Genomic DNA, 230,686 nt, shown 5'->3' with positions numbered 1-230,686 from the left:
ACCAGCCCGACGTGATTGGGCTGCAGGAGACCAAGGTTCAGGACAGCGAGTTTCCCCGCGAGGCGGTGGAGGCCATGGGCTACCAGGTCTATTTCTTCGGTCAGAAAGGCCACTACGGTGTCGCCCTGCTGACGCGTCAGACGCCAGAGGAAGTCCGCTACGGCTTTCCCGATGACAATGAGGACGCTCAGCGGCGCATGATTGGCGCACGCCTGCCATGCGCCGACGGCGAGTCCGTCTGGGTCTACAACGGCTACTTTCCCCAGGGCGAGAGCGTCGACCATCCGACCAAGTTTCCCCACAAGCGCGCGTTCTACGCTCAGCTGCAACAGCTGCTCGACCAGCAGCATTCGCCCGACCAGCGCCTCGCGGTGATGGGAGATTTCAATATCTCGCCCGAAGACATCGATATCGGCATCGGCGAATCCAACCGCAAGCGCTGGCTGCGCGAGGGCAAGACCAGCTTCCAGCCGGTGGAGCGCGAGTGGCTGAGCGGTATCAAGGGATGGGGACTCGTCGACAGCTATCGTCACCTGTACCCCACCGTGGACGATCGCTTCAGCTGGTTCGACTATCGCTCCAAGGGTTTTGATCGTGAGCCCAAGCGCGGCCTGCGAATCGACTATATCCTGACCACCTCAAGCCTCACCGAACGCGCCACCCAGGCCGGCATCGACTATGACCTGCGCGGCATGGAAAAGCCGTCCGATCATGCGCCGGTGTGGACCGAGTTTGACCTGTAGGCAGTACCTGGCGCCGCTGGCGATATCTGTTGCATGGCAGAAAAGGGCCGCCCAACGGGCGGCCCTTTTCATGTAGCGGCGTGTATGTAGCGGCTTGCTAGCGCGGACTAGCTCTGCTGCGCCAGGCGGCGAATGTCCGCCGCGATGGCCTCTACCGAGTCGCTGTCGCGCATCAACAGCCGAGCATCACCACCGGCATCGAAGGCAAAGATGGCGCTGGAATGATCAACGTCGTAGCTGCCATCCGCCTCTGGCTCCCCCAGTCGATAGCTGACACGATAACGATTGGTGACCTCATCCAAGGCTGCCTTGTCCCCGGTGACGCCGACAAAGCGGGGGCCAAAGGCCTCAGTGTAGGCCTTTAGCACCTCAGGAGTATCGCGCTCGGGATCCACCGAGACGAACAGCACCGTGACATCCTCGCGAACCGCTTCGTCCAGTTCTCGCAGTGCGGCGGACAGGCGCGCCAAGGCGGTCGGGCAGACATCGGGACAATGGGTGAAGCCGAAATAGACGAGCACCGTGTCGCCGGCGACATCCCCTTCATTGATCCCGGCGCCACTTTCGCTGACCAGCTCGAAGTCCAACGGCGGCATGGTCTCCGAAATGTCCGTGCCACGCCAATTGGCATCTTCGCAGCCCGCGAGCGCAAGCCACCCTAGTCCAAGACACACCCCCAAGGCGCGCTTCCCAAACGACGTCATCCTACCCCCATGCCTAGCATCATTACGTCATCACCACGTCATAACTACATCATAACTACGTCATAACCCAGGCGACGGCGGGCCACCACCGCTGGAGCTTGCTTGCGTGGCAACCCAGAGCCCGTGCAATGACCCGAGATGTCAGAGCGCTGCCGGAGACACTACTTCGAAGGTGGCCGCGACCTCTCCCCCACCTTCCAGCAACAGCGTCACGTCGACATCGTCTCCGACGTTGAGGGTCGCCTGGGGCTGCATGAACATCAGGTGGTAGCCTTGCGGTGCAAACTCTCGCGTCTCGCCCGGCCCCACCTCGAAGCGCTCGACGCCGTGCATCATGGCCATGCCGTCCTGTTCCATGCTCATGTGCAGCTCCACCGATTTGTAGGCATCGGTCTCGGCGCCTACCACGGCGACAGCCGCTTCGCCCGGATTGTGCAGCTGGAAGTAGCCGGCGCCAGGCCTCTCTCCAGGCAGCACGCGAAGACGCGCGTCACTGATCTCCAGCTCAGCGGCAACGACAGGGGTAGCCAGCAACAGGCCAGCAAGACCAAGAGACAGAGCAGCAGACATGAAACGCATGGGAAAACTCCAGACGATGGGCAGAGACAGCATCAGGGCTGACACCTGGGAAGCACTGCATCGCCTGTCAGCAGAGCGCTGACAGACCACAATGCGTGTTGAAACGACGAGAATTGACGTCTAGCTCAACGTCCCCCGTCGTGGTGTCCATGTAGAAGGACGCAAACCCTTGCTCGGGTGACAGGCGATAGGAGCCGCATAGACCGTAGCCATAGCGTACTTCCTGCAACTGAGCCAGCTCGATGGAAGAGGAAGTGCCCAGCGCCGAGGCCAAGGCACGCCGGGCGTCTTCGTCGAGGCGACTGTCCGACAGCGCCTGGGAGCCAAAGATCGCCGCCGCCAGCACGATAATCGCAGCCGTTGGAACAACGACCAGTAATAAAGGGCTTCGAAGTGTTTTCATGCGCAAAGTCTACGGTTGAACGCTGATCGTCGACAACCCAATCGCGCGGCGGGCGGCGATCGCTCAGCTGTCTGTGCCGCCCATGTCAGAGCCTTCGTCCGCTGGTGGAGTCTCCTCGGAAAGTGCCGCCAACCAGGACGTTGCGTCGGTTTCTCCCTTTTCGAGCGCTCGCTTCAGCGCCCCTACCGCGACGGACTCCTGCCCCCAGGCTGCGGCAATCTGTCCCAAGCGCAGCCAGTCGCTACCCCGGTCATGGTCGCTGGCCAATGCCTGCCAGGCGGCCAGGGCACGCTGGCGATCGCGGGCACGAAACCAGGCTTCGGCCAGTTGGCGCTGACGGTTCTCGGTGGCCTCGAGGACACCCTGCTCAATGGCCATGGCCAGCAGCTCAGCCGCGCGGGCGGGCGTGCCTGCCGCCAGGTGCAATTGGATGCGCTGCTCCAGGTCATCACTTCCGGATAGCGCACCATGGCGCCAGCCAGACTCCCACAATGCAGCAGCCCGCTGCGGCTGTCCCAGACGCTGAGCCATGGCCGCCGCACGCCGCCAGCCCTCGCTATTGGCAGGGTGATCAGTCAAGGCAGCCTCCAGGTCCGCCAATGCCTGATCCAGCCGGCCGCTGCGCTGCATGACGGCGCCGGCGAACTGCCGGCGTTCAGCTGTCGGGTCGGCATCCTGCTGCCTGGCCCGCTCGACCCAGTCCGCGGCCTCGTCCCACGCCTCCTGCTCGGCGGCCAATTCAGCCATCAGCCACAGCGCATCGCCATCCTGATGGCGTTGGAGCCAGTCCTCGAGCAGCACCGCCGCGCGAGACGACTGGCCTGCCTGGATGCGCAGTTCGGCTTCCTGGCGCTGCCAGCGGTCACGCTGCTGCGCCTCTATTCCGTCGAGTTCCCGTGCTGCGGCAAGATGTTCTGCGGCCTGCTGATGCCGCCCCTGGGCGGACTCGGCCCCTGCCGCGAGCTGCAGGTACAAGGCAGCCGCCCAGCGATCCGCCGCATTGCCGGCACTGAGCCGCTGAGCCTGGCTTTCGGCCTTGTCCTCGACCGCAGATGGGTCATCTGCAAGTTGCTGCTCCAGCCCCTTGAGATCGGCAATGATGCCCCCTGACAGGGTCGGTGCGGCTAGCGCGGTCGACGCTGCAACAGGCAGCGCTGCCCCCACTGCAATAGACAGCAACCTGCGCAGGACTCGTCCCGCCAGCGGTGTTGTCGACATGGCTACCTCGCTTGCTGGTTTCATCACCGGCGTTACCTCAACTGGAACTCGAGACGCTGGCGCGCCCGGCGCAGGCCGGAGGCGGTCTCGAACTGCCAGCCTGCAATGGCTTGCCGTGCGGCGTCCTCAAACACTCTTCGCGGACTGGCATCGACCACCTGAATGCTGCCGCGATCGACGCTGCCGTCGGAACGAATAATGAACTGCATGACCACGTAACCTTCGAGTCCCCGACGCTGCGCCCGACGCGGATACTCCGGCGGCACCTTGCGCGTGGCACGGGCTGACGTCCCCACATCGACCGGCTCATTGGACGCGGGCGCTGCTGCCCCGGCCCCCGCGCTGGCGGCACTGCCGCTGCCGCTGGACGCCTGGGTGGGCGCAGGCGAAGGCGAAGGTGCCGGGGTCGCCACCGGCTGCGGTGTCGGCTCGGGGCGAGGTTGGGGCTCAGGCTGAGGCTCTGGTCGCGGCTCTGGTCGCGGCTGCGGCTTGGGCTCCGGCGGCGTTTCTGTCAGCTCCGGCAAGCGACTGTCCAGAGTCTGGACCTCCCGCTTGGGCGGCACCACTTCCGGGTCCGGCAAGCGTATTTCGCTGACTGCCGATTGCGCCGGTGCAGGGGGCGCTGGTGCGGCCTGCACCGGGGGCGGCGGCGGTGGCGCTGCCGACGATGCAGCTGATGACTCCGCCGGCGCCTCTGCCTGGGGTGCCACCGGCTCGGCCAGCGACAGCGTGATCTCTTCTCTCAGCTCAGGCTCCGACTCCGGCGGCAACACCAAGAGTGCCAGCAGCGCAAACAGTGCCAGCGTCAACAGGCCTCCCGCGATCAGGGCTCCCACTCGCCTCATGCGTCGGAGCTCCTCTCCGCCGCTACCGCGACCTTGTCCACGCCAGCATCACGCAAACGGTCCATGGTCTCGATCAGCACACCGGTCGCCGCGTTACGATCCGCCTGTATCACCACGGAACCGTCATCAGACAGCATGCCGGCCACTGTCGTGCCTACACGGTGAATGTCCACGGGCTGCCCATCGACCCAGAGGGCTCCCTCCGGAGTAATGGCCACCAGCACCTGCACGTCAGGCCTTGCCGACGCGGCCGATGACTCCGGCCTTTCGATCTCGACACCACTCTCCTTGATGAAGCTGGTGGTGACGATGAAGAAGATCAGCATGATGAAGACCACGTCCAGCATGGGGGTCAGATTGACCTCGCTGGATTCTTCGGCGCCGGCGGACAGTCGACGTCTACGCATGTGCGTCCTCCGCGGCACGGGCCAGGCGATCATGCAACCGCTGATCCTCGCGCCGGATGATATGTTCGAGTCGTGTGATAAACAGCAGGCCAACCACGGACACCGCCATGCCGGTCAACGTCGGGAGCGTCGCTCTCGCCACCCCATCCGCCATGGCTCGGGCCTGATTGCTGTCCGCCAGGGACAGGCTGTCGAACACCGTGATCATGCCGGTCACCGTGCCAAGAAGGCCCAGCAGCGGGCAGATCACCACCAGCAGCTTGAGCCAGGGCAGCGGTCCACGCAGACGCCGAATCAATTCCGTCACCCAGGTCTCACGCAGGGTGCGAGCGCTCCAGCTGACATGATCATGACGTTCTACCCAGCGCCGCATCAGCGCGGCCCGCGCGGGGCGATAGTGAAAGCGGAAAAACCACCAGCGCTCGAGCCCGACCGAAAACAGCAGCATGGCGACCACGGCGATACCCACCAGCACTGGCCCACCGGCGTCGACTAGCCAATATAGGGGCTCAAGCCAGGGGTGAGTCGGCATGCTGCCTGCTTCCTTGCTGCTGTGTGGAGGTCCCACTCACCGGCGCCGCGCGAGTTTCCAGACGGTCAGCCAACACGGCACTGGCCTTTCCTTCCATCGTGCCGATCAGCGAGCGTGAACGTGACGACAGCGCAGTGTGGGCAAACAGCAGAGGCACCGCAGTGATCAAGCCCAGCACGGTGGTCACCAGCGCCTGGCTGATACCCCCCGCCATCAGCTGGGGATCTCCAGTACCAAACACCGTGATTGACTGGAACGTCACGATCATCCCCGTCACCGTACCCAGCAGGCCGAGCAACGGGGCCACCGCCGCCAGCATCTTGACCAGCGCTTGGCCGCGCTCCAGGCGAGGTTGTTCCGCCAGCAGACACTCGTCCAGGCGCGCCTCCAGCGCCTCCGGCGCATGATCTGCACCAAAGGCGTGGAAACGGGACAGCACGCGCCCGAGCGGGTTGTCGGAGCGCAGGCTTTCCATGCTGGAGAGCTGACGTCGAGTCGTCACGCTGACCCTCAGCAGATAGAGGTACTGGCCAACCGCTACCAGCAGCCCCAGCACGCCAAGCGCCACGACCACATAGCCGACCGCTCCGCCCTGATGGAAGCGCTCAACCAGGCTGGGCTGTCGCGACAGTGCCTCGACAACGCGACCGTCAGCAGGGTCGACGGGCAGGTTGGCGGACTCCCCGGCCTGGTAGGCGGTGAGTGCTTTACGCACCGCCGTCGGCGTGTGCTCCACCGCCGCCAGGCGACCCTCTTCGCCAACCCGTTCCAGCAGCTCGCCCTGAGAAAATGCCATCAGATCACCCACCCGGGTCACCGGACGACTGGCGACCTCGCCATTGGATGCCGCCACCGGCGCTTCTATCTGACGCACCTTGGCAGTCTCTGCGGTCATGCCCATCAGGCTATCGGCAAGCGCCTCGATATGCTGGACGGTGAGAATCGCCTCATCGTCGAGACGCGGCGGCAACGCTGTCTCGGCACCTAACGTCAGCCAGCTCTGGCCCAGCTCATCTCGTAGCTCGCCAGTGGCACCTGCCACCGCAGAAAACACCGCGGTCAAGTCTCCTCCCTCGGCGTCTCGCGCGGCGGAGATCTCGTCCAACGCAGCGCGAGTCTCGGCCATGTCGGACTCCAGCCTCTCACGTTCGGCGCGGGCGGCGTCGCGGCGCTGCTGCGCGTCCGCAAGAGCGGCGGCAAGCGCTTCGCTGTCATCTACGAGCCCAGCCAGGCGCTCTCGATCACGTGCCTCTGCGGCCTCACGCTCTAGCTTGAACGTGGCGAGCGGCAGCTCGCCGACTTGCGTCTGTTCACTATCCTGCTGCGCCTGGCCATTATCCTGCTGTGCTTGCTCATTATTCTGCTGCGCTTGCTCATTGTTCTGCTGCGCAGTTGCCGCCAGCGAGACGGTCGACAACAGCGCCGCCACCAACGCTGTACGGCACCATGCCATGGACGGGCGGGACACGACTCCCCCCGCATTGCGGGTGTGGGCGTCGCCATGACGAGAGCCATTCATCGGAGAGAACATCAGTTGGACTCCTCGCCTAATTGTGACAGGGGAAGTTCGAGCAAGTCCGGGGCACGCTGATCACGAACAATCTGCATGCCCTTCTCGACCTGATCGCGCTGCGCGGCGCTCAAAGGCTGCCACTCGCCCTGCTGCCACACGCCGCCCTCATGGCCGTCAGGCGTCAGGTAGTACCAGCCGACCCGCCCCAAACGCAGATAGTCCACCTCGCGACGGCTATCTGCCTGCTCAAGGGTGCCGCGCCATGCATCCAGCTCGCGCCCATAGGCCAATTCGGCCTGCCAGGCCGCGACCACCCGCTCCAGCTTTTCAGCGCTAGACAGCTGTGGACTCGACAGACTGTTCTCGAGTGATGTCACCCGGGCGCTACGCTCGCTGTGCAGAAAGGGAATGTCTTGCTCCACCCATCGGTTCAGGCGCTCGGTCATCTCGCTGAGCACACCCGGCAAGGCTTCTCTGGTCGCCGACATGGTGTCCATGCCCGCCCGGCGCTCGTCCAGGGTAGTGGCCAACCGCTCGAGCTGGGGCGCCAGCGAATCGTTGTAAGCCGCCAGGCGCTCCGCTTCCTGTTCGGCCTGACGCAGCTCGGCGATGCGTTCGCGAACCGTTTCGTCGGCAGCGTCGATGCGCTGCTGCAGTTCGGCCTGAGTGCGCTGCGCCTCCAAGGCTTCACCATCGCCACTGGCCTGCTCTGACTGCGCCCATGCTGCCCCACTCACGCCAAGCCCCACCATCAACGCCACTGCGCTGACCGCCGCTCGCCCTGAGCTTGCCGTGCCGACATTGAGCCATGCCCGCAGATCTGTCTTCGCCATTCCTCGGCCTCCGCCATACCGTCTCGCTCGCCGCATCCCGGTCGGATCGACGTGCCGCGTCAAATGCAGAGACAGTACCCGAAACACGAATAGTTATCAATGCGAGACAAGGACATACCCCGCTTCCCCCTGTCCAGATGCCCCTCCAGCCCAGGGCCGTCGGCGCATCAATCGCCAAACGCCATCCCCTGGAGTTGCGGTGCTGCACAGCCTAGGCCGAGCCTGCAGACATCCGGCAAGCCTCCAGGAGCGCTGCCGGCTGTGCTGTCGTCCCCGCAGGAGCCTCGGATATAGCAGGCCACGCGACCTGCCCCCCTGCTGAGCCCGTCCCCTGCTGCGGCGCCAGCGCCAAAAAAAACGCCGCGGCCCAATGGCCGCGGCGTCTTACCAGGCGCACAGAAAGTGCGCTTACAGCTTGCTGTCGAGCTCCGGAATCGCTTCGAACAGATCCGCCACCAAGCCGTAGTCGGCGACCTGGAAGATGGGGGCTTCCTCATCCTTGTTGATCGCCACAATGACCTTGGAATCTTTCATCCCCGCCAGGTGCTGAATGGCGCCACTGATGCCTACGGCAATGTACAGATCCGGCGCGACAATCTTGCCGGTCTGGCCGACCTGCATGTCGTTGGGGACAAAGCCCGCATCCACGGCCGCACGCGAGGCACCGATGGCAGCACCCAGCTTGTCGGCAACGCTATCGAGAATCTTGAAGTTCTCGCCGCTTCCCATACCGCGGCCGCCGGAGACGACCACTCGTGCGGCACCCAGCTCGGGACGGTCGCTCTTGGCCAGCTCCTCGCCGACAAAGCTCGACAGTGCGTTATCGACAGCGGCGTCCACTGCTTCCACGCTGGCACTGCCTTCCTGAGCCACGGCGTCGAAGGCGGTGGAACGAACGGTAATCACCTTCAGCGCGTCGCCGCTCTGGACGGTCGCGATCGCGTTGCCTGCGTAGATCGGGCGCTTGAAGGTATCGGCGCTTTCCACCGCGATGATCTCGGAGATCTGCGCAACGTCCTTCAATGCCGCCAAGCGTGGCAGCACGTTCTTGCCGGTGGTGGAGGCCGCCGCCAGAACGTGACTGTAATCATCCGCCAGGGAGACCAACAGGTCCGCCAGAGGCTCGGCCAGCTGATGGGCAAAGACCTCGCTGTCGGCTACCCGCACCCGCGCCACGCCGTCCAGCTTGGCCGCTGCCTCGGCAATACTGCCCAGATCCTGACCCGCCACCAGCACATCGATGTCGCCACCGATGGCCTGAGCAGCAGCAACCACGTGGGCGGTGGCGTCAGCCAGCTGACCGTCATGATGTTCTGCGAGAACCAGGATGCTCATGCAATCACCTTCGCTTCGTTCTTCAGTTTGTCGACCAGCTCGTCCACGGAGCCTACCTTGACGCCGCCCTGGCGCTCGGCCGGCGGCTCGACCTTGACCAGGGTAAGCCCGCTGGCCACCTCGACTCCGAGCTCTGCCGGGGTCAGCACGTCCAGGGGCTTCTTCTTCGCCTTCATGATGTCAGGCAACTTGGCGTAGCGCGGCTCGTTCAGGCGCAGGTCGGTCGTCACGACGGCCGGCAGCTTGAGCGCAACGGTCTGCAGTCCGCCGTCAATCTCGCGCACCACCTTCAGTGTCTCGCCGTCCACTTCCACCGCGGACGCGAAGGTACCCTGAGGCATGCCCGTCAGGGCCGCCAGCATCTGGCCGGTCTGGTTGTTGTCGGAATCGATGGCCTGCTTGCCGAGAATCACCAGCTGCGGCGCCTCCTTCTCGACCACCTTGGCCAGCGCCTTGGCGGCGCCCAGGGATTCCACTCGCTCGTCGCTCTCGACGTGAATGGCACGGTCAGCTCCTAACGCCAAGGCGGTGCGAAGCTGCTCCTGGGCCGCCTTGGGACCAACGGTCACCGCCACGACTTCGGTCGCTACGCCCTGCTCCTTGAGTCGGACGGCCTCTTCCACGGCGATTTCGCAGAAAGGATTCATGGCCATCTTGACGTTGGTCAGGTCCACATCACTGCCGTCCGGCTTGACGCGAATCTTGACGTTGTAATCAATGACGCGTTTGACCGCGACGAGTACTTTCATGTCGTCCTCACTTGGTTCACTGGGGAACCCTGAATAAAAGGAAGGAATCCTCAAGAAAACGCTGGCACGGTGTGTCGCCCCCGACGGAGCCGCCACGCTCGCCGACATACAGCACGGCCGAGCACCGGGCGCTGCCCTGACCCCGACGCCGCTGGGGCACTCCCCGCTACCGACGCTTCCTCTGCACACTTGAGCGCTACACTGGCAAGCCGACTATCTATCGACTCACCCTTCGACGTCTTGCATCAAGCCGCCGATTCAAGAACATTTCGCTATGCACTCATGGAGTTAGCGCATAACGCAACACCCTGGGCAGCATCCGCTACCTGCCTGACACAGCGCTGCCAGGTCCTCTCCCACCGTCGTCGTGGCCCACCAACAACCTCGCTCCAGCGCGCCAACGCCTTTCATCCCGGCGTCTGCGTGGACTCGGCCCCGAGGTCGCGGCGCTTCACGCAAGCGTTTGATAGGGCCTGCAGCGGCTCCTTCAATGTGCCACAGCCCGGCCGTGCGCAACAATCCCCAGCAAGGCGCCCTGCGCTGTGCCAACAGTCGACCATCGTAAGGATGACCTGACGACGCTATTATGCCTATCATGAGTTATACCGTGAAGCAAACGACCGTTTAAAATCTGTAAGACGTTGGTGGCAGCCGGCGTCTTCCTGAGGAGGAAAGCACCAGATGTCAGAACAAGTAGAACGCGACACCATGGAGTTTGATGTGGTCATCGTTGGCGCCGGCCCCTCTGGCCTCGCCGCCGCATGCCGCTTGATGCAGCAAGCCAATGAGGCAGAGCAGGAACTCACGGTGTGCGTTGTCGAGAAAGGCTCAGAGGTCGGCGCTCATATTCTTTCCGGTGCAGTGCTTGAGCCCCGCGCCCTGTTTGAACTGTTCCCCGACTGGGAGGAGCGCGGCGCTCCGCTGTCCACTCCGGCCACCCGCGATGAAGTCTACTTGCTCAAGGACGCCGAGAAGGCCCAGAAACTGCCCAACGCGCTGGTGCCGAAGTCCATGCACAACACCGGTGGCGACCTGACCCGCTATGTCATCAGCGCCGGCAATCTTTGCCGCTGGCTGGCGGAGCAAGCCGAATCACTGGGCGTGGAAATTTTCCCCGGCTTCGCCGCACAGGACGCCATCGTCGAGGATGGTGTGGTCCGCGGCATTCTTATTGGCGATATGGGGGTCGCCGCAGACGGCAGCGAAAAAGGCGGCTACATGCCCGGCATGGAACTGCGGGCCAAGTACACGCTGTTTGCAGAGGGCGCACGGGGCCACATTGGTAAACGCCTGATTCGCGAGTTCCAGCTTGATGCCGGCAAGGACCCCCAGCACTACGGCATTGGCCTGAAGGAGCTGTGGGATGTGCCCGCCGAGCAGCACCAACCCGGCCTCGTCCTGCATGGCTCTGGCTGGCCTCTCGACAAGGACAGTCATGGCGGCTGGTTCCTCTACCACGCCGAGAACCAGCAGGTCGTCGTCGGCCTGATCATGGACCTGGGATACCAGAACCCGTACCTCTCGCCCTTCGACGAATTCCAGCGAATGAAGCACCATCCCGTGCTGAGCCAGCATCTGCAGGGGGGCAAGCGAGTGGCCTACGGCGCCCGCGCGATTGCCAAGGGCGGGCTCAACTGCCTGCCCAAGATGACCTTCCCGGGTGGTCTGTTGATCGGTTGCGACGCCGGCACCCTGAACTTCGCCAAGATCAAGGGCATCCATACCGCCATGAAGTCCGGCCTGGTGGCGGCCGAAAGCGTCTTTGACGCCCTGGCACAGGCCTCTGAAGGTGGCGACGAGCTGAGCACTTTCGAGCACCGCTGGCAGGACAGCTGGGCCTACAAGGAGCTCGAGCAAAGCGCCAGCTTTGGCCCCGCCATTCACAAGTATGGCACCGTCGGCGGCGGCGCCTACAACTTCGTTGATCAGCTTCTTGGCGGCAAGCTTCCACGCGTGCATGACACCACGCCGGATCACGCTGCACTCAAGCCGGCGAGTCAGTTCGAGAAGATCGACTACCCCAAGCCGGATGGCAAGCTGTCCTTCGACAAATCGTCCTCGGTGTTCCTCTCCAACACCAATCACGAGGAAGACCAGCCCTGCCACCTGCGCCTGACCGACCCGGACATTCCGATTCACAAGAATCTCCCCGAGTACGCCGAGCCCGCACAGCGCTACTGCCCGGCCGGTGTCTACGAAGTGGTCGAAGGTGAAGACGGCAGCCCACGCTTCCAGATCAACTTCCAGAACTGCGTGCACTGCAAGACCTGTGACATCAAGGATCCTGCCCAGAACATTACCTGGGTCGCCCCAGAGGGCGGCGGCGGTCCCAACTACCCGAATATGTGACGCTCGGCTTAGGCGGCACTGCAAGACATCAGCGGACGGGCAAACCCCGTCCGCTTTTTTGTTTCGTGACAATACATTAACGTCATAACAAATCGGTCTATTGGAACGCTTGCCAAGCGCTTGGCGGCACCCAATAGTGTGCCCCCGCTCATCTGGGCCAGACGCCCGCAACGCTGAGCCAGAGCCACCTCTGTAGACGACTGGCTTGCTCGCCACTCGGGGGCTGAGCCCTAACTCGAACCTCTTCACCGGGAGATAGCATGGCCCATACCCGTCAAATACTGCTGGCCCTGATCCTCGGGATCCTGGCCGGCGGTGGTATCAATCTATTCATTCCTGAGCTCGCGGCGGCGCTGGATACCCAGCTGCTGACCCCCTTGGGCCAGATCTTCCTGCGCCTGCTGCAGTTCATCGTGGTGCCTCTGGTCTTCTGCGCTCTGGTACTGAGCTTCACCCAGGTGGATCGCAGCGAGAACGTTGGCCGCTACGCCGGCAAACTGCTGCTGCTTTACGTTGTCACCAGCGCCGTCGCTCTGGCCATCGGCATGGGGGTCGCCGCCTGGCTGACACCTGGCCTCGGCGTCGACGGCGCCGGCTCTGCCAGCATCGAGGCAAGGGACCCAACGCCCCTCGCCCAATGGCTTGTGGGCCTGGTACCGAAAAATCCCTTTGAAGCTCTGGCCCAGGCCAACCTGCTGCAGATCATCCTGGCAGCGGCCATGGTTGGCATTGCTGCGCGTCAGCTACCGGAGCAGAGCCGCCCCTTGATCGACGTGCTGCAGAGCGGCTACGACATCACCCTGAAGATCCTGTCGATGGTGCTGCGCCTGGCCCCGATCGGGGTGTTTGCCTTGATCGCCTCGGTGGTGGCGACCCAAGGCTTCGACCTGCTATTGAAACTGGGGCTTTACGTCGTCGGTCTGCTTGCGGCCATTGCGGCCATGGCGGTCTTCTATCTGGCGCTGCTGGCCGTTGCCGGAGCGCGCCCCTTGGCCTACCTGCGCCACTTCGGCGAGGCGCTGAGCTTCGCCCTGGGTACGGCAAGTTCCAATGCCACCCTACCCATCGCGCTCAACAACGCCAGAGATTACGGCGCACCCAGTCAGCTGAGCGCCTTTGCCCTACCCTTCGGCACGGCACTCAAGCGTGATGGTGCTGCGGTGCTGCAAGGCTTCAACGCGCTGTTCGTTGCCCAGCTGTTCGGAGTCGACATCACGCTTACGCTGGCGGCCACCATCTTTGCGACCGGCCTGCTGGTGTCATTCTCCACCGCCGGAGTGCCCGGTGCCGGCCTGGTCGCCATGAGCACCGTGCTGTCTGCCGCAGGCTTGCCGCTGGAAGGCGTTGCGGTCGTGGCCGGCGTGGACCGCTTTACCGATGGCTTCCGCACCGCCTTGAACGTGATGGGGAACACCGCCAATGCCATGCTGCTGGCGCGACTTGAACGGCGCCCTGGCGACGAGGTACCGGCCAGTTCAGCCCCCCGGTCGCCCTCCTCCTGACACCCTCCTACTGACGCCCTGGCCTGCCCCGTCAGCGCTCACCATCCCACGTCAGTCCGGCGATGGTGATGCTGACGGGCCTACCTCGGCGGGCAGCGCCGGATCGCTGCTCCACTCGCTCCAGGAACCGACATAGAGCCGGGGCAGCGGACGTCCGGCAAGCCGATAGGCCAGCAGGTTATGACAGGCGGTCACCCCAGAACCGCAATAGGCGACGATGCTATCGGCCTGGGGCAATTCGCGGTCGAGCGCCTCGGCCGGCTTGAAGCGTCCATGTTCGTCTAGATTCAGGCTGCAGGACCGACTGACGGCGCCGGGTATGTGGCCCGCGCGGGGGTCCAGCGGCTCCACTTCACCGCGAAACCGCTCTCCTGGCCTGGCATCCACCTTCAGCACATCGCTTGCCACCAGCTCCTTCAGGGAGACGATGCCGCTGGTGTCGAACTCAGGCTGCCAGCTCGACGGCTCCCGCGGAGCGGCCTCGCCAACCTCCCAGTCCCCGGCATTCTCTTCCCAGGCGCCCAGGCCGCCATCCAGCAGCCTGACATGGGGGTGACCCGCCCATATCGACAGCATCCACCAGGCCCGTGCAGCGGCCAGCTGACCGGAGGTGTCGTCCACCACTACCAGCGGCTGCTGTGGCGAAACCCCGAGCCGCTGCAGGGAGGCGGCAAAATCGCTTTGGGTGGGCAGCGGGTGCCGCCCGCCAGGACCGTCGCTCGGACCGGATAGATCACGGTCCAGGTCGAGATGCAGGCTACCCGGCACGTGGGCCTGTCGCCACAACGCCGCGCCAGCCTGGGGATCTCCAAGCCGAACCCGACAGTCCAGCACGAGCGGCGGTGTCTCGCTTTCCAGCTCCTGGCGCAGGGTCTCGGCATCGATCAATGGATGCACCATGGCGAACTCCGTTTCGACAAAGGAACCGGCAGCATAGGCGTTGCCGTCCACAACGCCAACGTCACAGGCTAGCGTCACCCTTGGAAGACGGCGCTCAGGCGGGATGGCCCAGCCGCTCGATGGGGGCACGGCGAGCGATCAGTCGGCGCTTGCCGGCGTGGTCAAAACGCACTTCGATGACCGGATTGGCAGGATCCCCTTCGACGACGGCGACCTCACCGTCACCAAACACCCCATGGCGAACACGCTCACCGACACGATACTCGCCGTCAGCGCGGGCCCGCTCCGCCGCGGAGAGCGTCAGGCTCTGACCGATTGCCGCCAGGTAGCGCTGGATCAGAGCCGGCGCCGCCACCTTGAGAGGCTCCGACGGTGCCGGCGGCGCTTCACTGCTGCCAGCATACAGAGCCTCGGCCACCGCGCTGGCGTCCTGGCAGGCGCTTTCCTGAATGAAACGACTCGGCCGGTGGTCGCCACCGTCATGCAACACGACCAGCCGCTCGATGGCGCGGGTAATGGCGACGTAGTACAGGCGACGCTCTTCCTCGAGTCGTTGAGGCGATAGCGGGTTGTCGCGACTGTAGTGCGGGAAGTCTTCTTCATTGACGGAGCCGACGATCACCAACGGCCATTCCAGTCCCTTGGCGCCATGCACGGTATTGATCAGCACGCCCTGTTCCTGGTTTTCCACCGGTCGTCGCAACAGCTCGATGAAGGTGGCGACGTCCTTGACCTCGCGCGCCTGCTCGATCAGCACGTCGAGCAGGCGCACGTCCTCCTCGCCCTTGTCACGTCGCGATGCGGCTCGCTTGAGCACCTTTTCGGCCTCGACTTCGGCAACAACGTGCTCCAGCAGCGCATCCGCACTCAGGCGCGACAGTCGAGGCAGCTCGCACAGCAGCGCCCAGCGACGCTTCAGCGTGCGCTTCTGATGAGGTTTGAGCCGCTCAAGCAGGGCGTCACCCGGCCCCGGCCAAGCCTGAGTCTCGGCCAGGCGCTGTACCAGCGAGGACAGCACCTCCCGGGGCACAAAGCAGGTCGGCTGGGCGAACATCGGCATCAACGCGGCAGGATCGCGCAGCTGCTCCGGCCACAGGGCAAGAGATAGATAACCGGCCAGGGCCTCGACCAACGGAAGCCGAAAGACGAACCGGTCCTCGCGGGCCAGGCGAAAGGGAATGCCTTCTCGCAACAGCGCCAGCTGCAAAGGCACCGACAGGGTCCAGCTGCGCACCAGCAGGCAGGCGTCGCTGAGACAGCGGCCCTGCTGCTGCCACGCCGCCAGTGTCTCCAGAAAGGCGCTCGCGCCTCGGGCCACCGACAGGCTGGTCTGGGGCGTGCTGGGCCCGGCGATACACAGCTGGTCCGCCCCCCGGCCATTGCCGGCAATGGCATGATTGGCGGCCAGGGCCAGGGCATGACCATGACGAAAGGTGGTGGACAGGGGGTAGTCGGTCGCCGCGCCAAATACCTGGGTAAAGTTATCGAGCATGGCGTCGGGATGCGCCCCTCGCCACTCATAGATGCACTGGTTGGCATCTCCCACGGCCATGACATCTGCCCGGGCACCGGCAAGCACTGCCAGTAACCGCTGCTGGGCAGCATTGATGTCCTGGTATTCATCGATAATGACGTGGTCGAGAAACCCCTGCACGCGACGCCGCAACCCCTCGTCTCCTTCCAGTGCCAGCAAGGGACGGAACAGCAGATCCGAGTAGGTCATGACGCCATTGTCGGCCATCAGGGTTTCGAGACAGTGAAAGGCACTGACAAAATGGCGGGTTCCATCGCCAAGCTCGAGTCGCTCATACAGTAACTGGGGCTCGATGACCTCGGCCTTGGCCAGCGCGCAGAAATGCGCCAGCTCCTCGATGCGATCTGGCTCCAGCGCCGCGTCGCGGTCTTCGTCGACGTCTTCCAGGGCCTGAAGGGTCGCTTGACGTAACAGCCGCTCCTGCTGCCAGTCGGCGGTCAGCAGTTCCCGTCGAGGCAAGGCGCCCCAGCGCACCAGACTGGACGTCAGTCGATGGCCAAGGGAATGGAAGGTACGCACCTCGGGCAACTCGATACCCGCCGGCGCCATCGCGGCCAAGCGCTGCTGGAAGTCTTCCCGCGCGGCTCGGTTGAACATCAGCACCATCATGCGCCGAGCCTGGACGCCACCGGCCAGCAGGTGCAACACCCTGGCGACCAGCGTGGTGGTCTTGCCGGCACCGGCGACCGCCGCCACCCTGGCATGACCGCGCTGATGTGACACCACGGCCTGCTGCTCCGGGGTTAGCGTCGACCACAGCGTGCCCGCTTGAGCGTCCGCGGAAGAAGAGGGAAACCTATCACCAACAGCAGACATCAGCGCGACTCGCCCTCCAGCCGCCCCAACGGCTGCCAGACACCCTCACTATGGATGCCCAGATCCGCCTCCTTCACCTCAGCAAGCTCCACCAGCCGATAGAACACGTTGCGTCCGAGACGCGCACTCAGTCCGAACGGCAGTCCCACCTCTGGCACCCACTCCCCCATGGGCGTGGTGGTCAGGGTCAGCCGCGCCGCTTTCCCCAGACTCACACGCTCGCCCACATTGGTCGTCAGCCACCAGCATGGGTCGACATAGTCGGCATCCACCACGACGAACGCGGTGTCCTCCACCCGTATTCGCCACTTCTCGACCGGAGTGACCAGATAGTACTGACCGTCTGACTCACGCCGTAGGATGCGTGCAAAGAGCCTGACCAGCTCAGGACGCTCGATATCACGGCCTTCGTGCACCCAACGACCATCACGTGTGATGACCAGATCCATCTCGCCGCTGAGCGCGGGAGCCCACTCGTCCAGCGGCGGACGCTCGCCAAATTCGGCAATGCCTTGGAGGATGTGATCCAGTCGCATGAACGTGTTCTCCCTAACGCCTACTCGATAAAAACAGGCGGCTACTCAATGAAGACAGTCGCCTACTCGATAAACACAGGCGGCTACTCATTGAAGACGGCCAGCTATTCGACGAAGCCAGCATCACGTAAGGCCTGCTTGATTTCCTCCGGCGCCTCGGGGGCTGCCGCAGGAAACAGACGATAGAAGTTGGCGGTGGTCTGCATGGCCACCTCCTCGACACTGATCCCCCGCTCGTCGGCGATACACTGGGCCACTTCGACCACCCAAGCCGGTTCATTGGGCTTGCCGCGGTGTGGCACCGGAGCCAGATAAGGACTGTCGGTCTCGATCAACAGACGATCGAGGGGAACCCGGCGGGCCACCTCTTTCACCTGCTTGGCGTTGCGGAAGGTGACGATCCCTGACAGCGAGATGTAGAACCCTAGCCGCACAGCTTCCCTGGCCATATCCAGGTCTTCAGTGAAGCAGTGCAGCACCCCACCTACCGAGGGGTCGCTGTGCTCACGCATCAGGGCCAGCGTTTCCTCCCGCGCCTCACGGGTATGAATCACGATCGGCAGAGATAGCTCGGTCGCCGCCTTGAGATGACGAATAAAGCGCTCTCGCTGCACATCGACCGGTACGCTGTCGTAATGGTAGTCGAGGCCGGACTCGCCGATCGCGACCGCTTGATGCGTTTTGGCGCAGGCAACGATATCGGCAACCGTGGGCTCGTGCTCGACCGAATGCAGCGGATGCACGCCTACCGACATGACGACGTCAGCATGCCGTGCCCGAATGGCGGCAAGATTCTGCGCTCCCTCAAGGGTCACACTGATCGCCAGGAACTGCTGCACACCACGCTGACGCGCCGCCTCCAGGGCGGCGTCGAGATCTCCTCCGTGGGTATCCTCGGAAAGGCGATCGAGATGGCAATGGGAATCTATGAACATCGGAATCTCTTGTCGGACACTGACAGCAGGCAGGGATCACCCGACCAGGTGAGCGCCGCCTGCTCGGCAAAGTGATATCAACGCACGTTGACGCCGTTCAGGAGCGCAACAGGGCAGCCCAGCGCACCAGCCAGGCTTCGAGCACCAGTTGGGGATTGGGGTTGCCCCCCTCGGCCAGCAGCCGACGCTGCTCACGGGCGTAATCGAGCAGGCGAAACCAGTCCCGGACCCGGGCATTCTTGACGGCCTGCCGATACAGCGGCGCCAGATCCGGGTTGCGCAGCTCCGCGGCTTCTCCGGAAAGGCCGAGACGAATCAAGTCCTCGAGCCAGGCGATACCGTACCACAGGATGGCATCGATGGCCTGGCGGTCCAGGCGTGCCGCCTCGGCCACCGGCTCGGCGCCTCGCACCAGGGCATCAAAGGTTTCATGCAGCTGCTGGCGCAGGCTGCGTGACCCTGGCTCGGCCAGCTCACGGGCGGCCAGCGGCAAGCCTCCGGCCGCGCGAAACCAGAAACGCGCTTCCTCGTCGGAGCCAAGCTCACGGGACAACCATGGCAGGCATTCGTCCAACGCGGGGGGCTTCAAGCTCCACTGCTGGCAGCGAGAACGAATGGTCGGCAACAAATGGGACGGCATATCGGACACCAGCACGAACAGGGTGTCCTCACCCGGCTCCTCGAGGCTTTTCAGCAATGCGTTCGAGGCGGCCACGTTCATCGCCTCTGCAGGACGAATCTCGATCACCCGACGCCCGCCTTGCTGGGCCGTCTGCGAGACGAAGGCATTGACCTGACGAATCGGGTCGATGCGGATCATTCGCTTGCCCTCGTCAGGCGTCACGCGCAGCAGGTCAGGATGGTAGCCTGCCGCCAGCATATGACAGCCGTGACAGTGGCCGCAGGCCGTCTCGCCAGGTGCAGCACAAAGAGCACGGGCGATAAGCGCTTCTGCCAGGGTCTGTTTGCCAAGCCCACGAGGTCCCGACAGCAGCACGGCGTGGGGCAGCCTTGCGCTGTCCATCAGCCTCACCAACTCCTGCCAGCGCGGCATCAGCCACGGCATCGGCTCGGCCATGGCATGCCTTACGTCCATTGCTGCACTCGCTCGTCCAGCACCAGGCGGATACGCTGCTGGACCGTGTCCAGACTGCCGTCGGCGTCAATGGTCGCCACCCGCCGTGAATCCTGCTCAGCCCGCGCGAGATAGGCCAGGCGCACCCGCTCAAAAAAGTCGCGCTGCTCCTGTTCAAAGCGATCGCGCGACGTCTTGGTGCGATCCAGCCGCGCCGCAAGGCGCTGCTCGGCGACCTCTAACGGCATATCGAGCAGCAGCGTCAGGTCGGGAGTCAGCTCCGCCTGCACCAGCCGCTCAAGCAGCGCAATACGTTCAAAGGACAGCCCTCGACCTCCACCTTGATAGGCAAAGGTGGCATCGGTAAAGCGATCGCAGACCACCCAGGCACCCCGCGCCAGCGCCGGACGTATCCGCTGAGCGAGATGCTGCGCCCTGGCGGCGAATACCAGCAGCAGCTCGGCATCGCTGTCCAGGGGTTCCTCGGCGGCCGCCAGCAGCAGCTCACGTATGGCTTCGGCCCGCGGCGTGCCGCCAGGCTCTCGGGTCTGCACCACCTCGATACCGCGCGCCTCGAGCTCGGCAACCACGAAGGAGACGTTGGTGGACTTGCCGACCCCCTCTCCTCCTTCCAGGGTGATGAAACGACCGCGCGGCAACCCGGCCTTTTCTTGCTTGTCGTGAGTCATGAAGCACCGTAGTGGAAACAGGGGATCAACCCATGGCGCTATCGTCAGCGGCCACGAATGTAACGGTTGACGGCGTTGTTGTGTTCGCGAAGGGTCCGCGAGAAATGATGCGTGCCATCCCCTTTCGCCACGAAATACAGGGTCTCGCCCTCGGCCGGATGCACCGCTGCCTCAATGGCGGCACGCCCTGGAAGCGCAATGGGCGTCGGCGGCAGGCCATCGATGACATAGGTGTTGTAAGGGGTGGCTTCACGCAGATCGGCACGGGTGATGTTGCCCTCATAGCGCTCTCCCATGCCGTAGATGACCGTGGGGTCCGTCTGCAGCCGCATACCGCGCTCCATCCGTCGCTTGAACACGCCAGCGATCTCGCGACGTTCCTCGGGAGCACCGGTCTCGCGCTCGATCAACGATGCCATGATCAACGCCTCATACGGCGTCGCCAGCGGCAGGTCGTCGTCGCGCTCGGCCCAGGCGCCGGCTAGCAGGTCATCCATCTGTTTCATGGCCTGACGCAGGATTTCCAGGTCCGACACTCCCTTGTGATAGGTGTAGGTGTCTGGAAAGAAGCGCCCTTCAGGGTGATCACCCTCTCGCCCAAGCTCTGCCATGAGGTCATCGCTGGACATGTCGGTCGTCAGGTGGGCCAGCTTTTCGGCACCGTCGAGAGCGTCGCGCATCTGCTGAAAGGTCCAGCCTTCCGGAATCGTCACGCTATAGGTCACGACATCGGCACTGGCCAGTTTATCCAGCACCTGCATGCCGCTCATGCCCGGCTCCAGCAGATATTCGCCGACCTTGAGCGACGGCACGCGATCGGGCTCGATCCGAGTCAGCAACTTGAAGGCCCAGGCATCGGCCAGCACGCCCTGCTGTTCAAGCTCACTCACCACGCGGTTGAATCCGTCGCCGGGAGAGACCTCGTACAGCATGGGCTGGTCCAGCGTAATCTCGGCCCCAAGGCGCTGCTGCCAGTACTGATAACCACCAAACATCGCGGCGGCACCCAGCACCACAAGAATCAACAGAGCTTTCAGCGCTGTGCGCATGATCATTCCTTATCAGGTTGCGCCGATTCGACGCAGGTCAACATCCGTTGGCACCGCATGAGGGGGAAGCGGAGGGACAGCCAGCGGCATCTCAGTAACCCAACAGGGCGTGCGCCTGCTGCTGAAACTGGCAGCTACCGGACGGCGTGACCGTCCACCGCGATAGTTGCCGCCCTTGGCTGTCACTCAGCTGCTTGACCGGCCAGACACCCTGGACGCTGTTGCCCACCCACAGCGACGCTCCCGCCTGTAGTTGATCGACGTCCAGCGGCGCCTCGCTGACCGCTCCGGCCGCGATCAAGGCCTGGCGCAGCGTGCCCGCCACGCCGCAACGATCGAGTGGCGGCGTCACCACAGGAGCCTCTTCAGACGCTCGCGAGAACACGTTCATGGCGGTCGCTTCCACTACCGCGCCATGCTCATCCAGCATCAGACCCTCGGCGATCTCGGTGTCGTGCCATTCATTGCGTGCCAGGACATTCTCCAGACGCGCCAAGTGCTTGATGCCCGCCAGCGCCGGCTGTGCGGCCAGCCGCAGCCGGCAGAGGCGCACCTGCACGCCCTCGTGCCAACGCCGGGCGTCCGGCGTGAATGAAGACCAGGTCGACACTAGGCGCGGACTCACCGACGGGGGAGGCGCATAGCCTCGGCCACCGCTACCGCGGGTATACACCAGCTTGAGCACCCCCAACCCCGGGCCGCAACATGCCAGGCTGTCGATCAGCTCGGCCGACCGCGGAGGCGGCAGACTCAGCGCTCGACACCCTCGCAGCAACCGATCCACGTGCTCGGCCCACAGAAGCGGCCGGCCATCACGCACCAGAATCGTCTCGAACAGGCCGTCACCATAAGCAAGCCCCCGATCGCTCAGGGGCAGCACGGGCTCTTCCATTACACCTTCTTGAACACCAGGGTGCCGTTGGTGCCGCCGAACCCAAAGGAGTTGGACAGCGTGACATCTACCTTGGCATCGCGGGCGGTGTGCGGAACGTAATCCAGCACGCAGCCTTCCTGGGGGTTGTCCAGGTTGATGGTCGGCGGCAGCGCCTGATCACGGATCGCCAGGATACTGAAGACGGCCTCAACGGCACCGGCGGCCCCCAGCAGATGACCGATCATCGACTTGGTGGAACTGACGGCCACCTGATTGGCCGCCGCACCCATGACCTTCTCGACCGCGCGACTCTCGGCAAGGTCACCGGCAGGCGTCGAGGTACCGTGAGCGTTCACGTAGTTGATCTCGGAGGCATCGATACCGGCATCCTTGATGGCGTTGGCCATGGAGGCCGCTGCACCACGACCATCTTCCGGTGGCAACGTCATATGGTAGGCGTCATCACTCATGCCGAAACCGATCAGCTCCGCGTAGATGGTGGCGCCACGGGCCTTGGCATGCTCGTACTCTTCCAGGACCACCACGCCAGCGCCGTCGGAGAGCACAAAGCCATCGCGATCCTTGTCCCATGGGCGGCTAGCCGACTGGGGATCGTCGTTGCGCGTCGACAGCGCACGAGCGGCCGAGAAACCACCAAGACCCAGCGGCGTGGTCGCCATCTCGGCGCCACCACAGACCATCACATCGGCGTCGCCGTAGGCAATCGTGCGGGCACTGTAGCCGATGTTGTGAGTGCCGGTGGTGCAGGCCGTGGTGATGGCAATATTGGGACCGCGGAAGCCGTGCTGAATCGCCAGGTTGCCGGAGATCATGTTGATGATGGACCCCGGCACGAAGAACGGCGAGATACGCCGGGCGCCACTCTTGTTCAGCGCGTTGTGATTGTGCTCGATCATCGGCAAGCCGCCAATGCCCGAGCCGATGGCTACACCGATGCGGTCGGCATTTTCGTCGGTGCACTCGATGCCCGCATCCTCAATCGCCTGAGCGCCTGCCGCAATCCCGTACTGGATGAACAGGTCCATCTTCCTGGCATCCTTGGGATTGAGGTAGGGGCTGATGTCGAAGTTCTTCACCGAGCCGCCAAAGCGGGTATTGAAGCCGCTGACATCGAAGTGCTCGATGGGCGCGATACCGCTCTTGCCGGACAAAATGCTGTCCCAGCTTTCCTTGACGGTGTTGCCCACCGGCGTGACCAGACCAAGGCCGGTCACCACTACCCTTCTGCGAGCCATCAGCTTTCCTCCAGACTTCCTTGAAATTGCGGCCCTGCCCTCAGGGGACCGTCGGTTGCGCGCATTATACCCGAGACAGATGCCACTGTGCTCCCCCCGGCAACCTGGTTCGAAGCTACCTGGCCGACCACGCAAAAGCCGCCCTGGAATAACCAGAGCGGCTCATGGGGGAGTAGACTCCCCGGCCTTTCAGCAAGCGGACATGTCCGCCACCGCAAGACCGACTCGACGTATCGAGACGGGCTTACTGGTTGGCGTTGACGTAGTCGATCGCTTCCTGAACGGTGGTAATTTTCTCGGCTTCTTCGTCAGGAATTTCGGTGTCGAATTCCTCTTCCAGCGCCATCACCAGCTCAACGGTGTCCAGGGAATCAGCGCCCAGGTCCTCGGTGAAGGAAGATGAGTTCTGAATATCTTCTTCCTTGACGTTCAGGCGCTCTGCTACAACTTTCTTCACGCGCTCTTCGATGGTGCTCATTTAGACATACTCCAGTCGTTCACGTTAGCCGTTCTGATGACCAGCTGGTTAATTCCGCAACTAAACTGCGGGGTAGTTTATAGACCCCTTGGGGTCGACGCAACACACGCAGAGCGTGCATTTAACGCATGTTCATGCCGCCATTGACGTGCAGGGTTTCACCAGTGATATAGCCTGCGCCCTCACTGGTCAAGAAGCCTACCGCAGCAGCGATCTCTTCGGGTTTGCCCAGACGAGCCAATGGCACCTGCCCCTTGAGCTTGTCCTGCTGCTCGTCAGACAGTGCATCGGTCATGTCAGTGGCAATGAAGCCCGGCGCCACGGCGTTGACCGTGATATCCCGAGATGCCACCTCACGCGCCAGGGCGCGAGTAAACCCTTCCATGCCAGCCTTCGCGGCAGCATAGTTGCTTTGACCGGCGTTGCCCATGGTGGCCACCACGGAGCTGATCGACACGATACGTCCCCAGCGAGCCTTGCTCATGCCGCGCAGGCAGGCCTTGCTGAGACGATAGACGGACTTCAGGTTGGCATCCAGCACGCCATCCCACTCATCCTCTTTCATGCGCATCAGCAGGTTGTCACGGGTGATGCCAGCATTGTTGATCAGGATCGTCGGCGCACCGAATTCGTCATTGATGGACTTCATCAGAGCTTCGATGCTGGCCATGTCGGTCACGTCCAGGCGGCGACCCGCCCCCTGAATGCCCTGCTCCTTGAGGTCCGCGTCGATGCGGTCTGCACCAGCATCAGACGTGGCGGTGCCAATCACAATGCGACCCTGCCGACCCAGCTCGTGGGCAATGGCTCGGCCAATCCCGCGACTGGCTCCGGTGATCAGGGCGACTCTAGGCTCGGTTGTCATGGTCACTTCCATTGCTTGGTCATTGCTGCCCGGCTTCTTGCCGGGCCAAAAGGCGACGCGTCAGGGCGTCAGCCACCGTCAAACCGCGGGCACCTCACGCGCCAGCTCAAGCGCCGCAGCAAGGCTGTCGGGGTCATTCACCGCCAGCCCGCGCGTACCGCGAGAAATGCGTTTGTTCAGCCCTGTCAGCACCTTGCCAGGCCCGCACTCGATAAAGACGTCAGCGCCATCCGCCACCATCTTCTCGACACAGGAGACCCAGCGCACCGGCTGATACAGCTGCTCGACCAGCCGTGTGCGCAGCGTCGCCACGTCCGCGTGAGCCTGCGCGTCCACGTTCTGGATCACGGTATAGCGGGGCGCCTTCAACTCGACCTCGGCCAAGGCCTGCTCGAGCTTCTCGGCCGCAGGGCGCATCAAGGCACAGTGAGACGGCACGGATACCGGCAGCGGCATAGCGCGCTTTGCCCCAGCCTCCTGACACGCCGCAATGGCACGCTCTACGGCCGCCTTGCTGCCCGCAATCACCACCTGACCGGGTGCATTGTAGTTGACCGCCGAGACCACGTCGCCTTCAGCGGCGGACGCACAGGCCTGCTCTACCGCAGCGTCGTCCAGCCCAAGTATGGCCGCCATGGCGCCCTGCCCCGCAGGCACCGCCTGCTGCATGGCCTCGCCACGCAGACGCACGAGACGAATACCTTCTGCAAACGGCAGCGCTCCCGCGCACACCATGGCGCTGTACTCGCCGAGACTGTGGCCAGCCATGGCACCGGGGCGAGGCCCTTCAAGCTCCTGCCAGACACGCCAGATGGCCACGCTGGATGCCAGCAGCGCTGGCTGCGTGCATGCCGTTGCATTCAGCGACTCTTCCGGCCCCTCCTGGACCACCTGCCAAAGGTCATAGCCCAGTGCCTCGGAGGCTTCCTCGAAGGTGGTTCTCACCACGCTGTAGCGTTCGGCGAGATCGCGCAGCATGCCGATCTGTTGCGACCCCTGCCCAGGGAAGATGAGGGCAAGCGGTTGTGTCATCTTGATCACCTATGCTCTTGTTGGCTGCCGCCCGGCACCACGCCCACCCTCAGCGGGTGCGCGTCCGTGCCAAACGACGATGGTCGAGCTCGGCGTGCAGCCGGCTCGGCAAGTCACGGCGCACCTCCTGGGACGCGCGTCTCAGGGCGTAGTGAAAGCCCTGGGCGTCACAGCTGCCATGACTCTTGATCACGATCCCGGCCAGCCCAAGCAGACTGGCGCCATTGTAGCGAACGGGATCCAGTTCGCTCTTCAATCGTTTAAGGGCTGGGCGCGCCAGCAGTCCCACCAGGCGACTACCCCAGTGCGCCTCGAAGGTGGCTTGAACGCGCCTTACCAGCATCTTGGCCAGCCCTTCGCTGGCCTTGAGCAGCACATTGCCGACAAAGCCATCGCAGACCACGACGTCTGCCTCGCCGGCAAACACGCCATCGCCCTCGATAAACCCCAGATAGTTGAGCCCAGGCAGCTGTCGCAGCATGGCATCAGCGTCCTGGACCACGGCAGAACCCTTCGTGGATTCAACGCCGACATTCAACAGCGCGATCCTCGGGGCGACCAGGCCATCAACGTGGCGGGCCATAATATCGCCCATCAGGGCAAAGTCCACCAATCGCTCTGCCGAAACATCGACATTGGCGCCCAGGTCAAGCAAATAACAGCGCCCATCATCCCGCGTCGGGATGGCGGTGCTGATGGCAGGCCTCGGGACACCGGGCACCATTCCCAGCGCTCGGCGCGACAGCGCCATCAGAGCGCCGGTGTTGCCCGGACTCACCCCAACCGCTGCATCACCTGCAGCAACACTCTCCAGCATACGCGCCATGCTCGAACGGCCACCGCTTCGCAGCGCCTGGGAGGCGCGCATATCGGCGGCGATGACGTCTGGGGCATCACAGAGGTGCAAATGCGACGCCGCCGCGACCAGAGGCCGCGGCAGGCGTGAGATCTCATCTTCCAACAGGGCCCTGGGGCCAAACAGCTGGATATCGATCTGGGGGTCTTCGATGACAGCGCTGGCCGCGCCTGCCACGGTGGCGCGAGGACCTTTATCCCCACCCATGGCATCAACGGCGATCCGCATTACGGCGACCAGCGAGTATCAGCCGTTGTCGACTTATACGTCGACAACCTTGCGACCACGGTAGAAGCCGTCCGGAGACACGTGATGACGCAGGTGAGTAGTACCAGTTTCCTTGTCCTGGGACAGGGTCGGCGCGCTCAGGGCGTCGTGGCTACGACGCATGCCGCGCTTGGAACGAGTCTTACGGTTCTGTTGAACTGCCATGGGAAATCACTCCACAAAATATCGATCAGGTATCGGTGTTGCCCTTGAGGCGCTTGAGCACGTCAAAGGGGCTGCCAGAGGGCGCTTCCGAAACTTCGGCCTCTGCCCCGCTGCTCAGCTGGTCGCGCGAGACAGGACACTCTGACTCGTCGTGGTAGACCACCTGGGGCAGACTGAGGATCAGTTCATCCTCGATCACACCCAGGAGATCCAGCTGTTCATTTTCCACCAGCACCGGCTCATGGGTGCTAGGCAGGTCCGCGGCCAGGTCGTCACTGCTGACGAGCCCGAGCAGGAAGTCGCTTGCGACATGTTGAGCCATGGGCTCGAGGCAGCGGCGACAGGGCAGCTGCAATTCGGCCTCCAGGCGCCCCCGGATCACCCGACGCCCTTGGGCGTCGATGGCGAATTCCAGCCACGCGCTGGCATCGCCCTGCTGAGCGCCGACTTCGTCGGTCAAGCGACTCATTTCGGCCAGTGCCACCAGGCCTTCAAGGTGTTCGGCTTGGGCTGCGAGCTTATAGGGCTCGACCCGGCCGGGCAATCGTGAGGTCAACATAGGCGCGCAATGATAGGCACTCGTCTGCCCCCTGTCAAAGCCCAGTACTCAATAGGTTACCATGTTTCATCTTTCATCCGCGGCACGCCCGGCATTAACGCCGCCGCGCCTCGGCCTTACCCCACACTGTCGACAAGGAAAACGGCATGACACCTCTGGTCCTGGCTTCCAGTTCACCCTGGCGCCGCGAACTGCTCGAGCGCCTGGGCTTGCCCTTCTCCTGGGCCAGCCCCGATATTGACGAGAGCCCGCGCCCACAGGAAGCTCCCACGACCCTGGTCCAGCGACTATCCTCCGCCAAGGCCATGGCCCTGGCGGACATCTATTCGTCGCACCTGATCATCGGTTCCGACCAGGTCGCCGTGTTTGGCGACAAGATCCTGGGCAAACCCCATACGGCAGAGCGTGCGCGCGCTCAGCTGACTCAGTTCTCCGGCGAGCGCGTGCGCTTCGTCACCGGCCTCGCCCTGCTCGACACCGCCCGCCAACGACACTGGGTAGGACACCAGCACTTCGACGTTGTCTTCAGGCAGCTCAGCGCCGCCGAGATTGACGCCTACGTCGAGCGCGAGCAACCCCTGCAATGCGCCGGCAGCTTCCGCATGGAGGGCCTCGGCATCACCCTGTTCGAACGACTCGAGGGAGACGACCCCAATAGCCTGATTGGGCTACCTCTGATCCTGCTTTGCCGATGGCTGCGAGAGGCAGGCGCGGATCCGTTGCTGGCGACGCCCTGACCCGCCCCCTTAAGGCAAAGGCAGCGAATCGTGCTCTGCGGTCGGCGTTACACGCCAGGCAACGGCTCACGGCAACTCATAGCGCTCGCGGTTCAAGGCAGCTGACAGCACAGTGGCTCAAGGTAATTGATAGCGCAGCGGCGACGCTGCCTGGGGCAACCCCATCCAATGCGCCAGCGACACGCCAAAGCGGCGAGCCAGACGGTCCAGCGGGTCCTGGGAGGGGGTATAGTCCTCGATGACCGGCTCATCCAGCCAGTGACGGGCCTCATCATCGAGAGTGCCGAGGCGGTCCACCAAGCCCAGCTCCAGGGCCTGTTCCCCGGTCCAGATCAACCCGCTGAAGACCTTCGGGTCTTCGGCAAGGCGTTCGCCACGACCGGCCTTGACCGCGTCAATAAACTGCTGATGGGTCGTATCAAGCACGTTCTGCCAGAACACCTGCTGATCAGGGCGCATTTCGGAGAAGGGGTCGAGAAATGCCTTGTTATCACCCGCGGTAAACACTCTACGCTCGACACCGAGGTCGTCGATCACTTGATCAAGCCCGAAGCCGGCATAGATCACACCGATGGATCCCACCAGGCTAGACGGGGCCGCCACGATTTCATCCGCAGCCGCCGCCATATAATAGGCACCGCTTGCGCCGAGGTCCTCGATCACGGCAATGATCGGCTTGTCCCCCTGTTCGCGCAGCGCCGTAATCGCCCGGCACACCCGCTGTGACTGTACAGGACTGCCGCCCGGACTATTGATGTGAAGCACGATGGCGCGAGCATCCGGCGCCTCCCACGCGGCCTCGAGACCCTCGATCAGGCGTTCAGCGTTCGCCGGTGACTCGCTGTCGATGACGCCCTCGACACTGACCAGCGCCAGGTGCTCCCCCTGCACGGCATCCTCGTCGGGTGTCATCGTCAACGCATACCACACCGATGCAATTACGCCCGCCACCAGCAGTAGCCAGGCAAAGCGAAAGAACAGCTTCCACCGCCGCCCACGCCGCTGCTCGACCAGCACGCCCTGTATCCAGCGATCCATGCTCTCGATCTGCGCCAGCCTCTGACGCTCTCGCAGGACCTCAGCATTGTCATCCCCCCCGCGCTCTGGCGCAGCAGGCTGCACTGACGCTTCCCCCTCGGTCCAGGGATCATCCTTGGGCGTGTTTGCCATATCTCACTCCTCGACACTCTGGATAGCCAGACAGCGGCACAAGCTGTCCACTCGTCATCACCGCCACCTGGCGCTCTATTGCACCCACGACGTCAGCTAGCCGTCCGATGATCCATCCCACTATCCGCGCAAGTGCTCAAGCACCTGAGCAAAGTCATCAGCGATCAGCACCGGCTGCGTGCGCTCAAGCCTTGCCACGTCATGCACACCGTAGCTGACCGCCATACGCGGCATGCCGATGGCCCGCGCCATTTCCATGTCATATTCGGTGTCGCCGATCATGATCGCTCGCTCGGGCGGCACGCCGCACTCGGCGAGCAACTCCTCCAGCATCTGCGGATGCGGCTTCGAGCGAGTTTCATCGGCGGTCCGACTTCCCACAAAGAAACGCCCGGTGTCGCTCTGCCGGAAGATGCGATCCAACCCCTTGCGGCTCTTGCCGGTGGCCACGGCCAAGGCGCCTTGCCGAGAGAGCTCAGCAAGCCCTGCCTCTACCCCCGGATAGAAGGTGACCGGCGTCGAATCTCCCTCGACGAAGTGCCAGGAGTATCGCGCTTTCAGTCTTTCTGCGTGGTCGGGAGAGATGCCGGGGCATAGCGTCGCGATCGCCTCTGGCAGCCCCAGACCGATAATGTTGCGCACCTCGGCAGCACCCAACTCGCCCCACTCGACCTCTCGGGCCGCCACCTGCATACAGGAAACGATGCGGGCGATGGAGTCCATCAGGGTGCCATCCCAATCAAATATGGTCAGATCGTAGCGCAAGACATGGCTCCTCGGCGGGCACCGCAGGGGAGCCCTCACTGCATGGGTCGTGTCCTGCCACCGCTCAGCGGGGTTCGCCCGCCAGTCGAGTGACCACCAGGGCCTGACCTTCCAGGGTGAGATGCACAGGACAACGGTCGGCGATGGCCAGCAGCGCATCACGCTCATCCTGGGTCAAGGCACCAGCGAGGTGGAGAACACGTTCGAAGCGGTCGATTTTGCCACCCCTCGCCTCGCATTCGCTACAGTCCACGGCATGAATCTTGTCGTGACTGACATCCACCGTCACATCATCAAGGGCCAGCTTCTTGCGCCGGGCATAGCTACGCACCGTCATCGACGTGCAGGCGCCCAGGGCGGCCGCGAGCAGCTGATACGGCGTAAAGCCCAGATTGGTTCCGCCATAGGATACCGGCTCGTCCGCGAGCAGATGATGCGCCCCCGCCAGCACATCCTGGCGAAACCCGCCAGAATCCGCCTCGGACACCCGGGTCACCCCTTCGGGCACCCCCGGCAGCGGCTTTGGCGCTGCCAACCCCAGATAGCGGGACGCCCAACTGGCCACCACTTCGGCGGCGTACTCGGCGTCGGCGGCCCGGGTCAGCAGGTGGTCAGCATCATCCAGGGAAATAAAGCTGCGGGGATGGCGAGCGGCGCCGAATATCGCAGCGGCATTCTCGATCTCGACGGTCTCATCCCCCGGCGCATGCAACACCAGCAAGGGGCGCCCTAGCGCCTCGATACGCTGACGCTGGCGCTGCTCACGCAGGTCGTCGACAAAGGTCTTGCGGATGGTGAAGGGGCGACCCGCCAACTCCAGCTTGACTTCGCCTTGTCGCTCAATGAGTTCCAGACTTGCGCCAAAGTTATGCAGCACATGGGCCGGATCGAACGGAGCACCGATGGTCGCCACCGCCTTCACCACCGGCAGCTGCCCCGCCGCCGCCAGCACCGCGGCTCCGCCCAGGGAGTGCCCGACCAGCAGTCCTGGCGCCAAGCCCATTCCCTCCAGATAAGCAGCGGCCGCCAACAGGTCGTCGACATTCGATGAAAAGTGGGTGTTGGCGAATTCACCCTCGGAGTGTCCCAGGCCAGTAAAGTCAAAGCGCAGCACCGCTACGCCGCGCAATACCAGTCCGGCGGCGATACGCTTGGCGGCAAGAATATCCTTGGTGCAGGTAAAACAGTGCGCAAAGATCGCCACGGCCTGGGGCTCGCTGCCCTCGGGGCGATCCAGGCGCGCCGCCAGCTGCTGTCCATCCTGACCGGCAAAGGTCACCTTCTCGCTCAACACACGCATCACCATCTCTCCTCTGGGACTGTCCTGAGTCGTCGCCGCAAGGCGCCGACTCCTTACCCGAAGAGTTGGTCATGGCAGCAGCCACCGCCACAAAAAGGTGTGCAGGCGAGATACCCCTGAAGGACATGCCAGCAGGCCGCCTGAGACCTCCTCCAGCTGGCTTATTGACGCCTTCTCGCGCGCTCGAGCACCGCCTCGAGACCGTCATCCAGCGGCGCCCGAATCTGCACCGGCCGCTGACTGGTCGGCTCGGGGAACGTCAGGGACGCCGCGTGCAAGAACAGCCGTTCAAGACCCAGCTCGCGACTCAGGCGAGCACCCTCACGACTGCCGTACTTGTCATCACCAAGCAATGGATGGCCGCCATGGGTCGCATGCACGCGAATCTGATGGGTACGACCGGTAATCGGCTCCGCCTCGACCAGGGTGGCACCGGCAAAGGTTTCGCGCACGGCGAAACGGGTACGCGCCACCTTGCCCGCCGCATCGACTCTCACCCGTCGCTCGCCATTGCCGGCGTCGTAGCGATCCAGGCGTGCACTCACGAAGTCACGTCGGGCGGGCCAGCGCCCGGCCACCAGCGCCAGGTACTGCTTGTTCATCTTGTGTTGCTTCAAGGACTGGTTGAGTGACAGCAGCGCAGGACGCGACTTGGCCAACAGCAGGCAGCCGGAGGTGTCACGGTCCAGTCGGTGCACCAGCTCAAGAAAATCCAGATCTTCCCGCACCTGGCGGAGCGCCTCGATCAAGCCGATCTTGACGCCACTGCCTCCATGCACGGCAAGCCCTGAGGGCTTGTTCAGCACCATCCAGTCCGGCCCTTCCAACAGCACACTGCCGGCCAGCAAGTTGCGCAGGTTGTCACTGACCTCGCGCACGGCCTCCTGCGGCGCCAGCTTGAGCGGCGGGATACGCACCAGATCCCCCAGCGCCAGACGCGTGTCCGCCTTCACCCGCTTCTTGTTGACCCGCACCTCGCCCTTGCGCACGATCCGGTACACCAGCGAGCGCGGCGCGCCCTTGAGCCGACTCATCAAAAAGTTATCGACGCGCTGGCCGACCTGGCCCTCGGTCACTTCCACCCACTGTACGTCACGCCCTTCGGCCACGCTGTCACTCCACTGGAAACCCGCATTAAAACGCCATTCTAGCGCAGCTTGTCGCCAATTGCTGACCCTTGGCATTACTGTTATATTGCCCTCTCGCTCCCCGGGTCCGATTGATCCCAGCAAGCGCCTGCACGACAGACACGCAGGCCTGAGCGAAATGTGACTGACACAGCGTTTACCGCAGAGGCCGCGACGATCCCTGAGAGATCCCGCCGCCGATGTAAAGGTGACAACATCACGCCCGACGCAACGGACATGCCTCCACCCTGAGTGGTCGCCCTCCACTGTCGTCGGGAGACGTACAACACCGTGCCGGAGGCCGGCAACGGTGAATCGATTGAATGCCAGGTGTTGGCGGTGACGGCAGGACCGGATGGGCAAGGCCCCACCGAGACACGTTCTCCCTCCGCCCCGTACTCAACATGATCATGCCACGGCGATCGCAGCTGGATGTCGTGGCCGGGCGCAGCTTCCGCGACATGCGCTGAGCACAAGCACGCTGCACCAGCGGTTCACCATTGCCGTTGCCAATGGGCGCCCTCCGGCGCGCCCATTTTGCGAGACAACATGAAACGGATGCTCATCAACGCGACCCAGCCTGAAGAGCTGCGCGTCGCCCTGGTGGATGGACAACGCCTGTACGACCTGGACATCGAATCCGGTGCCCGGGAACAGAAAAAAGCCAACATCTATCGCGGCAAGATCACCCGCGTGGAACCCTCCCTCGAAGCGGCGTTCGTCGACTTTGGTGCCGAGCGACACGGCTTCCTGCCGCTCAAGGAAATCGCTCGCGAGTACTTCATCAAGGAGCCCTCAGGACGTCCCAGCATCAAGGAAGTCCTCAAGGAAGGCCAGGAAGTCATCGTTCAGGTCGACAAGGAAGAACGTGGCAACAAGGGTGCTGCACTGACCACCTTTGTCAGCCTGGCTGGCCGCTTCCTGGTGCTCATGCCCAACAATGCCCGCGCCGGCGGTATCTCGCGTCGCATCGAAGGCGAGGAACGTGCCCAGCTCAAGGAAGCCATGGGCCAGCTGACCGTGCCTGACAAGATGGGCCTGATCGTTCGTACCGCGGGTATCGGGCGCTCCCCGGAAGAACTCCAGTGGGATCTGGACTATCTGGTTCAGGTGTGGGAGTCCATCACCGAAGAGGCCGGCAAGCGTTCTGCGCCTTTCCTGATCTACCGCGAATCCAACGTCATCATTCGTGCCATGCGCGACTACCTGCGCCAGGACATCGGCGAGGTCTTGATCGACAGCCCCGAGGTTCACCAGGAAGCGCTCTCCTTCATTCGCCAGGTGATGCCCTCCTATCAGCAGAAGATCAAGCTGTACGCCGATGAGGTACCGCTGTTCTCCCGCTTCCAGATCGAGTCACAGATCGAGACGGCCTACGAGCGGGAGGTCAAGTTGCCCTCCGGTGGGTCCATCGTCATCGATCACACCGAGGCGCTGGTGTCCATCGACATCAACTCGGCGCGGGCCACCCGCGGCAGCGATATTGAAGAGACCGCACTGCAGACCAACCTCGAGGCTGCCGACGAAATCGCACGACAGCTGCGTCTGCGGGACATCGGTGGCCTGGTGGTCATCGATTTCATCGACATGGGGCCCGCACGCAATCAGCGTGAGGTCGAGAATCGCGCGCGTGATGCCCTCAAGCTTGATCGCGCCCGGGTCCAGATCGGACGCATCTCACGCTTTGGCTTGATGGAAATGTCGCGCCAGCGCCTGCGCCCTTCCCTGGGCGAGACCAGCGGCGTGGTCTGTCCCCGCTGCGATGGTCAGGGCACTATCCGCGATGTCCGCTCTCTGTCGCTGTCGGTGATGCGCCTGATCGAAGAAGAGGCAATGAAGGAGCGCAGCGCGCAGATTCGCGCCATTCTGCCGGTGCCGGTAGCCACCTACCTGCTCAACGAGAAGCGCGCCGTACTGGCCGAAATCGAGCGTCGTCAAGGCGTGCGCGTGGTCGTGCTGCCCAGCCCGGATATGGATACGCCGCACTACGACGTGCAGCGCCTGCGCGATGATCACGTCGATGAAGAAGGCACCGCCCACGCCTCCAGCTTCGAGCTGTCCACCGACACCGAGGTCGGCAAGGAACCCGACGCTGCGTTCGGCAAGCCGGTGCAGCGCGCCGAGGCAGCGGTGAAGAGCGTCGTGCATAACGCTCCCGCCCCCGCTTCTCTCAACGAGGAAGAAGTGGCCAAGGAAGCGCGCCCGGCAGCGCCTCAGCGCGCCAGCCGCCAGGCCCCTGCGCGGCAACAGCGCCAACCGGCAGCCAATACCGGTCAGGCGGGCGTGCACAATGCGGGACTGTTTGGGCGCCTGGTGAAAGGCTTCGCTCGCTTCCTCGGCGGCGAAGAAGACACCAGCGACAGCGCTCGCTCCGACGCGCGCAAGACGAACGCCAACGCCTCCGAACGGCAGCAGCGCTCTGACGGCGGCCAGCGTAGCGACAGCGGACGTCAGCGCAATCGTCGCAGCAACGGTCAGACCAACCAGCGCCAGCAGGGCAACAGCCAACGCGCCGGGCGCAGCGATAACCAGGACCGTCGCAGTGACAACAGCGGCCAGGAACGTCGAAGTGACAGCAGTGGTCAGGACCGCCGCCAGCAGGATCGTCGTCAGCCCAAGGCCGACACCCGTAACGACAAGAGCGATGGCAACGACAACCGTCAGCGCTCACGTCGCGACGACGGACGTCAGCAGGCGTCACGCCAACAAGAGCCGCGTCAGCAGGATTCTCGCAAGAGCGACGACAGCAAGGCATCCAGTGCCAAGCCCAGCACGGCCAAGAACAGCCAGAGCGCCGCTCAGGCTGACGGCCCGGCTGCCAGCGACGCACCCAAGGACACCAAGCCCAAGCGCACCCGCAACAATCCGCGCAATCGCAGCCGCAAGCAGGCGATCAATCCCGATGCCGTAAAGGAGCAACAGCGCCTTCAGGCAGAGGCTGCCGCTAGCGACGACCATGGTCAGTCAGCCGAAGCGGGCACCACTGACGCTCCCAAGGCCCCAGCCACTAAGGCCGGCCAGAACGTCAACGCCCCGGCGGAGACTGAGTCCAAGGCTGCTGAAGCCAAGACGGCAGACGCCAAGCCCACCGACGCCAAGGCAGCGGATCCCAAGCAGCAAGCTGACAGCAAGCCTGCTGAAGCCAAGCCTGCTGAAGCCAAGCCGGAAGCGGACAGTAAGGCGACTGAGACCAAAACCGCTGAAGCCAAGCCAGCTGACACCAAGGCTGCTGAGCCCAAGCCCGTTGAGTCCAAGCCCGCCGAGACCAAGTCGACTGAGTCAAAGTCTGCCGAGACCAAGTCGGCTGAGTCAAAGTCTGCCGAGACCAAGTCGGCTGAGTCAAAGTCTGCCGAGACCAAGTCGGCTGAGACCAAGCCAGCGGAAGTGAAGCCGACGGAAGCCAAGGCGGCGACTGACAGCAAGGCTGTCGAGTCCAAGCCTGTCGAGTCCAAAATGGCTGAAGCGAAGCCGACGGAAGCCAAGGCGGCGACTGACAGCAAGGCTGTTGAGACCAAGGCGGCAGAGGCCGAGACGAAAGCTGACAGCAAGCCGACTGAGGCCAAGGCGGCGACTGACAGCAAGGCTGTTGAGTCCAAGTCTGCCCAGACCAAGCCCGCTGAAGCCAAGCCCTCTGAAGCCAAGCCTGCTGAGTCCAAGACGGCTGAAGCGAAGCCGACGGAAGCCAAGGCGGCGACTGACAGCAAGGCTGTTGAGTCCAAGCCTGCCGAGTCCAAGGCTGTCGAGGCCCAGCCTGCTGAGTCCAAAGCGGCTGAAACGAAGCCGACGGAAGGCAAGCCGGAAGCTGACAGCAAGGCTGTTGCGTCAAAGCCTGCTGAGCCCAAGCCGACTGAAGCAAAGCCGAGCGAGCCCAAGCCGAGCGAGACCAAGCCGAGCGAGACCAAAACGGCTGAAGCGAAGGCGGCAGAGGCTAAGCCGGCAGAGTCGAAGGCGGAAGCTGAGAGCAAGGCTGCTGAGGCCCCGACAGCTGAAGCCAAGGCAGAAGACGATAGCGACAGCAAGAGCAGCGCGACGGACAAGCCTGCTCGTCGCCGCCGTCGCCGTGCCCACAACGACCCGCGCGAACAGCGAAAGCGTGAGTCAGGCTCGGTAGCTGCCAGCCAGGACAAGACGGGCGATAGTCACAACGTCTAGTCTCGGCCAACCAAAACGCCCGCAGCCAAGGCTGCGGGCGTTTTTTTGTGCAAACGTGATAGACACCGTGCTCAGCGACCTTGGCCCGTGGCCAGCATCGCCTAGGCCAGGCGGGGCTCCCTCTCCAGCGTAACCCCAAAGCGCTCTGCCACCCGTCCAGCCACCTTGTCGGCGAAAGTCAGCAGCTCCCTTGCATCGCCACCACCATGATGCACCAGCACCAGCGCCTGGCGGTCATGAACGCCGAAGTGACCGTCGCGCCAGCCTTTCAAACCGCACTGATCAATCAACCAGCCAGCGGCCAGCTTGACCCTGCCATCTTCCAGCAGGTAGCGGGGCATGGCGGGAAACTGTTCGGCCAATGCCTCAGCCCGATACGCATCCACCACGGGATTCTTGAAAAAACTGCCGGCGTTGCCGAGGACCTGCGGATCCGGCAACTTTTCCTGACGCACCTGACAGACGGCCTCGGCGACCTCCAGGGCCGACGCCTTGGCACTCACCCGCTGGGCCAGATCGCCATATCCGAGCCTGGGGGCCCCATGGCGAGTCACCTTGAGGGTCAGATCGGTGATGATCACTTTCCCCTGCCACTCCCCCTTGAAGCGACTCTCCCGGTAGCCGAAGCCACAGGCATCTACGTCCAGCGTCTCCGCCCTGCCGTCGGCGCGATGAAGAACGCTCACCGAGGCCAGCACGTCGGCCAGTTCGACGCCGTAGGCACCGATATTCTGTATGGGTGCCGCTCCACAATGACCGGGAATCAGGGCAAGGTTCTCAAGCCCCCACCAGCCGTCGCGAGCCAGGGCCATCACCAGCCGATGCCAGCTGACCCCCGCCCCCACGTGCACCAGGGCCTCGCTGCCGCGACGCTCGATCCACCAGTAGTCCAGCTGGGGCCGAAGCGTCAGTCCTGGAAGCACGCTGGGCAGGATCAGGTTGCTGCCCCCGGCCAACAGCGTCACCGGCTCATCGCGGCTGCTCTCCAGCAGTGCTGCCAGTTGCTGACGATCCCTGGCGACTGCCACTCGCTCCGCCCTGCAGGGCAGGCCGAGCGTGTTGGCCCCGGACAGCATCACGTCATGCTCGATGGATAGCTTCACCTCGCCGCCTCCAGGCGCTGTTCCAGCTCTGCCGCAAGCGCCTGGGAGGCCCGCTCGATCATCGCATAGACCCTATCGAAGCCACCTTCATAGTAAGGATCCGGCACGGCCGCCCCAGGCTCACCGGCCCACTCCATCAACAAGCCTATCGAAGCCTGGCTATCGGCCGGCATCCATCGCTCCAGCTCGGCGAGGTTGTCGTGGTCCATCGCCAGTACAACATCGAAACGCGTAAAATCCTCTTGGCACAGCTGCCGACCACGCAACCCGGAAATATCGATGCCCCGCTGCTTCGCCGCCTGCTGCGCCCGTGCATCGGGGGGCTCGCCGATGTGCCAGCCGCCGGTGCCACACGAGTCAATCTCGACGCGGTCATCAAGGCCTAACGCGCGCACCTGCTGACGGAACACTCCCTCTGCGGTCGGCGAGCGGCAGATATTGCCCAGGCAGACAAACAGCACACGAATCTTCGCGGGCGAGTCGTCCAGTCTCATGGCGTGGCTCCTCTCGCCCGCTGCTCGAAGTGAGCGCGCACGCGGGCGAGGTCCTCCTCTGTATCCACGCCGGCTCCTGGCGTCTGCTCTGCCAGAGCCACCTGAATAGCGTGTCCGTAGTGCAACGCGCGCAATTGCTCCAGCTGCTCCAGCTGCTCGATAGGAGCGGGCAGCCACTCGCTGTAGGCGCGCAAAAAGCCCGCGCGATACGCATACAGCCCGATATGGCGTAGCCAGGCATCGGTGGTCAATACGCTGGGGGGCTCACGGAAGCCCTCTCGGTCCCACGGCATCGGCGCCCGGGTAAAGGTCAGCGCCCGCCCCGAGACGGCACGGGTCACCTTGACCACGTTGGGATTGAACAAGGTGTCCACATCGCCAATGGATTCTGCCAGGGTCGCGACCGATGCCCCCTCGTCCCGCATCAGGCGAATCGCCACCTGATTGACAAGCTCCGGCGGCAGCAAGGGCTCATCGCCCTGAACATTGACCAGCACTGCCTCATCGTTCAGCTGCAGCAGGTCGACCACTTCCGCCAGCCGATCGGTGCCGGTCGAGTGATCCGCACGGGTCATCACCACTTCCGCACCAAGGTCAGACATTGTCTGCTCGATGCGCGGGTCGTCGGTAGCGATCACGACTCGACTTGCCAGTGAGCGCTTGGCCAGATCCCAGACCCTGGCCACCATGGGACGCCCGGCGATGTCGGCAAGAGGCTTGCCCGGCAACCGCGTCGAGGCGTAGCGTGCTGGAATCACGACAATGAAATCCTGCATCGATACTGCTCCCTACCCTTGCGGCTCGCCGCGCCCTGGATGGCTCTTCAGCGTCTCATCCACGTCCATGACCCTGGCTTCCTCTGCCAGCATCACCGGAATCCCGTCTCGTACCGGATAGGCCAGGCCGTCATACAGACAGCACAGTTCGTTGGCCTCGCGGTCATAGCGCAGCTTGCCCTGACATTGGGGGCACACCAGCATTGCCAGAAGTTCCTTGTCCATCATCGTCTCCCCACTTCAGAATCTCGTCATTGGATACCGTCAGCGCCGGAGGCGCCTGCCGCCGTATCTCGGCGCCCATCCGACCAACCAGCCGTGCGCTGATCGAACCAGCGAATAAAGTCAGGGTCTGGACGCGCCTCCACATCCAGCACCCAGCCATCAGTCGGAGCCAGGTCCCTGCATTTGACCGCATCCTTGGCGGTCATGACCATTGGCTGCCCGTTGTCCGTCGTTACATCCGCAGGGGTATAACGATGATGATCGCTGAAAGGCCGAGCCAGGTAGTCGACCCCAAGCTCATCCAGGGTGGCGAAAAATCGCTGCGGATGCCCGATGCCGGCCACGGCCACTACTGGGCCGTCGAACGGCAAGGGTGACGGCGGATAGACCCGTGAATCCCCCAACCGGCGCCAGCCTGAAGGCTCGAGCCGCATGCGGTACCCTGCGGGCAAGCTGGCAGCTCCATCGCCATTGATCAACAGGGCGTCAACACTGGAAAGTCGGGTCAAGGGCTCACGCAAGGGCCCGGCGGGCAAGCAGCGTCGATTGCCGAACCCGCGCCTGCCATCCACCACGACCAGCTCGATGTCGCGAGCCAGGGCGTGATGCTGCAGACCATCATCGGTGACAATCACGTCGCAGCCTTCATCGATGAGGCGCTGAGCGCCACGCGGGCGGTCCGGATCCACCACCACCGGCAGTCCGGTCTGATCCGCCAGCATCCGGGGCTCATCGCCGCATTCTGCTACCTCAGTGGTGGGCGTCAGCAGCAGTGGATAGGCGTCCGACTTACCGCCATAGCCGCGCGAGAGCACTCCAGGGCGGCAACCCTGCTCCTTCAGGCGCCGAGCAAGCCAGGCCACCAGCGGGGATTTGCCGGTACCGCCCAGGGTCAGATTACCCACGACGATGACCGGTACGGACGCTCGCCAGGCCTGGCGAGAACCCTGTCGGTACGCCTTGGCGCGCCGCTCGACTTCCCGCCGATACAGGAGCTCCAGCGGGCGCAGCAAGGTCAGCCACGGCGAGCCTCGGTAGGCGGCATCGAGCCAGCGTTGACCAAGCCCCATTCAGGCCTCCTGAAACTGCAGCTGGTGCAGGGCGGCGTAAGCCCCCTCACGCTCCAGCAACTCACTGTGACTGCCCTGCTCGATGATTTCCCCCTGCTCCATCACGAGAATGCGATCGGCGCGTTCAATCGTCGACAGGCGGTGAGCGATGACCAGCGTCGTGCGGCCTTTGCAGACCTCTTCCAAAGCCGCCTGGATATGGCGCTCGGATTCCGTGTCGAGCGCAGAGGTCGCTTCATCGAGCACCAGGATCGGCGCATCCTTGAATATCGCCCGGGCGATGGCCATGCGCTGACGCTGTCCGCCTGACAGCATCACGCCATTGTCTCCGACCAGCGCCTGGTAGCCGCCGGGCATGCGCTCGATGAACTCGTGGGCATGGGCCGCCTTGGCGGCAGCCTCGATCGCGGCAGGATCCGCGTCTGGGACGCCATAGGCGATGTTCTCGGCGATGGTGGCGTTGAACAGCGTGACCTGCTGACTGACCAGGGCGATCTGCTGACGCAGCGCCGTCAGCTGGTACTCCTCAATGGCGACGTCATCAATCAGAATGCGACCGCCGGTGGCTTGATAGAAGCGCGGCAACAGGCTCACCAGGGTGGACTTGCCGCTGCCCGAGCGTCCCACGATGGCGACCATTTCCCCCTGACGAACGCTAAGGTCAATGCCCTTGAGCACCTCCGGCTGGTCACTGCCATAGGCGAAACGCACCTGCTCGAGCTGAATGTCACCACGCAGACGACCCGGGACCAAGCTCCCGCTATCGACTTCCTCCGGCTCATCCAGCAGCCCGAACAGCTCACTGGAGGCGGCGATCCCCTTCTGGATGGTGCCATTGATCTCGCTCAGTGAGCGGATGGGCTTGGCCATCAGCGACGCTGCGGTGATGAAGGCCACGAACTCGCCTGGGGTCATGTTGTCCATCAGCGCAGGCGACATCGCCAGCCACACCAGCAGCGCCAGCGACAGGGCGACCAACAGCTGGATGACCGGGGTGCTGGTGGCCTTGGTCAAGGCCTCCTTGAGGCTCTGTCGACGATTGACCTCACTGGCGTCATGGAAGCGGGTCATCTCGTATTGCTCTGCCCCGTGGGTGCGCACTACGCGATAGCCGGTCAGCGCCTCGGAGGCGACATGGGTGACATCCCCCATGGAGCGCTGGATGCGCTTGGAAATCTTGCGAAATCGCTTGCTGGCATAGCTGACTACGCCACCAATCAATGGCGTCACTGCCATGAACAGCAGCGTCAGCATCCAGTTCGTCCACAGCAGATAGCCCAGCAGGCCGAGCACAAACAGGCCTTCCTGCAGCACCACCGTAATGGCCTTGGTGCCCGCACCGGTGACCTGCTCCACGTGATAGGTGACGCGGGAAATCAGATGCCCCGAGGAGTGATTGTCGAAGAATCGCCCCGGTAGTCTCAGCATGTGATTGAACACATCGCAGCGCAGCCGATGAACCATATTGCGCGCCACATTGCTCATGAAATAGGTGCCGAGGAAGGTGCCGAGACCGCGCGCGCCGAACATGCCCACCACAAACAGCGGCAAAAACAGTCGAAACGCTGCGTCGGGATTCTGAATGCCGTCGATCAGGCGCTTCATCATCTCGGCCAGCGCCGTACTGGAGGCCGCGTAGATCGCGTAACCGATCACCGCGACAAGAAAGGACTTCCAGAACGGCCTGACGTAACCAAGGAGGCGCTTGTACAGCGCCCAGCCGGAGTATTCGCTCACGTTGGCTCCAGTTGCAAGGGGAATCAGCCCTGTCGCATGACCCAGCCTGGCTGGGTTCACCTGCTGCGTTTCTGCCAGCAGGTCGACTGCCAACAGGTCAACTACCAGCACGTCGACTACCAGCACGTCGACCACCAGCACGTCGATCAGCGCAGCATTCAGCCTTTTCGGCATCAGCCGCGACCAAGCCTGGTGACGATGCCAGCTCGCTGGCACACCAGCAGGTTGCACAGGGCAGCGAGATTCAGTGGCGAGATTCTACCCCATGGCAGAGACCTTCGACACCGCCGTGCAGATGACGCCGGCGTCCACTGCTGACCAGATGCACGCCGGCCCTGTCCAGATCGATCACCAGCTGACCATCGAGCCCTGTGTCGAGGATACAGCTGCCTGCCTGCCGAAGCCGCCGAATCACATCATTATGGGGATGGCCAAACCGGTTGAAGGCGGCGCTGGAGGCTACCGCCAACTGCGGCGCCCTGGCGTCGATCAGTGCGGCGCCGGTGCTGTCGTCGCTGCCATGGTGCCCGACCACCAGCACCGTCGGCGGCGAGGGCAGCTGAGCGATCAGGTAGCGCTCGACCCGGCGACTGGCGTCGCCGGTAATCAGCACACTCCCCCCAGGGGAGCTGACCAGCAACACGCAGGACTGGTCATTGGACTCCAGTGTCGCGACAGCCTCATCCGAGCCTGGCCATAGAAAACGAAAGTCGACGCCCTCCCAGCGCCATTGCTGCCCCCAATGGCAGCCGTCGGCAGCTTGCTCAGCAGGTAAACCGGGTATCCGTCCAGCGGGATGCCACCAGTGCGCCACCTCATGCTGCTCGACCAGGCGCTCCACGCCACCCGAGTGGTCCAGGTCAGCATGGCTGATAATGACCTGGTCAAACTGCTGGGGTGACGGCCAGATACCGTCGATGGGGGCATAGCCGGAAGCATAGCGTGGGCCACTGTCATACAGCAGCCGATGGCCAGCGGTATGGACTTCGACCATCAAGCCCTGCCCCACATCCCACACCACCAGGCGAACGGTACGGGGGTCGGGCCGTGCCGGCGCCAGACTGATCAGGGCAACGCCCAGAGCGATCACTGCGCCTCCCTTGAGACCGCGCCCGATGCCGGGCAGACAGATGACGACGCCAATGCCCCACAGCAGCAACGCCAGCGAGAGCCGGATATCGACATCGAGCCACAGCATCGCGGCTGGCCAGGACAGCCCCTCAAGCAGCTCAAGCAGTGCCGCCAGCACCCAACCCCATCCCTTCCACCACCACAGTGCCAGCGGCGGGGCTACGAGCAGTACCGCCCAACCCAGCATGCCCGCCGGCACCAGTATCAGCGACACCAGCGGCACCGCCACCAGGTTCGCCAGCACCGTCACCAGCGACACTTGACCCGTAAAGGCCAGCACCAGCCCCGCCATGGGAAGCGCCAGCAGAAGCTGGGTACGCACCAGCGTGACCAACGCCGTCTGCACGCCCCGGCCCGACCGCTGGTGCGGCTTCAGACCGCGCCCTTGCCACATGATGATCAACGCGGCTACCGCCCCAAAGGACAACCATAGCCCCGGACGCCAGAGCGACAGCGGATCGATAATTACCACCAGCGTCCAGGCCACCGCCAAGCCTTGCCACGCCGACGGCGCATGACGACCGCCGGCGACCCACAGGGCGATGACAATCATCACCAGTGCCCTGAGTGCCGGAGGCTCGGCACCCACCAGCCAGACGAAGCCTGCGGTAAAGCCTCCCGCCCACCACCATGGCCAGCGCACCAGACGCCAGCGTCCAGGCTGAATCCTCCGAGACAGCCAGCGCCCACAGCCCAGTGCGAGCACCGCCACCAAGCCAACGTGCAGCCCGGACACGACCGCCAGATGAGTGGTTCCAGTGCTGTTCAGCAGCTGCCACTCCTGTGCCTCCAGGCGCTCGCCCCGACCCAGCGTCAGCGCCGCCAGCCAGCGACGAGTGCGCTCTGCCAAGGCCAGACCCTCCAGCGTGGCCAGCAGCGACTCGCGCAGATCCTCTGGTGCCAGCGCCCGGCGATACGGCGGGGGTTCCGATACCACGGCACCGATCGCCTGAATGCCCTGCTGCCACAGCCAGCGTTCATAGTCGAAGCGGCCAGGGTTGGCCAAGCCAGTTGGCGGCCGCAGACGCAGCGCCAGGCGCCAGCGCTCGCCCACCGTCATGCGTCCACTCGGCTGCGGGCTGCCGAGACCGGCTGCCTGATGTGCCGCCAGGTAATGGGTGACGCGAACCCGCTCCAGGCGATCGCAGCCAAGCCTATCAGCCAGCATCGGTTCACAGCGCTCGATCTCCAGCGTCAGGCGCTGCGCTCCGGCCAGCTCACGTGCCGCGCTGACCCGGACGTCGGCCAACAAGGTAACTCCGGCAAGGCCCGCCGGAAGACGCGCGCCTTGCTGCTGCAACAGCGACAGCAGCACCCATAGCGCCACCCATGCACCCAGCAGCAGCCGCCAGCGTCGCACGGCAAGGCTGGCCACTGCGACCGCGAACAGAAGGTACATGGCAGGCTCCGCCACGCCGATCAGCGCGCCGCCCAAGGTGGCGCCGCTGGCCAGACTGACAGCCGGTGATGGCCACGCAGGCCCACCACCGCGCCTCTGGCGCGACCGCTGTCCGGCCTTGGCAGCGCCTCGCCAATACAGTGACCGACCGCCCGTCATGTCCATGGCACTCCTGCTGGTGGACCTTCCTTGTCCCCGTCACCCGGGCTTGAGGTGCGGGTGGCCGCCCTTGTTCAGCGCCCTTTCAGCTCCCCCATCTGCACAGCGACTTGCTCCTCTCCAACAAGACCTTGCCGGCCGCCAGGTCAGGTCTTTCAGGCACAGCGTTGGCCGACGTCATGGCAAGGGCATCGGCTTGTATGGATAATAGCCACGCATCCGCAGCCTTGAGCTGATACTCCATGCCGCGTCGACTACTAAAGCGCTATCTACCCTCGCCAGACGCCCTGCGTCGGCAGCGCTCGTTGCGCTTCATGGCTCACCTGATTGCTGACCCCGCGCTGTGGGTGCTGACACGGCGTAGCGTGGCCAACGCATTCAGCGTCGGCCTGTTCAGCGCCCTGCTGCCTATTCCGTGCCAAATGGTGGTAGCGGCACTTGGCGCGCGCCTCGGCCGCTGCAATCTTCCGCTGTCGGTCGCCCTGGTATGGATCACCAATCCGCTGACCATGCCGATCATCTTCTATGGCAACTACTGCCTTGGCGCATGGCTCTTGCAGCAACCGGCACTGCATGCCCCACATCGCCTGACCACAGAGTGGCTGCAAGGACAGCTGATGGACATATTGCCGTCACTGCTGTTTGGCTCGCTCGTGGCGGCGGTCATTGTCGGCGCCCTCGCCAATGTGGTCATTCGACTGCTATGGCGCTGGCAGGTCTCGCGCAGCTGGAAGGCGCGGCGGCGCCGCCGCCGTCAGGCCCGCGCTCACTCCTGACGCAGCGCCCGCTCAGCTGCCGGCACGCTCTCCCAGCCTTGTCGAGGCCTGCGCATGACCTTGGCAAAGAAAGCCTTGGAAAAGAAAACCTTGGCAAAGACAACCTTGGCAAAGAAGACCTTGGCAAAGAAAATGGCCCCGCTGCGATGCAGCGGGGCCATTCATATGCGACCCAGGTCACTCGGCTCAGCCACTCGATTCGGCCAATCGGCTCAGCCAATCGATTCAGCCTCTCGATTCAGTCGGGCTGGAGACGGCCGTTGTCCAGGCGCAACACGCGGTCTTGGTGCGCGGCGAGCTCCGGGTCGTGGGTGACGATAACGAAAGCGCAGCGCGCGCTGGCAGCCAGCTCATCCATCAGCGCCAGAATGCTGGCCGCGGTGTGCTTGTCCAGGTTTCCGGTGGGCTCATCCATCAGCATCAAGCTGGGGTCGGTCACCAGGGCGCGGGCAATGGCCGCGCGCTGGCGCTCACCACCGGACAGCTCGCCGGGCTTGTGATCCGCACGCGGCCCCAGCCCCACCTTCTGCAACAGCGCCCGCGCCTTGTCTTCGGCATCGCGCTTGCGACTCCCGCGAATGATCAGCGGCAGCGCCACATTCTCCAGCGCGGAGAACTCGGCCAGCAAGTGATGGAACTGGTAGACGAAGCCGATGTGGCGGTTGCGAAAACGGCCGATCTCGGCGTCCCCCAACTGATGCAGCACCGTTCCATCGACACGAACCTCGCCAGCGCTGGGGCTATCCAGCCCACCCAGGAGGTTGAGCAAGGTCGTCTTGCCGGACCCGGAGCTACCGACCACGGCGACGCGCTCCCCGGCGTGAACCTTGAGCTCCAGCTGATCCAGCACGACCAGGTCGGCGGGCCCCTCGTCGTAGACGCGGGACAGCTGATGACATTCCAGCATTACCTTGCCGGGCGCCTGGGCAGTCGGCGCCTCGGTCGCTGCCGGCTGATTGACAACATCACTCATAGCGCAGCACCTCGGCAGGCTGGACCCGGGCGGCTCGCCACGCCGGATAGAGGGTGGACAGGAAGGTCAGCACAAAGGCGGCTGCAACGATCTGATACACATCACTCCAGATCAGCTCTGACGGCAGGTCGCTGATGAAGTAGACACCGGCATCGAGGAAATGGATCCCCAGAGTGGACTCCACGAAAGCGATGATGTCGGACACTGTCAGCGCCAGCAAGATGCCCAGCGCAACCCCTATCAGGATGCCGATCACGCCGATGGCAATCCCCTGAACCATGAAGATCCCCATGATCGAACGAGGCGTGGCGCCAATCGTGCGCAAAATGGCGATGTCGGCATGCTTGTCGGTCACCACCATGACCAGGGTAGAGACGATATTGAACGCGGCCACGGCAATGATCACCGTCAGCAGCAGCCCGATCATGCGCTTCTCCATCTGGATGGCCTGGAACAGGTTGCCACGGGTAAAGGTCCAGTCGTAGCCGCGATAGCCAGCGCCCAGCTCATTGACGATGGCCTGGGTTTCCTGACCGGCCAGGAACAGGTCATCCAGCTCAAGACGCAGGCCACCAACGCTATCGCCCATGCGTGCCAGGGTCTGCATGTCCTCGATATTGGCATAGGCGAGGTTGGCATCCAGGTCGGCCCCTACGCTGAAGATACCGCTGACGGTGAAGCGCTTCAGACGCGGGAATACGCCAGCCGGGGTGATCGAGGCTTCGGGTACCAGCAGGGTGACACTGTCACCGACATCGACCCTCAGATTGTTGGCAAGGATCGACCCCAGCACGATGTGCCACTCACCCGGCTGCAGATCATCGAGAGAGCCCTGGGACATGTTCTCGTCGACAATGGAAACGCGGCTTTCCCACTGCGGATCGATGCCGTTGACCATGGCGCCCTGATTACGTCCGGCCTGGGAGAACATGCCCTGTTGCTGGATATAGGGCGCGGCACCGATAACGTGCTCGCGCTGGGTCAGAAGCTCGGCCAGAGGCTGCCAATCGGTCATGCCACCGGCCTGCTCGATCTGGGTGTGGGGCACCATGCCCAGCACCCGCTGGCGTAGCTCTCGGTCAAAACCGTTCATCACTGACAGCACCAGAATCAGTACCGCCACGCCCAGGGTGAGCCCCAGCATGGACGTCAGCGAGATGAAGGAGATGAAGTGGTTGCGTCGCTTGGCTCGCACATAGCGCAAGCCGATCAGAAATGGCAATCGATCAAGCATGGACTCTTTCCTTGTCGGCAGGCCGCCATGGTACGGTTTTTTGCACGCCTCTGCATCGCCACGGCATGGGATTTGCGAGATCCTTGCATCTTCCTGCTCGCAGGCCTACATTTCGCCGTTTCGACCTCCAGGACACTGCCATGAACCGCCTGCTTCCCGAGTGGCATCCCCAGGACGCCGTCCAGCTGACCTGGCCCCGCCCTGACAGCGACTGGGCCGATACCCTGCCCGCCATCGAGGCAATGATGGAGCAGCTGGCGCTGGTCATCAGTCGCTATCAGCACGTCATCATCGGGGTACCCGACCCTGCCTGCGGCGATGGCCTGCGCCAGCGCCTGATGGCCCGAGGTGCCGCTACCGACAGAGTACATCTCGTCGTGGTCGAGGCGGACGACACCTGGGCCCGTGATCATGGCCCACTGGCCAGCCAGGATGGCGACGCTGTGCAGTTCCACGACCTCACCTTCAACGGCTGGGGCGGCAAGTTTCGCGCTGATCGCGACAATACCCTCACGCAGCAGCTGGTCACGGCGGGCTGGATACGCTGCCCCGTCACCACCAGCGATGTTGTCATGGAGGGTGGCGCTCTCGAAACCGACGGGCAAGGCACCCTGCTGACCACCGAAGCCTGCCTGCTCAACCCTAATCGCAACCCTGACCTGTCCCGACAACAGGTCGAGGACTGGCTCGCCAGCCAGCTTGGCCTTACGCGAGTATTGTGGCTTCGCCATGGACACCTGGAAGGGGATGATACCGACAGTCACGTCGACACCCTGGCCCGTTTCTGCGATGCCGAGACCATTGCCTACGTGCGCTGCGATGATCCCGCCGACTCCCACTACGCCGACCTGCACGCCATGGAGCAGGAATTGACGACGCTGCGCCAGGCCAACGGCTCGCCCTACCGTCTGATCCCCCTGCCCTGGCCAGCCGCGTGCCGGGATGGCGACGACGGACATCGGCTACCGGCTACCTATGCCAACTTTCTGATCATCAATGGTGCCGTTTTGGTGCCGGTGTACGGCGATCGACAGGATCTGGCGGCGCTCAACGCCCTGGCAGGCGCCTTCCCGGAGCGTGACATCATTCCCATCGATGCCAGCGCCGCCATCCGCCAGCATGGCAGCCTGCACTGCCTGACCATGCAGTGGCCCCGCGGCACTCTCAACCTTGAAGGAGCACACCAATGACGCGCCAATTGACCGTGGGCCTGGTGCAACAACCGGCCTGGCCCGACAAGGCACGCAGCCTGGATGCCAGCGAACAGGCCATCCGCGACCTGGCCGGCCAGGGAGCCAAGCTGGTGATGCTGCAGGAGCTGCATGCCACCCACTACTTCTGCCAGTACGAAGATCCTGACCTGTTCGATCTCGCGGAACCCTTGGACGGGCCCACCGGGACACGCCTGGCGGCACTCGCCAGCGAACTCGATATTGTGCTGATGGGCTCGCTGTTCGAACGTCGTGCGCCCGGCATCTATCACAACACGGCGGTGGTCTACGACGGCGCCAAGGGCGCTGTGGGTCACTACCGCAAGATGCACATTCCCGATGATCCCGGCTTCTACGAGAAGTTCTACTTCACCCCGGGAGATCATGACCCCGCACATCACCAGGGCTTCACCCCCATCGATACCTCGGTCGGGCGACTCGGCGTCCTGGTGTGCTGGGATCAATGGTATCCGGAAGCGGCACGCATGATGGCCCTTGCCGGCGCCGAGGTGCTGCTGTACCCCACCGCCATTGGCTGGGCACCGAATGACGATGACGCGGAAAAGACACGCCAGAAGGACGCCTGGACCATCATCCAGCGCAGCCATGCTGTGGCCAATGGCGTACCGGTTCTGGTCGCCAACCGGGTGGGCCACGAACCGGACCACTCCGGCGTCAGCCCGGGCATCGACTTCTGGGGCGGCAGCTTCGTCGCTGGCCCACAGGGCGAGCTGCTGGCGCACGCCGGCGAAGAGGCCCAGACCCTGCTGGTCACCCTGGACCTGGATCACGGCGAGCAGGTGCGACGCATCTGGCCCTACCTGCGAGATCGCCGCATCGATGCCTATGGCGAGCTGACCCGCCGCTTCCGGGACTGAGCCAGCCACCCGGCGCATCATGCAAGAGGAGCCCCCGCAGGCCAGTGACCTGCGGGGGCTCTTTGATGATAGCAACTGTCGCTATCGCTGATGCGTGCTCAACGGCCCGCTATGACTTCCAGAAATCGCGAATTGAGGCGATGCCCTGGGCGCCAACGGCACGGGCGTGATTGGCATCATGGCGAGTCATGCCGCCCAGTGCATAGACCGGCATGCCGGCACGCTCGACCAGCTGCTGGAAATCGTGCCAGCCAATGGGCGCCACTTCCGGGTGCGACGGGGTGGTGCGCAGCGGAGACAGCGTCACGAAATCGCAGCCAATCACGTGGGCCTGGTCCAGCTGTGCCTTGTCATGAGTAGACGCCGACAACCACTTGCCCTCGGCAATCGGACGTCGCTCGAGGCCCATCAAGCGCTCGCTGGTCAGGTGAATGCCGTCGGCATCAACCCGGTCGAGCAATTCGGGTTCGCCATTGAGCATGAGCCGCGCGCCATGGCGGCGACACAGTTCCAGAGCCCGCTCGGCACGCGCCACATACGCGTCGGTGTCCAGCGTCTTGGCACGCAACTGCACCAGGCGCACGGCATCTTCGACCAGCGCACGCTCCAGGCGAGCGGCAAACACCTCCTCATCGGCCTCTTCGTCACTGATGAGGTACTCGGACGGCAACATCACCGCCCGCAGGATCGGCAGATTGGCGGCCGGGAAGGGATAGCCGATCAACTCACCCATGGGCACCCAACGCACCGCTTGCCCTTCACGCCCGAACGGCTCACCAGAGAAATCCTTTACCTGCCACACATCGAGCAGGATGTGCTTGTCCGGATATTCGTGGTGGATGCGGATCAACGGCTGGGCACGACGTATCTCGATACCGAGCTCTTCATGCAGCTCACGCTTGAGCGCCTCCAGGCCGGTCTCGTAGGGCGCCAGCTTGCCGCCGGGAAACTCCCACAGGCCGCCGTGGTCGACATTGGAAGGACGCCGGGCCAGCAGCACTTCGTCACCGTCTGGGCTGATGATGGCGGCCGCCGCCACATGCACCCTTCTCTTCACCATAGTGTTCATTCAACGTTACCAGCTTGGATTCGCGGGCCATGCCCGCGCCAGTTTTCAGTCGGGTGGGCCAGGATAAAAGTCGGCATAGGATACCGATTCAGGCAGCGAGATTCATCCGCAGATCATGCCTTGCGGATGAATCAGCTACGGTAGTCGGCATTGATCGAGACATAATCGTGGGACAGATCGGATGTCCACACCGTTGCCGACGCCTCGCCGCGACCGAGATCGATGGCGATGGTGATCTCTTCTCCTGCCATCACCGCACTACCGGCCTCTTCGGTGTAGCCTGTCGCCCTGCCGCCATGCTCCACCAGGCGCACCGGCCCCAGGTCGATGGTGACCAGGTCCACGTCAAAGTCACTGACCTGGGCGCGTCCCACCGCCGCCAGGATACGCCCCCAGTTAGCATCACTTGCGTAAAGCGCGGTCTTGACCAGTGGGGAGTGGGCCACGGTAAACGCGACCTCACGCGCTTCATCGACGCTGCGCGCGCCGGACACCGCCAGCGTGACGAACTTGGTCGCGCCCTCGCCATCACGGATGATCGCCTGTGCCAGGCTCACCAGCACCTCATCCAGGGCCTGGCGAAAGCGTCGCTCATCCTCGGCGTCAGCCACGGCAGCGGCTTCCCCGGTGGCGATCAGCATGCACGCGTCGTTGGTCGAGGTATCCGAGTCGACGGTAATACTGTTGAACGACCTTTTCACCCCGTCCCGCAGCCAGGCATCCAGGGCCTCCTGCTCGATGGCCGCATCCGTGGCGACAAACCCCAGCATGGTGGCCATGTCCGGGCGAATCATGCCTGAGCCCTTGGCGATCCCATTGATGACCACCTCGCCGCCCTTGAGCATCACGCGGCGCGCGGCGCCCTTGATGCGGGTATCTGTGGTCAGAATGCCTTCGGCGGCCTGGCGCCAGGCTTCGGCACTGTCGCTCAGCTGATCCACTGCTTCAGGAAGGCCTGCAAGCAGGCGCTCCATGGGCAGAGGCTCGCCAATGACACCGGTAGAGAACGGCAGCACCTGCTCGCTGCTCACCCCGGCAATGTCGGCCACTTGCTGACAGGTGGCTTTGGCATCGCGCATGCCGATCTCACCGGTGCCCGCATTGGCGTTGCCGGTATTGATCACCAGGTAGCGAGTTGCTGGCGCGCTGGCCAGATGCGCCTTGGCCACATGCACCGGCGCAGCGCAGAAGGCGTTGCGGGTGAACGTGCCCGACACAGTGGCCCCTTCGGCCACCTCAATCAGCACCAGATCCCGCCGGCCAGGCTTCTTGATCCCGGCCATGGCGGTACCGAGACGCACGCCAGCGATCGGCGTCATTGCTGGAAAACTGCTGTCACCCACTGCCATCGTTAGTCTCCTGCTGTCGAGACGACCCCGGGACATTGCCCGGGGTCGTCGTCATCATCGGCGGTGCAGCTTGCTCAGCTGAGCTTGCCGCAGCACTGCTTGTACTTCTTGCCAGAACCGCACGGGCAAGCGTCGTTGCGACCGACCTTGGGGGCATCGCGGCGCACTGGACGCTGGTCAGCCATCTCATTCACGTGCCGCTGGCCATCGTCCTCCGCTGCCGGCGCCTCGTCATGCCGACTGGCCGCCTGGGCGCTTTCCCGAGCCAAGGCTTCGCGCCGCTGGCGCTCGAGTGCGTCGACTTCCTCTGGCGCACGCACCTGGACGTGACTGAGGATACGCGTGACGTCGGCCTTGATGTTGGTCAGCAGATTCTGGAACAGCTCGAAGGACTCGCGCTTGTACTCCTGCTTCGGATTCTTCTGCGCATAACCACGCAGGTGAATGCCGCGACGCAGGTGGTCCATCGACTGGAGGTGCTCTTTCCAGCGAGTGTCCAGCACCTGCAGCATGACCTGCTTCTCGAACCGACGCATCAGCTCTTCACCGGCGATGGCCACCTTGGCCTGATAGGTCTCGCGGTGCTGAGTCTGCAGGCGTTCGCGCAGCTGCTCCTCGTGGAACCGGTCATCCTCTTCCGCCCACTGCACCACCGGTGCCTCGAGCTGGTACTCGCTCTTGAGGTGAGCCTCAAGCCCGGCCAGGTCCCACTGCTCCGGCAGGCTCTGAGGCGGCACAAAGGCACTGATCGCCTCGTCCAGCACCTCTTCGCGAATGCCCATCACATTCTCGGACACGTCACTGGCCGCCAGAATTTCGTTGCGCTGCTCGTAGATCACACGGCGCTGGTCATTGGCCACATCATCATATTCAAGCAGCTGCTTGCGGATATCGAAGTTGCGACCCTCGACCTTCTTCTGGGCACGCTCCACCGCATTGGACACCATCTTGTGCTCGATGGCTTCGCCTCGTTCGAGTCCCAGCGCCTGCATGAGCTTCTGCACACGCTCGGAGCCGAACAGACGCATCAGATTGTCTTCGAGGGACAGGAAGAAGCGCGTGGAGCCCGGATCGCCCTGGCGACCGGAGCGGCCGCGCAACTGGTTGTCGATACGCCGCGACTCGTGGCGCTCAGAACCGATAACGTGAAGGCCACCGGCCGCCAGCACGGCCTCGTGACGCTCTTTCCAAGCCTCCTTGAGCGCTTCGACATCGGCGTCGGAGGGGTTGTCCAGGGTGGCAGCTTCCGCCTCCCAGTTGCCCCCCAGCATGATGTCGGTACCGCGACCGGCCATATTGGTGGCAATGGTGACGGCACCAGGACGACCGGCCTGGGCGATGATGTCGGCTTCGCGCTGGTGCTGCTTGGCATTAAGCACGTTGAAGTCGATGCCCGACTTGCGCATCAGCTCTGCCAGATACTCCGACGTCTCGATGGATGCGGTACCCACCAGCACCGGACGACCGGCCTCGACCTGTACCTTGACGTCCTCGATGATGGCCTCGTACTTCTCTTCAGCACTGAGGTACACCAGGTCATTCATGTCCTTTCTCGCCAGCGGGCGATTGGTCGGAATGACCACCACGTCGAGTCCATAGATCTGACGGAACTCGAAGGCCTCGGTATCCGCAGTACCGGTCATGCCGGACAGTTTTTCGTACAGGCGGAAGTAGTTCTGGAAGGTCGTCGAGGCCAACGTCTGACTTTCACGCTGAACCGTCACGCCCTCCTTGGCCTCGACAGCCTGGTGCAGGCCTTCCGACCAGCGGCGGCCGGGCATGGTACGACCGGTATGCTCATCGACGATCACGACCTGACCGTCACTGACGATATAGTCCACGTCGACGTGGTACAGGTGTCGTGCACGCAGGGCCGAGTGCATGTGCTGCAGCAGGTTGAGGTTCTGCGCGGCGTAGAGAGAGTCCTCCTCGCCCAGCAGCCCCTGGGCCCGCATTAGCTCCTCCACTCGATGGTGGCCACCCTCGGTCAACTCTACCTGCTTTTGCTTCTCGTCCAGAGTGAAGTCGCCGCTCTCGGGATCTTCCTCGTCGGTGCACGGAGCAAGCTCCTGGGCCAGGCGATCCACGACCTTGTAGAGCTCGGTGTTTTCATCCACTGCACCGGAGATGATCAGCGGTGTGCGAGCTTCATCGATCAGGATCGAGTCGACCTCATCGACAATGGCGAAGTAGAGGTCACGCTGAACCTTGTCCTCCAGCGAAAACGCCATATTGTCGCGCAGGTAGTCGAAACCAAACTCGTTGTTGGTGCCATAGGTGATGTCGCAGGCGTAGGAATCACGCTTTTCTTCAGACGTCTGGCCGGAGTAGATCACCCCCACCGACAGCCCCAGAAACTCATACAGAGGGCGCATCCAGTTGGCGTCACGCCGTGCCAGATAATCGTTGACGGTGACGACATGCACGCCCTTGCCGGGCAACGCATTCAGATACACCGCCAGCGTGGCTACCAGGGTCTTGCCCTCGCCGGTCTTCATCTCGGCGATCCGGCCGCGATTGAGGGTCATGCCACCAATGAGCTGTACATCGAAATGGCGCATGCCCATGACCCGCTTACTGGCCTCGCGCACGGTGGCAAAGGCTTCCGGCAGCAGCGCGTCCAGCGACTCGCCCCCGGCCAGACGCTCACGGAACTCCGCCGTGCGGGCACTCAGGGCAGCGTCGTCCAGGCTCTCCAGGCTCGACTCGAGCTCGTTGACGGCGCGCACCTGGCGAAACATACGTTTGACGTCACGGTCGTTCTTGGAACCGACCACTTTACGCAACAGGGAATTGATCATGACACTTCCTGACATTGACTGGCTGAAGTGAGCTCTCCGCTCATCGGAAAACTCACGCAATAACGACGTCCTTGATGTCAGCCAACGACAGGGGGAGCCCTTGGCGCGCGTACATCCAGTGCAGCGACCGCAGGCAAATAAAAGGCATCCCGGCGCAGATCAGCGCGTACCGGGTGATAGGTGAGGGAGACTCGAGGGTGAGTGGCCAGCCGATGCCGACAGGCCTTGAGCATGGTATGCGCGCGTATGACCGCCGGGGCCATGATACATATCTGCACCAGCCGCTCGGTCGCTCTGGGCGACTCGGCCGCCGCCAGGCTGGCCGGTAACAGACACCCTACCAGCAAACCGGCCAGCCACCACCGCGCTACACGCCGGGCACTCGCCTCGCGGGGGCAGCTACGATGTGATTCCAGGGCTGTCATGCTGTCGGGCAACTCCGTCGCGTGCTAGTCTCGGTGCCACCCATTGGCAACGACACACTCTCCATTGATCCTGGGAAACCCCAAGACACAAGCTCATGAGTATAAAGGTTAAGCGGTTCCGCGCCCAGTCCATGACCGGCCTTCTTGGAGGCCGCGGGGAACTGGGCGGACTGATGCGCATGGCACGACTGATCGAGCGTGCCCAGGAGCACCTGCGTAGCGAGCTGACAGCCCCCCTGGCCGACCATCTGTTTGTCGGCGGCTTTCGTGACGGACGCCTGACCCTGATCACCGATGGCGCGGCCTGGCTCACACGACTGCGCTACGAACAGCCACGACTTCTGGAAAGCCTGCACCAGCTGCCGGAGTTTCAGGCGGTCACCGGCTTTCACTTCAAGGTCCGCCCGGTACGCCCTGCCAAGGTCGCCCCCCGACAGGTCAGGCGACTGCCGGCCGAGGCCGGAGATGAGCTGTCGAGCTGTGCGGCAGACATCGAAGACCCTCGTCTGAAGCGTGCCCTCGAACGGCTGGCCGCCCATGCAGAATCCCGCTCCGACCGCTAGCAGCGCGTCGCCCACGGCCGCGCAACGAACCCATCGACCGGCCACCCCACCTACCACACTGCGCTAGCGACCAGCCGCGGCAAGCACGCTCGACGCGCACTGGCAACGTACGCTCGTGACGTCCACTCGGTTTGCGGCGTTGCTCGCCCACCCCCCTTCGCCACGGAACTCTCCCTTCGCCACGGAACTCTCAAACAGCAAAACGCCGCCCCTGGGGGCGGCGTCGATGCAGGTCACGAGTACGGGCACGGGCAACAACAGGCAATGGCAAGCGAGGTGAGACTGGCGATCTGCGGGACGCTCACATCACCCTGCCACCCGCGACATCACGCCATGGCGGGCGCTGCGTAGGAAATCGGAGCGGGCTCGGCCTCGCTCTCGAAGGTCACAATTTCCCAGGCCTCCGGCTGCTCGATCAGGGCACGGCACAGCTGATTGTTGAGCGCATGCCCGGACTTCACGCCGCGGAACTCGCCAATCAGGCTGTGTCCCAGCTGGTAAAGGTCGCCGATGGCATCCAGCACCTTGTGCTTGACGAATTCATCGTCGTAACGCAGACCACCGTCGTTCACGATGCGGTAATCATCCACCACGATGGCGTTGTCGAGGCTACCGCCAAGGGCCAGATTGTTGGATCGCAGATACTCGAGATCACGCATGAAGCCGAAGGTCCGCGCGCGGGACACTTCCTTGACGAACGAGGTGGTGGAAAAGTCCACCATGGCCGTCTGCTTCTGATCTTCGAACACAGGATGGTCGAAATCGATCGCGAAGGACACCTTGAACCCCTTGTGGGGCAGGAAGATCGCTTCCTTGTCGCCTTCGGTGACCTTGATCTCGCTCTTGATGCGGATGAACTTCTTGGCCGCATTCTGCTCCTGAATACCCGCAGACTGGATCAGGAACACGAAGGGTCCGGCGCTGCCGTCCATGATGGGCACTTCCGGCGCGCTGACATCCACGTAGGCATTGTCGATACCGAGACCCGCGAAGGCGGACATCAGGTGCTCCACCGTCGCAACTTTTTCACCATCCTGGGACAGGGCAGTACACAGGGTAGTGTCGGTGACGTTCATCGCCTGGGCCGGGATGCGAACTTCCGGCTCGAGGTCGGTGCGCACGAACACAATGCCCGTGTCCACCGGCGCAGGACGAAGGGTGAGATACACCTTCTTGCCGGAGTGCAGTCCCACGCCCGTCGCGCGGATGACGTTTTTCAGGGTGCGTTGTCTGATCATTGTGCAGTCGCCAGGCAGTCGTTGGTTATGAAACACCGTTCACTATAACACCGAACGGACGTTTCAACAAAAAAACCTTGCCTTCCGATGCCCGCACCCGGAAAACCCTACGCTCGTTTCGATCAATCCGCCTGCCGACGCAAGAACGCCGGGATATCCAGATAATCGTCGAGCTCTTGTGACTTGCGCTTCTCGGCCTGGGGTCGCGCGGACTCCTGCGGCTCAGGCTTGCTCGCTGCCGCGACGCCGGCGCCACCCTGGCTGCGATTGATCGCACCCTGCTGGGGGCGTTGACGTGCCTCAGGACGTCGAGTCTGCTGCTGGCTGGCAGGCTTCTGCTGACGCGACACCTGAGCATCCAGGCCCGCAGCCACCACGGTAACGCGCAACTCGTCGGTCATGTCCATGTCGATGGAGGTACCCACGACGATGGTGGCGTCCTGGGAAGCGAACTCCTGGACAGTGGCACCGACGTCGTTGAACTCGCCAATGGAGAGATCTGGCCCTGCCGTGATGTTGACCAGAATGCCCCGGGCGCCGTGCAGGTCGATGTCTTCCAGCAGCGGGCTGCGAATGGCCTTCTCGGCGGCTTCGCGAGCACGATTTTCACCGGTGGCTCCACCGGTTCCCATCATCGCCATGCCCATCTCTGACATCACCGTTCTGACGTCGGCAAAGTCGACGTTGATGATGCCCGGACTGGTGATCAGCTCGGCAATCCCCTGAACCGCACCCAGCAGCACATCATTCGCGGCGCTGAAGGCGGTCAGCAGAGTGGCGCTCTTGCCCAGAACGGACAGCAGCTTTTCGTTGGGGATGGTGATCAACGAGTCGACGTGCTCGGACAGCTCCTTCATTCCCTCTTCGGCTGCGCGCATGCGCTTGGGACCTTCGAAGGGGAACGGGCGCGTGACCACGGCAACGGTCAGAATGCCGAGCTCCTTGGCCACCTGGGCGACCACTGGCGCGCCACCGGTGCCGGTACCGCCACCCATGCCAGCCGTGATGAAAACCATATCGGCACCGCCAAGCAGCTCGGCGATGCGCTCACGGTCTTCCATGGCGGCCTGACGGCCGACCTCAGGGTTGGCGCCAGCGCCGAGACCCTTGGTGATCTCGCCACCAAGTTGCAGAACGGTCTTGGCTGACACCCGCTTGAGCGCCTGAGCATCAGTGTTGGCGCAGATGAACTCCACCCCTTCGATGCTGCTCTCGACCATGTGATTGACAGCATTGCCGCCGCCGCCACCGACACCGATGACTTTTATGACCGCGCTGCTTGAGGGCGCGCTATCTACGACTTCGAACATTTGCCCCGTCTCCTGAGCCGCTTGAGCGGCCCTTTCAGAAATTTCCTTTGAACCAGCCTTTTATCTTTTCCAGCGCCGGAATCCTTTCCTCTGGTCCACGCCGGGAGACGTCCTCGCGCCTCGGTTGCGCCGAGGTGGTGCCACCCTGCCCTTGGTGAGCACGACCCTGACGGGCTTCATGTAGAGCGTAATGTAACAAACCGACACCCGTCGAATAAATCGGATTTCGCACCACATCGGCGAGACCTCTCACATTCTGCGGACAGGCCACCCTGACCGGCATGTGAAATATCTCTTCGGCAAGCTCCACCACACCTTCCATGCGCGAGGTTCCGCCGGTCAACACGACGCCAGCAGCCACCAGATCCTCGAAGCCGCTGCGGCGCAGTTCGTCACGCACCAGGGTGAACAGCTCTTCGTAGCGAGGTTCTACCACCTCGGCCAGGGACTGGCGTGACAGGTCCCGTGCAGGACGGTCGCCAACGCTCGGCACTTTGATCATCTCGTCGCTGGAGGCCAGCTGAGTCAGAGCGCAGGCATACTTGACCTTGATCTCCTCGGCGTACTGCGCGGGTGTGCGCAGCGCCATGGCGATATCGTTGGTGACCTGGTCACCGGCAATCGGAATCACTGCAGTATGACGGATGGCGCCTTCGGTGAATACGGCAATATCGGTGGTACCGCCACCAATATCCACCATGCACACACCCAGCTCGCGTTCGTCTTCGGTCAGCACCGCATGACTGGACGCCAACTGCTCGAGAATAATGGCGTCCACATCCAGGCCACAGCGACGCACACACTTTTCGATATTCTGCACCGCATTGAGCGCCGCGGTGACCAGGTGAACACGGGCTTCCAGGCGCACACCGGACATGCCCAGCGGCTCGCGAATTCCGCCCTGGGTGTCGATGGCGAATTCCTGGGGCAATACATGCAGGACACGCTGCCCTTCTGAGATAGCCCTGGCCCTGGCGGAGTCGATGACGCGATCAATATCCGATGGCGCGACCTCCCGCTCCTTGATGGCCACGACCCCGTCGGAATTCATGGAACTGATATGGCTTCCTGCAATGCCGACATACACGGAATGAATGTCGCAACCTGCCATCAATTCCGCTTCTTCCACCGCCCGCTGAATAGACTGAACCGTGGACTCAATATTGATCACCACTCCCTTTTTCATACCTCGGGAAGGGTGAGAGCCGATACCGGCGATTTCGATGCCACCATCGTCGGTGGGCTGACCCACGATCGCTACGACCTTGGATGTTCCGATATCCAGCCCGACTACCATATTGGACACGTTGGATGGACCTGCCATGAGCCGGGAAATCTCCTTGAACGGATTCCGTAACCTTGGAACCTGCCGCTGTTATAAAAAAACCTGGGACGATTATAGAAACAAGTGCACTTGTTCGGCCAGCCCAGGACGTTCATTCATTCCACGATACGGGCTCATTTAAACAAAAGAAACCTCGAAAACCTGTCTTTGAACAGCAAGAGTGTCGCCACTTTTAATCGCCGTCGTTCTTTTGTCGATTAAAGGCGACGCTCAGCCATTGGACGATTCGCCCCCATCGACCGGCTCCGTCTCACCATGCCAGGCCACGGAGACCCCGTTGGGGTAACGCAGATCGATGTAGCGAATGTGCGACGCCACACTGCCCAACTCACCTCGCCAAGCGGCTTCGAGACGCCCGAGGCGTGCTTCGAGATCGCCACGCCCGAGCATGATCCAGACCCCACTGGCCAACTGGAAGCGCCATGCACCGCGTGGCTCGAGGCGCAGCTGCTGCACGTCGAGCCCCATCCGCTCCAAGCGCTGCTCCAGGGTGGCGAAGTAGGCCAGCACCTCTGCGCCCGCCCCCACCGGACCCGCCATGTCCGGCAGACCGTCAGGGGGCGCTACCGGAGCGTAGGCGAAGGGCTCGCCCTCGGCATTCAACAGCTTGTCATCGTTCCAACGGGCCACCGGGCGCTGCTCTTCCAGCTCGAAGGTGAGCGCATTCGGCCACTCGCGACGAATGCGCACTTCCTTCAACCAGCCGACCTTGAGCGCCTCTTCCCGCAGGGCCTCCAGATCCACCGACAGCCAGGTCTTGCCCTGTACCAAGGGTGCCAATTGTCGCTTGAGATAAGAGGCGTCCACATGATGCAGCTCACCTCCAATGGACACTCTTTCGATGGGACGATCAAGCCATAGCCATAACGCCTGACCGCCCGCCCCCAGCAGGACGACGAGCAGAAAGATGCCAAGCGACGAGCCGCGTCGGGTCATGTCAGCCGCGCTCCCTGGCGGTATCGATGATCCCCAGTACCAACTGGTCGAAGTTCATCCCGGCGTGGGCTGCCGCCTGAGGCACCAGACTATGATCGGTCATGCCCGGCACCGTATTGACCTCAAGCAGCCAGAAACGCCCGTCGCCGTCCCGCATCACGTCGACACGCCCCCAGCCCTGGCAACCAATGGCTTCGAAAGCGGCGACGCACAGCTCGCCCAGCGCCGTCTCTTCGGCCTCGCCCAAGCCGCACGGGAGGTGGTAGATCGTCTCGTCGGACAGGTATTTGGCCTCATAGTCATAGAAGCCGCTGGGCACCTCGACGCGAATGGCCGGAAGCGCCCTGTCGCCAAGAACCGACAAGGTAAATTCGTCTCCGCTCACAAAACGCTCGGCCATCACTCGGGCGTCGAATCTGGCGGCCTCGTGATAGGCATTTTCGAGCTCGGAACGGCTCTTGACGATGCTGATGCCGATGGTCGACCCCTCATGCACTGGCTTGACGACCAGTGGCAGCCCCAGCTTCGCAACGACCTCATCCCAGTCAGCTGAGGGTGTCAGCAGTACGCTCTCGGGGGTGGGCATCCCCAGCGCCTGCCACAGCGCCTTGGTGCGCATCTTGTCCATGCCCAGCGCCGACGCCAGCACGCCGCTACCGGTGTAGGGAATGCCTGCCAGTTCCAGCGCCCCTTGCAGACAGCCGTCCTCACCGCCCCGGCCATGCAGAGCGATGAACACCAGGTCAGGGCTCAGCGCCTCGAGCCCGGCGACGCCGCCGTCGGCGAGGTCGTAGCCGGTCACGTTCAGACCCAGGCGCTGACAAGCGGCCAGCACCGCTGCACCACTCTTCAGGGAGACCTCACGCTCGGCGCTGTGGCCGCCATAGACAACCACAACATGGCCAAGGGATTGCGCGTGTTGGTTCACAGTGTCACCTCATCAAACTGCAGCAGAGCATCGGCCAGTCGCTGGGAAATCCCCCCCACGTCGCCCGCGCCTTGAGTGATCAGAATGTCGCCAGGCTTGACCACCTTGGCCAGCAACGCCGGCAGCTCCGTCTTGTCCTGGGCAAAGATCGGGTCCACTTCTCCGCGCTGGCGGATCGATCCGGCCAGGCTGCGCCCGTCGGCACCGGGAAGCAGCGCTTCACCAGCGCTGTAGACGTCGAGCAGCACCAGGGTGTCGACGCTGGACAGCACGCGCACGAAGTCCTCGTAGAGATCCCGTGTACGGGAATAACGGTGTGGCTGGTACACCATGACCAGACGACGGCTGGGCCAGCCATCACGCACCGCCTTGATCACCATCTCCACTTCACGGGGATGATGGCCATAGTCATCGACCAGCATAACGTCAGCTTCGGCTTCGCCGTCACCCTCACGCCGGGGTGCAGGGAAGTTGCCGTGAACCTGGAACCGACGTCCGACGCCGGCAAACCCGGCCAACCCTCGGAGGATAGCGCCAGCTTCGACCCCGGCATCCGTCGCCACGGCAATCGCGGCCAGTGCATTCAGCGCGTTGTGACGGCCCGGCATGGCCAGCCTCACCTCGAGATCTTCAAGATCCCCCGGGCGCACCGCGGTAAAGCGGACTTCACCAGCACTCTGCTCGAAGTTCTCGATGCGGTAGTCAGCGTCAGCAGAGAAGCCATAGGTAACAAACTGGCGATTGATACGGTCCAGCAGGCCTCTCACGTTGTCATCATCGATGCACAATACTGCAAGGCCGTAGAACGGCAGGTTGTGCAGAAACTCGATAAAGGTGTGCTTCAGCCGCTCGAAATCTCCACCATAGGTGCTCATATGGTCGGCATCGATATTGGTCACGATGCTGACCATGGGCTGCAAGTGCAGGAAGGATGCGTCAGATTCGTCCGCCTCGGCCACCAGGTAGTCACCCTGGCCTAGCTGGGCGTTGGTGCCAGCACTGGTCAGCTTGCCGCCGATAACGAAGGTGGGATCCAGCCCGCCTTCACCCAGCAGGGTAGCCGTCAAGCTAGTCGTGGTGGTCTTGCCGTGGGTGCCGGCAACCGCGATGCCGTGCCGAAAGCGCATCAGCTCGGCCAGCATTTCCGCCCGGCGCACTACCGGAACACGATGTTCGTGGGCCCACTTGAGCTCTGGGTTGTCCTCGGCCACTGCGGTGGACACGACGACCACGTCCGCGCCATCGGCGTGCTCCGCGGCATGTCCGATGAACACCCGCGCGCCGCAGCTTTCCAGGCGAGCTACCACGGATGAGCGTCGCAGATCGCTGCCGCTGACGTGATAGCCCTGGTTAGCCAGCACCTCCGCGATACCGCACATGCCGGCGCCACCGATACCCACAAAGTGAATGCGACGAATCCGGCGCATGCCCAGGCCACGTGCGGGTGCCGGGCCTTGTCCGGCAAGAGGAGATGGGATCACTTGGCCGGGTACCGGCCCTTGGGTCTGATTACTCAAAGCCTGTCTCCATACAGCCCGCTACCAGTCGATCCACGGCGTCCAGATGGGCCTCAGCCCGTGCCTTGCTCGCCATGCTCGCCAATGTGTCGGGCTCAAGCAACGTCTCAAGGCGCTGTGCCAGAGACGTCGGGTTCATGTCTCGTTGCTGAATCAGTGCCGCCGCGCCAGCGCTGACCAATGCCTGGGCGTTGGCCGTCTGGTGATCGTCCACCGCATGGGGAAATGGCACGAACAAGGCTGGCTTTGCCGCCGCAGCCAGCTCGGCCACGGTCAGGGCACCGGAACGGCAGACCACCAGGTCGGCCCAGTCATAGGCCGCCGCCATATCCGCGATAAAGTCACTGACCTGTGCCTCGACGCCGCTGGCGGCGTAGCCCTCGCGGGTCGCCTGGTCCTTGTCGCGCCCCGCCTGATGGCGGACCTCGGGACGCATCTCTTCCGGGAGCGAGGCCAGCGCCTCGGGCATCTGTTGATTGAGCGCCAAGGCACCCAGGGATCCGCCCACCACCAACAGGCGCAGTCGCCGGCCACGCATCTCGCTGGCCTGGCGCAGGGTGTCGCCCAGCGCGGCAATATCCTCACGCACGGGATTGCCGATCACCTCTGCCCTGCCGCCAAAGGCCTGGGGAAAGGCGGCATAGACGCGCCGCGCCAAGCGCGACAGCGCGCGGTTGGTCAAGCCGGCGACCGCGTTCTGTTCATGTATCACCAGTGGCTTGCCACACCACTTCGCCGCCAGCCCACCGGGGCCGCTGGCGAAGCCGCCCAGCCCTACCACCAGCTGGGGGTCGTATTCACGAATGACCCGGCGAGCCTGACACACTGCACGGGACAGCCGCACCGGCGCCAACAACCAGCCGGCAGCGCCGTTACCGCGCAAGCCGCTGACAGCGATCTGGTGAAGCGGGATGCCCGCCTCCGGAACCAGACGATTCTCTATGCCCCTGGGGCTACCCAGCCAGGCCACCTCAACGCCCTGAGCCTGAAGGCCCCGCGCCAGCGACAGTGCGGGAATAACATGTCCCCCGGTGCCGCCGGCCATGATCAATGCTCGCCTTCCCTGTTGCTCGCTCACGGCTTCACTCCTGCAGCCTGGGTTCGTCTCGGCGCCCTGCGCCCCGACTCGCGCTTGGCTGTCGGAGACTGCCGGCGCAATCGCTCGCGGGTCTCGACATCCACCCGCAGCAGCAGTGCCACCATGACACAGCTCACCACCAGGCTGGACCCGCCGTAGGACAGTAGCGGCAGGGTCAACCCCTTGGTCGGCAGCATGCCGGTACTGACCGCAATATTGATAAATGCCTGGGCGCCAATCACCAGCGCAATGCCATAACTGAGGTACGCAGCGAAGGGCATTCTGGCAAGCTCAGCCCGGCGACCCACCGCCATTGCCCGCCATACCAGCAGGGCGAACAGGCCAACCACGGCGATGGCCCCGATCATGCCGAGCTCTTCAGCCAGCACCGCAAACACGAAATCGGTGTGTGCTTCTGGCAGGTAGAACAGCTTCTGCACGCTATTACCCAAGCCCATGCCGATCAAATGGCCGCGCCCAAAGGCGATCAACGCCTGGGTCAGCTGATAACCACTGGCGAACTGGTCCGCCCAGGGATCGATAAAACTGGTCAGGCGTGCCATCCGGTAAGGTTCGGCCACCGCCAGGATGGCGCCGAGAGACCCCACCAGGATAAACAGCAGAATGAAGCGCCCCCAGGGCGCCCCAGCCATCAACAGCATCCCCATGACACAGCTGGTCATGACCACGACACCGCCGTAATCCGGCTCGAGAATCAGCAGCACCGCGACCACGCCCACCACCACCAGAGGACGCAGGAACGCTCCCCACTGACGCCTCACCTGGGGCAAGAACCGCTCAAGATAACCGGCCATGTAGGTGATCAGGCAGAGCTTGGCTACCTCGGAAGCCTGCAAATTGAACGGCACTCCGGGAATCGACAGCCAGCGACGGCTGCCATTGACCTCACGCCCCACCAGCAGCACCAGCAGCAGAAGCACCAGCCCGACCAGCAGCAGCAGCGGGCCATTGGCCTTCCACCAGGCCAGCGGCACTCGCAGCGCCAGAGCGCCAACCGTCAGGCCACCCAGCACAAAGATGCCGTGTCGAATACTGAAGTACCAGGCATTGCCGGTCAGGCTGGTCGCTACTTCGGTAGACGCCGAGGTCACCATGATCCACCCCATCAACAGCAGCGACAGGGTGGCGACCAGCAACCAGCCATCAAAGCTGTGATCACGAGTCGACAGGTGCTCGCGCAGGACACCGAAACGATGCCGGGTTCGGGACAGGCGACTCATGTACGGCCTCCATTGGCCAGAGCGTGAACAAGCGAGCGGAAGGCCTCGCCGCGAGCCAGATAGTTGGGGAACTGGTCGAGGCTGGCGCAGGCAGGCGACAGCAACACCACGTCTCCCGGCTCGGCGATGTGCCGGGCACGCTCAACCGCAGCGCGTAGATCGTCGACCCGCGTCACCGGCACCCGCTCGGCCAACGCCTGTGCCAGCTGCGGCGCGTCTTGACCAAACAGCACGGCCTCCCGTGCGTAGTGCCCCAGCGGCTGCGCCAAGGGACTGAAGTCAGCCCCCTTGCCCACACCGCCGGCCAGCAGGATGAGCCGCCCCTTGAGGGTCGGCCCGAGTCCGGCAATGGCGGCCAGCGTGGCGCCGACGTTGGTGCCCTTGGAGTCATTGATCCAGTCGACCTCCCCTACCGTTGCCAGCCACTCACTGCGGTGCGCAAGCCCGGTAAACCTCTCCAGCACGCTGGCCATGTCCTCCAGCGGAAATCCGAGCCGATACCCCATGGCCATGGCGGCCAAGGCGTTGGCCTGATGATGGCGTCCTACCTGACGCATGCGGGAAACCGGGAACAACGGGCGCGGGCCATGCATGAACCACGGCTCGCCCTGGTGCTCTGCCACGCCCCAGTCATCATGCTCGGGCGCGGGTTCCATGACCCCAAAACGCGACACCGCAGGCAGTGACGACTCTGGCCAGGTCTCGGGGTCTTCCGCATTGATGACCGCATGGGAGGCACCGCGGAAGATCCGCTGCTTGGCTCGACGATAGCCTGCCATATCACCATGGCGATCGAGGTGGTCCTCACTCAGGTTGAGAAAGGCAGCGGACTCGGCGCCAAGCCAAGGGGTGGTCTCAAGCTGAAAGCTGGACAGCTCCAGGACGTAGAGGTCCGCCGACGGCTCCTGTATCAGCAGGTCGAGGGCCGGGGTACCGAGATTGCCTCCCACCGCGACCTTGCGACCGGCCTCACGCGCCATCTCGCCTACCAGGGTGGTCACCGTGGACTTGGCATTGGCGCCGGTGATGGCGGCGATCGGTGCCTGGCAGGCGCGGCAAAACAGTGCAATCTCGCCGATCAGCCGTGGCTCTCCCGTATCGTCCCGGCGATCCTCGGCAAGGGCTGCAAAGCAGGGCTGATGGGGGTCGACACCTGGGCTGAGCACGACTTCCCGCGCGGGATCGAGGACGAGCCCCGCTAGTGGGCCTAGGCGGTACGGCACCTCGGGAAACTCACGCAGAAACGCATCGAGTCCAGGCGGGGCGTCGCGGGTATCCACCACCATGAACTCTCGGCCAAGGCGCTCCAGATGACGACAGATAGCCATCCCCGATACCCCAAGACCCACCACCACCGTCATCGACGCCGGCACCACCAGGTGCTGCGGCAAGCGTGAGCGACTCGCGTTCATGTCAGCCTCAGCGAATCTTGAGGGTTGCAAGACCCAGCAGCACGAGCACCACGGTGATGATCCAGAACCTCACGATCACACGCGGCTCAGGCCATCCCTTCAATTCGAAGTGATGGTGCAGCGGAGCCATGCGGAAGATCCGCCGCCCGGTCAGCTTGTAGGAGCCCACCTGAAGAATGACCGACACGGTTTCCATGACGAACACGCCGCCCATGATGAACAGCACCACCTCCTGGCGCACAATCACCGCGACCACACCCAGCGCAGCCCCCAGGGCAAGTGCGCCCACGTCGCCCATGAAGACCTGGGCGGGATAGGTGTTGAACCAGAGAAAACCGAGGCCAGCGCCGGAGATGGTGGCGCAGAACACGGCAAGTTCACCGGCACCGGGAATCATCGGAATCTGCAGGTAGCTGGAAAACACCGCATTACCGCTGGCATAGGCAAACACCCCAAGCCCCATGGCCACCATGACCGTCGGCATGATCGCCAGGCCGTCCAGGCCATCGGTCAGGTTCACCGCGTTGGACGCACCGACGATCACCAGATAGGTCAACAGGATATAGAACAGGCCCAGGGGCAGGACGAAGTCCTTGAACAGGGGCAGGATCAGGCTGGTTTCCACCGGCGATGCCGCCGTCACGTACAGCACCACCGCAGCCGCCAGACCAATCACCGACTGCCAGAAGTACTTCCAGCGAGCAGGCAGGCCCCGCGGGTTTTTCTCCACGACCTTGCGATAGTCGTCGACCCAACCGATGGCACCGAAGCCGAGGGTCACCAGCAGCACCACCCACACGTAGTGGTTGGTCAGGTCCCCCCACAACAGCGTGCTCACCGCCATCGCCATCAGGATCATCGCACCGCCCATGGTCGGTGTCCCCGCCTTGGACAGATGCGACTGAGGACCGTCATCGCGAACCGCCTGCCCGATCTGACGTTCGACCAACCGGCGGATCATCAGCGGCCCGAACCACAGGCACAGCACCAGCGCAGTGATGGTCGCCAGAATCATCCGCAGAGTGAGATAACCAAAGACGTTGAAGGCGCTTTGATAGTTCGCCAACACTTCAGCCAGGAAAAGCAACATGTATCAGGTTCACCTTGAAACATCTGGGCGCAAGGCTGCCACGACAGTCTCCATCCCCGCAGAGCGGGAGCCCTTCACCAACACGCTGGCGCCTTGGGGCAAATGTTGCTGCACGTGGCGGACCATCGCCGCCTGATCAGAAAAATGGCACCCACCTTCACCGAAGGCCTGGGCGGCAGGGTTGGCCGCCTCTCCCAGGGTGCCGAGAAATGTGATACCGCGTTCCCGCGCGTAGCGCCCGATGTCCGCATGCAGCTCATCGGACGCGGCTCCCAGTTCACCCATGGCGCCGAGCAGACACCAATGCGGGCCAGGCAGACCCAACAGCGCATCGATCGCCGCCTTGACTGCCCCTGGGTTGGCATTATAGGTGTCATCCAGCAGCCGACTGTCACGCAGCCCCTGCTCGACCGTCAGTCTCCCGGCCGTCGGGGTGACCAGCGCAAGACCGGCCACCACCTCTTCCCCGGAAAGCCCCATTGCCATGGCCGCTGCGGCGGCTGCCAGAGCGTTTGACACATTGTGCAGGCCCATCAGGGGGAGCTGCACCCGCCCCAGCACACTGCCATCGAAATTCAGCGTGAAAGCATAGCGCCCGAGCTCATCACAGACCAGTTCCGAGGCATTCATGCGTGCTTCTCGGGTCAAGCCGAAACCGATGACCTCGCGTGGCGCCGCCAAGGCTGACCACATCGAGAAGTAGCGATCATCGCGATTCAGCACGGCGATCCCGGAGTCTGCCAGACCGGCCAGGATTTCCCCCTTGGCCTGAGCTATCCGCCCCATGCCACCAAACTCACCGACGTGGGCACCCGTCACATTGGTAATCACCGCCACCTGGGGCTCGGTCAGTGCCGTTGTCCAGGCAATCTCGCCGAGATGGTTGGCCCCAAGCTCCACCACCGCCTGGCGGTGCTCGGGCGCCAACCGCAGCAGCGTCAGTGGAGCGCCGATATCGTTGTTCAGATTGCCCTGGGTCGCCAGGGTCGAGCCTGCGCGGCCGAGCAGCGTCGCCAGCATCTGCTTGACGGTCGTCTTGCCACTATTACCCGTCACCGCGACGATGGGACCCTTCCAGGCCCGCCGATGGGCTCTGGCCAGCAGCCCCAGCGCCATCCGCGTATCCCCCACCACCAGCTGTGGCAGCGGATCGTCCACCGCGCGCTCGACCACCGCCGCGATCGCACCGGCCTGGCGCGCCTGGGACACAAAGTCGTGAGCGTCGAAGCGCTCCCCTCGCAACGCCACGAACAGCGAGCCGGGAACCAGCTGACGCGTGTCAGTGACGATCGAAGCCATCTCGCTGTCTTCAACATCCGCCTCGGACAGGCCTAGCGCACGACAGACGCCTGACAGCGTGGTGAGGTCATCACGACGCATGCTTAGAGCCTCCTTGGACGCTGATCGAGGGCGGCTTGCGCCTCATCCAGGTCGGAAAAGTCATGGCGGACGCCAAGCACTTCCTGGTAGGTCTCGTGCCCCTTGCCGGCCACCAGAATGACGTCATCGGGACCCGCTTCCGCCACCGTTCGGGCGATCGCAACGCCACGACCAGCAATATTCCAGGCGCTGGCGCGCTGTTCGGCGGTCAACCCCTCCAGCATGGCCTCACGGATGGCAGCAGGGTCCTCGCTGCGTGGGTTGTCATCGGTGATCACCACAGCTTGGGCGTGACGGGCAGCCACCTGTGCCATCAACGGGCGCTTACCGCTGTCGCGGTCGCCACCGCAGCCTACCAGACACCATAGCTTGCCACGCCCAGGCAGATGCGCCTTGAGCGCTGCCAGTGCGTTGTCCAGGGCATCTGGCGTATGGGCGTAGTCGATGACCACCACCGGTGCATGCTCGCGCAGGATGGCCTGCATCCGCCCGGGCACCGGGGTCAAGCGCTCGGCGGCAGCCACCAGCTCGTCGATGCCCGCGCCAAGCCCATAGAGGCTGGCCATCGCCAGCAGCACGTTGTCGAGATTGAAGCGACCCAACAATGGCAGCTGCAGCACCCGCTCTTCGTCGGGGGTCGCGATCAGCGCGCGCTGGCCGCTGGCATGCGGCTCCACGTCCAGCACTCGCAGCGACACGTCAGACGCCTCACCACAGGCCAGTACGCGGGTATCACGGGACACCCCGGCCAGCATCAATCGCGCCAGAGGATCGTCACCATTGACGACCGCCAGCCCGAGCTCAGGGCGCTTGAACAGCTTTGCCTTGGCTGCCGCATAGGCCACCATGCTGCCGTGATAGTCCAGGTGGTCGCGACTGAGATTGGTGAACACGGCGGCATGGAAGCGACATCCCGCCACGCGGTCCTGCTCGAGAGCGTGGCTGGACACTTCCATGGCCACCCGTTGCAGCCCCGAGGCCGCCAACTCACCCAGCTGGCGCTGCAGCGCCAAGGGCTGGGGGGTGGTGTGAATGCCCTGAGCAAGAGCGCCAGGGCGCCCGTGACCCAAGGTGCCGATCACCCCGCAGTCGACACCGATGGCCGCTGACAGCTCGGCAATATAATGGGTCACTGAACTCTTGCCATTGGTCCCGGTCACCCCGATCAGCTCCAGGCTGTCGGGTACCTGGTAGACGCTGCGAGCAAATTCGCCGAGCCTGTCAGCGAGCTCTGGCAGCCACAGCACTCGACCATCGATCCTGGGCTGGTCCTCCTTCGCCTCGGCGAGGACCATCAGTGCCCCCTGGGCCAGAGCCTGATCGACAAAGGCTCGACCGTCGCCCGCCACGCCAGGGATCGCGATAAAGACATCGCCTTCGGCGATCTCGCGACTGTCGGTGCTGAGCGTCACCGCCAGCGCCTCGTCCTGATCGTCCTGCGTCAGCGGAAGGTCTTGCCAACACTGCAGCAGCACGCCCTTGAGGCGTGCCAGAGAAAGGGTCATGCCAGGCTCCGTCGAGGTCTGCATCATGGGGTACCGGCCTCCTCATCGGGGCGATCTGGCGGTACGTCGAGAATTCGCAGGGCGCTGCCGGCCACCCGCGAGAATACCGGCGCGGCGATGGCACCACCGTAATAGGCGTCGCCCCGTGGGTGGTCAATCATGACCACGGTGATGATCCGCGGATCCGACACCGGCGTGATGCCTACAAACAGTGCACGGTAGGCATTTTGCTCGTAACCGCCACTGCCGCTCTTGCGCACGGTACCGGTCTTGCCGGCCACGCTGTAACCGGGAACCAGGGCCCGGCGAGCGCCGGTACCCGGTGCCACGACTTCATCCATCATTGCCAGGACGCGGTCAGCCACGTCCGGCTGGACCACCTGCTCCCCCTGGGGCTCGCGACTGAGGCGCAGCAGAGAGGGCGGAAGACGTTCGCCGTGATTGGCAATGGAGGTATAGGCGCTGGCCAATTGCAGCGCCGTGACCGACAGACCGTAACCGTAGGACAAGGCCGCCCACTGACTGCTCGACCAGACCGCGGGAGCCGGCATGTTGCCCGTGGCCTCGCCGGGAAAGCCGGTGCCCGGCGCCTGCCCGAAGCCCAGTGCGCGGTAGCGGTCAGGCACCACCGGATCATCGAGCTGCAAGGTCAGCTTGGCCATGCCTATATTGGAGGACTTGCGCAGGATACCCGCCAGGGTCAAGGCACCGTTGTTGGACACGTCACGGATCGTGTAGCGATCGATGCGCATCCAGCCGGGGGAGGTATCGACTACCAGGTCGGGGGGAAACCGGCCGGTTTCCAGCAGCGCCGACATGGCCAAGGGCTTCATCACCGATCCCGGCTCGAACACGTCCACCATGGCCCTGTTGCGCAAGCCCTGAGGATCCAGGCCTGCGCGATTGTTAGGGTTGTACGAGGGTTGGTTGGCCATGGCCAACACTTCGCCGGTGCGTGCGTCCATCATCACCAGCACGCCGCCGTCGGCATCGTTTTCATCCACCGCAGCCTTCAGCTCGCGGTATGCCATGTATTGCAGGCGTTGGTCGATGGAGAGCGTGAGGTTGCCGCCCGGTTCGGCTTCCTGAAGAACCTCGAGATCCCGCACCAGGCGGCCACGACGATCCTTGAGCACGCGGCGCTTGCCGGGCTCTCCCGACAGGTAGGACTGATAGGCCAGCTCCAGCCCCTCCTGCCCCTGGTCGTCGACGTTGGTCACACCCAGCAATTGGGCGATCACCTCTCCCGCCGGGTAGTAGCGCTTGTACTCTTCCCGGGCATGGACGCCAGGTACCCTCAGCTTCAACACTTCCTCGGCCTGGGCTGGGGTCATCCGACGCCGCAGATACATGAACTCTCGTTCGCTATACCGCTCGATGCGATCGTTGAGCGCATCCAGGTCCTGGCCCAGTGCCTGAGCCAGCCTCAGTCGCTGGATGTTGTCATCCGGCAGGTCCTGGGGATTGGCCCAGAGCGTGACAACCGGCGTGGATATCGCCAGCGGCTCCCCGTGGCGATCAGTAATCATGCCCCGGTGGGCGGGTATCGGGTCGGTGCGCAGGGTACGCGCGTCGCCCTGCACCTGCAGAAAGTTTCGATTGATCACATGCAGGTCGACGATGCGTCCGGCAAGCAGCCCCAGCCCGACCAGGATCAGCGTCATCATGACGATGTAACGCGCACGACCCATCGGCTCCATGGGCGGAGGTCGTCGCGGCGTCACACCCCGAGGGAGCTCCGCGGTCATGGCCCAATCACCTCGATGTCATGGATATCCGGCAAGCGCATCTCGAGCCGCTCTACCGCCAATCGCTCAATCCGCGAAGGAGTCGACCAGGCGCTCTCTTCCAGCAACAGCTGCCCCCATTCGGTCTGCAGCTGCTGCTGCTCTCGCTCGAGCTCCTGAAGGGTCGCATAGTGCTGGCGGGTTTGATGACTGACGCTGATGACGGCAAGCGCCGACATCAGGCACGCCAGCAGCAGCGCGGCCACCAGCAACAGCCTCGGTGACAGCGCTGTCGGCAGCGGCCAGCCAAAGGCGTTGAGATCCTGTCGTCCTTGAGCCATCTGCTTTCCTCAATAGCGCTTGCGCGCCACACGCATCACGGCACTGCGCGCACGCGGGTTGGCCTCGACCTCTTGCGGGCTCGCCTTCATGGCCTTGCCCACGGATTCCAGTCGACGAGCGATCTGATCATCCCGCAACGGTATACCTTTGGGCACATTGGTATCCCCTTTGACGTGGTCGCGGATAAAGCGCTTCACCCGGCGGTCTTCCAGCGAATGAAAGCTGATCACCACCAGGTGGCCACCCGGCGCCAACGCCTCGAGTGCGGCGTCAAGGGCGAGTTCAAGCTGATCCAGCTCGCCATTGACGTGGATGCGCATGGCCTGAAACACCCGGGTGGCCGGATGCTTGCCTTTTTCCCAGGCAGGATGGGCCTGTTTGATCACCTCAGCCAGGTCAGCTGTGCGCGTGAAGGGACGCTGCTGACGGCGCTCGATCACCGCCCTGGCGAGGCGTCGCGCAAAACGCTCCTCACCATAGCGCTTGAACACCGAGCTCATCTCGGCTTCATCAACGCGCGCCAACCAGTCAGCAGCACTTTCGCCCTGGGTCGGATCCATGCGCATGTCCAGCGGACCATCGCGTAGAAAGCTGAAACCCCGCTCGGGATCATCCAGCTGAGGCGACGACACCCCGATATCCAGCAAAATGCCCGACAGACGACCATCCAGGCCGCGCGCCTGGGCCACTTCCCTGAGCCGCGCGAACTCGGTCTGCTCAATGCTGAAACGAGGGTCATCGATGGACGCCGCTTCGGCGATGGCCTGGGGATCACGGTCCAGCGCCAGCAGGCTGCCACTATCGTTCAATCGCGAAAGGATGGCGCGGGAGTGTCCGCCACGCCCAAACGTGCCGTCCAGGTAGGTACCACCGGCATCATGTACCAGGGCATCGACGGCACCGTCGAGCAAGACGCTTTCATGGGCGAAGCCGCGCACGGACGTTTCTGAGGAGGGTGACGGCATGCAGCTCTCGTTCGACGATGATATTCCAACGCGCGGCCAGCCAACGACGCCGTCAGCGGTGGAACTCTCTCGCCACTGGGCTCCTGGCCGCACAGATTCATGAGGCAATGCCCGGGCCGCAGGCCCGAGCACAGAACATCTGGGGGAGTCGGCCGATAAGCCGGGTTCTGTCGAGGACAGCCATTCCTCTAGGAGCAGTGTCACCACTGCCCTCAAGCAACCTACCCGAACCCAGCGCGGGCCACGCCAACGGGTTCCTATTTGGTCTTGCTCCGAGTGGGGTTTACCGTGCCACGCACTGTTGCCAGGCGCGCGGTGCGCTCTTACCGCACCCTTTCACCCTTGCCGGCCTCCCTGAGGAGACGTAGGCGGTCTACTCTCTGCTGCACTTTCCGTCGGCTCACGCCGCCCAGGGGTTACCTGGCACTCTGCCCTATGGAGCCCGGACTTTCCTCCCCCGCCTTGCGGCGGCGGCGACTGTCTGGCCAACTCCCGCGGCAAGCATACCAGTGCCCCGCCACCCCCTCAATCCCCGTCCTTCAGTGACTGGGCCTTGGCATACCATGTCTTCTTGGCTCCGCCCAGCACCCGCGCGGCGACACCCGCCGCCTGCTTCACACCGACACCTTCGTCGAGAAGCGCTCGCAGCAAGGCATCTTCCTCCACCGCCTGCCCTGCGGACGCCACCTCAGTCGCTCCGGCCACCATCACCACGAACTCGCCGCGGGCTTGATTGGGATCTTCCTCGATTACCGCAAGAAGCTCCGCCGCCGTGCCATCGAGGAAGGTTTCGAAGGTCTTGGTCAATTCACGCCCCAGCACTACCTGACGATCACCCAGCAGCGCGGCCAGGTCCGCCAGCAGATCCTTGATGCGGTGTGGCGATTCATAGCACACCTGCGTACCTGTATCGCCGCGCCAGGTCTCGAGCCGGGCTCGCCGACCGCTGCCCTTGGCGGGCAGAAAACCATGAAAGGTAAAGGAGGACGTGGGCAGCCCCGCGGCGCTCAAGGCGGTAATCAGGGCACAGGGACCGGGAATCGGCACGATCGAGAAGCCCTGCTGGCGCAGCTCGCGCACCACCACGAACCCCGGATCACTGATCAGGGGAGTCCCCGCATCACTGATCAGTGCCACGTCATCACCCTCGAGCAGGCGGCGCTTCAGCAGCTCTACCCGGGACGCCTCATTATGGTCATGCACGGAGACCATCGCAGGCGCGACACCGAGGTGGCGCATCAAGCGCGCGCTATGCCGAGTATCCTCTGCAGCTACCAGGGCCACCCGCCCCAGCACCGCCGCTGCTCGCGGACTCAAATCTTCCAGATTCCCAATTGGCGTGGCGACCACGTACAATGAACCGGCTTTCACTTCTGACATCTTGGCTCCCTGGGCTGCCATCCGGAACACGGACAAGGAAGGATTCATGAGGACTTTGACTCGCGGCCCCGTGGCCGCTGCTGTACTGGCCATCTCTCTGGCCGGCTGCAGTTTCACACCAAGCATCGTGCAACGGGCCATGGATGACGACCCGGATCAGCTTCTTGCTCAGGCCGCACAGCAACAAGGCACAGAAGCCGCCGAGACCCGCTTGCGAGCGGGCGATATCCTAGCACGCTCCGGGCGGCGCCCCCAGGCGCTCGAGGTACTGAACAACCTGGACGCAAGCCAGCTCTCTGGCGAGAGCCTGCGTGACTGGGCGATGCTGCTCTCTGAGCTGGGTGACAGCGAGGGCAACCCCCAGGCGGTGATCAAGGCGGCTGGCGTGCTGGATGACCTGCAGCTGGCAAGCGACGATGCCAACCTGCTGCGCCTGCGCCAGGGACTCGCCCTGGGTCAGCTGGGCCAGCCCCAGGAGGCAGCCCGAGCGCTGATGCAGGTGCAGAGCGATACCGGCCGGGAAGACATCAACGACGCCATCTGGGACCAGCTCAGCGTGCTCAACAACCGCCAACTGGACGCCCTGTCCCAGCCCGACAACGCCATCGTGACGGGCTGGCTGGAGCTGACCCGTCTGGTCAACAGCAGCGGCGGCGACATCCAGGGGCTTTTTGCCCGTCTTGATGACTGGCGCGTCGCCAACCCAGACCACCCGGCCAATCGCCGCCTGCCCAGCCAGATTGGCAAGCTACGCGAACTGCGCGGCCAGAGCGTGCAGAACATCGCCGTACTGCTGCCTGAATCAGGCCCGCTGGCGGGAGTTGCCGACGCCATCGAGCAAGGCATCCGCACCCAGCAGTCCAACGTTGTCAACGGTGGCGGCAACGGTGCCCAGCTGAGCTTCCTGGATGCCTCCAGCGCAAGCCTCGACCAACTCTACCAGCAGGCCCAGAGCAGCGGCGCCCAGGTGGTGATCGGTCCGCTCGACAAGAGCGACGTGACTCAGCTGGAAAGCCGGGCCGAGCTGCCGCTGCCCACTCTGGCCCTCAACTACGGTCAATCCGCCGCCAACCAGACCAAGAACCTGTACGAGTACGGTTTGTCTGCCGAAGACGAAGCACGCCAGGCGGCTCGCCGGGGCTGGCAGGATGGCCATCGCAGTGCGTCCATGCTGGTGCCTGACAACGATTGGGGGCAGCGTGTTGGCGAAGCCTTCTGGAACACCTGGAGCGAGCTCGGCGGCGACATTGCCACCGCGGTTCGCTACAACCCGGGGGCGCCGGCCACCGACAGCACCCGCCGCGCCATCAGCAATCCGCGTCCGGACATGCTGTTCCTGCTGGCTCTACCAGACTACGCGCGCCAGGTTCCGCCGACCATGGAGTACTATTCGGCCTCCAACCTGCCGGTATACGCGACGTCCCACCTGTACGAAGGCTCCCCTCAGCCGCGCCTCGACAAGGACCTCAACGGCGTTCAATTCGCCGATATTCCCTGGAACATCCCCGACGCAGCGGTGGGCGGCGCCGAGGCACTGCCTTACTACGACAGCTACCGCGAACTCAAGGAACAAGGATCGCCCTCCATGTTCCGCCTGATGGCCATGGGCGTCGACGCCTATGAGCTGGCTCGTCGCATGCCCCAGATCCAGGCACTGCCTGGTTCGCGGATTCAGGGCGCTACCGGCACCCTGAGCACCACAGGTGACGGCCGCATCTACCGTGAGCTGCCATGGGCACAGTTCAGCGACGGCGTGCCGGCCCCGGTGTTCAGCGACGGACTCGGCGATAGCGCTGGCGCCAGCAATGCCAATGCGGCCCCCTGACCCCAGGGACGCCGTTCAGCGCGGCCAGGCCATCGAGCGCTATGCACAAGCTTGGCTTGAGCAGCAAGGCCTGCTCCCGGTAGCGCGCAACCAGCGCTTTCCGGGAGGAGAGCTCGATCTGGTCATGCGCGATGGCGACATCCTGGTCTTCGTGGAAGTTCGCCATCGCCGCACCACCCGCCACGGCTCGGCCGCGGAAACCATCACGACGACCAAGCAGCGCCGCCTAATCCGGGCGGCGCGTTTTTATCTGCAGCGCAACGGGCTATCATGTCCCTGCCGCTTCGATGTTCTGGCGATCACCGGCGCCCCGCCACAGCTTGAGACCGAGTGGTTGGCCAATGCATTCGAAGCGAACTGACACACCGGGCGTCCCCGCGGATGCCCCCATGGACCAGGAAGGCAGCATGGATTTCCAGAGCCGAATTCTCGGACAATTCAACGACAGCATCGACACCAAGACCTATGCCAGCGAAGTGCTTCCTCCGTTCATCGAGGTCGCCAGCCAGATGATGGTCCAGTGCCTGGTCACCGACGGCAAGATCCTGGCCTGCGGCAATGGCGGCAGCGCCGGTGATAGCCAGCACTTCTCATCTGAGCTATTGAACCGCTTCGAGCGCGAACGTCCCAGCCTGCCAGCCTTGGCATTGACCACTGACACTTCGACGCTGACCTCCATTGCCAACGATTACAGCTACAACGAGGTCTTCTCCAAGCAGATTCGCGCCCTGGGACAGCCCGGCGACGTGCTGCTGGCCATCTCTACCAGCGGCAACTCCGCCAACGTCATCCAGGCGATCCAGGCGGCCCATGATCGCGACATGACCGTTGTGGCCCTGACTGGTCGCGACGGCGGCAACATGGCCTCGCTGCTGGGACAGGATGATTGCGAGATACGCGTCCCAGCGACGTCCACGGCGCGCATCCAGGAGGTGCATCTGCTGGTCATCCATTGCCTGTGCGATCTGATCGACGAACAACTTTTTGGTGCAAGCGAGTAACGAGTGAATATCATGAAACAACCCCACACCCGTCCCACACGCCCCTTGCTGGCCGCCCTGCTGCTCTCCATTGCCCTGGCGGGATGCACCACCGTCACCTCGGTGACCAACCCCGGCACCATTGACGAGGACTACGGCGAACGCACCTTGGGTGCCACGGTGGAAGACGAGAGCATCGAGACCAAGGCGGCTCACAACCTGGGACGCACCGATGCTCGACTGGCCGACGCCCGTATCAACGTCGACAGCTACAACGGCGTAGTCCTGCTGACCGGCCAGGTGCCCAGTGCTGAACTCAAGCAGCGCGCCGAAGAGGTGGTCAGCCAAGTGCGCAACGTGCGCCGCGTGCACAACGAACTGACCGTGGCAGCAAACCTGCCCACCAGCCAGCGCCTCAATGACGCCTGGCTCGACACCAAGGCACGCACCGCATTGGCCACCAGCGATCAGGTGGACTCCGGAAGAATCACCGTGGTGACAGAAAACGCCACCGTTTATCTGATGGGACTGGTCACCCACGCCGAGGCGGACCGTGCGGTAAATATTGTCTCCAACGCGGGCGGAATGGAGCGCATCGTCAAGGTATTCGACTACATCGACTGATGCTGCCGGCACCGCGAAAAAAACGGCGTCCCCATGGGGACGCCGTTTTTTTTGACGATAAGGCCAGCGCTACCGCCTGCCACCCACACCATGGTGACAGCGCAGCGCTCTACCGGGGGTAAGCCCCAGCGTTACTTGATGACCCGCAACGATGGCCGCCCCTTGCGCGGAGGCTTCGCCTGCCCATCACTCTTGCCATCGCTCTTGGCATCGGTCTCGGCGCCGGTCTCGTCAGCCTCTGCCGCCGAGGTCCGCTCTTCCTCGCCACTGGACTCAGCGCTGTGCTGCTCCGACGGCTCGGCGTCTGCCTGTGGGCGCTTGACACTCTCAAGCACAGGCGCCTCATCGACATCGTTGGCCTCATCGGTCGGCAACTCAGGCTCATGACCAAACACCATGCCCACACCGTTTTCACGAGCGTACAGCGCGATCAATGCAGGGATGGGAACAAAGAGAAGCTCTGACTTGCCGCTGAAACGCGCGGAAAACCGAATCATGTCATTGCCCATATGCAGGTCACGCACTGCACTTGGGCCAAGGTTCAGCACGATTTGCCCATTCTGGACAAACTGTCTCGGCACCTCGACATTGTCGTACTCGGCATCAACGACGATATAGGGGGTCAATTCGTTATCCAGCAGCCACTCATAGAGCGCCCTGGCCAGATAGGGTCGACTGGACTTCATACTTTGGCCCTCTTGGTTGGCAAATGGGAACTCGGATCGTCCCGACCGAGGCCGGCTACCCGGGGTGTCGCCACACTGGGCGTACTCCGTGCCTGCAACCAGGCAGCCGCACCACGGCAACATGCAGAAAGGCGAGAGGCCGCAGCGCTCTCGCCGTCATTCTTTCGGGACCGCTCGCGGCCCCGAACGGCGCGTCGCCACCCAGCACCGACTCTCACGGGCAGGTTGCCTTCAGGGACGAATTTCGCGCTCGGCTTCGGACAGAGAAGCGCGGAAGCCATCACGAGCAAACACTTTTTCCATGTAGCTCATCAACGGACGCACCTGCTTCTCCGGCAGCTCGATGTTGAGCGCGGGCAAACGCCACAGAATCGGCGCCAGGCAGCAGTCCACCAGAGTGAACTCTTCACTCATGAAGAACGGCATGTCTTCGAAGATCGGCGAGATCCCTATCAAGCTCTCCCGCAGTTCCTTACGCGCCTTGTCGGCTTCTTTCTTGCTGCCGGACAGGATGCGATCGACCATCGGGCACCACTCGCGCTCGATGCGGTGCATCCAAAGACGGCTCTGAGCACGCGCAACGGGGTAGACCGGCAGCAGCGGCGGATGCGGAAAACGCTCGTCCAGATACTCCATCATGACCTTGGACTCGTACAACACCAGGTCACGATCCAACAGCGTCGGCACGCTGTTGTACGGGTTCAGGTCCGCAAGCTCCTCGGGATGCTTGTCGTCAGTCACTTCGACAATATCCACTGCGACGCCCTTTTCAGCCAGCACGATCCGCACACGGTGACTGAAATGGTCCTCGCCACCGGAATAGAAGATCATCGACGACCGCTTGGCCACTACACCCATGAAACAATCCTCGCATCAGTTCAAGCCGGGATGATAACACGACAACCCCCTGTACGGGGGGCAAGAAGGGGACATCTTTCACCCTCGCGCGAGCGTTTTCGCCACACGGGGCGCCACATCATAGCGCACAACGCACGGCGGGCGCATGGTCTCCCATACGCCCGCCCGTGCTGTCACTGCCTCAATGAATGTCGCGCCAATACTCACGCTTGAGGAAGTACGCCACGATGCCGAACAAAAATATGAAGATCAGCACCTTGGGGCCTAGCGCCTGGGCATGAAGCTTGGACGGCTCGCCGACGTAGGCAAGGAAGTTGGTCAGGTCATACACGGCCTGCTCGAACTCCTTGGGCTCCATGCTGCCGGGCGAGGTAATCTGCAGCGTCTCGCAGGACTGGAACTTGCCCGTCAGCGGGTCCAGCTCGGCGTCGCCTACCGCATGATCAGACGCCGCGCAGACCTGCTCCTGAACCCCCTGCAGAGGCTCCAGCACGTTGGGCATGCCTACAGACGGGAACACCACATTATTCACCCCGGTCGCCCGCTCGCTGTCGCGATAGAAGCTCAGCAGGTACGTGTAGATCCAATCGGTGCCCCGCAGCCTTGCCTCCAAGGTCAGGTCGGGTGGCGCCTTGCCGAACCACACTTCTGCATCCTCGGCGCTCATGGCCTTGTGCATTTGATCGTTGTAGCCGAGATCCGGCGAAAAGATCAGATTATCCTCGACCAGATCCTGAGGCATATCCAGGTCTTCTGCAGCCCGTGAAAACCGCTGGTACTCGAGCGAATGACAGCCCATGCAGTAATTCACGTACAGCTTCATCCCGCTCTGCAGAGACGCCTGGTTTTCCAGGTCCGGTGACATGCTGCGCAGATGCACCCCCTCTCCGCCCGCGGCCAAGGCGGCCATGGGGACTAGCGCGAAGAGCAGTGCGAACAGTTGCTTTTTCATTAGCCAGTCACCCTTTCAGGAACGGGTTTGGTCTTCTCCAGCCGGGTATAGATCGGCATCAGCAGGAAGAAGGCGAAGTAGATCACCGTGCAGACCTGGGCGAGCAACGTGCGGCCTGCCGTGGGCGGCAATACCCCAAGCACACCAAGAATCACGAAACTGATGGCAAACAGCACCAGCATGATCTTCGAGATCCAGCCTTTGTAGCGAATCGAGCGCACCGGCGAGCGGTCAAGCCAGGGCAGCACGAACAGCACTGCAATGGCTGCCCCCATGAAGATGACGCCGAGGAACTTGGCATCAAGACCGAACAGCGAGAAGGTAATCGCGCGCAGGATGGCGTAGAACGGCGTGAAGTACCAGACCGGCGCGATATGGTCCGGGGTCTTCAAGGGATTCGCCGGCTCGAAGTTGGGCTTCTCGAGGAAATACCCGCCACCTTCGGGGAAGTAGAAGATCACCGCACAGAAGACAAACAGGAACACGGCGACACCCACAATGTCCTTGACCGTGTAGTAGGGATGGAAGGGTATCCCGTCCAGCGGTTTGCCGGTTTCATCCTTCTTGGCCTTGATGTCGATGCCATCAGGATTGTTGGAGCCCACTTCATGCAGCGCAATGATGTGCAGCACCACCAATGCCAGGATCACGATCGGCAGCGCCACCACGTGCAGGGCAAAGAAGCGGTTCAGGGTAATCCCGGAGATCAAGTAATCTCCGCGTACCCACTGGGCCAGGTCCGGACCGATGCCGGGGATGGCGGAAAACAGGGAAATGATGACCTGAGCGCCCCAGTAGGACATCTGCCCCCAGGGCAGCAGGTAACCCATGAAAGCCTCGGCCATCAGCGCCAGATAGATCGCCATGCCGAAGATCCAGACCAGCTCACGGGGCGCCTTGTAGGAGCCGTAGAGCAGACCACGAAACATGTGCAGATAGACCACCAGGAAGAATGCCGAGGCGCCGGTGGAGTGCATGTAGCGGATCAGCCAGCCGTACTCCACATCCCGCATGATGTATTCGACGGAGGCAAAGGCGCCCTCGGCGCTGGGGTTGAAACTCATGGTCAGCCAGACGCCGGTCAGAATCTGATTGACCAGCACCAGCAGAGCGAGGGATCCGAAGAAGTACCAGAAATTAAAGTTCTTGGGCGCGTAATACTCTGACAGATGCTCCTGCCACATCTGGGTCGCCGGGAATCTATCGTCGATCCAGCGCATGAGACCGCGCTCGGCCTTGGCCTTGTTGGGATTTGCCATTACGCACCCTCCCCGTCTTCACCGACCACGATGACCGACTCGTTGACAAAGTAATAGGGCGGAACCTCCAGGTTCACGGGAGCGGGAACGTTGCGAAAGACCCTGCCCGCCAGATCAAAACGCGAACCGTGGCAAGGACAGAAGAAGCCGCCCGGCCAGTCTTCTACCCCCACCCCTTCGGCATTGGGTTCGGGCTTGAACAGCGGCGAGCAGCCAAGGTGCGTACAGATCCCCACCAGCACCCCGATCTCAGGCCGAATGGAGCGCAAATGGCCTCCGGCATAGCCGGGCTGCTGCGGCTTGGCAGACTCGGGGTCGGCCAGCACGTCTTCTCCCAGCGCCTCGGTTCGCTCAATCATCTCTGGAGTGCGATTGATGACCCATACAGGCCGCCCGCGCCACTCGACGGTCATTCTCTGCCCCGGCTCGAGCTTCGAGATATCCGCCTGAACGGGAGCCCCTGCCGCCCGCGCTCTGGCACTCGGCTGCCAGGATGCCACAAAGGGAACCGCTACCCCGACAGTGCCGACCGCCCCAACCACGGAGGTAGCACCCACGAGGAAACGGCGCCGCCCCTTGTTCACGCCGTTGTCTGCCATGATCTGGTTTCTCCCATCAGACTTTATCCGTTGTTGTTTTCACGGTCCCTTGAATGTCCGTGACCACGGATACAAGTGGCTTGTATGTTAGGAAATCCCCCCCACCCGCACAAGAAGACCTCCGGGCAAGACACCCCGTGCAAGCCCCATACATTTGACATGGAACAACTTTATGACGATGTGCCCGAGCGCCCTGCGGCAAAAGAAGGGCCTCAAGCGCATCAAGGCCGCAACTCCAGCCTCACAGGACGGCTAGCGGATCAGCACAAAAGTCATCAACGGTCGCATCGCGGAACACGCCCTGCCGGGTCGGGTGCAGCACTCGCGGCAGACGCAGCGTGGTAAAAGGGGTAGCGCACTGGAAACCAAGAGGGAGGCACGCTAGCAAGAAGGAGGCAGCGCAAGGAGACCATCAGAGGTCGAGCTAGAGAAAAACCGATAGGAAGGGATAGGAAGAGACACAAGAAGAAGCACAAGAAGAGCGACAAGAAGCGGGAGACGCAGAGAGGACACGAGAAACGCACGGAGCGACAGCCCCTGGGAGCAAGTTCGGGCTCGTTACCGACGTAGACGCCACGCGCACACGCGCAAAAACCGCATCCGAAAACGACAGCGCCCGGGCCAATGGCCCGGGCGCTGTGCGATCGGCAAGCGTATCGATTAACGCTTGGAGAACTGCGGGCGACGACGCGCCTTGCGCAGACCGACCTTCTTACGCTCGACTTCACGTGCGTCACGAGTGACGTAGCCAGCTGCGCGCAGCGGCTTGCGGAAGTCTTCATTGTACTGCATCAGGGCACGGGTAATGCCGTGACGGATAGCGCCAGCCTGGGCACTGCCGCCGCCGCCCTTGACGGTGACGTAGACGTCGAACTGCTCGAGAGTCTCGGTCAGTTCCAGCGGCTGACGAACCACCATGCGACCGGTAACACGGCCGAAGTATTCGTTCAGGTCACGGCTGTTGACGGTGATCTTGCCGGTGCCCGGCTTCAGGAAGACGCGCGCGGTAGAGGTCTTGCGGCGCCCGGTACCGTAATACTGCTGTGTCATGGCGAAGATTCCCTCAGATGTTCAGTTCTTGCGGCTGCTGGGCAGCGTGCGGATGTTCGGAACCGGCGTAGACCTTGAGCTTGGCGTGCATGGCACGACCCAGCGGGCCCTTCGGCAGCATGCCCTTGACGGCGCCTTCGATGACACGCTCAGGCGCGTGGTCGATCAGCTGATTGAAGGTCATGGAGCGCAGGCCACCCGGGTAACCGGTGTGACGGTGGTACATCTTGTCGCTGGCCTTGTTGCCAGTCACCTTCACCTTCTCGGCGTTGATGACGACGATGTAGTCACCGGTGTCCACATGGGGAGTGTATTCCGGCTTGTGCTTGCCACGCAGGCGGCGAGCAATTTCGGTAGCCAGACGACCGAGCGTCTTGTCCGCGGCATCGACGACATACCAGTCGCGCTGGACGGACTGCGGCTTAGCACTGAACGTCTTCATGGATGAAATCACCAATTCGATGTGTTGGATCTCCCGGCTCTTCTCCTGATAGCGCTTGAATACTCGCGACACCAGGCAGCACCGTGCAGAGATCATCCCTATTTTTCTTGGTTGCCCGACACCACAACCCACCGGGGTGTCGGCACAACGGTCGAGCGAGCGCGCATTCTACACAACCACAGGCTCGACGTCACCCTCTGTTTCTACAGCGGGGTCTTTTCCTGACAGCCAACGGCGGTGGCTCACGGCTTGTGCGGCAAGGCCAGATACTCCCGTGACTGCATTTCCTGCAGCCGCGATAGCGTTCGCTCAAACTCGAACTCGAGCTTACCCCCGTGATACAGCGCTTCGGCCTCCACCTCAGCCGACATCAGCAGCTTCACGCCGCGATCATAGAACTCGTCGACCATGTTGATAAAGCGGCGAGCCTGATCGTCGGTGGCACCGTCCATCTTGCGCACACAGGACACCAGCACCGTATGGAACTCGCGCGCCAGCTCGATGTAATCGTTCTGACTGCGCGGTCCGTCGCATAGCTCGAGGAAGTCGAACCAGACAACGTCCTCGTGAAGACGACGGGCATGCAGAACCCGATGATTGACCTCGACGGGCACCTGATGCTCGCCCTCCTGGCCTGCGATCTCGCGAAAGCTGCGCTCAAGCTCCTGATCTGCCGCATCGTCCAGGGGATGATGGAAAATCTCGGCCCGCTCCAACGCACGCAGACGGTAGTCCACGCCTGAGTCGACATTGACCACCTCACAGTGGCGATTGAGCAAGTCGATCGCCGGCAGGAAACGGGCCCGCTGCAAGCCGTCCTTGTACAAGTCATCAGGAACGATGTTGGACGTGGCCACCAACACCACCCCCCGCTCAAACAGCGCCTCCAGCAAATTCGCCAGAATCATCGCATCGGTAATGTCCTTGACGAAGAACTCGTCAAAGCAGATCACTCGCGCCTCTTCCGCGAACTTGCCGGCGACCAACCGCAGCGGGTTCTTCTCGCCCTTGCAATGGTCGAGTTCGTTGTGGACGCGCTGCATGAACCGGTGGAAATGCGTCCGCATCTTTTGCGGAAAGGGCAACGCCTCATAAAACGTATCGACGAGATACGTCTTGCCGCGGCCGACGCCTCCCCAGAAGTACAGACCGCGAATGTCGGGCACCGGCGGCTTCTCCGGCGCCTGGTCACGCCCGAACAATCCCTTGAGACGCGATGTCAGACCTCGCTGCGCCGCTTGAGGTGCTCGCGGTGTCGGCGCCGCGACCAGCTCGTCATACAGCCGCTGCAGCTGCGCCACTGCGTTGGCCTGGGCGGCGTCTTCGGTAAAATCAGCGCGCTGCAGATCACGCTGATAGCGTTCCTGCGGGGTTTCTGGGCGGCCTGCGCTCGACACAGAAGAGCTCATGTAGCGTCCTGGCTGTCAACAAGTTCGGAGCCGCATTATACGCAGACCACGACAGAATGGCAGGACCGCCGTGCTGAGCGTAACCACCCAGGCGGGGCCCACGGTCAGGACACGGCATTGACCCTTTATGAGACAAAGCCTCTATAATGGCCCGACGCCCGGGGCGAGACGCCCGGCCGTCAGAAAGTGCTCAGGGAGAACCAAGTGGAACCAAGCAACCTCAACATGATCCTGGCAGCGGCTTGCCTGGTGGCAGGCATCGGCCTCGGCGCACTGGGTTACCACCTGCTCAATGGTGGCGCCCGAAGCGCCCAGCGCATGCGCCTCAAGCTGACCGAACGCGAACGCCAGCTGACCGAGTGGAAGGACGGTGTTGATGAGCACCTTCAGCGCATGGAGCAGCTAACACAAAAAGTCTGCCAGGACGCACAGGCACTCAACCGCCAGCTGCATGACTCCGCCCAACAGCTGGGCAGCACGGCCATCAGCCAGGAGAACACCGTGCAGCCCACCGCTGCCGCCGAGGAAGATCTATCGATTCCTCGCGATTACGCCGACGGCAACCGTGGCACACTGTCCGAAGACTTCGGCCTGCGCAGCGCCAATGAGGACGAGCCGCGTCCGCCTCGTTTCTGACCCTAGCCGCTAACCGCACTCCCGCCCGCATAACAGCAAGAGCCCGCATAATGCGGGCTCTTGCGTAGGGCTGTCGACATAAGCCGAGGGTGACGCCGGGCCCGCACCACATGGTCCGCCCAGACGCTCATATAGCGCATCCCTTGCTATCTTTCCTGTTACGACATGGCGTCAGGCAGGATTGTCGATATCCACAAAGCGGTGCTCCACCCCGAAGCGCTGCTTCAGCCACTCCCCAAGCGCCTCGACCCCATAACGCTCGGTGGCATGGTGGCCTGCCGCCAAGTAGTGGATACCCAACTCTCGGGCCATATGCGTGGTTCTTTCGGAGATCTCACCCGAGATAAAGACCTCGGCCCCCGCCGCCGCTGCCTGAGCAATCATGTCCTGCGCACCACCGGTGCACCAGGCGACCCGACTGACCGGCGCCTGGGACGGTGCCTCGACCAACAAGGGCTCCCGCGCCAACGCCTGACCCACTGCCCCAGCCAGCTCAGCGATCGTCGACGGACGCTTCAATTGCCCGTGCCACAGCAACCCTTCCCCCATGGGGGCATCAAGGGTACCCGCCACGCTAAGGCCGAGTCGGTGCGCCAACATGGCGTTATTGCCAAGCTCAGGGTGAGCGTCCAACGGCAGGTGATACGCCAGCAGATTGATGTCACTGCCCAGCAGCGCACCCAACCGCTTGCGCTTCATGCCGGTAATCGCCACCGGCTCGTTCTTCCAGAAGTAGCCGTGATGCACCAGCAGCACATCTGCCTGCCAGCGCACCGCCTCATCGACCAGCGCCTGGGATGCAGTCACGCCTGACATGACCCGGGTAACGCTGGCACGGCCCTCGACCTGCAGGCCATTCTCCGTGTAGTCCTTGAAGCGGGACACATTCAGCAGCTGGTCACAGGCCGCCACCAGCTCATCACGTTGCGTCATGCAGGTTCTCCTGAAGCAGGTCCAGACAAGCATCACCTCAGCGATGCTACAATGCCGCACATTGTACGCACCGCCTCGCCAGCCCGCGACCGCCAAACAAGGACCTCCGCCGCATGCGACGCACCCTTTCCCTCTATTTCTGGCCAGTCCTCACCGGCATCCTCCTGGCCATTGTGCTGATCAATGCCTTCCCGGAGAGACTGGGCCGCACGCCCTCCACGCTGACATCGCCGCCGGTACTGACCCCACCCGAACAACCCCTCTCGGTCGAGCCGACGACGTCCCCGCGGCCCGCGCCGGAAGTGCGCGAGGCAGCGCCCCTCAGCCGCGAGGGCGGACCGGTCAGCTACGCCGAGGCGGTCGAAAAAGCGGCGCCCGCGGTGGTCAATGTGTATTCGTCTCGGGTGGTCGAGCGCGACACACACCCTCTTATGTCGGACCCCTTCTTCCGTCAGTTCTTCGGCAACAATGACGTCCCTTCCCGTCAGCGCATGCTGTCGAGCCTGGGTTCTGGCGTCATCGTCAGCGCCGACGGCTACGTCCTGACCAACCACCACGTCATCAGCGGCGCGGACCAGGTACAGGTGGCCCTGCGCGATGGCCGCGAGACACTGGCCCAGGTCATTGGCACCGACCCGGAAAGCGACCTGGCGGTGCTCAAGATCGATCTCGACGATTTGCCCGTGATCGAGCTGACCGACTCACGCCAAGTGGCGGTGGGCGATGTTTCATTGGCGATCGGCAATCCCTTTGGAGTAGGCCAGACCGTTACCATGGGCATCATCAGTGCCACAGGACGCAGTCATCTGGGGCTCAATGCCTACGAGGATTTCATTCAGACCGACGCGGCTATCAATCCAGGAAACTCCGGGGGCGCCCTGGTCAATCCTGAAGGGGCACTGGTCGGCATCAACACCGCCATCTTTTCGCGTTCCGGAGGCTCCCAGGGCATCGGCTTCGCTATCCCTGCCAATCTGGCGCGCAGCATCCTGGATGAGCTGGTGACCCACGGTCGCGTGATCCGCGGCTGGCTCGGCATCGAGGCCCAGGAGCTCAACCAGGAGCTGGCGACCTCCTTTGGACTGCAGGTTCCCGCTGGGGTCATCATCGCCGGCGTCGTCTCCGACGGCCCTGCCGATCAGGCGGGTCTCAAACCCGGGGATGTGCTGCTGGAGGTCGACGGACGCGCCGTTATCGACCCCCGGCGGACCATGAGCGATATCGCCGCAGTTGCACCGGGAACCGAGCTCAGCGTCAGCGTCGCACGCAAGGGTCAGCGACTGAACGTCACGCTGGAAGTCGGCGAGCGCCCCACACCACAGTCACAGGCCTTGCAGGATGAGGAAACCGCCCCCGACAACTGACAGGGGCTTGCCGCCCCCCTCTGCTCTCTGAACCTCCTGTGCGGGCAGTAGCTATCTGGGCCCGACGTGGAAAGGCCTCGGTGGAAAGGCCGCTGTAGAAAATTCGTTGTGGAGAACCGCGCGGACCGCCCCTGGAACAGCCCCAGCGTCTGCCCAGCGCGCCCTACCCCCTCCAGAGCGCTGACAACAAGGCGTTGATAAAAAGCTCTGACAACAACGCCCAGGCAACAACGCCCAACAACGCAAAAGGCCCGGAAATTCCGGGCCTTTTGTGTTCTACCACCAAGCAGAGCAGCGCCTGCCTGGACGCCAGGATCAGCGCTTGATGCGATACTCTGCCGAGCGCGCGTGAGCCGTCAGCGACTCGCCCCGGGCCAGCACCGACGCCGTCTCACCGAGTACTGACGCCCCTTCTGGCGAGCACTGGATCAGAGACGACCGCTTCTGGAAGTCGTAGACCCCTAGCGGCGAGGAGAAGCGGGCCGTGCCGGAGGTAGGCAGCACGTGATTGGGGCCAGCACAGTAATCTCCCAGCGCTTCTGCCGTGTGACGTCCCATGAAGATCGCCCCCGCATGCCGCACCTGGTCGACCATCAGCTCCGGCTTCTCCACCGACAGCTCAAGGTGTTCGGGGGCAATGCGGTTGATCAGCTCAATCGCTTCCGCCTCATCACGACAGGCAATCAGCGCACCGCGGTTGGCCAGAGACGCCCTGGCAATCTCTTCACGCTCCAAGGTGGGCAGCAAGCGCTGCATGGCCTGCTCTACCTCGGCCAGGTGCTGTTCGTCCCAGCTGACCAGAATCGCCTGTGCAATCTCGTCGTGCTCGGCCTGGGAAAACAGATCCATGGCCAGCCACTCCGGGTCCGTCTTGCCATCCGAGACGATCAGGATTTCCGACGGGCCAGCGATCATGTCGATGCCGACCTGCCCGAACACCGCGCGCTTGGCGGTGGCGACATAGATGTTGCCTGGCCCGACAATCTTGTCGACCCTGGGCACGCTGGCCGTGCCGTAGGCCAGCGCAGCCACCGCCTGGGCGCCACCCAGGGTAAACACCTTGTCGACCCCAGCAAGATGGGCAGCTGCCAGCACCAGGTCATTGACCACGCCATCCGGGGTAGGAACGACCATGACGATTTCGCCCACACCCGCCACCTTGGCAGGCACCGCATTCATCAACACCGATGAGGGATACGCTGCCTTGCCACCAGGCACATAGACGCCAGCACGATCCAGCGGAGTGACTTTCTGCCCCAGCACGGTGCCATCGGCTTCGGTGTACTGCCACGACTCTGGCTTCTGGCGCTCATGATAGCGGCGGATGCGATCGGCAGCGGTGGTCAACGCATCTCGCTGAGTGCTCTCCAGGCCGTCGTAGGCCGCCTGCAGGCGGTCCGGCCCGAGCAGCAACTCAGACATGCTCGACACCTCGAGACGATCCAGGCGCCGACTGAGCTCTACCAGCGCCTCATCACCCTGTTCGCGTACCTGGGCGATGATATCGCTGACCGTCTGCTGCACCTGATGGTCGGATACCCCCTCCCACGCCAGCAGCTCGGAAAGCCGCGCTGTGAAATCGCCATCACTGGTCGAAAGTCTTGCCACTATCGGCGCTTGCTGGGCCATCTGGTCATCTCCGCAGTCTTGTCCAACCACCTTCTCTCACCCGCCTTCGTGTCACGCTCTATCACGTCACTTGCCACCGTGTCAGCAGGGGCATACCACCTGATCCCGGCGCTCAAGCCCGCCGATCAGCCAGCGGCTTGCCGACGCGCGTCCACCGCATCACTCAGGCGCTTGATCAACGGCTTGATCCGATCATGCTTGATCGTCATCGAGGCCTGGTTCACCACCAAACGGGTGCTGATATGCGCCATCAGCTCCCTGGGCTCCATGCCGTTGGCACGCAGGGTATTGCCGGTATCGACAATATCGACGATTTCGTCGGCAAGGTTCATCAACGGCGCCAGCTCCATCGCCCCGTAAAGCTTGATCACCTCTGCCTGGATACCCTGCTCGGCATAGTAACGTCGCGCCACATTGACGAATTTCGTCGCCACCCGGCGCCTGGCCCGAGCAGGCTCAGCCCCCTGGATGCCTGCCGTCATCAGCTTGCAGCGCGCAATGTTCAAGTCCAGCGGCTCGTACAACCCCTCCGCACCATGCTCAAGCAGCACATCCTTGCCGGCGACGCCAAGGTCGGCAGCCCCAAGCTGGACATAGGTGGGCACGTCGGTGGCTCGAATCACCACCAGCTTGACGTCCGGCAGGTTGGTGTCGAACAACAGCTTACGGCTCTTGCGCAGGTCTTCCGCCGGACGAATGCCCGCATCGGCCAGCAACGGCAGGGTCTCGTCGAGGATGCGCCCCTTGGAGAGCGCCACTATCAATTGCTTACTCATGATCTCGCCCGGTTGTCGGGATGGATGTCGAGGTGGCGTGTCGCGCGTGGGGCGGGGGCGCCCCCGCCAACGCATTTAACCTGGAACGCGCTTGATGCGTGCACCCAGAAGATGCAGCTTTTCCTCGATGCACTCATAGCCGCGGTCGATATGGTAGATCCGGTCCACCAGGGTCTCACCTTCTGCCATCATCGCAGCGATGACCAACGACGCCGAGGCGCGCAGGTCGGTGGCCATTACCGGGGCGCCAGACAGACGTTCGACGCCGGTGATCACCGCGGTATTTCCCTCAAGGGCGATGTTCGCGCCCATGCGATTCAGTTCCTGTACGTGCATGAAGCGATTTTCAAAGATCGTCTCCACCACCCGCGAGGAACCCTCTGCAACGGCATTCATGGCCACGAACTGGGCCTGCATGTCGGTGGGAAAAGCCGGGTAAGGCGCGGTGCGGATATTGACGGCTCGCGGTCGCCGCCCCTGCATGTCCAGCTCGATCCAGTCGTCCCCGGTGGTGATCTTGGCACCGGCCTCTTCAAGCTTGGCCAGCACCGCCTCGAGGATGTCCGCACGGGTACGCCGGACCCTGACGCGACCTCGGCTCAACGCCGCTGCCACCAGGAAGGTTCCGGTCTCGATACGGTCAGGCATCACATCATGATGCGCCCCGTACAAGCGCTCGACACCTTCGATCACGATGGTGTCGGTTCCATGACCGCGGATACGCGCACCCATCTTGATCAAGCACTCGGCAAGATCCACCACCTCGGGTTCCTTGGCGGCGTTCTCCAGAATGGTGGTACCTTCGGCCAGCGTCGCCGCCATCAACAGGTTCTCGGTGCCGGTGACGGTGACCACATCGAAAAAGATGGTGGCACCCTTCAGCCGTCCATCACTGCTGGCGCGAATGTAGCCGCCCTCGACCCGAATGTCGGCACCCATGGCTTCCAGGCCACGAATATGCAGGTCCACCGGACGCGAGCCGATCGCACAGCCACCTGGCAGCGACACATCCGCCTTGCCGAAGTGGGCCAGTAGCGGACCCAGCACCAGAATCGATGCACGCATCTTCTTGACCAGCTCATAGGGCGCATGACAATCGCTGACCTGAGCCCCATTGAGCTGGATACACATCTTCTCGCCCATCACGGCCTGCACGCCCATATGGCCAAGCAGCTCAAGCGTGGTCGTGATGTCCTGAAGATGAGGAAGATTGCCGATGGTTACCGGCTCTTCGGAAAGCAAGGTGGCACACAGAATCGGCAGAGCCGCGTTCTTGGCACCGCTGGCCCAGACATCGCCCTCGGCGGGTCCGTTGCCGGTAATGATCAATTTGTCCATGCGGGCGCTACCATCAGGCTCCAGTGTTCTCAGCGGCCGATTGCCACTGGGAAGGGGTAAACGTCTTGATACTGACGGCGTGAAGGGCACCAGAGGCAATTTCCTCTGACAATGCGCCGTAGATAACCTGCTGACGCTTGACCGGCGTCAGTCCGGCGAAGCGTTCGCCCACGGCGATGACCTGAAAGTTGCAGCCTTCACCTTGGATATGAAATTCGCAGCCGTCGACTCGGCTCTCGAGCAGCGCTTTAACGTCGCTGGGTTGCATGCCCCTGCTCCTTCAACTGGCGTAAGACACGGTGCGCCGACGAGGGTGCGCCGCGCCCGAAAAAACACAAAGGGCATATGGTAAAGAAAAGCGACGCGCTTGGCGATGACGTAGACACTTTCCCCAGGCTCGGTACGTGCCGCCGGCGGTCAAGCCGGCTACGGCACGACGGGGCCTGTCGCTGATGACTCCCGAAAGCAGCGCGCCCCCGAATACGCATCGCATTCGGGGGCGCGGCATGCACGATAGTGACGACAGCGGTCAGGCGCGTGCGCAGGTCGACGGCAACAGATCGTCGAGTCCCGCAAGCTCCGTCAACTGCCATAGCGGCGGCGACAGCTTGATGCTGTTCAACGACAGTCCTGCGCGACGCATGGTTCGCGCCCATTCGAGCATCATCGTCAGCGCGGCGCTGGACACGTGCTCGACCTCACTGAGGTCGAGACACACAGGGGAGCCCGGCGCCCGCTCTTCGAGCCACTCACGCCCTGCTTCCGCCATTTCGGCAGCGCCTTCGAAGTTGACCTTGCCGCAGACCCTCAGGGTGCCTTCGTCCTCAAGCAACCGGGCCGACGCCACTTCGATCAATACGCTCACGCACCACGCTCCAGCTCGTCGACACCCACGTCGGGGCTCCAGTTGTTGATGACTGCGTCGTAGTCGCGGTTGTACTGGCGCATCGCCTGGTCAAACTGATTGCGGAATGTCAGGCCCAGGTTGATGCCATTGACGATCACATTGACCACCTGCCACTTGCCGTTGGACTGACGCAGCGTGTAGCTGACCGGGTACACCGTGCCATCGGTCGCCACCACCTCCATGTCGACGCTGGCCTGATCCTCGTAGCGAGCCGCCGACTGGTTATCGAGCACCCGAATGGAGTCATACTCGAACGTCACCAGGCCCTTGGCATAGGTATCCAGCAGCGTCTGCTTGAAGACGTCGACGAAGCGAGAGCGCTGCTGCGGGGTGGCGTTGTTGAAGTACCGCCCCATCACGCTGGCGCCTATGTAGCGAAAGTCGGCAACACCGCGCAGGCTATCGTCCACCACCTGCTTGAGCTCCTGAGGGTGCTCCATATAGTACGACTCACGGCCATCGATCTTGCCCATCAAGCCATCGATGCTGTCGCGAATCATTTGCTCGGGAGATTGCTGGGCCAGAGCGGGCAAGCTGACCAGCACCATCATCAGCGCTACCATCCAGCGCCGCAGCTGAACCATGGCGTGCAGAGAACGGGTCATTGAAGCCTCCTTGTCAGTCCGGAAACTGCCGGATCAGTCTTTCGTCAGGTTGGACACGAATTGCTGTATGAGTTCCTCTAGCACCAGCGCGGACTGAGTGTCTCGCACGACACCGCCGTCCTCGATCATCTCCGGCGATCCGCCGACGGACAAACCGATGTACTGCTCGCCCAGCAGGCCGGACGTCAAGATGGCCGCCGTGCTGTCGTCCGGCAGCATGCCGGAAAGTTCGTTATCGAGAGACATCACGACTTCGGCGTCATACCACTCGGTATTCAGGTCAATGCTCTCGACCCGACCCACGGTAACGCCCGCCATGGTCACCCGCGCCCGCGGCTTGAGACCGCCGATGTTGGCGAAGTTGGCACGTAGCTCGAAGGTATCGTCGGCGCGCTGCAGGTCGAGCCCGCTGACCTTGAGCCCCAGGAACACCAGGCCCAATATGCCGGCCAGCATGAACAGGCCAACACTCAATTCCATTGTCTTGCTGCGCTTCATGGGCAGTCTCCGAAAAATCAGGAAAGCCCGCCGAACATCACGGCGGTCAACACGAAATCCAAGCCCAGTACGGCCAGGGAGGAATACACTACGGTCCGGGTGGTCGCCCGCGAGATACCTTCGGAGGTCGGGATCAGGTCGTAACCCTGAAACACGGCGATCCAGGTCACTACCAAGGCAAACATCAGGCTCTTGACGATGCCGTTGCCAATGTCGTTGAAGAACCCGACGCTGGCCTGCATGTTGCCCCAATAGGAGCCCTCGAACACCCCCAGCCACTCGACGCCGACAAGATAACCGCCATAGATACCCACTACACTGAAACCGATGGTCAACAGCGGCAGCGAGACAAAGCCAGCCCACAGTCTGGGCGCCACGATTCTACGCAGCGGATCGACGCCGATCATTTCCATGCTGGTCAGCTGCTCAGTGGCTTTCATCAGGCCAATCTCGGCGGTCAACGCTGACCCCGCACGTCCCGCAAACAGCAGTGCCGCCACCACCGGCGCCAGCTCGCGAAGCAAGGCCAGGGACACCATCTGCCCCAGCGCATCCGCCGCGCCAAAGTCGACCAGAATGGTGTAGCCCTGCAGCGCCAGCACCATGCCGATAAACAGGCCAGATACCAGAATGATCGCCAGCGACAGCACACCGACCATGTAGACCTGGGCAATCCACAGACTGATGCCCCCCATGGTGGGACGGCCAAACATCGATTGCGCTAGAAATAGCCCTGCCCGGCCCACTGCCTCGAGCAGGTCACAGCCACGCCGCCCAAGGCGACTGATCCGCTCGATCATGCTTCCTCCTGCCCCAGAATATCGTCATAGAAATCATTGGCCGGGTAATGGAACGGGACAGGCCCATCCGGCTCGCCATGCACAAACTGGCTAACGCGGGGGTCCTGCTCGACGTCCAGAGAAGCGGGCGTACCGTGGGCCATGACTCTTCCGTCCGCTACCACATAGACATAATCGGCAATGGACAAGGTCTCCTTGATATCATGGGAGACCACCACCGAGGTCAAGCCCAGCGCCTGGTTGAGACGACGAATAAGCTGAACCAGCACACCCATCGAGATCGGATCCTGACCGACGAATGGCTCGTCATACAGAATCAGCTCAGGGTCGAGGGCCACCGCACGCGCCAGCGCCACTCGCCGCGTCATCCCGCCAGACAGCTCCGAAGGCATCAGATCGCGAGCACCACGCAGCCCGACCGCTTCGAGCTTCATCAGCACCACATCGCGCACCATGCTCTCCGGAAGATCCGTATGCACGCGCAGGGGAAACGCCACGTTCTCGAACACGCTAAGGTCGGAGAACAGCGCACCGCTCTGGAACAGCATGCCCATGCGTCGCCGCATCTGGAACAGATCCTTGCGCGACAGTCGGTGCACATCGTGCCCGTCGATCAGCACCCTGCCGGCGCTCGGCGCCAGCTGCCCGCCGATCAACTTCAGCAGAGTGGTCTTGCCGGTACCACTGGGGCCCATGATGGCCGTGATCTTGCCGCGGGGAATGGAGAGATCCACGCCACGAAAGATATCTCTATCGCCGCGCGTGAAATGCAGGTTCTCCACCTCCACCAAGGAGGAAGCCGTCATCGCAGTCCCCAAACAATGATGGTCGCCATGAAACAAACGCCGTTGCCTCGCTCGCTGCAAAACGCAGACGGGCTCCGCCACGACCATGGAACCAGGAAACATGATAGAGCGCGTTGCCATGCGCTCGGTTTTCGAACATCGTATCTTAACTGAAACATGCCACGCCAGTGCAGCGGCTGCGCGCTTGCGCGCAGGATGTTGGCAGGGTTCAATGGGCGCCCTCGATATTCACCATCAGGTTGTCCGCATGTTGTTACCGCTCGTCGCTGTCGCTCTTGGTCTTGTTGGCCTGCTATGGAGCGCCGATCGCTTCGTTGGCGCGGCCGCTGCAACCGCGTATCGCGCCGGCATGAGCATCATGCTGGTCGGCATGACCATCGTTTCCATCGGCACCTCCGCCCCGGAGATCGTCGTGTCGGTGATGGCATCCCTGGATGGCACGCCTGACCTTGCTACCGGCAATGCACTCGGCTCCAACATCGCCAACATCGCGCTGGTACTGGGCGTGACCGCCCTGGTCGTACCGATTCCGGTGCGTTTCAGCATCGTTCGTCGCGAACTGCCACTACTGCTGGGCGCGACCGGACTGGCCGGCTATGCCCTGGCCGATGGCCAGCTGAACAGCGTCGACGCGGCCCTTCTGCTGGCCCTGTTGGTGTTCAGCATCTGGTGGCTATTTCGCGCAGACGAAGGGCAGCAGGAGGTCGCCGGCGAGATCCCCGGCATGGCGCTGGGCAAGGCCCTTGTCTGGCTGGTCGTGACCCTGGCGGTGATGATCGCCAGCTCCCGCGGGCTGGTCTGGGGCGCAACCGAGCTGGCACGCTCCTTCGGGGTGAGCGAGCTGGTCATTGGCCTGACCGTCGTCGCTATCGGCACCAGCCTGCCCGAGCTTGCCGCCTGTGTTGCCAGCGCCCTGAAGCGTCACCACGACCTCGCCATCGGCAATGTCATCGGCTCCAACCTGTTCAACATGCTGGCCGTGCTGCCCGTACCTGGCTTGCTGGCACCGGGGGCCACCGACCCTGACGCCGCGGGGCGCGACTTCCCGGTCATGCTCGGCCTGACGCTGGCGCTGGCGGCCATCCTGCTGTGGCAGCGCCGCGGGCGCGTCGGACGCATCGTCGGCGCGCTGCTGGCAGCCAGCTACGCCTTCTATCTGTTCTGGCTGGGTACCTCCCTGACAGCCTGACCCTTGTGACAACGGTGGTAAACGGCAACAATCATGGCCATGACCAAATTTCCCGACGGGGCGTCGCCCTCGACACCCATCAATGTTCGCGCTATCGCCCGGCGCACGCTGGAGCTGGAGCGCGACGCGGTCGATGCGTTGATTCAGCGCCTCGATGAGGCCTTTGAGCGCGCCTGCACGCTGATCCTGGCCTGCCAAGGACGGGTAGTGGTGACAGGCATGGGCAAATCCGGCCACATCGGCGGCAAGATTGCCGCCACTCTGGCCAGCACCGGCACCCCGGCGTTCTTTGTTCATCCCGGTGAGGCCAGCCATGGCGACCTTGGCATGATCACCCCAGGTGACGTGGTCCTGGCGCTGTCCAATTCCGGCGAGACTGCCGAAGTTACCGCCTTGCTGCCTCTATTGAAGCGTATGGGCATTCCGCTGATCAGCATGACCGGCAGGCCCGGATCGACCCTGGCGCGCCACGCCGAGGCTCACCTGGATGCCGGCGTCGAACGCGAGGCCTGCCCGCTCGACCTCGCCCCCACGTCCTCTACCACGGCAGCGCTTGCCCTCGGTGACGCCCTGGCCGTCGCACTGCTTGAATCCCGCGGTTTTACCGCGGAAGACTTCGCGCTGTCCCACCCCGGCGGCAGCCTGGGCAAACGCCTGCTGCTGACGGTGGCAGACCTGATGCATACCGGCGACAGACTTCCCGTCGTGGCGACTGGCTCACCGCTCAGGGATGCTCTGCTCGAGATCACCCGCCAGGGCCTCGGTTTCACCTGCGTAGTGGCCGATGACGGTACCCTGGCGGGCGTCTATACCGATGGCGACCTGCGCCGAACCCTTGACCGCCACCAGGATTTCAGCACCCTGAGCGTGGACGATGTCATGACCAGTCCCGGACGGCGCATCCGTCCCGACACCCTGGCGGCGGAAGCCGTCAAGCTGATGGAAGACAGTCGCATCACCGCTCTGGCGGTGGTGGATGACCAGCAGCGCCCGGTTGGCGCGCTACACATGCATGACCTGCTGGCAGCAGGTGTCATTTGACGCCTGGCCTGGCGGCACTCCGGGCGCTACCGCCGGGCAGCTGCCGTCACACCTTCTGCCCACTCAACATCAAGGATCGCCATGATGGCCCACGACCCACTTGCCTCACTCTCCCCTGACCTGGTGCAACGACTTGGCCGCGTGAAGCTGCTGGCGCTGGATGTGGACGGCGTGCTGACCGATGGGCAGCTTATCTTTCATGCCGACGGTACGGAACTGAAGGCCTTCAACACCCTCGATGGCCACGGTATCAAGCTGGCCAGGCGCGCGGGAATCGACGTCGCCCTGATCACCGGGCGTAGCTCACCCATGGTCTCCCAGCGCGCCAAGGCGCTGGGCATCCAGCACGTCCAGCAAGGTGTCGAACGCAAGCTGCCGGCGCTGGCATCGCTGTGCGCCGAGCTGTCGCTGTCACTGGAAGAGGTGGCCTATTGTGGAGACGACCTGCCCGACCTGCCGTGCATTGACCGCTGTGGCGTGGGCATCAGCGTGCCAGGCGCCCCGTTCTACATTCGCGAACGCGCCCGCTGGGTCACCGAGCGCTGCGGCGGTCATGGCGCAGTACGCGAAATCACGGATACCTTGCTGGCGGCCCAGGGCCGCCTCGACGGCGTGGTGAACAGCTATCTGAAGGACGGACCCCTGATATGACATGGCGTGCACTGCGGCCCGGTTTCCGTTTCTGGCTGGTCATCCTGCTGCTGGTGCTGGGCGGTGGTCTGGCCCTGCTCGACCCGCGGGACGGCACTGTGCCCGACCTGATCACCGACGATCAGGCCGGCGAGCCGGACTACTACCTGATCGATGCCACCCTGACGCGCTTCGACACCGAGGGTGCGCCCCATCAACGCATCACGACCCCACGTCTGGTGCACACCCCGCTGGATGACATCACCCGCGTCGACCAACCTGACATGGAGCTTGTCGATGACAGTGGCCGCCTGTGGATCGCCACTGCCACCGACGGCGAACTTGGCCCGGACGGCAACCCTCTGACACTGACCGGAGATGCCCACCTTGAGGCCCCTGCCGAGCGCTGGCAGCTGGATACCGAGGTACTGGTCTATGACAGCGATTCAGGCCACGCCTGGAGTGAGACGCCTGCGGTATTGCGCCAGCCCCCCCAGGAAATGCGAGGCGAGCGCTTCGATGCCTGGATCCATGACAATACCGCCCGTCTGACCGACAATGTCACCGGCTATCATCCGCCAGAGCCTCAATAAGCCAGAGCCACACTCAGCCCGAGCCCTAACAAGGAGTCACTTCCATGATGCGTCCCCGTCCCGCGCTACTGCTCGCCCTGGCCCTGGGCCTGACGAGCGTCGCCACCAGCACCGTCACCCTGGCGCTGGAAAGCGACCGCAGCGCCCCCATTCAGGTAGAGGCCGACCAACTGGACCTGGATGACCGCGCAGGCACAGCGGTATATACCGGCGATGTGCGTATTCAGCAGGGCAGCATGCTGCTGACCGGTGAGCGTGTGGAAATTCAGCGCAACGACCAGGGTCAGCTATCCCGCGCCACGGCGACTGGCTCCCGTGCCTATCTGGAGCAGCAGCCTTCGCCGGAAGAGCCGGTGGTCAAGGGCTGGGGCAAGAAGGTGGTCTACCATGTTGCCGAGCGCCGCATGGAACTCATCGACCAGGCGGAATTGCACAAGGCCAATGACACCTTCGACGGTGCCTACCTGGAGTACTTTCTGGATCGCCGCGTCGTCCAGGCTCGCTCCAGCGCACAGGGTGTCGACGGCCAGCAGCGCATTCGCATGACCCTCGAGCCGGAAAGCCAAGGAAACTGATGAAGACTCTCCACGCTCGCCATCTGGCCAAGAGCTACAAGAAGCGCCGCGTCGTCCAGGACATCAGCCTGTCCATCGAACAGGGCAGCATTGTGGGCCTGCTGGGCCCCAACGGCGCAGGCAAGACCACCTCCTTCTACATGATCGTCGGACTGGTCAGGGCGGATGCTGGCACCATCAGCATCGACGATGACGACCTGAGCCGCGCGGCCATGCACCAGCGGGCACTGGCGGGTATTGGCTACCTGCCCCAGGAAGCCTCCATCTTCCGCAAGCTGTCCGTAGCCGACAACATCATGGCGATCCTCGAGACCCGCAAGGACCTCGACCGGGACGGTCGCCAGGCGCGCCTTGAGCAACTGCTCGAAGACTTCCATGTCAGCCACATTCGCGACAACCCGGGCATGAGCCTGTCCGGCGGGGAAAGACGCCGGGTCGAGATCGCCCGAGCCCTGGCCACAGAACCCGCCTTCATTCTGCTCGACGAACCCTTTGCCGGGGTGGATCCGATCTCCGTCGGCGAGATCAAGTCGATCATTCGCCAGCTCAAGGCTCGTGACATCGGCGTCTTGATCACCGACCACAACGTGCGCGAGACGCTGGACATCTGTGACCGCGCCTACATTGTCGGCGACGGCCAGATCATCGCCGAAGGCAGTGCCGAGTCGATCCTTGCCAACCAGCGCGTCAAGGAAGTCTATCTCGGCGAAAACTTTCGCCTTTAGCCACCACGGGCGCTGCCGGGCCGCTATGTTGGCAGGGTCTTCATGGCGCCCGCTCGACCTTGCACTGACGCGCATGCGGGGCACTGCAAGCCCTGCGCGCCACCCCCTGCCCACAAGTTGGCAAGAAGCTTGCATGGTACCTGACCCGCCGTTAGGGTAAGGCTTTTCAGCTCCACGAACGGAAGTCACATCATGGCCCTCAAGGCGTCACTGCAGCTGAAGATCGGCACCCAGCTGACCATGACCCCTCAGCTGCAACAGGCTATTGGCCTGCTCCAGCTTTCCACGCTGGACCTGCGCCAGGAAGTCCAGCAGGCGCTCGAGGCCAACCCGATGCTCGAGCTGGAGGATGAATTCGGCGAGCTGCAGGTCAAGGACAGCAAGGACGACGACTGGGCCGACGAGATCCCCTCCGAGCTAACGGTCGACAGCGACTGGTCCGATACCTATCAAGACCTTGGCACCGCCCCGGCCGGCAGCGCCGAGGCGCCAGACTTCGAGCGCCAGGCCAGCGGGCAATCCCTGCATGGCCACCTTAGCTGGCAGCTGGCCCTGCTGGACCTCAATGATAATGACAGGCGCATCGCAGAGTGCCTGATTGACGCGGTCAACGGCGATGGCTACCTGGTGGGACACCTTGACGATATCGCCCAGGGCCTGGCCGATGACGACGCTGCTGCCCCGCCCCTGCAGGACGTGGCGTCGGTGCTGGCCAGGCTGCAGCAATTCGAACCTACCGGTGTATTTGCCCGAGATTTGCGCGAATGCCTGCAGCTGCAACTGGACAGCCTGCCCCGTGACACCCCCCTTCTGCCCCAGGCGGGAAGACTGGTACGCCAGTTTCTCGAGGCGCTGGCCAGCGGTGATCGTCGTCTGCTGAAGCGCCGCCTGAGCCTGACCGAAGAGCAGCTGGACGATGTCATCGAACTGATCCGTGGCCTCGACCCTAGGCCTGGCAGCCAGTACGGCGACAGCGACAACGACTATGTCATTCCCGATCTGGTGGTCCGCCACACCGAAGAAGGCTGGCGCGTCGAGCTGAACCCTGAGGCGATGCCACGCCTGCGCATTCAACCCGACTATGCGGCGTTGATCCGACGGGCCGACAAGAGCCAGGACAACCAGTTTCTGAAGGACCACCTGCAGGAGGCGCGCTGGCTGATCAAGAGCCTGGCAAGCCGCAACGACACCCTGTTGAGGGTCGGACGCGAAATCATGGAGCGGCAGCTCGACTTCCTCGAGCAGGGTGAAGCCGCCATGAAACCGCTGGTGTTGGCAGACATTGCGGCCAAGGTCGAGATGCACGAATCGACCATCTCCCGGGTGACGACCCAGAAATTCGTGCATACGCCACGGGGAGTGTTCGAGCTCAAGTATTTCTTTTCCAGCCAGGTTGGTCAGGATGGGGATGCCCATTCCAGCACTGCCATACGCGCCATGATCAAGTCGCTGATCCAGCAGGAGCCGCCTCGCAAACCGCTGTCTGACAGCAAATTGGTGGAGCTGCTCGCCGAAGACGGTGTCAACGTCGCCCGACGCACCGTCGCCAAGTATCGAGAAGCGATGAATATTCCCTCTTCAAGCGAGCGCAAGCGCCTGCGCTGAGCCCGGCCAGAAGGCTCGAGACAGGCGAAGAGCAGAGTGCGTAGCGCAGTTGCATGAAAAGCGCAAGCGCTTGAAATATCGCACGACATCTGCGTCTTAATGCGTAGAAGCAGGGGGGTTTGCAGGATCGGAAAAAGGGTTACAATCGAGCTACCACCCGCAAGAGCAAGGAGCCTTGTCATGCAAGTCAACATTACCGGCCACCACGTCGAATTGACCGATCCCCTGCGTGACTACGTACAAGAGAAGCTCGCCCGTGTGGAGCGCCACTACGACAACATCACCAATGTGCAGGTCACCCTCTCGGTGGAGAAGGAGCGCCAACAGGCTGCCTGTACGCTTCACGCTGCCGGTGCAGACCTGCATGCAGAAGCCCAGGACGGCGACATGTACGCCGCCATCGACGCCCTTGCCGACAAGCTGGACCGCCAGCTCGTCAAGCACAAGGAAAAATCCCAAGCCCGCGCCCAAGGCGCCGGAATTCGCTGACCTCTCATGACATTGGATGCCATTCTCCCCCCCGAGCGCACGCTATTTGACGTCCCGGGGGGCAGCAAGAAGAGGGTGCTGGAATTTTTCAGCACCTTCATTGCGCAGAACACACCAAGCCTGGATAGCCAGGAAGTCTTCAGTCGCCTGATCGGCCGCGAACGTCTGGGTAGCACCGGCATCGGCAATGGCGTGGCCATTCCGCATGCTCGCAACCCTCACTGCAAGGCCCCTATCTCTGGCTTTCTCAAGCTGGCAGAGCCGATTGATTTCGACGCCATCGACGGCGAACCGGTGGACCTGGTATTTGTCTTGCTGGTGCCTGAGGAAGCGGATGATGCTCACCTTGCCCTGCTGGGACAGGTGGCCGGGGTCATGAATGACGCCGATACCCGACATCGCCTGCGCCACGCGACGTCCCAGCGCGAGCTGCACGAGCGCTTGCAGGAAGCGATTCGCCAGCAAGCCCCCGGCGACGCCACGACCTGACGGCACACGCCGAAAGCGCCTTGATCCTATGTCTTGATGGCGCACGCCTTGCCTGGCGCCTAGAAGAATGGCGCCTCGCTAACAGGGGCCTCGCTGATTAACCTCTAGCTGATTACCATCTAGCTAGATAGCACGCTCTGATCGAGCGTGATCTGGCTGTCACCGCGCGGTGACCGCCTGACACCTACTGCCCTCTTATCGCCCCCTGCCAAGGAGACAGGACATGCAGCTCGTGATCATCAGTGGTCGCTCTGGCTCGGGAAAGTCCGTGGCGCTTCAGGCTCTCGAAGACCTGGGCTTCTATGCCATTGACAACTTGCCAGCGACGCTGCTGGGGTCACTGGTCGAAGAGCTGGAGAATGGACATTCACAGCGCATTGCCGTCAGTGTCGATGCGCGCAATCTGCCCGAGGCGCTGGAGCGTTTTCCCGCGCAGCTGACGGCGCTGAAGCAAGGTCCCATCGACTGCCAGGTCGTCTATCTCACCAGCGACGCGCGGATTCTGCTGGAACGCTATTCCCATACTCGACGCCGTCACCCGCTGACCCGCAATACCGACATGACCCTGGCCGAGGCCATCGAGTCCGAGCAGAAGGCGTTGTCTGGCATTCGCGACCTGGCAGATCTGATCATCGACAGCTCCCGCCTGTCCGTACATGAGCTGCGTTCACGCATCGCCGAGCAGGTGGCCGATCATCGCAGCGGCCAGCTGAGCCTGACCATCGAGTCCTTTGGCTTCAAGCGTGGCGTGCCCCCTGACGCCGACATCGTGTTCGACGCACGCTGCCTGCCTAACCCCTACTGGGAGCCATCGCTGCGGGATGCCAACGGCTGCGATCAAAGCGTGATCGCCTTCCTTGAGCACTATCAAGACGTCGCCGACATGAAGCGCGACATCCTGACCTGGGTGCGCAACTGGCTGCCACGCTATCAGGCCAGCCAGCGCAGTTATCTGACGGTGGCCGTAGGCTGCACCGGGGGGCAGCATCGCTCGGTCTATCTGGCCGAGAGCATCGCCGCGGCGCTGGTCGACGACCACCCGAGAATACGCCTGCGCCACCGCGAGCTTGGCCAGCAACGTCGTCTGGACAGCGGGGCACAATGAGCGTGGCCAGACGCGAGCTGACCCTTACCAATCGCCGCGGGCTGCACGCTCGGGCGGCCACTCGCCTGGTCACCTGCTGTCAGGCGTTCGACGCCTCCGTGACCGTGCACCACGGTCAGCGCTGTGGGGATGCCGCCAACATCATGTCCCTGCTGATGCTGGCGGCCCCCTGCGGCACCGTGCTGACCCTGGAAGCAGAAGGTCCCGACGCCGATGCAGTGCTCGACGCTCTTGAGGCCTTGTTCGTCGCACGCTTCGACGAAGACGCCTGAGGCCCTCGGCCACTGCGCTGACCCTGCCCTACCCTCCGATTTCGCCTCGCTTCAAAGGACATCATGCAGCTTATCCAGACTGGCAAGTATACCGAGGTCCACTACGACCCGGACCAGGATGCCTTTATCAAGACCTTCACACCCAAGGCGAGCGATCGCTGGCGCTACCGCCTGGGCATTCGCCGCTACCCGGGACACAACTTTCGCTACGTAGCCCGTCGCCTGGAGCGCCTGGGAATCGACACGCCCACCATTCTTGACGCTCAGCGCTACCGTCTGGTCACCGCCAACGTCCATGGTGTGGCGCTGAAACAGCTAGTACTCGATGATCCCGCCTTGCAGGAGCGCTACCTGGACATCCTGGAAGCGCTGTATCGTGACCGCATTCACTGTCGAGGCCTGCATACCGACAACTTCCTGGTGGTCGACGGTACGATCATCGCCATCGATCTGGATGCCTACAAGGCCCCGCGCGTCTTCACCTATCCACGCCGGGAGTTCATCGACTGCCTCAGCCGGTCCCTCAAGAACGAGGAGTCCTTTCTGTTCGAGCGTTTCCTCAAGCGCGTCGACGCCCAGCATCCCTGAATGGCCTGACGGAGCCTACCCGGCTGGTGGGAGCCGCGGGAGCAATGGTAAACTCTCGGAAATATTTTTGGTTTACTATGCCCTCAGGAGCCGAAATGCCCTCTCCCGTCTGGCACCCCTACGCCCACCTCAAGACACAAACAGCCGCACCCAGGGTGGTCGGCGGGCGCGGCACCCGCTTCACCCTGGACACCGGCGAATCTCTGCTCGATGCGACCTGCTCATGGTGGTGCATGATTCATGGCTACGGTCATCCGCGCCTGGTCGACGCCATCAAGCAACAAGCTGACACCCTGTGCCATGTCATGCTGGGCGGGCTGACCCACGATCCCGCCGATCAGCTGGCGCGGGAGCTGGTGCGACTCACACCCGAAGGACTCGAGCACGTGTTCTTCTCCGATAGCGGTTCCGTCGGCATGGAAGTCGCCATGAAGATGGCCGTCCAGTACCACCATCTGCGCGGCCATTCGGGCAAGCGCCGGATGCTGTCGTTGATGAAGGCCTACCACGGTGACACCGCCGGCTGCATGGCAGTGTGCGACCCGGAGGAAGGCATGCACTCGCTGTTTGCCGGCTACCTGCCCGAACACCACTTCGCGCCGGCACCCAAGGCGCCTTACGGCGCCACTGCGCAACAGGTCGAGGCGGATCTGGCGGCGCTACGCAGCGTGCTTGAGCAACACCACCACGAGATAGCCGCCCTGCTGATGGAACCCCTGCTGCAGGCGGCGGGTGGTCTCAACATGACGTCACCGCACTATCTGCGCGGCGCACGAGCGCTGTGTGACGAGTTTGATGTCCTGCTGGTGTTCGATGAAGTCGCCACCGGCTTTGGCCGCACCGGCAAGATGTTCGCCGCCGACCATGCCGATATCACGCCCGACATCATGGTGCTGTCCAAAGGCTTGACCGGCGGCTACCTGGGTCATGCCGCCACCCTGGCCACCACCCGCGTCCATGACACCTTCATCGGTGACAGCCAGCTGCATGCCTTCATGCATGGCCCCACCTTCATGGGCAACCCGCTGGCCTGTCGGGTTGCGCTGGAGAGCCTGCGAGTGTTCGAGGAGGAGGACTACCTGGGCAAGATCTCGCACCTCAATGCCATCCTGACCCGCGAGCTGGCCGGCGACGACAGTCTGCGCCAGCATCCTGCTGTCGCTGACGTGCGCGTGCTGGGAGCTACCGGAGTCATCGAAGTGCACGATGCCTCCGCTCTTGCCCATGCGGCTGACATCGCCCGCTCACGCGGAGTGTGGCTGCGTTCCTTCGGCCGATGGCTTTATACCATGCCCGCCTACATCACCTCCGACGAGGAGATGCGCCAGATCATCGACGCCATGAAGGCGCCCTTCCTGGATGCCGCCTAGTCCTGTCGCACTCCCGCGATAGCGGCATTACCAGCCCCAGAACAGCAACCACCAGGCGCCCACCACGGGCGCCTGGGCCAGCACCATCAGCCCCATGGCCAGGCCACGCCGCATGCCTGATACGTAACGTCCGAGCAGGCCCCAGCTCAAGCAAGCGCTGACCACCACCACAAGCGTCAACAGCAGCGCTCTCACATCATCGGCCCACAGCAGCTGCCAGCCATCCCCACGCAGCAGCGTCAGGGTGGTCATCGACAGCCCCAGAAACACACCTCCGCCGGCCAGAGGAATCAGCGCATAGGACAGGTGCCACAGGCGCCGCCAGGACCACCTGCCCAGCAGCAGATTGGCCAACCCCAGCAGCGCGCTTGTCCAGCCTCCCAGGGTCAGCGCCGTCACACCGATATAGCCCAACAGCAGAGCGCCATCGAGCAGGCTGAACACATCGTGTTGCTCAGGGTAGCGGGTCAGCAGCCACCAGGGTGCCGTGGCATCCAGCAGCCAGCCCGCACCATGACCATAGAGCCACACCGCGCTCGATTGCTTGGCCGCCACGAACCAGGGACTCGCAGACCAATGGAAGGCACCCACCGCCACACCCAGCAGCCCAAACACCACCAGCAGGTACTCCCACACGGTGGCCGGCCGCTGGGGAGGGGGAGCGATCACCTCAGCCCCGGGGGCACGCAGCTCTAGATGAATCGCGCTCTTGTAGCCGGTGCAGCGTGAGCACAGATGGCAATCACTGGCGCTGTCCAGCTGCTTGAGTGGAAGCAGCACGGGACAGTCTGGAGCCGGTTGGCGAGCTACTTCGCCCCTGCGCCGTCTTTGGCCATAGCGGTGCCAGCTGGCTGGCTCGGTGCGAACGTGCAGCGGCGAAAGTTTGGCAAGCAGTGCGAAGACGCCGCTGACGGGACACAGATGACGGCACCAGACACGCTTGCCCTTGCCGTAGACCACCCCCACCAGGGCGGCGGCTACGGTTGAGCCTCCCAGCACCAGCAGTGCCGCCTTCGGGTACTGATAGACACTGATCAATTGGCCATACACGGTGGTCATGACAAAACCCACCAAGGGCCAGCCACCCCAGCGCATCCAGCGTGGTATCGCACGCCCCAGCCCCACGCGACTGGCCGCCTCCGATATCGCCCCTTCAGGGCACAGCAGGCCACACCACAGCCGCCCCGCAACGACCATGCTGACCATCACGAAGGGCCACCAGATACCCCAGAAAACGAACTCGGCGAACACGGTAAGGTGTCCCAGGATGCGGGACTGGTAGTCGGGCAGCGGCAACAGGGGGGGTATCAGCAGCAACACTGCATAGAACAGCACAACGCTCCATTGCAGCCCCAGCACCGCTCGACGATGATCGGCCAGCCAATGTCCTAGCTGATCCAGGCGCGAGCGCCCATCGTCGCCGCGCTTGACTGATGCGGACAGACAGCGACGCTTGCTCACAATGCCACCCGATCTCTGCTCTGCCTGCGCAGGGGAACATGCAGGTACATGATGACCAGCCACCAGTACGCGATGTAGCCCAACACCAGGGTGGAGGGCGGCCAGGCCCGATAGCCAGCGATGGCGGCTAACATCCCCCCTACACCCTGACCGTCGTCCAGCCACTGACTGGTATCCCAGAGCGGATCCATGCCAGCGGGCAACCAGCCCAGATTGATCAACCCTTCCAGCGCCGACACCCAAAGACCGGCCGCCACCAGCAGCAACAATGCTTCGCTGATCACAAAATAGAGGCGCCAGGCAAAGCGCCGCGACGTCCATTGCAATGCCCAGAAACATAGCGCTGCCATCACCATTCCCAGGCCGGCGGACAGGACAAAGTCCCAGCGCGTGCCCTGATGCCATTGCGCGACACCGATGCCATAGAGGAATACCAGTGTCTCGGCGCCTTCCCGGGCGACCGCCAGCGCCGCCAGGCTGGCGATCCCCCACTGACGGACCGGAGCCAGGCAGCGCTGGGCGTCGCGCTCAAGCCCCCCCTTGAGCGTCGCGCCATGACGCCGCATCCACGCCGCCATATGCACGATCAGAAGCGCCGCCACGGCTGACATGATCACCTGAAACAGCGTTTGAGCGTCTCCGCTCAGCACGTCGCCGACGCCCATCAAGGCCGCGCCTAACGAGATGGCCAGCGCGATGCCCGCCATGGCTCCCGCCCACAGCCACCTCAGGGCATCACGGCGCTCGGCGCGAACCAGCCAGGTGTAGAGGACACCCAGCACCAGAATGGCTTCCATGCTTTCACGAAACACCACCACGAAGGCCGCGCCATTCATGGTGCAGCCTGCTCATCTGGGGCAACCGCGATGATTTCGCCCTGCGCCTCGGGCAGGTGGAATTCATCGAAATACTCGTAGCGGCCTGGCTTGAGCGGATGGATGACCACAAAGGAGTGGACGCCAGGGCCCATCACCTTTTCCTGGCGCAAGCGACGACTTTCGAACTCGACCGGGGTGGCCCCGCTGTTGTGCAACTCCAGCTTGAACCGCTCCCCCGCTCTGACCAGCAACGGGGTAGGCTCGAGACGCCCGTCATCAAGCGTCAATCGATAGCTGGGCAGGCCCTCGGCCAGGCCCTCTCCCGCAACGGCCCACAGCGACATCAGCGACAGGGCCACCAACGGCCCTCTGACGAGGGCTTCCCCCAACGGTGAACGACGTAACAACAGCATGATGTGAGTTCCCTTCTCAGTATCCGCCCTTCTTGCCGACGCCGGCATAGACGAAGTCATACTCGACGTCGAAGGGCGCATACCAGGGCGCGACCCCGGTCTCCTTGTCCACGTGGCGCATCAACTCCGGGGCTTCCACGTGAAAGGTCAGGTGATAGGCTCCCGCGCCATCCAGTGCCACATTGCTGCCATAATGAGTGCCGTCACTGGCAATCATCGGCATCAGTGATCCCTCCATCACGCTGTCGCTACCTTCCTTCTGCAGGCGATAGTCGATATGCAGAAAAGGGATCCATGCCCCGGGAGCAAAGCCATTGGCGTTATCTTCCAGGGCGTGAATATCCGCTTCGAGGTGAATATCGGCATCCCCGGCAACCAGCGCACCGGCCGGCTCCATGACGACTGGCTGCAGATACACCGCCGCCACCTCCATGCCGTTGATCAGGGCTGGCTCTCCGATGGGGTACTCGAGCGCGGAGGCGGACGAACAGACGGCAGCGAAAGCGACAGCCGCGACGAGGGAACAGGCTCGGGCAGGGAGCGCAAGTGGGGACATGACGAACCTCAAGGCGTAGATGACAGGGATGGCTCGCCTCGGGACCTTCATTTACGAATGATTATCCCTTGGCGCCGTGCCACTGTACGTCGGGCCCTGTCGTCAACTACTGACGTGCGTCAAACTAGACGTGACGACTTGCACCACACCTACGATTGGGTAACGCTTACTCACCTTTAAGTGATATCAGGCAGACACTCCATGGCGACTCTGAGCAAGACCCGCACCAGCTTCTACCGTCGGCTATATGTCGCCCACCTCATCGCCAGCGGCGTCGATACGGTTCCCGCCATCACGACAGCGACCGGCATGCCACGTCGCACCGCTCAGGACACCCTGTCCGCACTGGAAGAGCTGGACATCGAATGCCACTTCGAGCATGAACAAGGCAAACCCCACAATATCGGCCATTACCGCATCGTCGACTGGGGCCCCATCGACGCGACCTGGCTGGCCTCACACGCCGAGCGGCTGCGCCAGACGCTCGGCTACCCGGCAATGAGCTGACCCACCCCACTCTGTAGCCGGCGTCATCCTGGCACTCCTCTTACGTTCTTGACCCAGTCTTACTTAACGGTACTTCACATCATGGATGCCAGACTTGAGCAGCGGGCGCTGACCCTCTCGATCATCACGACCCTCGGTGTGGCCCTGCTTGGGGTCATCTTTGGCCTTCTGGCCGGCTCACAAGCGATCTTGTTCGACGGGGTCTTCTCGACCATCGACGCCGCCATGTCGACCTTGGCCCTGGCGGTGTCACGGCTGGTCATGCGTGAAGCGACACAGCGCTTCCAGCATGGCTTCTGGCACTTTGAGCCCATGGTCGCTGCGCTGAATGGCGCGATTCTGCTGCTACTTTGTTTTTATGCGTTTCTCAACGCCCTACGCGAGCTGCTCAGCGGGGGACACGCCCTGGCCTTCGGGGCGGCGACGCTTTACGCCGTGGCGGTGCTGGTCATCTGCAGCACCATGGCCATCTACCTGAAGAGGATCAATCGCCGGGCGAGATCGGAATTTCTGCGTATTGATCAAAAGAACTGGCTGATGGCGGCACTGATTACCGGGGCGCTGCTGGTCGCCTTCGTGATCGCGTTGTTGCTGGAGGGCAGCGCGCTGGACCACTGGACGCCCTACGTCGACTCCGCCTTACTTGTGGTGCTGACCCTGGTCTTCATCCCGGTACCGATCGGTATCATCCGTCGTGCCGCCAAGGACATTTTCCTGATGGCACCCAGCGCGATCGATCGTGAAGTCCACGCCGCCATGGCCGAGGTCATGCAGCGAGAAGGGCTTAGCCACTACTACAGCCATGTGGCGAAGAGTGGCCGAGGCCACCGTATTGAAATCCATATTGTCACCGCGCCCCACTTTGCCAGCGGGCGCGGTATGGTCGAGATGGACGAGATTCGCGAGGATATCTCGCGCCGACTCAGCATTCCGCCGGAGCGACGCTGGTTTATCGTGGCCTTTACCGCTGAGGAGCGCTGGGCATAGCGCTTCATCATGCTCTGAGCCAGCGTGAAAGCTGGGTGGCATGCCCATGCCACCCTCCTACCTCGCCAGGGTAGGACCCTCTGGGATCCTATCGACGGCCAGCATGGCGTAGACCACGTGGGAAAGGGGGCGGCCTCGAACCCATTCGCAGTCGCGCAAGACACCTTCTTGCCTGAACCCGAGTCGCTCGGGGATGGCACGGCTGCGGGTGTTATATTCGGCACAGCGTATTTCGAGGCGATGCAGCGCCAGTTCATTGAAGCCGTAGGCCACCAACGCAGACACACTCGCTGCCATGCGCCCGGCGCCTTGCCTGTCGTGCCGCAGCCAGTAACCCATCGTCGCCCAGCGGTGACCCTCGACAATCCGATTGAAGCCGACCACCCCGATCAGTTCGCTGCCGCCACCTTCAGTGCCTTCCATCAGGGCGAAATGACGGGCGATGCCCAGTCGTCGCTCGGCCATGGCTGCAGTGACAAAGACCTCACAATCCGTGGGGGATACGGTCGTATCCACCCAGGGCAGCCATGGGCCAAGTGAGTCACGGCTGGCTTCCACCGCCTGCCAGATACCGTCACCGTGGACCGCCGCCAGCGGCTCTAGCCACAGCTGGCTGGAGACGGGCAGAGATGCCAGCGACGGACGGCTCATGGTGCCGCCTGCCAGCGGTCGCGACCGCTGCGCTTTGCCTCCAGCAGCGCCTGATCCGCGCGGTTCATGGTCTGCTCGTAGGTTTCGTCACCCCGGTGCTCGGCGGCACCGATACTCACCGTCACGGTCAGATCGCTGCCCTCGATCAGGCGGGTTTCCTTGAGGTTGCCGCGCAGCCGCTCAAACAGAGGTTCTGCCGCCCACAAGGAAGCACCAGGCAGGGCCAGCAGAAACTCCTCCCCGCCCCAGCGACCGACAATGTCGCCGCCGCGCAGGGTGTCGCTCAGCACCCGCGCCACCGTCAGCAGGGCCTGGTCCCCCACATCGTGGCCGTGGTCATCATTGAAACGTTTGAAATGATCGATATCGACCATGGCCAAGGTGAACGGCCTCTGCTGACGCCGATTGGCCGCCATCAACCGTCGCAGCTCAGTATGCAGACCACGACGATTGGGAATCTTGGTCAGTGGGTCCAGCATCACCTCACTTTCCAGGGTCTGGTTACGCTCGAACAGCAGCTCCTGATAGCCATCAGCGATGCGCGACAGCTTGCGCTGGCGCCGCTGCTGGCGCTCGAGCCGCCGCTCGGCGGTGGTAAGATCCGACTTCACACCCCGCTGAAAGCCATCTGAGATGGCGGCCATGCGCTCCAGCCGCTCGAGCTGATCGGTGTGCCGCAGGTACAGCGCCTCAAGCGGCGCGCGCAGAGGGTTTTCTGCGTACTCCGGTGACGCCAGCATTTCCTCGATGTCGCGAAGCAGCTGACGATCCCTTTCCGTCATGGAGTCACTTCCTCGATCGGGGTGATCGCGAACGGAAAACTGCAATCTTCCTTGAACTCTTCGGCAAGTTCGGCGATGCGTTCATTTCGCACATCGTAGCGCCAGTCGACGCTGCACTCGGTGCCCTCCTGATGCGCTTCTTCCATCAGGTCAAAGATATCCATCATGGCCTTGACCGAACTGGTGTTGAGATACACCAGGTCGAGCTGCACGCACAGCGGCTTATCGCCGGAACGCAGGTAGGCATCCACCCAGCTCAAGACGCTGCTGTAGAGCTCGAAGGTGTTTTCCGGATACGAGTCGCCGCGCATCGTCAGGCGCCCGGCTTCCCAGTCAGAGCGGATGTCTGGTGTCGACTGGGTTCCGTCAATCGCGAGGTCGTTAATCATGGTGATGACTTTCCGTCAAATGGTAGCGGTAATGCAGAAGAAACTTTGCTGGTCCGACATCGGCTTGAGCGTGGACCGCAGCGGCTGACAGGACTTGCGCGCCATGTCGATCAGCCCCAGGCCTGCACCCCGGGAGCCCTCTTCCCGAGGCTTCCTCAGCTGCTGCTTGTAGACCCGCTTCAACTCACTCGCATCCAGCCCGCTCAGCTCGCCGACGGTAGCCATCAAGCGCTCACCATCGGCATGCTCGACCACGTTGCCCGCGGACACCTGATAATGCCCTTCTGGACTGCGCGCAACGGCCACCGTGGCCGTCGCCCGGTGGTCGTCGTAGCCCATGGCGGTAGCGTAGTGGCTGATATTCTGCGTCATCTCGATGTAGGTCGAGAAGACGTCCATTGCCGCCGACGGCTCTGCCGACTCACTGTTCAGATAATTGCGAATGGCCTTGCCGATTTCTTCGATCAGGCTATGAGAAATCGGGCCATTGAAGCTAAGCAGGACGCGCTGCTGGTCGAACTGCTCACGTAGCGTCAAGAGGTCCATGGGGTGTCCTCATCAAGACCATGGGAGATGTGGGTGGTCGCCTCAGCTGACGGCTCTGATGTGGCAGCAACAGGCTGGAAGCACAGCAATGTGATGTCGTCACGCTGGCGCTGGTCGCCCTGGAAGTGCTCGAGCTCTTGCAGAAATGCCGCCACCTGAGCGCTTGGCGTCAGCGCAGCGTGAGTCATCAGCATGGCCTCGAAGCGACGCTTGCCAAAGCCGAAGCCGTCCTTGCCCCCCGCCTGATCCAGAAAACCGTCACTGCACAGGGTACAGGACCAGCCAGGGGCAACTTCCAACGTTTGATTACGATATTCACCTGGACGCTTGTAAGCCAGTGCGCGGCGCCCTCCCGCCAATACCTGAAGCTGGCTGCCGTCGGTCACATAGAGATCCAACTTGGCACCGGCATAGGTCAACCGTCGCTCATCGGCCTCTACCCATACCAGACCCACATCCATATGGGGGGTAACGGCCTCGGACTCGGTCTCGCCAAGCAAGGTACGCCGTATACGACGGTCCATCTCTGTCAGGATCGCCGCCGGGTCCTCTGGCCCGACCTGATTCACGGAGTTGTCGAAGGCCGCACGTGCCAGCATGGTCATCAACGCCCCAGGAACCCCGTGACCCGCGCAGTCGATGACGCCCAGCAGGTAGCCGTGGCCCGCATTGCGGAAGACGAAGATATCGCCGCCCACGGCATCCCGTGGATTCCACAGCACGCCATGATGGAGTCCGGCGCACTGGGTCAGGTCACGGCGGGGAAGTATCGCTTGCTGCAGGGCTCTGGCGCACTCCAGCGAATCATCGATCTGGCGCTTGGCCTCGCTCATCTGATGATTGGCGCTCTCCAATGCCGCCGTGCGGTGTCGGATTCGCTCCTCAAGCTCATCGGTATGCGCCATGACCTGATCCGCCATGCGCTGGAAGTCCCGGGACAGATCGCCGATCTCGTCGCCCCTGTCGCTGTCCAGCTCGACATCGTACTGGCCTCTTGCCAGCGCCTGAGCAGAGCGGCTGAGGCTCTGTACCGGCTTGACGATGAGCCGCCTCAACGCGATCACCACGATCAGCAGAACCACCACCAGACTTCCCAGCAGAGTGAAAAGTAACGGCCATAGCCAGCGCTTTTCCAGCAGGGTGGTGGCGTAAGGGTCGATAGCAGAAACCAGCCACCAGTCGAGCTCTGGCAGGTAGCCAACCGCCACAACGCGCTCCTCGCCGGACCACGGCAGGAGGCGCATGACCACCTTGCTCTGCCCTTGACGTGCGCTCGCCAACATCTCGGCCAACGCCTCAGGGTCCCCTACTGCAGCCTCCAGTTTACCGCCACTATTATTCTGGTTGCTGAGGTCGCTGGGGATCAAACGGCCATCTTCGGCCACCGCCAGTAGCTGGCCGCCGCGCCCCAGCACATAGGACGACACACCTTCTGGCTGATCATCGAAGCTGCTGGCAAGGAGACGCTCGAAGTTGAGACCACCACCAACCATGCCAAGCGGGCCGTCATCGCCATCCACACGAACGTTGATCCACACCCGGGTAGTGTCCAGAGCAGGGCTGTAGGCTACCTGCACTCGTGTAGGCGCCCCGCTATCCAACATGCGAAAGTACCAAGCGTCCTGTGGATCATCGCGACTGAGAATATTGCGCGGATCACGGCTCGGGCTCATCTTGCCGTCGTTGAAGTAGAACTGACCGCTGGCATGGTGCACAACAAAGTAATCGTCACCGTCAAACTGCTCCCGGAACCCCTCTGACTCGGCAAAGAAGCGTGCCTTGCGTTCCTCGTTACCGATATCCGACAGCCACTCTCGCGTCACCGTCAGATCACCGAAGCGTTTCGCCAGGGCCAGCTCTGTCGACAGCGGGGTCAGCATGCGCTGGGTATGCAACTGACTGTACTGCTCTGCGAAGCGCTCTCCAAAGTAGCGCTCGACGTCCTCCAGGGCGTGGCTACCGATCCATAGCACCGGCGCCAACGCCACCAGAAAAGACAACAGGGGGATCAACAGAGACTTTACGCCCAGGCCGAGGTGCCGGCTCATCGTGCCTCCTTGGCAGATATCCAGAGACGAAACAAATCTTCCATGCTTTTTCACTTAAGGAGTATGCAGTACGGCGCATCATGCCATGAAACCCCTATGTCCGCTAATGAACGCGCTTATCAGTGTAGTCTGATGTTTATGACTTCACTGATATCAGATAACTCACAGACCGATACAGGCGCTGGCCAGTCGATCGACAACAGATAAAAAAAGCGGCGAGCCAGGCTCGCCGCCAACGATCAGTCACCTGACCGAGAGAGCTCGATTGACCGACCGCAGCGACGACACGCAGAGGCCGGTACGGTTTACGACTACCGCTCGAAGCCCAGGCCAAAGGCCCCTTCATCCAATCCCATCAGGCTCTCTGCACCTGACTGCATCTGCGCGGCGTGGGCTCTGGTGCGCGGCAACAGGCGCTCGAAGTAGAAACGGGCGGTATGGATCTTGGCCTCGTAGAAGGCCGCATCGGTTGGCGACTGTGCCAGCGCCTGGCGGGATGCCTTCACCGCTTTGGCGAACAGATAGGCCAAGGTGATGTAGCCGGAATACATCAGGTAGTCCACCGACGCCGCGCCGACTTCCTCCCGATCATTGATCGCCTTCATCCCGATCGCCATGGTCAGTTCGCCCCACTGACTGTTCAACTTAGCCAGAGGAGCAACAAAGGCGGCCATGTCCTCGTTGTCTGCTTCCGCCTTGCAGAACAGATGGATCTCCTTGGTGAACACCTTCAGGCTTTCGCCTTGGTTCATCAGCACCTTGCGTCCAAGCAGATCGAGGGCCTGGATGCCAGTGGTGCCCTCGTAGAGACGGGTAATCCTGGCGTCCCGCACCAGCTGCTCCATCCCCCACTCGTGAATGAAACCGTGTCCACCGAAGACCTGTACGCCTTCATTGGTTGCCTCGAAGCCCAGCTCGGTCAGAAATGCCTTGACGATGGGCGTCAGTAACCCCAACAGCGTTTCGGCGCGCTCCCGCTCTTCCCCTGCCGACGTCTGTTCGACCACATCGATCAGCTGAGCGGTATACAGCACCAGCATCCGACCGCCTTCTGCGATGGCTTTCTGGGTCAACAGCATGCGCCGCACGTCGGGATGCACAATGATCGGATCCGCGGCCTTCTCCGGCGCCTTGGGCCCAGATAGCGCGCGCATCTGCAGCCGCTCACGGGCATAGCTCAGCGCGTTCTGGAAGCTGGCCTCGGCCAGGCCCAGCCCCTGAATGCCCACCCCGATCCGGGCCGCATTCATCATCGTGAACATGCAGGCGAGTCCCTTGTTGGGAGCTCCGATCAGGTAACCCGTGGCGCCATCGAAATTCATGACGCAGGTGGCATTGCCGTGAATCCCCATCTTGTGTTCCAACGAACCGCAGGTCACACCATTGCGCTGACCGGGCTTACCCGCGGCATCGGGCAGAAACTTGGGGACGAGGAACAGCGAGATGCCTTTGGAACCCTCCGGCGCATCCGGCAACTTGGCCAGCACCAGGTGCACGATGTTGTCGGCAAGATCGTGGTCGCCCGCAGAAATGAAGATCTTGGTGCCACTGATGCGGTAGCCGCCCTGCTCGTCCGGCGTAGCCTTGGTCTTGATCAGGCCAAGGTCTGTGCCGCAATGGGGCTCTGTCAGGCACATGGTGCCCGTCCAGCTGCCCTCCACCAGTTTGGTCAGATAGACCCGCTGTTGCTCCGGCGTGCCGTGATGGCGCAGCGCATCTGCTGCACCGTGAGACAGGCCGGGATACATGCCCCAGGAGAGGTTGGCTGCACAGATCATTTCCGACAACAGCATCGACAGAGACGGCGGCAAGCCCTGGCCACCATGCTCGGGCTCTGCGGCCAACCCGGGCCAGCCGCCATCGACGTACTGACGATAGGCGTCACGAAAGCCGTCGGGGGCCTTTACATCGCCGTCTTGCAGACGGCAGCCTTGCTTGTCTCCGCTCTGATTCAACGGCAGCAACACTTCACGCGCAAAGCGCGCCCCCTCTTCCAGGATGGCAGACACCACGTCTGGCGAAACGTCGTCGCCCGCGGGCAAGCGGGCGTAATGAGCCGGATAGTCCAACAGCTCATCCATCACGAAGCGCATGTCGCGCAGCGGTGCCTGATAATCTGGCATGGGTCACTCCTGTCCATCCGAGGCGATGCCCGTGCCACCATGGCTCAGCGGGCTTTCAAACATGTGTTTGAAAATAGCGGCGCAACCGACCGCAAGTCAAGCGTTCGTTTGAACTCTTGGCATCCCAGAGACACTGAGTGTCGATGGCACGATCGTCCCTGGCACCATGGTCAGCCATGCCTTGATCCCCCGTCCTGTCGTCGGTCGTACTGGCGCCACAGGCATCTTGTTCACTGACGCTACGCCATCACCCTGTGGGAGACAGCCGACGGGACGGCCGTCGCGTGCGCCTCGCCGGCACACTGCGCATTACTGCATGCGAATACCGCCATCCAGGCGAATGACCTCGCCATTGAGCATGCTGTTGGTGATGATCTGCTCGGCCAGCCGGGCGAACTCATCCGGCTTGCCCAGCCGCTTGGGAAACGGCACGGCTTGGGACAGCGCTGCGACGGCGTCCTCAGGGATATCGGCCATCATCGGCGTCTCGAATACCCCTGGGGCAATCGCCATTACCCGCACCCCATGGCGTGACAATTCCCTGGCGGCGGGCAGACTCATGCCGACCACCCCTGCCTTGGACGCACTGTAGGCACACTGCCCTACCTGGCCGTCAAAAGCGGCCACGGACGCGGTATTGATAATGACACCCCGCTCACCGTCCTGACCCGGGCTGTTGTGTACCATCGTCGCCGCGGCCAGGCGCATCACGTTGAAGGTCCCCACAAGATTGATCTGGATGGTCCGCGCATAGGCCTCCAGGTCGGCAGGATGGCCATGGCGATCCACCAGCTTGGCCACGCTGACCACGCCGGCGCAGTGGATGACGCCGTCGACCCCCTCGCGCTCGCCATGCTGACGTGCCGCATCGAACACCGCCTGCATGTCGTCTGCTGAGGTGACGTCGGCGTGCATGGCGATAGCGCCCTTACCCAGGTCCTTGGCCTGCTGGTCGATCTTGTCACTGAGGTCGCACAGCACCACCTGGGCTCCGGCTGCCACCAGTCTCTTGGCACAGGCGGCACCAAGCCCGGAGCCAGCGCCGGTGATCACAAAGGTGGCATCGTTGATATCCATGAAGTGTTCTCTCTCTTTACCAGACGTGCTTGACAACGCACGCCCCGAGGGCTCCCTCGGGGCGTCAGAAGATGGCGCCAGGCGTCACGCCTTGGCGGCAGCATCGGCTCTCAACTTGAAACGCTGAATCTTGCCACTGGGGGTCTTGGGTAGTTCATCGACAAACTCGATCACCCTTGGAAAGGCGTGGGTCGACAGGCGCTCTCTGACCTGCTGGCGGATATCCTCGGCAAGCTCATCACTGGCCTCGAAGCCCTCCCGTAGCACCACGTAGGACTTGATGATTTCCCCACGAATATCATCGGGTTGCCCCACCGCAGCCGACTCCGCCACGGCAGGATGGGTCAATACCGAGTTTTCCACATCGGTCGGGCCTACCCGATAACCTGCGGTAGTGATGATGTCGTCATCTCTGCCGGCAAACTGAAAACTGCCGTCGTCGTTGCGGATGACCACATCTCCTGTCAAGTAGTAGCCCTCGGCAAACGGATGCTTTTCCTGCCAGGTATAGCCGGGAAAGAAATGCGCCGGCGACCTCGCCACGTCGACGGCAAGCACACCGGGCTCGCCCGGCGGCAGCTCGTTATATTCCGCATCAAGAATCACCAGGCGATAGCCCGGCATTGGCACGCCCATGCCGCCGACATGCTTGGGATGGTCGAGACAATGATGGTTGTTGCAGGTCATGCCCGTTTCGGTCTGGCCATAGTGATCCATCACCGCGCAGCCCAGCGCCCTTTCGACCCAGTTGACCACTTCGGTATTCAGCGGCTCCCCGGCGGAACTCGCCGCCCGCAACGACAGTGTCTCGTGTGCCTGATCAAAGAGCCCGGACGCCTTCATCAAACGATAGGCGGTAGGAGCGGCGGCAAAGTTGGTGATGTCATGGCGCTGCATGAAGGCCAGTGCGCCTTCGGCACTGAAGCCGGCCTCGCAAAAATGCGTGGTCACGCCCAACAGCAAGGGTCCAGTGATCGCGTAATAGAGGCCATAGGCCCAGCCGGGATCTGCCATATTCCAGAAGCGATCCTCCCCACGCAGGTCGACGGCCAGCTCCATATACAGTGCAAAGGCAGGCATCGCGGAGAGCGGCACGGCAACCCCCTTGGGCTTGCCGACCGTGCCTGACGTAAACATCTGCAGAAACGGCTGCTCAGGGCCAAGGCGCGGTGGCGTAGCCGACGATGGCTCACTGGACAGGGCGTGATCCCAGTCGAGATCCTGCGGATGCGCCTCGCTGGCGCCACCCAGCGCCAGCACCGAGGGACAGGACGCCAGACCGTCAAACTTGTGACGATTGGCGCCATCGGTGATAACCAGCTTGGTATCGGCTCGCCCAAGACGATAGTCGACGGCATCCGGGCCAAATGCCGTAAACAATGGCTGATACACGGCCCCCAGCCGCCAGCTCGCCAATACTGCGATCAACAGCTGGGGCGAGCGCGGCAGCATGCAGGCAATACGGTCCCCTGCTGCCAGACCCTGGGCCGACATCCACGCGGCGAGACGTGCGCTCAGGCTATCCAGTTCGCGATAGCTCAGGCGTGTAACGGCCCCATCCGGTGCTTCGTGCACCAACGCCAGCACCTCACCACGGCCCTGCGCTACATGACGCCCACAGCAGGCATAGTAAGCGTTGAGGCAGCCGTCACCATGATCGTCCAAGCGGTCAATCACCTGCTGTATATCAAACGTCTCGCGATAGGACTCGGCCGATGGGAGTGTGGCATGGCTCATGACGTGCCTCTTACGTTGTGTTTGTTGGAGAGCGCTGCCCTGGCCCAAGCATTCCGTTGACGTAAGCGTAAACCTAGCAAGCGCTAGGGTGAAAACTAGATCCTTCGTACAGGAGTGACAAGCACAACCGGGATAGACCATCGTCTAGCCTGACACCGCCGCCAGGTCATCAGCGCCGCTGCAGACAGGATTCAGGGGGAAACTCATGCCAACGCAAGAAGGGAGATGAACAAAGACAATGCGAGTGAACAGAAGGGAGTCACACGGAAGCACTCATTGAGAGGAGCTCACGGAGTGCGGACCAATGAGATGAACTCATTGAGTGGGGATCATTGGAGAGGGAGCCTGTCGCCTGAGCCCCCTGCCCCGGGATAGCGCCCCCAGGACGCGGTAAAGGTGACGCTCAGCTCCGACGGGTCAGCATATTGACCAATTCATCGGCCAGTTGCTCTGGGCTGCGCGGACCGTCCGGATCGTACCAGCGCACGGTCCAGTTCAGTGCCCCCAGCACAAAACGCGCGACCAGCGCTCGATCACCGGCCACCAGACCGGCTTCGATGGCCTCGTCGATGACGTCGTTCCACAGCCCCTCGTAGGCGTCCCTCAGGTGGGTCAGATGATCCCGCGCAGCGTCGTCCAGGCGTCGCCATTCGTAGAGCGCGACGACGTGGGCGTTGCGATCGGTCAACAGCGTATCCAGATGGGCACGCGCCATGACATGCAGCCGGGACAAGGGGTCTGAGCCTGCGTCGTCGAGGGCCGCGCGAGCCAGCGTCAAGGCATTCTGCGTCCCCTCTTCGATGACAGCGGCCAGAATTTCCTGCTTGTCCCTGAAGTGATGGAACAGGCTACCCGACTTGATACCCATTTCCTGAGCCAGCATGCGCACGGTCGTGCGATCGAAGCCTTCCTGGACAAACAGCTGGGCAGCGAGGCGGATCAGCTCCTTGCGGCGAGGCGAGTCATTCATTACATTCATCGACAGTTACACTAGCGCTTGCTTGGTTTTGATGAGGGAAGCATAGCGCACCCTCAGGGTCAACGCCGACTGATCCTGTCAACGCCAGGGACCCGCAAGCGCATCTCGCCGGGCTGGGCCACACTGAAGGTCTTCCGCAGGCGCCAGCTCGCGATAGCCAACAACCACAATACCGCCATGGCCGGTCCTTAACGGGCCAGGCCATCAAGGTCACAGGAGGCACGCCATGCACCCGACCGACATCGTCTTTCTTGCCGCCGCCCGCACGCCCATGGGCGGCATGCTCGGTTCTCTTTCCAGCAAGACTGCTCCAGAACTGGCCGCCTGCGCGATCGCCGCGGCTATCGAACGAGCCGCCATCCCCCCCGACGCCATTGAAGAAGGCATCTTTGGCTGCGTTCTGCCGGCGGGCGTCAAGCAAGGGCCAGCACGCCAGGCCATGCGTCAGGCAGGCATTCCCGACCAGCGCGGCGCCACCACGATCAACAAGCTATGTGGTTCCGGCATGAAGGCCACCATGCTGGCCCACGACCTGATCAAGGCCGGCACGGCCGAGGTGATGCTAGCCGGAGGCATGGAGTCCATGTCCAACGCACCTCACGTCTTGACGAAGGCGCGCAGCGGCTATCGCCTTGGCCATGGCGAACTCAAGGATCACATGTTCCTGGATGGGCTCGAGGACGCCGAGACCGGTCGCCTGATGGGCGGGTTTGCCCAGGACGTGGCCAATGAGCGCGGCTATGACCGGGAACGCATGGACGATTTCGCGATCGCCTCTCTTGAGCGCGCCATGCAGGCCACCAAGGCAGGACACCTGATCGCCGAGATGGCCCCGGTGACCATCACCAGCCGCCAGGGCGATAGTCTGGTCGAGCAGGACGAACAACCCTTCCAGGCTCGCCTCGACAAGATCCGCTCCCTGCGACCGGCCTTTGCCAAGGACGGCACCATTACCGCCGCCAATGCCAGCTCCATCTCCGATGGCGCCTCTGCGCTGATCCTGTCGACTCGGGCGGCGGCCGATCGACTCGGCGCTGTGCCGTTGGCTCGCATGGTGGGACACAGCACCCACTCGCGTCATCCGAGCGAGTTCACCATTGCCCCGGTCGGGGCCATCGACAGTCTGATGAAGAAGCTTGACTGGAAGGTCGACGATGTTGACCTGTTCGAGATCAACGAAGCCTTTGCGGTGGTCACGCTGATGGCCATGGATGACCTCGGACTGCCCCACGACAAGGTCAACGTCTTCGGTGGCGCCTGCGCCCAGGGCCACCCGGTGGGCTCTACCGGCTCCCGGATTATTGCTACCCTGATCCATGCCCTGCGCACCAAGGGCGGCAAACGCGGTATCGCCAGCCTGTGCATCGGCGGCGGCGAAGCGACGGCCGTCGCGGTAGAGCTGATCGACTGATACCGCCTCACTCACTGAGAACGAGGCGGTCATGCGTGCCCATGTGTGTGGCCCGTCATTCATCGACATAGGCCCAAGGCGCCGCTGGTGCTTTCGGCCTATGCCTCCCCTCACAGGAACCATGGATGGACCGCTCTCGACTCGCCCTGCCACTGATCGTACTGGCCCAGTGGTGTGGCACCTCGCTCTGGTTCAGCGTCAACGGCGTTGCCGCATCCCTTCGCGATGACCTGGGCTTGCAGGAAGCCGACATCGGTCTGCTAACTCTCGCCGTCCAACTCGGCTTCATCGTGGGCACCTTGGTCATCGCGGGCTCCGGTCTGGCGGACCGCCACCGAGCCAGCCGTATCTTTCTCTGTTCGAGCCTGGCAGGGGCCGCCATCAACCTGGCGTTCGTCCTCGCGGCCTCGAGCCCTGCCCTCGCCGTCGCCTTGCGCTTTGCCACCGGACTTTGCCTCGCCGGCATCTACCCGCTGGGCATGAAGCTGGTCATCGGCTGGACCCCAAAGCACACCGGCGCAGCGCTGGCCTGGCTGGTCGGCATGTTGACCCTGGGCACGGCCATGCCGCATCTACTGCGAGGTGCGACCCTTGACCTTCCCTGGGCCTGGACCCTGGCGCTGGCGTCTTTGCTGGCGGTCCTTGGCGGGCTTGCTGTCGGCCTGCTGGGGGATGGCCCCCACCTGCCGCACACCTCTGGACGGGCGTCGCTGCGCGACGGGCTGGCGGCCTTTCGTGACCGCCACTTCCTGCGTGTGGCCGGGGGCTACTTTGGTCATTGCTGGGAGCTCTACGCCTTCTGGATGCTGGTGCCACTGCTGGTGAGCCGCGAGGTAACACGACTTGCGGAGGCCAGCCACTGGACCCCCTGGCTCAGCTTTGCGGTGATCGCGGTGGGTGCCCTGGGCTGTATTGCCGCCGGTGCCTACAGCCGGCATTACGGCAGTGCCAGGGCGGCCAATCTCGCCTTGGCCACCTCTGGCAGCCTGTGCTTACTCTACCCCCTGCTGGCCAACGTCAACCCGGCCCTGCTCATGCTGCTGCTGATGCTGTGGGGCTTCAGCGTCATTGCGGACTCGGCGCAATTTTCTTCACTGGCCTCGAGTGCAGCGCCCAAAGAACGTATTGGTGCCACCCTGTCTGTGATGAACGCCATCGGCTTCAGCCTGACACTGCCAGGCATCTGGCTTGGCGCCAGCCTGTGGCAGACCCTGGATGTGGCCGTGCTGTGGCTGCTGCTGCCTGGCCCGCTACTGGGTCTGCTGTGCATGCGAGGGGTCGCCAGACCTGCCTGACTGACGGCGCCTGACTGACGGTGCCTGACTGACGGTGCCTGACGGGCATGGCTGGTTACAGGAATGGCTGTCTACTGGCGCGGCTCTTCTCTACCGGCGTGGCTGTCTCGCCTCACTCGTGGCGCATGGCTTGAGCATCACCGTGCATGCCTTCCGACCGACATCACCGCGCACAACGATAGCGTAGAGCGTCACTGCGTCATGATCGCCTAACACAATGAGGGAGGCCCCTGGGCCTCCCTCATGGATGTCATGGTCTGCTGACGCTTGTCTGTGCTTGATGACGTCTTCCCGGGTTCACGCGGGGTCGGTCAGTGCGCCAGAGCTGCCATCATCACTGGTCTAGCCGTAGCGGCCGGTGATGTAGTCCTCGGCCTTCTTGGTATGCGGCGTCGAGAACATGGTCTTGGTGTCGTTGTACTCAACCACTTCCCCCAGATGGAAGAACGCGGTGTAGTCCGCCACGCGCGCCGCCTGCTGCATGTTATGGGTCACGGTGATGATGGTGAACTGCTGCTTCAGCTTGTCCATCAAGTCTTCGATGGTGGCAGTAGAGATCGGATCCAGTGCCGACGTCGGCTCATCCATGAGGATCACGTCAGGCTGCACGGCAATCGCCCGTGCAATACACAGACGCTGCTGCTGTCCACCGGACAGCGATGTCCCCGGCTGATGCAGCTTGTCCTTGACCTCTTCCCACAGGCCGGCGTCACGCAGCGCACGCTCGACAAGCTCATCCTGATCGGCCTTGCGGCTTACCAGGTCATGCATCTTGGGGGCATAGACAATGTTGTCGTAGATCGACTTGGGGAACGGGTTGGGCTTCTGAAAGACCATGCCGACCCTGCGACGCAAGGCGACTTCGTCCATCTTCGACTCGTTCACGTCGCGACCGTCCATTTCGATCAGCCCCTTGATGCTTACACTGGGGATCAGGTCGTTCATGCGGTTCAAGCAGCGCAGAAAGGTCGACTTGCCGCAACCCGACGGCCCGATCAGCGCCGTCACGTTCTTCTGGTAGAGATCCATGTTGATCGACTTCAGCGCGTGGAAGTCGCCGTACCACAGGTCCAGGTCTCTCACCCGAACGCTCAACTCATGATTGGCGTCGTCGTTGCGAGTGACCGGCTGGCCGGGCTGATCCTGCTTCATCACGTTCTCTCCGCGCTGGGCAACTTTCATGTTCATGGCAACGTATCCTGTTTGGGGGCCGCTTTACCAGCGCCGCTCGAATTTCTTGCGCAGCACCACAGCGGTGGCGTTGAGCGTGATGAGAACAGCCAGCAGCACCAGAATGCCGCCCGACGTCTTCTCGATGAAGGCACGATCCGGCTCACCCGCCCAGGTGAAGATCTGCGCCGGCAGCACGGTCGCTGCGTCGGTAAACGAAGTGGTCACATCTGGAATGAACGCCACCATGCCGACAATGATCAGCGGCGCCGTTTCCCCCATGGCCTGGGCCAGGCCGATGATCGAACCGGTCATGATGCCGGGCAGTGCCAGCGGCAGCACATGGTCACGCACCATCTGCCAGCGAGAGCATCCCACGCCAAAGGCGGCGTGGCGGATCGAGTCTGGCACGCTGCGCAGAGCGGTACGGGTGGCGATGATGATCACCGGCAGTGTCATCAATGCCAGGGTCAGGCCACCAATCACCGGAGACGAGCGTGGCACGCCAAAGAAGTTGATGAAGATGGCCAGGCCCAGCAGGCCAAACAGGATGGACGGAATGGCCGCCAGGTTGTTGATGTTGATCTCGATCAACTGGGTAAAGCGGTTGTCCGGGGCGAACTCTTCTAAGTACACCGCGGTCATGACGCCGATGGGGAATGCCACCGCCAGGGTGACCAGCAAGGTCAACACCGTGCCCATGGCCGCCGAGGCGATACCCGCCAGTTCAGGCATCTTGGAGTCACCGCTGGTGAAGAAGGTCGTGTTGAACGGAAGCTCCGCTCGGCCCTCTTCCTTCAAGCGATCGACCACCGCCTTCTCCTTGTCGCTGAGCCTGGCGTGGTGTCCCTTGAGATATTGGTCCACCTGGCCATCTGCCAGCACCCACTCCATGCGGGTCGTTCCCAGCAGGTCCGGATTGTCACGCATGCGCCCGGGGATCAGGCGCAGGTATCCACGGCTGACCAGCGGCCGAACGTCCTCATTGACCGCGGCCAGAGGAAGCTGGCTCGCCTGCTCGGAATAGTCCACTTCCACCTGGATCTTGGCCTGCTGGAAGGCGGGCAGCCCCTTGACCAGCATGTCGGCGAAGAACAGCACCAGGAACAGTGCCGCCAGGCCAAGTGCTCCCATGGAAATCCACTTCAGCCGAGCCGACTTGCGGTGGCGTGCGCGGAGCTGGGCGCTGATGTCGTCGAAGGATTGTCTCATTGCTTGGGCTCCACGGCTTACAGGTTGTTGACGCGATACTTTTCGCGGAAGCGACGAATCATGATCACCGACACCAGGTTAAGGCTCAGCGTCACGACGAACAGCACCAGGCCAAGGGCAAAGGCAGACAGCGTCTCGGCACTGGCGAATTCCTGGTCACCGGTCAGCGCGGCCACGATGCGCACGGTCACGGTCGTCATGTCCTCGAGGGGGTTGGCCGTCAGGTTCGGGCGCATGCCGGCGGCCATGACCACGATCATGGTTTCGCCCAGGGCGCGGGACACCGCCAGCAACGACGCCGAGATGATCCCGGGGAGTGCTGCCGGGACGACGATATCGCGGATCATTTCGCCCTTGGTCAGGCCAAGTGCCAGCGACCCTTCGCGCATGCTGTTGGGGACCGAGTTGATGACGTCATCCGACAGCGAGGAAATGAACGGAATGATCATGATGCCCATGACGATCCCCGGGGCCAGGGCGTTGTTGAACGACGCCTCTACACCGAAGAAGCCAGCAATCCCGACGATGATCGGCGCCACCGTAATGGCAGCGAAGAAGCCGTACACCACCGTGGGGATACCGGCCAGGACTTCCAGCACCGGCTTGGCAAAGGTACGCACCTTGGGCGGCGCATATTCAGCCATGTAGATGGCAGCCAGCAGGCCGATGGGAATCGCCACCAGCATGGCGATGAAGGTAATCATGAAGGTGCCGGCAAACAGCGGCACGGAACCAAACTGCGCGGCGCTGGCGCCTTCTTCTGCACGACCTGCCGCCGCCAGGAAGCTGGCGCCCGGATTCCAGGTCGTACCGGTAATGAAGTCCCAGAAGCTCTGCATCTGGAAGAAACGGATCGCCTCGAAGACGATCGACAAGAGGATCCCCAGGGTCGTGAAAATGGAGATCAGCGCGGCGCCGGCCAGAAAGAAGCGGATCACCCGCTCGATCGCCTGACGCGCGTGAAAGTCGGGACGCACCATGGCGACACCGATCACCAGACCGGCGCAGGCAACGACCAGACTACCTGCCAGCAACAGCAGCGGCGGAATCTCGGCGCCCACGAGCAGCATGACAAAGCTACCGACAGCGCCTACCGCCAGAGCCGGACCCGCCGTGGACATGACGGTGAACCAGCCGTACTGATCGGGCTGGGCGTACATGGAGGTGCCTGAGGCTCGGACCCTGGCCGCCTTGCCGCGGGCCAGGAAGTAGGCGATCAGACCGAGCAGAAGCAGCGAGCCGCTGAACATCGCCAGGAGTTGATTGGTCTGCATGGGTGTCTCTCGGAGTTATGTGCCAAAACGAGCGCATACTCGCTGGAACGTGTACCGGCCGACACCCTGTCGAGGATGCCGGCCGGCGTGATCGGGACCCGGGTCCCTTACTTCAGGTCGGCCAGCTCGAGGCTAGTCTGGCTCTCGACGGCGCTGCGAGCCTCTGCACGATCCGCCTCAGGGGCCGGAATCAAGCCAATACCCTTGAGGTAGCCGATGTCACCGACCATCTGCTCGCTCATGAAGGTGTTGGCGTATTCGTACATGGCCGGCACGTCATCGGCGTGCTGGTTCTTGATGTAGAAGAACAGCGAGCGCGACACCGGGTACTCACCGCTGCCGATGGCATCGGGGGTCGGTGCGACACCGTCGATGTTGGAGCCGATCAGGGTGTCGGCGTTCTCTTCCAGGAAGGAGTAGCCGAAGATGCCGAAGGCCGCTGTGTTCTCGGCCAGGCGCTGAACGATCAGGTTGTCGTTCTCGCCGGCGTCGATGAAGGCGCCATCAGCACGGATGTCGGTGTAGCCCTCACCACCGTAAGCGTCCATTTCCTCGGAGACCGCTTCCATTACCAGCTCAGCGAAGGCATCGCGAGTACCGGAGGTGGTGGGCGGACCGTAGACGGCGATCTCGCGATCCGGCAGGGACGGGTCGATCTCGCTCCACTTGGTATAGGGGTTGTCGACCAGCTCACCGTCAACCGGCACCTTGGCGGCCAGGGCCATGAACATCTGCTCACGAGTCACGTCCATGGCGTTATTCTGGGCGGACTGGGCGAAGGCGATGCCGTCATAGCCGATGAAGGCTTCGGTGATGTCGGTCACACCGTTGGCTTCACAGGTCTCGAACTCGGAGGTCTTCATGCGACGCGAGGCGTTGGTGATATCCGGGGTATCGTCACCCACGCCGGAGCAGAACAGCTTCAGACCACCACCGGAACCGGTGGATTCGATGACCGGCGTCGGGAAGTCGGTTGTCGCGCCGAACTCTTCCGCCACGTAGCTGGCGAACGGATAGACAGTGCTGGAGCCCACGATGCGGACCTGGTCACGTGCCTGAGCGACACCCACCACGCCCATGACGGCAGCAGCGATAGCGGTGGTCTTGAGGATGCGATTCATGGAGAAGTCTCCTGATGATGAGATGGTCAACCTTCGCGATGCACACAATGCCGCAGAAAAATGACAGCTTCATGACAGCCCACCTCGAAACGCAATATGCCCTACCACGCAATACCTGACAGGCGTGTCCCAACGGCTGACATTCCGTCTCGGCTCCCGAGACACCGGTCGCCACACTTCCTCCGCCCTCCCCTAAAAAAACGCCGCCCGTCGCCTTGCGGCAGCGGGCGGCGTTGTCGCCGGCGCGATCAGAGGGGATCAGCTCAACAGCAGTCCAATCGCCGCCGCAGCGCATAGGGTCAAGGATGCCCCTTGCAACAGCCGTCTCGGCAGTCTTGGCGCCAGCGCGGCCCCCAGCCCATGGCCCACCAACACCATCGGCAGAAAGCTCAGGCTGACCGCCAGCAACCACAGCGGCACCTTGCCCACGGCGGCAAGGCTTGCCAGCGTCATCAGCGACGATATCAGGAAGAAGGCCGCCAAGTTGCCCCTCAACCGATCCATCGGCATGCCATGCATCAAAAGGACGATGGGAGGACCTCCGATCGCCGCGACGGCGCCAAAGATTCCCGAGAGAAATCCCGCACCGAACAGCGAGCTGCGATTGACCGGCAGGCGGAGCTTGAACAGGGTGACCAGCACGGCGAACAGCACGATGGCGGCGATCATGACTTCAAGGGTTGCCATGGGAGCGATCAACAGCAACCACACCCCCAGCAAGGTGCCCGGCACCTTGCCGACCAGCGCCATGGAGATGTCGCCCATCGCCACTTCGCGACGATAGCGCCTGACCACCAGGCACGACACCAGAAAGCCGTAGACCACCAGCACCACCGGCACCATGGCGGGAGCCTTCAGCAGTATCAGTGGCGCCCCGACCACCGCCATGCCAAACCCGGTGGTGCGCTGTACGAAACACCCGAGTGCCAGCACCCCGCCGACCCACAGCCAGGTACCAAAGGTCAGTTCACTGAGCGCCCACCACTGCAGCAGGCAGCTCCATACTGCATCGATCACGACACCACCTCATCGAGCTTGGGGGGGCGCCCCGCCAGCACACGCAGCCCCACATTCCCGATCACGGCGACCGTGACCATGGCGATGACCATCGGCCAGGCCGAGTCGATTTCAAAGGCCGTGACCAAGGCACCGGACAGTGCGGCGCTGCTGAACTGGATGCTGCCCAGCAGCGCCGTGGCCGTGGCACTCATATGACTGAAACGCTCCAGCAGCGAGGAGATGGCGTTGGGGGAAATAAGGCCGACCACCCCAAGAAAGGTCATCACCAGCGGCACGACCGTGTAGATCGAATCCAGCCCAGTGGCGACCAAAGCCATCAAGCCGCAGGCCGCGACCAGCTGAATCGCCAGGCCCAGCCGTAGATTCTGCTGTGGGGTGCGCCTGCGCAGCAGCCGGATATTGACGCGATTCGACAGCGCCATAATCACGACATTGGCTCCAAACACAAAGGGGTAGGCGGCCGGCGACAGCCCATAGTGCTCCATGTACAGGAAGGGTGACGACGTCACAAAGGCGAAGATACCCGCAAAGGACGCCGCAACAGCAAGGATGTAGCCCATGGCCCGACGATCGACCAGCACACTGAGATAGTTGCGCAGCACCTGCCGTGGCGATGCCACCGGCGCGTCCTCTGGGCGAGTCTCCGGCAGAAAGGCACCCAACAGCCACATCAGGAAGGCGGCATAGACGGCCAGGAAGACAAAGATCAGCCACCAGTCCGCCACATACAACAGCAGACTGCCGACCATGGGCGCCACCAGTGGCGCCAGCATCAGAATCATGGCCATGGTCGACATCACCTTGGCGGCTTCGCGGCCACTGAAGCAATCCCGCACGATCGCCGCAGAGTTGACCACGCACGCCCCTCCCCCCAGCGCCTGGACGAACCGCCACACCAGCAGTTCGGTCAGCGAATCGACGCTGACAATCACCAGACTGGCAATAAGAAACAGGATCTGCCCTGCCAGCAAGACCGGCTTTCGCCCGATCCGATCCGACAGGGGCCCACAGGTCAGCTGACCTACGGCAAAGCCCACCATGAAAACGCTGAGTGACAGCTCGGTATGGTGAACACTGGCCCCGACCGTCTCTGCAAGCGCCGGCATGGCGGGCAGATACGCATCGATCGCAAAGGGGGCAAGTGCAGTATTGGCGGCGACCAGCAGCGCCACTCGTCGAGCATTCAAAGACACGGACACTCCATGACAATAGAAAGACGTCTAGACGACGAGGCGTTTCGCCGTCGCCAGACGATGATAGATGACAGGACAACCCATATGCCGTAGCGCCGACCGGTGGGTCGCACCAGGACCAGGCCATGTGCCGACGGCCTCACTCCCTCGCGCTCGGCAGCGCTCGCGGCTGTTGTCAATCTCATCCGCTTGATACAGTAACCCCAGCCCACCGACACCTTCTGACATTGGAGAAGAGCTGCATGGCAGATAATCTGCTCGATCAACTGAAAGCGATGACCACCGTGGTCGCCGACACCGGGGACCTGGACGCCATCCGTCGCTTCCAGCCCACCGACGCCACCACCAACCCTTCGCTCATCCTGCAGGCCGCCGGCCACGACGACCGACGCGCACGTCTGGCCGCGATTGCCAAGGAAGCCAACGACATTGACGACGCCCTGGATGCGGTGGCGGTCGAAATCGGCAGTGAAATCAGTGAGCTGGTACCCGGTTATGTGTCTACCGAGGTCAGCGCACGGCTGTCGTTCGACACCGATGCCACCCTGGCGCGCGCTCACTCACTGATCGAACGCTATGGCCGCCACGGTGTCGGCGCCGAGCGCATCTTGATCAAGGTGGCATCGACCTGGGAAGGCATTCGTGCCGCCAAGGTACTCGAGCGCGAAGGCATTCGAACCAACCTGACCCTGCTGTTCAGCTTCGCTCAGGCTCAAGCCTGCGCCGACGCCGGTGTCACCCTGATTTCCCCCTTTGTCGGCCGCATTCTGGACTGGCACAAGGCCCAGCAGCCCGACGCCGACTTCTCCGGCGACAACGATCCTGGCGTTCAGTCGGTGAAGCGCATCTATGACCACTACAAGGGGCACGGCTACTCCACCATCGTGATGGGTGCCAGCTTCCGCAATACCGATGAGGTCAAGGCGCTGGCAGGCTGTGACCGCCTCACGATCTCGCCCAACCTGCTGGAAGAACTGCAGAGTGCATCAGGCGACCTGCCTCGTCGACTGACCGCCAGTGACGCCGAGACCCGCCCTCCGGAACCGCAGTCCGAGGCCGACTTCCGCTGGGCGATGAACGAGGACGCCATGGCAACCGAAAAACTGGCAGAGGGCATTCGCAAGTTCATGGCCGATCAGCGCAAGCTGGAAACCCTGCTCGCTGACCTGCGCAGCAGCTGATCCGACCGTATGTGGCCAACGCTCCGGAGGTCGTTCAAGGACATGAGCGAAAGTCCGGGGCGCTGGCCCGCGGCAGGTCGAGCTCCGCCCTCGCAAGCTCAACGCTGAAACGCTTGTAGTTCTAGTTCCAAACCGGGATGCGTGACGCCCTGGGCACGCCAATTGGCAACACACCAGCCCCAGACTCACGTTTAGACACTGGGACTGCGACACCAGCACTGCGAATAACAGGCTACCCGTTGACGCGCCGACATCAGGCCTTGTGCGCGCTCTCGCTCTGCGCTTCGAGCATTTCTACCAGGGGCTGAAATTGCTCCTGATTGTGTTCGTTCATGCGCATCAGAATACGATGGGCCTCGAGAATGCGCTGACGTAACCCTTCTTCATCAGCCGCTACCTCGGGCAATTCCTGCAGTTCGTCGACTTCGGCAATGGGCCGTTCGACCAGGGTAAAGAAGCTGCCGAAGCCCATCACCTCCAGCATGCGCTTGACGTCAGGGTTGTCGGCCACGATGGTCGGAGACTGTTCGAGCTTGCCCCGCAGGGCCATGGCGACCTTGGCGAGAAAGCCCAGCGCCGTGGAGTCCACATTGCTCGCATCCCGCAGGTCAATCATGACAGCCGTCAGCCCCGGCGTCTGTGCCAGTTGCTGGGCTTGATGGTCCAGTGTTGCGCACAGCGTGAGGCGGACATCGCCACACAGCTTGAGCACGAACACACCAGAATCAAATGCTGCCTTCAGGCGGCCTTCATGCACTTTCATCGCCAAACCCGCTCACCAACATGATCGTCAAGTCGTCAGGCAGCTCTTCGCGACCCGAGGTGGGGTCGGCGAGCGCTTCTTCATCACTGGACAAGGTGCCCAAGGCCAAGCCTCGTCGCAGCGTATCCAATGAATCGCTGCTGGCGACCCGCTGCTGCAATTCGTCCAGTCTCGCCTCCAGGCTAGCCCCCGGCAAACACTCCAGCACGCCGTCAGAACACAGCCATAGAGAAAAATCGCTCGGCAGGTCACAGCCAAGCGTCGGGTAGCACACGTCAGGAAACAGCCCGACTGGCATGCCTTCTCCTTCCAGCGTCACCACACCTTCGCTCGTTTTCAGCAATGGCATCGGCAGCTGGGCCCCCAATGAATAGTGTAGATAGCGCTTCTGCTGGTCGATAACGCCGACAAACAGGGTGGCATGCTTGCCGATCCCGGTATCCAGAAGTTCCCGGTTCAGTTGCGCCAGCCACCTCGGCGGCAAGGCCTCTGGGGCCTCTCCATTCCACTCGCCTTGCCATCGGTTGAACAGGTACTTGAGCAACACCGTGACAAAGGCGGAAGAAGCACCGTGACCCGACACGTCGGCAAAGTAGAATAACGTATACCGCTCATTGTACGCCTGGATATCGAGAAAGTCGCCGGACAGATAGAGCGATGGTGCCAACCAGTAGTCACACCCCACCCTGCCGAGCTGCTGTGGACGCACGGGCAGCATTCGCCGCTGAATCTGCCCCCCCGCCTGCTGATCCAGCCGCAGCATGGCCAGGTGCGTCTCCAGGCTTTCATTGAGCTCTTCCAGACGCAGCCGGTCCTGCTCGCGCTCTCGGGCCAGGCGATTGACATCGACCACCCGGCGTATCATGCGCCGCAGCAAGTGAGCGTGACGCAGGGGCTCGATCACGTAATCGATCAGTCCGGCATCCACCGCCTTCAGCAGGTCGTCGTCGCGACGATCTTCGCTCACCACCAGAGTCGGCCAGCGCTCGGCCAGGGTCATCCACTCGCGACTCGGCACCGCCAGCGAGTGGGCCACCACCAGTGCCGTCGTCTCAGGCAGCTCTGCTGCACTCGCCGCGGCGAACACCGCCAGGCCATCTCGTGCAATGGCATCCACCAGGGCGTCGCGATGACGGCCCGGATGGTCGATGACACCGATCAGGGGCTTGGCAGCTAGCATGGTCACGCGGCCTTACTCGGCGAACGCATCTTCGTCGTAGTCAAAATCATCGTTGATGAAGTTGTCCTCACCCAGCTGGCCATCGTTGACCTCGAACATGCGGCGCTGCAGCCAGGCATCTCGAATGAAGCTGTACCGGTCGCCACGAATCAGGTCTTCCTGGTCAAGCAGCTGCGCCCTGGCGTCCAGTAGCTCGAGCCCGCGCAGCGAATAGCGCACGGTGTCGTCTTCCACATAGCTCAGCGGATACGAATACCAGTCCACCGGCAGCGCTGCCGTGTCACGCACCGTGCTTGGCCCAAGGAACGGCAGCACCACGTAAGGCCCCTCGCCGACACCCCAGGCCGCCAGGGTCTGACCGAAGTCTTCAGTATCGGCCGTAAAGCCGGCATGGCTGGCGGGGTCGAGCAGGCCACCGAGGCCAAAGGTGGTGTTCATCAAGAACCGCATGCTGGAATTGCCGGCATTGGCGGGCTTGCCTTGCAGCAGGCTGTTGAGCACCGTGCGCACTTCACCGAGGTTGTCGAAGAAGTTGCTCACCCCCCGCTCCAGCGGGTCCGGGGTGATATAGCGATAGCCCTGAGCAGCCGGCTTCAGCGCATACCGATCCAGGACATCATTGAAGGCAAACACGCGGCGGTTGAAGCCTTCCCAGGGATCCGCCGGGTTAGGCTCACTATTCACACCGCTGCTGGCGCATCCACTGACCGCCAGTGCGGCTGCCAGTACCACAACGCCCTTCGGCGCACTTTTACTCAGGACACCGCATTCATTAGCGTTCATTTTCGACTGCCTCCATTGCCTGTCCATGTCACCATCATCACTTTGAGGGCGCCAGCGCTCGACATCACCGCCTGACCTGGCGAACCCTCCTACAGCATGTGGCATCGCCAGACAGGCTTGCCATTCACCCGTAGCATGCCGTGTCGTCGAGGCACACTACCGATTATTGTTTCCCTGCGTCTTCTACTGTCGCGCTACGGGCCCTGTGACCAGCCACCTGGACCGCTACCGGCGTCCGCCGTCGGATCCAGGGGTTGGCGACCGCCATCGGGGCTAGGTGGTCGCCGCGGCACTCCACCTTTGCCGTCCTGGCAAGGGCCTGTCTCAGCGTCGTCGAATCACGACGCAGCCCGCACTGTAGCCCGCGCCGAAGGAACAAACCACCCCGAAGGCACCCGGTTCGAGATCCTGATGATGCAAATGGAAAGCGATGACCGAACCAGCAGAGCTTGTATTAGCGTAACGATCAAGGATGATCGGCGCTTGATCCAACGCAGGCTCGTGGCCGAGGACACGACGTGCGATGAGATCATTCATATGGCGGTTGGCCTGATGCAGCCATAGCCGTGACACCGAGGAGGGCGTGATCTGCAGACTGGACAGGTGATCTCGAATCAGTTCGGCGACCATCGGGCAGACGTCCTTGAACACCCGACGCCCCTCCTGCACGAACAGCTTGTCCACCGCCAGCGGATCGCTGTCGGTCACCCGATTGAGGAAACCCGCATTGTTGCGAATCGCATTGGAGAACCGCGTCAGCAGCCGGGTACCGACCACCTCGAAGGAGGACGCAGCGGTTGCCACGTCCTCACTCTCCAGGACCAGCGCGGTGCAGGCATCGCCAAAGATGAAGTGGCTGTCGCGATCGCGGAAGTTGAGATGAGCGGAGCACACCTCGGGGTTGACGACCAGTGCGCGCCGCACGCCCCCGCCGCGGATGGCATTGACGGCATTGTCGATGGCGAAGGTCGCTGACGAACAGGCAACGTTCATGTCGAACGCGTACCCTCCTGCACCTAGCGCCTGCTGCAGCTCCACCGCCACCGCGGGGTAAGCGCGCTCAAGGTTCGAACAGGCCACAATCACCAGATCGATATCCGCCGCTGCAACACCCGCGCTATCCAGCGCTTCACGGGACGCCGCAAGGGCCATCTCGCACTGGATACCCGGGGCGTCATTGGCACGCTCGTCCAACTGGGGACGCATCCGTTCGGGATTCAGGATGCCCTCAGCATCGAGCACATAGCGGCTTTGGATACCGGATGCCTTGACGATGAACTCGCTGCTTGAATGGGCAAGCGGCTCCCGCTCTCCGGCGTCGATGGCAGCTTGATGGCGCGCATTCTCGGCATCCACCCAGGCGTTGTACGACGCCACCAGCGCATCGTTATCGATGGCATTTGGCGGCGTATAGAGTCCGCTGCCGGTAATCAGCACCTTCGCTGGGGTCATGCCTTTCTCCTTCATCGGGCAGCTTGCATGCCACCTTGCTGTCGCGGCCTATCAACGACCGCTTAGATTCACGTCACGCTCCCTCGTTGCGGCCAACGCCTGCACGAAGCAACGTCATTGGCTCACTACTCGAGCTGGCGCTCATGCCGGACCGAATCAGGCCCGACCTGTCAGCTCTGCCCAGCGCTTCGCCAGGCGTTTTTCTGAGACTGGCATGGCGGTACCGAGTTGCTGGGCAAACAGCGACACCCTCAGTTCCTCGATCCACCAGCGGAATTCCACCAACGCAGGATCTTCGACATCGCCGCGCTTGTCCGCCTGACGCCTGGCGTCCAGTTTCGCTTCGAAGTCCTGCACCACCTGCATCAGCATCTGATCCCGAGAACGCTCCCTTGGGGCCTTCTCCAGACGTACCAGAGCCGCCTCCATATAGCGCGGATACGCCTCCAGCCATGGTCCTGCCGCCGTGACGAACCCAGGATGCACCAGGCGCTGCATCTGTGCCTTGAGATCACTGTATACCAGTGCCAGCGAGAGGCTGAGATTGCCCTTCAACGCCTTGGTCACTGCCAGATGGCCCTTGAGCGCTCGCTCCAGCACCGCCACCATGCTCTCGGCACGGGGTAGCATGTCCTGCTCGACAGCGGCGATGCGTTCTTCCAGCGCGGCCGCACTGCGAGGCAGTGGATCTACCGCCACCACCTGGGCAAACACCGCCGTCACCACATCTTCCGTCAGTGCGCGCTTGCTGCCTACCTTGGCGAACAGTAGAGCACAAGTTGAAAGCCCTTGAGTCCGCTCGATGGCCCTGACCAGCGATGGGCACAGGTCCATGGCGGCCTTGACCACGCCGAGGCGATGGGCTTCTCGCGCCTTGTCAGGATGGTCGAACAGCTCAAGCCTCAGGCCCTCTGCCCCAGGCACCAGCGCCGGAAAGGCCTCGACCCGAATACCCGCCTGCTGGGTCACCCGTGACTCACTGAGTGCATCGCGGGGAAAGGTCGTGAGTTCGACCTGTTCTTCCACACTCTTGGCCAATGCCCTGGCGCCCTCGCTGGCAGCTTGCTCAAAACGGCGCTCCAGCGCGCGCAGGTCTCTGCCCTGCCCCAGTTCCTTGCCAGCGTGGTCCACCACCTTGAGATTCATGACCAGATGATCCTCAAGCTGGTCCCAGCGCCAATCATCCTGGGTCAGGCGCACCCCTGTCTTGACCCGCAAGAAGTCCGCAAGCGCCTCGGTCAGACTCCCCTGACCGGGTACCAGCGCCTCCAGGGCAGCGTCGACCCAATCCGGAATCGGCACGACCTGACGGCGAATCGACTTGGGCAGTGACTTCAGCAACGCAATGCACTTGTCGCGCAACAGGCCTGGCACGAGCCATTCCAGTCGAGCCGGATCCAGTTGGGACAGCATCGCCGCAGGCACGGTCATGGTCACGCCATCGTCCTTGGCACCAGGAGCAAAATGGTAGCTCAAGGGATAGCGCACGCCCTCGATGACCAGCTCATCCGGATAGGCCTCGCCGGTCACATCCAAGGCGTCCCTGGCCAGCAACGCCTGTCGGTCGAACTTCAACAGTTGCGGGTCATCACGCTCCGCCTTGCGTCGCCAGGCCTCGAACCCCTTGCCGTTGACGATATCCTCGGGCAGACGCGCGTCGTAGAAGTCAAACAGCTGCTCTTCGTCGACCAGAATGTCTCGCCGCCGGGCGCGATCTTCCAGATCCTCGACCTCGTCGATCAAGGCACGGTTATGCGCAAAGAAACTGCCCTTGGTGCGAAACTCACCTTCGACCAGCGCGCGGCGAATGAACAGCTCGCGACTCTCGGCCGGGGCGATGGGGCCGTAGTGCACCTTGCGACGACTGACGATGGGCAGGCCAAACAGGGTGACCTGCTCAAAGGCGACCACCTGAGCACGTTTCATTTCCCAGTGAGGCTCGCTGTAGCTGCGCTTGACCAGATGACCTGCCAGCGGCTCTATCCACTGGGGATCCACCTTGGCCACGGTTCTCGCAAACAGCCTGGAGGTTTCCACCAATTCCACGGCCATGACCCATTTCGGGGTCTTCTTGGAAAGCCCCGATGCGGGATGGATCATGAATTTGCGATTGCGCGCGCCCAGGTATTCCCGGTTTTCGTTCAGCGTCCCCAGGTGACTGAGCAGTCCAGTCAACAGCGCCTTGTGCATGGCAACGGTCTGCGCGCGTTGAGCCTCATGCTCGCGCTGGTCTGCCTCATCGGACTCGGCCGGTAGCTGCTGTCGCGGCGGTGGCACCTGAATATCCATGTCACGCAGCAGTTGGCGCAGCTGACGGAAGGTGTCATGCCATTCCCGCAGGCGCAGGTAATTCAAGTAATGATCGCGACACCACCGGCGCAGGCGATTCCCGGACAGCTCGTCCCGAGCGGTCTCGAACCCTTGCCAGAGGTTGAGCAGAGCCACAAAGTCCGACTCCGGATCCTGCCAGCGCCGATGCGCCTGGTCCGCCGCTTCACGCTTGTCCGCGGGCCGGTCACGCGGGTCCTGCACCGCCAGCGCGGAGACCACCACCAGCACCTCCCGCAGGCTGCCATGCTCGTCGCCTGCCAGCACCATCCGTGCAAGACGGGGGTCGATGGGGAGTCGCGCCAGGCGCCGACCGATCGGCGTCAGCCGCCCCTTGTCATCGACCGCGCCCAGTTCGAACAGCAACTTGAAGCCATCGGTGACAAAACGTGAATCAGGCGGATCGACGAACGGAAACGCCTGGATGTCACCCAGCTTGAGCGACAGCATCGACAGGATGACCGACGCCAGATTGGTACGGCGAATCTCAGGGTCCGTGAATTCCGGGCGCGCCAGAAAATCTTCTTCGTCATACAGCCGAATACAGACGCCTTCCGCGACGCGCCCGCAACGCCCCATTCGCTGATTGGCACTGGCCTGGCTGACGGCCTCTACCGGCAGGCGCTGAATCTTGGCGCGGTAGCTGTAGCGGCTGATTCGCACAAGGCCCGGATCAACGACGTAGCGAATGCCTGGCACCGTCAGCGACGTCTCTGCCACGTTGGTGGCCAGCACGATGCGGCGTCCACCGTGGGGCGCAAATACGCGATTCTGTTCAGCATTGGAAAGGCGGGCGTAAAGCGGCAAGACCTCGGTGCTCTTGAGGTCGGCACGCCTGAGCACATCGGCGGTTTCGCGGATCTCACGCTCTCCCGGCAGAAACACCAGAATATCTCGCGGTCCATGAAACCAGCGCTTTTCCCGCTCGATGGCTTCAATCTCCTCCACCGCGTGGAGTATGCCTTCGCTGAGAGACCGGTCTTCTTCGTCCTCGGCGTCCCTGATCAAGGGGCGATAGCGGACTTCCACCGGGTAGGTACGCCCCGACACTTCCACCACAGGGGCAGGCTGGACAGAGCCGTCGGCGTGACGAGTCGCAAAATGCTGGCTGAAACGCTCCACGTCGATGGTGGCCGACGTGATGATCACCTTGAGGTCCTTGCGGCGAGACAACAGTCGCTTCAGATACCCCAGCAGAAAGTCGATGTTGAGACTACGTTCGTGAGCCTCGTCGATGATCAGCGTGTCGTAGCGCAGCAGGTCAGGGTCCTGCCGGGTTTCCGCCAGCAGAATCCCGTCTGTCATCAATTTGACCAGGGTGTCATCGTTGGTCTGATCGGTGAAGCGGACCTGATACCCTACCTGCTCGCCGACGGGCACCTGGAGCTCTTCCGCCAGGCGCGTGGCGACGGAGCGCGCAGCCAGTCGTCTTGGCTGCGTGTGTCCAATCAAACCTCGACGACCGAGTCCCAGCTCAAGACACAGCTTGGGCAGCTGGGTGGTCTTGCCAGAGCCGGTCTCGCCCGCCACCACCACTACCTGATGCGAGGCTAGCGCCTCCAGGATGTCCTGCCGACGCTCGGCGACGGGTAGTGCTTCGGGATACTCCAGCGTCACTGGACGCTCGCGGCGCTGCTGCAGGGTGCGGTTGGAGCGCTGCCATTGGGCTTCCAGTTCCCCTAGGCCGCGGTCAATGGGTTTGTCGTCGCGCAAGCGACGCGCCAGGCCAGACAGTCGTTTGGTCAACACGGGCCGGTCGCGCAGCATCACCTCATCGAGGCCTGAGCTCAGGCGTTCGAGTCGCGCGGCGGCAGTGGTATCTTGCTGGGAAGTGGACGTCGAACTACACACGATAGGGTCGCAGGCTCCAGGTGGGCGTGAGCGTCGCTCCGGTCAGGACGACGGCGCCCTTCGCGAGACAACGCCATCCCTTGCAGGAGGCGTCGCCGCAAAGGGCGCGCAAAACACACTATTGTAACGCTCAAGCGGCCGCTGCCAACCCTGCAGCGAGGGTCACGCGGCTTCGCCCCCCCTTCCTTCATCGCGCAGCTGGCGCCTCAGCACCTTGCCGACGTTGGTCTTGGGCAGCTCATCACGGAACTCCACCAGCTTGGGCACCTTGTAGGCGGTCAGCTCCTTCTTGCACCAGCTACGCAGCTCCTCGGTGGTCAGCGAGCTGTCCTTGGCCACCACGAACAGCTTGATCACCTCGCCGTTGGTCTCGTCGGGCACCCCGACGGCGCAGGACTCCACCACCTTGGGGTGCGCCGCCACCACGTCTTCGATCTCGTTGGGGTACACGTTAAAGCCTGACACCAGGATCATGTCTTTCTTGCGGTCAACGATACGCACATAGCCATCATCTTGAATCACCGCGATATCGCCGGTGTGAAAGAAGCCGTCGGCATCGATCACCTTGGCGGTCTCGTCGTCACGTTGCCAGTACCCCTTCATCACCTGAGGCCCTCGCACGCACAGCTCTCCCGGTTCACCCGGCTGTGGCTCACCCCCATCTGGGTTGCACAGCTTGAGCTCGGTACCCGCGACAGGACGACCAATCGTCCCCAGCTGAATCGCCTCGACCGGATTGAAGCTGACAATCGGCGATGTCTCGGTCAAGCCGTAGCCTTCGGCCACCGGGCAGCCGGTCACCTCTTCCCAGCGCTTGGCCACCGCCTTGGTCAGCGCCATGCCACCGGAAATGGTGAGGCGCAGGTCGGAAAAGTCCAGCGCCTTGAAGTCGTCGCGGTTGCACAGCGCGTTGAACAAGGTATTGAGCCCCACGAACCCGGTGAAGCGGGTGTTCTTGAGCTCCTTGACGAAGTTATCCAGGTCACGCGGATTGGTGATCAGCAGGGAATGGTTCCCCCCTTCCAGCATGAACAGGCAGTTCACCGTGAAGGTGTAGATGTGATAGACGGGCAACGGCGCCACGACCACCTCACAACCTTCCCCAAGCCCTGTCCCGATGATCTGCTTGGCCTGCAGCATATTGGCCACAAGATTGCGATGGGTGAGCATGGTCCCCTTCGCCAGCCCCGTCGTGCCGCCGGTGTATTGCAGGGCGGCAATATCATCGAGCTTGCCGTCCGCCTCCGCGTGCTCGAGCGCTGCGCCGCGCTTGAGCACCTGCCGCAGGCCGATCGCCTTGGGCAACGAATAACGAGGCACCATCTTCTTGACGTACTTGACCACGAAATTGATCAGCGGTCGCTTGGGAAAGTCGTGTAGATCACCAATCTCGGTGATCACGACATGCTCGATATCGGTCTTGTCGAGCACCTTTTCCAGCTTGTCGGCCATGTTCGCCAGAATCAGGATGGCCTTGGCGCCGGAGTCCTTGAACTGGTGCGCCATCTCCCGCTCGGTATAGAGCGGGTTGGTATTGACCACCACCATGCCAGCGCGAATGGCACCAAATACGGCAACCGGAAACTGCAGCAGGTTGGGCAGCTGAATGGCGACGCGATCACCGGGCTGCAGCTGGGTCTCGTTCTGCAACCAGGCGGCAAAGTCACCGGACAATCGATCCAGCTCCGCATAGGTCAATGACTTGCCCATGCATGAGAATGCCACCTTGTCGGCATACCGCTTGACGGAGCGATGGAAGATGTCCATCACCGAGTGGTAATCATCAAGCCCTTCCAGAGCCTCCCCCCGGACGATCGATGCAGCGGCGTTCTCACTCATGGGCGTTCTCCACTGGAGGACATGGCCTCCTGCTTATTATCGAACTTCAGCGCCTGATTCAGCGCTTGCTTGACTATGGCTACCATAGCCCAGGATCGCAACAAACTGTAATACAACCGATTCAAACTTTCGTTTAAAACCGGGAAGATTAACGTCGCTTATCCTTGCTCTGCGGAGTCCTGCTCGCTGAGAAAGCGCGCCACGATTTCGCCGTCACGCCACACCAGCAGCTCACCCGGCAGCATGCGTGTCCACTTTTCATTATCGGTCAGCGGCTCGGTGGCCAGCACCGACACCACGTCATTAGGGGTCGTATGCTCGATGAAGTTCACCACCATATCCGCATCGGAGAGATTCGCCTCGCCGAACGGGGCGCGCCGGGTAATGTGCGCCAGCTTGGTTGAGCAGAAGGTATACAGATACTCCCCATCTGCCAGCAGCAGGTTGAACACACCAAGGCCACGCAACTTCTCGCAAAGCTGATGAAGCGTCTGCCACAGCCCACGGCGATCCTCGGGTGGGTCCGGGTAGTGTCGACGCAGCTCACCCAATAAATGACAGAAGGCATGTTCGCTGTCGGTGGAGCCCACCGGTCGATAGCTGGCGAGCTCCAGTTGCTGCCAGTCCGTCAACTGCCCGTTATGGGCATAGCACCAAGGCTGCCCCCACATTTCGCGCACAAAGGGATGGGTATTGGCGAGCTTTACCTGCCCCACATTGGCCTGACGAATATGGCTGATCACGATATGCGACTTGATCGGGTATTCGCAGATCAATCGGGCAATACGTGAATGCACGGAGGGGTGGGGATCGCGAAATTCGCGATAACCGCCTTCTTCATAGAATGCGATGCCCCAACCATCACGATGTGGCCCGGTACCACCGCCGCGATGGAGAAACCCGGTAAAGCTGAAACAGATGTCGGTGGGCACATTGGCGCTCATGCCCAGAAGCTCACACATGCGGCTCTTCTCTTGTTGATTCACGTTCGGGCTGACGCTGCCTGCGGCGTCGCCATAGATACAGTACAACGCAGACCACCAACACCACGACCAGCGACGCCAGCACGCGCGGATCGCTGCGGGCCTGTTCCATCGCCGGGGCCAGTCCAGGACGCCCATCGCGCCACCACTGCACCAGTCGCTCCGGCCCTTCATTGACCAACGCCACGAAGCGATCTGCCAAGGGGGCCTGCTGGGCAGGCGCGGCGGTGTCGTCACTGGCCGACGCGAAACGTTCTCCGCTCAAGGTGGGTCCCGCCAGAGCACGATCGATACCGACCTCACCGTCGGCATTGATCCACACCGTCGGCAGCTCCCAACGGGTCTCATCACCGTCGAGTTCTGCCACTGCCACGATACGCATTGGCCGGCGCACGTCATCCTCAAGCTCGGGCAGCTGCAGCGTCCAGCGACGACCACCGGAGGGCTTTACCTCCAACGGCTGCCCGGTGAGCTCGGCCTCAAACCGAGTGTTCCCATGCTCCAGGCGAGGATGCTCGGCGACCAGCGACACGCTGCGCTGCTGCCGATCCAGAGCGACCCCGATGGCGGGCAACACGTTGACGGCCTGAACCCGCTGGCGATGAAAGTCATCTGCCTCGGCGGTGATCACCAAGCGGGCGGCTCCGACACCTGCCGGCGCGGCCAGGTCTGCGCGAAATACGCCTTGCTGATTGACCAGGGAGACGACATGGGAGCCTTCCACGGCCTCGCCGGTCAGTTCCGCCGTGACCTGCAGCCCCTCCGGCACCATCACGTCATCGCCCTGCTCCACCCTGACGCTGAGCGGCACCGAGAAGCCCGAATACAGCGTCGCGGGGAGTGCCCCGGTCACCAGCTGCCGGTCACTGTTCACCGTCACCCGTGAATCGTCCGCCACAGGGCCCTCGATGCGCCACTCCCCCTGCTCGGGCCGAGGCACCTGAATCAGATCGAAACGGGGCTCCCGCTGCCAGCGGACCCCCGCTGGGGCAGTATCGCGGGTATAGCGACGTCCATCCGGCGCCACCAGCGTCACCTCGCCCTGTCCGGGCTCGTGAAACACCAAGGCGGAGAAGTCGTCGACGCTGGCATCCACGGTGAAGCGCTGATCCTGCAGCGGTACCTGGTCCACCGGGAAAATACGCTCGACGATGTCGAGGAAGGCCCCCAGCAGCGCGTTCGGCGTCTCTGCCACCGCTGCCAGGCCGCCGGTTCGCTGCGCCAGCCGTTCCACCAATGCCACATCCGCCCCGTCGGAAAAGGCGATGGCGTGGATCGCCACTCCCTGATCCGCCAGCGCGGGCACCACGCTGTCGACAAGGCGGGCACGCGAGGCAAGATCGATCTCTGGCTTGCTGCCATTGCCCGGCGCCAGATCAATCACCCCATCCGTCAGCAGCACCAGATGACGCCAGCCTTCTGCTTCGGCGGCCGCGGCGGTGCTCAGCGCCGCTTCAATGTCGGTGTACTGCTGGTACTGCTCCAGCGCAGGCGGCAAGGCCAGCGCGCGCTCGCGCCACTGGGCGTCCACGCGAGCCGGGGGCAATGGATTATCGACGCTCTGGCCGAACGTCCAGATACCGGCATTGACGCCCCCTGGCAGCAGGGCCACCAACATGTCCAGCGCGCTGCCGGCGAGCTTGTTCGGATCATTGGTCTTCATGCTGCCGGAGACGTCCACTACGACGCGCACATCGGGAGGCTGCTCCGCCCAGGCGTCATCACCCACGTCCTGCGCCATGACCGAAGACGCCAGCGTGAACGCCATGGCGCCGGCCACCAAGCCAGCGACCAGCACGGACATCGAGGGGTTCGGCTTCTTCATGGCAGCTCCTGGAGTCGGCAGCATGGCGTGGTAGCGTGTTGCGATGAGAGGCGAGTCTCGCTAGACGGCGATGGCGCCCATCGCCGCCGACCGCTCACCTCAATACAGGCTCCTGACGTTCGTGCTGTTCTTGACCGCCCTCTTGCTGCTGCTGGCGAGAGGCGGCCTCTGCTGCCTTGCGCACGCGACGGCGACGTCCGGCCCACCACAGCGCCAGGCCAAACACCGCACCGATGGCAGCACCGATGATCACTCGTGTGGCCGCCGGCAGCATCACGCCCTGACGCCCATCCATGAACGCAACTGCGGCCACCATGATGGCAGGAGCCTGACCGTTGTAGACCTGCCCTTCTTCCACCAGGGGCAGGTCAAATGCCGACGGCATCCACATCACACCCGCCACGGCCCAGGTCACTACCAGCCTTGGCATGCGCGGTAAAAATGCCAGTCCGAGGTAGCCAGTCAGCAGTACGACCAGCGACAATGCTGCGTAGATCAACCACAGCGTGGACATGGAATCCGAAATCAACATTACTTGCTCCCATCAACTGTTAAGGAAAGACTGCATAGATGACACCGCGATGCCAGCGTGGCCGGTAGCCTGGCACCAGAGGCCGATCGCCAGACCGCTGGGACAGCCACGCAGGAGGGTCGGTTCCCTGCCCCATCATCCGTTCACATCATTGCCGTTTTTCCCGACATCAACGCACATGACGACACTCGTTCCGAGTATGGTACATCTCGCACCATGAAAGCACAGCCGCCAAATGCAACAGCCGCCACACAGGCTGCCCCCGCCACTACCTATCTTCGTCAAGATGACGCGGCCTGGCATTGGCTTGAGGAGAGAGACGAGCCCGCGGTACGCGGATTTCTGGATGCCGCCAATACACAGACGGACCAGTGGTTCAGGCCCCTGGAACCGCTGGTAGAGCGCCTCTATGCGGGTCATCTTGCCCGGCGCGAACTGGCCGTGACCGGGCTACCCAGCCGCCTGGATCACTACACGCTGTGGAGCGAGACCGCCGCTGATGCCGACTACCCGGTGTGGTGGCGCCACCCCAACGACGCGCCCGATCAGCGCGAGACGTTCTTTGATCTGGAAGCACGCGCTCGGGAGCAGTCCTTCCTGGAGCTGGGTGACATGGCTCTGTCGCCGAACGAAGAGTGGCTGGCTTGGACCGAAGACACCCAGGGTGACGAGACGTATCGCCTGTTCATCAAGCGCCTGCCGAACGGGCAGGCCATCCCCTTGCTGGACGATATCGGTCCGGAGCTGTGCTGGGCGGAAGACCGCTGCACTCTGCTGTTCACTCGCTACGATGCCACCCAGCGACCCGACAGTGCCTGGCGGCTGCGCCTTGCGCTGAATACCGCTGACGCGACAGCGTCGGTGGAGCAGGAGCAGCTCGTGCTGCGCGAGGACGACCCCGAGTTCTGGATCGGACTTGGCAAGACGCGTTCCCGCGCCTGGCTGACCATAGAAGCGGCCTCCAAGGACACCAGCGAGACCCATGTGGTCCCCGCTCACACGCCCCATGTTGCGCCCCGCTGCTACCAGGTGCGGGAAACCGGGGTCGAATATGCCATCGATCATCGACCCGGCTACTTCTATATCCTGCATAACCAAGGCGCCAAGCATTTTCAGCTGGAAGTAGAAGAAGAGCACCGCTCCGGGTCGCGCCAGGTGGTGATCGGTCACCGCGAGAACAGCACGCTGGAAGGCATCGACGCCTACGCCTGGGGACTGGTCGTGGCCGAACGTGACCACCGAGAGGCCCAAGTCAGGCTGCGCCGCCTTGAGTTCGATGGCGACCACCGGTTGACGCTGGACGCAGCGCTGCCCTGCTCGCCAGGTCCCCTCAGCCTCAACCTGGGGGATAGCCCGCATTTCGATGACCGCGTGCTGCGTCTGCGCGAAGAGTCCTTTTGCAGCCCGTCCAGCTGGTGGTCACTGGACCTGGACAGTGGCCAGCGACAGCTGCTCAAGCGCCAGCCGCTGCACGGTGACCTGATGCCCGAAGACCTGAGCTGTCGAAGGCTATGGGCGGTCTCCCATGATGGGGAGCAGGTGCCGGTATCCGTGGTCTGTCGCAAGGACTTGGCAGATCAGGCGCTACCCACTCTGCTTTACGGCTATGGGGCCTACGGTGAAGCGCTGGATCCCTGGTTCTCGGTGGCTCGCCTTGAGTTGCTGGCCCGCGGTGTCGCCTTTGCGGTGGCCCATGTGCGTGGCGGCGGCGAGCGGGGGGAACCCTGGTACCTGGCCGGAAAGCTGGAGCACAAACCCAACAGCTTCGAGGATTTCCTGGCCGCTCGGGATGCCCTGGTCGACGCCGGCCAATCGGCCCCGGACCGGATCGTCGCCTACGGCGCCAGCGCCGGTGGCCTGCTGGTCGGGGCCAGCCTCAACCAATCGCCCCAGGCCTTCTGCGCAGCGGTACTCGACGTGCCTTTCGTGGATGTTCTACGCACCATGGAAAACCCCGACCTACCGCTGACCACCGCCGAATATACCGAGTGGGGCAACCCCAATCATGCCGCCGATGCCCGCCGTATCGGCAGTTACTCACCCCTCGACAACCTGCAAGAAGACGCCTGGCCACCGGTGTTCCTGCAAGGCAGCTGGCACGATAGCCGGGTGCCCTACTGGGAGCCCGCCAAGCTGTACGCGCGGCTTAGCCTGGCGAACATCGCCAGCCCCGCCCTGTCGAACCGGGTGACACTACTGAAGACGGATATGGACTCCGGCCATGGCGGCGCATCCGGCCGCTTCAAGGCTTGGCGCGATGGGGCGCAGCAGGATGCGTTCATCCTCTGGGCATTGGGACTGGCCGACGAAGGCGACTCACCCGCGCCCACGACAGACACCCCTGCGCGCTGATCGGCACGCTGATATGGTAGTAGGACGGAATACCCACTGGCCGCTGCGTGCGGCCACTGAAATGACAAGGATTTTCATGAACGCCAAACCCATGCTCGCCCTCACCGCCGCCCTTTGGCTCGGCACTGCACTGACCGGTTGCTCCGATGACAGTGACACGGACGGCCAGGACAGTGCGGCGACACACAGCGACAGTGCTGCGGCCGAAGGCGCTGCCGCCAGTTCTGCCGACAACGACACCGCGGAACAAGGCTCTGACGATGCTGAACCGGCGCTGTCAGGGGATGCGCGTCGCGCCGCCCTCGAGGACTCGCTCAAGGCCAACTTCGACCCGCAGCTCGGCGAGGTGCGCTATCTGATTGGCTGGAGCGACCTCAACGATGATGGCCGGAAAGAAGCCATCGTCCACGTCGTGGGTCCCATGGTCTGTGGCACCGGCGGCTGTGACACGCTGATCCTTGAAGCCCAGGGGGATACCTATCGCGTCATCAGCGCCCAGCCCACCACCCAGCCTCCCATTCAACTGGGCGACGCCGCCCACGAAGGCTGGCAGGACCTGCTGGTCCGGCGCCACGTCGCTGCCGACGAGCCTGCCCAGACCGTTCGCCTGCGCTTTGACGGCAACAGCTACGTCGAGACCCAAGACGAACAAGCGACCGCTGACTCTGCCGGCGAGACCCTCATCGCAGACTTCGGTAGCCTCGAGGACGCGCGTCCACTGTTCGATGGCGACGCCGAGATCACGGGGTCCATGGAAGGCGAGATGGAGGCCATGACGACCTCTGACGACGAGGATACAGACCCAGATAACACGTCAGCGGCGGAAGAAAACGGGACTGATGAGACCCAGGCCGAGAGCGCAGAGACCAACACATAGCCCTCAGCCCCATCAGGCTGGCGATCAACCGTCCACGGGGATCACCGCGATAATGTGATCCTCGAAGTCGGCTTCGTCGACCTCGGTCTCGGAAATGGCGAAGCTGCGCACGCTGATGCCCTTGCGGTGCACCCGTTCGCGATCTCCACAGATCAGGTGGTGCCAGCCTGCCAGCTTGCGCCCTTCGGCCAGCCTCCGGTAGGCACATGAGTGCGGCAGCCATGTGAACCGGTGGGCCAGCTCCGGGGTGAGCTGAGTACAGTCTGGCACCTTGGCGAAGCGGTTTTCATAGTCGCTGCAGCGACAGCTGTGGACATCGAGCAGACGGCAGGCGAGCCCCAGTACCGCCAGGTCGCCGGTGTCCTCATCCTCGAGCTTGCGCAGGCAGCATTGGCCACAGCCATCACACAGCGCCTCCCACTCCTGGGGATTGAGCTCATGCAATGAATAACGCTCCCAGAAGCGCTCTCTCAGCGATGTTTCCAAACCGACCTCTGTCTTCCTCCCTCTGGAGGTAATCGTTTAATAGCGAGCTTCCGTGGGCGTGCGGTACAGGTCCAGCAGATACTCGTCCTTGGCCGGCGGCATCTGCAGGTAGAACCCCTTCTCCTCGATCGCCGCCATTACGTCGGCGCCGCTGGTACGTGCCAGCGTCTTCTCAGGGGTCAGGATCATCGTCATCACCGATACCGGCGCACCAAAGCGCTCCAGCAGAGGTTCCGGTATCCGCTCAAGCCCCTGGCGCTTGTCCACGTAAAGATACATCTCTTCCTTGCGCGAACTCTTGAACACTTCGCACAGCAGCTTGCCTTGCATTGTCGTCATGGCTGTCTCATCGGGCCTTGATGGGCCCAGTCACGGGTGTGGTTGGGGGCATCCCTGTCAGAGGAGGGCAGCAGGCGGCGCCCCCCGTCAGCCGGGGTATGCCAGCCCGCCTATGTCACCCCGCCTGGGCCAGGTCGCCCAGGGCGGCCTGCAGGCCTGGGTTGAGTCGCTCACCGCGCCAGCCGGAAGCCAGCGGTAACGGCGCATTGCGCATGCTGGCCGTCACCAGCGCTTCAAGCTCTCGGCGCCGCAGCAGCACCTCAGGGGCCACCCCAAGGGACTCCGCTTCGCCATTGACCACCTTCTTCAACGCCTTCATGCGTGCCTTGAAGGGTGGCAGCGTTGGCGCCAGTGGCACCGGCGCCAACGCTGCCGCATCGGCGTGGGCGGCTTGCTTGACCAGCGCCAGCAACACATCGCCCTCGCGCTTGATCAGTGGAGGCTTGACGCCCTCGACGCGGGACAGCTCATGGCGGTTGGCCGGCAGCTTCTCTGCAATAGCGTAGAGCACGCGATCCTGCACAATCCAGTTGCGCGGCAGATTTCGCGCCCGCGCCTCCCCCTCGCGCCAGGTGGTCATCAGGCGATACGCCTCCACTTGGCGCGGCGCCAGGCGCCACAGCTGGCGATGACGCAGATACCACTGGCCATCGCTGTCGCTGGAGCGCTCCGACTGGGCTACCAGATCGGCGCAGTCTTCGAGCACCCACTCCAGGCGACCATGCCGTTCAAGAGACTCTCGCTGCAGTTGCCAGACCATCAACAGGTAGACCACGTCAAGGGCGGCATAGCTCAACTGTGCGTCACTCAGCGGGCGTTCGAGCCAGTTGGAACGGGTTTCTTCCTTGGGCAGGGTCTCGCCCACCCAGAACTCCACCAGACGTTGATACCCCATGGCGGCGTCTTCACCCAGCAGGCCCTGGGCGACCTGGGTATCGACCAGTGGCGTCGGTGCCACACCCGCCCAATGGGCAAACACCTCAAGATCCTCGCTACAGGCGTGCAACAGCTTCAAGGCGTCATTGGTCAGCAACTCGCGACAGGCGTCACTACAGGCCACTTCCAACGGGTCGATCAGGTAGGTGGCCTCGCCGCCATAGATCTGAATCAGTGCTGGCACCGGATGAAAGGTCTTCTCCCTGAAGAACTCTGTGTCCAGCGCCAGCACAGGCGCCTGGGACAGGGCCTTGCAGGCCTCATCAAGTGCGGTGTCGTTATCGATCCATCGAATATCGGGGGTAACAGGCATTCAGGCTTCCAATTCAGTCAACGGCACGGGCCTAGGTTATTCGCTATCGAAAGGCAGGCGGCCAGAAAAGGCACGGCTCAGGGTTCCCCCGTCGACGTACTCGAGTTCGCCGCCCATGGGCACACCATAGGCCAGGCGAGACAGGCGCGCACCGTGGCGCTTGATTTGAGTGGCGATGTAGTGCGCCGTTGCTTCACCTTCCACGGTGGGGTTGGTTGCCAGCACCACTTCCTTGACCAGCCCCTCATCCATGCGCGCCTCAAGCTGGTCGAGACCGATATCTTCCGGACCGATCCCGTCCAGCGGCGACAGATGCCCGTGCAGCACGAAATAGCGTCCCTGGAAGCCACCAGCTTCCTCGATGGCGAGCATATCCGCGGGAGACTCGACCACGCACAGCACGCTGTCGTCACGCCGCGCGCTCTGGCAGAGACCGCAAAGCGGCTCCTCTGTCAGCGTTCTACAACGCTGGCAGTAGCCCACCTGCTCCACGGCCTCGAGCATCGCCTCAGCGAGGCGTCTACCGCCTTCACGCTGGCGTTCCAGCAGGTGCATGGCCATGCGCTGGGCGGTCTTGGGACCGACGCCGGGCAGCACGCGCAGGGCGTCCATCAGTTGCTCGACCAGGGGAGAAAAACTCATGACAGTCTCGTCCGGGGCGGGGCCGCAAGCGCCCCCCGCCAGTCAGATATTGTCCGGGCCCGCCAAGGCCCGGAACGCCGCAGGTGGACGCCGAATCAGAACGGCATCTTGAAACCAGGCGGCAGGTTGAGGCCAGATGTCACCTCTTCCATCTTCGCCTTGGAGCTGGTTTCCACCTTGCGAACGGCGTCATTGACCGCCGCTGCCAGCAGGTCCTCGAGCAGCTCCTTGTCCTCTTCCATGACGGAGGGGTCAATCTCGACCTTGCTGACGTCGTGACGGCCGTTCATGGTGACCTTGACCATGCCGGCACCCGCTTCACCCAGCACCTCTGCCTTGGCGATCTCCTCCTGAACGCGCTGCATCTTGTCCTGCATTTCCTGGGCCTGCTTCATCAGGTTGCCCATTCCACCTTTCATCATGATCTGATCCTCTCAAACGACACGGTTTAGCAAAGCGTTTGCCAGGTACGTTACCTGGCAGAAATAGATTCCGGGCCCAGCAAAGAACACATTCTGATCAATGCGGCGGCGATGTCTGTCATCAGCGCCGGGCCTTGCGCGTCTCGCCAGCGGGAGTCACGGTGGACTCTACCAGCCTGGCGCCAAACGTCTGCTGCAACTGCTGAATATGGGGATCACGCTTCAATGCCTCAACCGCTTGTGCATGGCGTTCCGCCGCCAAGCGCTCGGCCATCTGGCGCGGGGTCTCGACGCGACCATCCAGCTCGACAACGTCGACCTCCAGCCGACGGGCATAGCCAAGGGCCTCCAGCGCATCACGAATGCGATTCTGGTGGACGTCGGCATTCATCGCAGATTGCGACGGGTCCAGCTGAAGGTGCAGCCGTTCGCCATCATCTCCGGCCACGATGCAGTGCGCCGCCAAGTTCCTGGTAAGCCCGGAAATGGCCAGATCGTCGAAGTGCTCCAGCCACAGTGCGTGGGTCAGTCGCTGCCCGTCGAGTGGCGCAGTCGTGACCGCCTCAGCCTCGGCTTCTGTCGTGGCCTCATTAGTGGCCTCTGTCGTCGCCTCGCTACCGACTTCTGTAGCGACCTCCGAGATGGCCCCACTGCTGTCCGTCGGCCTGCCAGCGGCGGCGGTGGACACGCCTTCCTGCTGGAGCTCGCCAGCAGACGTTGCCGCGACCTCCGCCGCCGCGGCATCGACCTGGGACACTGCCAACGCCTCGGCGGAGGCAGCGGAGGCGGCTGGGCTTGCGTCTAGCACCGGCGCCTGGGGCTCGTGGGGACCCTCGGCATCCATGCCCACCTGAGGCAGCGCCTCTGCGATCGCTACGCTATCTGCGGGCGCATCAGCGGGCTCTCGGCTATCTGCGGGCGCCTCAGCGGGCTCTCGGCTTTCTGCGGGCGCATCAGCGCCCGACGTAGGGTCCTCGGGAACGCCGCCCTCCCAGGGCGGAAGGCTGTCAGCAGCGGTGGCCGGCTCATGATCGGCCACCGGCTGGCTCGGCCCACTCGGCTCACTCGGACCGGGGGGCGGAGCATCCATGGAAGCAGCGACCTGCGCTGAGCCTGCCGAAGGGTCCTCGTAAGACGATGGCTGCTCGGGTTCAGGCTGTGGAGGCTGCTCGGCCCTTGCTGGCTGGGGCTGCTCGGGCTCCCCGCGCATCGGCAACGGTGTCTTGGCAGGTCGCGGCACGCCCTGAGGACGAAAGGCCAGCATCCGCAGCAGCGTCATTTCCAGTGCGGTGCGGGCGTCCGGTGCATGGGCCATGTCAGCCCGCCCCTGCACGCCGATCTGGTAGTACAGCTGGATATCTTCAGCCGCAAACTGCGCGGCAAGTGCCAGCAACGCTTCGCGATCACCGTGGCCATTATCCAGCGCCGACGGCACCATCTGACCGATCGCCAGGCGATGCATCACCGAGGTCAAGTCATCGAGCACGGCACCAAAATCAGGGCCCTGCTCAGCCAGGCTCGCCACCTCGCGCAGCACCCTTGCCGCATCGACCTCGGCCAGCGCTTCGATCAGCGCCAGCACATGACGATGATCCAGCGTTCCGAGCATGGCCGCCACGTCAGCATGACGCACCTCGCCCTGGCCAAAGGCGATCGACTGGTCCGTCAGGCTCATGGCGTCACGCATGGAGCCCGCGGCAGCCTTGCCCAAGAGCCACAGCGCGGATTCCTCGTAAGGTACCTGCTCCGCCTCCAGCACCTTCGACAGATGGCCAACGATGCGCTCAGGAGGCATGTGCTTCAGGGTAAATTGCAGACAGCGTGACAGCACCGTCGGCGGAAGCTTCTGCGGATCGGTGGTGGCCAGCAGGAACTTGACGTGGGGCGGCGGCTCCTCAAGGGTCTTCAACAGGGCGTTGAAACTGCTGGTCGACAGCATGTGCACCTCGTCGATGAGGTACACCTTGTAGCGGCCCTGAGTCGGCGCGTACTGGACATTGTCGAGCAGCTCACGGGTGTCTTCCACCTTGGTTCGCGAAGCGGCGTCGACCTCAATCAGGTCGACAAAACGCCCCTGATCGATGGACTGACAGCTATCACAGCGCCCACAGGGGGTCGACGTCACGCCGTCGTCACCCTCGCCCTTGTCGGTGCAGTTCAGACACTTTGCCAGAATCCTGGCCAGTGTGGTCTTGCCCACGCCACGGGTGCCCGTGAACAGGTAGGCATGGTGCAGCCGCCCTTGGTCGAGGGCATTGACCAAGGCTCGCTGGACATGCTCCTGCCCCACCAGTTCATGGAAGGTGCGAGGCCGCCACTTGCGGGCCAGAACCTGATAGCTCATTGAACGTCATTTCCTGCGGCTGGGCTTCGGGCCTGACGACCCGCTATGTCAACAAGGCGGGGGCAAGGCGTGACGGGCACGCAACAGTATTTCCCGCTCGATGGTCGTGGCATTCTACCGGGTGGGACTCACGCCGCAAAGGCCGTGACCCATGACACCGTCACCGGCGCCGGTCGACAGGCCAAGGCGGCTATCATCGACACGCCATGACACGCCACTCACGACTGCCGCCCTCGCCATCCGACGGAACACCTTATGCCTGACAACCTCCCCGGCCCGCGCTCCGGTCGCCCCTTGCTCCTGCTGACGGGTTCACGCTTGAAGTTGATCATGACCCTCGCCATTGCGGCCATCATCACCGTGTCATGGCTTGGGATACTCGACCGCGCCACCCAGCGCCAGGTAGAAGGCGCCACCACACAAGCCTTGCTCGCCTTCGCTGCGGCGAGGGGCCTCAACGCGGGGATATCCGTCCTGCAGTCCACCGAAGTGGGGGTGGTGGCAGCGTCGACCCATCCCTTCGAGGTGCTGGACCCGATCAACGACCTGGTGGAGGACTATGCCAGCGTGATGAAGCTGGCCATCGGCTCGCTGATAGGCCAGACCCTGCTGCTCGAGATCACGGCCACGCTGGCATTCAAGGTGGCCTTCACCGCTGCCGGCCTGTGGCTGCTGCTCAGTCTCTGGCGCGGCTGGCCGACGACAGCAATGGCCTGGCGCGCCTTCGCCCTCATCGGCCTGGGCCGTTTCCTGCTGCTGTTGACCCTGGCCGCCAGCGCGCTGGTCGATCACGCCTTCCTCGACGAGCGCACCACGAACAGCATGGAGGAGGTCCAACGCCTGTCCGAGGACGTGCAGGCCACCAGCGAAGCCCACACCGATGATGGCCTGCCTGCGGAGCAACGCGAACAGATCGAAGGCGAATTGGCGTCCGCCGAGGACCAGCGCGACCAGCTGCGTGGCGGGCTGATCACGCTCAACCGTCGGATCGCCCTGGCAGAACAAGGCGTCGAGCAGAGCCGTGGACGCCTGTCGCTGCTGACTGCTCGCCTCAGCCTGAAGGAACGCCTTAATCCCTTCCATGACAACCCCGAGATCGACCGCCTGCAGCAGCAGCTGGCAGAGCGCCGCGACTCACTCGCAGCGCTGACGGAACAGCGCGAGCATCAGCTTGAACAACTCGCCGAACTGGACCGCCGGCGAGACGCCTTGAGCAGTCGCTTGGCAGGGGAAGACCAAGGCCTGCTGGCTAGCCTCAGTCAGCGCTTCTCCGCCTTGACCGACAGCCTCAGTCTGGCGGCGATCCAAAGCCGCGTGGAGTCCGGTACCAATGCCATTCTGGAGCTGATGGCGCTGTTCGTACTGCGTACCCTGGTCATTCCCCTGCTGTTCCTGTGGCTCGGCATGAAGCTGTTTCGCGCGCTTTACGCTCGGCCCCCGCAACCCTTGCCGATGCTGCCCGCCCCTGGGACAGATCGCGACCCAGACGACAGACGCTGAACCTCTGCCATGGGGTCGTGGAATAAATACCTCTCGAGAAGACCGCTACAGATGTAACGATGCCCGCCACACCTCTTGCTCGGTGTGGCGGGCATCATTGTGTCGCATCAGCGCTGCTCGAAGCCCTTCAGCACCTTGACCACGTTGATACCGATCTCCTTCACCGCGTAACCGCCCTCCAACAGGATGACGGTGGGCAGCTCCAGGCTGGCCAGGCGCCGCCCCATATCGTGGAAATCGTCACTCTTCAGACGGAAGCTGGAGATCGGGTCGCCTTCGAAGGTGTCGACCCCCAGGGACACCACCAGCAGTGAAGCCTGGTGACGGCGAATCTCGCCCAGCGCCAGCTCCAGCTGCTCACACCAGGTGGTGTAGTCGGTGCCTGGCGGCAAGGGATAGTTGACGTTGAAGCCGAGCCCCCGACCCTCACCTCGCTCGTCGGCATGCCCAAGGAAGTAGGGGAAGCACTGGTCCGGGTCACCGTGGATCGACTGGGTCAGGACATCGTCACGGGCGTAGAAGATCTGCTGCGTACCGTTGCCGTGATGGAAGTCCACGTCCAGCACCGCTACCCGCTGATGCCCGTCACTCAAGGCATGCTGTGCCACGATCGCGGCATTGTTGAAGAAGCAGTAGCCGCCGAACTGATCCGTGGCGGCGTGGTGGCCAGGCGGCCGACACAGGCCAAAGCTGGGCTCGCCACTGGCGGCCGTGTGCCGGTAGGCAGCAAGCGCCACGTCCTTGCTCGCCATCGCCGCCTCGAAGCTGCCCTGGGAAATCGAGGTGTCCCCACCGAGTGCATAGTAGCCAAGCTTGCCACCAATATGGCCAGGGATACGGTCATCGCGCATGGTTCGCGTAGGCCAGGTGGTCGGTATCGCCTCGCCCTGATAGCCCGCTGCCTGCCAGTCATCCCAGCAGTTGGCCACAAAGTCCACATAGGCGGCGTCGTGAATGGCATCAACGGGATCGCGACCGAAGGCTTGCGGCTCACTCACCTGCCCTACCTCGTGCTGACGTATTTGCTCCAGCACCAGGTCTACCCGCTCGGGGCACTCGAACGGCGTCATCAATTGACCGTCGTGCAGCTCGGTCTTGGCGCGACGCAATTTGGTCGCTTCGCTGTAAAACACCTGCATGGAAAACCTTATCCTTATGATCGGGTGAGCTCACTGTTCTGCGGTGTGAGCCCAGCGCACACCGTGGAAGGCAAGACATCGGAGGGTAAAGCAACGCCCGACCCGTTGCAGTGGCAAGCGGTCGGGCGCTGATAGCAAACGCGAATCGCTGATCGCAGAAGCAGGTCAGGCCGTCAGTTCAGGCTTTCCAGCTGCCGCTCCAGCTCACGCCGCATCGACTCGTCCAGCCCCAGAGCCGTACCCAACTCCTCCAGCCAGGCCCGCTCCATGGCATTCTGCTCATCGATCACGGCGGCGCTGGCCAGGTACATTTCTCTGGCAGCCTGCGGAGAATCTGCCTGGCGAGCCAGTGCCTCGGCATCCAGCGGAGCCGTGAGCTGCTGCTCGACCCAGGCATGCAGCTCGTCATCCGCCCCTAGCTGCTGCATCTGTTCGCTGATCAGGGCGCGCTCCTGGGCGTCAATATGGCCATCGGCGCGCGCCGCCATGATCACGGCCTGCAACACCTCGAGACTACGCTGTTCTTCAGCCGCCCCATTGAGCTCCTCCAGTGGGGCGCCTTCCTGAGCCGACGCTGCGTGAGTCGCATCGGTACTTCCGGAACGGGATGCCTGCCACGCCTTCCATGCCAGCATGCCGACTCCTGCAATGGCACCGTACTTGATCGCCTTGCCACCCATGCTGCGTCCGCGCTTAGAGCCCATCAGCATGCCCAGCGCACCACCTCCCAACAGGCTTTTCATGTCCATCCCCCCGCGGGAGGACGATCCGCCCGACAGCTGGGACGACACGCTATTGATCAACCCCTGTACATCGAAGCCACCGCGCGAAGACCCAGACGATGAGGATCCTCCGCCCGCCTGTTTCATCAGCTGGTCCAGCAGGAACTTGGCATTCATGACGCTCTCCTTGGTCGTGAGACAACCGTGTCTTCGTTGGAATACTCCAGCGCGATGAGGTTCCCCGCAAGCTGCGTGAACGGGCTCATCACTGGAGCCTGAATCTCCGATGCTGCCAGGTTCACCCTAACCGCCTCCGGCAACCGCTGCGCCGCACTCTTGGCGCCAAGGGGGAGCTCGGGTCCTTCCTTGTACCCTACACCCGTCACCCCAGCGACACATCCTGCACATGCGCTCCTTATCAACAGCCCCTGTCAACAGGCTCTTATAAACAGGCCCCGTCGAGCCAGCTAGCTCGACGGGGCCTGAGAGGCGGCGGCCTCACGCTGCCTCACGCTTTTTCGCGCGTGACAGCGCAGGATGGTTCAGGACACAACGCTCAACGCGCCATCTTCACCATCTGGCGGTTGACGAACTCGTCCATGCCATCCTTGCCAAGCTCACGCCCGAAGCCAGAGCGCTTGACCCCACCGAACGGAAGCTCAGCCTCGCTGCCGGGCGGCTCGTTGATGTGCACCATGCCCACTTCCAGGCGGTTGGCCAGGTCCAGCGCCGCCTCGGGATTGGTGGTCTGGATCACCGCGCCCAGTCCGTAGGGCGTGTCGTTGGCCAGGTCAATGGCCTCTTCCAGGTCAGCAGCGCGATAGACCACGGCGACCGGTCCGAACAGCTCTTCCTGGAAGATACGCATGTCACGGGTCACCCCGGTCAGCAGGGTGGGCGCGTACCAGGCACCCGCCTTGTCCAGGCGCTTGCCTCCGGTCACCAGGGTGGCGCCTTGGCTGACGGCATCCTGCACCTGGGCATCAAGATTCTCCAGCGCCTGCTGGGAGGACATCGGTCCCATCACGGTGTCATCCGCCATCGGATCACCGACCTTGATGTTCTCGACCGCCTGGCGGAAGGCCGCCAGAAACTCGTCATGCACCGAGGCATCGACGATGATCCGCTTGGCCGCGTTGCAGGCCTGGCCGCAGTTACCGAAACGTCCCTGCACCGCCTGCTTGACCGCCTGATCCAGGTCGGCATCGGGCAGTACCAGGAAGGGATCGGAGCCACCTAGCTCCAGTACGACCTTCTTGAGCTGACGACCAGCTTGCTCGGCCACTGCGGCACCCGCTCGCTCCGAACCGGTCAGCGACACGCCCTGCACGCGACTGTCCGCGATCAGCTCACCAACCTGCTCGTTGCTGGCATACAGATTGGTGTAGAGACCTTTCGGCGCCCCTGCTTCGTGGAAAATGTCTTCGATGGCCTTGGCCGACTCGGGGCACTGGGGCGCATGTTTCAGCAGGATGGTATTGCCATTGAGCACGTTAGGAGCGGCAAACCGCGCCACCTGATAGTACGGGAAATTCCAGGGCATGATGCCCAACAGCACGCCCAGACCCTGCTTGCGCACTTCGGCCTTGGCGCCTGCCGTCACGATGGGCTCTGGCTCGAGCCAGGCCGGACCATTGTCGGCGTAGTAACGATAGATATCGACTACGACCGACATCTCTCCCAACGCCTGGGACTTCGGCTTACCCATCTCACGCACGATAATGTCCGCCAGCGCATCACGACGTTCCTCATGCAGGTCAGCCACACGGTGCAGCAGGGCTGCACGCTCAGCCGGGGTGACGCCACGCCATGCCAGATAGGCTTGCTGGGCCAGTTCGACAGCCTCAGCAATCTGGGCGTCGCTGGCATCCGGATAGGTCGCCTCTACCTCTCCCGTGGCGGGGTTGGTGACCTTGTAGTGACTCATTGAGGCTTCTCCTTTCAACGTGGTGTTGGTAATGACTTGGGGTAAAAGAGATCTGTGTTAACCGTGAACCGAGCTATCCGACGCTAGACCAGAAGCGCTCTGGTGATATCAGAACCCAACAGCATAGCCGGGGCCTTGTGGCGTTGACAGGTCGAATCCACCAGAGTTCGACGCCGCCGCCAGACAATACTCTTGAACTTGGTATAAACCCTCTGAACCTGGCATAGACCTTCTGAACCTGGCATGAACCTTGTGAACCTGGCACCGACCTTCACCATCATGACGCTCGGGTCAGCCGGCAGGATCGAATTCCTCAGTATCGATATCGGCCTGCTGGACGTCACTGTAGCGTCGCCCTGCTACCTGGTCGGGGGTCAGCACTGCGTTGAGCAAGGCGAGCACGCCTGCATCCAGGCTCAGCGCCTCGGCGGCCAGATTTTCTCGCTGATGCGACGGGTCACGGGAACCCGGGATCGGGATGACATCCGCCCCCTGCCCTCGCAGCCATGCCAGCGCAAGCTGCGCAGGGGTGCAGCCCTGCTGCATGGCGATATCTTCAAAAGACGCCAGCAGCGACAGGTTGTGTGCATAGTTGGCGCTGGAGAAGCGCGGCATGCCACGCCGCATATCGCCCTCTTCCAGGTCCTCAGGGTGGCGTAGGCGACCGGTAAGAAAGGCACGTCCCAGCGGACTGAAGGCCACCAGCACCGTGCCAGCCTCGCGACAGGCGTCGAGCAGTGCAATCTCGGGGTTTCGCGTCCACAGCGAATACTCGGACTGGACCGCCGCCACCGGGTGCTCCGCCTGGGCACGCCGAAGCGTCGGGGCAGATACCTCGGACAAGCCTACCCCGCCAATCTTGCCTTCCTGCTCAAGCCGCCCCAGCTCCCCGACACTCTCCTCCACCGGCACCTGGCGATCCAGCCGATGGAGGTAGTAGAGATCCAGATGATCCGTACCGAGCCGTGCGAGGCTCTCCTCGCACTGGCGTCGCAGAGTCTCTGGGCGTCCGTCGATGCGCTTGGCGCCAATCGATGCATCGAAGGCCATGCCGCATTTGCTGGCAAGAAAGACCTCCTCTCGCAGTCCTTTCAGCGCCTGCCCCACGACCTGCTCATTGCGTGTCTTGCCGTAAAGCGTGGCGGTATCGAAGTGCCGATACCCGGCGTCGAATGCCTCACGAATCACCTCTACCGCGCGGGCCTCAGGCAAGGGACTGCCGTAGGCATGGGAGACGTTCATACAGCCCAGACCGATCGCTGGTGCACTCAAGCGGGCAAGGCGCTGAACCACGTAAGACATGTCGGCTCCATGGATTGGTCATGAAAAGGTAACAGAACACTCATCGTACGATGCTGATATTAATCCTTCTAGGCGAATCATTTCGCCCCTACCATATAGCTGTCGCGCAACAGACTCGTCCCACGGCCCCCCCAGGACCAGCGAAGCATCGGCAACGTCCTGTGCCCGACGAAGATAGCGCGCCTCCATCAGAAAAAAAACGAACCCCCACCAAAGGATAGCAACGCAGTGGAAAACTTCTCGATCGGCGTGGACATCGCCACCAGCCTGGCGATTCTCGGTGCCTTTGTCTCCTGGACCCTGGATAACCATCGCCAACGTCGCATGGCCAGAGAGGTCGGCATCAATGACCAGGCACGCGCCATCGCGGTCACCAAGGTTCAGGAAACCACCATTCAGCTGTCAAAAGACTTCAACAGCATGATCACCATCGCCGGCAAGATCGAGCGTCGATTGAATCGGCTGTGGAAGCAGGATGGCGTCGATGCCGTGCAACGGCATATCGAGAACAATGACAGCTACCTGCAGGATGTCAGCAGCGATCTCCAGGACTTCAAGGGCGAGGTGTCTCGCTACTACGAGAGCTGCCACGTTCACAAGTATCTGCTGTTTCCTGTGCTCGGAAGCTTACCCGAAGGAGACGAGATGGTAGCCAGCGTCAAGCGGGACTTTGATGATATCGCCCGCTGCCACGACGAAATCAACTCCGGCTACGCTCACCTGATGCGTGAACTCGAGACCGCCGTGGCCCTGGCGGCAGAGCTGCAGGCCACCGATGAGGACGACGCTCAGCACCCCGAGATCAAGAAAAAGCTGGTCAACGCCGTCAGTAGCATCGCCTACGATCCAGACTACAAGGACTTCACCCACTACTTTATTCCCGATGGTCAGGAAGAGGCCTTTTACCGGGAGTACGACAATCGGGAAATTCAGGATCGCGAGCTAAGCGGCCAGGTCATCGGCAACCTCTACGGGAGCCTGCTGAAACACCCCGCCCGACCACAGGCCATGTGCCTGCTGTTGGCGCGTCAGTCGATCCAGCGGACGCGTACCGAGTGCAAGGAAGTCCTGTGCTCGCTGAGTGCCGTGGCGAGTGTGCTGCTGGCCCGTAACGAGGGCACTACCCTCTCGGCAGAAATTCAAAAGCTCAAGTCAGACGACTACTTCGCCCTCGACCGCGAGATTCGCTGATTCTCCCGCCCCACCAGGGCCATACCTGACATGCCCCCTTCTGAGCCTCGCCGGCTATCGCCAGCGTCAGGAGGGGTGCCTTTGCCCCCATGCATACCGCTGAGCATGAGCATTGGCCAGTAGTCCTCAGCGAACGTCGAATCTCGGTCTTGCCGATGACCGCCCTTGCCCGTAGAGGCACAACAACGCGACAGTACCACCCCCCATGACGGGGATCTAAACAGGTAGAGCATACTGGGGCGCTTGCGCTGCCGATAAGATAGGCGGGGCTTTGATGGCCGGGCTTTGTTGGACAGGGCTTCAGAGCATTTTGGTCTGTTGGCATTTCAACAGAGGAAGGCGCTGATTCGGGCATCGTTGTACCACCTCGTTGTACCACTGCGGGTCAAAGAGGGGAAAGCCTGCGAATCATCAAGGAGGGGGCCTGAAATGGAGGCGGCCCCGACAGCCACATCCCGGCACACGCGTCCACCACTACCGTTGCTCCCTTCCGGGCCTGGCGGGGTTTGCGGTCTAGCGTTGCGGGAGGACCGACGGGGCCACCACAGCGAGGCAGAGTAACGATTCTACTGCCTGTGCCTGAAGCGCTGGCATGCTGAACTCTCTCGTCTTGACTTTCGAGGGTGCTTTCATCCTTTCAAGGGCATCCAGCCTTTCAAGGACATCTATGCGCCACACGTCAAGGACAAGACCTTCGAAATCAGCCCCTTGCCTCAGAGCGCGTGCACTATACCAAGGTCGCGCCTTGGCCACAAGGGTAAACCCAGTAGACTTTGCCTTTCCGGCCTAAAGACGGCCGATATGTGAGACTTCCCCCCTAAAGCTGTATGGTGAAAGCCTCTTATTGCCTGGGAGCGCACCTTTCCGGGCACCGTCATTTGAGGATAACGACGACCGACGATTCCGACCTCACGCACCTACATGCCTGTTACAGGAGGCGCTGCATGAACAAGGACCCTAATAAAGGCTACATCGCCCTGCTCGGCTGGAGCTTGAATGCCATTGAAGCCGCCGAGAACTTTGATCGCCGCTACGTTGTGGTGGCGCCGGACTGGGCCGAGGACTACTGCAAGCAGCACGACATCCCCTATGTCTCCTGGAACTTTGAGCGACTCAATGATCGCTCCATGGAAATCGCCGAGACCTTGCGAGACATGGGCGTGGACGTCGCCATTCCGCTGTTCGAGGAAACGGTCGAATGGTCTGGCGCCATCAACTCGGTATTGCTGGACAACCCCCGCCTCTACGGCCAGTCGCTGCTGCTGCGCGACAAGGCACTGATGAAGCGTCGCGCCCAGCTTGGGGGCATCCGCGTCGGCATCTTCGAAGAGGCCCACGATCACCAGGACGTGATTCGCTTCCTCAAGCGCGTCAACCAGACCTTGCTCAAGCTTGATGGCGACCCCAACGACCCCATCCATCTCAAGGCCTTCGACAAGGCGGGCTGCCTGGGGCATCGGGTCATTCGCACGCCAGACGAGGTGGACACCATCCCGGAGGAAGAATTCCCGGTCCTGATGGAGTCCCACCTGGATGGCTGGGAGTTCGCCGTCGAGGCATGGATTCACAACGGCAAGATCGCATTCCTCAACATTTCCGAATACGTGACCTTGGGCTACTCCGTGTTTGTCCCGGCCTCACCGGAGCTGGAGCGCTACCGGGAGCAGATCCGGGTACAGATCGAAAAGCTGATCAAGGCCTTCGATATCGACTTCGGCCTGATTCACCCGGAATACTTCGTCACCAGCGACGGCGAGATGTACTTCGGTGAAGTGGCTTATCGTCCCCCTGGCTTCAAGGTGTTCGAACTGCTGGAGCGGGTTTACGGCTTCAACGCCTATCAGGCCAGCATGCTGGTCTTCGACCCCAAGACAACGGCCGAGGAAGTCGCGGACTTCTTCCCCAAAGAGGTGGTCGACGCCAACGGATTCGCAGGCTGCTTTGGCGTTTATCCCCGTCGCCGTGTGGTCAGCCGTCTGGAAATCCCGGAGTCGGTGGAGGACCACCCCTACTTCGAGTCCCACGAACTGACTGCGCCCCTGGAAGAGACGGTGACCAAGCGCACCGCCTTTGGCACCCACTGGGGACTGGTGTACTTCCGGGGTGACGATGCGCACACCCTTCGAGACCTGCTGAAAGCCCAGGAAGACGAGGACTACTACGTCTAGGCGCCGGGCCAACCGTTCATAAAGGCGTCACCACGCGTGATTGCCCCCGTCCACGGTGCCGATGCCTGCACAACGACACCGTGGCACGCGGCGGCGTTGCACATTTGCGCCAGCGTCACGCATCATACCGGAACGGCTAGACGCCCTCGCCCACCAACCGCCCAGGAGCCGGAGTGACCTCCCCTGACATCTCCCCCACCGACAACGACAAGCTGAAGGGACTGCTGGTCAAGTTGGACGATGCCATCGCTGGTCTTGAGGCCGCTGCCGCGTTCGCCAAACCAGGCAAGCTCCCCCGTGTACTCGACAGCTGCCGCCGGGTGCTGCTGCAGCCCGATGGTTGTGCGCAGCTGGAAACGCGAGCACAGCGCCTGGAGCAGGCCGGTGTCTTTGACGGTTCCGACTGGGCCTACCCCCACATTCTCATCCCGTCGCTGACCAGCCACTCGCTCAAGAGTGCTGACGCGCAGCTGGTGGTGATCGAGGTGCTGAGCGAGCTGCGTATGCTGGCAGTGGCCAAGCAGCAGTACCGACACCCCTTGATCTCGAGTGAAGGGGCTCACCGCTATCTGACCCAGGTCATGGCCATCAACCTGCCGCTGCTGTTCTCGGCCCCCAGCGAAGCCGAGCGGGAAACTCAGGGACGACTGGCCCAGATCCCTCGCGCGCTGTTTCAGCACCTGGCCCACCGGGTCGGTTACGAACACGTCATCGACGAGCTGATCAGCGAAATCTGGCGGATACTCCAGCAGCGGCCGATTCAGGTCGAGCCGGTCAAGCAGATGGTGACCCAGATTGCGCTCTGCCAGGCCAACCCGAATATTGATCTGGGCGCCAGTGGCCAAGGCGCGGACCGGCTGGTCAGCTCGCTGTTCGGCCCGACCCAGGGCTGTCGCGAAGACCCCGGCGTGGAAGTCTATCGGGAGCGCCTGACCGCCATGGATGCCAGGGCACTGCAATACGAAGCCAGCGGTTTTGCCCGGGCCATGCATGACACGGGACTGGTGTCACCCTATCACCCGGTCCTGCTCAGGCACCTGCTGGACCTGGGCGACAACCTTCTGTCGGAAGCCCTTGGCCTGTCGTCGACCGGACGTGATTGTCTGCTGTGCTATCGGGACCTGGTGCACAGCATGATTCGCACCGCGATTCATCCCCAGACAGCCCAGGCGGTCTACGGCCTGGCCCTGACCCTGGAGCGCGGCATTCTCTATCAGCCCCCCGTAGCCCCCGCCCTGTGGAGGCAATTGGGTCTCACCTTGTCGGACTGGTCAGAGGCGCGCCTGCATGCCGCCTTCGGGGACGCAGTGTCACACCGCGCCCGACTGATGGAGGGCGTGCTGTGCATGCTGGGCCTGCCCCTGGGGGTCGGCCAGGGCAACAACCCCACCTGCCAGTCCGCTCGCGCCCTGTCCATGTGGGCCTACAACGATCCGGACTACCTGCTGCAGATGGTGACCTGGGCAGCCAGGGATGATGAAATCATCATGCACTTCGAGGGCCAGCCCATCTCGTCCCGCGACAGCGAGTCAGGGGTTGCCCAGACCTTGCCGCTGGATCTTGACCCGGTGTCATTGCTGGTCGTTCCCCACCTCGATCGCATCTATGCGGAAATGGGGCGCCGCTGTATCGGTCGCGAGGGAGACCCCCACCGCTGGGTCAATCCGGAATTTCACGGCTGGTGGGCCGGCCGTGGCTTTGGCATCAACGTCGACGTCGCCACCGGGCAATTGGCCGATGTGGACATCTTTTTGCGCCACTTCTATGCCAGCTACCACCCCTACTACAACGGCAACCAACCGCTGATTCACCCGCAACCTGCTGGCATCGCGGTCACCGACAGCGCCGGCCGCTTCATTGGCTGGCACGCCATCACCATCCTGCGCGCCTCCCTCGATCCCGCCGGCGACATGCGGGTCTACTTTTTCAACCCCAATAACGACAGTGGTCAGGACTGGGGCCTGGGCGTCAAGGTAAGCACCTCTGGCCAGGGCGAGCGCTTCGGTGAAGCCTCATTGTCCTTTGAACAGTTTGCCTCACGCCTCTACATCTACCACTACGATCCACTGGAGCATGGCGAGCTCGCCCAGGTGAGGCAAGAAGAGCTGGACCGGGTCATCGCCATGATTCAAGAGAGCTGGGGGGCAGACAGGATTCCGGCCGGCGGCCTGCAGGCCGTGGACAGCAGCAACCCTGGGTGACACGCAGCACGGTGAATTCTGCCCCATCTCCTGACCGGCCTTTTGGTTAATCCCTCAAGCGACCTCTCGAGCAACCTCTCGTTCAAACCGTGGGCGCACCCGTCGTGAGAGTGGCGGCGCCCATGGCATAATGCCGCCGCATCTCACGTCAGGAACGTTCTATCGCCATGCTTCGTCTCGACCAGCTTCTCGTGAGCCAGGGGTTCGCCCGCTCTCGTACCCGCGCGCAGCGCTTGATACGCCACGGCCGCGTCAGCCGCCTGTCAGATGGCAAGGTGCTCACCCGCCCTGGTGAGAAGTGCCCTGAGGACCTGGCACTCCAGGTGGAGCAGGATCCGGAAGATCGCTACGTCTCACGGGCAGGACTCAAGCTGGAAGCCGTGCTACAGACCCTCGGGTTATCTCTGGAAGGCCTTCGCGTACTGGATGTGGGCCAATCGACCGGCGGCTTTACCGACTGCGCACTGGCAGCCGGGGCGCGGCACGTGGTGGGTGTCGAAGTCGGCCATGATCAGCTGGATGCCAGCCTGCGCGCCGACAGCCGGGTCACCAGCCTTGAGGGCCTCAATGCCCGCCACATGGCAAGCGCCGCGCCGCTGCTCGAGCTTTTGGAAAGGGATGGGCGCCCGGACGTCGCCGTGATGGACGTATCCTTCATCTCGCAGACGCTGATTCTACCGGAGCTGGCCAAGCTCCTAGCGTCCGACGCCCTGCTACTGTCACTGGTCAAGCCGCAGTTCGAGCTGGGGCCAGGCGCGGTCGATCAGCGTGGACTGGTCAGCGACCCGCGCCGCTACGCCGACGTCGAACAGCGGATTCGCCGCTGCTGCGACCTGCACGGATTCGACATCCTGCACTGGCAGGAGAGCCCGATCCTTGGCGGCGACGGTAACCGTGAATTCCTGCTTCAGGCCCGACGCCGGTGACGGCAAGGGCCTGAATCCACACTGCGCGCTCGCGATCAGCGCCCCCCGGCATCGCCACCGCCATCTGCGCCACCCTCTCCACCGCCGATACCGACATCCCCTGGGTCCCCCTTGGCGCCGGGAGGGGGGTGACCATCGCTAGGGTCGGCATACTGGCGCTGAATACCTTTCCACACGTCTCGCTGGCCCGACCGCCGTATATGCACATCGAGTTGATCGAAGGCGATACGAATACCGTTTTCGGCAAACAGGTCCCCGATGCGACCGTTCAGCTCATCCGTGGCGAGCAGACGGTCCCCCAGCGCATTCACGTAGATACGCAGCTCGTATTCCATGGTGCTGGCGGTGTACGCCATAAAATAGATCTCTGGAGGCGGATCGGTCAGCACCCGCTCGTTCTCCTGGGCCGCCTGCTCCAGCAGACGATGCACCAGACTGCGATCCGCGTCATGACTGACCCCGTATTTCAGGGTGACCCGCGTCACGCTATCTGACAACGACCAGTTGATCAGTTGATCGGTGACAAAGGTCTTGTTGGGGATGATGATTTCCTTGCGATCAAAGTCCGTCACCGTGGTCGCACGGATGCGAATACGACTGACGGTACCCGTCAGGTTCCCCAACGTAATGGTGTCGCCGATACGTACCGGGCGTTCAAACAGGATGATCAGGCCCGAGATAAAGTTGGCAAAGATCTCCTGCAGACCGAAACCAAGACCCACACCAAGCGCAGCCACCAGCCACTGCAGCTTGGACCAGGACACGCCGAGGGCACCCAGCGTCATCACCGAGCCGGTACCGACAATCACGTAGGACAACAGCGAACTGATGGCATAGGCACTGCCCTGCTTCAGTTCCAGCCGCGACAGCACCATCACCTCGAGCAGACCCGGCAGGTTGCGTGCCAGCATCATGGTAATACCGGCGATAAACAGCGCGACCAGCACGTCGCCCACGCTGAGGTTGTCCTCCAGCGCCTCGCCGCCTTCGCCCATGGCACCCTCGACCAGGGTGACATTATCGAGATACCCGATGACCGCCAGAAAGTCAGCCCACACCACATACAGCATGGCGGCGAAGCCGATGGTCAACAGCAGCTTGGACAGCCGCAGCGATTGCTGGTTGACCTGTTCCATGTCGAGCGGTGGTTCCTCGACGATATCCAGGCCGCTGTCATCCTGGCTCAAGGCCCGCCGCCGCGCCAAGGCGCGGCGGTACGCCAGCCGCCTGGCCGCCACGGCCAAGCCGCGGACCACGGTCGCCTCGACCAGTATCCACACACCGAGCAGATACAGGGAGATCACGAAACGGCTGATCAAGCTGAGCGAAGAGTAGACGTAGCCGTAGAGCACCGCCCCAGCCAGCGCAATCGGCACCAACGCCAGGGCAAGCCCGAGCACCAACCGGAACAGCTTGACCCCGAAGAATGGCGTATGCGCCAGGATCAGCTTGGACAGGGCCACGCTCATGCCGAGCAGCCCCACCAGCAGTAACCCGAGCCCCAGCGGACGCTGATTGAAGGTCAGCGCGGCATCCCGGGCGTGGGGAGCAATCAGCAGCACCGGGGCCAAGCTCACCCCCAGCCACAGCATCCACCAGCGCAGCTTGGCGGCGTACTTGACCGGCCAATGGAAATGCCGGGTCGCGACCCCGTCGTTCACCAGCAGACGGCGCGACCAGGCCACCACGCCCCAGGCCAGCGACAGCTGCAGTACGGAGTGACCGATATCCACCGCCACCTCAGACCCGCCCAGCGTCAGCAGCAGCCCAAACGCCACGAGGCACAGTGGCCCCGGCGCGGCAATCAAGGCGTTGAGGGCAATCGCCCTCGGCGTGTGCAGCTGGCTATCGAAGCGCAGGCGGCCGATCTGTTCATGAATTTCGCCTAGCCTGCGCAGAATGGCCCGGCGCAGCAACAGCAGCAGTGCCACGACCAGCAGCACCGGCGCCGCTATCCATCCCCCAGGTCCGGGCCACTGCCAGTGTGTCGGCAGCACCTGCCGCCATTCCCCCTCGCGCCACTCCATCAGCAAGTTCTGGGGAATCTTCATCATCCACCCCAGGTCGATGGGGCGGGCGTTGGCGACCCAGAACAGCTGTTCGTCGATACTCGAGCGCAGCTCAGCACTGATATCCAGCAGCTGTTGCTGGTTGAGCTGCAGGTCGATGGCCGCACTCAGGATTTGACCGTAGGTGGGTTCCAGCTGGTTGATCAGCTCCCGACGGGAGTCCAGCAGCTGCACAAGGGGCTGAACCAGGGGCTCCGGCTTGTCTACAGCAGCCTCGTCAAGCGCCTTGCGTGCCATGCTCTCGGGGGATCGCAGTGCCTCTCGCTCGCTATCCAGCTCGAACTGGGCTAGGCGCACATCGGCAATCTCATCACGAAGCCCGGGGCGCGGCTGCACTTCGGGCAGTGACTGACGCTGCTCGCGGAGAATGCGAGACAGCAGAATACTGCCGCGCACGGCTTCGATGTTCTGACTGAGCCCCTGCTGCAGGCGACGCACCCTTTCAAGCTGACGCCTGACTTCGAGCCCATCCCGCACCAGATCATTGGCCCGGGACGTCGCATTGAGCAAGTCCCTCGACAGCTCCCGATTGGTGACCTGGGCCGCCTGAATAACCGGATGCTGCGACACTGCCTCAGGCTCGTCACGCACCGCATCGGCAATCGCTCGCTCGGTCTGCTCGCGACGCAGCTGATCGAGTCGTCCCTGTAGCGCGGACACCCAGGCTTCCTCGCTGGCGGCTTCCAGTTCGAGCAGCTCCAGGCGCTGCTGCAGCACTTCGCGCATCCGCGTGTTGGTCGTCAACTGACGCTGATGAAAATCCAGCTGTGCGTCGGCCAGTGCCTGCTGGGCTCTCGCCGCCAGGCGCTGTGGAGCATCGTCCGGTAGATCACGACGGTTCAGCTCCTCCAGCGACAGACGCGCATCGTCCATGGCCTGGTTGGCCTCCGTGATGGCCTGTTGCGCGCGCTCCGGAAGCGTCTGGGCACCCAACAGCTGACTCTGCACGCTGGTGAGCGTGTCCTGGGTCGACTGAAGCACCCGCGCTGCATCACTCAGACGCTGCTCCACGGCAGGTATCTGCAGCCCTTCCAGCTCCGACAGGTCATGGGACTCATCTTCCTCTCGCTGGCGCAACGCCTGCTCCAGCGCCGCCAGACGTTCGGGGGCCTCCTCCAGGCGTCGCTCGAGACTCGCCATGTCTCGCTTGACGTCCTCAAGCTTCTCCAGGGAGTCAATCGCCGAGGTCAACGCATCGATATCCTGTTGCGCCGCAGCACTGGGGGGATCACTGGCATTGGCGATACGCTCGTCCAGGCGGGACTGCAGCTCCTGCTTATCGGGCAGCCCCCTGTCGGGAGCTTCCTGAGCGGCCACCGGAAAGGCCGCAAGCGCCAGGCAGAGCAAGCAGGACAGCAGCACAAACAGCGCGGAACGAGGGCTTGGCATCTTAAGGAAATTTCCTGTCGCAACGGGGTGAAAGGCGCGATTTTCAACCCAGTGTGTCAGTATGGCAATCCAGTGCAAGATTCTTTCATGAAGTTGACTCGTGCTGCCGCCATGGTAGAACAACGCCTCAACCTGTCCATTGGATCATCCTATGAGCCGCCCCGCCCTCCATTTATCCTTGCTACCCACCCTGCTGGTGCTTGCCATCGCTGGGCAGTCGGCCCAGGCGGCAAGCCTGACTGAGGCAGAACGCTCGGCCAAGGAAGCCCGCGTTGAAGCGCTCAAGGCCGAACTTGCCAGGCTGGAAAGCGAGCTCAACGACGATGAAGCCCAGCAGGAGACCGCCCAGGCCCTGACGGGCACGGCCGGTGAGGCTCCGGATACCACTGGCTTGCCAGCCTCTGAAGAAATCGTCGCCCAGGCGTCCGGCAAACCTATTGAAGAGACGGTTGAACAGCGTCGCCTGCTGGAACGTGAGTCCGCGAGCAACCCCTTCGCGATCACCACCCACCGCCGCAACTACATCTTGCCGGTGACCTACAACAGCAGCCCCAACGAGGATGCATTCCGCGCGGACGACGACGACCCGAACATGGACAACACCGAACTGAAGTTCCAGTTCAGTGCCAAGTTCAACCTGGCGGAAGATCTCGTGTTCGACAATGGCGATCTGTATTTCGCCTACACCCAGAAGAGCTGGTGGCAGGCCTACAACGGTGATGAGTCATCGCCCTTCCGTGAGACCAACTACGAGCCGGAGTTCTTCCTCGAATTCCAGAACGACTACAAGCTCTGGGGCTGGACCAACGTCAGCAACCGTATTTCCCTCAACCACCAGTCCAACGGCCGCTCCGATCCGCTGTCGCGCAGCTGGAACCGCGTCATCGGCACCACCGCCTGGGTCAACGACGAGTGGGCAGTGGCCGTCGCACCCTACTGGCGCGTGCCGGAAGACGATAACGACGATGACAACCCAGACATCGAGGACTACATGGGCTACGCCGATATCACCGTGGCGCGGCAAATGTTCGGAACCCATGAAGCTAGCCTGATGATGAGGGGCAACCCTGACGAAGGTAACTACGGCAGCCAGCTGGATTACTCCTGGCCGCTGTTCGGCAAGGTGCGTGGCCACCTGCAGTACTACTACGGCTACGGCGAAAGCCTGATCGACTATGATGAGCGTACCAACCGCTTGGGGATTGGCTTCAGCTTGAACCCGCTGTTTTCAGCGGGAAGCTTCAGTCCCTGATAAGGTGCTAGCGTGAGTCGCAGGTCCGGCGCCCTGGCGAGCCGCCTTGCCAGGCGCCAAGGCCATTGCGGCACCTGCTACTCTAATGCGAGCATAAAGAAGATGGCTGATGCCTCTTCAGCGTCTGTCCACCCACGTCAAAGGAAGACATGATGGCTACACGAAGCTCCAGCACCACCAGCAAGACCAACGCCAAAGCCGATGCCGCCGAAGCCGCTTCTTCAAGCGCCTCCACGGAGCAGCTGCGCGCAGACCTGAAGCAGCTGTCCACCACACTGGAGGATCTGCTCAGCGCCACCGCCGATGACTCCAGTGAAGCGGTGAAGGAATGGCGCAGCAAGGCCGAAGCGCGCCTCAAGGATACCCGCGCTCGTCTCGAGGCCACCGGTGAGCGAGTCTATCGCCAGACCCGTGACAGCGTGACCGAGCAAGTGGATGCCTGCGACCGCTATGTCCACGACAACCCGTGGAAGAGCATCGGTATCGGCGCCGCCGCTGGCGTCGTGATCGGCATGCTGCTCGGGCGTCGCTGATGTCTGACAGCCAAGGACCGGCACAGCGACTGTTCGGCGCAGGGAAGCGTGTCCTTTCCAGCCTGATCGCCACCGGCGAGACGCGTCTGCGTCTCGCCGTGCTTGAGCTGGAAGAAGAACGCGCCAGACTGGTCACCATGGCACTGCTGCTGGGCCTCAGCATGGTACTGCTGATGCTGGGCATCGCGACCCTGACGGCGTTCGTGATTATTGTCTTCTGGGATTCGTATCGGCTGACCGCCATCGCCGTCAGTGCGGCCGTCCTGCTGCTGTCGGGAGTGGGCATGGCCCTGGTGGCCATGCGCATGGCACGCCAGCGCACCCTGCTGGTCAGCACCTTGAAACACCTGGCGCTGGATCGCGAACTGGCAGAGTCATCGCTCAACGACGATCCTGGCGCGCATCGGGATATGCGAGGGCCCTCGGCATGAACCGTGATCAACCTTCTGCCACTCGAGCGCAGCGCAAGGCAGCGCTCGAAGCCACTATCGAGCAGCAGCGGCTGGACATTCTGCTGGCCGCCCACCGCTACCAGCAGGCCGGCCAACGCATCGACGCTGGTTGGCAGGCCGTGAGCCGCTACCGCACCCCGGTGTTGCTTGGGGCTGGTGCCGCGCTCATTCCGGTTCTGCGCCACCCAGGTCGACTGACACGCTGGGGACGCAAGCTGGTCGTGACCGCGCTGGCCGTGCAGCGGGTCAGACGCCTGATCCAGCGCTAGCCTGGTGGTCCTTGCCTGGCATTTTCTTGCCACGCTGTCCCTGACCGACTCTTTCTGCCTCCCTCTGCCCCGCTTCCTCTGCTCCGCCTTCAACCTGGTCCCAACGTCTACCTCTAGCGAGCGCCAGCCTTTGGCCAGCCCGACATAGGCTCTGCCGCGGCAGGGGCTTATCCTACAACGACTCGGCCGTGCAATCTGCGCGTTGCTGACGGAAGACTCAACCTCCGTTCCTTGACACAGCGAAGCTGCTAAAGCTGTGTTAGAGTCCTTCGATAACGTCATCAATTATCAGGGATAATCGGCGATGCGAATGCTGTCGCTCTACAGCATCAAAGGCGGCGTAGGCAAGACCGCGTCCGCCGTCAATCTCGCCAGTGAAGCCGCTGGATCAGGCCTGCGCGTGCTGCTGTGGGACCTGGATCCTCAGGCGGCCACCACCTTCTATCTCAAGGTGAAGCCAAAGATTCGCGGTGGCGTCGAGAAGCTGGTCAAAGGCAAGGCCGCTTTCAACAAGGTCATTCGCGCGACCAATGTGGACGGTCTCGATGTGCTCCCGGCATCGCTGGACTCGAGGGAAATGGACCACCTGCTGGAGCATCAGGGGACCAGCCACCTACGCCAGATACTGGCTCGGGTAAGAGACGAATACGACCTGGTCATCCTCGACTGCCCGCCTACCCTTTCGCACATGTCGGAAAACATGTTCACCAGTGTCGATGCCTTACTGGTGCCGGTCGTGCCGTCGACCCTTTCTCTGCGCACCCTTGAGCAGCTCGAGACATTCCTCGATGATCGCCATCTTACCTGCCCACTATGGCCCTTCCTGACCCTGGCGGACCGGCGCAGAAGCCTGCATCGGGAGGTCATCGATAGCTTCGACAAGCGCTGGCCACTGCGACTGTCGACGGTGATTCCGGCGGCAAGTGCGGTCGAGCGCATGGGGCTTGAGCGTGCCCCGATCCGTCACTTTGCCCCAGCAAGCCCGGCTGCTCACGCTTACGCTGGCCTGTGGAGGGAAGTGTCCCAGCGTCTGCAGTAGTACTGTCAGGCCATTGCAGCCGTCAGAACGATGCTGAGGTCAGGACGATGCTGAGGTCAGGACGATGCCCTCATCTGCTGGGCAGCCTCCTCTAGCTTGGTCGCCAGACGTTCAAGCTGCGGCTTGCGACACAGGGTCATGACACGGGTCAAATGCACCTCAGTCTGCTCTTGCTGGCGTCCATGCAACAGCATAAATCCGCGCAAATGGCGGGGAGCGCTAGCCCGCAGTGGCGCATCCGTCACAGCACTTGCCAGTCGCTCTAATGTTTCATCTTCGGCGTGTCGCAGTGCTGCGGCCGTCAGGGCATCTGCCCGCACCAGGTCATCGTGGAGATCGCCGAAGGCATCCTGAAAGCGCTTCATCTCCTCTTCCAGTTCAACAAAAGCACTGCCCTGTTCTCGCCAGGGTTTCAGCAGATAGCGCAATCGCTTGCCGGTGATACGCGGACGATGCAGCGCTTCCTCTTCAGCGCCAACGCGCACCTGGGCAAGCTCCGCCAGCCACTGGTCTCGCAGGCGCTCCAGGACCTCAGCACTGGCAACCCCAAAACGGGGGGCTTCACGCACATCCTGCTTGCGCGTCGACTTCCGCTTGGCGCTGCTGCCCAGTGCCGCCCGTTTACCCCGCGCTCGGTTGGCCGCCTCGCGTAGCTTGGCATCGAGCATAGGGAAGCTCGCGATCGGCGCATCCAGCCTGGCGTATTCCCTGTCGACCTGAGGCGCCAGGCGCTCACGCCACCAGCCGAGTGCGCCCCGCTCAGCGGCTCCACTGGTCGCCACCTGTTCGTCCAGCCAAGCCAGCATGACCTCGCTGTCACGCGCGTCGTTGGTCGCACGCGCCAGCGCTGTCAGCTGTCGATAGAGCTCTTTATCGACAGCCACGCCGGGCTGTGAGCGGAAATCCTTGAGCAAGGAGCGTAGACGACGCAGGGCCACCCGGAAATCGTGAAGCCCTTCCGGCTCATGGGGTTGGCGAATACGCGGGTAGGCCTGGCGCGCCTCATCGAGAAGAGCGCTGATGATGGACGCCATGGCCGCATTTACACGCCGTCGCCCCAACGCCTTGGCCATGCCCCCTCCTGAACAAGAAAGTTGTGATACATCCAAGCGTAGCGTAAAACCTCAGCGCTCCGACAGGTCTCTGGCCAGTCGCATCAGGCGTACTGCCTCGGCACGATAGCCAAAGCGATCTTCGCCCCTGTTGCCCTCCGCCAGGGCGATGGCATCGTCCCAGCCCCAGTCACCGAGATAACGGTCATCACTGAGTAACTGGCCAAAGCCAGCGATGGCGGCGGCGAAGGACGCTTCGCTATCGGGCAGCTGCCAGGCTGCTCCCGTCGGCGCCTTGATCGGCATCTCGATCAGACGGCTGCGATCGCCCCCCGGCACCTTGTAGCGAAGCGCCAAATGGCCGAGCTCGTCGCTGTAGGGACCCGCCGGGCTGTGATCCTCCTTGGCGTAGCGCCGCGGTTCGCTCATGGCGGCATGGGACCCCACCGGGGTGACCTCGTAAAGTGCGGTGACCTGGTGCCCTGCGCCTATATCGCCGGCATCTACCCGGTCATTGCGGAAGTCCTCAGGCCTCAGCCCCCGGGTTTCATAGCCGATCAAGCGGTACTCCTGCACCCGCGCCGGATTGAACTCGACACGCACCTTGACGTCATTGGCGATGGGCTCAAGCGATGCCGACAGTTGATCTACCAGCACCTTCTGCGCCTCGGCCAAGCTGTCGATGTAGGCCGCCTGGCCGTTGCCATGCTGGGCAAGGGACTGCATCACGGCATCGTCAAGATTGCCGCGCCCGAAGCCCAACACCGACAGGTAGGCGCCATCGTCGCGCTGGTCGGCGATAAAGCGCTCCAGCGCTTCGGGGTCGCTGATGCCCAGATTGAAATCGCCATCGGTGGCCAGCACCACTCGGGTCGTCTCGCCTTCGCCGCTCATCCGCCTCGCCACTCGGTAGGCCTGACGCAATCCCGCCTCACCGGCCGTGCCACCGCCCGACGTCAGACGCTCCAGTGCGCTGATGATGTCATCACGCTGGGCGACCCTGGTCGGCTTCAGCGCTATACCGGCGCTGCCAGCGTAGGTGACGATGGCGATTTCGTCGTCGTCTTCCAGTTCACCCAACAGAAGCGCCATGGATCGCTTGAGCAAGGGCAGCTTATCCGGCGAGTGCATCGAGCCAGACGTATCGATCAGCAACACCAGATTGACCGGCGGGCGGGGGCCTGGCGTGGCCGCCCTGCCCTGAAGCGCTACTCGTACCAGTTGGCGCCCGGAGTTCCATGGCGAGGCAAAGACGTCAACGATCGGGAGAAAGGCCTCTGCGTCAGGCTGCGGGTAGTCGTAGCTGAAGTAATTGATCATCTCCTCGATGCGCACCGCCTGGGGTGGCGGCAACTGTCCCTGCATCAGCGACGAGCGCACCACCGCGTAGCTCGCCGTGTCCACGTCCACCGAAAAGGTCGACACCGGCGCCTCGGCGGTCACCCTGAGGCTTGAGGCATCGAACTCGGGATAGGCTTCCGTGGTGACGGTAGACACCCGGGCCGAAGGCCCCGGGCTCGGCACGGGCGCTATCCGAGCGACCTCCTGACTCGGCATCAGGCCGCGCATCGCCGTCGATGTCGATGTCGATGTCGATGTCGATGTCGCAGGAGAGAGCGACGCCGATGGTGAAGAAGCCAGACGTCCACGCTCGGTCGACTCAAGGGCGGCCTCGGACTTGCTGGCCGTTCGAGGTGGCGCAACGACCATCCCGGCATCCTGGCTCGGCTCGGACCCCGTCACGACGTCGACGTCCTGGCCCTGGGGCCACAGCAGGTAAAGCCCCAGTGACAGCGCCGCCAGCGAGGCGGCGGCAGCCACCGATGGTCGACGGTGCAAGGGTCGATGTGTGCTTGATCGATTCATGGGGGTATCCCTCCGGGGGAAACGTGGCCACGACCTGGTGTCGTCGCGACCTTCCCCCGAGAGACGTGGCTCGTCCCTGGACTCTTGGTCGGTGGCCTGACATTGATCGAACCGATCAAGCGCCGCCTTCAAATGCCCGGACTTCACCTCCGCCTCTGGCGCGGGTGCAGATGAAAGAGCCCGTTCGAGGCGCTTCAGCTCATCACTCATCTTTCCTCCTCCCCCCGGGCCAGCGCGCTCAGTTGTCGTTTCACCTCACTCATGCGCCAGGCCACGGTACCCTCAGATACCTCCAGCACCTCGGCCACCTGGGCCTGGGTCATGCCTTCACCCAGCGACAGCGCCACGGTGTCACGCAGCTCCATCGACAGCGTCGCCATTGCCCTGGCGAGCCAGCGCTGCTCATCGTCGCGCTGTCGATTGCGCCGATGTCGGTCTTGCTCCCAAGCCTCCCAGCCCTCGGCAGCCTTGCGCCGAGTAGCCTGCTGCCGGCGGCGATCATGGGCGGCGTTGACCGCGACCCGATACAGCCAGGTGGAAAAGGCAGCACGCCCGTCAAAACTCGGCAATTTATCGGGTAGTGCCAGACAGATGTCCTGAGTCAGATCCTCGGCCTCGGCGCGGCTTCCGGTCAGCCGCCAGGCCAGCGCAAACAGCCGATCGTAGTGGCGAGACAGCAGGCGCGCGAAGGCCTCACGCTCGCCTCCGGCAGCGCCCTTCACCAGTTCTATATCCGTTGGTACCCGGGCTTCGGGCTGTTGAATCGACAAGTGGCCGCTCCTCGCGGTCGGACTCTCGGAAAATCACATCACCCCACAGGGGGGGCGTCTTCATGTAAAGACGTCGCTGATGCCCTGATCCTTGGGCGGCCGAGAAAAAAAACCGCAGGCAGCATCCCTTGAACAGGAAGCCTCCACGTCTGTGCAAGGTAGTAGCATAAAAAAGAGGCGGCCCGTAGGCCGCCTCCCCGCGCTTTGCCACCCGGGCTTGCGCTCTGCTTCAAGACGCCAGGTATCGCTGCGCCCTGTCTTCGCTGCCTTGCCGTTCTTGACAGGGCAGCGTAGCGACTCAGGAGGGCAGCGTGCCGGCGCTCTTGTGGCGCAAGCGTTGAGCGCCCCAGATCGTCGCACCGAGCCCCAGCCCCACCAGATCGGTCACCAGTCCGCCAGCAATCATCGCCAGGGCAGCCACTCCCAGTACCAGCCTTGCCACCAAGCCCACAGGTGCTGCCAGGAAGTAGCCCTGAAGCGCCGCCGCCAGCAGATAGATACCGATGCTGGCGGTGACCGCCACCCTGACGATCTCCCACCAGGCTCCTTGCATCAGCAGCGCAGGGCTGTAGAAGAACATGAAAGGCACGATAAAGGCGGCCAGGCCGAACTTGAATGAGGTGGCCGCGGTCTTCAGCGCATTGGTGTTGGAGATCGCTGCCGCCGCGTAGCCCGCCAACGCCACTGGCGGCGTGATCGCCGACAACACCGCGTAGTAGAACACGAAGAAATGGGACACCAGCGGTGAGATGCCAATCTGCTGAAGTCCTGGCGCCACCACCGAGGCGGCCACCGCGTACGCTGCCGTGGTGGGCATGCCCATGCCCAGCAGGATCGAGATGCACATGGCGAAGAACAGCGCCAGGAAATGGCTGGTATCGGCAATTCCCAGCAGCATGGACGCAAAGCGCGCGCCCACCCCGGTCAGCGAGATGACGCCGACGATAATCCCGGCGCAGGCACACACCGCGATCAACGGCACCGACATCCGCGCGCCCAGCTCCAGCGCCCTGAGCAAGGCCTTCGGCCCCATCCAGTGCGGCGTCAGCCAGGACACCACGGCGGCGCTGACCATGGCCAGCGTGCCCGCACGGATGACCGAATACCCCATGAACAGCGTGGCGATCAGGATGATGATCGGCAGGAACAGGTAGACCCGCTTGACCATCTCCCCCACCTGGGGCAGCTGCTCCCTGGGCAGGCCCTGCATGCCATCCCGGCGCGCTTCCAGATCCACCATCAGGTAGATGGCGAGGAAGTACAACGCCGCCGGAATCAGCGCGGCAAAGGCAATCTCGGTATACGGGATACCGGTAATCTCGGCCATGATGAAGGCCCCGGCACCCATGATCGGCGGCACGATCTGGCCACCGGTGGAGGCCGCCGCCTCGATTCCCCCGGCACTCAGCGGGTGATAGCCGACCCGCTTCATCAGCGGAATGGTCAGCGACCCGGTCGCCACCACATTCCCGGCAGAGGTGCCGTTGATCATGCCCATCAGTCCCGAGGCAAAGACGGCTACCTTGGCGGGCCCACCCCTGGAGCGCCCGGCCATGGCAAAGGCAAAGTTGACGAAGTAGTCGCCCACCTTGGACGCCTGCAAGAAGGCGGCAAAGGTGATGAACAGAATGATGTAGGTCGACGATACCGCCGTGGTCGGCCCAAGCACCCCACTGTCGGTGTACAGATAAGTGAAGAAGCGCTTGGCAGTGTAGCCGTCGTGGGCCAGAATGCCGGGCAGGTAGGGGCCGGCGAAGGCATAGACCAGAAAGACGCTGGTGATGACGATCAGCGCCAGTCCCGCGATACGCCGCGTAAGCTCCATGATCAGCAGGATACCGCTGGCCGCGACCAGCCACTCAGCGGTGCCGACCAATGGTGTTCCCGCCGCCATGCGCCAACGGCCCAGGACAAAGATCAGGTAAGCGGCCACCACCAGTGCCGACACCATCAACGCCAGGTCCGGCCAGTGAATCCGGTCCCCTCGACTGCTCGGCGCCCGGCAGAAGGCCCAGCTTGCGAGCACGCCGAGCGTACTGGCAAGCGTCAGCGAGACGGCCAGATGTATCGGTAAAGCAGGGTGAAAGGCTGCGCCACGGGCATCGCTGAGTCCCCACAGCACCAGGGCACAACCCGCCGCATACAGGCTCGCCGCCAGGGTCAGCGTGGCCATCGCCCGCTCGGCGCCCGACGGCCGGCGCGCTCCACTTGTCACCGCATCAGGGTCTACCGACATCGCCGCGGTGATAGCGAACCCCACCAGCAGACCGCCTGCCACGTGAAGAATGCGAAAGGTCCAGGTTTCGATCGGCGCAATGTTCAGCGCATAGAGGTGCATCGCCGTAAACAGCACGCACCCCAGCATCACCGTCCGGCCGACCGGGCCGTCAAGCACGCGCTCATTGTGGGCACGGGGCAGGTCGTCGGCGCCCTCAGCCACCACCGTGTGCAGAGGAGCCACCTCGCCAGCGGGCTCCGCTTGTCTTGTCGTGGTCATGTTAGTTGTCCCTCAGATCACCAACGCCGAGACCCACCCAGGGCCTCGGTGCAAGGGCATCAAGGCCAGCCGCTACATCGGCCGGCCCATGCGCATCAGCCTTCCAGGTTGTCCGGGATGTCGTAGCCGTTTTCCTCGAACCAACGCACCGCTCCCGGGTGCCAGGGCATGAAGCTGTTCTGGGAAGCGTTCTCCGGCAGGGTTTCCTTGGCCGAACCGTGCACCTTGAGCATGCGCTCGTGCTCTTCCATCACCGTCTTAGTCACCTCATACACCAGCCCTTCGGGCATGTCCTTGTGGGTGATGGCAAAGTTCCAGATCGACACGGCTGGGGTCGGTTGTTCCAGCGACTGATAGGCACTCGCCGGAATCGACGAAGCGCTTAACGCAGGGAAGTCCTCCAGGAACTGCGCGCTTTCCTCCGGGGAGAACGAGAAGATATTGACGTCGGCTTGCGCCTCGAGCTGACTGAACGCGGAAACCGGTATACCGGAAGCGAAGGCAAAGGCATCGAGCAGGCCATCCTGGACCTGCCCCGCCTGATCAGCGGCGCCGCCATTGCGGGTGTCGACCTCGATACCCAGCTTGTCGAAGATCTGCGGGAAGTAGAGATCACCGGTACCACCGGCAGGCCCGATGCCGATGGTCTTGCCGTCCAGGTCAGCGACGGAGTCGATACCCGAATCCTTGAGCGCAATGACCTGCAGTGCGGTCTGGTACATCGGAAAGACCGCCCGCACGTCGGTGTGCTCGACCCCTGGCGCCAGCTGGCTGTTGCCTTGCCAGGCCTGATAGGCGGGTCCCATGGTGACCATGCCGAACTCATGCTCGCCCATCTGCACCATGGTGACGTTCTGCACCGGGCCACCGGTGACCTCGGCACCAAACGAAATGCCCGTGCGCTCGCCGACCAGGTTGCCCCAGCCGCTGCCGTAGATGTAATAGGTGGCACCCTGGCTGCCGGTACCGATGGTGACGCTCTGCGGCCAGTCTGCCGAGTCGTCGGAGGCGAAGACCGGGCTTGCGGCGGCAGCGATCAGTGCGCTGACAATAAGCGGTGTGGTGTTCATGGCGTTGCTCCTCGATATTGTGATTGTTGCTGGCAAGCCTCTTGCTGGGCTTGTGGAGCGGAGAGCCGATGATCTCCGGCTCCCCAGAGACTCACGCAGGTGGACATGACGCTGCGCGAGTCACGTCATCGCCCCCCGACGCCACGGCACCAGGGGGAGTCAGGCTTATCCCTGGGCTTCAATATCTGCACAGATGGCGGCGGTCACGTCTCGGGTAGTGGCGTCACCGCCCAGATCCCTGGTCTGCATGCCGGAGGCTGTCAGTCGTTCGATGGCTGCCATCAGGCGTTCTGCGGCAGTGGTTTCGCCGAGGTGTTCAAGCATCATCGCGGCCGTCCAGAACGACCCCACCGGGTTGGCAATGCCTTGGCCTGCGATATCAAAGGCGGAGCCGTGGATCGGCTCGAACATCGATGGAAAGTTGCGTTCCGGGTTCAGGTTGGCGGTCGGGGCGATGCCCAGGCTGCCGGACAGCGCCGCCGCCAGATCAGACAGAATGTCAGCGTGCAGGTTGGTGGCCACCACCACGTCCAGGGTCTCAGGCTTGAGCACCATGCGGGTGGTCACCGCATCCACCAGCTCCCGGTCGATCTCGACCTCGGGAAAGTCCTTGGCCACTTCGAAGAACAGCTGGTCCCAAAGCACCATGCCGTGACGCTGGGCATTGGACTTGGTCACCAGCGTCAGCTTCTTGCGCGGGCGGCTCTGGGCCAGCTCGAAGGCAAAGCGATGGATACGCTCGATGCCCTTGCGCGAAAAGATGGAGAGCTCAGTGCCAATCTCGTCAGGCAACCCCTGATGCACCCGGCCGCCGTTGCCGGAATACTCACCCTCACTGTTTTCACGGACGATCACCCAGTCGATCTTGTCGGCGCCTTGCAGGCGACTCTTGACCCCCGGCAGCACTCTGGCCGGACGTACATTGGCGTACTGATCGAACCCTTGGCAGATCGCCAGGCGCAGCTCCCACAGTGACACGTGGTCGGGCACGTCTTCGCTGCCCACAGCACCGAAATAGATGGCATCGAAGCCCTTCAGACGCTCCAGTCCACCGTCGGGAATGTACTGCCCCTGCTCCAGGTAGCGCTTGGAGCTCCAGTCAAAGTCTTCAAATTCGAAGCCGAAGTCGCCACTTTTCTTGGCCAGAGCCTGCAGTACTTGCTTGCCCGCTTCGATGACTTCCAGCCCGATCCCATCGCCGGGCATGATCGCTACCTTGTGTGTTCTCATCTGTCTTGGACCTCGTTGACGTACCAGAAAACCTGGTCATTGATGGTGTCAACGAAGGCTAAGTGACAGCAGGAAATAGCGGCAATAGACTGGCGGTTGAAGCTACCTTGACCCTAGGGTTAACCATGAAATCCATTGCCGATCTCGAATTCTTTGTCTACCTGTGCGAAGCCGGCAGCCTGTCCCGCGCCGCCAAGGACCTGGACATCACCCCTGCTGCGGCCAGCAAGCGATTGGCAAACATGGAGAAAGCGCTGGAGACTCAGCTGTTTTATCGCACCCCGCGTGCGATGAGTGTGACGCCGGATGGGGTGGTGATGCTGCGCTATGCCAAGCGAATGCTGGCCGATATGGCATCACTACAACGCGCCCTGAAGGTCAATTCCGACGACACCTCGGGACAGATTCGGATCAACGCGCCTTTCGGGTTTGGCCGCCGACATATCGCCCCTTTTGTTGCGACGTTTGTCGAACAATATCCCGGTATCGACTGCCAGCTTCAGCTATCGGACCACCCGCTCAACCTGGTGGCCAATGCCTTCGACATCGGCATTCGCTTCGGCAGCCTGCCTGACTCAGGACTGCATGCGCGCAAGATCGCCTCACATCGCCGCCTGCTGTGCGCCTCGCCAGCCTATCTGGACCGACACGGCCATCCCCGAACACCGGAGGAACTCAGCGATCACAACTGCATCGTGCTCAGGCAAAACGACGACACCTATGGCAACTGGCGCTTTACCCGCGGCGAGCGCCACCATCAGATCAAGGTCCGCGGCAACCTGTCCGCCAACGACGGTGAGAGTGTCCTGACCTGGGCGATGCGCGGACACGGCATCGCCGTAAGGGCAGAGTGGGACGTGCACGAGCATCTGGCGCAGGGACGACTGGTACAGGTACTGCCCGACTACCAGCTTCCCAACGCCGACATCTACGCCGTCTATCCCTACGCCGACCACCTGCCCACCCGCATTCGTCGCTTTATCGACCACCTGGTCAGCGAGATGGAAGCTCTGCCCTGTGCCCGATAGCCCCAGCTGCTGCTCCCGCCCCCGCTCCACGAGACGCGATAGAAAAACGGCCCGCCCTCACCGCGACTGTACCTGTTCGCTCCTGACGGCTTCCCTCCGCGCGTCCCTGCGCCTTTAATCAGCAAAGGGGGATAGCGCGCAACGCGCTTCATTCGACCAGTGGCACGCTCGTCGCCAACCTTCTTACACGGGATCTCGCCCCGCATCTCGCATGGAATGCTTCAGAGGACTCACTGCATGACGTTATCAAAGCGCGCACAGCGCCTTACTGGCTCTTCCATTCGTGAAATCCTCAAGATCACCGAGCGAGCCGACATCATCTCCTTTGCCGGTGGGCTCCCCTCTCCTGCCAGCTTTCCGGTCGGCCCGCTCAAGGACACGGTGATGAGGGTGCTTGCCGACGCCCCCGAGGCAGCCCTGCAATACGGTCCGACGGTAGGTATTGCGCCTCTACGACAGTGGGTCTCGAATCGCTTTGCCTCTCGCGGGGTCGCGATCGATCCGGACCGAGTGCTGATCACCAGCGGATCTCAGCAAGGACTGGACCTCATCGGTAAATGCCTTATCGACAGCAACAGCAAAGTGCTGGTGGAAACGCCCAGCTACCTGGGGGGCACTCCAGGCGTTCTCGCTCTATCACCCGCGTTTCTGCGCGATGCCTTCCGACCATGTGGGCATCGATGTCGACGCGCTTACGCCAGAGCTACTGAACGACGCACGGCTGCTGTACTGCCTGCCTAACTTCCAGAATCCCACCGGACGCTGCCTGCCACTGCCACGCCGTCAGGCACTGGTCGCCAAGGCCAAGGATGCTGGCGTGGCGGTGGTTGAAGATGATCCCTACGGCGAGCTGTCCTATCGCGGGGAGACGCTGCCCAGCCTGCTGTCCTACGATCCGGATAACGGCATCTATCTGGGATCGTTCTCGAAGGTACTGGCACCCGGTCTGCGACTGGGCTATATCGTGGCGCCGCCCTGGCTGTACCAGAAGCTGGTACAGACCAAACAGGCGGCCGATCTGCATAGCCCGAGCCTCAACCAATACCTTGCCTACGAACTCGTCAGGGACGGTTTTCTCGAAGGCCATATTCCAAGGATTCGCCAGCTCTATCGAGACCAGTGCCAGCTGATGCTATCAGCGTTAGACCGCAATTTTCCTGCCACCGCGAGCTGGACCCGACCTCAGGGAGGAATGTTCATCTGGGTGACGTTACCCGAGGCCATCGATACCCAGGCGCTGCTGGCTTCGGCGATAGATCGTGGGGTGGCTTTTGTCCCGGGCGCGCCCTTCTTTACCGAGAACGCACCGACCAACACGCTACGGCTATCCTTCGTCACCGTATCGGCAGAACGCATCGAGGCAGGTATTCGCCTGCTGGGTGAACTGATCCGGGCAGAGCTCGCCAGGTGATGCAGAGCGCCGAGCCATGTTCTTCCTGGACAGACTTCACCTGCGTCCAGGTTCGGAGTAGGCATCCGGCCGATATCGCTGCCACAGGTAATTTGGCTGGTTGACGGGGGTAAAGCCCAGCCCTTCATAGAGCCATGATGCGGTGCTGGTCGCCAGCAGGATGCGCCGAAGCGGAGCTACTTCTGTGCTGTGCTCTCTAGGGCAGTTCACTTCAGGGCAGTTCACTTCAGAGCCATTTACCTCAGGGCTATTCAGTAAAGCCAGTGTCAGCCGCTTTCCCAGGCCCTGCCCACGATGGTGGCTATCGACAAAAACGTCGCAGAGATAACCAAAGGTCGCAAAGTCGGTGACAAGCCGCGCAAAGCCAATCTGCTGAGTCCCGAGATAGGCGCCTGCACACAGGCTATGGTTGATACTAGTCCTGACACGCGCCAATGAAATACCCGCAGCCCAGGAGGATGTGGAGAGAAACGCATGGACAAAGGCAACATCTAGCCGAGCTTTCTCCAGCGAGATGACAATGGCATCAGAAGAATTGTCACTGTGACCCATGGCGCGACCAGTCGTGTAGTGGAGTTGCTCCTACACTATGCGAGCGGCGCCATCATCGACCAATGCTGGCTATGCACCAACGACTCGCAGCCGCCGAAGCACGGCGAGTTACAGCGACTGCCCGCAGGCGACGGCACTGGCCCATGCCCACTGGAAGTTGTAGCCGCCAAGCTCGCCGGTCACATCCAGGACCTCTCCGATAAAGCGCAGCTGCGGCAGGCCCTGGACCTCGAAGGTCTTCGAGGAGATGGCGTCGACCGCCACGCCCCCCATAGTTACTTCCGCGGTGCGCCAGCCTTCGGTACCGGCGGGCTTGATGCGCCAGCGGTTGAGGGATTCGGCCCAGGACGCGAGGCTGGCGTTGGAACGCTCGGCCAGCACGCCATCATCCCCGTGCCACTCCACCAGCGCCTGAGCCAGGCGCTTCGGGTAGCGCTCGGACAGCCAGGTCGACAAGCGCCGCTTCGGCGTCTCTCGGCGGGCGATACACAGCGCCTCAAAGGCGTCTTCACCGGGGAGCAGGTCAATCTCTAGGTCATCGCCGGGCTGCCAATAGCTTGATATCTGCAGCATGGCAGGGCCCGACAGCCCGCGATGGGTGAACAGCAGCGGCTCGCGGTACTCGCCACCGCGACAGCGGGCGACGACATCCGTCGACAGACCCGACAGTGCCGAAGCCCGCTCCTTCCATTGCGATGTCAGGGTGAACGGCACCAGGGCCGCCCGTGTCTCGGTGACCTCAAGCCCAAACTGGCGGGCGATATCGTAGCCAAAGCCACTGGCCCCCATGGTCGGAATCGACAGGCCTCCTGTAGCGATGACCACGGCTCCCGCCTCGATGCGACCGGCCGAGGTCGTCAGGCGCATGCCTTCCCCCTGGCGTTCGATGCACTCGACGCGGGTCTTCAAGCACAGCTCGACACCGGCCCAGTCACACTCGGTCAACAGCACGTTGAGCAGATCCTTGGCGGAGTCGGCGCAGAACAGCTGGCCGGGGGCCTTTTCCACGTACTCCAGACCGTGCCGCTCCACCAGCTCGACAAAATGATCGGGGCGATAGCGCTTGAGGGCCGAAATGCAAAAGTGCGGGTTCGCGGAAAAGAAGTTGGCAGCGGAGGTCGCCATATTGGTGAAGTTGCAGCGGCCGCCGCCTGACATCAGGATTTTCTTGCCCGGCTTGTTGGCGTGATCGATCACCATGACCGAGCGACCGGCGTAGCCGGCCGTGAGCGCACACATTAACCCCGCGGCACCCGCGCCAATGATGACCACATCCACCTTCATCCGACTGCTCCCCACACCCTGGCAAAGCCGCCAATACTAGCAAACAGTGCGCCATGAATCGCCCAGCTTCGACGCCCTGACGTCACGCTCTGCCATCTCGCGGGTGCAACGGGCGTGTGCAACGCTCTGTTGTTATCCGGCGAACGACTTGCGAAAACAATGTGCAAGTGCACCAGGCTCGGGCTATCAACGCCATGTCTCCGGCATGCTGTCGCTATACTCGGACATTCTGTCACTCAAGGTGACCCACCCGTTTCGTTGTCACGCTCCGCCGAAGGGCTGCCGGGTGTCGACGCCGCTGCTTCGCCCATGTCTATCAGGACGATTACCATGCCACTACGCTTACCACGGTCACCTTTCTTGCCGAAAACTGCATCACGGCACCGGAAAGGCTGCCTGGCATGGGCCAACGCCCTGCTCCCGGCGCTCGCTCTCTTTGCTACCCCCTCCCACGCTCAGCAGGCCCCCGGAGCCACACCGCAAGGACCGCCGCCTACCCCGATCATCGCTGCAGAGGTGGTGCTAGACGACTGGTCAGACCCGCTGGAATCTCTGGGCACGCTGTCCGCCAATGAGAGTGTCACCCTATCGGCCACGGTGACGGACACGGTGTCGGCGATCAATTTCGAGGGCGGTGAAGAAGTCAGCCAGGGCGATATTCTGGTAGAGCTATCCGATACCGAAGAGCGTGCGGCCCTGCGCGAGGCCCAGGCCTTGCGTACCGAGCGCCAGAACGCAGTCAACCGGTTCGCCCAACTGCAAAGCCGCAACCTGGCGCCGCGAGCCGATGTAGAAGACAGTCGTGCCCAGCTGCAGCAGGTGGATGCCACCATCGCCGGGTTCGAAGCCATGCTCGACAACTACCGCGTCCGCGCGCCCTTCGACGGCGTGGTCGGGGTACGCGATATCAGCGTGGGTACCCTGGTCACGCCGGGCACCGAGCTGACCACCCTCGACGACATCTCGCGCATGAAGCTCGACTTCGACGTTCCTGAGGTGCAGCTGGGGTCGCTATCGCGTGGTCTTAGTCTGTCCGCCACGACCGCCGCCTATCCAGAGCGTGTATTCGAGGGCGAGATCGCCACCATCGATTCTCGAGTGGACCCGGTGAGTCGCAGCATCACCGTGCGTGCTCTGCTCGACAACGACGAACGCCTGCTGCGGCCAGGAATGCTGATGCGTGTGACCATTGCCCGAAGCCCCCGCCAGGCGCTGGTCATTCCCGAGTCGGCCCTGGTCCCCGAAGGCCAGCGCCAGCGGGTCTGGGTGTTGCCCTCACGGGAGGACAGCGATGTGGTGCAGCGAGATATCGAAGTCGGCTCTCGCCGCGAGGGCGACGTCGAGGTCATCGACGGACTCGAGGCTGGAGAGCTGGTCGTGACCCACGGCAACGATCGACTGCACGAGGCTTCCCGGGTCGAGCTGATCGGCATCGAGGACGAGACCACCAGCGTCAGCGACATCCTGCTTGAGCAGCGCCAGGAGGGGGACCGCTGATGCGCCTGTCCGATGTGTCCGTCCAGCGACCGGTGCTGGCCACCGTCATGGCCGCGCTGATTGTCGCCTTTGGCCTGCTTGCCCTGACCCGCCTGCCGCTGCAGGAATATCCCACCATCGACCCGCCCATCGTCAGCATTCGCACCGCTTACCCTGGCGCCTCAGCCGATGTGGTCGAGACCCGCATTACCCAGGTGCTGGAGGAGCGTATCGCCGGCATCGCCGGGATCGAGGTCATTTCGTCTACGTCTACTGACGGCAATTCGAACATCAACGTCGAGTTCAGCCTGTCCACCGATATCGACGCCGCCGCCAACGACATGCGCGACCGGATCTCTGGCGCCGCCGACAACTTGCCCGATGAAGCCGACCCACCGGAGGTGCGCAAGGAAGACACCAGCTCCGAGGTGGTGATGTGGCTGATGCTGTCCGGCGAGGGCTACACCACGGCAGAGCTGACCGACTACGCCGAACGCTATCTGGTGGACAGCTTTTCTGTCCAGGAAGGCGTTTCGGGGGTGTTCGTCGGTGGCGCCAAGGAATACGCCATGCGGGTGTGGCTCGACAACGATGCCCTGGCCGCCCGCGGGCTGACCGTCAGTGACGTGGAGTCGGCCCTGCGGGCAGAAAACGTGGAGCTGCCCGGGGGCGCGGTGGAATCCCAGGACCGCCAGTTCATGGTACGCCTGCCGCGCAGCTTCTCGACCCCGGAAGACTTCCGTGCGCTGGTGCTGGACCGCGGCGAAGGCGGCTACCTGGTCAGGCTGTCCGATGTCGCCCGGGTAGAGCTTGGGACCGTGGAGGAGCGCTCGCTGTTTCGCGGCAACGGCAACACGGTGGTGGGGCTCGGCATGGTCAAGCAGTCCACCGCCAACGTCATGGCCCTGTCCAGTGCCGTGCGCGCCGAGATGGAGCGCCTCTCCCCTCGCCTGCCCGATGGCATGAGCCTGTCGCTCAACTATGACGCCTCGACCTTCGTTTCCGGCGCCATCCGCGAGGTGGTCAGTACCCTGTTGATCGCCATTGGCCTGGTGGTCGTGGCGATCTTCGTGTTTCTCGGCAACCTGCGCACCACCCTGGTCCCTGCGGTCACCGTGCCGGTTACCCTGATCGGCACCTTTGCGGCCCTGGCCGCCATGGGCTTTACCATCAACCTGCTGACGTTGCTCGCCCTGGTGCTGGCCATCGGCCTGGTGGTGGACGACGCCATCGTAGTGCTCGAGAACATCCACAGGCGCATGCACCTGTACGGCGAAACGCCCTTGGTGGCCGCCTTCCGCGGCGCCCGCCAGCTGGCCTTTGCGGTGATTGCCACCAGCCTGGTGCTGATCGCCGTATTTGTGCCGCTGAGCTTCATCCAGGGAGACGTCGGCAAGCTGTTCACCGAATTTGCCCTGACACTGTCAGCGGCGGTGGCCATTTCCACCCTGCTGGCGCTGACCCTGACACCAATGATGGCCTCCAAGATCCTGTCATCGAGTCTCCACGAAGGGCGCCTGGCTCACCTTGTCGATCAAGGCTTGCAGCGTGCTCAGGGGGTCTATCGGCGCTGCCTTGAGGCGGTCCTGAAAGCGCGCTGGCTGGTGGTGGCCTGCTTCGTCGCCATGCTCGCCGGCATCGCCTGGCTCTACCCACAGCTACCCGCCGAGTACACGCCCAGAGAGGACCGCGGCACCTTCTTCGTCATCATCAGCGGTCCCCCTGGCGCCACCTTCTCCTATATGGAGGACTACATGGACGAGGTGGAGGCCCGACTGCTCCCGCTGCGCGAGTCCGGCGAGGTCGAGCGCGTGTTGATCATCGCCCCCCAGGGCCGCGGCAATACCGAGAACTTCAATTCTGGCTTCAGCATCATTGGCCTGTCGGACTGGGCCGAACGACGCCCCGCCTGGCCGATCATGAACGAAGTTCGCCAATCCCTGGCAGAACTGCCAGGCATTCGTGCCTTCCCGGTCATGCGCCAAGGCTTCGGTGGGGGTACCGAACAGGGCCTGCAGTTCGTGCTGGGCGGCGGCAGCTATGAACAGCTGGCCACCTGGCGCGATGCATTGATGGACCATATCCGCCAGACCAACCCCAACCTGCTCAACCTGGAAAGTGACTACGAGGAGAATCAGCCCCAGCTCAACGTCAATATCGACTACACCCGGGCGGCGGACCTTGGCGTCACCGTCAGCGAGATTGGCCGCACCCTGGAGACCCTGCTCGGCGGGCGCACAGTGACCCGTTTCACCGATCAGGGCGAGGAGTACGACGTTATCCTCGAGGGTGAACGCGGCTCCAACCCAACCCCCAGTTCACTGGACAACGTGCGGGTGCGCTCCGATCGTAGCGGCGAGCTGATTCCGCTCTCAAGTCTGGTCACCGTGGAAGCCTTCGCCGGCCCCAGCCAGCTCAATCGCTACAACCGGCTGCGTGCGGTGACGCTTCAGGCCGACCTGGCCGACGGTTACTCCATGGGCGAGGCCCTCGACTATCTCGAAAATGCCGTCAACGAGGTGCTGCCAGCGGGCGTACAGACCGACGTCAAAGGCGCGGCCCGTGACTATCGGGAGTCCACGGGCGCGACCACTTTCCTGCTGGTGCTCGGGACGCTGGTGGTGTTCCTGGTCCTGGCGGCCCAGTTCGAGAGCTTTATCCACCCCCTGGTGATCATGCTGACAGTACCGCTGGCCATCGGCGGCGCCCTGCTCGGGCTGTGGCTGACGGGACAGTCCCTCAATATCTACAGTCAGGTAGGGCTGGTCATGCTGGTGGGGCTGGCGGCCAAGAACGGTATCCTGATCGTCGAATTCGCCAATCAGCTGAGAGATGAAGGCATCGCCTTCCGTGAAGCGCTGATGCGAGCCGCCATGACGCGCCTGCGGCCCATCGTGATGACCTCGGTGACCACCATCGCCGGCAGCGTACCGCTGATCCTGTCCAGCGGCGCCGGCGCCGAGACCCGAATGGTCATCGGCACGGTGATCTTCACCGGCGTCGCCGCAGCCACTTTCTTTACGCTGTTCGTGGTACCGGTGGCCTACGACCTGATGGCACGCCGCACCGGGTCTCCCGGGGATGTGGCGCGCAAGCTGGAACGTGAAATGGAACAATCGCCGGAAGCCCACTGAAGCAGAGCGTCGCAGGCCCGCTTGCTCAAGACAGCTGGCCAGGCGCTCCAGGGCATCGACACCCTGGATATCAGTGGGCAACCAAGGCACCCGGGGACGCGGCATTCACGGACCCGGTTTGCCGGATGGGCCTGGCCAGAAGGAGGGATGATGGGCCACTTCCCAGAGGTGTCCGTCGGGGTCGGCAAAGTAGCCCGAGTAGCCTCCCCAGACCACCTGTTGACCCGGTTTGAGCAGCGTGCCGCCCGCGGCTTTGGCCTGGGCCAGCACCGCATTCACTTCATCAACATCGCGAGCCATATAGGCCAGGGTCACGCCACGAAAGCCCTCGCCACCGGCATTGACCATCACATCCTCAGCAAGCGCGTTCCAGCCATAGAGGGCCAGCCACGTGCCTTGCAGGGTGAAGAAAGCGATCTTGGCGTCATCCTCCTCTAGACGTGGCCAACACAGTCCGTGCTGATAAAACTCGATGGCACGATCAAGCGATTGGACCCCGAGGGAAATCAGCCCGATTCGCGGCTCCGGTGGGCGGGGTTCGACCTTTGGCATCACTCGACTCTCCATTGCTGAGGCGTTACACGCCATGCTGAGAGCCTAGACGGGAAACCTTCCATGCTGGATGCGTAAACACCCGCCGTGCCGAAATGACACAGCGGGTATCTGTCAGGTATCGGTGTGGTTCAGTTTTTCGCCGTCTGGCTAGGCCATTCTCTGTGGTCCCGTCGGCGGCCTGACTGGGTGCTGAAAACAGGCTCAGCCTTCAACGACCAGGGTGTAGTCCAGGGTCGGGTTCAGCGGGCAGGAATAGACGTACTCACCGGGCTCCAGACTGATGGCAAAATCCTTGGTCTGTCCGGCGGCCAACCCGCCCCCTGATACGCTGGGCAGGCGCGCACGGTTGACCAGCCCATCCCCGCGCAGCCAGAAGCCCAGTTCGTAGGGAACACCTTCGTTCTTGACCCGAAAGACGTAGTCCCCGGGGGGCAGGTGGATCACCTTGGACGCGGCCAGGCGTGCCTCGCCCGTCTCATCATTAAAGGCCTCGCAGTCAGCCTTGCTGCGTGGTTGGACACCATGGTGGGTGCCGTTTTCACTTTCCAGGAATTGACAGCCCACCTGGGTCAGCTCGATTACCCTGGGAGACGCGGCGTGGGACTCAGCGGCCTGGGCGGGAGCCGTCCAGCCGATCGTCCCGGCCAACCCGAGCGCCAACGCCCAACTCGCCCACCACCCTCTGTTGCCGCCGTGAACACTGATTGCCCGAGCTTGCATAAAGGCCACCCTCGTTTGCATGATGATGAAGGCGAGGCAAGAGGCCTTCGCCCTGCTCCATCGTCGTCGCCAACCGACCAAGGGGCCTTACAGGTACAACGTCAGGCCTTGCCAACGTAAGCCCGCGCAGCGCCCGTCGCGGCCAGCAGCGACTATGCTGAACATGGTGTTCTAGGTTTGCTCCCGCGACCTGGCGACGCGCCCCCACCGTCCCCCGACAAGGAGATTTCCGATGCTCGAGCAGATTCCACATCCCGCTGATCATGTGGTGGCCATCCGTGCTGGTGGCACCGTGACCGCTCAGGAACTGCAGCAAGCCATCGACCTCATCGAAGCCGCCAAGAAGCGCTGCCCCAAGGTCAGCATGGTGGCCGAGCTTGATGACCTGCGTTGGATGACGCTGACCGCGCTGCTGCGAGACCTTGGCTACGGGCTGACGCAGATTGGGGAGCTCGACCACTATCATCGCGCCGCCGTGATCACCGACAAGGAGTGGATCAAGCACGTCGCCCATCTGGAAGATCGGCTGGTGAAGAAGATCGAGATCCGCACCTTTTCACACAAGGAGCGGGACGCCGCCATGGCCTGGGTCGCTGCGCTGCCGCCAGACGCTGATGCAGCAAGCGAGGATGAGCCGGAACGAGATGGCTATCACGGCGCCTGACGGCCCGGCTCCCGACACCAGCTCCGTGCCTACTCGAGATAGCAGGCAGAACGGACAGGGGCGCTCAGCCGAGCGCCCCTGTCACTGTATCTGTATCGCTACGCCTTCCCGCCGACTACAGGAACAATCTCCTGTTCAGCCGCTCTTTCTCAATGAGTGGAGCCCCAGCTGGTCGAGCCGGGTGATGCCGAGCAGCGCCATGTTGCGCTCGATTTCCTCGCTCAACAGGCGTGTGGCGTGGGCCACTCCAGCATGTCCTGCGACGCTGGCGGCGTAGTTGTAGGGGCGGCCGATAAAGACAAAGTCAGCCCCCAGCGCCAGTGCTTTCAGCACCTGGCCACCGCGCCGAAAGCTGCCATCGATCATGACCGGGATAGCGCCCTCGGTCGCCTCGAGCACTTCAGGAAGCATGGTCAGGGGCGCCACCGTGGCATCCAGCTGGCGCCCTCCGTGATTGGAAACGATCAGCCCATCGGCACCGATGTGCCGCGCCCGACGCGCATCATCGGGATGCAGAATCCCCTTGACCACCAGTTTTCCCGGAAAGCGTGAGCGCACGTGCTCTAGGGTCGACCAGTCAAGATGACGACGCCCGGCAAAATCACGGGCCGCATGCTTGGCCAGTACCGGTACGCCGCGGGTGGCAAAGTTGTTTTCAAAGTGAGGCATGCCATGGCGATACAGCGTTCGCAGGAAGGTGCCGAATAGCCAGCGAGGCCGCGTCACCCCATCCCAGGCGAGCCTGACACTGGGCTTCAAGGGGCTGGAGAAGCCCGCTCTGCGGTGGTTTTCCGGATTGGGCGGCACCGCATAGTCCACCGTGACCACCAGACGGGTATAGCCCGCCTGTATGACCCGCTCTAGCAAGGCATCGATGCCTTCCAGGGTGCCTGGCAGATAGGCCTGGAACCACTCGGCACCGTGTGACTCAGCGAGCGCTTCCATGGGAATCAGGGACGAGCCGCTGACGATCATCGGAATCCCTGCTCGGCGGGCTTCATCGGCCAGCACCCGGTCGCCCTGATAGGCAGTCAGGGCACTGATGCCCATCGGGGCAATCCCGAAGGGCTGGGAATAGCGCTGTCCCAGCAACTCCACTTCGGTGGAGGTCGTCGAGACATTCACCAGCGCTCGCGGCAGCCACTGATAACGATCGAAGGCCTCGCGACTGGCACGCGCCGTGGCACCCTCTTCCGCGACGCTGGCCACATAGCCAAACAGCGGACGCGGCAAGTGACGACGGGCCACCCGCTCGAAGTCATCAAGGCTGTAGATGTCATCGAGACACCGCTTCATTCGCTCTCTCCCTTCCTTGTTATTCACCGAGGGTCGTCGGCCAGGACACCGCCATTGACCGCGTCCACCTCTCCGCGTCCCGTCAGAGCATTGATCAGATTGGCGACCGCGCGCCCAGCCATGGCAGCACGCGTCTCATGGGTCGCCGAGCCAATGTGCGGCAACACCACCACATTGTCCATTCGGCATAGGGGTGAGTCGGGGTTCAGCGGCTCCTGCTCAAACACATCCAGCCCAGCCGCGCGAATCACGCCACGCTGCAGCGCATCGATCAACGCCTGCTCGTCCACCACCTTGCCCCTGGCCACATTGATCAAGGCGGCCCATGGCTGCATGCGCGCCAGCGCGGCGGCGTCGATCAGGTGGTGGGTGTCCTCTCGATACGGGACGCTCAAGCAGACGATATCGGCACGCGCCAGCAGCTCGTCCAGCGAGCAACGCTCGGCCCCCAGCTGCTGCTCCAGAGACGGCTTGGGGGTGGAGGCGGCATACAGGACCGGCATGTTGAACCCCAGCGCGGCGCGCCTGGCGATGGCCGCCCCGATACGGCCGGCGCCAACAATGCCCAGCACCTTACCGTGCACGTCATGGCCGAAATGATGGGGGCCAACATGGTTCTGCCAGCGCCCCTCGCGCACCATGCAGGACAGCTCCACCAGCCGCCGTTGGGTGGCCATGATCAGGGCGAACGCTGTATCCGCGGTGGTTTCCGTCAGCACATCCGGCGTGTTGCACAGCAGGATACCGCGACGATTCATCGCCGCCAGCGGCAGGTTGTCGTAACCCACCGAAATGGTCGACACCACCTTCAGCTGCGGTGCGCGCTCAAGTGCAGCGTCATCCAGCTCCAGCTTGCCGCCAATCAGGCCATGGGCCCTGGCCAGCGCGGCGTCATACTCGGCGCGATTGCCGTCATGCAGCTCATCAAAGTAGTCGACCTGGGCCACCGCCTGCAGCGCGGCCAGGTGCGCCTCGCTCAATCTGCGCAGGGCCACAATCCTGAGGTCGTGTTGTGCCATAGTACTTGCCATGCTGATGCCCTCGTTCACGCATCCTGTTAGTGGGACACACGTTCGCTGTCCGGCATGCTGAACCCCTGAGCCTCGAGCGCTGCCAGCAAGGACTGCCGGCGCTGGCTATCCAGCTCGACCAGCGGCGGCCGCAGCCGGTGCCAGTCGTCGACACCCGAGAAGCTCGCCTTGGCGGCCTTCATGGCGGGAATCACCGGGTAGCTTTCGAACAGATCACGCACCTGGTTGAGGCCAGCCTGACGCTGGTCGGCGTCGGCGTCTTGCCACGCACCGGCAAGCGCTGCGATGGCCGCGGGGTTGACGTTGGCCGTGGCACTGATGCAGCCGGCTCCCCCTGCCCGCAAGGTATCGAGCAGGAAACGTTCGCTGCCCGCATATACCTCGAAGCCGTCAGCGGCAAAGCGCTCGATCAGGTTCAGGGTATGAGCCCAGTCCCCACCGCTGTCCTTGATGCCAACCACGGTCTGTGGGAAGGCATCACGCAGACGTTCGATCAACCCCAGCGACAGCGGGACCTGCGCCACCGGCGGAATATGGTAGAGGAACACCTTCAAGCGGGAATCGCCGACCCGCTCGATGACCTCGGCGTAGTAACGAAACAGCCCTTCATCACTGACGCCCTTGTAGTAGAACGGAGGCAACATCAGCACCCCAGCGGCCCCCATCTGCACCGCATCACGGGTCAGCGCCACACTGTCATCGATGGCGCAGTGGCCTGTACCAGGCATCATCCGCGCCGGATTCAGCCCGGCTCGCTCCAGACGGCTCAAAAGGTCGCGCTTCTCGGTGACACTCAGGGAGTTGGCCTCGGAGTTGGTGCCAAACACCGCCAGCCCCACACCGTGGGACTGGAGCCAACGACAGTGGTCGATCAGCCTCGGCGTATCCACGCTCAGCGACGATGTAAAGGGAGTAATGACCGGCGCCCAGGCGCTGCCCCGGCGTTCAGGATGGTTCGCGTTCATGATGTGGATTCCTCACGCTGTACAGGGCGGCAGATTGACGACGTCACATGCCGCTATTCCATGGCTAGACCGTGCCTCAAGAGCTGCCTCAAGAACGGGCCTCAAGAACCGGTCTCACGACCATGGCTCGCTGGCGTAACGCTCCAGCGCATCGCTGCAGAAGTTGAAGCCGAGCCCAGGGGTCTTGGGCAGCAGCAGGTTGCCGTCGGCAAACTCCAGCTGGGTATCGACCAGGCGGCGGAAGTTGAGCACCTGATCGTCGGCAAAGAATTCCACCATGCGCGCGTTCGGCGCCGACGCCACCAGGTGGACATGCAAGTCATGGAACCAATGGGGATAGACCTCGACGCCGAAGCTCGCCGCCGTCGCAGTGATTCGACGAAACTCGGTAATGCCGCCACAGACGGCGGCGTCGGTCTGCAGGATCATCGCCGCGTCCTGCTCCAGCAGCTCCTTGAAGCGCCACCGGCCGGCCTCGATCTCACCGGTGGCGACCGGCACCGGCGTCCGCTCTGCCAGACGGCGATGGTTGTCGATGTCATCAGGGCTGAACGGTTCCTCGATCCAGTAAGGGGCATAGGGCTCCGCCATGCGCATAAAGGCCAGCGCCGACGGCAGGTCTCGCCAGGCATTATTGGCATCGAGCATGACCGCCACGCTCGGCCCCACCGCTTCGCGCACCGCTGCCAGTCGGGCCTCCTCGCCGGCGAGATCGTCGCGCCCCACCTTCATCTTCACCGCCTTGAAGCCCTGCGCCACATAGCCGGCCATCTCCTCGGCCAGCAAGGCGGGCGTCTTGCCCTCCAGGTAATAGCCACCGCTGGCATAGGCCGGGACCGACTCGCTGTCGCTGGCCCCCAGATACTTGAACAAGGGCAGCCCGGCGGCACGGGCATTGCGGTCCCACAGTGCCGTATCCAGGATGCTGATGGCTCGCATCACCGAGCCACTTCGACCATGCAGCAACGACTCCTGATACATGGCCTGCCACACGCCTTCCGTGGCGTGGGCGTCGGCCCCCAACAGCACCGGCCTTAGCAACTCACGCACCGCCTGTGACACCAGTGCGCCGGCGTTATTGCCGCCGTAGCAAAAGCCGATACCCACCACTCCGTCATCGCCTTCGACCTCGACCAGTGCATAGTCACGCTTGAACACCTGGCGGTTGGAGAAACTGGTGGGGTGATCCAATGGAACGCTGACGGTACGAGCACGAACATCGGTAATACGGGTCATGGCGAACTCCTTGAGACATTGTTGTTGGATCTGTCTGTTTCGGGCGTGTCTATTTCAGGCGTGTCTGTGTCAAACGTGTCTATGTCGGACGTGCCTATTTCAAACGTGTCTAGGGTCGATACCCGGTGATCCACCCTGGAGGACGAACGCCGGGGGTGGGCACTGTGCCCCGGCGCTCTAGCCGCGCTCTAGTCGCGTTCTAGTCGCGTTCTGGCGCTAGCCCGTGCGGCCCCGGCGTGAGGCGCCGGTCAGTCGTCCCCGCAGCCAGCGGAAGAAGGGCGTTGCCTGGAGGATCGACAGCACCGCGATACCCAGTAGCACCATGGCGATGGGACTGTTGAGGAAAATCACGGGACTGTTTTGACCAATCAGCATCGACTGCTGAAAGCTGGTTTCCATTACCGGCCCCAGGATCAGGCCAATGACCATCGGAGCTGGCGAGATACCGGCCTTGTTCATCCAGTAGCCGAACAGCCCGAACCCCAGCATCAGCCCTACCTCGAACAGACTGTTGTTGATCGCGAAGGCTCCGATCACGCAGAGCGTGATGATGGCGCAGGCGACGAAGCTGTCCGGCACCTTGGTCACGCCCACGCAGACACGGGTGAAGGCCAGGCCGACCGCCAGCAGGCCCACATTGGCCAGAATCACCGCCCAGATCAGGGTGTAGGTCACGTCGCCGTAGTCGGTCAGCAGGTTGGGGCCCGGCAGAATGCCCTGGACCATCAGCGCGCCGAGCAGAATCGCGGTGGAAGAACTGCCTGGAATGCCCAGGGCGATGGTGGGAATCAGAGCACCGCCGACAACGGCGTTGTTGGCGGACTCCGGGGCAGCGACCCCCGCGATGTCACCCTTCCCGAAACGGCTCTTGTCCTTGGCGAAGCGCTTGGCCTCGTTGTAGGCAAACCAGCTGGCGGTATCGCCCCCCGTGCCGGGGATCAAGCCAGTCACGATCCCGATACCGCCAGAGCGCAGAATGTTCGGCATCAATTGGCGCAGCTCCCTGAACCGCGGTACCAGGCGGTCGGTGATCTTGCTTGCCACCTTATCGTTGTCGTGGGCGTTCTCCAGCAGGATCAATGCCTGGGGAATCGAGAACAGCCCAATCAGCGCCACCGTGAACTCGATGCCTGAAAACAGGTTGATGTTGCCGAAGGTCATGCGTGGGGTGCCGGTGATCAGGTCCATGCCCACGGTACTGAGCAGAAGCCCCATCACCCCCGACAGCAGGCCGCTGACGATGGAGCCCTGGGACAAGGAACCAATGATGGTGATGCCAAGCACGGCAATGGCAAACAGCTCGACCGGGCCGAACTTGAGCACCAGCACGCCGAGCAGCGGTGCCGCCGTCAACAGCGCGACGCCGCTCATCAAGCCCCCGAAGAAGGAGGCAAACAGCGAAATCCCCAGCGCCTTGCCCGCTTGCCCCTGCTGGGACAGCGGAAATCCGTCCAGCACGGTCGCGGCAGCCGAAGGGGTGCCAGGGGTACGCAGCAAGATGGCGGCGATGGAGCCGCCGTAGGAGGCGCCGACGTACAACGAGGCCAGCATGCTAAGCCCGGTCGCCGGGTCCATGGTAAAGGTCAGTGGCAGCAGCAAGGCCAATGCCATGGTGGCGGACAGCCCAGGCATGGCGCCGACAAACAGCCCCAGCAAGGTACCACCGAGGATCAGTGACACATTGGTCAGGGTGAGCACATTGCTCAACCCCACCATGACGAGATTTTCGTTCATAGGGTCAGGCTCCAGGTTCGCTCAGATGCGCTGAAGGCTCCGGCGAAGCGGATCACATTGGCAGGACACTATCCGGCTCATGACAGCGACGGCAGCAGCGGCACGGGCAGGCCCAGAAAGCCGATGAACACCAGGCACACCACCGTGATCAGCGCCGCGATACCGATCAGACTGAAGCGCAGCGATACGTGGCGGACCAGGACCAGCGCCAGGCCCATGAAGGCCGCCGTCGCGATCACGTAGCCCAAATAGTTGATGGCCTGGACGTAGACGACAGCCAGCGCGAACACCATCAGCGCCTTGACCGGCTTGGCGGGCGGTGTCTGGGTCTGGGCCTGGTTCTGGATCGGGGACTGAGCATGGCCCGCGGAATCGATAGCGTCGGCGGTATCAGCTTCACCTGGTACGGCGGCGGGGTCATGGGCCTGCACATCTCGCAACTGACTGCCTTCTCGCGTCGGTCGATGACTGGCCTCGGCGGTCCTTGCCCTCCTGGCTCCGAGCACTTCCTGAGCGATCATCGCCAAAGCGAAGGCTGCCACCACCACTGCATAGATCAGCGGCATTCTTGCCGCAGCGCTGGGATATCCCAGCGAGGTGATGCCAAACAGCGCGGCAACACCGAGCGCCAGCAGGCCAAACAGCAGACGGCTAAGTTTCATCTTGTCTTCTCCCGATGATGTCGAGGGGGGAGAGGCGCTCGACCTCTCCCACCCCTGCCATCAACCGTTGACGTCATCCTTGACGCTGGCCCAGATCTGCTCGAACTGACCTTCCATCTCCTCGATCATCCGCTGGTAGTCGTCACCGGTCTGGATATCCAGGTTCATGGCGCGCTCCTCGGCGACCTGCTTGAACTCGTCGTTGGTCTTGAGCGCCTCGAAGGCATCGATCAGCTGCTGGCGTGCCTCGTCGGGAATACCGGCGGGCGCGCTGTAGCCTCGCGACGACCCGGCCACCACCTCAATGCCCTTCTCGCTCAGGGTGGGCACGTCCGGCAGCATCGACAGACGTTCACGAGAGAACACGGCCAGCGGACGCAGGCTGCCAGACTGGATATGCCCGTAGACGTTGCCAAGATTGTTGAAACTGGCGTCGATCTGCCCGCCCATGGCCGCCGTGGCCGATGGGCCATCGCCCTGGAAGGGCACCTTCTGGAAGCTCAGCCCGGTGGCCTGCTCGATCAGAATGGTCGAGAAAAAGTCGTCTCCACCAACGCCGGAATTGCCGACCGTGATGGCGCCGGGACTCTGCTCAGCGGCGGCGAGAAAGTCCTCGACACTTTGGTAGGGGCTGTCGGCCGGCACCACGATGATGCCGGGGTCGGTCACGACGTTGGCGATGGGCGTCAGCTCATCAATCGAATAGGTGATGCTGTCGTTCATGATGTAGTTGGTCATCAGCATCGGCGTATTGGTAATACTGATGGTCGTGCCGTCGGCCTCGGTCTGCTTGGCCAGACGCGTCCAGGCGATGGCCCCGGTCGCCCCAGGCAGATACTCGTTGACGAAATCGACCCCGAGCTGCTCGCGCAGGAAAGGCTGCGTCAACTGGGCCAGGGCATCGCTCCCCCCGCCCGCCTTGAAGCCCTGAAGTACCTTGATCTCGTCGCCGGCGGAATAGTCCGCCATGGCGGCGCCAGGCAAGAGCAGGGTCGAGAGGAGAATGGCGGCGTATGCTCCACGCTTGTTCATGGCTGCACCTCACGTGCTGTTGTCATTGTGTTGCGCTTGTTGTTGCGCTTGTTGTTGCGTGCGGTTCGATGTCGAGCTTTGGTCACGCCCTGGGGCGCTGGGTGTTATCGGGTCCGGCACCGAGCACATCGTGATTGCCAACATCAACGTAGTAGGTTGCCAATAAAATTGTCAATAATCTTGTTAACCATCTTTTCTCGTCCTAATCTTGCTGCAACGAGAGGCGGGAAGGACCAGTGACACCCTTCCCTGTCACCTCCCTTCGGGAGCGATAACAACGCCAAGGTAAACGCACGCTATCGCTCACCAGTCAGCACCCAGAACTGTGAGGACCCCACCATGAGCCAGGACTCCGACAACAACCACAAGAGTGCCACCCTGGGCATGTCCAACCGCTTGACCAATTATGGCGATGCCGACTTCTCGCTCTTCCTGCGCAAGGCCTTCATCAAGGGCATGGGCTACACCGACGACGCGCTGTCCCGGCCGGTTATCGGCATCGCCAATACCTACAGCGGCTACAACGCCTGCCACGGCAACGTCCCTGGGCTGGTCGAGAGCGTCAAGCGCGGGGTCATGCTGGCCGGAGGACTGCCCGTGGAGTTCCCCACCATTACCCTGCACGAGTCCTTTGCCCATCCCACCAGCATGTACTTGCGCAACCTGATGGCACTGGATACCGAGGAAATGATTCGCGCCCAACCGATGGACGCTGTCGTGCTGATCGGTGGTTGCGACAAGACCGTGCCGGCCCAGCTGATGGCCGCCGCCAGCGCCGACATTCCCACCGTCCAGCTGGTAACAGGCCCGATGCTGTCCGGCTCCCATCGTGGCACGCGTGTCGGCGCCTGCACCGATTGCCGGCGTTACTGGGCGGCCTACCGTGGACAGGACATCGACGATGCGGAAATCAGCGAGGTGAACGACAAGCTGGTGCCGACGGTGGGGACCTGCTCGGTGATGGGGACCGCCAGCACCATGGCGTGTCTGGCCGAGACCATGGGCATGATGCTGCCCAATAGTGCGACCGCTCCGGCGGTCTACGCTGACCGTCAGCGAATCGCGGAACAGTCGGGGGCCGAGGCCGTGCGGCTCGCCAAGGAAGGCATCACGCCATCGCAGATTCTCACCCCCGAGGCCTTCGAGAATGCCCTGCGCGTGCTGCTGTCACTGGGTGGTTCGACCAATGCCCTGATTCACCTGACGGCCATTGCCGGACGCCTGGGAATCGACATCGATCTGGAGGCCTTCGATCAGATGAGCGCGCAGACCCCCGTGCTGGTGGACCTGAAGCCCTCTGGCGAGGGCTACATGGAAGACCTTCACCGGGCGGGAGGCTTGCCTACCTTGCTGCGTGAGCTGGGGCCGCTGCTGCATCTGGATGCGCCGACGATCAACGGCCGCACGCTAGGCGAAAACATCGAGGCCGCCGTGCACCTGATCGATCAGCCGGTGGTCCGCCCTCGCTCGCGCCCCATCTATGCCCAGGGCGGCATCGCCGTCTTGCGCGGCAACCTCGCCCCCAGCGGCGCCATCATCAAGCAGTCTGCGGCGTCTGCCAGCCTGATGCAGCATCGCGGACGAGCGGTAGTGTTTCACTCGCTGGAAGACCTGGCCCAACGCATTGATGACCCTGAGCTCGACGTCAATCCGGACGACGTGCTGGTCCTGGCCAACATTGGCCCCAAGGGAGCGCCGGGAATGCCGGAGGCGGGCTATATACCGATTCCGAAAAAGCTTGCCGCCCAAGGCGTCAAGGACATGGTACGGATCTCCGACGGGCGCATGAGCGGCACCGCCGCCGGCACCATTGTCCTGCATGTGTCGCCGGAGGCTGCCGAGGGCGGGCCCCTTGGGCTGGTGCGCGATGGCGATATCATCACCCTCGACGTGGCCGCCAACCGGCTGTCGCTCGAGGTCGATGAGCAGACCCTGGAAAGCCGTCGTCGGCAGCACAGTCCAGCCGCTGCGGACACGGGCGCTTTGCTCGGCTATCGTCGGCTGTTCATGGAGCAGATCCTGCAGGCTGACCAGGGCTGTGATTTTGCCGTATGTCGCCCTGAACTCCACTGTCGCGTACCGCGCCGCCGTGCCCAGACGCCTGACCAGCGGTGACAATGCCAGACCAGCGGTGAAGGCGCTCGCCGCTATTGGTAGACTAGACGAGCATCGTCCTCGCGCCGATGCTCGACCGCCACCACCATCGCAGGGGACGCGAGATGAGCCGATCTAGTGTGCAGGATGCTGACGACCTCGAGACTCGGCCCAGTGCCGCCAGTGTGGCTGAGGAGATAGTCGGCAGTGTAGAAGAAGACATTGTTCTGGGGCGCCTGCACCCGAAAGAACGTCTGGTGGAAGAGGATCTGATCGAACGCTTCGACTGCAAGCGGCATGTCGTGCGTCAGGCACTGTTCCAGCTCGAGGATATTGGACTGGTCGAGCGCATCCGCAATCGCGGCGCCTTCGTCAAGGCCTATACGCCGGAGGAAGTGGAACACCTCTACGCCATGCGCGAGATTCTTGAACTGGCCGGCGTCGACGCCCTGCCCTTGCCGGCTCCGAGCTCATGGCTTGACGAGCTCAGCGAACTGCACCAGCGCTACAGCGCTGCGGTGGACGCGCAGGACCTGCGCCGTGTCTTTCACCTCAATATCGCCTTTCATCGGGCCCTGTTTGCGGCGACCGGCAATCCCTATCTGGCTGACACGATCAATGAGTTCGCCCAGAAAGCACACGGCATTCGCTTTATCGCGATCGCCGATAGTGACAGTCTCTCCAGGGCACGGCATGAGCACCAAGCGATGATCGACGCCATCCGCCATCAAGATCGCGACGCCCTTCGCGAGCTGTGTCGCCAGCACCTGCTCCCGTCGAAAAATCGCTACCTTCAGCTGCATCCAACCCGCCGCTGACACTGGACCACTGGCCATACTCAGGCGCTACCAGGGCGCTACCAGGGCAATATCAGCGGGCAGCGCAGGCGCCCTTGGCCACTTCCCAGGACTGGCGGATGTGGTCCTCCAGCAGATGCCGGGCATCGTGAATGCGGCGCTCCAGCGCCAGCGTCACCAATTCACCGTGCTGGGCGTCCAGGCGCTCGCGAATCTCAGGATTGCCCGGGGCCAGACGGCGATAGCGGTCGAACTGATCGTGCAGTTGTTCGATGAAGCGAAGCAGCCAATGAGAGCCACAGGGCGCCAGCAAGGTGCGATGAAATCGCTGGTGGGCCTGCTCCCACTGTTCCACCTCGCCCTGAACCTTGTTGGCACGCGTCAGCCGGTGACTGGCGGCGAGCAGCTGTGACTCCCACTCCGCATCCCCTGCTTGAAACGCCTGGGTCAGTGCCATGCATTCCAGCTGCACCCGCAGCCTGGCGATGTCTTCAAGCTCATCCGCTGACAGCGGCGGCACGCGAAAACCCCGCTGATTGTGCTGTTCCAACAAACCGTAGGCGGCAAGCCGATTCAGTGCCTCCCGCAGGGGGCTCAAGCCCACCTCATAGCGGTCCTTCAGGGCGCTGATGGCGAGTTTCTCCCCGGCGGCAAAGCGACCGCGAATCAAATCCACCTTGAGGGCATGGAATACCTGGCTGGCGGCGGTCTCGCCGCTGGTGGCCGCCTCGGCCGGTTGGGACGTGGTCATGACAGGACTCGTGAAGGACAGAGATGCAGGGTACGTCGGCAATTGACGTTCGCCAAGCGCCGGGGCATAGTTTTTGCCGAAATATCGATTTTACCACCATATGACGATATTTCTTACATCAATTGCGACATCAACCAAGAAACATCAGAGATCGACCGCACGTCAGCCAGCCTTCGGCCACGCTTCAGGCGCCATCGTCCAGGCCGGACCAGACCTGAAGCCTTCGCGAACCTTCAGCAGGGAAGGTCACCAGGCGGTGTGCGTGAAGAGAGCTGTCGTAAAGAGCGGGCCTAAGGGCTATCTGAAGGGCTATCTGAACAGCTCTCTAAACGTCGATCTCGACAACACAACCATAACAACTTGCCTTGGAGCGCCCTATGTCCCAACACTCCTCTTCAGCGGCTGAACGTGCCCCCTCCACGGGTGGTCCCTCTCACCCCGAAGACGCCCAGGAACCAGCGGTCTCCCTTTCTGGCCGTCGCCACGCGCTGCTGCTGGTAGCCGCCATCGGCAGCCTGCTGGTCGGCATCATGGGCCTCGGCATTCCCACGGCGGTGGCATTGATCGTCGCCGGCGCCATCGCCATGACCCTGTGTCTGGTGTGGGGTATCGCCTGGTCACGCCTCGAAGCCGACCTGCTCAAGGGGATCCAGGCGATGCTGGTGCCTATCCTGATCCTGATGAGTGTCGGCATGATGGTGGGGGTCTGGATGCTGTCCGGCACCATCCCGGCCATGGTGACATTAGGCCTGGAGTCACTGACGCCGGGTTTGTTCCTGGTGGTGGCGTGTCTCTCGTGCTCCTTGATGTCGGTCATGGCCGGTACTTCCTGGGGCACCCTCAGCACCATCGGTGTGGCCTTGATGGGCGTCGCGCTGGGACTTGGTATTCCGCCCGCCTACGCCGCAGGAGCCATCGTCACCGGCACCTTCTTCGGCGACAAGCTGTCGCCCCTGTCGGACACCACCGTCATGGCCTCGGCGGTGTGCGAGGTCAACATCATCAGTCACATTCGCCACATGCTCTATTCGACCCTACCGGCGTACCTGATCGCCCTGGTCGTCTATGCATGGCTCGGCAATGGTGTCGCCGAAGCCGGTGCGGCGATGACGACGGACGGCATGTCGGACCAGACCCAAGCCATCATCGACACCCTGGCCGCTACCTTCAGCGACAATCTCCTCACACTGCTTCCGCCGCTGGTCGTGTTCGGCTGCATTCTGGCCAAGAAGCCGGTGCTGCCCGCCTTCATGCTGGGTATCGTCAGCGCTGCGCTGATCGCCGTGGTGTTGCAAGGCGCCAGTCTCGCCGAGATCGGTAGCGCCATGAACGCAGGCTTTGTTGCCGATACTGGCGTGGCGATGGTGGACAAGATGCTCTCCCGTGGGGGACTGCAGGGCATGATGTCCACCGTGGCGGTGCTGATTGCGGCGGCGGTGCTGGGAGCACCGTTCAAGAGCGCCGGCACCCTGGACGCCGCCATTGCCTGGTTGGCCCGCCGCCACGCCGCGCGCCGCCAGGTATTGGGAGGATCGATGGCACTGCACAGCCTGGCCTTTCTGCTGACCGGCAGCTACTACGTGACATTCTCTCTGCTCGGCCCGCTGCTACGACCCTTGGTCGCCAGCAGCGGCAGCCCTACCAAGAACCTGTCACGCATCCTCGAGGATACTGGTACCACGCTGTCGCCGCTGGTGCCCTGGGGTGTCACCGGGGCCTTTACCGCCGCCACCCTGGGCGTCGCCACGGCGGACTTCTTTGTCTACGCCATCCTCTGCTACGGCGCTATCGCCTTTTCCCTGCTGTATGTCCTGACCGGCTGGACCCTGGGCCACGACAGTGAAGAGCTCCCGCAACAGCACCCCGCTACCCTGCGCTGACAAGCGATAGCTCTGGCGCCATAGCCCTGACGCCACAGCCCTGACGCCACAGCCCGGTTGCCATAGCCCTGTTGCCATAGCCCGGTTGCCACCGCCCCTGCTGTCTTGCCCAGGGGCGGTGGTTGGAGAGAGCCCGCACGGCACTGACGTCAGTCGCCTGCCCAGGGATTGACGCTCGCTGCAGCGCACGGCATAGTCAAAGCACAAAATCGATTTTTAAACACAATACCGATTACCACCTTTTCTTTCGACGAGAGACGCCATGTCTTCCCAGCGCGATATCCCTGGCACTGCTTCCGCAACCGCTTGCGGTCACCTGTCCACGCCCTATCCCGATGCCACGCCCTTCCCGTCTCGACGCAGCCCCACGTATTCTCGCCACGGCATGGTGGCCACTTCGCAGCCCCAGGCGGCCCAGGTGGGGCGCGACGTACTGGCCCGCGGCGGCAATGCAGTCGATGCCGCTATCGCCACGGCAGCGGCACTGACGGTCGTCGAGCCGACCGGTTGCGGCATCGGCGGCGACGCCTTTGCTCTGGTCTGGATCGCCAGCGATGACAACGGCAACGGCGAGCTGCACGGACTCAACGCCAGCGGTGTTGCCCCCCAGGCGCTGACGCGGGAGATGCTGGTCGAGGCGGGGCATGACAAGGTGCCGCTATACGGCTGGACCCCTGTCACGGTCCCCGGTACGCCGTCCGCCTGGGCGGAACTGTCGCGCCGCTTCGGCAAGCTGGACTTCGCAAGCCTGCTGGCACCCGCCATTCGCCTGGCCCGGGAAGGGTTCCCGGTCTCGCCCGTTATCGCCAGCCTGTGGCAGCGCGACACGGCCACCTTCAAGCGCCACCTCGAAGGTGAGGCCACCCAGGGCTGGTTCGATACCTTCACCTTCGACGGGCGTGCCCCGCAGGCGGGTGAATGGTTTACCAACCCCGGTCAGGCCGACACCCTCGAGGCGATCGCTGCATCCCATGGGGAGAGCTTCTATCGCGGTGAGCTGGCTGAGGCCATCGACGCATTTTCACGCCGTACCGGTGGCTATCTGCGCAAGGAAGACCTGGCGAGCTATCAGCCCGAATGGGTCACCCCCATTTCTGCCCGCTATCGTGACGTGGATGTGTGGGAGATACCGCCCAATGGGCAGGGTCTTGTGGCCTTGATGGCACTGCGCCTGCTCGACGGTTTTGCACCGTCCCATCGCGACGATCCTGAACTGCTGCATCGCCAGCTCGAGGCCATGAAACTGGCCTACACCGACGGCAAGACGCACATCAGCGAGCCCGAGGCGATGACCTACTCGGTCGAGGAGCTGCTGTCCGACCACTACACCGACGCGCGCCGCGCGCTGATCGGCGACTCGGCCATCGACCCCGAGCCTGGTGACCCCAAGGCCGGCGGCACCGTCTACCTGGCCACGGCCGACGCCGATGGCAACATGGTGTCGTTCATTCAGAGCAACTATCACGGCTTCGGCTCGGGGGTCGTGGTCCCGGGTACCGGTATCTCCTTGCAGAACCGCGGCCATGATTTCAGCCTGGACGAGCATCATGACAACGTCCTCAAGCCCGGCAAGAAGACGTTCCATACCATTATTCCCGGCTTTCTCACCCGTCATGGCAAGGCGCTGGGGCCGTTCGGCGTCATGGGCGGCTTCATGCAGCCCCAGGGCCACGTGCAGGTCGTGATGAATCTGGTCGACTTCGGGCTCAATCCCCAGGCAGCACTGGATGCCCCGCGCTGGCAGTGGCTGGGCGAACGCACCATCGGTATCGAACACAGCTATGCTGCGCCGCTGGTTCGCGCCATGGCAGCGCGCGGTCACCGTATGCAGGTCGACACCGACAGCCGCAGCTATGGCCGCGGACAGATGATCCTGCGAGACCCGGACACCGGCATCTATTGCGGCGGTACCGAGCCGCGTACCGACTCCAGCATTGCGGTGCTCTAAGCCATGGGACAACACGCCTCACTGTTCGCCGCGTTCTTTCGCATCGGTATCTTCGGCTTCGGCGGTGGACCGTCGATGATCCCACTGGTCCACCAGGAGGTGGTCAAGCGCCACGCCTGGATGGACGACGACGCCTTCGCCGATGTGCTGGCGATCGGCAATACCCTACCGGGCCCGATTGCCACCAAGATGGCCGGCTATATCGGCTTCCGTGTCGGTGGCGTGCTGGGCGCCATCAACGCCGTCGTTGCCGTCATCGTGCCGGTGATCTTCGCGATGATCGCCCTGCTTGGGCTCTACAGTCGCTACGGCGATCAACGCTGGGTCCAGGGCATGGGCCTCGGGGTGGTACCGGTGGTCATGGTGATGATGGCCCAGCTGACCTTTGACTTCTTCAACAAGTCTCGTGCAGGTCTCGGCGTAATCGCCACCCTGGTGCTTGGCGGGGTCGCCGGCGGGCTGATCTACGGCCTCGGCGTACATCCAGGTCTGGTCATCGGCGCCCTTCTCGTCGCCGCCCTGCTGCGGCCCGAGGCCAGCCGCAAGGCATCTCAGGGAGGGCCCTCTGCATGATCTACTGGCAGCTCTTTCTGGCCTTCTTCATCCCCAACATCGTCGGCTATGGCGGTGGACCGGCCATCATCCCGCTGATCGAGAACGAGGTCGTCGGCCATTACGGCTGGATGACCCATCAGGCCTTTGCCGAGACTCTCGCTCTGGGCAATGCCCTGCCCAGCCCCATCGCGACCAAGATGGCAGGCTACATCGGCTACGACGTGGCCGGCGCTGGCGGTGCCATTGTCGCGGTGCTGGCCACCGTTGGCCCCTCGCTGCTGCTGATGCTGGCCGCCCTGGGCACCCTGTATCGCTACCGAGATTCGATCAAGGTCAAGTCCATGAGCCAATGGGTCCGACCTGTTGTCATGGTGCTCATGGCCTACCTGACGGTGAGCTTCCTGCGCGAAGGAATGGCGACGTCAGGCCTGCTGCACACGGCCATCATCGCCGCAGTGGCCGCCTTCCTGCTACTCAAGACCAAGGTACATCCGGCCCTTGTGGTGTGTTTCGGCCTCGCCTACGGGGCCTTGCTGCTGGGCTGATCCGCTCACGCCGACGACGACAGACGTGAACACCACGACACATAACAACCGACGCTTCATTCACAACAATCATCAACAACGATCACTTGCTCAGGACATCAACATGACCACTGTACATCGCCGTTGCGCTACCTCCCTCGCCCTTGCCGTGGCAGCTGCTTCCATGGCCATCGTCCCCCAGGCCATGGCCCAGGAGGCGTTTCCAGAAGACCCCGTCGAGTTCATCGTGCCCTGGTCCCCCGGCGGCGGTAGCGACACCCTGATGCGGCTGGTGGCGAACCACGCGGAAACCTACCTTGGCCAGCCCCTGCCGGTCATCAATATGCCCGGCGTCAGCGGGACTACCGGTCTCAAGGAACTCTCACGGCGCGATGCAGACGGCTACACCATCGGGCAGGTGCACGAGGGCCTGATGGTCGCCAGCCATACTGGCCTCACTCCTCTGAACTACGATGACTTCGAGGCGGTAGCCGCCGTCACTCAGTCCCCTCAATACCTGACCGTGCCCGGCGATGCTCCCTACAGCACCTTTGACGAGTTCGTCGACTACGCCAAGCAACATCCCGGCGAGGTGCGCTTCGGCGTGACCCTGGGTGGCGTGCCACATATCCACGCCGCGATGATGGAAGAAGCCGAGGACCTGCAGTTTCGCTATGTCGGCTTCGAAGGCACCGGCCCTCGCATTCGCGCGCTGGTAGGCGGTCATATTGATGCCGCCATCGGGGATATCTCTTCCAGCGGCGAATTCGTCAAGAACGGTGACTTGCGCTTCCTGGCCGTCGGCAGCGAGGAGCGCCAGCCAGAAGCGCCGGACGTGCCCACCTTCGCCGAACTGGGACACCCGGAGCTGAAGCTCAACATCATCCGCGGCATCCTGGCGCCCAAGGGCACACCCGAGGAACGTATCGACGTGCTGGCCGCCGCCTTCGAATCCATGAGCCAGGATGAAGCCTTCGCCCAGGCCGTGCACAACGCTGGCGCCAGCGTGGTATTTGAAGGCCCCGACGCCTTCGCCGAATACCTCGAGACCAGCGATGCCACCATCGAGCGTCTATCAGGGAAGCTGGCGCGATGAGTGCTTCCCACGACGACAACCTGTCCCCTGCAACCGCTCCATCAGCCGGCTCCCCCCAGGGGGGGCCGGACGCCCAGGGACGTGGCGACCACCTGGCCCACGTGCTTCTGAACCTGGGGTTGGCGGCGCTGTTCACCGGTCTCTATGTGCAGGCCCGTGACCTGCCTTCCTCGATGTGGGAGCCACTGGGGTCCGGCAGTTTCCCGCGTCTGGTGCTGGCGGCTCTGGTCGCTCTCAACCTGGCCATTACCGTCAAGGAAGGCCGCCGCTTCATGGCCCAGCCCGCCTCGGCTCGCGGCCAGGCCGGCGCCTGGATATGGCGGCATCGACTGGCCTTTGCCGTGTTAGGACTCTTTGCGGTCTACATCATCACGCTGCCCTGGCTGGGCTTTAGTCTCGCGTCCTTCGGCTTTCTGCTGGCAGGTCAATGGATGCTGGGTGCCCGCACCGCAAAGCCGGTGGCCATCGCCGTGGTGATCGCGGTGATCTTTTCGCTAGGCGTGGACACTCTGTTCCGTGACGTCTTCGTCATCAGCCTGCCCCGCGGCCTGTTCGGCTAAACCGGCAACGACGTCTCGAGGAAACTTCTCATGATGGATACGCTGCTGTCCGGTATGGATCAGCTTTTTACCGTTTCAACCATGATCGCCATGCTGCTGGGTGTCATCGCCGGTGTGATTGCGTCGGCCATTCCCGGCTTCACCATTACCATGGCCATCGTCCTGACCCTGCCTCTCACCTTCACCATGGAGCCGCTGCAAGGCGTGGCCACCATGCTGGCGGTGTATGTCGGCGGCTACAGCGGCGGTCTGATCTCGGCCGCACTGCTCGGCATTCCCGGCACGCCGTCATCGGTTGCGACCACCTTCGACGCCTTCCCCATGGCGCGCAAGGGCGAGCCGGGTCGTGCCTTGGCGCTGGGTATCTGGGCCTCCTTCTTCGGAGCCCTGGTCAGCGTGGTGGTGTTGATCATCGCCGCCCCGCCGCTGGCGATCATCGCCGTCAAGCTCGGTGCCTGGGAATACTTCTCCCTGATCATCTTCGCCATGACGGTGGTCGCCAGCCTGGTCGGCAAGTCCATGCTGAAGGGCCTGATGACTGGGCTTCTGGGGCTGTTGATCGCGACTGTCGGCTCCGATCCGATGATGGGCGTGGCTCGCTTCACCTTTGACTCTGACCTGCTCGCCAACGGCTTTCCCTTCCTGGTGGTGCTGATTGGCATCTTTGCGGTCAGCCAGCTGCTGTCCGAGGTAGAGGACGCAGACGGCATCAAGCACGGTAAGGCGTTGATGCCGGAGAGCATCAGCTTCAGCCCGCTCAAGGCGTTGAAGGAAACCATCAGCTATCCGATCAACCTGCTGCGCTCTTCGCTGGTCGGCGTCTTCATTGGTGCTGTTCCCGGTGCCGGAGGCAGCATCGCCAACCTGCTCGCCTACGACCAGGCCAAGCGTGCCTCCAAGACACCGGAAGCCTTCGGAACGGGCACCCCCGAGGGGGTCATCGCCTCGGAATCCGGTAACTCCGCCACCTCCGGCGGCGGCCTGATTCCGATGATTGCACTCGGCATCCCCGGCAGTGCCGTGGACGCCGTACTGATGGCCTCGTTGATGGTGCATGGTATCGGCGTTGGCCCCCGGCTGATCATGGACCATGGCGACCTGGTCTACGGCATGTTCATGGCGATGCTGGTGGCCGCCGTGATGGTGCTCGTGGTGTGCCTGTTCAGCATGCGCTGGTTCCTGCGCGTCACCGAGGTACCCAAGTCGATCATTGTTCCGGTTGTGCTGGTGTGCTGCGTGATCGGTGCCTTTGCCCTCAACAACCGCGTCACTGACGTCTACCTGCTGTTGGGCGTCGGCATCTTCGGCTACCTGCTGAGCAAGCTCGACTATCCTCTGGCTCCGCTGGTGCTGGGTGTGATCCTGGGCCCCATCGCCGAGACCAACCTGCGCCGGGCGCTGATGTCCGATGAGAACTGGACGCTGTTCTTCACGCGCCCCATCTCACTAGGACTGCTGCTGCTGGCGGCACTGTCCATTGTGCTGGCGATACGCCACCACCGGCGCTCCCGACGCCTGCAGCCGGCCTGACCCCGGCGCGGACGACACCCGACAGACCATGGGGGGCGCAAGCAGCCCCCCGTGATCCACATAACGACAACGTCATCAAGACTCCCCCGACGACAACACAAGGTCTTCCATGCGTTCATTCTCCAAGTATTTGCTGTCTCCCCTTGCCCTTACCTGCGCGGTGGCGGCGGCAGCCCCCTCCCTCGCCGATGAGTCCCGCCAGGTGCGCATTGCCGTGGATGTGCCCTACCCTCCGTTTGAATATCGCGATGCCAACGGTGAACTCGCCGGCTTCGAAATTGATCTGGGCAACGAGCTTTGCCGCCGAGCTGAACTCGACTGCGAATGGATCGTGCAAGGCTGGGACGGCATCATTCCTGGGCTGCTGGCACGCAAGTACGACGCCATCCTGTCATCCATGCGCATCACCGAGGCCCGCGAGCGCCAGGTGCGCTTCAGTGAGCCCTACGCCATGTCACCCAAGGTCTGGGTGGCTCGCCGAGACGCCGTGGTCGATCCCGAAGATCTGGCAAGCCTCGAGGGCATGACCGTCGGCGTGCAGCGCGGCACCACCCAGGACACCTACATCACCGGTCGCTATCGTGAGGTGCTGGACATCCGGCGCTACGCCACCGCCGATGAGGTGGCCCTGGATATGGAAAGCGGGCGCCTGGATCTCGCCTTCATCAACTACCCGGTGGCCATAGAGGCGCTCTCCATCCAGCAGGAAGACGGCGACTTCACCCAGGTCGGCGAGCGCATCAATTCACCGGAGTCGATCTTTGGCAGGGGCAACGCCATCGCCGTACGCCCCCGGGACGAGGCCCTGGCCGCAACCTTCAATGAGGCCCTCGACGAGGTCTATGCCGACGGCACCTTTGAGCGCCTGATGGAGCAGTACTTCGACTACGATCTGCGTCCCGCCAGCCGACTGTAAACCGCTTAGAGTGGCGCCTGACATGACCGTCGGCCCGTAACGAAGCGCGCCCCCACCTTGCGGCTGGGGGCGTGTCGCATTCAGGGATGTGCCACCCTCACGTGCCGGTACGTGGCGACGTTAGGCAATCGAGTTCCTAAGATCGACCATCTCGCGTGGAAGCCCCCTGCCGTGCCAGCAGTGCCCGAACACAGCGTTCGTAAAGCCAGGTGGGCAGCAACCAGTGCAACCCCACCAGGATCTTGGCGTGCAGCGGCAACAGGTAACGCCGATGCGGTCGCGCTGAAGTCAACGCGTGCAGCACTACTCTGGCAATCTGCTCAGGCTCGCCGGCCTGGCGCTGATCGGCCAGCACCCTGGACATGCCACGCTTGATGCGAGCATAGGGTGCGCCTGCGGTATCCTCCTCCAGGGATGCGCGTGCGATGTCTGCCCACTCGCTACGTATCATTCCGGGCTGGACCAGGCTCACCTTGATCCCGAAGGGTCGCAGCTCGACCCTCAACGCATCGCTCAAGGCCTCGAGCGCAAACTTGGTGGCGTGATACCAGCCGCCCACGGGCATCCACAGTCGTCCCGCCATGGAACCGATATTGACGATGCGACCACGGCCACGCTGGCGCATGCTGGGCAGCAACGCCTGGGTCAACGCCATCAGCCCGAAGACATTGACCTCGAACTGACGCCGAGCTTCCTCGATGGGGACTTCTTCCAGCACCCCATAGCTGCCATAGCCGGCATTATTGACAAGCCCCTCGAGCACCACTCCGTCATCACTCAGCGTCTTCACCAGCCTGGCGATACTGTCTCCATCGGCGATATCGAGCGCCATGACGTGGGCGCCTTGCTGCGCCAATGCCTGCATGCGCTCGGTACGTCTGGCAACGGCGTAGACGGTGAAGCCCTCCTCGAGCAGCGCGCGGCTGATGGCATCGCCGATGCCGGATGAAGCCCCTGTCACCAGTACGCTGCCTTTTCCGGCCGACGCTTGATATTGCTCGCTCATATGCAAGATTCCTTGACTCGTGATGGCCTGTGCGCCATGCCTGTCACGGCTGTGGTCACGGACACTTGGCAGAAATCAGCCTGCTTCCATCACGTTATGCTCAAACATGCTTCTGATAGGCAAGGCCCACTCTCAAACGACATATGCTGATCTAGAGTATGAACTGCCTTTTCTTGACGTGGATGGGGGCTGTCTTGGATCGGGGCTGTCTTGGATCGGACCTGTCTTGGATCGGACCTGTCTTGGATCGGACCTGTCTTGGATAGATCTTGACCTGGACTGTGCCTGGCAACCCGTTCGCTGGGTGCTCTCTGCGCGGACTCCAGACGGCATAAGCCGGGTGCCATCGAACGGCATCTGTACTGCTGGCAATGGCGGCCCCAGCGATGCCGCCCACGCCCTCAGGACAGGCTGTTCAACGTCACTAGGTCACCACATCCCGCGTCACAAGAGACCACGCCCCTGAAGGAGTCGCCAATTGATGCGCACGATCCCTGCTATCGCTCTTGCTGTTGCCCTCTGCCTGCCCCTGGCAGCAGGTTCCCAGATCGCCGCGGCCGATGAAATGCCCGGCCGCCAATATGCAGATGTGGGCGACTACCGTGTCGCCTATCGGGAGTGGGGGCAGGAAGGTGATCCTGCTGTCATGCTCATCCATGGCATCCCCCTCAACAGCGTGCTGTTTTCCAAGGTCGGTCCGCTGCTGGCAGAACAGGGCTACCATGTGTTCGCGCCGGGCCAGCTCGGTCTCAGCTACACCGACGGACCCATGGACGCCGACCATTCCCTCAAGGGCCAGGCAGAGATCATGACGGCCTTCGCCAATCAGGTGATGCCAGGCCCCTATATTCTGTTCGGCCACGACCTTGGCGGTGGTATCGCTCAAATCATGGTGACCGATCCTGAGCTGAAAGATCACAACCCGGTGCGCAAGATCGTCATCGGCAACTCCGCCGTGCTGGACATGTGGCCGGTCCCTGAGGCCAACGCGGCTATCGCCAAGGCCAAGTCAGATGAGGCGGAAGAGATCTTCAACGAAGAAAACGTGCGGGACATCGTCAGGAATTTCGCATCTGCGGGGCTGTTGAATCCCGACGAGACCCTGACAGACGAGATACTCAACGACCTTTACGGCAACTATGCAGAAAACGCCTCCACCCGGCGCCACTTCATTGAATACTTGAAGGCCATGGACCATCGCCTGACCCTTGATGCCTCCCCCCAGATGGTGATGTGGAACAAGCCTGCGATGCTGCTGTGGGGGATCCATGATCCCTTCCAGCCCCCCTACGTCTCAGGCGTTGCCCTGGCCCGGATCATGCCTCACGCGACCTGGGAGTACCTGAACGCCAGCCATTTCTATCCGCTGGAACGTCCCCAGGAGGTGGTCGAGGCCTTTGTTCGCTGGGACCGTGAGTGAGCGCACGCGTCTTACGTACGCACTTAGCGCACGCACTTGGCTCCCGCCACCGACCTCACGCCCGCCCTGCGCGGGCGTGCTCTTTTCCTCGCGCTGATAGCTTTGAAAGGTTAGCGAGTCCTCGCTCTCTCGTGATAGAGGCCATACTGATGCATAGTGAGAACACCTAGACGCCTTATACCTCGACCACCCCAGCCCGCACGCGACAGGCGGTCACCGCTACAGCGCTGGACGGCGGGCCTCAAGCGAAGGAGCCCTGATATGGCACGGATCTATGAAGACAACGCCACGGCCATCGGCAACACCCCTCTGGTACGACTGAATCGGGTCAATGAAGGCGCTACCATCTGGGCCAAGATTGAGGGCCGCAACCCGGCCTACAGCGTCAAGTGCCGAATCGGCGCAGCGATGATCTGGGACGCGGAGGAGCGCGGCGTGCTCAAGCCGGGCATGACCATCATCGAGCCCACCAGCGGCAACACCGGGATTGCCCTGGCCTACGTGGCCGCCGCCAAGGGCTATCCGTTGACCCTGACCATGCCGGCCTCGATGAGTCTGGAGCGGCGCAAGGTGTTGAAGGCCCTGGGCGCAGAGCTGGTGCTCACCGATCCAGCCAGGGGCATGCCGGGCGCGATTGCCAAGGCCGAGGAACTGGCCAAGTCGGATCCCGAGCGTTACTTCCTGCCCCAGCAGTTCTCCAATCCGGCCAACCCGCGTATCCACGAAACCACCACCGGGCCGGAAATCTGGCAGGATACCGATGGCGCCATCGACGTCTTCGTCGCTGGTGTCGGCACTGGAGGCACCCTCACTGGGGTCTCACGCTATATCAAGAACACCCAGGGCAAGGCCATCACCACGGTGGCGGTGGAGCCCAGCGACTCCCCCATCCTGACCCAGACCCGGGACGGCGAGTCCCTCTCTCCTGCCCCCCACAAGATTCAGGGCATCGGAGCAGGCTTTGTCCCGGACAACCTGGACATGAGTCTGGTGGATCGCATCGAAACGGTCACCAATGATGATGCCATGGAGATGGCCCACCGGCTGATGCGTGAAGAAGGCATCCTGTGCGGTATCTCGTGCGGTGCAGCTGTTGCGGCCGCCACTCGTATCGCCAAGCTGCCGGAATTCGCCGGCAAGAACATCGTGGTGATACTGCCGGATAGCGCCGAACGCTACCTTACCTCCGCGCTGTTCACGGAACTGTTCACCGAACAGGAACTGAATCAGTAAGCTCCGTCAGACGGCGCTCAACAACAAAGGCGTCGGAGTCTCGCTCCGACGCCTTCACTGTACTGTCGTACTTTCGCTCTCCCACCAGACGAGTCCTATGGACCCGACAGGCCGCGCTATCCTGCCTCGCGATCCTGCATGTCCTGATGGTACTCCTCGGCCAGATTGGCCTTGGTGGCATCATCAAACACACGACCTGCCAGCTGAAAGACCTCCTGCTCTTCTTCTTCCAGATGATGGGTGACCAGATGCTGCAATTTCTTGGCATTGGCCAGCCAGCCTGGTGAGCTATAGTCCGTGGACTCCAGCGTCTCGATCAATTCATCGATTTCGTGGTGCTCGGCCACGCTATGGCGCGCCTTCTCCTGGGTCATGTCATATTCCATCATCGGCACGTACAGCGCTCGCTCTTCCGCACCGGCATGATTCTCGAGCTCTTCCTTTAGTCGCTTGAACAGCTCGTCACGCCCTTCGCTGTTACCTTCCGTCTCCACCAGCAGTTCCAGCAGTCGGCGCTGTTTATCGTGGCTCTCGCGCAGGGCTTCAAAGATGGTCACAGGTCTCTTCCTCCTTGTTGAAGCGATGCCTGCATCGCGCCGTGGGCGGCGTCTGATTACCGGCAACATCACGGTCCGAACTGTGCGTAGCAAGACGCACCACATCATGTACCAAACTTGTACAAGAATGGACGCATAGATCGAAAACTGCAACCAACTGCCTGCCGAGGCCGAAGTCTACCGAGCCGACGGCGCTATCCGCCAAGACGACATCTACGTTGGCGTCTTGCTCCGGTTGAGACGTGAGGAGAAGGAAGCTAAGGCCATAGCACAGCTCCTACGAGAGCCAATGCCAGGATCATCAGCGACACCAGCGCCTCCCCCAAGGTGTAGGTCTTGAAGCCCCCTCGAACGGTGAAGCCAGCGAGTTGAGAAGTGATCCAGAAGCCACTGTCATTGACGTGGCCAATACTGATGCCACCGGAGAGCGCTGCCAGTGCGATCCACAGGGGGTCCACCACACCGGTGCTGGCGGCACCTGCCATGATCGTCATCGCAGTGATGCCGGCGACCGTGCCCGAGCCTTGAGCGATACGAAAAACCGCCGCCAGAGCGTAGGCCAGCAGTACCGTGCCAAGCGCGGACTGACTGTCTTGAAACAGGCTGTCGACCAGCATCTTGCCGATCTGTGTTTCTTGAATCACCTTGCCAAGCGACCCTCCCGCGCCGGTGACCAGCAGCACCAATCCTGCAGTCTGCAGCCCCCGCGTCGCACTCTCATCGCGGGCGTGGCGATCCATCTCCCGCGACGCCACGACGTAAGCCATTAGCGCACCCGCCATCAGCGCCACGATACGGTCGCTCAAGAAGGCCACCAACGGCGGCAGCGCCTCTCCCCCCAGCACACCAATCTGCTGGAAGTAGTCATACAGAGTGCCCGACAGGATCAGCACAATGGGCACCGCTACGGGTGTCAGCGCCAGACCCAGGGAAATTCTCTGGGACGGGCTCTGTTCAGGCTCACCGCACTCTGCTGCCACCACCGCCTGTTGGTCCTTGGCCGGATTCCAGATCCCCAGGTCCAGAATCGTGAAGTAGAGCTTCATCACCACCAGCGCGGTAGCCAGCCCCACTGTCAGCCCAGCGAAGGTCATAAGACCGATATCAAAGCCCAGAATAGACGCCGCTGCGAGTGGGTTAGGTGTCGGCGGCACGATGGTGTGAGACGTGGCTGCACCGATGACCAGTGCCCCGACGGCGTAGGGCAAGGGCTTGCCGAGGGTCTTCGCCAAGGCCACCCCGAGAGGGATCAAGATCACGAAGGTGACGTCGAAAAATACCGGTATCGACAGCAGAAAACCGGTCAAGCCAAGCACGTACAGCCCCATTCCTCTGGGAGCAGCGGCCACCAGGCTATGAGCGATACGATGGGCAGCGCGGGAATCGCTCATCAACTGACCGATGATTACACCAAAACCTATGGGTAGGCCGATGGCCGCCATGATGCCGCCAAAGCCCGCGCCGATGGCATCGACCGTCGACGTCAGTCCCAGGTCCATGGCAAGCCCGAGATACAGGCTGCCGATCACCAGGCCGATGGCCGGATTAAGTTTGGCATAGAGAATAAGGCCAAGAACCAGCCCAATGGCGACGGCTAGATGCAACACTTCCATGAAGACTCCTTCACACTCTGGACTCTGAAGGCCCTCCAGCGGGGCCACAGGGACACGGCTTCCCTGACCTCCGCCCTGGCGGAGATCTTGGATGTAACGATCTCGGGTGATGACAGATGGCAGAGAGGCCTCAGGCCTCCAGGTAGACCACCTGGGTGTGGGTGTACTCGTAGAGGCCGTGCTTGCCATCGGCACCACCAATGCCTGACTTGCGCACACCTGCGTGGAAGCCCTGCATGGCCTCGAAGTTTTCGCGGTTGATGTAGGTCTCGCCGTAATCGATCTCGCGGCAGGCGCGCATGGCGTTGGCCAGGCTGCGGGTATAGATCGAAGAGGTCAGGCCGTACTCGGAGTCATTGGCCAAGGCGATGGCCTCGTCCATGTCCTCCACCACCTGAATGGGCAGCACCGGGCCGAAGATCTCCTGACGCATGATGGCCATGTCGTCGCGGCAACCGGCCAATACCGTGGGTCGATAATGATGTCCCTTGCCCAGATCGGCGACGCTGCCACCGCTGATCACCTCGGCGCCCTCTGCTACCGCCTGCCTGACCATGGCATCGACCTTGGTCAGGCCTGCCTGATTGATCAACGGCCCCATCTCCACGTCAGGCTGGGCCAGAGGATCACCATAGGTGGTGGCATCCATCGCCCGGGACATCCGCTCGATAAACTCGTCGGCCACGCCGCGCTCGACGTAAACCCGTTCGGCACAGTTGCAGACCTGGCCGGTATTGATAATGCGCGAGGCGCGAATGGCCTTCACCGCCAGCTCAAGATCGGCGTCACCGAGGACGATGGCCGGCGCCTTGCCTCCCAGTTCAAGATTGAGCTTGGTCAGGTGGCGCGAGGCGCTTTGCATGATGTGTGAACCGGTAGCGACACTGCCGGTAAAGCTGATCAGGTCCACTCGTGCACTATCGCTGAGCGCCTGTCCAACGCTGCCGCCGGTGCCACTGACCACGTTGAACACGCCCCGAGGCAGGCCCACCTCCTCGACGATGCGGGCAAAGGCAAAACAGTTGTTGGGCGTCTCTTCGCTGGGCTTGATGACGATGGTGTTGCCGGTCACCAGGGCCGGTGCCATCTTGCGGGCGATCAAGAAGAACGGGAAGTTCCAGGGCAGTATCCCGGCCACCACCCCCAGTGGCTTGCGCAGCATCAGGATGGTCTCGTTGGCCCGATCGCTCTCGATCACCTCGCCTTCAATGCGCCGCGCCCACTCGGCCATGTAATCCAGGTAATCTGCAGTGAAATTCACCTCCACCTCGGCCAGGCCGCTCACCTTGCCCTGCTCCTGGGTGATCATGCGAGCTAGTCGCGGCACGTCCTGGCGAATGCGCTCGGCGATTCGGCGCAGGTAGCCGGCCCGCTCGATCGCCGGCAAGGCCGCCCAGCCCTTCTGGGCAGCGCGAGCCGCACCGATGGCATCCTCGACCTGCTTACTGGCGGATTCGGGGATGCGCGACAGCAGCTCGCCATTGGCCGGGTTGAACACCTCCAGATGATCTTGCGAGTCGACGAAGGCGCCGTTGATATAGTTCTGGTGAATCGGAATCTGGCTCATGTCTGTGTTCCTGTCTTGTCGTTGTCGGATGCTGTGCTGGGGCACAGCCGCATCAGTAAGTACGTGACGCGCCAGTTGCCGACCGGCCCTTCACCGTCTCATCGAACCTTGCCAGCGATGCTCGCGCCGCCTGGCGTAGCAGGCTGACGTCAATCGACACGGCGGCGAAATCACAGCCAAGGCCAATGTAGCGACGGGCGTCATCTTCCTGAGGAGCGAGAATTCCCACCGCCTTGCCTGTCGCCTTGACGGTCTCGATGGTGGCGGCAATCGCCTTCTGCACATTGGGATGCCCCGGGTTTCCAGGGTGTCCCAGCGCCGACGATAGATCTGCGGGGCCGATGAACACCGCGTCCACTCCTTCCACCGCGGCAATTGCAGCGGCATTGTCAACGCCGGCGACGGATTCAATCTGTACGATCAGGCATAGCTCCTGATGGGCCACCGCCAGGTAGTCGTCGACGTCGTCCCAGCGCGTGGCTCGCACCAGGCCACCACCGACACCTCGCTTGCCATGGGGCGGGTAGCGCATGGCCGCCACCAGCGCGCGGGCCTGGGCTTCGGTTTCCACCATGGGCACCATCAGTGTCTGGGCCCCGATGTCGAGCAGCTGCTTGATCAAGGCGGGGTCATGGTTGACTGAGCGCACCACCGGTGCCACCGGATAGGCGGCTACCGCCTGCAGCTGGGCCAGAATCTGCGGCACCGTGTTGGGCGCATGTTCGCCATCGATCAACATCCAGTCGTAGCCAAGTCCTGCTTCAATTTCGGCGCAGTAGCCGCTGGCAAAGCCAGACCAGAGACCGTACTGCACGGCGTCGCGCTCAAGACCGGCGCGAAAACGGTTGTCGGGAGGTTGCATGATCAGACTCCACCTTCAAGGTCGGATAAGGCATCGCGGTGTGGGCTCACGATGCAGGGTCAGGATTGGCTCTATTGCAGGTTGACGAACATGCCGCCATCCACCAGCAGCGATGCGCCGGTGACATAGCGGGCCATGTCAGAGGCCAGAAAGACGATAGGACCGGCCAGGTCGTCCGGGCGCCCAAGACGACCCAGCGGAGTGCGCGACTCCATGTACTGACGTTTGTCGGTATCGCTCAAATCGTCTCGGTTGATGTCGGTCTCGATAGTGCCGGGCAGCACGGCATTGCAGCGAATACCGTAGGGCCCGAGCGCCACCGCGCAGGACTGCATCAACGACAGCAGGCCAGCCTTTGTGGGCGTGTAGTGGGTCTGCATGGCGCCCCCCACCAGGGCGCTGATCGAGCTGACCGCGATGATGGCTCCACCTCGGCCCTGCTCCTTCATTTGATTGGCCGCCGCCTGGACCGCGAAGTAGGCCCCGTTGAGGTTGGTATCCACGGTCTTCAAGTAGGTCTCACGAGGCATGTCGAGAAAGCTGTGGAAGGGGCAAATGCCGGCATTGTTGACGAACACGTCGACCCCGGAGAAGTGCTCCACCGCTGCGGCCACCAGCGCCGCGCCGGTGTCAGGATCTTCCGCCGGGGCGCCCACGGCGACGGCCTTGCGCCCCTGCGCTTCGATCTGCTGAATCAACTCATCGACCTGGCCCTTGCTGGTGGGACTACCGCTGTAGCCGATGACCAGGTTGGCGCCCTGACGAGCGCATTCCAATGCAGCTGCTGCACCGATACCGCGAGAGGCACCGGTAATGATGACGGTCTTGTCGTTGAGCAACATCGCGTTCTCCTGAAATAGAGGGGACGTAACGTTCCAATGGGTCTGAGGCCACGGGCGAGGCGCCCCTTACAGCCGATAGCAGCGTCTGGCGTTGTCGCGAAACAGGGCATCACGTTCACTCGCAGAAGCGCCAGCCACGATCTCGAGGTACGTTCGCCAGATGTCTTCATAACCGGCGTACAGGCCATCCACCGGAAAGTTGGAGGCGAACATGGCGCGTTCGACGCCGAAGGCATCGATGGCTTCCCATACCAGTGGTGTCAGGGAGTCACGCGTCCACTGGTGGTCGAGCATGCCGAATCCACTGAGCTTGATCATGACGTTGTCGCAGGCCGCCAGCTCACGCAGTCCGTCTCTCCACAGGCGCCAGCCATCGAGAAGCTGGCGGTCCACGTACATGCCCGCGTGATTGAGCACGAAAAGGATGTCGTCGTATTCACGCGCCAACGCTGCCGCCTGGGCCATCTGGCTCGGGTAGATCTGGAGATCGAAGGACAGTCCTCGGCCGGCCAGCAGCGCCAGATTTCGGCGCCACACAGGGTCGCTCAGGTAGTCACGACCGACATAGTCGTAAAGCGGATCATGATGCACATTGAGGATCTGGCGCACGCCGCGAACCCTGTCGCTCATCGCCCTCTGGGCATCGAGTCGCGCCTCCACGTCCTGTCGCGACAGATCCAGGCCGACCACCAGGGCATCAGGTGCCAGTGGCGCTCCGCTATCGACCACCTGCGTCAGCCAGCGAGTCTCCGCTACCGGATCAACAGCATCGGCTTCCACATGAACACAGGCCTCGATGTCGATCGCGCCTCGGGCACGCTCAAGGTCCCTCGGCAGATGATCTTTCGCCATCGGCGTGTAGTCGCCCAGTAGGTTGGGCTTTGGACGGTTCAACCATGGCTGGATACCGTTCGCCAGGGACCAGTAATGCAGATGAGGATCAACGACCGATAACACGCTCATGACGTCGCTCCCGGACCGAAGGTAAAGACTTCCTCGAGATCCACCACCACCGGCGAATCATCGGGATGGGTCTGCATGATATCGGCCATGTGCGTCCACCACCGCCGCATGACAGGGAGCTTTGGCAAGTCATCGACGGTGTGCCCCTCGGCCAGCTGCATCACCGCAAAAAGAGCGTTCCGTTCGCTGTCCACGTAGATGCGATAGTCGATCACTCCGGCCTCAGCCAGTGCCTGGCCCAGCTCGGGCCATAGCGCATCGTGACGGCGCCGATACTCGGCTTGCTGACCGGGACTCAGGGTCATACGGAAGGCTCTAAGTTCCATAGGGCTTCCTCGAGGCGTTCGACGTCAGTGAGTATATGGGCGTGCAAGTTCACACTCGGGATTGAGGCGTACCCCGAAGCCCGGCTTGTCCAGCGCCGATACCGACATGCGGCCCTGGCTTGGCACCGGCTCATCCAGCAGCAACGGATGGAACATTGGCACCACCTCGTCGGCTTTCGGGGCCATCATCAGGAACTCGGCGAAGGGGCTGTTATGGCGGGTAATCACAAAGTGATAGCTGTAGACCGAGGAGCCGTGCGGCACGACCAGCTTGTTGTGAGCGTCGGCCAGCGCGGAGATCTTGATCAGCTCAGTCACCCCACCACACCAGCCCACGTCGGGCTGAATGACGTCACAGCAGTCCATCTCCATCAGCAGGCGGAAGCCCCAGCGAGTGGCCTCGTGCTCACCGGTGTTGACCAACATGCCTTTGGGCACATTGCGCTTGAGTTCGGCGTACCCCCAGTAATCGTCTGGCGGCAGGGCCTCCTCGATCCACTTGAGGCCAAGCTCGCTAGCCCCCTGAGCCAATCGCGTGGCGTAGTTCACGTCCAGGCTCATCCAGCAGTCATACATCAGCCAGAAGTCGTCACCGACCCGGGAGCGCATCTCGGCCAGATGTTCAAGGTTGCGGGCCAGCCCCTGATTGCCCTCGGCGGGGCCATGAACAAGCGGCATCTTGCCACCTATAAAACCCATGTCCTTGGCCAGGTCCGGGCGTGCTCCGGTGGCGTAGAACTGCAGCTCATCGCGCACGGCCCCTCCCAGCAGTTCATGTACCGGCTCGCCGCGCACCTTGCCGAGCAGATCCCAGAGGGCCAGGTCGACCCCGGAGATGGTATTGATCACGATGCCCTTGCGCCCATAGAACAACGTGGCGTTGAACATCTGATCCCACATCTTCTCGATCTCGGTGATCTTGCGACCCTCGAGAAACCTCGCCAAGTGCCGCTCGACGATAAAGGCACCGATATCGCCGGCAGTGGTCACAGCAAAACCTACCGTGCCATCGCTGGCCTCCACCTCCACCACCAGGGTGCCCAGTACGTTGAGCCCGAAGCTGCGGCGATTCATTCGGTATTCGGGATACTTGCTCATGGGCGTGGATATCTGCCCGTCGATCCAGTGACCTTCGGCCTGATCGTGGTAGTCGGCACCCCCACCGCGAACGGTGAAGGCACGAACCTGCTTGATGGTGACCGCACTCATGTAGCGCTTCCTCGCTTATGCACTTGGACTGACACCTTTCTAGCCAATCCGGGCATAGCCTCACCAATCAAAAAGCCGGCTTGCGCGATACCTTTTTATTATCAGAGTGCGTAAAGTCCCATGGGCGGGGGTTTGTCGGTACTGGCCTGATAAAGCCTAACTTGGTAATACAGACCAATGTCTAACATCAACTTGGTCGCGCCACCCCATAATCTCCGGGTATCACATTGCATTCCGGGAGCCAGGATGGACACCCATCACGCCCTGTTGTCTCGCTTGCGCTACAAGCACCTGATGATGATCTCGACGCTGGGGCGGCGTCGAAATCTCCATCAGACAGCCGATGCCATGCACATGTCTCAGCCAGCAGCAACGCGAATGCTGAGCGAAATCGAGCGGACCTTCGCTAGCCAGTTGTTCACGCGAACGTCCAGAGGGATGTTGCCCACCAGCGTGGGTGAGATGCTGATCGACTTCGCGGACAACGCTCTGGCTCGACTCGACCGCTGCGCCGAGGAAGTTCGCCGTCATCAACTAGGCGGCCAAGGGCAGCTGGCTGTGGGAGCCATCATGGGTGCAGCACCCGACCTGGTCGCTGGTGCCATCATCGCCCTCAAACGTGACCGACCGTTGCTGCAGATACGCCTGATGGGCGAGACCAGCGACCAGCTAGCCGAACTACTGGAACAGGGCAAGATTGAACTGGCTATCGCACGCTATACCTCCGTCCTGCAGCACAATGCCTTTGATTTCGAGCCTCTCGGCGAGGAAACCCTGTTGACGGTAGTACGGTGCGGACATCCGCTACTGGAACACGACCTTCCGCCACTGACGGCCCTGCTGGATGAATGGCCGTGGATCCTGCAGCCGATGAGCACACCGGCGCGCCAGGCCCTGGAAAAAGCCTTCGAGACCTTGGGAGTGGTATCGCCTCGGGACGTGATCGAATGCAGCTCGATCTTTGCTGCCTTGCAGCTGGTACAGCGCAGCGATGGCTTGATGGTGATGTCAGAAAGTGTGCTGAGAGAGCACCTCGAGATGGAGCGCGTGCAGCGCCTACCGGTCACTCTGGCAAGAACCTTGGCTCCCTTCGGCCTGATCACTCGCAAAGACAGCTTACTGAGCGAGCCGGCTCGCGCCCTGGCGGAACGCTTGCGGCAAGAGGCCGCAACGCTCAAGCATGGGTCCCGCTGACAGTCATCCCTGGCTTGATCACTCGCGCTATTGGTGGTTTGCTAATACAACATGCGACAAGGACCTTCCTATTGAGAGCCGTCCTTCGAAGCCTGCTTCTGGCAGGGTGCGTTGTCCTATTGAGTCACCCCAGTCACCCGAGCTACGCGGCGAATGCCGCTCCGGCTGCCGACGATCAGCGTGTCTTGATCGGTATCTCCGGCAGCTCCGATCTTGATATCGGCTTTAGCGCCGCCATTTCCCGCCACAACCAGCAGGGTCCTTCGTCACATCGGATTGAAATGACCACACGACAGGATGCCCTGTTCACCCTGGTGGAGCTGGACACCATGTTGAAAGAGCGCCTGAAAACCGCCTGCCTCCTGGCAGCCTTGGCTGAGGTGCGCCGCATCAGCGCCGAGCAGGTCGGCCTACTGGGGCAAGATGGCGATGAGTTCCGCTTTCGCCTGCTGACCATGATATTACCGGTGACGGCAGCGCCCGACGTTGCACTGGTCACCAGCGAGGACATCGTGGCAGAGCTGGAAGACGGTGAGCGACGGCAGACGCCACGTACCTTGGCAGGATGCCTTGGTCATCTGGGCAATCACGCCGCAGCCTTGGCCGCCAACGGACATGATGTGATTCTCGCCATTCCTCATCCGCAAGCACTCAGCTGGGCCGCTGCCCATGAGCAAGGGCCAGAGTCCCTAAGAGGCTATGCCCTGGGCATCCTGCTCGGCGAAGCGGTAGCCTTGGCAGCACCGGATCTTACTCGATCGTCACTCACCGCAGCGCTGCAAGGCATGCCCCTTAGCGCCAACACGGTCTACCTGGAGCCACACTTCACCCCTGCATCACTGATCAGAGCGCCGCTCAGATAGCAGTAAAGAGTCGAGCCGCCAGATACATGCCGAGCGCGAACACCACATGACCTACCACATTATTCATGCGTGCGAGACCAGGGTTCGGTGCATTGGAACAAGCCACGCCAACCCCCAGTCCCGGCTGCAGGATGAACCAGCCGGCCCCAACGGTCACCAGCCCCACCAGCAGAGCCGGACCAAACGTCGGCATAGCGGCCCATTCAAGGCCCCAAATCAGCAGAAGTACCAGCGCGAAACTGATTCCTACCACGTAGTGCATGCACCATCCGATGGCCAGCTCACCTCGGACAGGTGCCGACGAGGAGATACCTTGACGATGAACCAGCTGACCTCGCGGCAGGCCAGCGAACCAGCGGCCGATCAGGTGCCAGGGCGGTAGCGGCTGACCCAACGTCCTGTTCAGCAGCAGGTTCCATACATCGAGTAGCGCAGTGCCACCAAGCCCGATCAATACCGCAAGTCCCAAGGTTTCCAGCATGTTCGCCTCCCTGCCGGGGCACTCGTGCCCCCTGATGATCCAGTAGAGAAAAGCCACTAGGCCCATCCCTGTTCGCTCTACTATCGAATAGGTCGACACATTTCCACAATGCTCTTTTGGGTGGATCTCCCGTGATCGCTGCGCTAAGGCCGGGACATAGACGCCCAGCCCCTCATCACGACGAACTGGAGCGCAGCGGATAGTGCTTAAGCGCGCCCACGTGTAGCAAATGGCTGAACGTATAGAGAGTCCATGCATGCGGCTCTTAAATAAAGAAAGCCCAACTCCTTTCGGAATTGGGCTTTTCTAAATAAATGCCTGACGTCGGGGCGGCCTTCCGCCTACTCACGCATGGGGGTGAGCCACCCTGGCGCTCTTTACAACGGCTCCAGCGAAGCTGCAAAGGGTGGCGAACGCCACGAGCCCGCCCTTGAGAAGAGCCAGGCCGGACCACGCCGAGGGAGCCATCGACCCGCACTCATCTATGGGCAACGATCTTGACCTTGTGGAAAATCCCGATATCCGCAGTGGCACTAGCAACCAGGCAGCTTGCCTCTCGCATGGGGGTGAGTCACCCCAAGCTTTTGCAGCGAAGCTGCAAGGGGTGGCGAACGACGCGAGCTTGCGAGCGGCCGGACCGCGCCGAGGGGGTTATCGGCGCGGCCCCACAAATAAAGAGCGGCTGAACGTATCAAGAGCCCATGCATGCGGCTTTTTACACAAAAGAAAGCCCGATTATCTCTCGATAACCGGGCTTCTTCTGAATAAATGCCTGACGCCTCTGCGGCCACTTCGTGGCCTTGAGCCTGGGCTCGGGGCGCCGCAAGCGGCTTTACATCCCTCGCCCGTTCGAGCCTGACAATGCGTTGCATTGTCCGGGCGGCTCTCACCCTACTCTCGCATGCGAGGAAGGGTCATCGGTCAGACATAAGCAAAAACCCCCAACTCCTTCGGAGTCGGGGGTTTTTGCTTATGTAAATGCCTGACGATGACCTACTCTCGCATGGGGAGACCCCACACTACCATCGGCGCTGAGCGGTTTCACTTCTGAGTTCGGCAAGGGATCAGGTGGTTCCCACTCGCTATGGTCGTCA

211 protein-coding genes, 1 rRNA gene and 2 other RNA genes (1 of these 214 cut by a window edge) are annotated in these 230,686 nt (G+C 62.8%); 65 read left to right on the top strand and 149 right to left on the bottom strand.

Going from position 1 to position 230,686, the window contains the following annotated elements:
• Window positions 1-743, top strand: the 3' portion of a protein-coding gene (gene xthA / locus KUV72_RS10035; RefSeq protein WP_222238188.1) for an exodeoxyribonuclease III. It extends 73 nt beyond the left edge of the window; 743 of the gene's 816 nt are visible here — the last part of the coding sequence; the start codon falls outside the window, past its left edge; its stop codon occupies window positions 741-743.
• Window positions 744-850: 107 nt separating this feature from the next.
• Here xthA and KUV72_RS10030 read toward each other — a convergent pair whose 3' ends face one another.
• The 11 genes from KUV72_RS10030 to KUV72_RS09980 all read right to left on the bottom strand — a co-directional run bounded on the left by KUV72_RS10030 (window position 851) and on the right by KUV72_RS09980 (window position 9,861).
• A complete protein-coding gene (locus tag KUV72_RS10030; RefSeq protein ID WP_222238186.1) occupies window positions 851-1,339 on the bottom strand; it encodes an SCO family protein in 489 nt (162 codons plus the stop codon).
• A 249-nt stretch (window positions 1,340-1,588) separates the two neighbouring features.
• Window positions 1,589-2,026: a copper chaperone PCu(A)C gene (locus tag KUV72_RS10025; protein ID WP_222238184.1), complete on the bottom strand. Its 438-nt coding sequence runs from the start codon at window positions 2,024-2,026 to the stop codon at window positions 1,589-1,591.
• Between the two features lie 67 nt (window positions 2,027-2,093).
• The gene (locus tag KUV72_RS10020) at window positions 2,094-2,429 is read right to left on the bottom strand and encodes a hypothetical protein (RefSeq protein WP_222238182.1); all 336 of its coding nucleotides are present in this window, start codon (window positions 2,427-2,429) and stop codon (window positions 2,094-2,096) included.
• Window positions 2,430-2,492: 63 nt separating this feature from the next.
• Window positions 2,493-3,647 (bottom strand): hypothetical protein, encoded by a 1,155-nt coding sequence (locus KUV72_RS10015; protein ID WP_261317436.1) that lies wholly within the window; start codon window positions 3,645-3,647, stop codon window positions 2,493-2,495.
• 32 nt (window positions 3,648-3,679) lie between these two features.
• The gene (locus tag KUV72_RS10010; protein ID WP_222163043.1) at window positions 3,680-4,492 is read right to left on the bottom strand and encodes an energy transducer TonB; all 813 of its coding nucleotides are present in this window, start codon (window positions 4,490-4,492) and stop codon (window positions 3,680-3,682) included.
• The gene (locus tag KUV72_RS10005) at window positions 4,489-4,899 is read right to left on the bottom strand and encodes an ExbD/TolR family protein (RefSeq protein ID WP_206937467.1); all 411 of its coding nucleotides are present in this window, start codon (window positions 4,897-4,899) and stop codon (window positions 4,489-4,491) included. The genes KUV72_RS10010 and KUV72_RS10005 overlap by 4 nt, the downstream gene beginning before the upstream one ends.
• Entirely contained in the window at window positions 4,892-5,431 is a 540-nt protein-coding gene (locus tag KUV72_RS10000) for a MotA/TolQ/ExbB proton channel family protein (RefSeq protein ID WP_206937464.1), read from the bottom strand. The genes KUV72_RS10005 and KUV72_RS10000 overlap by 8 nt, the downstream gene beginning before the upstream one ends.
• The gene (locus tag KUV72_RS09995; protein WP_261317435.1) at window positions 5,409-6,962 is read right to left on the bottom strand and encodes a MotA/TolQ/ExbB proton channel family protein; all 1,554 of its coding nucleotides are present in this window, start codon (window positions 6,960-6,962) and stop codon (window positions 5,409-5,411) included. Before KUV72_RS09995 ends, KUV72_RS10000 begins: the two co-directional genes overlap by 23 nt.
• Window positions 6,962-7,777, bottom strand: a complete 816-nt coding sequence (locus tag KUV72_RS09990) for a DUF3450 domain-containing protein (RefSeq protein ID WP_261317434.1) — start codon at window positions 7,775-7,777, stop codon at window positions 6,962-6,964. Before KUV72_RS09990 ends, KUV72_RS09995 begins: the two co-directional genes overlap by 1 nt.
• A 408-nt stretch (window positions 7,778-8,185) precedes the next feature.
• Entirely contained in the window at window positions 8,186-9,112 is a 927-nt protein-coding gene (locus KUV72_RS09985) for an electron transfer flavoprotein subunit alpha/FixB family protein (protein WP_206937461.1), read from the bottom strand.
• On the bottom strand, window positions 9,109-9,861 hold the full coding sequence (locus tag KUV72_RS09980) for an electron transfer flavoprotein subunit beta/FixA family protein (protein ID WP_222163042.1): 753 nt from the start codon (window positions 9,859-9,861) through the stop codon (window positions 9,109-9,111). The genes KUV72_RS09985 and KUV72_RS09980 overlap by 4 nt, the downstream gene beginning before the upstream one ends.
• A gap of 681 nt (window positions 9,862-10,542) precedes the next feature.
• Here KUV72_RS09980 and KUV72_RS09975 point away from each other — a divergent pair.
• Window positions 10,543-12,210 carry an electron transfer flavoprotein-ubiquinone oxidoreductase gene (locus KUV72_RS09975; protein WP_222238180.1) on the top strand — a complete coding sequence of 556 codons (1,668 nt, stop codon included), beginning with the start codon at window positions 10,543-10,545 and terminating at the stop codon, window positions 12,208-12,210.
• A gap of 260 nt (window positions 12,211-12,470) precedes the next feature.
• A complete protein-coding gene (locus KUV72_RS09970; RefSeq protein WP_222238179.1) occupies window positions 12,471-13,712 on the top strand; it encodes a dicarboxylate/amino acid:cation symporter in 1,242 nt (413 codons plus the stop codon).
• Between the two features lie 51 nt (window positions 13,713-13,763).
• Here KUV72_RS09970 and KUV72_RS09965 read toward each other — a convergent pair whose 3' ends face one another.
• The 15 genes from KUV72_RS09965 to KUV72_RS09895 all read right to left on the bottom strand — a co-directional run bounded on the left by KUV72_RS09965 (window position 13,764) and on the right by KUV72_RS09895 (window position 27,598).
• Window positions 13,764-14,612 (bottom strand): sulfurtransferase, encoded by an 849-nt coding sequence (locus KUV72_RS09965; RefSeq protein ID WP_222238177.1) that lies wholly within the window; start codon window positions 14,610-14,612, stop codon window positions 13,764-13,766.
• A gap of 94 nt (window positions 14,613-14,706) precedes the next feature.
• Window positions 14,707-16,962, bottom strand: coding sequence for an ATP-dependent helicase (locus KUV72_RS09960; RefSeq protein WP_222238175.1), 2,256 nt, complete (start codon window positions 16,960-16,962; stop codon window positions 14,707-14,709).
• Window positions 16,962-17,498, bottom strand: a complete 537-nt coding sequence (locus KUV72_RS09955) for a DUF1285 domain-containing protein (protein ID WP_222238173.1) — start codon at window positions 17,496-17,498, stop codon at window positions 16,962-16,964. The genes KUV72_RS09960 and KUV72_RS09955 overlap by 1 nt, the downstream gene beginning before the upstream one ends.
• Window positions 17,499-17,602: 104 nt before the next feature.
• Window positions 17,603-18,433: a TatD family hydrolase gene (locus KUV72_RS09950; RefSeq protein ID WP_222238171.1), complete on the bottom strand. Its 831-nt coding sequence runs from the start codon at window positions 18,431-18,433 to the stop codon at window positions 17,603-17,605.
• A 97-nt stretch (window positions 18,434-18,530) separates the two neighbouring features.
• On the bottom strand, window positions 18,531-19,529 hold the full coding sequence (locus KUV72_RS09945) for a DNA polymerase III subunit delta' (RefSeq protein WP_261317433.1): 999 nt from the start codon (window positions 19,527-19,529) through the stop codon (window positions 18,531-18,533).
• Entirely contained in the window at window positions 19,520-20,197 is a 678-nt protein-coding gene (tmk, locus tag KUV72_RS09940) for a dTMP kinase (RefSeq protein WP_222238169.1), read from the bottom strand. Before tmk ends, KUV72_RS09945 begins: the two co-directional genes overlap by 10 nt.
• A gap of 44 nt (window positions 20,198-20,241) precedes the next feature.
• Window positions 20,242-21,246: an endolytic transglycosylase MltG gene (gene mltG, locus KUV72_RS09935; RefSeq protein ID WP_222163036.1), complete on the bottom strand. Its 1,005-nt coding sequence runs from the start codon at window positions 21,244-21,246 to the stop codon at window positions 20,242-20,244.
• A 91-nt stretch (window positions 21,247-21,337) separates the two neighbouring features.
• Window positions 21,338-22,138 (bottom strand): aminodeoxychorismate lyase, encoded by an 801-nt coding sequence (gene pabC / locus KUV72_RS09930; RefSeq protein WP_222238168.1) that lies wholly within the window; start codon window positions 22,136-22,138, stop codon window positions 21,338-21,340.
• Window positions 22,138-23,376 (bottom strand): beta-ketoacyl-ACP synthase II, encoded by a 1,239-nt coding sequence (gene fabF / locus KUV72_RS09925; protein ID WP_222238167.1) that lies wholly within the window; start codon window positions 23,374-23,376, stop codon window positions 22,138-22,140. Before fabF ends, pabC begins: the two co-directional genes overlap by 1 nt.
• A gap of 244 nt (window positions 23,377-23,620) precedes the next feature.
• Entirely contained in the window at window positions 23,621-23,854 is a 234-nt protein-coding gene (acpP, locus tag KUV72_RS09920) for an acyl carrier protein (protein ID WP_021820799.1), read from the bottom strand.
• Between the two features lie 121 nt (window positions 23,855-23,975).
• Complete coding sequence (fabG, locus tag KUV72_RS09915) at window positions 23,976-24,719, bottom strand: 3-oxoacyl-ACP reductase FabG (RefSeq protein WP_206937425.1); 744 nt, start codon at window positions 24,717-24,719, stop codon at window positions 23,976-23,978.
• 78 nt (window positions 24,720-24,797) lie between these two features.
• Entirely contained in the window at window positions 24,798-25,751 is a 954-nt protein-coding gene (gene fabD, locus KUV72_RS09910; protein ID WP_222238166.1) for an ACP S-malonyltransferase, read from the bottom strand.
• A gap of 49 nt (window positions 25,752-25,800) precedes the next feature.
• Window positions 25,801-26,835, bottom strand: coding sequence for a phosphate acyltransferase PlsX (gene plsX, locus KUV72_RS09905; RefSeq protein WP_222163032.1), 1,035 nt, complete (start codon window positions 26,833-26,835; stop codon window positions 25,801-25,803).
• Between the two features lie 33 nt (window positions 26,836-26,868).
• A complete protein-coding gene (rpmF, locus tag KUV72_RS09900; protein ID WP_010627954.1) occupies window positions 26,869-27,039 on the bottom strand; it encodes a 50S ribosomal protein L32 in 171 nt (56 codons plus the stop codon).
• 25 nt (window positions 27,040-27,064) lie between these two features.
• Window positions 27,065-27,598: a YceD family protein gene (locus KUV72_RS09895; protein WP_206937387.1), complete on the bottom strand. Its 534-nt coding sequence runs from the start codon at window positions 27,596-27,598 to the stop codon at window positions 27,065-27,067.
• 146 nt (window positions 27,599-27,744) lie between these two features.
• Between KUV72_RS09895 and KUV72_RS09890 the strand changes: the two genes are divergently transcribed.
• Window positions 27,745-28,335, top strand: coding sequence for a Maf family protein (locus KUV72_RS09890; RefSeq protein WP_222238165.1), 591 nt, complete (start codon window positions 27,745-27,747; stop codon window positions 28,333-28,335).
• 117 nt (window positions 28,336-28,452) lie between these two features.
• Here the strand turns inward: KUV72_RS09890 and sppA are convergent, their stop codons facing one another.
• The 4 genes from sppA to KUV72_RS09870 form a co-directional block, all read right to left on the bottom strand.
• On the bottom strand, window positions 28,453-29,505 hold the full coding sequence (gene sppA / locus KUV72_RS09885; protein ID WP_222238164.1) for a signal peptide peptidase SppA: 1,053 nt from the start codon (window positions 29,503-29,505) through the stop codon (window positions 28,453-28,455).
• A gap of 120 nt (window positions 29,506-29,625) precedes the next feature.
• On the bottom strand, window positions 29,626-30,270 hold the full coding sequence (locus KUV72_RS09880; protein WP_222238162.1) for an HAD-IA family hydrolase: 645 nt from the start codon (window positions 30,268-30,270) through the stop codon (window positions 29,626-29,628).
• Between the two features lie 64 nt (window positions 30,271-30,334).
• Window positions 30,335-31,570 carry a bifunctional alpha/beta hydrolase/OsmC family protein gene (locus tag KUV72_RS09875; protein ID WP_222238160.1) on the bottom strand — a complete coding sequence of 412 codons (1,236 nt, stop codon included), beginning with the start codon at window positions 31,568-31,570 and terminating at the stop codon, window positions 30,335-30,337.
• Between the two features lie 161 nt (window positions 31,571-31,731).
• Window positions 31,732-32,679, bottom strand: a complete 948-nt coding sequence (locus KUV72_RS09870) for an RluA family pseudouridine synthase (RefSeq protein ID WP_222163028.1) — start codon at window positions 32,677-32,679, stop codon at window positions 31,732-31,734.
• 567 nt (window positions 32,680-33,246) lie between these two features.
• On the opposite strand from KUV72_RS09870, the gene rne reads away from it, so the two are divergent.
• Entirely contained in the window at window positions 33,247-36,849 is a 3,603-nt protein-coding gene (gene rne, locus KUV72_RS09865; RefSeq protein ID WP_222238159.1) for a ribonuclease E, read from the top strand.
• Window positions 36,850-36,950: 101 nt separating this feature from the next.
• Here the strand turns inward: rne and murB are convergent, their stop codons facing one another.
• The 7 genes from murB to KUV72_RS09830 form a co-directional block, all read right to left on the bottom strand.
• Window positions 36,951-37,952, bottom strand: a complete 1,002-nt coding sequence (murB, locus tag KUV72_RS09860) for a UDP-N-acetylmuramate dehydrogenase (RefSeq protein WP_222238157.1) — start codon at window positions 37,950-37,952, stop codon at window positions 36,951-36,953.
• Entirely contained in the window at window positions 37,949-38,446 is a 498-nt protein-coding gene (locus KUV72_RS09855; protein ID WP_224852038.1) for a low molecular weight protein-tyrosine-phosphatase, read from the bottom strand. Before KUV72_RS09855 ends, murB begins: the two co-directional genes overlap by 4 nt.
• Entirely contained in the window at window positions 38,443-39,222 is a 780-nt protein-coding gene (gene kdsB, locus KUV72_RS09850) for a 3-deoxy-manno-octulosonate cytidylyltransferase (RefSeq protein ID WP_222238155.1), read from the bottom strand. Before kdsB ends, KUV72_RS09855 begins: the two co-directional genes overlap by 4 nt.
• Window positions 39,223-39,234: 12 nt before the next feature.
• Window positions 39,235-39,447, bottom strand: coding sequence for a Trm112 family protein (locus tag KUV72_RS09845; protein WP_206937364.1), 213 nt, complete (start codon window positions 39,445-39,447; stop codon window positions 39,235-39,237).
• Window positions 39,448-39,473: 26 nt separating this feature from the next.
• Complete coding sequence (gene lpxK / locus KUV72_RS09840) at window positions 39,474-40,517, bottom strand: tetraacyldisaccharide 4'-kinase (RefSeq protein WP_222163025.1); 1,044 nt, start codon at window positions 40,515-40,517, stop codon at window positions 39,474-39,476.
• Window positions 40,518-42,428 (bottom strand): lipid A export permease/ATP-binding protein MsbA, encoded by a 1,911-nt coding sequence (gene msbA / locus KUV72_RS09835; RefSeq protein WP_261317432.1) that lies wholly within the window; start codon window positions 42,426-42,428, stop codon window positions 40,518-40,520. It abuts the gene before it with no gap.
• Window positions 42,429-42,498: 70 nt separating this feature from the next.
• On the bottom strand, window positions 42,499-44,943 hold the full coding sequence (locus KUV72_RS09830) for a ComEC/Rec2 family competence protein (RefSeq protein WP_222238153.1): 2,445 nt from the start codon (window positions 44,941-44,943) through the stop codon (window positions 42,499-42,501).
• A gap of 242 nt (window positions 44,944-45,185) precedes the next feature.
• Here KUV72_RS09830 and KUV72_RS09825 point away from each other — a divergent pair, with 242 nt between their 5' ends.
• Window positions 45,186-45,719: a DUF2062 domain-containing protein gene (locus KUV72_RS09825; protein ID WP_206937354.1), complete on the top strand. Its 534-nt coding sequence runs from the start codon at window positions 45,186-45,188 to the stop codon at window positions 45,717-45,719.
• Here the strand turns inward: KUV72_RS09825 and KUV72_RS09820 are convergent.
• The 3 genes from KUV72_RS09820 to KUV72_RS09810 form a co-directional block, all read right to left on the bottom strand.
• On the bottom strand, window positions 45,710-45,880 hold the full coding sequence (locus KUV72_RS09820) for a hypothetical protein (protein ID WP_222238152.1): 171 nt from the start codon (window positions 45,878-45,880) through the stop codon (window positions 45,710-45,712). The two genes, KUV72_RS09825 and KUV72_RS09820, sit on opposite strands and share 10 nt — an antisense overlap.
• Before the next feature lie 77 nt (window positions 45,881-45,957).
• Window positions 45,958-46,692 (bottom strand): ABC transporter ATP-binding protein, encoded by a 735-nt coding sequence (locus KUV72_RS09815; protein ID WP_206937351.1) that lies wholly within the window; start codon window positions 46,690-46,692, stop codon window positions 45,958-45,960.
• Window positions 46,685-47,926 carry a lipoprotein-releasing ABC transporter permease subunit gene (locus KUV72_RS09810; protein ID WP_222238150.1) on the bottom strand — a complete coding sequence of 414 codons (1,242 nt, stop codon included), beginning with the start codon at window positions 47,924-47,926 and terminating at the stop codon, window positions 46,685-46,687. The genes KUV72_RS09815 and KUV72_RS09810 overlap by 8 nt, the downstream gene beginning before the upstream one ends.
• 140 nt (window positions 47,927-48,066) lie before the next feature.
• On the opposite strand from KUV72_RS09810, the gene KUV72_RS09805 reads away from it, so the two are divergent.
• Window positions 48,067-49,116 (top strand): agmatine deiminase family protein, encoded by a 1,050-nt coding sequence (locus tag KUV72_RS09805; protein ID WP_222238148.1) that lies wholly within the window; start codon window positions 48,067-48,069, stop codon window positions 49,114-49,116.
• Window positions 49,113-50,015: a carbon-nitrogen hydrolase gene (locus KUV72_RS09800; RefSeq protein ID WP_222238146.1), complete on the top strand. Its 903-nt coding sequence runs from the start codon at window positions 49,113-49,115 to the stop codon at window positions 50,013-50,015. The genes KUV72_RS09805 and KUV72_RS09800 overlap by 4 nt, the downstream gene beginning before the upstream one ends.
• Before the next feature lie 109 nt (window positions 50,016-50,124).
• Here the strand turns inward: KUV72_RS09800 and KUV72_RS09795 are convergent, their stop codons facing one another.
• The 4 genes from KUV72_RS09795 to KUV72_RS09780 all read right to left on the bottom strand — a co-directional run bounded on the left by KUV72_RS09795 (window position 50,125) and on the right by KUV72_RS09780 (window position 55,659).
• Window positions 50,125-51,075 carry a Nudix family hydrolase gene (locus KUV72_RS09795; RefSeq protein WP_222163232.1) on the bottom strand — a complete coding sequence of 317 codons (951 nt, stop codon included), beginning with the start codon at window positions 51,073-51,075 and terminating at the stop codon, window positions 50,125-50,127.
• A 140-nt stretch (window positions 51,076-51,215) separates the two neighbouring features.
• The gene (gene argJ, locus KUV72_RS09790; RefSeq protein WP_222238144.1) at window positions 51,216-52,433 is read right to left on the bottom strand and encodes a bifunctional glutamate N-acetyltransferase/amino-acid acetyltransferase ArgJ; all 1,218 of its coding nucleotides are present in this window, start codon (window positions 52,431-52,433) and stop codon (window positions 51,216-51,218) included.
• 74 nt (window positions 52,434-52,507) lie between these two features.
• Window positions 52,508-55,234: a preprotein translocase subunit SecA gene (secA, locus tag KUV72_RS09785; RefSeq protein ID WP_206937335.1), complete on the bottom strand. Its 2,727-nt coding sequence runs from the start codon at window positions 55,232-55,234 to the stop codon at window positions 52,508-52,510.
• Between the two features lie 77 nt (window positions 55,235-55,311).
• A complete protein-coding gene (locus KUV72_RS09780; RefSeq protein WP_222238142.1) occupies window positions 55,312-55,659 on the bottom strand; it encodes a hypothetical protein in 348 nt (115 codons plus the stop codon).
• A gap of 95 nt (window positions 55,660-55,754) precedes the next feature.
• On the opposite strand from KUV72_RS09780, the gene KUV72_RS09775 reads away from it, so the two are divergent.
• Window positions 55,755-56,222 carry a DUF721 domain-containing protein gene (locus KUV72_RS09775; RefSeq protein ID WP_222238140.1) on the top strand — a complete coding sequence of 156 codons (468 nt, stop codon included), beginning with the start codon at window positions 55,755-55,757 and terminating at the stop codon, window positions 56,220-56,222.
• A 326-nt stretch (window positions 56,223-56,548) separates the two neighbouring features.
• Here the strand turns inward: KUV72_RS09775 and lpxC are convergent, their stop codons facing one another.
• The 17 genes from lpxC to rsmI form a co-directional block, all read right to left on the bottom strand.
• Entirely contained in the window at window positions 56,549-57,460 is a 912-nt protein-coding gene (gene lpxC / locus KUV72_RS09770; protein WP_222163017.1) for a UDP-3-O-acyl-N-acetylglucosamine deacetylase, read from the bottom strand.
• 122 nt (window positions 57,461-57,582) lie between these two features.
• Complete coding sequence (gene ftsZ, locus KUV72_RS09765; protein WP_206937325.1) at window positions 57,583-58,770, bottom strand: cell division protein FtsZ; 1,188 nt, start codon at window positions 58,768-58,770, stop codon at window positions 57,583-57,585.
• Between the two features lie 34 nt (window positions 58,771-58,804).
• The gene (ftsA, locus tag KUV72_RS09760) at window positions 58,805-60,094 is read right to left on the bottom strand and encodes a cell division protein FtsA (protein ID WP_206937323.1); all 1,290 of its coding nucleotides are present in this window, start codon (window positions 60,092-60,094) and stop codon (window positions 58,805-58,807) included.
• A gap of 231 nt (window positions 60,095-60,325) precedes the next feature.
• On the bottom strand, window positions 60,326-61,051 hold the full coding sequence (locus KUV72_RS09755; protein WP_222238138.1) for a cell division protein FtsQ/DivIB: 726 nt from the start codon (window positions 61,049-61,051) through the stop codon (window positions 60,326-60,328).
• A 1-nt stretch (window position 61,052) separates the two neighbouring features.
• A complete protein-coding gene (locus KUV72_RS09750) occupies window positions 61,053-61,979 on the bottom strand; it encodes a D-alanine--D-alanine ligase (RefSeq protein WP_222238137.1) in 927 nt (308 codons plus the stop codon).
• On the bottom strand, window positions 61,976-63,406 hold the full coding sequence (gene murC / locus KUV72_RS09745) for a UDP-N-acetylmuramate--L-alanine ligase (RefSeq protein ID WP_222163230.1): 1,431 nt from the start codon (window positions 63,404-63,406) through the stop codon (window positions 61,976-61,978). The genes KUV72_RS09750 and murC overlap by 4 nt, the downstream gene beginning before the upstream one ends.
• 82 nt (window positions 63,407-63,488) lie before the next feature.
• Window positions 63,489-64,574: an undecaprenyldiphospho-muramoylpentapeptide beta-N-acetylglucosaminyltransferase gene (gene murG / locus KUV72_RS09740; protein WP_315857875.1), complete on the bottom strand. Its 1,086-nt coding sequence runs from the start codon at window positions 64,572-64,574 to the stop codon at window positions 63,489-63,491.
• Entirely contained in the window at window positions 64,571-65,815 is a 1,245-nt protein-coding gene (gene ftsW / locus KUV72_RS09735) for a putative lipid II flippase FtsW (RefSeq protein WP_206937315.1), read from the bottom strand. Before ftsW ends, murG begins: the two co-directional genes overlap by 4 nt.
• Entirely contained in the window at window positions 65,812-67,227 is a 1,416-nt protein-coding gene (gene murD / locus KUV72_RS09730) for a UDP-N-acetylmuramoyl-L-alanine--D-glutamate ligase (RefSeq protein ID WP_222238135.1), read from the bottom strand. The genes ftsW and murD overlap by 4 nt, the downstream gene beginning before the upstream one ends.
• Before the next feature lie 7 nt (window positions 67,228-67,234).
• Window positions 67,235-68,317, bottom strand: coding sequence for a phospho-N-acetylmuramoyl-pentapeptide-transferase (mraY, locus tag KUV72_RS09725; RefSeq protein ID WP_206937310.1), 1,083 nt, complete (start codon window positions 68,315-68,317; stop codon window positions 67,235-67,237).
• Window positions 68,318-68,326: 9 nt separating this feature from the next.
• Complete coding sequence (murF, locus tag KUV72_RS09720) at window positions 68,327-69,697, bottom strand: UDP-N-acetylmuramoyl-tripeptide--D-alanyl-D-alanine ligase (RefSeq protein WP_222238134.1); 1,371 nt, start codon at window positions 69,695-69,697, stop codon at window positions 68,327-68,329.
• A gap of 2 nt (window positions 69,698-69,699) precedes the next feature.
• Window positions 69,700-71,202, bottom strand: coding sequence for a UDP-N-acetylmuramoyl-L-alanyl-D-glutamate--2,6-diaminopimelate ligase (locus KUV72_RS09715; RefSeq protein WP_222238133.1), 1,503 nt, complete (start codon window positions 71,200-71,202; stop codon window positions 69,700-69,702).
• A gap of 23 nt (window positions 71,203-71,225) precedes the next feature.
• The gene (locus tag KUV72_RS09710) at window positions 71,226-72,893 is read right to left on the bottom strand and encodes a peptidoglycan D,D-transpeptidase FtsI family protein (RefSeq protein ID WP_374107030.1); all 1,668 of its coding nucleotides are present in this window, start codon (window positions 72,891-72,893) and stop codon (window positions 71,226-71,228) included.
• A 53-nt stretch (window positions 72,894-72,946) separates the two neighbouring features.
• Window positions 72,947-73,270 carry a cell division protein FtsL gene (gene ftsL / locus KUV72_RS09705; protein ID WP_206937299.1) on the bottom strand — a complete coding sequence of 108 codons (324 nt, stop codon included), beginning with the start codon at window positions 73,268-73,270 and terminating at the stop codon, window positions 72,947-72,949.
• A 9-nt stretch (window positions 73,271-73,279) separates the two neighbouring features.
• Window positions 73,280-74,236 carry a 16S rRNA (cytosine(1402)-N(4))-methyltransferase RsmH gene (gene rsmH, locus KUV72_RS09700; RefSeq protein WP_222163011.1) on the bottom strand — a complete coding sequence of 319 codons (957 nt, stop codon included), beginning with the start codon at window positions 74,234-74,236 and terminating at the stop codon, window positions 73,280-73,282.
• A gap of 140 nt (window positions 74,237-74,376) precedes the next feature.
• An RNA gene (gene rnpB / locus KUV72_RS09695) (RNase P RNA component class A) lies at window positions 74,377-74,729 on the bottom strand.
• A 32-nt stretch (window positions 74,730-74,761) separates the two neighbouring features.
• Window positions 74,762-75,616, bottom strand: a complete 855-nt coding sequence (rsmI, locus tag KUV72_RS09690; protein ID WP_222238132.1) for a 16S rRNA (cytidine(1402)-2'-O)-methyltransferase — start codon at window positions 75,614-75,616, stop codon at window positions 74,762-74,764.
• 46 nt (window positions 75,617-75,662) lie between these two features.
• On the opposite strand from rsmI, the gene KUV72_RS09685 reads away from it, so the two are divergent.
• The 4 genes from KUV72_RS09685 to KUV72_RS09670 are packed head-to-tail and all read left to right on the top strand — an operon-like array spanning window position 75,663 to window position 79,045.
• Window positions 75,663-77,441 carry a penicillin-binding protein activator gene (locus KUV72_RS09685; protein ID WP_222238131.1) on the top strand — a complete coding sequence of 593 codons (1,779 nt, stop codon included), beginning with the start codon at window positions 75,663-75,665 and terminating at the stop codon, window positions 77,439-77,441.
• Window positions 77,422-77,802 carry a YraN family protein gene (locus KUV72_RS09680; protein ID WP_261317431.1) on the top strand — a complete coding sequence of 127 codons (381 nt, stop codon included), beginning with the start codon at window positions 77,422-77,424 and terminating at the stop codon, window positions 77,800-77,802. The genes KUV72_RS09685 and KUV72_RS09680 overlap by 20 nt, the downstream gene beginning before the upstream one ends.
• A 46-nt stretch (window positions 77,803-77,848) precedes the next feature.
• Window positions 77,849-78,442, top strand: a complete 594-nt coding sequence (locus KUV72_RS09675) for a phosphoheptose isomerase (protein ID WP_206937288.1) — start codon at window positions 77,849-77,851, stop codon at window positions 78,440-78,442.
• Between the two features lie 12 nt (window positions 78,443-78,454).
• Window positions 78,455-79,045, top strand: coding sequence for a BON domain-containing protein (locus KUV72_RS09670; protein WP_222238130.1), 591 nt, complete (start codon window positions 78,455-78,457; stop codon window positions 79,043-79,045).
• A 131-nt stretch (window positions 79,046-79,176) separates the two neighbouring features.
• On the opposite strand, the gene KUV72_RS09665 is transcribed toward KUV72_RS09670, so the two are convergent.
• The 8 genes from KUV72_RS09665 to zapE form a co-directional block, all read right to left on the bottom strand.
• Entirely contained in the window at window positions 79,177-79,731 is a 555-nt protein-coding gene (locus KUV72_RS09665; protein ID WP_222238129.1) for a ClpXP protease specificity-enhancing factor, read from the bottom strand.
• Window positions 79,732-79,962: 231 nt separating this feature from the next.
• Window positions 79,963-80,589, bottom strand: coding sequence for a stringent starvation protein SspA (sspA, locus tag KUV72_RS09660; protein WP_206937280.1), 627 nt, complete (start codon window positions 80,587-80,589; stop codon window positions 79,963-79,965).
• A gap of 181 nt (window positions 80,590-80,770) precedes the next feature.
• Window positions 80,771-81,541 carry a cytochrome c1 gene (locus KUV72_RS09655; RefSeq protein WP_222163005.1) on the bottom strand — a complete coding sequence of 257 codons (771 nt, stop codon included), beginning with the start codon at window positions 81,539-81,541 and terminating at the stop codon, window positions 80,771-80,773.
• Entirely contained in the window at window positions 81,541-82,800 is a 1,260-nt protein-coding gene (locus KUV72_RS09650; RefSeq protein WP_206937274.1) for a cytochrome b, read from the bottom strand. The genes KUV72_RS09655 and KUV72_RS09650 overlap by 1 nt, the downstream gene beginning before the upstream one ends.
• Window positions 82,800-83,399: a ubiquinol-cytochrome c reductase iron-sulfur subunit gene (gene petA, locus KUV72_RS09645; protein WP_222163004.1), complete on the bottom strand. Its 600-nt coding sequence runs from the start codon at window positions 83,397-83,399 to the stop codon at window positions 82,800-82,802. The genes KUV72_RS09650 and petA overlap by 1 nt, the downstream gene beginning before the upstream one ends.
• Window positions 83,400-84,059: 660 nt before the next feature.
• Entirely contained in the window at window positions 84,060-84,449 is a 390-nt protein-coding gene (gene rpsI / locus KUV72_RS09640) for a 30S ribosomal protein S9 (protein ID WP_206937268.1), read from the bottom strand.
• 13 nt (window positions 84,450-84,462) lie between these two features.
• Window positions 84,463-84,891 carry a 50S ribosomal protein L13 gene (rplM, locus tag KUV72_RS09635; protein WP_206939133.1) on the bottom strand — a complete coding sequence of 143 codons (429 nt, stop codon included), beginning with the start codon at window positions 84,889-84,891 and terminating at the stop codon, window positions 84,463-84,465.
• A gap of 242 nt (window positions 84,892-85,133) precedes the next feature.
• Complete coding sequence (zapE, locus tag KUV72_RS09630) at window positions 85,134-86,300, bottom strand: cell division protein ZapE (RefSeq protein WP_206937266.1); 1,167 nt, start codon at window positions 86,298-86,300, stop codon at window positions 85,134-85,136.
• 204 nt (window positions 86,301-86,504) lie between these two features.
• On the opposite strand from zapE, the gene KUV72_RS09625 reads away from it, so the two are divergent.
• Window positions 86,505-86,936, top strand: a complete 432-nt coding sequence (locus KUV72_RS09625; RefSeq protein WP_206937263.1) for a YhcB family protein — start codon at window positions 86,505-86,507, stop codon at window positions 86,934-86,936.
• A gap of 171 nt (window positions 86,937-87,107) precedes the next feature.
• Here KUV72_RS09625 and KUV72_RS09620 read toward each other — a convergent pair whose 3' ends face one another.
• On the bottom strand, window positions 87,108-87,869 hold the full coding sequence (locus KUV72_RS09620; protein ID WP_206937261.1) for a Nif3-like dinuclear metal center hexameric protein: 762 nt from the start codon (window positions 87,867-87,869) through the stop codon (window positions 87,108-87,110).
• A gap of 113 nt (window positions 87,870-87,982) precedes the next feature.
• Between KUV72_RS09620 and KUV72_RS09615 the strand changes: the two genes are divergently transcribed.
• Window positions 87,983-89,233: a Do family serine endopeptidase gene (locus tag KUV72_RS09615; RefSeq protein ID WP_222163002.1), complete on the top strand. Its 1,251-nt coding sequence runs from the start codon at window positions 87,983-87,985 to the stop codon at window positions 89,231-89,233.
• A gap of 315 nt (window positions 89,234-89,548) precedes the next feature.
• Here KUV72_RS09615 and hisD read toward each other — a convergent pair whose 3' ends face one another.
• From hisD to KUV72_RS09570, 9 genes are all read right to left on the bottom strand, one after another.
• Window positions 89,549-90,862 carry a histidinol dehydrogenase gene (gene hisD / locus KUV72_RS09610; RefSeq protein ID WP_206937247.1) on the bottom strand — a complete coding sequence of 438 codons (1,314 nt, stop codon included), beginning with the start codon at window positions 90,860-90,862 and terminating at the stop codon, window positions 89,549-89,551.
• A 125-nt stretch (window positions 90,863-90,987) separates the two neighbouring features.
• Window positions 90,988-91,638, bottom strand: coding sequence for an ATP phosphoribosyltransferase (gene hisG / locus KUV72_RS09605; protein WP_206937245.1), 651 nt, complete (start codon window positions 91,636-91,638; stop codon window positions 90,988-90,990).
• Between the two features lie 75 nt (window positions 91,639-91,713).
• Complete coding sequence (murA, locus tag KUV72_RS09600) at window positions 91,714-92,976, bottom strand: UDP-N-acetylglucosamine 1-carboxyvinyltransferase (protein WP_222238128.1); 1,263 nt, start codon at window positions 92,974-92,976, stop codon at window positions 91,714-91,716.
• Between the two features lie 13 nt (window positions 92,977-92,989).
• A complete protein-coding gene (locus KUV72_RS09595) occupies window positions 92,990-93,244 on the bottom strand; it encodes a BolA family protein (protein WP_206937239.1) in 255 nt (84 codons plus the stop codon).
• A 261-nt stretch (window positions 93,245-93,505) separates the two neighbouring features.
• Window positions 93,506-93,841 carry a lipid asymmetry maintenance protein MlaB gene (locus tag KUV72_RS09590; RefSeq protein WP_222162999.1) on the bottom strand — a complete coding sequence of 112 codons (336 nt, stop codon included), beginning with the start codon at window positions 93,839-93,841 and terminating at the stop codon, window positions 93,506-93,508.
• On the bottom strand, window positions 93,838-94,488 hold the full coding sequence (locus KUV72_RS09585) for a phospholipid-binding protein MlaC (protein ID WP_222162998.1): 651 nt from the start codon (window positions 94,486-94,488) through the stop codon (window positions 93,838-93,840). The genes KUV72_RS09590 and KUV72_RS09585 overlap by 4 nt, the downstream gene beginning before the upstream one ends.
• Before the next feature lie 33 nt (window positions 94,489-94,521).
• A complete protein-coding gene (mlaD, locus tag KUV72_RS09580) occupies window positions 94,522-94,986 on the bottom strand; it encodes an outer membrane lipid asymmetry maintenance protein MlaD (RefSeq protein WP_206937232.1) in 465 nt (154 codons plus the stop codon).
• Between the two features lie 17 nt (window positions 94,987-95,003).
• Window positions 95,004-95,786 carry a lipid asymmetry maintenance ABC transporter permease subunit MlaE gene (gene mlaE, locus KUV72_RS09575; RefSeq protein ID WP_206937228.1) on the bottom strand — a complete coding sequence of 261 codons (783 nt, stop codon included), beginning with the start codon at window positions 95,784-95,786 and terminating at the stop codon, window positions 95,004-95,006.
• Window positions 95,783-96,592 carry an ABC transporter ATP-binding protein gene (locus tag KUV72_RS09570; protein ID WP_206937225.1) on the bottom strand — a complete coding sequence of 270 codons (810 nt, stop codon included), beginning with the start codon at window positions 96,590-96,592 and terminating at the stop codon, window positions 95,783-95,785. The genes mlaE and KUV72_RS09570 overlap by 4 nt, the downstream gene beginning before the upstream one ends.
• 247 nt (window positions 96,593-96,839) lie before the next feature.
• Here KUV72_RS09570 and KUV72_RS09565 point away from each other — a divergent pair, with 247 nt between their 5' ends.
• The 13 genes from KUV72_RS09565 to bioA all read left to right on the top strand — a co-directional run bounded on the left by KUV72_RS09565 (window position 96,840) and on the right by bioA (window position 107,263).
• Entirely contained in the window at window positions 96,840-97,781 is a 942-nt protein-coding gene (locus KUV72_RS09565) for a calcium/sodium antiporter (RefSeq protein ID WP_222162997.1), read from the top strand.
• A 33-nt stretch (window positions 97,782-97,814) separates the two neighbouring features.
• On the top strand, window positions 97,815-98,822 hold the full coding sequence (locus KUV72_RS09560) for a KpsF/GutQ family sugar-phosphate isomerase (protein WP_374107028.1): 1,008 nt from the start codon (window positions 97,815-97,817) through the stop codon (window positions 98,820-98,822).
• Window positions 98,823-98,906: 84 nt separating this feature from the next.
• Entirely contained in the window at window positions 98,907-99,473 is a 567-nt protein-coding gene (locus tag KUV72_RS09555; protein WP_222238337.1) for a KdsC family phosphatase, read from the top strand.
• Window positions 99,470-100,045, top strand: a complete 576-nt coding sequence (gene lptC / locus KUV72_RS09550) for an LPS export ABC transporter periplasmic protein LptC (protein WP_222238127.1) — start codon at window positions 99,470-99,472, stop codon at window positions 100,043-100,045. The genes KUV72_RS09555 and lptC overlap by 4 nt, the downstream gene beginning before the upstream one ends.
• Window positions 100,046-100,089: 44 nt before the next feature.
• The gene (gene lptA / locus KUV72_RS09545; protein ID WP_206937203.1) at window positions 100,090-100,620 is read left to right on the top strand and encodes a lipopolysaccharide transport periplasmic protein LptA; all 531 of its coding nucleotides are present in this window, start codon (window positions 100,090-100,092) and stop codon (window positions 100,618-100,620) included.
• The gene (gene lptB / locus KUV72_RS09540) at window positions 100,620-101,345 is read left to right on the top strand and encodes an LPS export ABC transporter ATP-binding protein (RefSeq protein WP_222238126.1); all 726 of its coding nucleotides are present in this window, start codon (window positions 100,620-100,622) and stop codon (window positions 101,343-101,345) included. Before lptA ends, lptB begins: the two co-directional genes overlap by 1 nt.
• A 192-nt stretch (window positions 101,346-101,537) precedes the next feature.
• Window positions 101,538-102,950: an RNA polymerase factor sigma-54 gene (locus KUV72_RS09535; protein WP_222162995.1), complete on the top strand. Its 1,413-nt coding sequence runs from the start codon at window positions 101,538-101,540 to the stop codon at window positions 102,948-102,950.
• Window positions 102,951-103,130: 180 nt separating this feature from the next.
• Entirely contained in the window at window positions 103,131-103,439 is a 309-nt protein-coding gene (gene hpf / locus KUV72_RS09530) for a ribosome hibernation-promoting factor, HPF/YfiA family (RefSeq protein WP_206937196.1), read from the top strand.
• 6 nt (window positions 103,440-103,445) lie between these two features.
• Entirely contained in the window at window positions 103,446-103,928 is a 483-nt protein-coding gene (gene ptsN, locus KUV72_RS09525; RefSeq protein WP_222162994.1) for a PTS IIA-like nitrogen regulatory protein PtsN, read from the top strand.
• 223 nt (window positions 103,929-104,151) lie between these two features.
• Complete coding sequence (rapZ, locus tag KUV72_RS09520; protein WP_222162993.1) at window positions 104,152-105,033, top strand: RNase adapter RapZ; 882 nt, start codon at window positions 104,152-104,154, stop codon at window positions 105,031-105,033.
• A gap of 2 nt (window positions 105,034-105,035) precedes the next feature.
• A complete protein-coding gene (locus KUV72_RS09515) occupies window positions 105,036-105,305 on the top strand; it encodes an HPr family phosphocarrier protein (RefSeq protein WP_222163229.1) in 270 nt (89 codons plus the stop codon).
• Window positions 105,306-105,368: 63 nt separating this feature from the next.
• A complete protein-coding gene (locus KUV72_RS09510; protein WP_206937188.1) occupies window positions 105,369-105,893 on the top strand; it encodes a hypothetical protein in 525 nt (174 codons plus the stop codon).
• A 95-nt stretch (window positions 105,894-105,988) separates the two neighbouring features.
• Entirely contained in the window at window positions 105,989-107,263 is a 1,275-nt protein-coding gene (gene bioA / locus KUV72_RS09505) for an adenosylmethionine--8-amino-7-oxononanoate transaminase (RefSeq protein WP_222238125.1), read from the top strand.
• 27 nt (window positions 107,264-107,290) lie between these two features.
• Here the strand turns inward: bioA and KUV72_RS09500 are convergent, their stop codons facing one another.
• Genes KUV72_RS09500 through KUV72_RS09485 form a run of 4 tightly spaced genes read right to left on the bottom strand, consistent with a single transcriptional unit; the run spans window position 107,291 to window position 110,511 of the window.
• Window positions 107,291-108,724: a 4Fe-4S binding protein gene (locus tag KUV72_RS09500; RefSeq protein ID WP_315857874.1), complete on the bottom strand. Its 1,434-nt coding sequence runs from the start codon at window positions 108,722-108,724 to the stop codon at window positions 107,291-107,293.
• The gene (locus KUV72_RS09495) at window positions 108,721-109,560 is read right to left on the bottom strand and encodes an FTR1 family protein (RefSeq protein WP_222238124.1); all 840 of its coding nucleotides are present in this window, start codon (window positions 109,558-109,560) and stop codon (window positions 108,721-108,723) included. Before KUV72_RS09495 ends, KUV72_RS09500 begins: the two co-directional genes overlap by 4 nt.
• Entirely contained in the window at window positions 109,557-109,955 is a 399-nt protein-coding gene (locus KUV72_RS09490; RefSeq protein ID WP_224852041.1) for a cupredoxin domain-containing protein, read from the bottom strand. Before KUV72_RS09490 ends, KUV72_RS09495 begins: the two co-directional genes overlap by 4 nt.
• A 16-nt stretch (window positions 109,956-109,971) precedes the next feature.
• On the bottom strand, window positions 109,972-110,511 hold the full coding sequence (locus KUV72_RS09485) for an iron transporter (RefSeq protein ID WP_222238123.1): 540 nt from the start codon (window positions 110,509-110,511) through the stop codon (window positions 109,972-109,974).
• A 201-nt stretch (window positions 110,512-110,712) separates the two neighbouring features.
• Between KUV72_RS09485 and KUV72_RS09480 the strand changes: the two genes are divergently transcribed.
• Window positions 110,713-111,018 carry a helix-turn-helix domain-containing protein gene (locus KUV72_RS09480; RefSeq protein ID WP_206937177.1) on the top strand — a complete coding sequence of 102 codons (306 nt, stop codon included), beginning with the start codon at window positions 110,713-110,715 and terminating at the stop codon, window positions 111,016-111,018.
• An 81-nt stretch (window positions 111,019-111,099) separates the two neighbouring features.
• Window positions 111,100-112,005, top strand: a complete 906-nt coding sequence (locus KUV72_RS09475; protein ID WP_222162989.1) for a cation diffusion facilitator family transporter — start codon at window positions 111,100-111,102, stop codon at window positions 112,003-112,005.
• Window positions 112,006-112,062: 57 nt separating this feature from the next.
• On the opposite strand, the gene KUV72_RS09470 is transcribed toward KUV72_RS09475, so the two are convergent.
• From KUV72_RS09470 to KUV72_RS09430, 9 genes are all read right to left on the bottom strand, one after another.
• Window positions 112,063-112,656 (bottom strand): GNAT family N-acetyltransferase, encoded by a 594-nt coding sequence (locus tag KUV72_RS09470; RefSeq protein ID WP_222238122.1) that lies wholly within the window; start codon window positions 112,654-112,656, stop codon window positions 112,063-112,065.
• Window positions 112,653-113,438 (bottom strand): diguanylate cyclase, encoded by a 786-nt coding sequence (locus tag KUV72_RS09465; RefSeq protein WP_222238121.1) that lies wholly within the window; start codon window positions 113,436-113,438, stop codon window positions 112,653-112,655. Before KUV72_RS09465 ends, KUV72_RS09470 begins: the two co-directional genes overlap by 4 nt.
• The gene (gene siaC, locus KUV72_RS09460) at window positions 113,435-113,827 is read right to left on the bottom strand and encodes a biofilm regulation phosphoprotein SiaC (RefSeq protein WP_261317430.1); all 393 of its coding nucleotides are present in this window, start codon (window positions 113,825-113,827) and stop codon (window positions 113,435-113,437) included. Before siaC ends, KUV72_RS09465 begins: the two co-directional genes overlap by 4 nt.
• A 15-nt stretch (window positions 113,828-113,842) precedes the next feature.
• Window positions 113,843-114,373 carry a biofilm regulation protein kinase SiaB gene (gene siaB, locus KUV72_RS09455; RefSeq protein WP_222162987.1) on the bottom strand — a complete coding sequence of 177 codons (531 nt, stop codon included), beginning with the start codon at window positions 114,371-114,373 and terminating at the stop codon, window positions 113,843-113,845.
• The gene (siaA, locus tag KUV72_RS09450) at window positions 114,361-116,421 is read right to left on the bottom strand and encodes a biofilm regulation protein phosphatase SiaA (RefSeq protein ID WP_222238120.1); all 2,061 of its coding nucleotides are present in this window, start codon (window positions 116,419-116,421) and stop codon (window positions 114,361-114,363) included. The genes siaB and siaA overlap by 13 nt, the downstream gene beginning before the upstream one ends.
• Window positions 116,422-116,732: 311 nt before the next feature.
• On the bottom strand, window positions 116,733-118,544 hold the full coding sequence (locus KUV72_RS09445) for an acyl-CoA dehydrogenase C-terminal domain-containing protein (RefSeq protein WP_222238119.1): 1,812 nt from the start codon (window positions 118,542-118,544) through the stop codon (window positions 116,733-116,735).
• Between the two features lie 309 nt (window positions 118,545-118,853).
• Window positions 118,854-119,621, bottom strand: coding sequence for an SDR family NAD(P)-dependent oxidoreductase (locus KUV72_RS09440; RefSeq protein WP_222162984.1), 768 nt, complete (start codon window positions 119,619-119,621; stop codon window positions 118,854-118,856).
• Window positions 119,622-119,705: 84 nt separating this feature from the next.
• Window positions 119,706-121,358: an AMP-binding protein gene (locus tag KUV72_RS09435; RefSeq protein ID WP_222238118.1), complete on the bottom strand. Its 1,653-nt coding sequence runs from the start codon at window positions 121,356-121,358 to the stop codon at window positions 119,706-119,708.
• Between the two features lie 403 nt (window positions 121,359-121,761).
• Entirely contained in the window at window positions 121,762-122,328 is a 567-nt protein-coding gene (locus KUV72_RS09430; RefSeq protein WP_222238117.1) for a TetR/AcrR family transcriptional regulator, read from the bottom strand.
• Between the two features lie 235 nt (window positions 122,329-122,563).
• On the opposite strand from KUV72_RS09430, the gene KUV72_RS09425 reads away from it, so the two are divergent.
• Both KUV72_RS09425 and KUV72_RS09420 read left to right on the top strand, forming a co-directional pair.
• Window positions 122,564-123,748 (top strand): acetyl-CoA C-acyltransferase, encoded by a 1,185-nt coding sequence (locus KUV72_RS09425; protein WP_222238116.1) that lies wholly within the window; start codon window positions 122,564-122,566, stop codon window positions 123,746-123,748.
• 125 nt (window positions 123,749-123,873) lie between these two features.
• Window positions 123,874-125,043 (top strand): MFS transporter, encoded by a 1,170-nt coding sequence (locus KUV72_RS09420; protein ID WP_222238115.1) that lies wholly within the window; start codon window positions 123,874-123,876, stop codon window positions 125,041-125,043.
• Window positions 125,044-125,385: 342 nt separating this feature from the next.
• Here KUV72_RS09420 and pstB read toward each other — a convergent pair whose 3' ends face one another.
• From pstB to KUV72_RS09390, 6 genes are all read right to left on the bottom strand, one after another.
• Window positions 125,386-126,195, bottom strand: coding sequence for a phosphate ABC transporter ATP-binding protein PstB (pstB, locus tag KUV72_RS09415; protein WP_206939114.1), 810 nt, complete (start codon window positions 126,193-126,195; stop codon window positions 125,386-125,388).
• Window positions 126,196-126,258: 63 nt separating this feature from the next.
• Window positions 126,259-127,425 carry a phosphate ABC transporter permease PstA gene (pstA, locus tag KUV72_RS09410; RefSeq protein ID WP_222162979.1) on the bottom strand — a complete coding sequence of 389 codons (1,167 nt, stop codon included), beginning with the start codon at window positions 127,423-127,425 and terminating at the stop codon, window positions 126,259-126,261.
• Window positions 127,426-127,442: 17 nt separating this feature from the next.
• Entirely contained in the window at window positions 127,443-128,699 is a 1,257-nt protein-coding gene (gene pstC / locus KUV72_RS09405) for a phosphate ABC transporter permease subunit PstC (protein ID WP_206937123.1), read from the bottom strand.
• Window positions 128,700-128,806: 107 nt separating this feature from the next.
• Window positions 128,807-129,820, bottom strand: a complete 1,014-nt coding sequence (locus KUV72_RS09400) for a PstS family phosphate ABC transporter substrate-binding protein (RefSeq protein ID WP_222238114.1) — start codon at window positions 129,818-129,820, stop codon at window positions 128,807-128,809.
• A gap of 258 nt (window positions 129,821-130,078) precedes the next feature.
• A complete protein-coding gene (locus KUV72_RS09395) occupies window positions 130,079-130,837 on the bottom strand; it encodes a sulfite exporter TauE/SafE family protein (RefSeq protein ID WP_315857873.1) in 759 nt (252 codons plus the stop codon).
• The gene (locus tag KUV72_RS09390) at window positions 130,834-132,033 is read right to left on the bottom strand and encodes a Bcr/CflA family multidrug efflux MFS transporter (RefSeq protein ID WP_222238113.1); all 1,200 of its coding nucleotides are present in this window, start codon (window positions 132,031-132,033) and stop codon (window positions 130,834-130,836) included. The genes KUV72_RS09395 and KUV72_RS09390 overlap by 4 nt, the downstream gene beginning before the upstream one ends.
• Before the next feature lie 242 nt (window positions 132,034-132,275).
• On the opposite strand from KUV72_RS09390, the gene tal reads away from it, so the two are divergent.
• On the top strand, window positions 132,276-133,214 hold the full coding sequence (gene tal, locus KUV72_RS09385) for a transaldolase (protein WP_206937116.1): 939 nt from the start codon (window positions 132,276-132,278) through the stop codon (window positions 133,212-133,214).
• A 253-nt stretch (window positions 133,215-133,467) separates the two neighbouring features.
• Here tal and KUV72_RS09380 read toward each other — a convergent pair whose 3' ends face one another.
• The 9 genes from KUV72_RS09380 to KUV72_RS09340 form a co-directional block, all read right to left on the bottom strand.
• On the bottom strand, window positions 133,468-133,977 hold the full coding sequence (locus KUV72_RS09380; RefSeq protein ID WP_206937113.1) for an STAS domain-containing protein: 510 nt from the start codon (window positions 133,975-133,977) through the stop codon (window positions 133,468-133,470).
• Window positions 133,964-135,157, bottom strand: a complete 1,194-nt coding sequence (locus KUV72_RS09375) for a PP2C family protein-serine/threonine phosphatase (RefSeq protein ID WP_222162976.1) — start codon at window positions 135,155-135,157, stop codon at window positions 133,964-133,966. Before KUV72_RS09375 ends, KUV72_RS09380 begins: the two co-directional genes overlap by 14 nt.
• A 12-nt stretch (window positions 135,158-135,169) precedes the next feature.
• A complete protein-coding gene (locus KUV72_RS09370; protein ID WP_222238112.1) occupies window positions 135,170-135,940 on the bottom strand; it encodes a VacJ family lipoprotein in 771 nt (256 codons plus the stop codon).
• Window positions 135,941-136,264: 324 nt separating this feature from the next.
• Window positions 136,265-137,392 carry a beta-ketoacyl-ACP synthase III gene (locus tag KUV72_RS09365; protein ID WP_222238111.1) on the bottom strand — a complete coding sequence of 376 codons (1,128 nt, stop codon included), beginning with the start codon at window positions 137,390-137,392 and terminating at the stop codon, window positions 136,265-136,267.
• A 156-nt stretch (window positions 137,393-137,548) separates the two neighbouring features.
• Complete coding sequence (gene hrpA, locus KUV72_RS09360; RefSeq protein ID WP_409995886.1) at window positions 137,549-141,487, bottom strand: ATP-dependent RNA helicase HrpA; 3,939 nt, start codon at window positions 141,485-141,487, stop codon at window positions 137,549-137,551.
• Window positions 141,488-141,733: 246 nt separating this feature from the next.
• Window positions 141,734-143,410: an AMP-binding protein gene (locus KUV72_RS09355; RefSeq protein WP_222238110.1), complete on the bottom strand. Its 1,677-nt coding sequence runs from the start codon at window positions 143,408-143,410 to the stop codon at window positions 141,734-141,736.
• A gap of 158 nt (window positions 143,411-143,568) precedes the next feature.
• Window positions 143,569-144,372: a class II glutamine amidotransferase gene (locus tag KUV72_RS09350; RefSeq protein WP_222162973.1), complete on the bottom strand. Its 804-nt coding sequence runs from the start codon at window positions 144,370-144,372 to the stop codon at window positions 143,569-143,571.
• On the bottom strand, window positions 144,365-146,218 hold the full coding sequence (locus KUV72_RS09345; RefSeq protein ID WP_222238109.1) for a VWA domain-containing protein: 1,854 nt from the start codon (window positions 146,216-146,218) through the stop codon (window positions 144,365-144,367). Before KUV72_RS09345 ends, KUV72_RS09350 begins: the two co-directional genes overlap by 8 nt.
• Window positions 146,219-146,312: 94 nt before the next feature.
• Entirely contained in the window at window positions 146,313-146,750 is a 438-nt protein-coding gene (locus KUV72_RS09340) for a hypothetical protein (protein ID WP_206936964.1), read from the bottom strand.
• Between the two features lie 216 nt (window positions 146,751-146,966).
• On the opposite strand from KUV72_RS09340, the gene KUV72_RS09335 reads away from it, so the two are divergent.
• Both KUV72_RS09335 and KUV72_RS09330 read left to right on the top strand, forming a co-directional pair.
• On the top strand, window positions 146,967-149,102 hold the full coding sequence (locus KUV72_RS09335; protein WP_222238108.1) for a S9 family peptidase: 2,136 nt from the start codon (window positions 146,967-146,969) through the stop codon (window positions 149,100-149,102).
• Between the two features lie 76 nt (window positions 149,103-149,178).
• On the top strand, window positions 149,179-149,979 hold the full coding sequence (locus tag KUV72_RS09330) for a hypothetical protein (RefSeq protein ID WP_222238107.1): 801 nt from the start codon (window positions 149,179-149,181) through the stop codon (window positions 149,977-149,979).
• A gap of 24 nt (window positions 149,980-150,003) precedes the next feature.
• Here KUV72_RS09330 and KUV72_RS09325 read toward each other — a convergent pair whose 3' ends face one another.
• The 6 genes from KUV72_RS09325 to dnaX form a co-directional block, all read right to left on the bottom strand.
• Window positions 150,004-150,465, bottom strand: coding sequence for a YcgN family cysteine cluster protein (locus KUV72_RS09325; RefSeq protein WP_222238106.1), 462 nt, complete (start codon window positions 150,463-150,465; stop codon window positions 150,004-150,006).
• A gap of 36 nt (window positions 150,466-150,501) precedes the next feature.
• Window positions 150,502-150,804 (bottom strand): YcgL domain-containing protein, encoded by a 303-nt coding sequence (locus tag KUV72_RS09320; RefSeq protein ID WP_224908739.1) that lies wholly within the window; start codon window positions 150,802-150,804, stop codon window positions 150,502-150,504.
• A 115-nt stretch (window positions 150,805-150,919) separates the two neighbouring features.
• Window positions 150,920-152,053, bottom strand: a complete 1,134-nt coding sequence (gene rnd, locus KUV72_RS09315) for a ribonuclease D (protein WP_222238105.1) — start codon at window positions 152,051-152,053, stop codon at window positions 150,920-150,922.
• Between the two features lie 36 nt (window positions 152,054-152,089).
• Window positions 152,090-152,695, bottom strand: a complete 606-nt coding sequence (recR, locus tag KUV72_RS09310; RefSeq protein ID WP_222238104.1) for a recombination mediator RecR — start codon at window positions 152,693-152,695, stop codon at window positions 152,090-152,092.
• A gap of 95 nt (window positions 152,696-152,790) precedes the next feature.
• Window positions 152,791-153,117 (bottom strand): YbaB/EbfC family nucleoid-associated protein, encoded by a 327-nt coding sequence (locus tag KUV72_RS09305; RefSeq protein ID WP_045993209.1) that lies wholly within the window; start codon window positions 153,115-153,117, stop codon window positions 152,791-152,793.
• 121 nt (window positions 153,118-153,238) lie between these two features.
• Window positions 153,239-155,461, bottom strand: coding sequence for a DNA polymerase III subunit gamma/tau (dnaX, locus tag KUV72_RS09300; RefSeq protein WP_222238103.1), 2,223 nt, complete (start codon window positions 155,459-155,461; stop codon window positions 153,239-153,241).
• Between the two features lie 255 nt (window positions 155,462-155,716).
• On the opposite strand from dnaX, the gene KUV72_RS09295 reads away from it, so the two are divergent.
• Window positions 155,717-156,961, top strand: a complete 1,245-nt coding sequence (locus KUV72_RS09295) for a hypothetical protein (RefSeq protein ID WP_222238102.1) — start codon at window positions 155,717-155,719, stop codon at window positions 156,959-156,961.
• A 107-nt stretch (window positions 156,962-157,068) separates the two neighbouring features.
• Here KUV72_RS09295 and KUV72_RS09290 read toward each other — a convergent pair whose 3' ends face one another.
• The 4 genes from KUV72_RS09290 to KUV72_RS09275 form a co-directional block, all read right to left on the bottom strand.
• Window positions 157,069-158,100: a histone deacetylase family protein gene (locus tag KUV72_RS09290; RefSeq protein WP_222238101.1), complete on the bottom strand. Its 1,032-nt coding sequence runs from the start codon at window positions 158,098-158,100 to the stop codon at window positions 157,069-157,071.
• A gap of 173 nt (window positions 158,101-158,273) precedes the next feature.
• The gene (locus KUV72_RS09285) at window positions 158,274-158,999 is read right to left on the bottom strand and encodes a tellurite resistance TerB family protein (protein WP_222238100.1); all 726 of its coding nucleotides are present in this window, start codon (window positions 158,997-158,999) and stop codon (window positions 158,274-158,276) included.
• Between the two features lie 379 nt (window positions 159,000-159,378).
• On the bottom strand, window positions 159,379-160,749 hold the full coding sequence (locus tag KUV72_RS09280) for an NAD-dependent succinate-semialdehyde dehydrogenase (protein ID WP_222238099.1): 1,371 nt from the start codon (window positions 160,747-160,749) through the stop codon (window positions 159,379-159,381).
• A 291-nt stretch (window positions 160,750-161,040) separates the two neighbouring features.
• Window positions 161,041-162,051: an aldo/keto reductase gene (locus KUV72_RS09275; protein ID WP_222238098.1), complete on the bottom strand. Its 1,011-nt coding sequence runs from the start codon at window positions 162,049-162,051 to the stop codon at window positions 161,041-161,043.
• A 228-nt stretch (window positions 162,052-162,279) separates the two neighbouring features.
• Here KUV72_RS09275 and KUV72_RS09270 point away from each other — a divergent pair, with 228 nt between their 5' ends.
• Entirely contained in the window at window positions 162,280-163,242 is a 963-nt protein-coding gene (locus tag KUV72_RS09270; protein WP_206936943.1) for a hypothetical protein, read from the top strand.
• Here the strand turns inward: KUV72_RS09270 and KUV72_RS20050 are convergent.
• Entirely contained in the window at window positions 163,199-163,567 is a 369-nt protein-coding gene (locus KUV72_RS20050) for a DUF6538 domain-containing protein (protein ID WP_409996354.1), read from the bottom strand. The two genes, KUV72_RS09270 and KUV72_RS20050, sit on opposite strands and share 44 nt — an antisense overlap.
• 114 nt (window positions 163,568-163,681) lie before the next feature.
• An RNA gene (gene ffs / locus KUV72_RS09265) (signal recognition particle sRNA small type) lies at window positions 163,682-163,778 on the bottom strand.
• 408 nt (window positions 163,779-164,186) lie between these two features.
• On the opposite strand from ffs, the gene KUV72_RS09260 reads away from it, so the two are divergent.
• The 3 genes from KUV72_RS09260 to KUV72_RS09250 all read left to right on the top strand — a co-directional run bounded on the left by KUV72_RS09260 (window position 164,187) and on the right by KUV72_RS09250 (window position 168,537).
• On the top strand, window positions 164,187-165,410 hold the full coding sequence (locus tag KUV72_RS09260) for an acetyl-CoA carboxylase biotin carboxylase subunit family protein (protein WP_206936942.1): 1,224 nt from the start codon (window positions 164,187-164,189) through the stop codon (window positions 165,408-165,410).
• A gap of 173 nt (window positions 165,411-165,583) precedes the next feature.
• Entirely contained in the window at window positions 165,584-167,611 is a 2,028-nt protein-coding gene (locus KUV72_RS09255) for a hypothetical protein (protein WP_222238097.1), read from the top strand.
• A gap of 167 nt (window positions 167,612-167,778) precedes the next feature.
• Window positions 167,779-168,537 carry a TlyA family RNA methyltransferase gene (locus KUV72_RS09250; protein WP_222238096.1) on the top strand — a complete coding sequence of 253 codons (759 nt, stop codon included), beginning with the start codon at window positions 167,779-167,781 and terminating at the stop codon, window positions 168,535-168,537.
• A gap of 35 nt (window positions 168,538-168,572) precedes the next feature.
• Here KUV72_RS09250 and mscK read toward each other — a convergent pair whose 3' ends face one another.
• On the bottom strand, window positions 168,573-171,995 hold the full coding sequence (mscK, locus tag KUV72_RS09245) for a mechanosensitive channel MscK (RefSeq protein ID WP_206936937.1): 3,423 nt from the start codon (window positions 171,993-171,995) through the stop codon (window positions 168,573-168,575).
• Between the two features lie 151 nt (window positions 171,996-172,146).
• On the opposite strand from mscK, the gene KUV72_RS09240 reads away from it, so the two are divergent.
• From KUV72_RS09240 to KUV72_RS09220, 5 genes are all read left to right on the top strand, one after another.
• The gene (locus tag KUV72_RS09240; protein ID WP_206936936.1) at window positions 172,147-173,247 is read left to right on the top strand and encodes a phospholipase A; all 1,101 of its coding nucleotides are present in this window, start codon (window positions 172,147-172,149) and stop codon (window positions 173,245-173,247) included.
• A gap of 152 nt (window positions 173,248-173,399) precedes the next feature.
• Window positions 173,400-173,780: a YqjD family protein gene (locus KUV72_RS09235; protein ID WP_206936934.1), complete on the top strand. Its 381-nt coding sequence runs from the start codon at window positions 173,400-173,402 to the stop codon at window positions 173,778-173,780.
• Complete coding sequence (locus KUV72_RS09230) at window positions 173,780-174,211, top strand: phage holin family protein (protein ID WP_206936932.1); 432 nt, start codon at window positions 173,780-173,782, stop codon at window positions 174,209-174,211. The genes KUV72_RS09235 and KUV72_RS09230 overlap by 1 nt, the downstream gene beginning before the upstream one ends.
• Window positions 174,208-174,501 carry a YqjK-like family protein gene (locus tag KUV72_RS09225; RefSeq protein ID WP_206936931.1) on the top strand — a complete coding sequence of 98 codons (294 nt, stop codon included), beginning with the start codon at window positions 174,208-174,210 and terminating at the stop codon, window positions 174,499-174,501. Before KUV72_RS09230 ends, KUV72_RS09225 begins: the two co-directional genes overlap by 4 nt.
• Window positions 174,502-174,805: 304 nt before the next feature.
• Entirely contained in the window at window positions 174,806-175,540 is a 735-nt protein-coding gene (locus KUV72_RS09220; protein WP_206936929.1) for a ParA family protein, read from the top strand.
• 56 nt (window positions 175,541-175,596) lie between these two features.
• Here the strand turns inward: KUV72_RS09220 and KUV72_RS09215 are convergent, their stop codons facing one another.
• The 6 genes from KUV72_RS09215 to KUV72_RS09190 all read right to left on the bottom strand — a co-directional run bounded on the left by KUV72_RS09215 (window position 175,597) and on the right by KUV72_RS09190 (window position 184,025).
• Window positions 175,597-176,613, bottom strand: a complete 1,017-nt coding sequence (locus KUV72_RS09215) for a CHAD domain-containing protein (RefSeq protein WP_222238095.1) — start codon at window positions 176,611-176,613, stop codon at window positions 175,597-175,599.
• Window positions 176,614-176,664: 51 nt separating this feature from the next.
• Window positions 176,665-178,458, bottom strand: coding sequence for a vWA domain-containing protein (locus tag KUV72_RS09210; RefSeq protein WP_222238094.1), 1,794 nt, complete (start codon window positions 178,456-178,458; stop codon window positions 176,665-176,667).
• A 206-nt stretch (window positions 178,459-178,664) separates the two neighbouring features.
• Entirely contained in the window at window positions 178,665-179,228 is a 564-nt protein-coding gene (locus tag KUV72_RS09205; RefSeq protein WP_222238093.1) for an RNA polymerase sigma factor, read from the bottom strand.
• Window positions 179,229-179,526: 298 nt separating this feature from the next.
• On the bottom strand, window positions 179,527-181,725 hold the full coding sequence (locus KUV72_RS09200; RefSeq protein ID WP_222238092.1) for a TRAP transporter permease: 2,199 nt from the start codon (window positions 181,723-181,725) through the stop codon (window positions 179,527-179,529).
• A gap of 95 nt (window positions 181,726-181,820) precedes the next feature.
• Entirely contained in the window at window positions 181,821-182,795 is a 975-nt protein-coding gene (locus KUV72_RS09195; protein WP_222162940.1) for a TAXI family TRAP transporter solute-binding subunit, read from the bottom strand.
• Between the two features lie 165 nt (window positions 182,796-182,960).
• Window positions 182,961-184,025 (bottom strand): tartrate dehydrogenase, encoded by a 1,065-nt coding sequence (locus KUV72_RS09190; RefSeq protein ID WP_206936919.1) that lies wholly within the window; start codon window positions 184,023-184,025, stop codon window positions 182,961-182,963.
• A 125-nt stretch (window positions 184,026-184,150) separates the two neighbouring features.
• Between KUV72_RS09190 and KUV72_RS09185 the strand changes: the two genes are divergently transcribed.
• The 3 genes from KUV72_RS09185 (at window position 184,151) to KUV72_RS09175 (ending at window position 186,464) form a co-directional block, all read left to right on the top strand.
• On the top strand, window positions 184,151-185,053 hold the full coding sequence (locus tag KUV72_RS09185) for a LysR family transcriptional regulator (protein WP_222238091.1): 903 nt from the start codon (window positions 184,151-184,153) through the stop codon (window positions 185,051-185,053).
• Window positions 185,054-185,290: 237 nt separating this feature from the next.
• Window positions 185,291-185,794, top strand: coding sequence for a hypothetical protein (locus tag KUV72_RS09180; protein ID WP_222238090.1), 504 nt, complete (start codon window positions 185,291-185,293; stop codon window positions 185,792-185,794).
• Window positions 185,709-186,464 (top strand): PLP-dependent aminotransferase family protein, encoded by a 756-nt coding sequence (locus KUV72_RS09175; RefSeq protein ID WP_222238089.1) that lies wholly within the window; start codon window positions 185,709-185,711, stop codon window positions 186,462-186,464. The genes KUV72_RS09180 and KUV72_RS09175 overlap by 86 nt, the downstream gene beginning before the upstream one ends.
• A gap of 36 nt (window positions 186,465-186,500) precedes the next feature.
• On the opposite strand, the gene KUV72_RS09170 is transcribed toward KUV72_RS09175, so the two are convergent.
• Complete coding sequence (locus KUV72_RS09170; RefSeq protein ID WP_222238088.1) at window positions 186,501-187,016, bottom strand: GNAT family N-acetyltransferase; 516 nt, start codon at window positions 187,014-187,016, stop codon at window positions 186,501-186,503.
• 108 nt (window positions 187,017-187,124) lie between these two features.
• Entirely contained in the window at window positions 187,125-188,300 is a 1,176-nt protein-coding gene (locus KUV72_RS09165; protein ID WP_222238087.1) for an NAD(P)/FAD-dependent oxidoreductase, read from the bottom strand.
• A 330-nt stretch (window positions 188,301-188,630) separates the two neighbouring features.
• On the opposite strand from KUV72_RS09165, the gene KUV72_RS09160 reads away from it, so the two are divergent.
• Together KUV72_RS09160 and KUV72_RS09155 are read left to right on the top strand one after the other, a co-directional pair.
• Window positions 188,631-189,797, top strand: a complete 1,167-nt coding sequence (locus KUV72_RS09160; protein ID WP_206936914.1) for an efflux RND transporter periplasmic adaptor subunit — start codon at window positions 188,631-188,633, stop codon at window positions 189,795-189,797.
• A complete protein-coding gene (locus KUV72_RS09155; protein WP_222238086.1) occupies window positions 189,797-192,910 on the top strand; it encodes an efflux RND transporter permease subunit in 3,114 nt (1,037 codons plus the stop codon). Before KUV72_RS09160 ends, KUV72_RS09155 begins: the two co-directional genes overlap by 1 nt.
• A 105-nt stretch (window positions 192,911-193,015) precedes the next feature.
• Here the strand turns inward: KUV72_RS09155 and KUV72_RS09150 are convergent, their stop codons facing one another.
• Together KUV72_RS09150 and KUV72_RS09145 are read right to left on the bottom strand one after the other, a co-directional pair.
• Complete coding sequence (locus tag KUV72_RS09150; RefSeq protein WP_222238085.1) at window positions 193,016-193,462, bottom strand: VOC family protein; 447 nt, start codon at window positions 193,460-193,462, stop codon at window positions 193,016-193,018.
• Window positions 193,463-193,666: 204 nt separating this feature from the next.
• Window positions 193,667-194,185: a hypothetical protein gene (locus tag KUV72_RS09145; RefSeq protein WP_222238084.1), complete on the bottom strand. Its 519-nt coding sequence runs from the start codon at window positions 194,183-194,185 to the stop codon at window positions 193,667-193,669.
• Window positions 194,186-194,417: 232 nt separating this feature from the next.
• Here KUV72_RS09145 and KUV72_RS09140 point away from each other — a divergent pair, with 232 nt between their 5' ends.
• Window positions 194,418-194,849: an STAS/SEC14 domain-containing protein gene (locus tag KUV72_RS09140; RefSeq protein WP_222238083.1), complete on the top strand. Its 432-nt coding sequence runs from the start codon at window positions 194,418-194,420 to the stop codon at window positions 194,847-194,849.
• Between the two features lie 135 nt (window positions 194,850-194,984).
• On the opposite strand, the gene KUV72_RS09135 is transcribed toward KUV72_RS09140, so the two are convergent.
• The 7 genes from KUV72_RS09135 to KUV72_RS09105 all read right to left on the bottom strand — a co-directional run bounded on the left by KUV72_RS09135 (window position 194,985) and on the right by KUV72_RS09105 (window position 202,805).
• Entirely contained in the window at window positions 194,985-196,145 is a 1,161-nt protein-coding gene (locus KUV72_RS09135) for an alpha-hydroxy acid oxidase (protein WP_222238082.1), read from the bottom strand.
• A 23-nt stretch (window positions 196,146-196,168) separates the two neighbouring features.
• Window positions 196,169-197,176 carry a 2-hydroxyacid dehydrogenase gene (locus KUV72_RS09130; RefSeq protein ID WP_261317429.1) on the bottom strand — a complete coding sequence of 336 codons (1,008 nt, stop codon included), beginning with the start codon at window positions 197,174-197,176 and terminating at the stop codon, window positions 196,169-196,171.
• A 26-nt stretch (window positions 197,177-197,202) separates the two neighbouring features.
• Window positions 197,203-198,141: a dihydrodipicolinate synthase family protein gene (locus KUV72_RS09125; RefSeq protein WP_222238081.1), complete on the bottom strand. Its 939-nt coding sequence runs from the start codon at window positions 198,139-198,141 to the stop codon at window positions 197,203-197,205.
• 114 nt (window positions 198,142-198,255) lie between these two features.
• On the bottom strand, window positions 198,256-199,377 hold the full coding sequence (locus KUV72_RS09120) for a mandelate racemase/muconate lactonizing enzyme family protein (protein ID WP_222238080.1): 1,122 nt from the start codon (window positions 199,375-199,377) through the stop codon (window positions 198,256-198,258).
• 216 nt (window positions 199,378-199,593) lie between these two features.
• Window positions 199,594-201,111, bottom strand: a complete 1,518-nt coding sequence (locus KUV72_RS09115; RefSeq protein ID WP_224852046.1) for a tripartite tricarboxylate transporter permease — start codon at window positions 201,109-201,111, stop codon at window positions 199,594-199,596.
• Window positions 201,112-201,188: 77 nt separating this feature from the next.
• Window positions 201,189-201,773 (bottom strand): tripartite tricarboxylate transporter TctB family protein, encoded by a 585-nt coding sequence (locus KUV72_RS09110; RefSeq protein ID WP_222162931.1) that lies wholly within the window; start codon window positions 201,771-201,773, stop codon window positions 201,189-201,191.
• 60 nt (window positions 201,774-201,833) lie between these two features.
• Window positions 201,834-202,805, bottom strand: a complete 972-nt coding sequence (locus KUV72_RS09105) for a tripartite tricarboxylate transporter substrate binding protein (RefSeq protein ID WP_206936900.1) — start codon at window positions 202,803-202,805, stop codon at window positions 201,834-201,836.
• A 339-nt stretch (window positions 202,806-203,144) separates the two neighbouring features.
• Between KUV72_RS09105 and KUV72_RS09100 the strand changes: the two genes are divergently transcribed.
• Both KUV72_RS09100 and KUV72_RS09095 read left to right on the top strand, forming a co-directional pair.
• The gene (locus KUV72_RS09100; protein ID WP_222238079.1) at window positions 203,145-204,920 is read left to right on the top strand and encodes an IlvD/Edd family dehydratase; all 1,776 of its coding nucleotides are present in this window, start codon (window positions 203,145-203,147) and stop codon (window positions 204,918-204,920) included.
• A 104-nt stretch (window positions 204,921-205,024) separates the two neighbouring features.
• A complete protein-coding gene (locus KUV72_RS09095) occupies window positions 205,025-205,717 on the top strand; it encodes a GntR family transcriptional regulator (RefSeq protein WP_206936897.1) in 693 nt (230 codons plus the stop codon).
• A 52-nt stretch (window positions 205,718-205,769) separates the two neighbouring features.
• On the opposite strand, the gene KUV72_RS09090 is transcribed toward KUV72_RS09095, so the two are convergent.
• Complete coding sequence (locus KUV72_RS09090; protein WP_222162927.1) at window positions 205,770-206,447, bottom strand: GntR family transcriptional regulator; 678 nt, start codon at window positions 206,445-206,447, stop codon at window positions 205,770-205,772.
• Between the two features lie 377 nt (window positions 206,448-206,824).
• On the opposite strand from KUV72_RS09090, the gene KUV72_RS09085 reads away from it, so the two are divergent.
• The 8 genes from KUV72_RS09085 to KUV72_RS09050 all read left to right on the top strand — a co-directional run bounded on the left by KUV72_RS09085 (window position 206,825) and on the right by KUV72_RS09050 (window position 215,456).
• A complete protein-coding gene (locus KUV72_RS09085) occupies window positions 206,825-208,327 on the top strand; it encodes a Na+/H+ antiporter NhaC family protein (RefSeq protein ID WP_222238078.1) in 1,503 nt (500 codons plus the stop codon).
• Between the two features lie 385 nt (window positions 208,328-208,712).
• On the top strand, window positions 208,713-210,275 hold the full coding sequence (locus tag KUV72_RS09080) for a gamma-glutamyltransferase family protein (protein WP_261317443.1): 1,563 nt from the start codon (window positions 208,713-208,715) through the stop codon (window positions 210,273-210,275).
• A 3-nt stretch (window positions 210,276-210,278) separates the two neighbouring features.
• Window positions 210,279-210,848, top strand: coding sequence for a chromate transporter (locus tag KUV72_RS09075; RefSeq protein WP_206936890.1), 570 nt, complete (start codon window positions 210,279-210,281; stop codon window positions 210,846-210,848).
• Window positions 210,845-211,375 (top strand): chromate transporter, encoded by a 531-nt coding sequence (locus KUV72_RS09070; protein WP_206936888.1) that lies wholly within the window; start codon window positions 210,845-210,847, stop codon window positions 211,373-211,375. The genes KUV72_RS09075 and KUV72_RS09070 overlap by 4 nt, the downstream gene beginning before the upstream one ends.
• A gap of 103 nt (window positions 211,376-211,478) precedes the next feature.
• Window positions 211,479-212,450, top strand: a complete 972-nt coding sequence (locus KUV72_RS09065) for a Bug family tripartite tricarboxylate transporter substrate binding protein (RefSeq protein WP_206936886.1) — start codon at window positions 211,479-211,481, stop codon at window positions 212,448-212,450.
• Window positions 212,447-213,010, top strand: coding sequence for a tripartite tricarboxylate transporter TctB family protein (locus KUV72_RS09060; RefSeq protein WP_222238076.1), 564 nt, complete (start codon window positions 212,447-212,449; stop codon window positions 213,008-213,010). Before KUV72_RS09065 ends, KUV72_RS09060 begins: the two co-directional genes overlap by 4 nt.
• 30 nt (window positions 213,011-213,040) lie before the next feature.
• Complete coding sequence (locus tag KUV72_RS09055) at window positions 213,041-214,540, top strand: tripartite tricarboxylate transporter permease (protein ID WP_261317428.1); 1,500 nt, start codon at window positions 213,041-213,043, stop codon at window positions 214,538-214,540.
• A 109-nt stretch (window positions 214,541-214,649) separates the two neighbouring features.
• Complete coding sequence (locus KUV72_RS09050) at window positions 214,650-215,456, top strand: transporter substrate-binding domain-containing protein (RefSeq protein WP_206936883.1); 807 nt, start codon at window positions 214,650-214,652, stop codon at window positions 215,454-215,456.
• Window positions 215,457-215,592: 136 nt separating this feature from the next.
• On the opposite strand, the gene KUV72_RS09045 is transcribed toward KUV72_RS09050, so the two are convergent.
• On the bottom strand, window positions 215,593-216,462 hold the full coding sequence (locus KUV72_RS09045) for an oxidoreductase (RefSeq protein WP_222238075.1): 870 nt from the start codon (window positions 216,460-216,462) through the stop codon (window positions 215,593-215,595).
• Window positions 216,463-216,943: 481 nt separating this feature from the next.
• Between KUV72_RS09045 and KUV72_RS09040 the strand changes: the two genes are divergently transcribed.
• Entirely contained in the window at window positions 216,944-217,882 is a 939-nt protein-coding gene (locus KUV72_RS09040; RefSeq protein WP_222238074.1) for an alpha/beta fold hydrolase, read from the top strand.
• A 261-nt stretch (window positions 217,883-218,143) separates the two neighbouring features.
• Window positions 218,144-219,115, top strand: a complete 972-nt coding sequence (gene cysK / locus KUV72_RS09035; protein WP_206936878.1) for a cysteine synthase A — start codon at window positions 218,144-218,146, stop codon at window positions 219,113-219,115.
• 116 nt (window positions 219,116-219,231) lie between these two features.
• Here the strand turns inward: cysK and KUV72_RS09030 are convergent, their stop codons facing one another.
• The 8 genes from KUV72_RS09030 to rhmD form a co-directional block, all read right to left on the bottom strand.
• The gene (locus KUV72_RS09030; RefSeq protein ID WP_206936877.1) at window positions 219,232-219,672 is read right to left on the bottom strand and encodes a hemerythrin domain-containing protein; all 441 of its coding nucleotides are present in this window, start codon (window positions 219,670-219,672) and stop codon (window positions 219,232-219,234) included.
• Between the two features lie 257 nt (window positions 219,673-219,929).
• Complete coding sequence (locus KUV72_RS09025) at window positions 219,930-221,285, bottom strand: GntP family permease (protein WP_222238073.1); 1,356 nt, start codon at window positions 221,283-221,285, stop codon at window positions 219,930-219,932.
• Between the two features lie 130 nt (window positions 221,286-221,415).
• The gene (gene aldA / locus KUV72_RS09020) at window positions 221,416-222,852 is read right to left on the bottom strand and encodes an aldehyde dehydrogenase (protein WP_222238072.1); all 1,437 of its coding nucleotides are present in this window, start codon (window positions 222,850-222,852) and stop codon (window positions 221,416-221,418) included.
• A gap of 52 nt (window positions 222,853-222,904) precedes the next feature.
• Complete coding sequence (locus KUV72_RS09015) at window positions 222,905-223,714, bottom strand: aldolase/citrate lyase family protein (protein WP_222238071.1); 810 nt, start codon at window positions 223,712-223,714, stop codon at window positions 222,905-222,907.
• A gap of 71 nt (window positions 223,715-223,785) precedes the next feature.
• Entirely contained in the window at window positions 223,786-224,556 is a 771-nt protein-coding gene (locus tag KUV72_RS09010; protein ID WP_206936869.1) for an SDR family NAD(P)-dependent oxidoreductase, read from the bottom strand.
• Window positions 224,557-224,622: 66 nt separating this feature from the next.
• Window positions 224,623-225,519: an amidohydrolase family protein gene (locus KUV72_RS09005; protein WP_206936868.1), complete on the bottom strand. Its 897-nt coding sequence runs from the start codon at window positions 225,517-225,519 to the stop codon at window positions 224,623-224,625.
• Window positions 225,516-225,845 carry an L-rhamnose mutarotase gene (gene rhaM / locus KUV72_RS09000; protein WP_206936866.1) on the bottom strand — a complete coding sequence of 110 codons (330 nt, stop codon included), beginning with the start codon at window positions 225,843-225,845 and terminating at the stop codon, window positions 225,516-225,518. Before rhaM ends, KUV72_RS09005 begins: the two co-directional genes overlap by 4 nt.
• Window positions 225,846-225,869: 24 nt before the next feature.
• Window positions 225,870-227,054: an L-rhamnonate dehydratase gene (rhmD, locus tag KUV72_RS08995; protein ID WP_206936865.1), complete on the bottom strand. Its 1,185-nt coding sequence runs from the start codon at window positions 227,052-227,054 to the stop codon at window positions 225,870-225,872.
• Window positions 227,055-227,300: 246 nt separating this feature from the next.
• Here rhmD and KUV72_RS08990 point away from each other — a divergent pair, with 246 nt between their 5' ends.
• Together KUV72_RS08990 and KUV72_RS08985 are read left to right on the top strand one after the other, a co-directional pair.
• Complete coding sequence (locus tag KUV72_RS08990; protein WP_206936863.1) at window positions 227,301-228,248, top strand: LysR family transcriptional regulator; 948 nt, start codon at window positions 227,301-227,303, stop codon at window positions 228,246-228,248.
• Between the two features lie 119 nt (window positions 228,249-228,367).
• Window positions 228,368-229,111, top strand: a complete 744-nt coding sequence (locus KUV72_RS08985; protein ID WP_206936862.1) for a hypothetical protein — start codon at window positions 228,368-228,370, stop codon at window positions 229,109-229,111.
• On the opposite strand, the gene KUV72_RS08980 is transcribed toward KUV72_RS08985, so the two are convergent.
• Both KUV72_RS08980 and rrf read right to left on the bottom strand, forming a co-directional pair.
• Window positions 229,104-229,592: a DUF2938 domain-containing protein gene (locus tag KUV72_RS08980; protein ID WP_206936860.1), complete on the bottom strand. Its 489-nt coding sequence runs from the start codon at window positions 229,590-229,592 to the stop codon at window positions 229,104-229,106. The genes KUV72_RS08985 and KUV72_RS08980 overlap by 8 nt on opposite strands.
• Before the next feature lie 980 nt (window positions 229,593-230,572).
• Window positions 230,573-230,686: ribosomal RNA gene (gene rrf / locus KUV72_RS08975) — 5S ribosomal RNA — on the bottom strand; the annotation flags it as partial.

Source organism: Halomonas sp. DP4Y7-1 (assembly GCF_019800705.1).
Lineage (GTDB): Bacteria > Pseudomonadota > Gammaproteobacteria > Pseudomonadales > Halomonadaceae > Halomonas > Halomonas litopenaei_A.
This window is presented reverse-complemented; position numbering and strand designations above follow the sequence as displayed.

Coding starts and splice junctions, on each gene's coding strand:
- KUV72_RS09445 (WP_222238119.1), bottom strand. CDS start 118,544: ATGCCAGATTATCAGGCACCGCTGCGCGACATGCGCTTCGTGATGGAT.
- mltG (WP_222163036.1), bottom strand. CDS start 21,246: ATGCGCACAGCGCTGAAAGCTCTGTTGATTCTTGTGGTGCTGGGTGCC.
- KUV72_RS09980 (WP_222163042.1), bottom strand. CDS start 9,861: ATGAAAGTACTCGTCGCGGTCAAACGCGTCATTGATTACAACGTCAAG.
- KUV72_RS09295 (WP_222238102.1), top strand. CDS start 155,717: ATGCCTGACAACCTCCCCGGCCCGCGCTCCGGTCGCCCCTTGCTCCTG.
- lptB (WP_222238126.1), top strand. CDS start 100,620: ATGAAGACTCTCCACGCTCGCCATCTGGCCAAGAGCTACAAGAAGCGC.
- KUV72_RS09955 (WP_222238173.1), bottom strand. CDS start 17,498: ATGCGACTGGATCACATCCTCCAAGGCATTGCCGAATTTGGCGAGCGT.
- KUV72_RS09220 (WP_206936929.1), top strand. CDS start 174,806: ATGCGAATGCTGTCGCTCTACAGCATCAAAGGCGGCGTAGGCAAGACC.
- lpxK (WP_222163025.1), bottom strand. CDS start 40,517: ATGGGGCTTGGTCAACGCTGGCTCGATGCCGCCTACCGAGGCTCGCCG.
- KUV72_RS10000 (WP_206937464.1), bottom strand. CDS start 5,431: ATGCCGACTCACCCCTGGCTTGAGCCCCTATATTGGCTAGTCGACGCC.
- KUV72_RS09440 (WP_222162984.1), bottom strand. CDS start 119,621: ATGGATATCAACGATGCCACCTTTGTGATCACCGGCGCTGGCTCCGGG.
- KUV72_RS09195 (WP_222162940.1), bottom strand. CDS start 182,795: ATGAACACCACACCGCTTATTGTCAGCGCACTGATCGCTGCCGCCGCA.
- KUV72_RS09050 (WP_206936883.1), top strand. CDS start 214,650: ATGCGTTCATTCTCCAAGTATTTGCTGTCTCCCCTTGCCCTTACCTGC.
- KUV72_RS09620 (WP_206937261.1), bottom strand. CDS start 87,869: ATGACGCAACGTGATGAGCTGGTGGCGGCCTGTGACCAGCTGCTGAAT.
- KUV72_RS09675 (WP_206937288.1), top strand. CDS start 77,849: ATGGATTTCCAGAGCCGAATTCTCGGACAATTCAACGACAGCATCGAC.
- KUV72_RS09555 (WP_222238337.1), top strand. CDS start 98,907: ATGGCCCACGACCCACTTGCCTCACTCTCCCCTGACCTGGTGCAACGA.
- KUV72_RS09200 (WP_222238092.1), bottom strand. CDS start 181,725: ATGACCACGACAAGACAAGCGGAGCCCGCTGGCGAGGTGGCTCCTCTG.
- KUV72_RS09875 (WP_222238160.1), bottom strand. CDS start 31,570: ATGCGTGTGTTGAGCGAGAAGGTGACCTTTGCCGGTCAGGATGGACAG.
- ftsZ (WP_206937325.1), bottom strand. CDS start 58,770: ATGTTCGAAGTCGTAGATAGCGCGCCCTCAAGCAGCGCGGTCATAAAA.
- KUV72_RS10025 (WP_222238184.1), bottom strand. CDS start 2,026: ATGCGTTTCATGTCTGCTGCTCTGTCTCTTGGTCTTGCTGGCCTGTTG.
- KUV72_RS09430 (WP_222238117.1), bottom strand. CDS start 122,328: ATGAATGACTCGCCTCGCCGCAAGGAGCTGATCCGCCTCGCTGCCCAG.
- KUV72_RS09495 (WP_222238124.1), bottom strand. CDS start 109,560: ATGAATGGCGCGGCCTTCGTGGTGGTGTTTCGTGAAAGCATGGAAGCC.
- sspA (WP_206937280.1), bottom strand. CDS start 80,589: ATGGGTGTAGTGGCCAAGCGGTCGTCGATGATCTTCTATTCCGGTGGC.
- KUV72_RS09160 (WP_206936914.1), top strand. CDS start 188,631: ATGCCACTACGCTTACCACGGTCACCTTTCTTGCCGAAAACTGCATCA.
- murD (WP_222238135.1), bottom strand. CDS start 67,227: ATGAACGCGAGTCGCTCACGCTTGCCGCAGCACCTGGTGGTGCCGGCG.
- petA (WP_222163004.1), bottom strand. CDS start 83,399: ATGGCAGACAACGGCGTGAACAAGGGGCGGCGCCGTTTCCTCGTGGGT.
- ftsA (WP_206937323.1), bottom strand. CDS start 60,094: ATGGCAGGTCCATCCAACGTGTCCAATATGGTAGTCGGGCTGGATATC.
- pstC (WP_206937123.1), bottom strand. CDS start 128,699: ATGCAGACCAATCAACTCCTGGCGATGTTCAGCGGCTCGCTGCTTCTG.
- mscK (WP_206936937.1), bottom strand. CDS start 171,995: ATGCCAAGCCCTCGTTCCGCGCTGTTTGTGCTGCTGTCCTGCTTGCTC.
- hrpA (WP_409995886.1), bottom strand. CDS start 141,487: ATGCTGCGCGACCGGCCCGTGTTGACCAAACGACTGTCTGGCCTGGCG.
- siaB (WP_222162987.1), bottom strand. CDS start 114,373: ATGGACCTCTTGACGCTACGTGAGCAGTTCGACCAGCAGCGCGTCCTG.
- KUV72_RS09775 (WP_222238140.1), top strand. CDS start 55,755: ATGAGTATAAAGGTTAAGCGGTTCCGCGCCCAGTCCATGACCGGCCTT.
- hisG (WP_206937245.1), bottom strand. CDS start 91,638: ATGAGTAAGCAATTGATAGTGGCGCTCTCCAAGGGGCGCATCCTCGAC.
- KUV72_RS09685 (WP_222238131.1), top strand. CDS start 75,663: ATGAGGACTTTGACTCGCGGCCCCGTGGCCGCTGCTGTACTGGCCATC.
- zapE (WP_206937266.1), bottom strand. CDS start 86,300: ATGAGCTCTTCTGTGTCGAGCGCAGGCCGCCCAGAAACCCCGCAGGAA.
- KUV72_RS09470 (WP_222238122.1), bottom strand. CDS start 112,656: ATGAGCCGTCCGTCGCTGGCATCTCTGCCCGTCTCCAGCCAGCTGTGG.
- KUV72_RS09340 (WP_206936964.1), bottom strand. CDS start 146,750: ATGTTGATTTCGGATTCCATGTCCACGCTGTGGTTGATCTACGCAGCA.
- lptA (WP_206937203.1), top strand. CDS start 100,090: ATGATGCGTCCCCGTCCCGCGCTACTGCTCGCCCTGGCCCTGGGCCTG.
- mlaE (WP_206937228.1), bottom strand. CDS start 95,786: ATGATCGAGCGGATCAGTCGCCTTGGGCGGCGTGGCTGTGACCTGCTC.
- KUV72_RS09105 (WP_206936900.1), bottom strand. CDS start 202,805: ATGAACAAGCGTGGAGCATACGCCGCCATTCTCCTCTCGACCCTGCTC.
- siaA (WP_222238120.1), bottom strand. CDS start 116,421: ATGAGCCGGCACCTCGGCCTGGGCGTAAAGTCTCTGTTGATCCCCCTG.
- KUV72_RS09895 (WP_206937387.1), bottom strand. CDS start 27,598: ATGTTGACCTCACGATTGCCCGGCCGGGTCGAGCCCTATAAGCTCGCA.
- fabG (WP_206937425.1), bottom strand. CDS start 24,719: ATGACAACCGAGCCTAGAGTCGCCCTGATCACCGGAGCCAGTCGCGGG.
- KUV72_RS09475 (WP_222162989.1), top strand. CDS start 111,100: ATGGATGCCAGACTTGAGCAGCGGGCGCTGACCCTCTCGATCATCACG.
- KUV72_RS09465 (WP_222238121.1), bottom strand. CDS start 113,438: ATGACGGAAAGGGATCGTCAGCTGCTTCGCGACATCGAGGAAATGCTG.
- KUV72_RS10010 (WP_222163043.1), bottom strand. CDS start 4,492: ATGAGGCGAGTGGGAGCCCTGATCGCGGGAGGCCTGTTGACGCTGGCA.
- KUV72_RS09095 (WP_206936897.1), top strand. CDS start 205,025: ATGAGCCGATCTAGTGTGCAGGATGCTGACGACCTCGAGACTCGGCCC.
- bioA (WP_222238125.1), top strand. CDS start 105,989: ATGCCCTCTCCCGTCTGGCACCCCTACGCCCACCTCAAGACACAAACA.
- KUV72_RS09190 (WP_206936919.1), bottom strand. CDS start 184,025: ATGAGAACACACAAGGTAGCGATCATGCCCGGCGATGGGATCGGGCTG.
- cysK (WP_206936878.1), top strand. CDS start 218,144: ATGGCACGGATCTATGAAGACAACGCCACGGCCATCGGCAACACCCCT.
- ftsL (WP_206937299.1), bottom strand. CDS start 73,270: ATGGCTCAAGGACGACAGGATCTCAACGCCTTTGGCTGGCCGCTGCCG.
- KUV72_RS09260 (WP_206936942.1), top strand. CDS start 164,187: ATGAACAAGGACCCTAATAAAGGCTACATCGCCCTGCTCGGCTGGAGC.
- KUV72_RS09510 (WP_206937188.1), top strand. CDS start 105,369: ATGCAGCTTATCCAGACTGGCAAGTATACCGAGGTCCACTACGACCCG.
- KUV72_RS09250 (WP_222238096.1), top strand. CDS start 167,779: ATGCTTCGTCTCGACCAGCTTCTCGTGAGCCAGGGGTTCGCCCGCTCT.
- KUV72_RS09585 (WP_222162998.1), bottom strand. CDS start 94,488: ATGACCCGTTCTCTGCACGCCATGGTTCAGCTGCGGCGCTGGATGGTA.
- KUV72_RS09945 (WP_261317433.1), bottom strand. CDS start 19,529: ATGGACGTAAGGCATGCCATGGCCGAGCCGATGCCGTGGCTGATGCCG.
- KUV72_RS09045 (WP_222238075.1), bottom strand. CDS start 216,462: ATGAGCGAGCAATATCAAGCGTCGGCCGGAAAAGGCAGCGTACTGGTG.
- KUV72_RS09375 (WP_222162976.1), bottom strand. CDS start 135,157: ATGCTAGCTGCCAAGCCCCTGATCGGTGTCATCGACCATCCGGGCCGT.
- rhaM (WP_206936866.1), bottom strand. CDS start 225,845: ATGGAACTTAGAGCCTTCCGTATGACCCTGAGTCCCGGTCAGCAAGCC.
- KUV72_RS09240 (WP_206936936.1), top strand. CDS start 172,147: ATGAGCCGCCCCGCCCTCCATTTATCCTTGCTACCCACCCTGCTGGTG.
- KUV72_RS09015 (WP_222238071.1), bottom strand. CDS start 223,714: ATGCAACCTCCCGACAACCGTTTTCGCGCCGGTCTTGAGCGCGACGCC.
- KUV72_RS09855 (WP_224852038.1), bottom strand. CDS start 38,446: ATGAGACTGGACGACTCGCCCGCGAAGATTCGTGTGCTGTTTGTCTGC.
- KUV72_RS09615 (WP_222163002.1), top strand. CDS start 87,983: ATGCGACGCACCCTTTCCCTCTATTTCTGGCCAGTCCTCACCGGCATC.
- KUV72_RS09755 (WP_222238138.1), bottom strand. CDS start 61,051: ATGACCCGACGCGGCTCGTCGCTTGGCATCTTTCTGCTCGTCGTCCTG.
- KUV72_RS09680 (WP_261317431.1), top strand. CDS start 77,422: ATGCCAATGCGGCCCCCTGACCCCAGGGACGCCGTTCAGCGCGGCCAG.
- pabC (WP_222238168.1), bottom strand. CDS start 22,138: ATGGAAGAGCCCGTGCTGCCCCTGAGCGATCGGGGGCTTGCTTATGGT.
- ptsN (WP_222162994.1), top strand. CDS start 103,446: ATGACATTGGATGCCATTCTCCCCCCCGAGCGCACGCTATTTGACGTC.
- KUV72_RS09070 (WP_206936888.1), top strand. CDS start 210,845: ATGATCTACTGGCAGCTCTTTCTGGCCTTCTTCATCCCCAACATCGTC.
- argJ (WP_222238144.1), bottom strand. CDS start 52,433: ATGGCAGTGGGTGACAGCAGTTTTCCAGCAATGACGCCGATCGCTGGC.
- KUV72_RS09435 (WP_222238118.1), bottom strand. CDS start 121,358: ATGAGCCATGCCACACTCCCATCGGCCGAGTCCTATCGCGAGACGTTT.
- KUV72_RS08990 (WP_206936863.1), top strand. CDS start 227,301: ATGGACACCCATCACGCCCTGTTGTCTCGCTTGCGCTACAAGCACCTG.
- tmk (WP_222238169.1), bottom strand. CDS start 20,197: ATGACTCACGACAAGCAAGAAAAGGCCGGGTTGCCGCGCGGTCGTTTC.
- KUV72_RS09950 (WP_222238171.1), bottom strand. CDS start 18,433: ATGTTCATAGATTCCCATTGCCATCTCGATCGCCTTTCCGAGGATACC.
- rplM (WP_206939133.1), bottom strand. CDS start 84,891: ATGAAGACGTTCAGTGCTAAGCCGCAGTCCGTCCAGCGCGACTGGTAT.
- KUV72_RS10020 (WP_222238182.1), bottom strand. CDS start 2,429: ATGAAAACACTTCGAAGCCCTTTATTACTGGTCGTTGTTCCAACGGCT.
- KUV72_RS09665 (WP_222238129.1), bottom strand. CDS start 79,731: ATGAAGTCCAGTCGACCCTATCTGGCCAGGGCGCTCTATGAGTGGCTG.
- fabD (WP_222238166.1), bottom strand. CDS start 25,751: ATGACACAACCGCTTGCCCTCATCTTCCCTGGGCAGGGGTCGCAACAG.
- KUV72_RS09355 (WP_222238110.1), bottom strand. CDS start 143,410: ATGAGTGAGAACGCCGCTGCATCGATCGTCCGGGGGGAGGCTCTGGAA.
- KUV72_RS09175 (WP_222238089.1), top strand. CDS start 185,709: ATGCCTTCCGACCATGTGGGCATCGATGTCGACGCGCTTACGCCAGAG.
- rapZ (WP_222162993.1), top strand. CDS start 104,152: ATGCAGCTCGTGATCATCAGTGGTCGCTCTGGCTCGGGAAAGTCCGTG.
- KUV72_RS09830 (WP_222238153.1), bottom strand. CDS start 44,943: ATGACGGGCGGTCGGTCACTGTATTGGCGAGGCGCTGCCAAGGCCGGA.
- KUV72_RS09370 (WP_222238112.1), bottom strand. CDS start 135,940: ATGAACGCTAATGAATGCGGTGTCCTGAGTAAAAGTGCGCCGAAGGGC.
- KUV72_RS09995 (WP_261317435.1), bottom strand. CDS start 6,962: ATGTTCTCTCCGATGAATGGCTCTCGTCATGGCGACGCCCACACCCGC.
- KUV72_RS09335 (WP_222238108.1), top strand. CDS start 146,967: ATGAAAGCACAGCCGCCAAATGCAACAGCCGCCACACAGGCTGCCCCC.
- KUV72_RS09565 (WP_222162997.1), top strand. CDS start 96,840: ATGTTGTTACCGCTCGTCGCTGTCGCTCTTGGTCTTGTTGGCCTGCTA.
- KUV72_RS09120 (WP_222238080.1), bottom strand. CDS start 199,377: ATGACCCGTATTACCGATGTTCGTGCTCGTACCGTCAGCGTTCCATTG.
- pstB (WP_206939114.1), bottom strand. CDS start 126,195: ATGAAGCAGGATCAGCCCGGCCAGCCGGTCACTCGCAACGACGACGCC.
- KUV72_RS20050 (WP_409996354.1), bottom strand. CDS start 163,567: ATGCCAACAGACCAAAATGCTCTGAAGCCCTGTCCAACAAAGCCCGGC.
- KUV72_RS09010 (WP_206936869.1), bottom strand. CDS start 224,556: ATGTTGCTCAACGACAAGACCGTCATCATTACCGGTGCCTCTCGCGGT.
- KUV72_RS09810 (WP_222238150.1), bottom strand. CDS start 47,926: ATGCTTGATCGATTGCCATTTCTGATCGGCTTGCGCTATGTGCGAGCC.
- mlaD (WP_206937232.1), bottom strand. CDS start 94,986: ATGAAGCGCAGCAAGACAATGGAATTGAGTGTTGGCCTGTTCATGCTG.
- KUV72_RS09100 (WP_222238079.1), top strand. CDS start 203,145: ATGAGCCAGGACTCCGACAACAACCACAAGAGTGCCACCCTGGGCATG.
- KUV72_RS10030 (WP_222238186.1), bottom strand. CDS start 1,339: ATGCCGCCGTTGGACTTCGAGCTGGTCAGCGAAAGTGGCGCCGGGATC.
- KUV72_RS09345 (WP_222238109.1), bottom strand. CDS start 146,218: ATGAAGAAGCCGAACCCCTCGATGTCCGTGCTGGTCGCTGGCTTGGTG.
- rsmH (WP_222163011.1), bottom strand. CDS start 74,236: ATGCCGTCACCCTCCTCAGAAACGTCCGTGCGCGGCTTCGCCCATGAA.
- KUV72_RS09145 (WP_222238084.1), bottom strand. CDS start 194,185: ATGCAAGCTCGGGCAATCAGTGTTCACGGCGGCAACAGAGGGTGGTGG.
- lptC (WP_222238127.1), top strand. CDS start 99,470: ATGACATGGCGTGCACTGCGGCCCGGTTTCCGTTTCTGGCTGGTCATC.
- KUV72_RS09595 (WP_206937239.1), bottom strand. CDS start 93,244: ATGCAACCCAGCGACGTTAAAGCGCTGCTCGAGAGCCGAGTCGACGGC.
- KUV72_RS09075 (WP_206936890.1), top strand. CDS start 210,279: ATGGGACAACACGCCTCACTGTTCGCCGCGTTCTTTCGCATCGGTATC.
- KUV72_RS09890 (WP_222238165.1), top strand. CDS start 27,745: ATGACACCTCTGGTCCTGGCTTCCAGTTCACCCTGGCGCCGCGAACTG.
- murC (WP_222163230.1), bottom strand. CDS start 63,406: ATGCGCCGGATTCGTCGCATTCACTTTGTGGGTATCGGTGGCGCCGGC.
- KUV72_RS09485 (WP_222238123.1), bottom strand. CDS start 110,511: ATGTCCCCACTTGCGCTCCCTGCCCGAGCCTGTTCCCTCGTCGCGGCT.
- KUV72_RS09285 (WP_222238100.1), bottom strand. CDS start 158,999: ATGAATGCCAAGTTCCTGCTGGACCAGCTGATGAAACAGGCGGGCGGA.
- KUV72_RS09090 (WP_222162927.1), bottom strand. CDS start 206,447: ATGACCACGTCCCAACCGGCCGAGGCGGCCACCAGCGGCGAGACCGCC.
- KUV72_RS09080 (WP_261317443.1), top strand. CDS start 208,713: ATGGTGGCCACTTCGCAGCCCCAGGCGGCCCAGGTGGGGCGCGACGTA.
- KUV72_RS09135 (WP_222238082.1), bottom strand. CDS start 196,145: ATGAAGCGGTGTCTCGATGACATCTACAGCCTTGATGACTTCGAGCGG.
- KUV72_RS09655 (WP_222163005.1), bottom strand. CDS start 81,541: ATGAAAAAGCAACTGTTCGCACTGCTCTTCGCGCTAGTCCCCATGGCC.
- KUV72_RS10005 (WP_206937467.1), bottom strand. CDS start 4,899: ATGCGTAGACGTCGACTGTCCGCCGGCGCCGAAGAATCCAGCGAGGTC.
- KUV72_RS09970 (WP_222238179.1), top strand. CDS start 12,471: ATGGCCCATACCCGTCAAATACTGCTGGCCCTGATCCTCGGGATCCTG.
- murA (WP_222238128.1), bottom strand. CDS start 92,976: ATGGACAAATTGATCATTACCGGCAACGGACCCGCCGAGGGCGATGTC.
- ftsW (WP_206937315.1), bottom strand. CDS start 65,815: ATGAGTCGCCTGTCCCGAACCCGGCATCGTTTCGGTGTCCTGCGCGAG.
- KUV72_RS09155 (WP_222238086.1), top strand. CDS start 189,797: ATGCGCCTGTCCGATGTGTCCGTCCAGCGACCGGTGCTGGCCACCGTC.
- KUV72_RS09210 (WP_222238094.1), bottom strand. CDS start 178,458: ATGAATCGATCAAGCACACATCGACCCTTGCACCGTCGACCATCGGTG.
- KUV72_RS09060 (WP_222238076.1), top strand. CDS start 212,447: ATGAGTGCTTCCCACGACGACAACCTGTCCCCTGCAACCGCTCCATCA.
- KUV72_RS09380 (WP_206937113.1), bottom strand. CDS start 133,977: ATGAAAGTGCATGAAGGCCGCCTGAAGGCAGCATTTGATTCTGGTGTG.
- KUV72_RS09815 (WP_206937351.1), bottom strand. CDS start 46,692: ATGAGTGATGTTGTCAATCAGCCGGCAGCGACCGAGGCGCCGACTGCC.
- KUV72_RS09170 (WP_222238088.1), bottom strand. CDS start 187,016: ATGGGTCACAGTGACAATTCTTCTGATGCCATTGTCATCTCGCTGGAG.
- KUV72_RS09795 (WP_222163232.1), bottom strand. CDS start 51,075: ATGGTGAAGAGAAGGGTGCATGTGGCGGCGGCCGCCATCATCAGCCCA.
- KUV72_RS09320 (WP_224908739.1), bottom strand. CDS start 150,804: ATGACGACAATGCAAGGCAAGCTGCTGTGCGAAGTGTTCAAGAGTTCG.
- KUV72_RS09420 (WP_222238115.1), top strand. CDS start 123,874: ATGGACCGCTCTCGACTCGCCCTGCCACTGATCGTACTGGCCCAGTGG.
- KUV72_RS09710 (WP_374107030.1), bottom strand. CDS start 72,893: ATGGGTCGTGCGCGTTACATCGTCATGATGACGCTGATCCTGGTCGGG.
- KUV72_RS09055 (WP_261317428.1), top strand. CDS start 213,041: ATGATGGATACGCTGCTGTCCGGTATGGATCAGCTTTTTACCGTTTCA.
- KUV72_RS09115 (WP_224852046.1), bottom strand. CDS start 201,111: ATGAACGAAAATCTCGTCATGGTGGGGTTGAGCAATGTGCTCACCCTG.
- KUV72_RS09305 (WP_045993209.1), bottom strand. CDS start 153,117: ATGATGAAAGGTGGAATGGGCAACCTGATGAAGCAGGCCCAGGAAATG.
- rpmF (WP_010627954.1), bottom strand. CDS start 27,039: ATGGCAGTTCAACAGAACCGTAAGACTCGTTCCAAGCGCGGCATGCGT.
- KUV72_RS09780 (WP_222238142.1), bottom strand. CDS start 55,659: ATGACAGCCCTGGAATCACATCGTAGCTGCCCCCGCGAGGCGAGTGCC.
- rhmD (WP_206936865.1), bottom strand. CDS start 227,054: ATGAGTGCGGTCACCATCAAGCAGGTTCGTGCCTTCACCGTTCGCGGT.
- KUV72_RS09965 (WP_222238177.1), bottom strand. CDS start 14,612: ATGGTGCATCCATTGATCGATGCCGAGACCCTGCGCCAGGAGCTGGAA.
- KUV72_RS09150 (WP_222238085.1), bottom strand. CDS start 193,462: ATGCCAAAGGTCGAACCCCGCCCACCGGAGCCGCGAATCGGGCTGATT.
- dnaX (WP_222238103.1), bottom strand. CDS start 155,461: ATGAGCTATCAGGTTCTGGCCCGCAAGTGGCGGCCTCGCACCTTCCAT.
- KUV72_RS09110 (WP_222162931.1), bottom strand. CDS start 201,773: ATGAAACTTAGCCGTCTGCTGTTTGGCCTGCTGGCGCTCGGTGTTGCC.
- KUV72_RS09365 (WP_222238111.1), bottom strand. CDS start 137,392: ATGACCCCAGCGAAGGTGCTGATTACCGGCAGCGGACTCTATACGCCG.
- KUV72_RS09820 (WP_222238152.1), bottom strand. CDS start 45,880: ATGGCCCCGCTGCATCGCAGCGGGGCCATTTTCTTTGCCAAGGTCTTC.
- KUV72_RS09805 (WP_222238148.1), top strand. CDS start 48,067: ATGAACCGCCTGCTTCCCGAGTGGCATCCCCAGGACGCCGTCCAGCTG.
- KUV72_RS09350 (WP_222162973.1), bottom strand. CDS start 144,372: ATGTGTGAGCTTCTGGGCATGAGCGCCAATGTGCCCACCGACATCTGT.
- fabF (WP_222238167.1), bottom strand. CDS start 23,376: ATGGCTCGCAGAAGGGTAGTGGTGACCGGCCTTGGTCTGGTCACGCCG.
- KUV72_RS09225 (WP_206936931.1), top strand. CDS start 174,208: ATGAACCGTGATCAACCTTCTGCCACTCGAGCGCAGCGCAAGGCAGCG.
- KUV72_RS09990 (WP_261317434.1), bottom strand. CDS start 7,777: ATGGCGAAGACAGATCTGCGGGCATGGCTCAATGTCGGCACGGCAAGC.
- rnd (WP_222238105.1), bottom strand. CDS start 152,053: ATGCCTGTTACCCCCGATATTCGATGGATCGATAACGACACCGCACTT.
- lpxC (WP_222163017.1), bottom strand. CDS start 57,460: ATGATCAGACAACGCACCCTGAAAAACGTCATCCGCGCGACGGGCGTG.
- KUV72_RS09490 (WP_224852041.1), bottom strand. CDS start 109,955: ATGCTGTTGTTACGTCGTTCACCGTTGGGGGAAGCCCTCGTCAGAGGG.
- KUV72_RS08980 (WP_206936860.1), bottom strand. CDS start 229,592: ATGCTGGAAACCTTGGGACTTGCGGTATTGATCGGGCTTGGTGGCACT.
- msbA (WP_261317432.1), bottom strand. CDS start 42,428: ATGCCGAAAAGGCTGAATGCTGCGCTGATCGACGTGCTGGTGGTCGAC.
- KUV72_RS09400 (WP_222238114.1), bottom strand. CDS start 129,820: ATGAATCGCATCCTCAAGACCACCGCTATCGCTGCTGCCGTCATGGGC.
- KUV72_RS09330 (WP_222238107.1), top strand. CDS start 149,179: ATGAACGCCAAACCCATGCTCGCCCTCACCGCCGCCCTTTGGCTCGGC.
- KUV72_RS09065 (WP_206936886.1), top strand. CDS start 211,479: ATGACCACTGTACATCGCCGTTGCGCTACCTCCCTCGCCCTTGCCGTG.
- rpsI (WP_206937268.1), bottom strand. CDS start 84,449: ATGACACAGCAGTATTACGGTACCGGGCGCCGCAAGACCTCTACCGCG.
- KUV72_RS09845 (WP_206937364.1), bottom strand. CDS start 39,447: ATGGACAAGGAACTTCTGGCAATGCTGGTGTGCCCCCAATGTCAGGGC.
- KUV72_RS09215 (WP_222238095.1), bottom strand. CDS start 176,613: ATGGCCAAGGCGTTGGGGCGACGGCGTGTAAATGCGGCCATGGCGTCC.
- KUV72_RS09005 (WP_206936868.1), bottom strand. CDS start 225,519: ATGAGCGTGTTATCGGTCGTTGATCCTCATCTGCATTACTGGTCCCTG.
- KUV72_RS09040 (WP_222238074.1), top strand. CDS start 216,944: ATGCGCACGATCCCTGCTATCGCTCTTGCTGTTGCCCTCTGCCTGCCC.
- sppA (WP_222238164.1), bottom strand. CDS start 29,505: ATGGCAAACACGCCCAAGGATGATCCCTGGACCGAGGGGGAAGCGTCA.
- KUV72_RS09800 (WP_222238146.1), top strand. CDS start 49,113: ATGACGCGCCAATTGACCGTGGGCCTGGTGCAACAACCGGCCTGGCCC.
- murF (WP_222238134.1), bottom strand. CDS start 69,697: ATGCGTCGTGATGACCTCACCACGCTGTCAGGCGTCTGTCGTGCGCTA.
- KUV72_RS09975 (WP_222238180.1), top strand. CDS start 10,543: ATGTCAGAACAAGTAGAACGCGACACCATGGAGTTTGATGTGGTCATC.
- KUV72_RS09230 (WP_206936932.1), top strand. CDS start 173,780: ATGTCTGACAGCCAAGGACCGGCACAGCGACTGTTCGGCGCAGGGAAG.
- KUV72_RS09165 (WP_222238087.1), bottom strand. CDS start 188,300: ATGAAGGTGGATGTGGTCATCATTGGCGCGGGTGCCGCGGGGTTAATG.
- KUV72_RS09825 (WP_206937354.1), top strand. CDS start 45,186: ATGCCGCGTCGACTACTAAAGCGCTATCTACCCTCGCCAGACGCCCTG.
- rsmI (WP_222238132.1), bottom strand. CDS start 75,616: ATGTCAGAAGTGAAAGCCGGTTCATTGTACGTGGTCGCCACGCCAATT.
- mraY (WP_206937310.1), bottom strand. CDS start 68,317: ATGTTGCTTTTCCTGGCTGAAGTGTTGGCGAACTATCAAAGCGCCTTC.
- KUV72_RS09085 (WP_222238078.1), top strand. CDS start 206,825: ATGTCCCAACACTCCTCTTCAGCGGCTGAACGTGCCCCCTCCACGGGT.
- KUV72_RS09140 (WP_222238083.1), top strand. CDS start 194,418: ATGCTCGAGCAGATTCCACATCCCGCTGATCATGTGGTGGCCATCCGT.
- KUV72_RS09280 (WP_222238099.1), bottom strand. CDS start 160,749: ATGAGTCACTACAAGGTCACCAACCCCGCCACGGGAGAGGTAGAGGCG.
- rne (WP_222238159.1), top strand. CDS start 33,247: ATGAAACGGATGCTCATCAACGCGACCCAGCCTGAAGAGCTGCGCGTC.
- KUV72_RS09960 (WP_222238175.1), bottom strand. CDS start 16,962: ATGTCTGCTGTTGGTGATAGGTTTCCCTCTTCTTCCGCGGACGCTCAA.
- pstA (WP_222162979.1), bottom strand. CDS start 127,425: ATGAGACAATCCTTCGACGACATCAGCGCCCAGCTCCGCGCACGCCAC.
- aldA (WP_222238072.1), bottom strand. CDS start 222,852: ATGAGCCAGATTCCGATTCACCAGAACTATATCAACGGCGCCTTCGTC.
- KUV72_RS09670 (WP_222238130.1), top strand. CDS start 78,455: ATGAAACAACCCCACACCCGTCCCACACGCCCCTTGCTGGCCGCCCTG.
- hpf (WP_206937196.1), top strand. CDS start 103,131: ATGCAAGTCAACATTACCGGCCACCACGTCGAATTGACCGATCCCCTG.
- KUV72_RS09275 (WP_222238098.1), bottom strand. CDS start 162,051: ATGTCTTACGTGGTTCAGCGCCTTGCCCGCTTGAGTGCACCAGCGATC.
- secA (WP_206937335.1), bottom strand. CDS start 55,234: ATGATCAATTCCCTGTTGCGTAAAGTGGTCGGTTCCAAGAACGACCGT.
- KUV72_RS09480 (WP_206937177.1), top strand. CDS start 110,713: ATGGCGACTCTGAGCAAGACCCGCACCAGCTTCTACCGTCGGCTATAT.
- KUV72_RS09985 (WP_206937461.1), bottom strand. CDS start 9,112: ATGAGCATCCTGGTTCTCGCAGAACATCATGACGGTCAGCTGGCTGAC.
- tal (WP_206937116.1), top strand. CDS start 132,276: ATGGCAGATAATCTGCTCGATCAACTGAAAGCGATGACCACCGTGGTC.
- KUV72_RS09180 (WP_222238090.1), top strand. CDS start 185,291: ATGACGTTATCAAAGCGCGCACAGCGCCTTACTGGCTCTTCCATTCGT.
- recR (WP_222238104.1), bottom strand. CDS start 152,695: ATGAGTTTTTCTCCCCTGGTCGAGCAACTGATGGACGCCCTGCGCGTG.
- KUV72_RS09650 (WP_206937274.1), bottom strand. CDS start 82,800: ATGGCAAATCCCAACAAGGCCAAGGCCGAGCGCGGTCTCATGCGCTGG.
- kdsB (WP_222238155.1), bottom strand. CDS start 39,222: ATGCAGGATTTCATTGTCGTGATTCCAGCACGCTACGCCTCGACGCGG.
- KUV72_RS09425 (WP_222238116.1), top strand. CDS start 122,564: ATGCACCCGACCGACATCGTCTTTCTTGCCGCCGCCCGCACGCCCATG.
- KUV72_RS09185 (WP_222238091.1), top strand. CDS start 184,151: ATGAAATCCATTGCCGATCTCGAATTCTTTGTCTACCTGTGCGAAGCC.
- KUV72_RS09125 (WP_222238081.1), bottom strand. CDS start 198,141: ATGAACGCGAACCATCCTGAACGCCGGGGCAGCGCCTGGGCGCCGGTC.
- KUV72_RS10015 (WP_261317436.1), bottom strand. CDS start 3,647: ATGTCGACAACACCGCTGGCGGGACGAGTCCTGCGCAGGTTGCTGTCT.
- KUV72_RS09715 (WP_222238133.1), bottom strand. CDS start 71,202: ATGACCCTTTCTCTGGCACGCCTCAAGGGCGTGCTGCTGCAGTGTTGG.
- KUV72_RS09130 (WP_261317429.1), bottom strand. CDS start 197,176: ATGGCAAGTACTATGGCACAACACGACCTCAGGATTGTGGCCCTGCGC.
- KUV72_RS09560 (WP_374107028.1), top strand. CDS start 97,815: ATGGCCATGACCAAATTTCCCGACGGGGCGTCGCCCTCGACACCCATC.
- acpP (WP_021820799.1), bottom strand. CDS start 23,854: ATGAGCACCATCGAAGAGCGCGTGAAGAAAGTTGTAGCAGAGCGCCTG.
- KUV72_RS09235 (WP_206936934.1), top strand. CDS start 173,400: ATGGCTACACGAAGCTCCAGCACCACCAGCAAGACCAACGCCAAAGCC.
- KUV72_RS09025 (WP_222238073.1), bottom strand. CDS start 221,285: ATGGAAGTGTTGCATCTAGCCGTCGCCATTGGGCTGGTTCTTGGCCTT.
- KUV72_RS09570 (WP_206937225.1), bottom strand. CDS start 96,592: ATGACGGCTTCCTCCTTGGTGGAGGTGGAGAACCTGCATTTCACGCGC.
- hisD (WP_206937247.1), bottom strand. CDS start 90,862: ATGGCCCAGCAAGCGCCGATAGTGGCAAGACTTTCGACCAGTGATGGC.
- plsX (WP_222163032.1), bottom strand. CDS start 26,835: ATGCGGATCGCCGTTGATGCCATGGGTGGGGATAAAGGTCCTCGCGCC.
- KUV72_RS09535 (WP_222162995.1), top strand. CDS start 101,538: ATGGCCCTCAAGGCGTCACTGCAGCTGAAGATCGGCACCCAGCTGACC.
- siaC (WP_261317430.1), bottom strand. CDS start 113,827: ATGATTAACGACCTCGCGATTGACGGAACCCAGTCGACACCAGACATC.
- KUV72_RS09290 (WP_222238101.1), bottom strand. CDS start 158,100: ATGCAGGTGTTTTACAGCGAAGCGACCAAATTGCGTCGCGCCAAGACC.